222 protein-coding genes, 4 tRNA genes and 1 other RNA gene (1 of these 227 cut by a window edge) are annotated in these 227,307 nt (G+C 68.4%); 103 read left to right on the forward strand and 124 right to left on the reverse strand.

From position 1 onward, the window contains the following. The 4 genes in view from VG502_RS16840 to VG502_RS16855 are tightly spaced (at most 3 nt apart) and all read right to left on the reverse strand, a layout consistent with a single transcriptional unit that may run on beyond the window. A protein-coding gene (locus tag VG502_RS16840; protein WP_325551238.1) for a beta-glucosidase crosses the window boundary here: on the reverse strand, positions 1-838 show its 5' portion. 1,517 nt of this gene lie to the left of the window's left edge; only the first 838 of its 2,355 coding nucleotides appear in the window; it begins with the start codon at positions 836-838; the stop codon falls past the left edge of the window. Positions 839-841: 3 nt separating this feature from the next. Beyond that, complete coding sequence (locus VG502_RS16845; protein ID WP_325551239.1) at positions 842-1,678, reverse strand: carbohydrate ABC transporter permease; 837 nt, start codon at positions 1,676-1,678, stop codon at positions 842-844. After that, the gene (locus tag VG502_RS16850) at positions 1,678-2,706 is read right to left on the reverse strand and encodes a carbohydrate ABC transporter permease (RefSeq protein ID WP_414655755.1); all 1,029 of its coding nucleotides are present in this window, start codon (positions 2,704-2,706) and stop codon (positions 1,678-1,680) included. Before VG502_RS16850 ends, VG502_RS16845 begins: the two co-directional genes overlap by 1 nt. Continuing rightward, positions 2,703-4,010, reverse strand: coding sequence for an extracellular solute-binding protein (locus VG502_RS16855; protein WP_325551240.1), 1,308 nt, complete (start codon positions 4,008-4,010; stop codon positions 2,703-2,705). Before VG502_RS16855 ends, VG502_RS16850 begins: the two co-directional genes overlap by 4 nt. A 108-nt stretch (positions 4,011-4,118) precedes the next feature. Between VG502_RS16855 and VG502_RS16860 the strand changes: the two genes are divergently transcribed. Beyond that, complete coding sequence (locus VG502_RS16860) at positions 4,119-5,135, forward strand: LacI family DNA-binding transcriptional regulator (protein ID WP_325551241.1); 1,017 nt, start codon at positions 4,119-4,121, stop codon at positions 5,133-5,135. On the opposite strand, the gene VG502_RS16865 is transcribed toward VG502_RS16860, so the two are convergent. Beyond that, positions 5,120-6,355, reverse strand: coding sequence for an MFS transporter (locus VG502_RS16865; protein WP_414655757.1), 1,236 nt, complete (start codon positions 6,353-6,355; stop codon positions 5,120-5,122). The two genes, VG502_RS16860 and VG502_RS16865, sit on opposite strands and share 16 nt — an antisense overlap. 4 nt (positions 6,356-6,359) lie before the next feature. Then, entirely contained in the window at positions 6,360-6,536 is a 177-nt protein-coding gene (locus VG502_RS16870; RefSeq protein WP_325551465.1) for a methionine aminopeptidase, read from the reverse strand. 62 nt (positions 6,537-6,598) lie between these two features. Here VG502_RS16870 and map point away from each other — a divergent pair, with 62 nt between their 5' ends. Both map and ppgK read left to right on the forward strand, forming a co-directional pair. Beyond that, positions 6,599-7,462 (forward strand): type I methionyl aminopeptidase, encoded by an 864-nt coding sequence (gene map / locus VG502_RS16875; RefSeq protein ID WP_325551242.1) that lies wholly within the window; start codon positions 6,599-6,601, stop codon positions 7,460-7,462. A 43-nt stretch (positions 7,463-7,505) separates the two neighbouring features. Beyond that, complete coding sequence (ppgK, locus tag VG502_RS16880) at positions 7,506-8,273, forward strand: polyphosphate--glucose phosphotransferase (RefSeq protein WP_325551243.1); 768 nt, start codon at positions 7,506-7,508, stop codon at positions 8,271-8,273. Here ppgK and VG502_RS16885 read toward each other — a convergent pair whose 3' ends face one another. From VG502_RS16885 to VG502_RS16895, 3 genes are all read right to left on the reverse strand, one after another. Continuing rightward, positions 8,274-9,404: a lipid II:glycine glycyltransferase FemX gene (locus tag VG502_RS16885; protein WP_325551244.1), complete on the reverse strand. Its 1,131-nt coding sequence runs from the start codon at positions 9,402-9,404 to the stop codon at positions 8,274-8,276. A gap of 25 nt (positions 9,405-9,429) precedes the next feature. After that, entirely contained in the window at positions 9,430-9,606 is a 177-nt protein-coding gene (locus tag VG502_RS16890; protein WP_325551245.1) for a hypothetical protein, read from the reverse strand. Between the two features lie 70 nt (positions 9,607-9,676). Next, on the reverse strand, positions 9,677-10,330 hold the full coding sequence (locus VG502_RS16895) for an MBL fold metallo-hydrolase (protein ID WP_325551246.1): 654 nt from the start codon (positions 10,328-10,330) through the stop codon (positions 9,677-9,679). 74 nt (positions 10,331-10,404) lie between these two features. Here VG502_RS16895 and VG502_RS16900 point away from each other — a divergent pair, with 74 nt between their 5' ends. Next, complete coding sequence (locus VG502_RS16900; RefSeq protein ID WP_325551247.1) at positions 10,405-11,865, forward strand: GuaB1 family IMP dehydrogenase-related protein; 1,461 nt, start codon at positions 10,405-10,407, stop codon at positions 11,863-11,865. On the opposite strand, the gene VG502_RS16905 is transcribed toward VG502_RS16900, so the two are convergent. The 6 genes from VG502_RS16905 to rnpB form a co-directional block, all read right to left on the reverse strand. After that, the gene (locus tag VG502_RS16905; RefSeq protein WP_325551248.1) at positions 11,866-12,645 is read right to left on the reverse strand and encodes a PI-PLC domain-containing protein; all 780 of its coding nucleotides are present in this window, start codon (positions 12,643-12,645) and stop codon (positions 11,866-11,868) included. A 26-nt stretch (positions 12,646-12,671) separates the two neighbouring features. Beyond that, positions 12,672-13,316, reverse strand: coding sequence for an Ltp family lipoprotein (locus VG502_RS16910; RefSeq protein WP_325551249.1), 645 nt, complete (start codon positions 13,314-13,316; stop codon positions 12,672-12,674). Between the two features lie 540 nt (positions 13,317-13,856). After that, positions 13,857-14,069, reverse strand: coding sequence for a hypothetical protein (locus tag VG502_RS16915; RefSeq protein WP_325551250.1), 213 nt, complete (start codon positions 14,067-14,069; stop codon positions 13,857-13,859). 554 nt (positions 14,070-14,623) lie between these two features. Beyond that, the gene (locus VG502_RS16920; protein ID WP_325551251.1) at positions 14,624-15,196 is read right to left on the reverse strand and encodes a hypothetical protein; all 573 of its coding nucleotides are present in this window, start codon (positions 15,194-15,196) and stop codon (positions 14,624-14,626) included. A 158-nt stretch (positions 15,197-15,354) separates the two neighbouring features. After that, complete coding sequence (locus VG502_RS16925; protein ID WP_325551252.1) at positions 15,355-15,606, reverse strand: hypothetical protein; 252 nt, start codon at positions 15,604-15,606, stop codon at positions 15,355-15,357. A 349-nt stretch (positions 15,607-15,955) separates the two neighbouring features. After that, positions 15,956-16,327, reverse strand: an RNA gene (rnpB, locus tag VG502_RS16930) — RNase P RNA component class A. A 111-nt stretch (positions 16,328-16,438) separates the two neighbouring features. Here rnpB and mmuM point away from each other — a divergent pair. Continuing rightward, positions 16,439-17,347 (forward strand): homocysteine S-methyltransferase, encoded by a 909-nt coding sequence (gene mmuM / locus VG502_RS16935; RefSeq protein WP_325551253.1) that lies wholly within the window; start codon positions 16,439-16,441, stop codon positions 17,345-17,347. Positions 17,348-17,387: 40 nt separating this feature from the next. Here mmuM and VG502_RS16940 read toward each other — a convergent pair whose 3' ends face one another. Both VG502_RS16940 and VG502_RS16945 read right to left on the reverse strand, forming a co-directional pair. After that, entirely contained in the window at positions 17,388-18,077 is a 690-nt protein-coding gene (locus VG502_RS16940; protein ID WP_325551254.1) for a YwaF family protein, read from the reverse strand. A 27-nt stretch (positions 18,078-18,104) separates the two neighbouring features. Then, complete coding sequence (locus VG502_RS16945; RefSeq protein WP_325551255.1) at positions 18,105-19,544, reverse strand: RNB domain-containing ribonuclease; 1,440 nt, start codon at positions 19,542-19,544, stop codon at positions 18,105-18,107. Between the two features lie 77 nt (positions 19,545-19,621). Here VG502_RS16945 and VG502_RS16950 point away from each other — a divergent pair, with 77 nt between their 5' ends. Both VG502_RS16950 and VG502_RS16955 read left to right on the forward strand, forming a co-directional pair. Further along, positions 19,622-20,368 (forward strand): YaaA family protein, encoded by a 747-nt coding sequence (locus VG502_RS16950; protein ID WP_325551256.1) that lies wholly within the window; start codon positions 19,622-19,624, stop codon positions 20,366-20,368. Next, positions 20,365-21,441, forward strand: coding sequence for an SLC13 family permease (locus tag VG502_RS16955; protein WP_325551257.1), 1,077 nt, complete (start codon positions 20,365-20,367; stop codon positions 21,439-21,441). The genes VG502_RS16950 and VG502_RS16955 overlap by 4 nt, the downstream gene beginning before the upstream one ends. On the opposite strand, the gene thiD is transcribed toward VG502_RS16955, so the two are convergent. From thiD to VG502_RS17030, 15 genes are all read right to left on the reverse strand, one after another. Then, the gene (gene thiD, locus VG502_RS16960) at positions 21,432-22,271 is read right to left on the reverse strand and encodes a bifunctional hydroxymethylpyrimidine kinase/phosphomethylpyrimidine kinase (protein ID WP_325551258.1); all 840 of its coding nucleotides are present in this window, start codon (positions 22,269-22,271) and stop codon (positions 21,432-21,434) included. The genes VG502_RS16955 and thiD overlap by 10 nt on opposite strands. Further along, entirely contained in the window at positions 22,268-22,915 is a 648-nt protein-coding gene (gene thiE / locus VG502_RS16965; protein ID WP_325551259.1) for a thiamine phosphate synthase, read from the reverse strand. The genes thiD and thiE overlap by 4 nt, the downstream gene beginning before the upstream one ends. Beyond that, positions 22,912-23,706 carry a hydroxyethylthiazole kinase gene (gene thiM, locus VG502_RS16970; protein WP_325551260.1) on the reverse strand — a complete coding sequence of 265 codons (795 nt, stop codon included), beginning with the start codon at positions 23,704-23,706 and terminating at the stop codon, positions 22,912-22,914. Before thiM ends, thiE begins: the two co-directional genes overlap by 4 nt. Then, positions 23,703-24,377, reverse strand: coding sequence for a thiaminase II (gene tenA, locus VG502_RS16975; protein ID WP_325551261.1), 675 nt, complete (start codon positions 24,375-24,377; stop codon positions 23,703-23,705). The genes thiM and tenA overlap by 4 nt, the downstream gene beginning before the upstream one ends. A 148-nt stretch (positions 24,378-24,525) precedes the next feature. Next, a complete protein-coding gene (locus VG502_RS16980; protein ID WP_325551262.1) occupies positions 24,526-25,707 on the reverse strand; it encodes an O-succinylhomoserine sulfhydrylase in 1,182 nt (393 codons plus the stop codon). A 313-nt stretch (positions 25,708-26,020) separates the two neighbouring features. Further along, positions 26,021-27,148 (reverse strand): bifunctional RNase H/acid phosphatase, encoded by a 1,128-nt coding sequence (locus VG502_RS16985; RefSeq protein WP_325551263.1) that lies wholly within the window; start codon positions 27,146-27,148, stop codon positions 26,021-26,023. Positions 27,149-27,152: 4 nt separating this feature from the next. Then, positions 27,153-27,902, reverse strand: coding sequence for a zinc ribbon domain-containing protein (locus VG502_RS16990; RefSeq protein WP_325551264.1), 750 nt, complete (start codon positions 27,900-27,902; stop codon positions 27,153-27,155). Further along, on the reverse strand, positions 27,899-28,759 hold the full coding sequence (locus VG502_RS16995; protein ID WP_325551265.1) for a Nif3-like dinuclear metal center hexameric protein: 861 nt from the start codon (positions 28,757-28,759) through the stop codon (positions 27,899-27,901). The genes VG502_RS16990 and VG502_RS16995 overlap by 4 nt, the downstream gene beginning before the upstream one ends. Positions 28,760-28,938: 179 nt before the next feature. Next, positions 28,939-29,011: transfer RNA gene (locus tag VG502_RS17000), tRNA-Val, on the reverse strand. Between the two features lie 113 nt (positions 29,012-29,124). After that, a complete protein-coding gene (locus VG502_RS17005; RefSeq protein WP_325551266.1) occupies positions 29,125-29,595 on the reverse strand; it encodes a peroxiredoxin in 471 nt (156 codons plus the stop codon). Next, the gene (locus tag VG502_RS17010; protein ID WP_325551267.1) at positions 29,592-30,014 is read right to left on the reverse strand and encodes a DUF3052 domain-containing protein; all 423 of its coding nucleotides are present in this window, start codon (positions 30,012-30,014) and stop codon (positions 29,592-29,594) included. The genes VG502_RS17005 and VG502_RS17010 overlap by 4 nt, the downstream gene beginning before the upstream one ends. 80 nt (positions 30,015-30,094) lie before the next feature. Then, complete coding sequence (gene pucL, locus VG502_RS17015) at positions 30,095-30,982, reverse strand: factor-independent urate hydroxylase (protein WP_325551268.1); 888 nt, start codon at positions 30,980-30,982, stop codon at positions 30,095-30,097. A gap of 6 nt (positions 30,983-30,988) precedes the next feature. After that, the gene (gene uraH / locus VG502_RS17020) at positions 30,989-31,342 is read right to left on the reverse strand and encodes a hydroxyisourate hydrolase (RefSeq protein ID WP_325551269.1); all 354 of its coding nucleotides are present in this window, start codon (positions 31,340-31,342) and stop codon (positions 30,989-30,991) included. Further along, positions 31,339-31,866, reverse strand: coding sequence for a 2-oxo-4-hydroxy-4-carboxy-5-ureidoimidazoline decarboxylase (gene uraD, locus VG502_RS17025; RefSeq protein WP_325551270.1), 528 nt, complete (start codon positions 31,864-31,866; stop codon positions 31,339-31,341). The genes uraH and uraD overlap by 4 nt, the downstream gene beginning before the upstream one ends. Positions 31,867-31,931: 65 nt before the next feature. Beyond that, the gene (locus VG502_RS17030; protein WP_325551271.1) at positions 31,932-32,687 is read right to left on the reverse strand and encodes an IclR family transcriptional regulator; all 756 of its coding nucleotides are present in this window, start codon (positions 32,685-32,687) and stop codon (positions 31,932-31,934) included. A gap of 89 nt (positions 32,688-32,776) precedes the next feature. Here VG502_RS17030 and VG502_RS17035 point away from each other — a divergent pair, with 89 nt between their 5' ends. The 4 genes from VG502_RS17035 to VG502_RS17050 all read left to right on the forward strand — a co-directional run bounded on the left by VG502_RS17035 (position 32,777) and on the right by VG502_RS17050 (position 38,745). Continuing rightward, positions 32,777-34,021: a DUF6986 family protein gene (locus VG502_RS17035; RefSeq protein WP_325551272.1), complete on the forward strand. Its 1,245-nt coding sequence runs from the start codon at positions 32,777-32,779 to the stop codon at positions 34,019-34,021. 24 nt (positions 34,022-34,045) lie between these two features. Beyond that, a complete protein-coding gene (locus VG502_RS17040) occupies positions 34,046-34,867 on the forward strand; it encodes a bifunctional allantoicase/(S)-ureidoglycine aminohydrolase (RefSeq protein WP_325551273.1) in 822 nt (273 codons plus the stop codon). A 157-nt stretch (positions 34,868-35,024) separates the two neighbouring features. After that, the gene (gene aceE, locus VG502_RS17045; RefSeq protein WP_325551274.1) at positions 35,025-37,787 is read left to right on the forward strand and encodes a pyruvate dehydrogenase (acetyl-transferring), homodimeric type; all 2,763 of its coding nucleotides are present in this window, start codon (positions 35,025-35,027) and stop codon (positions 37,785-37,787) included. Between the two features lie 262 nt (positions 37,788-38,049). Further along, positions 38,050-38,745, forward strand: coding sequence for an AfsR/SARP family transcriptional regulator (locus VG502_RS17050; RefSeq protein ID WP_325551275.1), 696 nt, complete (start codon positions 38,050-38,052; stop codon positions 38,743-38,745). Between the two features lie 12 nt (positions 38,746-38,757). Here VG502_RS17050 and VG502_RS17055 read toward each other — a convergent pair whose 3' ends face one another. The 8 genes from VG502_RS17055 to VG502_RS17090 form a co-directional block, all read right to left on the reverse strand. Then, a complete protein-coding gene (locus VG502_RS17055) occupies positions 38,758-38,982 on the reverse strand; it encodes a hypothetical protein (protein WP_325551276.1) in 225 nt (74 codons plus the stop codon). A 195-nt stretch (positions 38,983-39,177) separates the two neighbouring features. Further along, positions 39,178-39,423 (reverse strand): hypothetical protein, encoded by a 246-nt coding sequence (locus tag VG502_RS17060; RefSeq protein ID WP_325551277.1) that lies wholly within the window; start codon positions 39,421-39,423, stop codon positions 39,178-39,180. A gap of 55 nt (positions 39,424-39,478) precedes the next feature. After that, positions 39,479-40,600 carry a glycoside hydrolase family 71/99 protein gene (locus tag VG502_RS17065; RefSeq protein WP_325551278.1) on the reverse strand — a complete coding sequence of 374 codons (1,122 nt, stop codon included), beginning with the start codon at positions 40,598-40,600 and terminating at the stop codon, positions 39,479-39,481. Continuing rightward, complete coding sequence (locus VG502_RS17070) at positions 40,597-42,162, reverse strand: hypothetical protein (RefSeq protein ID WP_325551279.1); 1,566 nt, start codon at positions 42,160-42,162, stop codon at positions 40,597-40,599. Before VG502_RS17070 ends, VG502_RS17065 begins: the two co-directional genes overlap by 4 nt. Further along, positions 42,159-43,550 (reverse strand): alkaline phosphatase family protein, encoded by a 1,392-nt coding sequence (locus VG502_RS17075; protein WP_325551280.1) that lies wholly within the window; start codon positions 43,548-43,550, stop codon positions 42,159-42,161. The genes VG502_RS17070 and VG502_RS17075 overlap by 4 nt, the downstream gene beginning before the upstream one ends. Beyond that, a complete protein-coding gene (locus VG502_RS17080; RefSeq protein WP_325551281.1) occupies positions 43,547-45,127 on the reverse strand; it encodes an ArnT family glycosyltransferase in 1,581 nt (526 codons plus the stop codon). Before VG502_RS17080 ends, VG502_RS17075 begins: the two co-directional genes overlap by 4 nt. After that, entirely contained in the window at positions 45,124-47,202 is a 2,079-nt protein-coding gene (locus VG502_RS17085; protein ID WP_325551282.1) for a metallophosphoesterase family protein, read from the reverse strand. Before VG502_RS17085 ends, VG502_RS17080 begins: the two co-directional genes overlap by 4 nt. A 22-nt stretch (positions 47,203-47,224) precedes the next feature. After that, positions 47,225-49,687, reverse strand: coding sequence for a glycosyltransferase (locus tag VG502_RS17090; protein ID WP_325551283.1), 2,463 nt, complete (start codon positions 49,685-49,687; stop codon positions 47,225-47,227). A gap of 394 nt (positions 49,688-50,081) precedes the next feature. Here VG502_RS17090 and manA point away from each other — a divergent pair, with 394 nt between their 5' ends. The 7 genes from manA to fabF all read left to right on the forward strand — a co-directional run bounded on the left by manA (position 50,082) and on the right by fabF (position 57,950). Then, a complete protein-coding gene (manA, locus tag VG502_RS17095) occupies positions 50,082-51,296 on the forward strand; it encodes a mannose-6-phosphate isomerase, class I (protein WP_325551284.1) in 1,215 nt (404 codons plus the stop codon). After that, the gene (locus VG502_RS17100) at positions 51,293-52,732 is read left to right on the forward strand and encodes a phosphomannomutase/phosphoglucomutase (protein WP_325551285.1); all 1,440 of its coding nucleotides are present in this window, start codon (positions 51,293-51,295) and stop codon (positions 52,730-52,732) included. Before manA ends, VG502_RS17100 begins: the two co-directional genes overlap by 4 nt. Before the next feature lie 86 nt (positions 52,733-52,818). After that, complete coding sequence (locus VG502_RS17105) at positions 52,819-53,946, forward strand: PucR family transcriptional regulator (protein WP_325551286.1); 1,128 nt, start codon at positions 52,819-52,821, stop codon at positions 53,944-53,946. Between the two features lie 112 nt (positions 53,947-54,058). Beyond that, positions 54,059-55,036: an ACP S-malonyltransferase gene (locus VG502_RS17110; protein WP_325551287.1), complete on the forward strand. Its 978-nt coding sequence runs from the start codon at positions 54,059-54,061 to the stop codon at positions 55,034-55,036. 3 nt (positions 55,037-55,039) lie between these two features. After that, positions 55,040-56,119, forward strand: a complete 1,080-nt coding sequence (locus VG502_RS17115; protein ID WP_325551288.1) for a beta-ketoacyl-ACP synthase III — start codon at positions 55,040-55,042, stop codon at positions 56,117-56,119. Between the two features lie 113 nt (positions 56,120-56,232). Beyond that, a complete protein-coding gene (locus tag VG502_RS17120) occupies positions 56,233-56,481 on the forward strand; it encodes an acyl carrier protein (protein ID WP_325551289.1) in 249 nt (82 codons plus the stop codon). Between the two features lie 224 nt (positions 56,482-56,705). Continuing rightward, positions 56,706-57,950 carry a beta-ketoacyl-ACP synthase II gene (gene fabF / locus VG502_RS17125; RefSeq protein WP_325551290.1) on the forward strand — a complete coding sequence of 415 codons (1,245 nt, stop codon included), beginning with the start codon at positions 56,706-56,708 and terminating at the stop codon, positions 57,948-57,950. Positions 57,951-58,055: 105 nt separating this feature from the next. Here the strand turns inward: fabF and VG502_RS17130 are convergent, their stop codons facing one another. Continuing rightward, on the reverse strand, positions 58,056-58,745 hold the full coding sequence (locus VG502_RS17130) for a GntR family transcriptional regulator (RefSeq protein ID WP_325551291.1): 690 nt from the start codon (positions 58,743-58,745) through the stop codon (positions 58,056-58,058). Between the two features lie 57 nt (positions 58,746-58,802). Then, positions 58,803-59,318, reverse strand: a complete 516-nt coding sequence (locus VG502_RS17135; protein ID WP_325551292.1) for a DUF3145 domain-containing protein — start codon at positions 59,316-59,318, stop codon at positions 58,803-58,805. Between the two features lie 333 nt (positions 59,319-59,651). Here VG502_RS17135 and VG502_RS17140 point away from each other — a divergent pair, with 333 nt between their 5' ends. From VG502_RS17140 to VG502_RS17160, 5 genes are all read left to right on the forward strand, one after another. Next, complete coding sequence (locus VG502_RS17140) at positions 59,652-60,824, forward strand: sugar ABC transporter substrate-binding protein (protein WP_325551293.1); 1,173 nt, start codon at positions 59,652-59,654, stop codon at positions 60,822-60,824. Positions 60,825-60,898: 74 nt separating this feature from the next. Next, on the forward strand, positions 60,899-61,684 hold the full coding sequence (locus VG502_RS17145) for an ATP-binding cassette domain-containing protein (RefSeq protein ID WP_325551294.1): 786 nt from the start codon (positions 60,899-60,901) through the stop codon (positions 61,682-61,684). Then, positions 61,681-63,048 (forward strand): sugar ABC transporter permease, encoded by a 1,368-nt coding sequence (locus VG502_RS17150; protein ID WP_325551295.1) that lies wholly within the window; start codon positions 61,681-61,683, stop codon positions 63,046-63,048. The genes VG502_RS17145 and VG502_RS17150 overlap by 4 nt, the downstream gene beginning before the upstream one ends. Positions 63,049-63,052: 4 nt before the next feature. Then, positions 63,053-64,276, forward strand: coding sequence for an ROK family transcriptional regulator (locus VG502_RS17155; protein ID WP_325551296.1), 1,224 nt, complete (start codon positions 63,053-63,055; stop codon positions 64,274-64,276). A 32-nt stretch (positions 64,277-64,308) separates the two neighbouring features. Next, positions 64,309-65,142, forward strand: coding sequence for a hypothetical protein (locus VG502_RS17160; protein WP_325551297.1), 834 nt, complete (start codon positions 64,309-64,311; stop codon positions 65,140-65,142). A gap of 6 nt (positions 65,143-65,148) precedes the next feature. Here VG502_RS17160 and VG502_RS17165 read toward each other — a convergent pair whose 3' ends face one another. After that, positions 65,149-65,670, reverse strand: a complete 522-nt coding sequence (locus tag VG502_RS17165; RefSeq protein WP_325551298.1) for a YflT domain-containing protein — start codon at positions 65,668-65,670, stop codon at positions 65,149-65,151. Between the two features lie 59 nt (positions 65,671-65,729). After that, positions 65,730-66,923 (reverse strand): PucR family transcriptional regulator, encoded by a 1,194-nt coding sequence (locus VG502_RS17170; RefSeq protein WP_325551299.1) that lies wholly within the window; start codon positions 66,921-66,923, stop codon positions 65,730-65,732. Positions 66,924-66,992: 69 nt separating this feature from the next. Between VG502_RS17170 and VG502_RS17175 the strand changes: the two genes are divergently transcribed. The 3 genes from VG502_RS17175 to VG502_RS17185 are packed head-to-tail and all read left to right on the forward strand — an operon-like array spanning position 66,993 to position 70,373. Beyond that, on the forward strand, positions 66,993-68,102 hold the full coding sequence (locus VG502_RS17175; protein ID WP_325551300.1) for a ferredoxin reductase: 1,110 nt from the start codon (positions 66,993-66,995) through the stop codon (positions 68,100-68,102). Positions 68,103-68,161: 59 nt separating this feature from the next. Continuing rightward, positions 68,162-69,361 (forward strand): fatty acid desaturase family protein, encoded by a 1,200-nt coding sequence (locus VG502_RS17180; protein ID WP_325551301.1) that lies wholly within the window; start codon positions 68,162-68,164, stop codon positions 69,359-69,361. Between the two features lie 16 nt (positions 69,362-69,377). Further along, a complete protein-coding gene (locus VG502_RS17185; protein WP_325551302.1) occupies positions 69,378-70,373 on the forward strand; it encodes a 2-dehydropantoate 2-reductase in 996 nt (331 codons plus the stop codon). A 7-nt stretch (positions 70,374-70,380) separates the two neighbouring features. Here the strand turns inward: VG502_RS17185 and VG502_RS17190 are convergent, their stop codons facing one another. Together VG502_RS17190 and VG502_RS17195 are read right to left on the reverse strand one after the other, a co-directional pair. Beyond that, positions 70,381-71,142, reverse strand: coding sequence for an alpha/beta fold hydrolase (locus tag VG502_RS17190; protein WP_325551303.1), 762 nt, complete (start codon positions 71,140-71,142; stop codon positions 70,381-70,383). Between the two features lie 34 nt (positions 71,143-71,176). After that, positions 71,177-71,250, reverse strand: a tRNA-Ile gene (locus VG502_RS17195). 165 nt (positions 71,251-71,415) lie between these two features. Here VG502_RS17195 and VG502_RS17200 point away from each other — a divergent pair. The 4 genes from VG502_RS17200 to VG502_RS17215 all read left to right on the forward strand — a co-directional run bounded on the left by VG502_RS17200 (position 71,416) and on the right by VG502_RS17215 (position 74,837). Then, positions 71,416-72,198: an amino acid ABC transporter ATP-binding protein gene (locus tag VG502_RS17200; RefSeq protein WP_325551304.1), complete on the forward strand. Its 783-nt coding sequence runs from the start codon at positions 71,416-71,418 to the stop codon at positions 72,196-72,198. An 81-nt stretch (positions 72,199-72,279) separates the two neighbouring features. Then, entirely contained in the window at positions 72,280-73,125 is an 846-nt protein-coding gene (locus VG502_RS17205; RefSeq protein ID WP_325551305.1) for a glutamate ABC transporter substrate-binding protein, read from the forward strand. 111 nt (positions 73,126-73,236) lie between these two features. Then, a complete protein-coding gene (locus VG502_RS17210) occupies positions 73,237-73,917 on the forward strand; it encodes an amino acid ABC transporter permease (protein WP_325551306.1) in 681 nt (226 codons plus the stop codon). Further along, positions 73,914-74,837: an amino acid ABC transporter permease gene (locus tag VG502_RS17215; protein WP_325551307.1), complete on the forward strand. Its 924-nt coding sequence runs from the start codon at positions 73,914-73,916 to the stop codon at positions 74,835-74,837. The genes VG502_RS17210 and VG502_RS17215 overlap by 4 nt, the downstream gene beginning before the upstream one ends. Before the next feature lie 14 nt (positions 74,838-74,851). Here the strand turns inward: VG502_RS17215 and VG502_RS17220 are convergent, their stop codons facing one another. Continuing rightward, positions 74,852-75,559, reverse strand: a complete 708-nt coding sequence (locus tag VG502_RS17220; RefSeq protein ID WP_325551308.1) for a FadR/GntR family transcriptional regulator — start codon at positions 75,557-75,559, stop codon at positions 74,852-74,854. Positions 75,560-75,682: 123 nt separating this feature from the next. On the opposite strand from VG502_RS17220, the gene VG502_RS17225 reads away from it, so the two are divergent. The 3 genes from VG502_RS17225 to VG502_RS17235 are packed head-to-tail and all read left to right on the forward strand — an operon-like array spanning position 75,683 to position 79,070. Continuing rightward, positions 75,683-77,038, forward strand: a complete 1,356-nt coding sequence (locus VG502_RS17225) for an MFS transporter (protein WP_325551309.1) — start codon at positions 75,683-75,685, stop codon at positions 77,036-77,038. Beyond that, entirely contained in the window at positions 77,035-78,276 is a 1,242-nt protein-coding gene (locus VG502_RS17230) for a CaiB/BaiF CoA transferase family protein (RefSeq protein ID WP_325551310.1), read from the forward strand. The genes VG502_RS17225 and VG502_RS17230 overlap by 4 nt, the downstream gene beginning before the upstream one ends. After that, the gene (locus VG502_RS17235; RefSeq protein WP_325551311.1) at positions 78,273-79,070 is read left to right on the forward strand and encodes an enoyl-CoA hydratase/isomerase family protein; all 798 of its coding nucleotides are present in this window, start codon (positions 78,273-78,275) and stop codon (positions 79,068-79,070) included. The genes VG502_RS17230 and VG502_RS17235 overlap by 4 nt, the downstream gene beginning before the upstream one ends. Positions 79,071-79,221: 151 nt before the next feature. On the opposite strand, the gene VG502_RS17240 is transcribed toward VG502_RS17235, so the two are convergent. After that, a complete protein-coding gene (locus VG502_RS17240; protein WP_325551312.1) occupies positions 79,222-79,908 on the reverse strand; it encodes a DUF2848 family protein in 687 nt (228 codons plus the stop codon). A 119-nt stretch (positions 79,909-80,027) separates the two neighbouring features. Between VG502_RS17240 and VG502_RS17245 the strand changes: the two genes are divergently transcribed. Then, on the forward strand, positions 80,028-81,368 hold the full coding sequence (locus tag VG502_RS17245) for an MFS transporter (protein ID WP_325551313.1): 1,341 nt from the start codon (positions 80,028-80,030) through the stop codon (positions 81,366-81,368). Here VG502_RS17245 and VG502_RS17250 read toward each other — a convergent pair. After that, on the reverse strand, positions 81,359-82,030 hold the full coding sequence (locus VG502_RS17250; protein ID WP_325551314.1) for a GntR family transcriptional regulator: 672 nt from the start codon (positions 82,028-82,030) through the stop codon (positions 81,359-81,361). The two genes, VG502_RS17245 and VG502_RS17250, sit on opposite strands and share 10 nt — an antisense overlap. On the opposite strand from VG502_RS17250, the gene VG502_RS17255 reads away from it, so the two are divergent. The 6 genes from VG502_RS17255 to VG502_RS17280 all read left to right on the forward strand — a co-directional run bounded on the left by VG502_RS17255 (position 82,029) and on the right by VG502_RS17280 (position 92,071). Then, the gene (locus VG502_RS17255; RefSeq protein WP_325551315.1) at positions 82,029-82,808 is read left to right on the forward strand and encodes a carbon-nitrogen hydrolase family protein; all 780 of its coding nucleotides are present in this window, start codon (positions 82,029-82,031) and stop codon (positions 82,806-82,808) included. The two genes, VG502_RS17250 and VG502_RS17255, sit on opposite strands and share 2 nt — an antisense overlap. Positions 82,809-82,952: 144 nt before the next feature. Then, positions 82,953-84,404: an amidohydrolase family protein gene (locus tag VG502_RS17260; protein WP_325551316.1), complete on the forward strand. Its 1,452-nt coding sequence runs from the start codon at positions 82,953-82,955 to the stop codon at positions 84,402-84,404. Between the two features lie 202 nt (positions 84,405-84,606). Next, positions 84,607-87,420 (forward strand): helix-turn-helix transcriptional regulator, encoded by a 2,814-nt coding sequence (locus VG502_RS17265; RefSeq protein ID WP_325551317.1) that lies wholly within the window; start codon positions 84,607-84,609, stop codon positions 87,418-87,420. An 89-nt stretch (positions 87,421-87,509) separates the two neighbouring features. Then, positions 87,510-87,710, forward strand: coding sequence for a hypothetical protein (locus VG502_RS17270; RefSeq protein WP_325551318.1), 201 nt, complete (start codon positions 87,510-87,512; stop codon positions 87,708-87,710). Then, on the forward strand, positions 87,707-91,207 hold the full coding sequence (locus VG502_RS21860; RefSeq protein WP_325551319.1) for a pentapeptide repeat-containing protein: 3,501 nt from the start codon (positions 87,707-87,709) through the stop codon (positions 91,205-91,207). The genes VG502_RS17270 and VG502_RS21860 overlap by 4 nt, the downstream gene beginning before the upstream one ends. 30 nt (positions 91,208-91,237) lie before the next feature. Next, positions 91,238-92,071 carry an SDR family oxidoreductase gene (locus VG502_RS17280; RefSeq protein ID WP_325551320.1) on the forward strand — a complete coding sequence of 278 codons (834 nt, stop codon included), beginning with the start codon at positions 91,238-91,240 and terminating at the stop codon, positions 92,069-92,071. On the opposite strand, the gene VG502_RS17285 is transcribed toward VG502_RS17280, so the two are convergent. After that, positions 92,062-92,625 (reverse strand): DUF1203 domain-containing protein, encoded by a 564-nt coding sequence (locus VG502_RS17285; protein WP_325551321.1) that lies wholly within the window; start codon positions 92,623-92,625, stop codon positions 92,062-92,064. The two genes, VG502_RS17280 and VG502_RS17285, sit on opposite strands and share 10 nt — an antisense overlap. Before the next feature lie 269 nt (positions 92,626-92,894). On the opposite strand from VG502_RS17285, the gene VG502_RS17290 reads away from it, so the two are divergent. Then, on the forward strand, positions 92,895-93,227 hold the full coding sequence (locus VG502_RS17290) for a cupin domain-containing protein (protein ID WP_325551322.1): 333 nt from the start codon (positions 92,895-92,897) through the stop codon (positions 93,225-93,227). Between the two features lie 70 nt (positions 93,228-93,297). On the opposite strand, the gene VG502_RS17295 is transcribed toward VG502_RS17290, so the two are convergent. After that, a complete protein-coding gene (locus tag VG502_RS17295; RefSeq protein WP_325551323.1) occupies positions 93,298-94,713 on the reverse strand; it encodes a hypothetical protein in 1,416 nt (471 codons plus the stop codon). An 841-nt stretch (positions 94,714-95,554) separates the two neighbouring features. Between VG502_RS17295 and VG502_RS17300 the strand changes: the two genes are divergently transcribed. Further along, entirely contained in the window at positions 95,555-95,755 is a 201-nt protein-coding gene (locus VG502_RS17300) for a hypothetical protein (protein WP_325551324.1), read from the forward strand. A 69-nt stretch (positions 95,756-95,824) separates the two neighbouring features. Here the strand turns inward: VG502_RS17300 and VG502_RS17305 are convergent. The 10 genes from VG502_RS17305 to VG502_RS17350 all read right to left on the reverse strand — a co-directional run bounded on the left by VG502_RS17305 (position 95,825) and on the right by VG502_RS17350 (position 103,584). Then, positions 95,825-95,897 (reverse strand) — tRNA-Asn (locus tag VG502_RS17305). A gap of 65 nt (positions 95,898-95,962) precedes the next feature. Next, positions 95,963-96,478, reverse strand: a complete 516-nt coding sequence (locus VG502_RS17310) for a hypothetical protein (protein ID WP_325551325.1) — start codon at positions 96,476-96,478, stop codon at positions 95,963-95,965. Between the two features lie 89 nt (positions 96,479-96,567). Beyond that, entirely contained in the window at positions 96,568-98,451 is a 1,884-nt protein-coding gene (dnaG, locus tag VG502_RS17315; protein ID WP_325551326.1) for a DNA primase, read from the reverse strand. A 60-nt stretch (positions 98,452-98,511) separates the two neighbouring features. Then, a complete protein-coding gene (locus VG502_RS17320) occupies positions 98,512-99,216 on the reverse strand; it encodes a DinB family protein (protein WP_325551327.1) in 705 nt (234 codons plus the stop codon). Positions 99,217-99,280: 64 nt separating this feature from the next. Beyond that, complete coding sequence (locus VG502_RS17325) at positions 99,281-100,330, reverse strand: NAD(P)H-dependent flavin oxidoreductase (RefSeq protein WP_325551328.1); 1,050 nt, start codon at positions 100,328-100,330, stop codon at positions 99,281-99,283. Further along, a complete protein-coding gene (locus VG502_RS17330) occupies positions 100,327-101,559 on the reverse strand; it encodes a deoxyguanosinetriphosphate triphosphohydrolase (RefSeq protein WP_325551329.1) in 1,233 nt (410 codons plus the stop codon). The genes VG502_RS17325 and VG502_RS17330 overlap by 4 nt, the downstream gene beginning before the upstream one ends. Continuing rightward, on the reverse strand, positions 101,556-102,026 hold the full coding sequence (locus tag VG502_RS17335; protein WP_325551330.1) for a hypothetical protein: 471 nt from the start codon (positions 102,024-102,026) through the stop codon (positions 101,556-101,558). Before VG502_RS17335 ends, VG502_RS17330 begins: the two co-directional genes overlap by 4 nt. A 14-nt stretch (positions 102,027-102,040) precedes the next feature. Next, on the reverse strand, positions 102,041-102,460 hold the full coding sequence (locus VG502_RS17340; RefSeq protein WP_325551331.1) for a DUF3806 domain-containing protein: 420 nt from the start codon (positions 102,458-102,460) through the stop codon (positions 102,041-102,043). Continuing rightward, entirely contained in the window at positions 102,457-102,726 is a 270-nt protein-coding gene (locus VG502_RS17345) for a DUF2277 domain-containing protein (protein ID WP_325551332.1), read from the reverse strand. Before VG502_RS17345 ends, VG502_RS17340 begins: the two co-directional genes overlap by 4 nt. 93 nt (positions 102,727-102,819) lie before the next feature. Next, on the reverse strand, positions 102,820-103,584 hold the full coding sequence (locus VG502_RS17350; RefSeq protein ID WP_325551333.1) for a DoxX family protein: 765 nt from the start codon (positions 103,582-103,584) through the stop codon (positions 102,820-102,822). Between the two features lie 140 nt (positions 103,585-103,724). On the opposite strand from VG502_RS17350, the gene VG502_RS17355 reads away from it, so the two are divergent. After that, on the forward strand, positions 103,725-104,555 hold the full coding sequence (locus VG502_RS17355) for a sulfurtransferase (protein ID WP_325551334.1): 831 nt from the start codon (positions 103,725-103,727) through the stop codon (positions 104,553-104,555). A gap of 15 nt (positions 104,556-104,570) precedes the next feature. Here VG502_RS17355 and VG502_RS17360 read toward each other — a convergent pair whose 3' ends face one another. Both VG502_RS17360 and pdxR read right to left on the reverse strand, forming a co-directional pair. Further along, positions 104,571-105,422 (reverse strand): carbohydrate kinase family protein, encoded by an 852-nt coding sequence (locus VG502_RS17360; RefSeq protein WP_325551335.1) that lies wholly within the window; start codon positions 105,420-105,422, stop codon positions 104,571-104,573. A 47-nt stretch (positions 105,423-105,469) separates the two neighbouring features. Continuing rightward, entirely contained in the window at positions 105,470-106,879 is a 1,410-nt protein-coding gene (gene pdxR / locus VG502_RS17365) for a MocR-like pyridoxine biosynthesis transcription factor PdxR (RefSeq protein WP_325551336.1), read from the reverse strand. An 81-nt stretch (positions 106,880-106,960) separates the two neighbouring features. Here pdxR and VG502_RS17370 point away from each other — a divergent pair, with 81 nt between their 5' ends. Further along, entirely contained in the window at positions 106,961-108,262 is a 1,302-nt protein-coding gene (locus VG502_RS17370) for an amino acid permease (protein WP_325551337.1), read from the forward strand. Positions 108,263-108,266: 4 nt separating this feature from the next. Further along, entirely contained in the window at positions 108,267-109,382 is a 1,116-nt protein-coding gene (locus tag VG502_RS17375; RefSeq protein ID WP_325551338.1) for a threonine aldolase family protein, read from the forward strand. An 18-nt stretch (positions 109,383-109,400) separates the two neighbouring features. Here the strand turns inward: VG502_RS17375 and dusB are convergent, their stop codons facing one another. Continuing rightward, positions 109,401-110,606 (reverse strand): tRNA dihydrouridine synthase DusB, encoded by a 1,206-nt coding sequence (dusB, locus tag VG502_RS17380; protein WP_325551339.1) that lies wholly within the window; start codon positions 110,604-110,606, stop codon positions 109,401-109,403. Between the two features lie 69 nt (positions 110,607-110,675). On the opposite strand from dusB, the gene VG502_RS17385 reads away from it, so the two are divergent. From VG502_RS17385 to VG502_RS17405, 5 genes are all read left to right on the forward strand, one after another. Further along, a complete protein-coding gene (locus VG502_RS17385) occupies positions 110,676-111,380 on the forward strand; it encodes a GntR family transcriptional regulator (protein ID WP_325551340.1) in 705 nt (234 codons plus the stop codon). Between the two features lie 72 nt (positions 111,381-111,452). Next, positions 111,453-113,009, forward strand: a complete 1,557-nt coding sequence (locus tag VG502_RS17390) for an NCS1 family nucleobase:cation symporter-1 (RefSeq protein WP_325551341.1) — start codon at positions 111,453-111,455, stop codon at positions 113,007-113,009. Between the two features lie 48 nt (positions 113,010-113,057). Continuing rightward, entirely contained in the window at positions 113,058-113,987 is a 930-nt protein-coding gene (locus tag VG502_RS17395; protein WP_325551342.1) for a universal stress protein, read from the forward strand. After that, positions 113,984-114,718: an aspartate/glutamate racemase family protein gene (locus tag VG502_RS17400; RefSeq protein WP_325551343.1), complete on the forward strand. Its 735-nt coding sequence runs from the start codon at positions 113,984-113,986 to the stop codon at positions 114,716-114,718. The genes VG502_RS17395 and VG502_RS17400 overlap by 4 nt, the downstream gene beginning before the upstream one ends. 172 nt (positions 114,719-114,890) lie before the next feature. Further along, positions 114,891-115,196: an EthD family reductase gene (locus tag VG502_RS17405; protein ID WP_325551344.1), complete on the forward strand. Its 306-nt coding sequence runs from the start codon at positions 114,891-114,893 to the stop codon at positions 115,194-115,196. 4 nt (positions 115,197-115,200) lie between these two features. Here the strand turns inward: VG502_RS17405 and VG502_RS17410 are convergent, their stop codons facing one another. The 4 genes from VG502_RS17410 to VG502_RS17425 are packed head-to-tail and all read right to left on the reverse strand — an operon-like array spanning position 115,201 to position 118,873. Continuing rightward, positions 115,201-115,809, reverse strand: a complete 609-nt coding sequence (locus VG502_RS17410; RefSeq protein WP_325551345.1) for a response regulator transcription factor — start codon at positions 115,807-115,809, stop codon at positions 115,201-115,203. Beyond that, on the reverse strand, positions 115,806-117,068 hold the full coding sequence (locus VG502_RS17415; protein WP_325551346.1) for a sensor histidine kinase: 1,263 nt from the start codon (positions 117,066-117,068) through the stop codon (positions 115,806-115,808). Before VG502_RS17415 ends, VG502_RS17410 begins: the two co-directional genes overlap by 4 nt. Positions 117,069-117,094: 26 nt before the next feature. After that, complete coding sequence (locus tag VG502_RS17420) at positions 117,095-117,931, reverse strand: ABC transporter permease (protein ID WP_325551347.1); 837 nt, start codon at positions 117,929-117,931, stop codon at positions 117,095-117,097. Positions 117,932-117,934: 3 nt separating this feature from the next. After that, positions 117,935-118,873 (reverse strand): ABC transporter ATP-binding protein, encoded by a 939-nt coding sequence (locus VG502_RS17425; protein ID WP_325551348.1) that lies wholly within the window; start codon positions 118,871-118,873, stop codon positions 117,935-117,937. Positions 118,874-118,979: 106 nt separating this feature from the next. Between VG502_RS17425 and VG502_RS17430 the strand changes: the two genes are divergently transcribed. Together VG502_RS17430 and VG502_RS17435 are read left to right on the forward strand one after the other, a co-directional pair. Beyond that, positions 118,980-119,291 (forward strand): DUF6703 family protein, encoded by a 312-nt coding sequence (locus tag VG502_RS17430; RefSeq protein WP_325551349.1) that lies wholly within the window; start codon positions 118,980-118,982, stop codon positions 119,289-119,291. Between the two features lie 5 nt (positions 119,292-119,296). Further along, entirely contained in the window at positions 119,297-119,701 is a 405-nt protein-coding gene (locus VG502_RS17435) for a Fur family transcriptional regulator (RefSeq protein ID WP_325551350.1), read from the forward strand. Between the two features lie 69 nt (positions 119,702-119,770). Here the strand turns inward: VG502_RS17435 and VG502_RS17440 are convergent, their stop codons facing one another. Further along, positions 119,771-120,208 (reverse strand): PDDEXK family nuclease, encoded by a 438-nt coding sequence (locus VG502_RS17440; RefSeq protein WP_325551351.1) that lies wholly within the window; start codon positions 120,206-120,208, stop codon positions 119,771-119,773. Between the two features lie 110 nt (positions 120,209-120,318). On the opposite strand from VG502_RS17440, the gene VG502_RS17445 reads away from it, so the two are divergent. Beyond that, positions 120,319-120,540: a hypothetical protein gene (locus VG502_RS17445; protein WP_325551352.1), complete on the forward strand. Its 222-nt coding sequence runs from the start codon at positions 120,319-120,321 to the stop codon at positions 120,538-120,540. Positions 120,541-120,669: 129 nt separating this feature from the next. Further along, entirely contained in the window at positions 120,670-122,067 is a 1,398-nt protein-coding gene (locus VG502_RS17450) for an MDR family MFS transporter (protein ID WP_325551353.1), read from the forward strand. Between the two features lie 9 nt (positions 122,068-122,076). Here VG502_RS17450 and VG502_RS17455 read toward each other — a convergent pair whose 3' ends face one another. After that, entirely contained in the window at positions 122,077-122,850 is a 774-nt protein-coding gene (locus tag VG502_RS17455; protein ID WP_325551354.1) for an isoprenyl transferase, read from the reverse strand. Then, positions 122,847-123,596: a DNA repair protein RecO gene (gene recO, locus VG502_RS17460; protein ID WP_325551355.1), complete on the reverse strand. Its 750-nt coding sequence runs from the start codon at positions 123,594-123,596 to the stop codon at positions 122,847-122,849. The genes VG502_RS17455 and recO overlap by 4 nt, the downstream gene beginning before the upstream one ends. Before the next feature lie 123 nt (positions 123,597-123,719). On the opposite strand from recO, the gene VG502_RS17465 reads away from it, so the two are divergent. The 3 genes from VG502_RS17465 (at position 123,720) to VG502_RS17475 (ending at position 126,938) form a co-directional block, all read left to right on the forward strand. Then, positions 123,720-125,270 (forward strand): phytoene desaturase family protein, encoded by a 1,551-nt coding sequence (locus tag VG502_RS17465; protein ID WP_325551356.1) that lies wholly within the window; start codon positions 123,720-123,722, stop codon positions 125,268-125,270. A gap of 39 nt (positions 125,271-125,309) precedes the next feature. Beyond that, a complete protein-coding gene (locus VG502_RS17470; protein ID WP_325551466.1) occupies positions 125,310-125,945 on the forward strand; it encodes an alpha-ketoglutarate-dependent dioxygenase AlkB in 636 nt (211 codons plus the stop codon). Positions 125,946-126,098: 153 nt separating this feature from the next. Then, positions 126,099-126,938, forward strand: coding sequence for a serine hydrolase (locus VG502_RS17475; protein WP_325551357.1), 840 nt, complete (start codon positions 126,099-126,101; stop codon positions 126,936-126,938). Positions 126,939-126,945: 7 nt separating this feature from the next. Here VG502_RS17475 and VG502_RS17480 read toward each other — a convergent pair whose 3' ends face one another. Beyond that, positions 126,946-127,476: a hypothetical protein gene (locus tag VG502_RS17480; RefSeq protein WP_325551358.1), complete on the reverse strand. Its 531-nt coding sequence runs from the start codon at positions 127,474-127,476 to the stop codon at positions 126,946-126,948. 69 nt (positions 127,477-127,545) lie between these two features. Between VG502_RS17480 and VG502_RS17485 the strand changes: the two genes are divergently transcribed. Further along, positions 127,546-128,331: a maleylpyruvate isomerase N-terminal domain-containing protein gene (locus tag VG502_RS17485; RefSeq protein ID WP_325551359.1), complete on the forward strand. Its 786-nt coding sequence runs from the start codon at positions 127,546-127,548 to the stop codon at positions 128,329-128,331. 3 nt (positions 128,332-128,334) lie between these two features. On the opposite strand, the gene VG502_RS17490 is transcribed toward VG502_RS17485, so the two are convergent. The 3 genes from VG502_RS17490 to VG502_RS17500 form a co-directional block, all read right to left on the reverse strand. Continuing rightward, positions 128,335-128,541 (reverse strand): AAA family ATPase, encoded by a 207-nt coding sequence (locus VG502_RS17490; RefSeq protein WP_325551360.1) that lies wholly within the window; start codon positions 128,539-128,541, stop codon positions 128,335-128,337. Next, positions 128,538-130,286 (reverse strand): 2-isopropylmalate synthase, encoded by a 1,749-nt coding sequence (gene leuA, locus VG502_RS17495; RefSeq protein WP_325551361.1) that lies wholly within the window; start codon positions 130,284-130,286, stop codon positions 128,538-128,540. The genes VG502_RS17490 and leuA overlap by 4 nt, the downstream gene beginning before the upstream one ends. Before the next feature lie 222 nt (positions 130,287-130,508). Then, complete coding sequence (locus VG502_RS17500) at positions 130,509-130,841, reverse strand: hypothetical protein (protein WP_325551362.1); 333 nt, start codon at positions 130,839-130,841, stop codon at positions 130,509-130,511. A gap of 545 nt (positions 130,842-131,386) precedes the next feature. On the opposite strand from VG502_RS17500, the gene VG502_RS17505 reads away from it, so the two are divergent. From VG502_RS17505 to VG502_RS17525, 5 genes are all read left to right on the forward strand, one after another. Further along, positions 131,387-132,580, forward strand: coding sequence for a sensor histidine kinase (locus VG502_RS17505; RefSeq protein WP_325551363.1), 1,194 nt, complete (start codon positions 131,387-131,389; stop codon positions 132,578-132,580). A gap of 23 nt (positions 132,581-132,603) precedes the next feature. Beyond that, on the forward strand, positions 132,604-133,233 hold the full coding sequence (locus VG502_RS17510; RefSeq protein ID WP_325551467.1) for a response regulator transcription factor: 630 nt from the start codon (positions 132,604-132,606) through the stop codon (positions 133,231-133,233). 105 nt (positions 133,234-133,338) lie between these two features. After that, on the forward strand, positions 133,339-134,136 hold the full coding sequence (locus VG502_RS17515) for an ABC transporter ATP-binding protein (protein WP_325551364.1): 798 nt from the start codon (positions 133,339-133,341) through the stop codon (positions 134,134-134,136). Continuing rightward, positions 134,133-135,530 (forward strand): ABC transporter permease, encoded by a 1,398-nt coding sequence (locus VG502_RS17520; protein WP_325551365.1) that lies wholly within the window; start codon positions 134,133-134,135, stop codon positions 135,528-135,530. Before VG502_RS17515 ends, VG502_RS17520 begins: the two co-directional genes overlap by 4 nt. A gap of 62 nt (positions 135,531-135,592) precedes the next feature. Next, complete coding sequence (locus VG502_RS17525; protein WP_325551366.1) at positions 135,593-136,744, forward strand: M4 family metallopeptidase; 1,152 nt, start codon at positions 135,593-135,595, stop codon at positions 136,742-136,744. A gap of 6 nt (positions 136,745-136,750) precedes the next feature. Here the strand turns inward: VG502_RS17525 and VG502_RS17530 are convergent, their stop codons facing one another. The 6 genes from VG502_RS17530 to VG502_RS17555 form a co-directional block, all read right to left on the reverse strand. Next, positions 136,751-137,497 carry a class I SAM-dependent methyltransferase gene (locus VG502_RS17530; protein ID WP_325551367.1) on the reverse strand — a complete coding sequence of 249 codons (747 nt, stop codon included), beginning with the start codon at positions 137,495-137,497 and terminating at the stop codon, positions 136,751-136,753. Between the two features lie 77 nt (positions 137,498-137,574). Further along, the gene (gene era, locus VG502_RS17535; protein WP_325551368.1) at positions 137,575-138,486 is read right to left on the reverse strand and encodes a GTPase Era; all 912 of its coding nucleotides are present in this window, start codon (positions 138,484-138,486) and stop codon (positions 137,575-137,577) included. Further along, positions 138,483-139,841: a hemolysin family protein gene (locus VG502_RS17540; RefSeq protein ID WP_325551369.1), complete on the reverse strand. Its 1,359-nt coding sequence runs from the start codon at positions 139,839-139,841 to the stop codon at positions 138,483-138,485. Before VG502_RS17540 ends, era begins: the two co-directional genes overlap by 4 nt. Before the next feature lie 4 nt (positions 139,842-139,845). After that, positions 139,846-140,343, reverse strand: coding sequence for an rRNA maturation RNase YbeY (gene ybeY, locus VG502_RS17545; protein ID WP_325551370.1), 498 nt, complete (start codon positions 140,341-140,343; stop codon positions 139,846-139,848). After that, a complete protein-coding gene (locus VG502_RS17550) occupies positions 140,344-141,438 on the reverse strand; it encodes a PhoH family protein (RefSeq protein WP_325551371.1) in 1,095 nt (364 codons plus the stop codon). 134 nt (positions 141,439-141,572) lie between these two features. Further along, a complete protein-coding gene (locus VG502_RS17555) occupies positions 141,573-142,511 on the reverse strand; it encodes an AraC family transcriptional regulator (RefSeq protein ID WP_325551372.1) in 939 nt (312 codons plus the stop codon). Positions 142,512-142,625: 114 nt separating this feature from the next. Here VG502_RS17555 and VG502_RS17560 point away from each other — a divergent pair, with 114 nt between their 5' ends. The 4 genes from VG502_RS17560 to VG502_RS17575 all read left to right on the forward strand — a co-directional run bounded on the left by VG502_RS17560 (position 142,626) and on the right by VG502_RS17575 (position 146,085). Next, on the forward strand, positions 142,626-143,375 hold the full coding sequence (locus VG502_RS17560; protein ID WP_325551373.1) for an SDR family oxidoreductase: 750 nt from the start codon (positions 142,626-142,628) through the stop codon (positions 143,373-143,375). Positions 143,376-143,441: 66 nt separating this feature from the next. Then, positions 143,442-143,726: a hypothetical protein gene (locus tag VG502_RS17565; RefSeq protein WP_325551374.1), complete on the forward strand. Its 285-nt coding sequence runs from the start codon at positions 143,442-143,444 to the stop codon at positions 143,724-143,726. Positions 143,727-143,929: 203 nt separating this feature from the next. After that, positions 143,930-145,462, forward strand: coding sequence for an HNH endonuclease (locus VG502_RS17570; RefSeq protein WP_325551375.1), 1,533 nt, complete (start codon positions 143,930-143,932; stop codon positions 145,460-145,462). Between the two features lie 203 nt (positions 145,463-145,665). After that, entirely contained in the window at positions 145,666-146,085 is a 420-nt protein-coding gene (locus VG502_RS17575; protein WP_325551376.1) for a GNAT family N-acetyltransferase, read from the forward strand. Positions 146,086-146,111: 26 nt separating this feature from the next. On the opposite strand, the gene VG502_RS17580 is transcribed toward VG502_RS17575, so the two are convergent. After that, on the reverse strand, positions 146,112-147,515 hold the full coding sequence (locus tag VG502_RS17580; RefSeq protein ID WP_325551377.1) for an MFS transporter: 1,404 nt from the start codon (positions 147,513-147,515) through the stop codon (positions 146,112-146,114). 99 nt (positions 147,516-147,614) lie between these two features. On the opposite strand from VG502_RS17580, the gene VG502_RS17585 reads away from it, so the two are divergent. After that, complete coding sequence (locus VG502_RS17585) at positions 147,615-148,379, forward strand: ArsR/SmtB family transcription factor (RefSeq protein ID WP_325551378.1); 765 nt, start codon at positions 147,615-147,617, stop codon at positions 148,377-148,379. On the opposite strand, the gene VG502_RS17590 is transcribed toward VG502_RS17585, so the two are convergent. Genes VG502_RS17590 through hrcA form a run of 3 tightly spaced genes read right to left on the reverse strand, consistent with a single transcriptional unit; the run spans position 148,380 to position 151,316 of the window. Next, positions 148,380-149,117, reverse strand: a complete 738-nt coding sequence (locus VG502_RS17590; RefSeq protein ID WP_325551379.1) for a 16S rRNA (uracil(1498)-N(3))-methyltransferase — start codon at positions 149,115-149,117, stop codon at positions 148,380-148,382. Between the two features lie 6 nt (positions 149,118-149,123). Next, positions 149,124-150,251: a molecular chaperone DnaJ gene (gene dnaJ, locus VG502_RS17595; protein ID WP_325551380.1), complete on the reverse strand. Its 1,128-nt coding sequence runs from the start codon at positions 150,249-150,251 to the stop codon at positions 149,124-149,126. Between the two features lie 36 nt (positions 150,252-150,287). Further along, complete coding sequence (gene hrcA / locus VG502_RS17600) at positions 150,288-151,316, reverse strand: heat-inducible transcriptional repressor HrcA (protein WP_325551381.1); 1,029 nt, start codon at positions 151,314-151,316, stop codon at positions 150,288-150,290. 136 nt (positions 151,317-151,452) lie between these two features. Here hrcA and VG502_RS17605 point away from each other — a divergent pair, with 136 nt between their 5' ends. The 5 genes from VG502_RS17605 to nadC all read left to right on the forward strand — a co-directional run bounded on the left by VG502_RS17605 (position 151,453) and on the right by nadC (position 156,687). After that, positions 151,453-152,331, forward strand: coding sequence for a DUF3097 domain-containing protein (locus VG502_RS17605; RefSeq protein WP_325551382.1), 879 nt, complete (start codon positions 151,453-151,455; stop codon positions 152,329-152,331). Further along, positions 152,328-153,221, forward strand: a complete 894-nt coding sequence (locus VG502_RS17610) for an NUDIX hydrolase (protein ID WP_325551383.1) — start codon at positions 152,328-152,330, stop codon at positions 153,219-153,221. The genes VG502_RS17605 and VG502_RS17610 overlap by 4 nt, the downstream gene beginning before the upstream one ends. 150 nt (positions 153,222-153,371) lie before the next feature. After that, entirely contained in the window at positions 153,372-154,358 is a 987-nt protein-coding gene (nadA, locus tag VG502_RS17615) for a quinolinate synthase NadA (RefSeq protein WP_325551384.1), read from the forward strand. Further along, positions 154,358-155,812 carry an L-aspartate oxidase gene (locus tag VG502_RS17620; protein WP_325551385.1) on the forward strand — a complete coding sequence of 485 codons (1,455 nt, stop codon included), beginning with the start codon at positions 154,358-154,360 and terminating at the stop codon, positions 155,810-155,812. The genes nadA and VG502_RS17620 overlap by 1 nt, the downstream gene beginning before the upstream one ends. Beyond that, positions 155,806-156,687 carry a carboxylating nicotinate-nucleotide diphosphorylase gene (nadC, locus tag VG502_RS17625; RefSeq protein WP_325551386.1) on the forward strand — a complete coding sequence of 294 codons (882 nt, stop codon included), beginning with the start codon at positions 155,806-155,808 and terminating at the stop codon, positions 156,685-156,687. Before VG502_RS17620 ends, nadC begins: the two co-directional genes overlap by 7 nt. Before the next feature lie 96 nt (positions 156,688-156,783). Here nadC and VG502_RS17630 read toward each other — a convergent pair whose 3' ends face one another. Continuing rightward, complete coding sequence (locus VG502_RS17630; protein WP_325551387.1) at positions 156,784-157,308, reverse strand: DinB family protein; 525 nt, start codon at positions 157,306-157,308, stop codon at positions 156,784-156,786. An 86-nt stretch (positions 157,309-157,394) separates the two neighbouring features. Between VG502_RS17630 and VG502_RS17635 the strand changes: the two genes are divergently transcribed. Continuing rightward, a complete protein-coding gene (locus VG502_RS17635) occupies positions 157,395-158,444 on the forward strand; it encodes an RNA polymerase subunit sigma-70 (protein ID WP_325551388.1) in 1,050 nt (349 codons plus the stop codon). Here VG502_RS17635 and hemW read toward each other — a convergent pair. Next, complete coding sequence (gene hemW, locus VG502_RS17640; protein ID WP_325551389.1) at positions 158,438-159,670, reverse strand: radical SAM family heme chaperone HemW; 1,233 nt, start codon at positions 159,668-159,670, stop codon at positions 158,438-158,440. The two genes, VG502_RS17635 and hemW, sit on opposite strands and share 7 nt — an antisense overlap. Positions 159,671-159,732: 62 nt before the next feature. Here hemW and VG502_RS17645 point away from each other — a divergent pair, with 62 nt between their 5' ends. Next, positions 159,733-160,716: an N-acetylglucosamine kinase gene (locus tag VG502_RS17645; protein WP_325551390.1), complete on the forward strand. Its 984-nt coding sequence runs from the start codon at positions 159,733-159,735 to the stop codon at positions 160,714-160,716. 13 nt (positions 160,717-160,729) lie between these two features. On the opposite strand, the gene VG502_RS17650 is transcribed toward VG502_RS17645, so the two are convergent. Continuing rightward, complete coding sequence (locus tag VG502_RS17650; protein ID WP_325551391.1) at positions 160,730-161,836, reverse strand: YeiH family protein; 1,107 nt, start codon at positions 161,834-161,836, stop codon at positions 160,730-160,732. A gap of 71 nt (positions 161,837-161,907) precedes the next feature. On the opposite strand from VG502_RS17650, the gene VG502_RS17655 reads away from it, so the two are divergent. Continuing rightward, complete coding sequence (locus tag VG502_RS17655) at positions 161,908-162,789, forward strand: LysR family transcriptional regulator (RefSeq protein ID WP_325551392.1); 882 nt, start codon at positions 161,908-161,910, stop codon at positions 162,787-162,789. Positions 162,790-162,791: 2 nt separating this feature from the next. Here VG502_RS17655 and VG502_RS17660 read toward each other — a convergent pair whose 3' ends face one another. The 4 genes from VG502_RS17660 to VG502_RS17675 form a co-directional block, all read right to left on the reverse strand. Continuing rightward, positions 162,792-163,262: a hotdog fold domain-containing protein gene (locus tag VG502_RS17660; protein WP_325551393.1), complete on the reverse strand. Its 471-nt coding sequence runs from the start codon at positions 163,260-163,262 to the stop codon at positions 162,792-162,794. Between the two features lie 58 nt (positions 163,263-163,320). Next, a complete protein-coding gene (trmB, locus tag VG502_RS17665) occupies positions 163,321-164,034 on the reverse strand; it encodes a tRNA (guanosine(46)-N7)-methyltransferase TrmB (protein WP_325551394.1) in 714 nt (237 codons plus the stop codon). An 81-nt stretch (positions 164,035-164,115) separates the two neighbouring features. Beyond that, positions 164,116-165,963, reverse strand: a complete 1,848-nt coding sequence (gene lepA, locus VG502_RS17670; protein WP_325551395.1) for a translation elongation factor 4 — start codon at positions 165,961-165,963, stop codon at positions 164,116-164,118. A 106-nt stretch (positions 165,964-166,069) separates the two neighbouring features. After that, entirely contained in the window at positions 166,070-167,284 is a 1,215-nt protein-coding gene (locus tag VG502_RS17675; RefSeq protein WP_325551396.1) for an MFS transporter, read from the reverse strand. A 222-nt stretch (positions 167,285-167,506) separates the two neighbouring features. Between VG502_RS17675 and aceB the strand changes: the two genes are divergently transcribed. The 7 genes from aceB (at position 167,507) to VG502_RS17710 (ending at position 176,496) form a co-directional block, all read left to right on the forward strand. Next, on the forward strand, positions 167,507-169,108 hold the full coding sequence (aceB, locus tag VG502_RS17680; RefSeq protein WP_325551397.1) for a malate synthase A: 1,602 nt from the start codon (positions 167,507-167,509) through the stop codon (positions 169,106-169,108). 6 nt (positions 169,109-169,114) lie between these two features. Next, a complete protein-coding gene (locus tag VG502_RS17685) occupies positions 169,115-170,587 on the forward strand; it encodes an FAD-linked oxidase C-terminal domain-containing protein (protein WP_325551398.1) in 1,473 nt (490 codons plus the stop codon). Between the two features lie 2 nt (positions 170,588-170,589). Continuing rightward, complete coding sequence (locus VG502_RS17690; RefSeq protein ID WP_325551399.1) at positions 170,590-171,810, forward strand: FAD-binding oxidoreductase; 1,221 nt, start codon at positions 170,590-170,592, stop codon at positions 171,808-171,810. Further along, a complete protein-coding gene (locus VG502_RS17695) occupies positions 171,810-173,120 on the forward strand; it encodes a (Fe-S)-binding protein (protein WP_325551400.1) in 1,311 nt (436 codons plus the stop codon). Before VG502_RS17690 ends, VG502_RS17695 begins: the two co-directional genes overlap by 1 nt. Further along, positions 173,117-173,680, forward strand: a complete 564-nt coding sequence (locus VG502_RS17700) for a type II toxin-antitoxin system PemK/MazF family toxin (protein WP_325551401.1) — start codon at positions 173,117-173,119, stop codon at positions 173,678-173,680. Before VG502_RS17695 ends, VG502_RS17700 begins: the two co-directional genes overlap by 4 nt. A gap of 186 nt (positions 173,681-173,866) precedes the next feature. Then, positions 173,867-175,201, forward strand: a complete 1,335-nt coding sequence (locus VG502_RS17705) for an acyl-CoA dehydrogenase family protein (protein WP_325551402.1) — start codon at positions 173,867-173,869, stop codon at positions 175,199-175,201. A gap of 50 nt (positions 175,202-175,251) precedes the next feature. Beyond that, positions 175,252-176,496 carry an acyl-CoA dehydrogenase family protein gene (locus VG502_RS17710; RefSeq protein WP_325551403.1) on the forward strand — a complete coding sequence of 415 codons (1,245 nt, stop codon included), beginning with the start codon at positions 175,252-175,254 and terminating at the stop codon, positions 176,494-176,496. A 93-nt stretch (positions 176,497-176,589) separates the two neighbouring features. On the opposite strand, the gene VG502_RS17715 is transcribed toward VG502_RS17710, so the two are convergent. Together VG502_RS17715 and VG502_RS17720 are read right to left on the reverse strand one after the other, a co-directional pair. Further along, entirely contained in the window at positions 176,590-176,736 is a 147-nt protein-coding gene (locus VG502_RS17715; protein WP_325551404.1) for a hypothetical protein, read from the reverse strand. A gap of 131 nt (positions 176,737-176,867) precedes the next feature. Further along, positions 176,868-177,221: a GntR family transcriptional regulator gene (locus VG502_RS17720; RefSeq protein ID WP_325551405.1), complete on the reverse strand. Its 354-nt coding sequence runs from the start codon at positions 177,219-177,221 to the stop codon at positions 176,868-176,870. A gap of 197 nt (positions 177,222-177,418) precedes the next feature. Between VG502_RS17720 and VG502_RS17725 the strand changes: the two genes are divergently transcribed. The 4 genes from VG502_RS17725 to VG502_RS17740 are packed head-to-tail and all read left to right on the forward strand — an operon-like array spanning position 177,419 to position 182,031. Then, positions 177,419-178,735 (forward strand): sugar ABC transporter substrate-binding protein, encoded by a 1,317-nt coding sequence (locus tag VG502_RS17725; protein WP_325551406.1) that lies wholly within the window; start codon positions 177,419-177,421, stop codon positions 178,733-178,735. A gap of 40 nt (positions 178,736-178,775) precedes the next feature. Continuing rightward, a complete protein-coding gene (locus VG502_RS17730) occupies positions 178,776-179,690 on the forward strand; it encodes a carbohydrate ABC transporter permease (protein WP_325551407.1) in 915 nt (304 codons plus the stop codon). Beyond that, positions 179,687-180,511, forward strand: a complete 825-nt coding sequence (locus tag VG502_RS17735) for a carbohydrate ABC transporter permease (RefSeq protein WP_325551408.1) — start codon at positions 179,687-179,689, stop codon at positions 180,509-180,511. The genes VG502_RS17730 and VG502_RS17735 overlap by 4 nt, the downstream gene beginning before the upstream one ends. Before the next feature lie 11 nt (positions 180,512-180,522). After that, the gene (locus tag VG502_RS17740) at positions 180,523-182,031 is read left to right on the forward strand and encodes a glycoside hydrolase family 3 N-terminal domain-containing protein (RefSeq protein WP_325551409.1); all 1,509 of its coding nucleotides are present in this window, start codon (positions 180,523-180,525) and stop codon (positions 182,029-182,031) included. A gap of 114 nt (positions 182,032-182,145) precedes the next feature. On the opposite strand, the gene VG502_RS17745 is transcribed toward VG502_RS17740, so the two are convergent. After that, positions 182,146-183,537, reverse strand: a complete 1,392-nt coding sequence (locus VG502_RS17745) for an NAD(P)-dependent malic enzyme (RefSeq protein ID WP_325551410.1) — start codon at positions 183,535-183,537, stop codon at positions 182,146-182,148. 258 nt (positions 183,538-183,795) lie between these two features. Here VG502_RS17745 and VG502_RS17750 point away from each other — a divergent pair, with 258 nt between their 5' ends. From VG502_RS17750 to VG502_RS17775, 6 genes are read left to right on the forward strand one after another with little or no spacing between them, the layout of a single operon-like run. Next, on the forward strand, positions 183,796-184,575 hold the full coding sequence (locus VG502_RS17750; RefSeq protein WP_325551411.1) for a hydroxypyruvate isomerase family protein: 780 nt from the start codon (positions 183,796-183,798) through the stop codon (positions 184,573-184,575). A 38-nt stretch (positions 184,576-184,613) separates the two neighbouring features. Continuing rightward, entirely contained in the window at positions 184,614-185,534 is a 921-nt protein-coding gene (locus VG502_RS17755; RefSeq protein WP_325551412.1) for a 2-hydroxy-3-oxopropionate reductase, read from the forward strand. Further along, on the forward strand, positions 185,531-187,309 hold the full coding sequence (gene gcl, locus VG502_RS17760; RefSeq protein ID WP_325551413.1) for a glyoxylate carboligase: 1,779 nt from the start codon (positions 185,531-185,533) through the stop codon (positions 187,307-187,309). Before VG502_RS17755 ends, gcl begins: the two co-directional genes overlap by 4 nt. A 38-nt stretch (positions 187,310-187,347) precedes the next feature. Then, complete coding sequence (locus VG502_RS17765; RefSeq protein WP_325551414.1) at positions 187,348-188,484, forward strand: glycerate kinase; 1,137 nt, start codon at positions 187,348-187,350, stop codon at positions 188,482-188,484. Beyond that, entirely contained in the window at positions 188,484-189,941 is a 1,458-nt protein-coding gene (gene allB / locus VG502_RS17770) for an allantoinase AllB (RefSeq protein WP_325551415.1), read from the forward strand. The genes VG502_RS17765 and allB overlap by 1 nt, the downstream gene beginning before the upstream one ends. A gap of 17 nt (positions 189,942-189,958) precedes the next feature. Then, entirely contained in the window at positions 189,959-190,813 is an 855-nt protein-coding gene (locus VG502_RS17775; protein WP_325551416.1) for a fumarylacetoacetate hydrolase family protein, read from the forward strand. A 34-nt stretch (positions 190,814-190,847) separates the two neighbouring features. Here VG502_RS17775 and VG502_RS17780 read toward each other — a convergent pair whose 3' ends face one another. From VG502_RS17780 to VG502_RS17790, 3 genes are all read right to left on the reverse strand, one after another. Next, positions 190,848-191,336: a DUF4395 domain-containing protein gene (locus VG502_RS17780; protein WP_325551417.1), complete on the reverse strand. Its 489-nt coding sequence runs from the start codon at positions 191,334-191,336 to the stop codon at positions 190,848-190,850. Between the two features lie 67 nt (positions 191,337-191,403). After that, positions 191,404-192,438 carry a hydroxyacid dehydrogenase gene (locus tag VG502_RS17785; RefSeq protein ID WP_325551418.1) on the reverse strand — a complete coding sequence of 345 codons (1,035 nt, stop codon included), beginning with the start codon at positions 192,436-192,438 and terminating at the stop codon, positions 191,404-191,406. Positions 192,439-192,516: 78 nt separating this feature from the next. Next, positions 192,517-192,810, reverse strand: coding sequence for a hypothetical protein (locus VG502_RS17790; RefSeq protein WP_325551419.1), 294 nt, complete (start codon positions 192,808-192,810; stop codon positions 192,517-192,519). Between the two features lie 94 nt (positions 192,811-192,904). On the opposite strand from VG502_RS17790, the gene VG502_RS17795 reads away from it, so the two are divergent. Then, positions 192,905-194,368: a DHA2 family efflux MFS transporter permease subunit gene (locus VG502_RS17795; protein ID WP_325551420.1), complete on the forward strand. Its 1,464-nt coding sequence runs from the start codon at positions 192,905-192,907 to the stop codon at positions 194,366-194,368. Continuing rightward, complete coding sequence (locus VG502_RS17800) at positions 194,358-195,377, forward strand: RNA polymerase subunit sigma-70 (RefSeq protein ID WP_325551421.1); 1,020 nt, start codon at positions 194,358-194,360, stop codon at positions 195,375-195,377. Before VG502_RS17795 ends, VG502_RS17800 begins: the two co-directional genes overlap by 11 nt. A 15-nt stretch (positions 195,378-195,392) precedes the next feature. On the opposite strand, the gene VG502_RS17805 is transcribed toward VG502_RS17800, so the two are convergent. From VG502_RS17805 to VG502_RS17830, 6 genes are all read right to left on the reverse strand, one after another. Further along, entirely contained in the window at positions 195,393-196,715 is a 1,323-nt protein-coding gene (locus tag VG502_RS17805) for an MFS transporter (protein WP_325551422.1), read from the reverse strand. Continuing rightward, complete coding sequence (locus tag VG502_RS17810) at positions 196,708-197,796, reverse strand: flavin monoamine oxidase family protein (RefSeq protein ID WP_325551423.1); 1,089 nt, start codon at positions 197,794-197,796, stop codon at positions 196,708-196,710. The genes VG502_RS17805 and VG502_RS17810 overlap by 8 nt, the downstream gene beginning before the upstream one ends. Continuing rightward, complete coding sequence (locus VG502_RS17815; RefSeq protein ID WP_325551468.1) at positions 197,793-198,815, reverse strand: alcohol dehydrogenase catalytic domain-containing protein; 1,023 nt, start codon at positions 198,813-198,815, stop codon at positions 197,793-197,795. Before VG502_RS17815 ends, VG502_RS17810 begins: the two co-directional genes overlap by 4 nt. A 92-nt stretch (positions 198,816-198,907) precedes the next feature. After that, entirely contained in the window at positions 198,908-200,242 is a 1,335-nt protein-coding gene (locus tag VG502_RS17820) for a M20/M25/M40 family metallo-hydrolase (protein ID WP_325551424.1), read from the reverse strand. Between the two features lie 27 nt (positions 200,243-200,269). After that, positions 200,270-201,712 carry an amino acid permease gene (locus VG502_RS17825; RefSeq protein ID WP_325551425.1) on the reverse strand — a complete coding sequence of 481 codons (1,443 nt, stop codon included), beginning with the start codon at positions 201,710-201,712 and terminating at the stop codon, positions 200,270-200,272. A gap of 101 nt (positions 201,713-201,813) precedes the next feature. Then, positions 201,814-203,043 carry a MalY/PatB family protein gene (locus VG502_RS17830; RefSeq protein WP_325551426.1) on the reverse strand — a complete coding sequence of 410 codons (1,230 nt, stop codon included), beginning with the start codon at positions 203,041-203,043 and terminating at the stop codon, positions 201,814-201,816. A gap of 155 nt (positions 203,044-203,198) precedes the next feature. Here VG502_RS17830 and VG502_RS17835 point away from each other — a divergent pair, with 155 nt between their 5' ends. Then, complete coding sequence (locus VG502_RS17835; protein ID WP_325551427.1) at positions 203,199-203,666, forward strand: Lrp/AsnC family transcriptional regulator; 468 nt, start codon at positions 203,199-203,201, stop codon at positions 203,664-203,666. Positions 203,667-203,693: 27 nt separating this feature from the next. Here VG502_RS17835 and VG502_RS17840 read toward each other — a convergent pair whose 3' ends face one another. Together VG502_RS17840 and VG502_RS17845 are read right to left on the reverse strand one after the other, a co-directional pair. Then, positions 203,694-204,383: a GNAT family N-acetyltransferase gene (locus VG502_RS17840; RefSeq protein ID WP_325551428.1), complete on the reverse strand. Its 690-nt coding sequence runs from the start codon at positions 204,381-204,383 to the stop codon at positions 203,694-203,696. A gap of 48 nt (positions 204,384-204,431) precedes the next feature. Further along, entirely contained in the window at positions 204,432-205,043 is a 612-nt protein-coding gene (locus VG502_RS17845) for a GntR family transcriptional regulator (protein ID WP_325551429.1), read from the reverse strand. 142 nt (positions 205,044-205,185) lie between these two features. On the opposite strand from VG502_RS17845, the gene VG502_RS17850 reads away from it, so the two are divergent. The 6 genes from VG502_RS17850 to VG502_RS17875 all read left to right on the forward strand — a co-directional run bounded on the left by VG502_RS17850 (position 205,186) and on the right by VG502_RS17875 (position 212,001). Continuing rightward, positions 205,186-206,967: a hypothetical protein gene (locus VG502_RS17850; protein WP_325551430.1), complete on the forward strand. Its 1,782-nt coding sequence runs from the start codon at positions 205,186-205,188 to the stop codon at positions 206,965-206,967. Further along, the gene (gene larC2 / locus VG502_RS17855) at positions 206,964-207,491 is read left to right on the forward strand and encodes a nickel pincer cofactor biosynthesis protein LarC2 (protein WP_325551431.1); all 528 of its coding nucleotides are present in this window, start codon (positions 206,964-206,966) and stop codon (positions 207,489-207,491) included. Before VG502_RS17850 ends, larC2 begins: the two co-directional genes overlap by 4 nt. A gap of 9 nt (positions 207,492-207,500) precedes the next feature. Then, positions 207,501-208,700 carry a nickel pincer cofactor biosynthesis protein LarC gene (gene larC / locus VG502_RS17860; RefSeq protein WP_325551432.1) on the forward strand — a complete coding sequence of 400 codons (1,200 nt, stop codon included), beginning with the start codon at positions 207,501-207,503 and terminating at the stop codon, positions 208,698-208,700. Beyond that, a complete protein-coding gene (gene larE / locus VG502_RS17865) occupies positions 208,693-209,505 on the forward strand; it encodes an ATP-dependent sacrificial sulfur transferase LarE (RefSeq protein ID WP_325551433.1) in 813 nt (270 codons plus the stop codon). Before larC ends, larE begins: the two co-directional genes overlap by 8 nt. Next, on the forward strand, positions 209,502-210,182 hold the full coding sequence (gene larB, locus VG502_RS17870) for a nickel pincer cofactor biosynthesis protein LarB (RefSeq protein ID WP_325551434.1): 681 nt from the start codon (positions 209,502-209,504) through the stop codon (positions 210,180-210,182). The genes larE and larB overlap by 4 nt, the downstream gene beginning before the upstream one ends. 97 nt (positions 210,183-210,279) lie before the next feature. Then, on the forward strand, positions 210,280-212,001 hold the full coding sequence (locus VG502_RS17875; protein WP_325551435.1) for a PxKF domain-containing protein: 1,722 nt from the start codon (positions 210,280-210,282) through the stop codon (positions 211,999-212,001). A 101-nt stretch (positions 212,002-212,102) separates the two neighbouring features. Here the strand turns inward: VG502_RS17875 and VG502_RS17880 are convergent. The 18 genes from VG502_RS17880 to VG502_RS17965 all read right to left on the reverse strand — a co-directional run bounded on the left by VG502_RS17880 (position 212,103) and on the right by VG502_RS17965 (position 226,218). After that, positions 212,103-212,175: transfer RNA gene (locus VG502_RS17880), tRNA-Ala, on the reverse strand. Between the two features lie 87 nt (positions 212,176-212,262). Continuing rightward, the gene (locus tag VG502_RS17885; RefSeq protein WP_325551436.1) at positions 212,263-212,529 is read right to left on the reverse strand and encodes a siderophore-interacting protein; all 267 of its coding nucleotides are present in this window, start codon (positions 212,527-212,529) and stop codon (positions 212,263-212,265) included. Positions 212,530-212,761: 232 nt separating this feature from the next. Then, the gene (locus VG502_RS17890) at positions 212,762-213,295 is read right to left on the reverse strand and encodes a DUF4442 domain-containing protein (protein WP_325551437.1); all 534 of its coding nucleotides are present in this window, start codon (positions 213,293-213,295) and stop codon (positions 212,762-212,764) included. Next, positions 213,292-213,942 carry a histidine phosphatase family protein gene (locus VG502_RS17895; RefSeq protein ID WP_325551438.1) on the reverse strand — a complete coding sequence of 217 codons (651 nt, stop codon included), beginning with the start codon at positions 213,940-213,942 and terminating at the stop codon, positions 213,292-213,294. Before VG502_RS17895 ends, VG502_RS17890 begins: the two co-directional genes overlap by 4 nt. Continuing rightward, a complete protein-coding gene (gene rsfS / locus VG502_RS17900; protein ID WP_325551439.1) occupies positions 213,939-214,301 on the reverse strand; it encodes a ribosome silencing factor in 363 nt (120 codons plus the stop codon). Before rsfS ends, VG502_RS17895 begins: the two co-directional genes overlap by 4 nt. Continuing rightward, positions 214,298-214,912: a nicotinate-nucleotide adenylyltransferase gene (gene nadD / locus VG502_RS17905; RefSeq protein ID WP_325551469.1), complete on the reverse strand. Its 615-nt coding sequence runs from the start codon at positions 214,910-214,912 to the stop codon at positions 214,298-214,300. The genes rsfS and nadD overlap by 4 nt, the downstream gene beginning before the upstream one ends. Next, positions 214,909-215,103 carry a hypothetical protein gene (locus VG502_RS17910; protein WP_325551440.1) on the reverse strand — a complete coding sequence of 65 codons (195 nt, stop codon included), beginning with the start codon at positions 215,101-215,103 and terminating at the stop codon, positions 214,909-214,911. Before VG502_RS17910 ends, nadD begins: the two co-directional genes overlap by 4 nt. A gap of 63 nt (positions 215,104-215,166) precedes the next feature. Then, positions 215,167-216,459: a glutamate-5-semialdehyde dehydrogenase gene (locus VG502_RS17915; protein WP_325551441.1), complete on the reverse strand. Its 1,293-nt coding sequence runs from the start codon at positions 216,457-216,459 to the stop codon at positions 215,167-215,169. A 74-nt stretch (positions 216,460-216,533) separates the two neighbouring features. Continuing rightward, positions 216,534-216,980 (reverse strand): PPC domain-containing DNA-binding protein, encoded by a 447-nt coding sequence (locus tag VG502_RS17920; RefSeq protein ID WP_325551442.1) that lies wholly within the window; start codon positions 216,978-216,980, stop codon positions 216,534-216,536. A gap of 164 nt (positions 216,981-217,144) precedes the next feature. Continuing rightward, on the reverse strand, positions 217,145-217,939 hold the full coding sequence (locus VG502_RS17925; protein ID WP_325551443.1) for a DedA family protein: 795 nt from the start codon (positions 217,937-217,939) through the stop codon (positions 217,145-217,147). Between the two features lie 50 nt (positions 217,940-217,989). Next, positions 217,990-219,135: a glutamate 5-kinase gene (gene proB, locus VG502_RS17930; protein ID WP_325551470.1), complete on the reverse strand. Its 1,146-nt coding sequence runs from the start codon at positions 219,133-219,135 to the stop codon at positions 217,990-217,992. A 31-nt stretch (positions 219,136-219,166) separates the two neighbouring features. Further along, the gene (obgE, locus tag VG502_RS17935) at positions 219,167-220,705 is read right to left on the reverse strand and encodes a GTPase ObgE (protein ID WP_325551444.1); all 1,539 of its coding nucleotides are present in this window, start codon (positions 220,703-220,705) and stop codon (positions 219,167-219,169) included. A gap of 100 nt (positions 220,706-220,805) precedes the next feature. Beyond that, positions 220,806-221,072: a 50S ribosomal protein L27 gene (rpmA, locus tag VG502_RS17940; protein WP_325551445.1), complete on the reverse strand. Its 267-nt coding sequence runs from the start codon at positions 221,070-221,072 to the stop codon at positions 220,806-220,808. A 42-nt stretch (positions 221,073-221,114) separates the two neighbouring features. Then, complete coding sequence (gene rplU / locus VG502_RS17945) at positions 221,115-221,423, reverse strand: 50S ribosomal protein L21 (RefSeq protein ID WP_325551446.1); 309 nt, start codon at positions 221,421-221,423, stop codon at positions 221,115-221,117. Between the two features lie 164 nt (positions 221,424-221,587). Then, entirely contained in the window at positions 221,588-222,583 is a 996-nt protein-coding gene (locus VG502_RS17950) for an ABC transporter permease (protein ID WP_325551447.1), read from the reverse strand. After that, a complete protein-coding gene (locus VG502_RS17955) occupies positions 222,580-223,548 on the reverse strand; it encodes an ABC transporter permease (protein ID WP_325551448.1) in 969 nt (322 codons plus the stop codon). Before VG502_RS17955 ends, VG502_RS17950 begins: the two co-directional genes overlap by 4 nt. Continuing rightward, complete coding sequence (locus VG502_RS17960; protein ID WP_325551449.1) at positions 223,541-225,073, reverse strand: sugar ABC transporter ATP-binding protein; 1,533 nt, start codon at positions 225,071-225,073, stop codon at positions 223,541-223,543. Before VG502_RS17960 ends, VG502_RS17955 begins: the two co-directional genes overlap by 8 nt. 38 nt (positions 225,074-225,111) lie before the next feature. Next, complete coding sequence (locus VG502_RS17965) at positions 225,112-226,218, reverse strand: ABC transporter substrate-binding protein (protein WP_325551450.1); 1,107 nt, start codon at positions 226,216-226,218, stop codon at positions 225,112-225,114. Positions 226,219-226,474: 256 nt separating this feature from the next. Here VG502_RS17965 and VG502_RS17970 point away from each other — a divergent pair, with 256 nt between their 5' ends. Then, the gene (locus tag VG502_RS17970; RefSeq protein WP_325551451.1) at positions 226,475-227,245 is read left to right on the forward strand and encodes a DeoR/GlpR family DNA-binding transcription regulator; all 771 of its coding nucleotides are present in this window, start codon (positions 226,475-226,477) and stop codon (positions 227,243-227,245) included. Positions 227,246-227,307: the final 62 nt, after the last annotated feature.

A 227,307-nucleotide genomic window follows, 5' to 3' on the forward strand; every position in this document is an offset into this window, starting at 1 on the left:
CGGTCAACATCCGGTATGACGCAGCCGGTGGCTCACCGTCCAGGTCGGCATACGAATTCATCACGGACTCGACACCGCCGAGCCGAACCGCCATCTCGAAGGGGACGAGGATGACGTCCTCCATCTCCCGCGGCCCGATGGACACGGGCGCGTGATTGCGCCCGGCCCGCGAGGCGGCATACCCGGCGAAGTGCTTGAGTGTCGCGATGACGCCGGCCTTCTGCAGTCCGCGCACGTAGCCGACCCCGAGCGAGCCGACGAGGAAGGGGTCCTCCCCCATCGTCTCCTCGACCCGACCCCAGCGATAGTCACGCACGACATCGAGCACCGGCGACAAGCCCTGGTGCACGCCAACGGCCTTCATGTCGTTGCCGATCCGCCGTGCCATCGACTCGACCAGGCCGGGTTCGAACGACGCGCCCCATGCGATCGCGGCCGGGTAGCAGGTCGCGCCGAGCGTGGTGAATCCGGTCAGGCACTCCTCGTGCGCGATCGCCGGTATGCCGAGCCGCTGATGATCGACCACGAAGCGTTGCAACGTGCGCAGCTGGTCCGCACCCGTCGCAGGGTCCACCGGCGCCGAGCCGAACACCCGGGTCAGGTGGCCCAGACCCTCGCCCGCGGTGCCGGCCAGGTCACGCCGACCGTTCTCGAAGGCGGACTGCATCGGGGCGACGTCGCCGTCGGGTGCCTGCTCCTCCGGCCGCGGCCAGTAGGAGCCGAGCTGCGCCGCCTTCTCGGCAACGGTCAGCTCGCCCAGGAGCGCCTCCACTCGTTCATCGATACTTCGTGTCGGGTCGGTCCACAGCATTGCCGGGACGCGCTCTTCAGTTGTCATTGCTCACTTTCCGAAGCCTGCGGTCAGGCCGGCGACCAGTTGGCGCCGTCCGACGATGTATGCCGCCAGGATCGGCAGGCAGGAGAGCACCACAGCCGCGAGCACGGCCGGGATGTCCGAGTTGAATGCACCCTGATAGCTCCACAACGAGAGGGGCAGGGTCCGCTTGTCCTCGCTCTGGGTGAGGATGAGCGGGAAGAGGAAGCCGTTCCAGCAGTTGAGCGCGTCATACACGGCGACCGTGGTGATCGCCGGCTTCGACAGCGGCAGCACCAGGCTCATGAACGTCCGCCAGTCGCCGGCACCGTCCGCGTGCATCGAGTCGTACAACTCACCCGGTATGTCGCGCAGGTAGTTGACCAGGATCAGCACCGTGATCGGGATCGCGAAGGCGATGCCCGGCAGGATCAGCGCGGGCAACGTGTCGTAGAGATGCAGCTGCACGATCAGGTAATAGACCGGCACGATCGTGGCCTGGATCGGGATGGCGATACCCAGCAGGAACACCCGCTGCGACAGGCGGGCGATCGCCGACGACCGCCGCACGATGACGTAACTCGCCATCAGCGAGATCGCCACCACCACGGCCACCGTCACCACCGCGACGATCACGCTGTTGACGAAGTAGTGCAGGAAGTCGTTCTGCAGGACCTTCCGATAGGCATCGAGCGTCGGATCGGTCGGTATACCAAGGGGATTCGAGTCGTAGTAGTCCGACTGCTTCTTCAGGCTGGTGACCACCACGTAATAAATCGGTCCGATGGTGAGAATCAACCAGACGAAGCCGAGGACACCCCCGAAGAGATTCGGACGCCGGCGCGACAGGGCTGCTTGCGTCATCACATTCCCTCCATCTGGCTCTCCATACGATTCGATCCACTGAGCCGGTAGAGCGCCAGCGAGAACGACAGCCCGAGCACGATGAGGATCACCGCGATCACGGCGGCCACACCCATCTGGTTGCTCTGGAAGCCGTCGAGATACATGTCCACCGGGAGGATGCGGGTGGCGTCACCCGGACCGCCCTTCGTCATCACGAAGATCAGATCGAACGACGTCAGTGCGCCCACGATCATCAAGGTCGTGCTGGTCACCATCGTGTACTTCAGCTGCGGCAGCGTGATGCTGAAGAAGCAGCGCACGCGCCCGGCGCCGTCCAGTTGCGCCGCCTCGTACAGCGATTTCGGGATCTGGCGTGCCCCGCCCTGGTAGAGCAGGGAGTGGAACGGGATGAAGCACCACGACACCACGGCGATGATGACCCAGAAGGCCAGCGTCGGCGAACCGAGCCAATCCTGTTGCAGCACACCCAGATGCAGAGCGCTGGACAGACCGAAGTTGGGGTCCAGCAGGTTCATGAAGGCGATGCCGATCGCTGTCGCGGAGAACAGGAGCGGCAGGAAGTAGAGCACCGAGAACACCGCTCGGTAGCGCTGCTGGCCCGCCATGAAGACACCGAGCAGCAGGCTGATCGGGAACTGCACGACGAAGGTCGCCACACACATGAGGACCGTCAGCCAGAGCGCGTGGTAGGTGCTGCCGTCCTGCAACACCGACGTCCAGTTGTCGAGGCCGGAGAACGTCGGACTACCCAGACCGTTCCAGGTGCAGAAGGACAGCACCACCGTGCCGACGAGCGGCACCAGCCCGAACACCGCGAAGAACGCCAAGGCCGGGGCAAGCATCCACAGGCTCGGACCCTTGCGGCTCGCCGCGGCCGGCGACCTCCGCTCCGGACGGCGCGGCGGCGTCGCCGTCGCCACAGCTCGATCGCCCTGCGACGGCGGGTCGGCCTTACCGAGCAGCACATCGGCGCCGGAGGAGGTCGGACGGTCCGCCGCGGCTGCAGCAGTCCCGTCCGAAGTCATTTGATCGTGCCGTTCATCGCCGAGATGAAGTCATCCGCGGACGCCTTGCCGAGGAAGAACGCGGACAACTTCGTCAGCACGGTCTGCGCCTGCTTGTCGGAAAGCGCCTGGTCCCAGGACAATTGGAAACTCTTGGCGTTCTTGGTCTGGTCGTAGGTGTACTGCAGGAAATCCTTGTCCTTGCTGGCCGCCAGCTTGCTCTCGATGTTCTGGACGGCGGGGACCAGGCCCATGTCGATGAGCTCCTGGCAGGCGGTGTCACTGAGGTTGTACTTGTCCAGGAACTTCGCGGCCTGGTCCTGGTCCTCCTTGGACGCCTTCGCCGAGATCGAGAAGTAGTTGGACGGGTTGCCGTAGACGTTGCTCTTGTCCCCGGTGCCACCTTCGACCGACGGGAAGTCGAACCAGCCGAGGTTGCCCTCCTTGGTCCACTTGGCAGCGTCATCGGTGAAGGTGGTGTAGACCCAGCTGCCCTGCAGCAGCATGGCGGCCTTGTCCGTGTAGACCAGCGCCGCATCGGCGTTGTTGTCGGCCACCACCGAGCCGAACTTGTCACCGAAGGCCCCGGCGTCGATGAGTTCCTTGAGCTTGCCGAACGCCTTCTTGTATGCCGGGTCGGACCAGGCGCCCTTCTTCTGCTCGAACGCCTTGTTGAACGGCTCCGGTCCACCGATCCGGTCCACGAGGTACTCGATCCACATCAGCTCGGGCCACTGGCTCTGGCCGGCGAGCGCGATCGGGAGGATCCCCTTGGACTTGAAGGTCTTGACCGCTGCGAGCAGGTCGCCGAAGGTGTTCGGCACCTCGACACCGGCCTGCTTGAACAGCTTCTTGTTGTAGTAGAAGAGCACCGGCTGCGAGTTGTTGATCGGGACGGCATACACCTTGCCGTCGACCTTGCCGACGTCGAGGACCGCGGGGAGCGCCCGCTTGGTGAGCGTCGGGATCTTGTCCGTGATGTCGACGACGTCCTTGCTGGCGACGTAGTCCTTCAGCGTGCCGCCGGCCCACGAGTAGATGAGGGTGGGACCGTTGCCCGAACCGACCGAGGTGCGGATCTTCTGCTTGTAGGAGTCGTTCGCGAAGTACTGCACCGCGAACTTGTGCTCCGGGTTGTCCTTGTTCCAAGCGGCAAAGGTGTCCCGGAAGACCTTCTCCGGGCCACCGGTGAGCGCCCACGCGGACAGGCCGCCCCCGCCACCGCCGCCGGCGGTCCGTCCCCCACCGCTACCGCAGGCGGTCAGTGCGAACAGGGGTGCGGAGGCGATCGCACCCACCAGAAGCTGACGACGTGACACGGACATGAGATGCTCCTTCGGCCGGTCCGAAACTTTCGGAAAGTTTTCGGTTCGGGTTAATCTAAGTCCGGCCCGGCGGCGGGTCAAGCATTTTCAACAAGATCGGTGGGCGAGATGAGTTCCACGCTACGAGCGGTGGCGGCCGACGCAGGCGTGTCGTTGTCGACAGCCTCCAAGGTCCTCAACGGACGCCCGGATGTGAGCCGGCAGACCCAGGAGAGGGTGCTGCGCTCCGCGGCGAACCTCGGCTACAACGCCCGGCGCCGGGCCCGGCAGCGCGCCAACTCGGTGCTGATCCTCTTCGACGACCTGATCAGCCCCTACTCCCTCTCGGTGCTCAGCGGCGCGACCGAGGCGGCAGCACGGCTGGGCCAGTCACTGATCGTCGAGCGGATGCTGAGCGACGAGCCGCGGGGACTGACCGAGCGCTGGTTCGACTCGGTGGCCGCCCGGGGCATCGGCGCTTTGGTCACGGTCACCACACCGCTCACCGATCGAGAGCTGCAGTGGTGCGCCGACGCCGGCATCGCGCTCGTGGTGGTGGACCCGATCGGTACGACGACCAAGTCGATCGTCTCGATCTCGGCGACCAACTGGGCCGGCGGCCGGGAGGCCACCCAGCACCTGCTGGACCTCGGCCACCGCCGCATCGGCTTCCTCAACGGCCCGCCGACCTCCCAGCCGGCACGGGACCGGCTGCACGGCTACACCAGCGCGCTCACCGACGCCGGGATCGACTTCGACCCCGCCCTGGTGCTGGGCGACGTGTATGCCGTCGAGCCGAGCCTGGGCGCCGCCCACGAGCTGCTGGCACTCCCCGATCCGCCGACGGCGATCTTCGCCTCCAGCGACGCGAGCGCGCTGGGCGCGCTGCGCGCCGCCATGGAGCGAGGTATGGCGGTCCCCCGCGACCTGTCGGTGGTGGGCTTCGACGACACCCTGATGGCACGCTGGGCACCGATCCCGTTGACGACCGTCTATCAGCCGCTGGTCGAGATGGGCAAGGTCGCAGTGGAGCGCGTGCTGACGCTGGCCGACGACCCGGACGCGTTCTCGCACCCGTTCCAGCTGGAGACGCATCTGATCGTGCGCCAGACGACCGGTCCGCTGATCACTCAGACGGAGAGCTGAACGGCAGCCCCCGGCGTGCGCCGCAACAGACGAAAGGCCAACGCAGCCAACACGATTGCACCCACCCCGGATCCGACCGGGACGAAATAGCCGGCGTGCGCTCCCCAGCGTTCGACGACCGCGCCGCTGAGCGCGGACCCTGCCGCGACACCGATGAGCAGACCGGTGAAGACCACGCCCATGGATTCGTTCACCTGGCCCGGTCGCACCAGCGTCTGCGCCAGCTTCATCGAGGTGATCAGGGTGGGAGCGGTGGCGCCCCCGGCGATCAGCAGCACCACCGTGAGCGCAATCAGGTTGTCCACCAACAGGATCGGCGCCTCCAGGACGCACATCGCAATCGTGCCGAACAACAATGCGCGCGACAGCGAACCCTTCATCGCCTTGGCGCCATACACGATCGCAGCGGTGCCGGACCCGAGTGCGAAGACGGCGAGGATCAGCCCGGCCAGGTTCTTGTGCCCGTGCTCGGCCGAGAAGGCCAGCGTGACAACGTCATTCGCGCCGAGTATGCCGCCGGTGAGGATCATGATGACGGCCACGACGACCACCGGAGCGTTACGCAGGACGCTCCGGGCTCCACCACCCTCGGCCGCCTGAACCGGTGGTTCGGTCGACCGTGCGCTGACGAAGAGCAGCGACCCGACGGCATACAGCACGGACGCGGCGATGAAGCCCGCCTCGGGGGTGACGGTCGTCGCCAGTAACACCGCGACCGCGGGTCCGACGACGAACGCGAACTCGTCGAGCACCTGCTCGAGCGACATGGCGGTGTGCAACCGATCCGGTTGCTCTGCCAGCAGATAGGCCCACCGGGCGCGGCTCATCGCGTCGGGAGCGGCCACGATCGCGGCCAGCGGGTATGCGACGAAGAGCGTCCACGCCGGTGCCCCCGTGAAGGATGCGATCACCAGGACGGCATCCCAGACGACTCCCCAGAGCGCGAGCGGCAGGGTCACCCGACGCTGCCCGAAGCGGTCCACCAGCCGGCCGACGGCAGCCGCCGTGGCCGCCAGCATGATCAGACCGGCTGCGGACACGCCTCCGGCCATCGAATAGGAGTCGCGCCGGCCGGCCACCATCGCCACGACGGCGACGCCGAACATCGCGCCGCCGAGCCGCGCGACCAGCGACCCGACGAGAAAGCGTCCCGCCTCCGGGGTGGCGAGCAGAGCACGGTAGGGAGCGAGTGCCGACGGACGCCGGCGACCCGCAGCCAGGTCCTCAGTCGTCGTTCCACTCCTTGTCGGCCTTGTCCCAGGCAGCGGTCTGCTCGGCTGCGTGCTGCAGGGCGTTGCGCGCTTCGTCCTCGGTGTCGAAGGGCCCCAGCAGGTTGGCCTTCGGGTCGGTCTCGCCGTCCTTCTCGACCTTGCTCCGGTCGACGTTGTACCAGTACGCCACGATGCTGCTCCTTGGTCGTTGTCGGCGCGGCCGACGGATTGGTGCTCCTTACACTGCACCCTATGTCCGTCAGCAGCACGCCGGTTCGAGCCGGTCGCATCAGTCCGCGCCGCGCGGTCCCGTCCACCATCGATCGCCCGGAGTATGTCGGCCGGCCGGCGCCGGCGAAGTTCACCGGGTCCGAGGTGCACGACCCGGATCTGATCGAGCGGATCCGGGTGTCGGCCCGCATCGCCGCGCAGGCGCTGCAGGCGGCCGGAGCAGCGGTCCGGCCCGGTGTGACGACCGACGAGATCGACCGGGTGGGACACGAATTCATGCTCGACCACGGTGCCTACCCGTCCACTCTCGGTTACCGGGGCTTCCCCAAGTCGCTGTGCACGAGCGTCAACGAGATCGTCTGCCACGGCATACCGGACGACCGGCCGCTGGAGGACGGCGACATCGTGAAGATCGACATCACGGCATACAAGGACGGTGCGCACGGCGACAACTGCGCAACGTTCCTCGTCGGTGACGTCGACGAGGAGTCCCGCCTGCTCGTGGAGCGCACCGAGGAGGCGATGCTGCGCGGCATCAAGGCCGCGATGCCCGGTCGCGCGGTCAACGTCATCGGGCGCGTCATCGAGAAGTACGCCAAGCGCTTCGGGTATGGCGTGGTGCGTGACTACACCGGCCACGGGGTCGGTCCGGTCTTCCACTCCGGACTCGTCATCCCGCACTACGACGCCGCACCGGCATACAGCGACCTGATCGAACCGGGTATGACGTTCACGGTCGAGCCGATGCTCAACCTCGGCACACCGGAGTGGACGATGTGGGACGACGAGTGGACCGTCGTCACCAAGGACCTGCGACGATCCGCGCAGTTCGAGCACACCATCCTCATCACGGACGCGGGACCCGAGATCCTCACCCTGCCCTAAAGTCTGGGAAGCACAACGCACTCGCGAAGGAGTCTGCAACGCCATGAGCAAGACCTACCCACTGGGCATCGACGTCGGGGGCACCGGCATCAAGGGCGCGCCGGTCGACCTCGACAAGGGGGCCTTCGCCAAGGATCGGGTGCGCATCGACACGCCCAAGGAGTCGACGCCCGACGCCGTCGCGGCCGTCATCGAGCAGATCGCCGACGAGTTCGCGGACGCCACCGACGGACAGCCGATCGGCATCACTCTCCCCTGCGTCGTGACCCACGGTGTCGTGAGAACCGCTGCGAACATTGACAGTTCGTGGATCGGGACCAACGTCGAGGAGTTGCTGAGCAAGCGCCTCGGCCGTCCGGTCACCGTCGTCAACGACGCGGACGCCGCCGGGGTCGGCGAGCTGCACTTCGGCGCCGCACGCAACACGAACGGCACCGTCCTGGTGTCGACCCTCGGCACCGGCATCGGCTCGGCACTGCTCATCGACGGTGAGCTGCTGCCCAACTCCGAACTCGGGCACCTGGAGATCGACGGTCACGACGCCGAGACGAAGGCCGCCGAGAGCGCGCACGTCCTGGAGGACCTGTCCTGGGAGCAGTGGGCGAAGCGGTTGCAGCGCTATTACAGCCACATCGAGGACCTGCTCTGGCCGGACCTCATCGTGGTCGGTGGGGGCATCTCCAAGAAGGCCGACAAGTTCCTGCCGCTGCTGCACCTGCGGGCGCCGATCGTCGCCGCACAGTTGCGCAATGCCGCCGGCATCGTGGGTGTGGCGTGGCTCGCCGACCGCGCCGCTTCGGCGCAGAAGTAATCAGCTGTTGCTCGACCGGCGCAGGCCCGCGACCGCGGCCTTCGGGTCGCGCAGCTTCGCCTTCGCGGCCGGCAGGCCGCGCTTGAGGGCGTGGCGCACCTTCGGCAGCGCGGTGGCGAACGCCGGGTAGAGCGGGGACAACGGCTTGTCCCAGGTGCCGATCAGCAGGTCCTCGTGCTTACTGAACTGCCGCTTGAAGTCGGAGATCCCGTCGTTGAGCAGACCGTTGAAGTCATAACGCGAAACACCTTGTGCCTTCACGTGTTTCATCGCATGGAACTTCAGGCCGTAGTTGAGCCGCAGCTTCATGCCACGCGGCGACACCCCGCCATACAGCTCGAATGCGGTGGTGTCGGAGACGACCAGCCAGACGAAGGCGGCGACCTCGTCGCCCTCCCACGCGGCGATGAGTTGCGAGCGCTCCCCCATCAGGTCGCGGATGGCGTGGTGGTAGCCGTCGTCGTGGACCGCGAAACCGGCGCGCTTGCCGGTCTCCTTGTTGATCGCGAGCACCTGCTCGAGGTCCGCCTCGCTGGTGACCTCGCCGAAGCGAATTCCTTCGGCGCGGAACGACTTCCGGACGTTCTGCCGGGTGCTGGAGTTGAACGCCTTGAGGATGTCGTCCTCGTCGGGCGTCACGTCGACGACGAGTGTGCGCGGGATCAGACCGGTGTTGGCGCTGCGCCGGAACCCCGTCCCGGCCACTGTGGCGAGCCAGCCGGTCGGCGCGGACTGCTCGATGCGCGCGATCTCCTCGTCGGACACCCCCTTGGGCAGCGGCGAGGCCGGATCGGCCCAGTCCGGCTCGATCGACAGTGCGATCGAGCCGCGTGCCTGCTTCACATGTGCCGCGAGCGCCGTGAGCACCTCGGCCCGATCGGCCTCCGCGGCGACCGGGCCGCGCGGGATGTAGGCCAGCGACTTGAACGGCGGCGGCAACCGGCGGTAGAGCACCTGGGCGGCGCCGACCTGCTCACCCTGGGGGTTCTGCACGAGTAGACGGTCGGCGCTCCAGGCATAGCGGGACTTCACCTCGCCCCAGCCCCACAACTGCAACGGGTGTCCCCCTGCAGTCAGAACTGCGCGGTCCCAGGTGTCACGGTCATGGCAGGTGGTCACTCGCAGGTTCACGAGCACCAAGTTACCGGCGGGCTGCTCAGCGACGGCGGGCGGCTTTGCGGATCTTGCCCGGAACGTGCCCGCTCACGTCGTACTCGCGCTTGGACAACCGCTGTGCGTGGCCCGCCTTGCGCAGCCGCTCGAGCGTCACCGGGCATTTCTTGCAGCGCGGTGAGTCCTTGCAGCACTTCTTCTTGGCGGTGACGACGGGCACAGCGCCGATCATAGGTGAGGCTTACCTATTTGAACGAATCCGTCCGCGGGCCGGCCCGTGCCCGGACGGCTCAGAGCGTCAGCGTTCCCGCGCCGTGCAGGTCGCGCACCGGCACTCCGCCGTCACGACCGAAGCCGGCGATGTGCCGCAGGTAGATGTCACGTCCCTGCTCGGCCAGCAGCGCATCGTGGATGGGCATTACGGCCGATGGTGCGAGCCGGCGTACGAACTCGACCGTCTCCTTCACCGCGCACCACGGTGCGTTGACCGGCACCCCGAGCAGATCGACATCGCCGGGAACCTCGGCGTCCAGCGCGTCACCGGGATGGAAGAACGACGCCTCACCCGGCGCAGTCAGGTAGAGCCCGACGTTGCTGATGCGCGGGATGTACTCGGTGATCACGGCGTGCTGGGCACCGACAGGGGTGATCGTCAGGTCGCCGAAGGTGAAGACCTCCCCCGGCTGGTTGCGCGTCACCGGAATCTCTTCGCCCGCAAGGATTTCCGCGGTGTCGGGGTCGGTGTGCAGGCTCGCGCCGGGGTTGCGTTGCAACAAGGCGGGCAGTCGCTCCATGTCGAGGTGATCGGCGTGCTGATGGGTCACGAGGACCGCGTCGAGATCGCTGACGTCGTCGAAGGCGGAGAAGGTGCCCGGGTCGATCAGGACGCGCTGCCCGGCGGCTTCGATGAGCACGCAGGAATGGCCGAGAAGAGTGAGCTCCATGTGGACACCGTAGGACGTGTCCGGCCCGAGCCGCTGTATGACGGAACAGCCGAACCCACGTAGCATGGCCGAACGTGAAGTTCCTAGGCGACCGCCCGGCATACGACCTGACCTACAACGACGTCTTCATGGCGCCCTCACGCTCGTCCGTGAGCAGCCGCCTCGACGTCGACCTGACCACACCGGACGGGGTCGGCACCACCATCCCGCTCGTCGTGGCCAACATGACGGCCATCTCGGGCCGGCGGATGGCCGAGACGGTCGCCCGGCGCGGCGCGATCGCCGTCCTGCCGCAGGACATCCCCGAGCACGCCATGCGCGAGACGGTCGGCTACGTCAAGGACCGGCACACCGTCTTCGAGACCCCGGTGACCGTGCAGGCCGACGAACCGGTCGGCAACGTCCTGGCCCTCATCGGCAAGCGTGCGCACCGCACCGCGGTCGTCGTCGACGACGCGCATGCGCCCATCGGGCTGGTCACCGAGCGGCACTCGCGCCAGGTCGACCGCTTCGCGACGGTCGGTGAGGTGATGACCCGCGAACTCTTCACGGTCAAGGACAGCGACGACCTCAGCTCGGTCTTCGACGCGCTCACCGACCACCACTTCGAGCTCGCCCCGGTGGTGCGTGACGGCGGCGAACTGGCCGGCGTGCTGACCCGTCAGGGCATCCTGCGATCGACGATCTACCAGCCGGCGGTGGACGAGTCCGGACGGCTGCGCATCGGCGTTGCGATCGGCATCAACGGCGATGTGCGTGCCAAGGCGGCGGCCGCGCTCTCGGCGGGCGCCGACGTGCTGGTCGTCGACACCGCGCACGGTCACCAGGACAAGATGATCGACGCGCTGGGCGTCGTCCGCGCGGTTCGGGACGAGCACGCGGCCCAGATCGGCACCCGCGTCCCGATCGCCGCCGGCAACGTGGTGACCGCCGACGGCGCGAAGGACCTCGCGACCGCGGGCGCCGACATCATCAAGGTCGGTGTCGGCCCGGGCGCGATGTGCACGACACGCATGATGACCGGTGTCGGGCGGCCGCAGTTCTCGGCCGTGCTCGAATGTGCCGCCGCTGCAACGGAACTCGGTGCGTCCGTGTGGGCGGATGGCGGTGTGAAGTACCCCCGCGACGTGGCACTCGCGCTGGCCGCCGGGGCCGGCTCGGTGATGATCGGGTCGTGGTTCGCCGGCACGTGGGAGAGCCCCGGCGACCTCAACACCGCCGCCGACGGCCGACTCTTCAAGGAGTCCTTCGGTATGGCGAGCGCGCGTGCGGTCAGCGGTCGCACGCAGGCCCGCAGCGCGTTCGACCGGGCGCGCTCGGCGCTCTTCGAGGAGGGCATCTCCTCGTCCCGGATGTTCCTGGATCCCGCCCACCCCGGCGTGGAGGACCTGATCGACTCGATCATCGCGGGTGTCCGCTCCAGCTTCACCTACGCCGGCGCGCGTTCCATCCAGGAGTTCCGTGAGCGTGCGCTGGTCGGTGTCCAGAGCGCCAGTGGGTATGACGAAGGGCGCCCGCGCGAGACATCGTGGTGATCACCGGCGCGCCAGGAGGAACTCGCGAGCACCGGCCAGATCGTCGGTGTTGAGGTAGTCGACGCCGGCGTCCAGCAGGGTCGCCCAGAGCCGGTCGCGGGCCGGTCCCCGCCGGTCCGGGGTGTCCCAGAGGCGGGTCCGCTGGCCGGCCGCATGCGCGACCCCGACCAGTCGCACCAACCGGTCGCGCTGGTCCCCCGGCATCGGCCCCTCACCACTCCAGGAGAACAATTCCGGCCAGCAGTCGCTGCGCAGCGGCATCACGTCGGACGGCACCTTCGTCGATGACAGGCGCAGGCGTCCGTCGACTCCGCTCCAGCGAAGGGGTGCGTCATACATCGTGCCGGAGAGGGTTCCGCTGAGCACGACCGTCACTGCGCCCGGGATGAAGTGGCCGTCACGCCAGGCACTCAGCACGCCCGGGTACTGCCCGAGGAGCTTCTCGAGTTGCTGCCGCGATCGTGTCGGGTTGCTCTTGACGTCGAGCAGCAACTGGATCGGCTCGTCGAAATCCTCGTAGACACAACCTGTTTCGCGAACCAGGGCCGCCAGCGGATCGAGATAGACCTTTCGTAGCGTCTGCAGCGGCCGCGGCACGCTGTGCCCGACGAGGACCTGCCCGCGAACCACCCATACGTCCACCTCGAGGCTGGTGAAACCCGCGGCCAACGCATCCCACAGCGGCCTGCGGTGCCGCGAGTCGGCGTGCGCGTGCGCGTTGGCCAATGACGTGGTGTCCGCGACCTGCCGCCACAGCGGGGCGCGGGCGCGGTGCGTCATACGACCATCATGGCGGAGCGATCGGGTCAGCAGGCTCCTGCGCCCTTGGCGCCATACGTGGCTTGGGCGACGGTGTATTTGTCGCCGTAGCTGGAGGACAACTGGTCGATCAGGCCGTTGCAGGAGAAGCCGCTGAGCTGCAGATACTGCTTCGCCGACCGGACCGCCTGGGCGTTCCAGTCGGTGTGCAGGCTGTCCACCGCGACGGTCGCGTCGTGGACGGAGTACTTGTCGCCATACGCAGAGGACAACTGGTCGATGAGGCCCTGCCGTGAGAATCCCGAGAAGCTCAGATAGCTCTGCGCCGACGAGACCGCGTTCTGCTGCTGAGACGTCAGGCCCGAGCCCGGCGCCGGAGCCTTGTCCACGGGCGCCTTGGCCACGGGCGCCTTCGACGTGGTGGCCCTCGGAGGTGCCGCCTGCACCGTGGGTCGGGGCGCCGCCGCGGTGACGACCCTCGTCACGGTCGCGGTGCTGGGCTTGGCGCGGGCGGTGACGGTCCGGGTGACCGCCCGGGTCGCCGTGACGGTTGCGGTCGTGGTCGCTGTGGTCGTGGCGGTGGTTGTCGACGTGACGGTCGCCTTCGCGGCCGATGGCTGCCCCGACGAGGAGCAGCCGGTCAGAACAACTGCTGCAACGGCAGCGACGACGGCTGCGCCGGACTTGATCATGATGTGCTCCCCTGGATTCCTCCGACAGACACTCGCCTGACGTCGCGAGTCCTCAAGTCATACGCTGCGGGCGCCGAAAGCGCCTCGGGATCCAGCGAATTCGACGCTTTTCTGCAGTAAGCGCGAGGTCGTGCAAGATGAGCCGGCGACGTCAGGGGCGCCGACGACCGCGCGCCGCGTGGCGCCCCTCACCAGGGAGGTCGGGATCGATGTGGCGCAGCACCTGCCCCGGACTGCGCGGACAGTCGCATTCACGACAGCCGAGCGTGGTGTTGACGTGCATGCCCGCGATGTGACCGCACCGGTCGCACACGTCTGGCGCTTGCGCGCGGCTTCGGAACAACCCCATGCGTAGACCCTACGGCCTCGTCCTGACAGGTGTCTTGGAGATCGCCGCATGCCGGCCATGACGGCGGAGTGTCGGTCGCGCAGCGCTTCCTCCGGCGACTTACCGGAACGCCGCCCTGGTTTCGTCACAACGGTTCCCAGCAGAGGCCGCCATTGTCTCGGCAATTCATCCGCCGGCCCGATCACCACCACTCACGTGTTGTCGCAGGTGACGATCGACGGGAATCCCGATGCGGTGTTCGTTGCCACCACATCCCCTGTCGAGTCGACGATCTCGCACGAAACGTCGCCCCCGGACTCGTCGGTGATCTGCGCCGATATGTAGAGGAAGTCAAGTGCGCCGACTTCCTGCTCGAAGGGCAACGCGGCACCCGTCTCCTGGGTGCTGCCGCCGTCGGTATTCATCGTGACGTCGACCGAATCGGCTGACCCGGTGAGCTTGTACGTGTATCCGCTGACAACGTCGGACTGCTCAATCGGCTGAAAGGACGAGTCGTCTCCCCCGAACCCATCATCGCTCGATGAGCACCCACTCAGCACCGCTGCAGCAACTATCAGGCTTGCCGCACCCCAGCACTTCTTCCTCATGCTCGGTGTTCCTCCCGTGCCGGATCTGACGGACCAGCGTCCCAAGTCCTACAGCCCCCACCACTAGCGCGACGCCTAATTGCACAAACCGGTCGACACCGCAGCCCGGGACCCGCCGGGCAGCATGAGAACACCCCTTCCCCAACGCCCGGGAGGACAAGATGGGCACGTCCTTCGACGGCCACCGTTTCACCGCAATGGCGAGCTAACCCTGGCAATGTTTAGTTTCGTTGTGTTGCAACGGCTTTCGGCGCTTCGGTCTCCGGTCGTAACGTCGGCAAGCGTTAGCTGGATTCTGTGACTTCTCAGACCTGATGCGGACTCGTCCTACGCCTCCAGCTGGGCCGCCGGCGCAGGCTCCTGGCAAGCGGTCACGCGGGCGTGTTGTCGGCTGTGTCTGTGCTCGAAGCCTCCGCCGCCTGCTCGCGCCGTGCTTGGCCCTCGGCCAGGTAGGTGATGAGCCCGACCAGGAACAGCGCGCCGCCGGGCAGGCTGAGCCCCAGAGCCACCGGCTTGCGGTTAGTGGTGGCGTCGGTGCAGTCGTCGGACATCATGAACGTCTCGGACGGCTGGAACGCTGAGCCGCAACTTTCGCCGCCCTTGGAAATGCCGCCGAACCCGAGGAACAGTCCAACCCCCAACACCACCGCACCGGCCGCTATGAGAACACCCGCTATCGCCTGTCGCACCTCTGAATTCATCGCGCCCGCTTCCCTCTGGCGCACCCCCTGCGAGCGCGTTTCGGCACACCGTAATGAACGCGGTTCGGCAGCTGCGGTGATCTTGCAGACACCGCCTCGGCGCAACGAATAGTGGCGGAGCACAGTGGCCGATGCCCGGCGGGAATCGTCCTCTGCCGCGGAGACGATGAATTCGTAGCGACCGGGATCGCGCAAGAACGCATACCGACTGTCCGGGCCGCGGCTGCTGCTGTACGCGTCCACGTGCCGAACCCGCGCCAGGTGCCCACGTACGCCGCGTCAGCTCAACGCCGGAGAGTGACCGCGAACTGTTGGCCGAGGATTTCGCGGTGGAACCGCCACACCCGATTGCGCCACCTGCTAGCTCGCTGATGCCTTCCGCTCGGCGGTTTTCTCCACCGTCACCTGCCGCTCGGACGCGGGCCGAATCGTTGCGCCGCGGCCTGTTTCGACACACCCAACGCGGCACCGATCACCGTCCAGGAGTCACCCGCTGCCCGGGCGGCAGCAACAGCCGCATGCAATTCGTCCTGCGCGGCGTCGAGTTGCTCGCTCGCGGCGATGATCCGCCGGAAGTGCGTCGCATCACGCGCGGGCGTAGTGGCTGGGTCGAGGGCGTCGAGCCCGGTGTTGTCCTTGTGTTTCGTCACCATGTCGTCGTCACCTCACAGGTAGTCATAGAACTTCGGCCGCAGCCCGTCCGCGTGGATGATCCGCGTCGGCGTTCCCGCTGACACGGCCACCAATTCGAGCAGCCGGCCGGTGTCGTCGGGGCCGATGACGAGGAGCCGAACCTCGCCGTCGTATTCATATTCGATGATCCGCAGCGCATTGGTCCATGCGTGCCGAATGTCGCGGTCGTCGACCCCGTGTTTGCGGGCCGAGTCCCGAATCTCCCCGCGTCAAGGCTACGTTGACGGCCGCGAACCGTCAATGAGTCGTTGACGAAGGGCAATACGGACCGCCGGGCGGCGGCAGCCTCGTTGCAGTTGCGATGCTGAAGGGATGAGCCGGCCTGTAAGCCGGATTTTGTATGGCGCCACCGCAAGCGGTGACACGTGGCGATCATCCATCTAGGACGACCGTTGCCGGCCGCCTCCAGCGATCTACCCGCGTGCTCGGGCGGGCCGCCCTCGGACACACGCTGTCTGATCTTGCTCCAGGTGGGGTTTACCTAGCCACGCCAGTCACCTGGCGTGCTGGTGGTCTCTTACACCACCGTTTCACCCTTACCACCGGCGAACCGGTGGCGGTTTGTTTTCTGTGGCACTGTCCCGCGGGTCACCCCGGGTGGCCGTTAGCCACCACCTTGCCCTTCGGAGTCCGGACTTTCCTCGCCCCGATCGCTCGGGCCGCGACCGCCCGGCCGACTCATCCGTGGGAGATCGTACCTGCGACAGCGTTCGCCCATGCCAGACGGGAGCCATAGCTCACTTCTGGCATGGTCGAAGTCATCCAGCCAGCTCAGTTGCGAAAGGATCCGCAATGCCATCTCCAGATGTTCCCGCACCCGGGGCCGGTCCCGTCGTCCTCGACGGCGGCCTGTCGACAGCGCTGGAGTTGCGTGGCGCCGATCTGACCGGCGGCCTCTGGACGGCTCGACTGCTTGCCGAGCACCCGGAGTTCATCCGGCAGGCGCACCGCGACTTCTTCCGCGCCGGAGCGCAGGTTGCGACGAGCGCGACCTACCAGGCGAGTGTCCCCGGATTCGTCGACGCGGGCATCGAGCGCGACCGGGCCGAGCGACTGATCGCGAGCGGAGTGACGCTGGCCGCCGAGGTGCGCGACGAGTTCGCCGGGGACCGACCCGGCCTGCTGGTTGCCGCCTCGATCGGCCCTTATGGTGCCGTGCTGGCCGACGGCTCGGAGTACCGCGGCCGGTATGGCGTCTCCGCAGCCCGGCTGCGCGATTTTCACGGTCCACGACTGGAGTTGCTGGCCGCAGCGGGTCCGGACCTGCTCGCAGTCGAGACCATCCCGGATCTGGACGAGGCCGTCGTGCTGGTCGAACTGCTCGACGAACTCGCCATACCGGCGTGGTTCAGCTACTCGGTCCGGGGCGACGCCACCTGCGCCGGCCAGCCGCTCACCGAGGCGTATGACGCGCTCGCCGGCTGCCGGCAACTGGTCGCGGCCGGCGCGAACTGCTGTGCCCCGAAGGATGTGCTGCCGGCGGTGCGCGCCGCGGTCGCCGCGACCGGCCTGCCGGCGGTCGCGTATCCGAACCGGGGTGGCGACTGGGACAGCGACACCCACACCTGGTCCGCCGGCGACCGCTTCGATCCGGAGCCGGCCGACTCGTGGGTCGATGCCGGTGCGACATACATCGGTGGTTGCTGTGGCGTCGGGCCGGCGCAGCTCGCCGTGCTCGCCGAGCGTGTCTCGCGCTCCTGACGTCGCCAGCAGGCGACGTGGTCGACGCCGTCGCCCGCGGTCAGCGCCGCCGGTTCCACGGCCACGTCATCAGAGCCCAGGCCGCCGCCACCAACACGACCTCGAACACGACGTACCACGGCCAGGGCCCGAGCAGGTCGAGCGCGGAGCGTACGTCCGGCTTGCCGTTGAGATAGCCGTAGTTGCTGCCCAGGACACCGTTGAGGGTCATGACCCCGATGACCCAGGCCCCGGTCACCGCCACCGAGAAGCGATAGCCCCGCCAGTCCGGCCCGATCCGCAGGCCGATCAGGAGGACCGCCGCCCAGACGGGTGCGACATGGCGGACCCAGAAGCCGAAGAACTGCACCTGCGGGAAGGCGTGATCCAGCTCGGGGGTGACGACTCCCTGGATCGACAGGGTGAGTCCCCAGTAGTAGAGCAGCGCCGACATCAGGCGGCCGCGGGTCAGCAGAGCGACCCCGGCGACCAGCCAGCCGATGTCGCAGACCTGCAACGGGAGACCGGTGCGGGGATGCTGAACTCCGACCACGATGTCGAACACCTCGAATGGCGCACAGCACACCAGGATCGTGACCCCGGCCCAGCGGAGTAGGGCCGATCGGGCGCCGGGCCGGGAGCGCAGCCGCCCACCGAGCAGCAGCAGCGCCGCGCACCCGACCAGGACCACGACCAGTACGAGCCGGTGCTGCGGGCCCAGCACGGCGAACTGCTGCGCTGCCGTCGGCATCTCGCACCGTCCTCGTCGTGCGGCCTCTCAGCCGAGCTCGAACCGCACCCTGCGCTCCTCGATGTTCGCCTCGGTGAGCTTGGCCTGCACCTCGGCTCCGGCCTCGGCCCTCCCGTCGGCCTTCGCGGTCACCGCGAGATCGACGAGCTGCACGGTGACGCCCTTCTCGTCGGTGTCCACGACGTATGCCGCGAACGTCTCGCCCACCCGGTGCGCCAGGATCGCCGCCTCCACCGCATCGGTGCAGCCGTGCTCGGCCTGACTGGCCTTCTGGTCGGTGGTCCGCATGATGTCCGGCAGCGTCGGCAACGCCTCCCGGACCCAGTCGGGGACCTGCCCGCCCTGGCTGACCGCTTCACAGATCACCAGCCCTAAGCGGTCGACGAGGCGCCGCAGCGGCGCCGTCACATGGGCGTATGGCGCCGCGACCGCCGCCTGGATCCTGTCCTGCGGCTCCTGGCCGTCGAAGGGTGTGTAACCGGCGCCACGGAAGAGGCTGGTCGCGTCATGGATCAGCGCCAGGTGCGCGGGGTCCGACCGGTCGAGGCCGCGGATGAAGTCGCCGTACTGCTTGTCGACCGGCCACTGCACACCGAGTGCCCTGGCCTCCCGCCGAAGGCGGTCGATCGCCTTCTGCTCCGGCTCGGGCATGGTGCGCAGGATGCCGACCTTCGCCTGCAGCATCAGCTCAGCGGCGACCATGCCGGTCAGCAGTGAGATCTGCGCGTTCCATTCCTCCGAGGGCAGTTGCGGCCGGAACGTCAGCTGATATCTGCCGTCGTCGGTCTTGCTCACCTCCTGCTCGGGCATCGGCAGGTTGGCGCCACCGCGCTTGGCCTCCAACGCGATCCGCAACTCGCCGATGGTCTTCAGCAGCGCCACACCCTCGGGCGCCGAACCGTCGTCGATCTGCTGCTGCACCGTGTCGTAGTCGAGCCTGGCCGTGCTCTTGACCCGCGCCCGGTAGACCTCGCTCGCCGTCGCCTCGCCGAGTGACGAGAGCCGGATGTCCCAGACGTAGGCCGACCGCTCCTTGTCCGCGAGCAGGCTCACCGCGTCCTCGCTGAGCACCTTGGGGTGCAACGGCACCCGTGCGTCGGGCAGGTAGATCGTCTGCCCGCGCAGCCGGGTCTCCGTGTCGAGCGCGCCACCGGGTCGCACGTATGCCGGAACGTCGGCGATGGCGTAGCGCACTCGGTAGCCGTCGCCGTCCCGCTCCAGGCACATCGCCTGGTCCAGGTCCATCGAGCCGGCCGGGTCGATGGTGAAGAACGGCACCGCGGTCTCGTCCCTGTCGGGCAGCGTGACCGACGTGGCCGCCTGCTCCGCCTCGGCCTGCGCCTCCTGCGGATAGTCCAGTGTCAGGTCCAGTTGCTCGCGCAGCGTCGCGAACGCCCGCTCCAGCGGACCGGCGTCCGCTCCTGCCCTCGGGTCGGCTTTCGGGGCGATCAGGTGCCGTGGCTTCATGCAGCCACCATAGGGAATGCCGGTGACGGGCATGGTCCGATCGACGCGGCCGGTCCGGCAGGTCGTAGCCTTTCCGCGTGCTGATCCTGCTGCCGCCGTCCGAGACCAAGACCCCGCGCAAGCGCGGCAAGGCGCTCGATCTCACCAGGCTCGACCTGCCCGAGCTGTCCGCCGCCCGCGACAAGCTGCTCGACGTGCTCGCCGATGTCAGCTCTCGCCCGGATGCGCTGGACGTGCTGGGCGTCGGGCCCGGCCTGGCCGACGACGTCGCCCGCAACCTGACCTTGCGCACTGCACCCGCGCAACAGGTCTCCGCGCTCTACACCGGCGTCCTGTATGACGCACTCGACCTGCCGAGCCTGGAGTCCGCCGCGCTGCGCCGGGCGCGCCGCTGGATCGTCATACAGTCCGCACTGTTCGGAGCACTGCGGCTGGCCGACAAGGTTCCGGCGTACCGGCTCTCGATGGGCACCAACCTGCCCGGCATCGGACCGCTCGCGGCCTACTGGCGCAGCGAGCTCGCAACACCGATGACCGAACTCGCGGGTAACGGCGTCGTCGTCGACTGCCGCTCGAGCAACTACGCCGCCGCCTGGACCCCGACCGGCAACGCGGCCAAGCGCTGGGTGCGCATCCACGTGCCCGGTGCGACCCACAATGCGAAGCACACGCGCGGACTCGTGACGCGCTGGCTGGCCGAGGCCGGAGCGACTCCGCGCACCCCGGCCGCACTGCGCGAGGTCGTCGCCGGCGCGTTCACCGCCGAGTTGCACGAGCCGCGCCGTGCCGGCACACCGTGGGAGCTGTCCGTGACGGCCCCATGATCGACCTGGTCGATCGCGTCGGGCCGGTCCTGGCGTTTCTGGTGTGCATCACGATCGTGGCCGAAATCGCTGACCACGCAGGCGTTTTCGACGTTGCCGGGCACTGGGCCGCGCGTATGGCGAAGGGGCGGACCCTCGTCCTGTGGCTCGTCGTCGTCATCCTCTCGTGCGCTGCGACGACGGTCCTGAGCCTGGACACCACGGCGGTCCTGCTCACGCCCGTCGTCATCACCACCGCCCGGCAAGCCGGACTCCCCCCGCTGCCGTTCGCGTTCACGACCGTGTGGCTGGCCAACACCGCGTCGCTGCTGCTGCCGGTGTCGAACCTGAGCAATCTGTTGGCATTGCACGAGTTTCATCGCTGGGGCGGTCTGTCGGCGTACCTGCGGGTGGCGTGGGCACCGGCCCTCGTCGCGATGGTCGCAACCGTGCTCGTCATCGCCGTGCTGCACCATCAGCAGTTCCGGGGGCGCTACGTCATACCGCCGATGCCACATCCGGACGACGTCGTGCTGCTACGTGTGGCTGCGGCGGTCTGCCTGCTGCTCGGGCCGCTCTTCGTCACCGGCATCACCCCCGCCATACCCGCTGCTGTTGGCGCGCTGATCCTGTTGGTGACACTTGCTGTTCGGGAGCGCGACGCGTTGCGCACCGTCGCGGTGCCCTGGCAGATGGTGCTCGGCATCACCGCACTCTTCGCCATAGTGGACTTCCTGCAGTCCCACGGCCTCGAGGAACGGATCGCCACCGTGATGGGCGCCGGCGAGTCGACCACCGACCTGCTACGCGTCTCGGGCCTCGGCGCGCTCGGCGGCAATCTGATCAACAACCTGCCCGCCTACCTCGCGGCCGAGTCCGCTGCGGACGGCTCGGCCCACCGCTTGATGGCACTGCTGATCGGCGTCAACGCCGGTCCGATCATCACCGTCTGGGGCTCGCTCGCGACCATCCTGTGGCTGGGACGGTGCAGGCGTGCCGGGCTGGCAATCCCGTTGCGGCGCTTCACCATCGAGAGTTTCGCGGTGGCACTGGTGACCGTGACCGCCGCGACGCTCGCGCTCGGTCAGCTCTGAGCGCCCCAGCTTTGCCAGAAGTGGTGGACCGGGCCGTGACCACTGCCGATCGACAGGTCGTCGGCGGCCCCGAGCGCACCGGTCAGGTAACTCTTCGCATCCCGGACGCTGTCCGCCCACGACTCGCGTTGGGGACGCAGCGCGGCGATCGCCGAGGAGAGTGTGCAGCCGGTGCCGTGCGTGTTGCGCGTGTCGACGCGCGGCGCATCGAGCTCGGTGAGCCGATCGTCCACGAACAGCAGGTCCGTGCTCTCCGGCCCGTCCAGGTGCCCACCCTTGAGCAGGACCCCGGGGCACAACTCCGCCAGAGCACGGACCTGGCGCGCCATGTCGCACATGCTGGTCGCCTCCGGCACACCGAGCAGGTCGGCTGCTTCGGGGATGTTCGGCGTGATCAGGTCGACCAGCGGGATCAGATCGTCCCGCAGCGCTTCGACCGCTTCGGCGGGAAGCAGCCGGTGCCCGCTGGTCGCGACCATGACCGGGTCCAGCACGATCGGGCCGAGCTCCCGGTCACGAAGGACCTGCGCCACCGCCCGGGTCACTTCTGCCGTGCCGAGCATGCCGATCTTGACCGCGTCCACGTGCACGTCGTCCAGCAGGTTGGTGAGCTGACCGGCGACCGTCGCACCGTCCAGCTGATGTATGGCGGCGACGCCCTGCGTGTTCTGGGTGACGACCGCCGTCACGACGACGGTGCCGAACGCGCCGAGTGCGGAGAACGTCTTCAGGTCGGCGCTGATCCCTGCACCGCCGCTGGGGTCCGTGCCGGCGATCGTCAGCACCGTCGGGGCCTGCATCTGGGCCTGCATCGGCGTCTGCATCGTCATCGGATTGCCTCCGCTGCCAATAGGTTTCGCGCCGCGGCTGCCGGATCGGCGGCGGCGCAGATGGCCGAGACGACGGCGACTCCGGCGGCGCCCGCCTCACGCAGCGGTGCCACGTGGATGTCCTTGATGCCGCCGATGGTGACCGTCGGGAGGTCGCAATTGGCCAGCACCTCGCGCACACCGTCGATCCCGAGTGGAGCGGCGGCGTTCGGCTTGGTGGGGGTCGCGAACACGGGCCCGATGCCGAGGTAGTCGACCGTTCCCTCCGGCCACTCCCCCACGGCCTCGATCTCGTCGATGCACGAGACGGAATGGCCGATGATCAGGCCCTGCCCGCCGATCCGGCGGGCGTCGACGGGGTGCAGGTCGGACTGTCCGAGGTGCACCCCATCGGCACCGGCCGCGAGCGCGACATCGAGGCGGTCATCCACGATCAGCGGAACCCCGGCGCCGGCGGTGAGGGTCTGCAGTTCCTTTGCCGTGTCGAGCAATTCGCGCGTGGTTGCGCCGTGGTCGCGCAGCTGCACGGTCGTGACACCGCCGGCGAGCGCCTGGCGCACCGTCTCCACGACGCCGCGGTCACCACAGGACTGCGGGTCGGTCACCAGATAGAGCCGCAGCGAACCTGCATCGAACGCGTTCATGAGTGCAGTCTCCCCAGCTGCTCGGTGTCCAGAGCGTGCAGCGCGTCGAGCAGTTCCACCGCGAACGACCCCGGCCCGGTGGATCGCTCGACGGCGAGTTCGGCGGCGATGGTCCAGACCGCGGTTGCGGCGAACGCGGCGTCGGCGGCGGGAGCGCACGCGGCGAAGGCCGCGGTGATCGCTCCGAGCGCACATCCGACCCCTGTCACCTTGGTCATCATCGGTGTGCCGTTCGCGATGGTGCGCACGTCGTCGCCGGTCACGATGTGGTCGACCGGGCCACTGACCGCGACCGTCCCGCCGGTCCGTGCGCACAGTGCACGCGCCGACTCAAGCGCCGCTTCGGAACCCGCGGTGCTGTCGACCCCGCGGCCACCGCCGTCGACGCCGGAGAGGCTCATCACCTCCGAGGCATTACCCCGTATGACGGTCGGGCACAGCGGCACCAGTCGGGCGCCGACCCGATCCCGCAGGGGCAGCCCACCGACCGCGACGGGGTCGAGCACCCACGGGGTCGAGGCTCGTCCCGCCGCTTCGGCGGTCGCCACCATCGTCTCGCCGGACGTCGGTGAGATGGTCCCGAGGTTGATCAGCACGGCGTCCGCGATACCCGCGAAAACCGTTGCCTCTTCGAGGTTGTCGACCATCGCCGGAGCGGCGCCCAGCGCGAGCAACGTGTTCGCGGTGAACCCGGTGACCACCGAGTTGGTGAGGCACTGCACGAGCGGTGCCCGCCCGCGCAGCTCACCGAGCAGGTCGCCGACCTGGGTCGCCGTCAGGGGCGCACTCACCAGGGCCACCGTTCTCCGCGCACGGCGGCATCCCAGAACATCCACTCGTAACGCGTCGCGGTCTCCACGTGCTGCGCCATGTCGCTCAGGGCGGCATCGGGCAGCGTGCTCGCGACGCCATCCACCACCTCGAGCATCTGCGCGACGCTCTCGGCGAAGCCGGTAGCGGCATACGCATCGATCCACGTGGTGTAGACCGGATCAGCCGAACCGCCGCGCTCCAGCGCGCGGCCGACCTGCTCGTAGATCCAGTAGCACGGCAGCACCGCCGCCAGCCCCTCGTGGAACGGCCGCTGCGCGCACACCGACAGCAGGTAGCTGGTGTATGCCGTGGTGGCAGGCGACTTCGGAGTCCGGTGCAGCAGGTCGGGATCCAGCCCGGCATCGCGCAGCAGCGCCGGATGCAGCTCGAGCTCGGTGGCGACGGCGGCGCTGGCATGTGCCGCAAGCGTCGGCGCGACCGCTGTCGGCGCCTTCGCGGCGAGCAACGACAGCGCGCGTGCGTATTCCGCGAGGTAGAGGGTGTCCTGGATGATGAAGTAGCCGAACGCCTCTCGCGGAAGCGTCCCATCGGACAGGCCCTGCAGGAAGTCGTGCGCGAGCACCCGCTTCAGGCCGTCCTCCATCGGCGCTCCGAGCACCGGCCACCAGGTGTATGACGTCGTCGACATGCCTTCGATTCCCTTCCTCCGCCGGCATTGTCCGGCTCAGGTTGTGGCGGTCGGCGACGGGTGGTCGCCCTCTCAGCCCGGTCCGTCCGAGCTCCCGCGGGTTGTCGCCACCACCGTAACGGGCGGCGTCCGGGTGCAGCGTGTCAGGTCAGCCCAGCGCACGCGTAAGGTCTCGCACGAGGTCGTCGGCATCCTCGAGTCCGACCGAGAGTCGCAGCACTCCGTCGGTGATGCCGACGGCCGCCCGAGCCTCCGCCCCCATCCGACGATGCGTCGTCGTCGCCGGGTGGGTGATGAGCGACTTGGAGTCGCCGAGGTTGTTCGAAATGTCAACGATCTCAAGGCTGTTCATCGCCTTGAAGGCCTCGTCCTTGCCGCCGTCGAGCTCGAACGTGACCACCGTGCCGCCGCCGCTCATCTGCCGCGTCGCCAGCTCGAACTGCTCGTGCGACTCCAGGAACGGGTACCAGACACGGCGCACCGAGGGGTGGTCCTGCAACGTCCGCGCCAGCCGCAGTGCGGACGCCGCCTGCGCCTCGACGCGCAGTCGCATCGTCTCCAGGCCCTTGACCAGGATCCAGGCGTTGAAGGCCGACATCGACGGGCCGGTATGCCGCAGCAGGTTCTCGACCGGACCGTGGATGTAGTCCTCCGGGCCGAGGATCGCCCCACCGAGGACGCGCCCCTGGCCGTCGATGTGCTTGGTCGCCGAGTAGACGACGATGTCGGCGCCGTGCTGCAGCGGTTGGGAGAAGACCGGCGTGCCGAAGACGTTGTCCACCACGACCTTCGCGCCCGCGGCGTGGGCCTGCTCGGTGACGAACTCCATGTCGACGAGTTCCTGCATCGGGTTGCTGGGCGTCTCGAAGAAGACCGCCGCGGTGGGTTCGGCGAGCGCGGCCTTCCACTGCTCGTTGTCCGGGCCGTCGACGAACACCGTCTCCACACCCCAGCGCGGCAGGATCTCGTCGAGGATCACGAAGCAGGATCCGAAGAGGCCACGTGCCGCCACCACGCGGTCGCCGGCGCCGAGCAGCGCCGCGAGCGCGGTGAAGACCGCACCCATGCCGGACCCGGTGGCGTAGCAGGCCTGCGCGCCCTCCAGTTGCCGCAGTCGCTCCTCGAAGACGGCGACCGTCGGGTTGCCGTAGCGGCTGTAGACGAACCGGTCGACGTCGCCGGTGAACGCGGCCTCGGCATCCTCCGCCGTCTCGTAGACGAAGCCGGACGTCAGATAGAGCGCCTCGGAGGTCTCCTCGAAGCCGCTACGGGCCAGACCGCCCCGAACTGCAACCGTATCCGGGGACCATTTCCTCGATCGTGACCTCATGAAACGCATATTTCCACACCTTCCCGAGCCTGCTCCCGTCGTGTCCACCTGGCAAAAAGGACGCGCGAGACGGTCACCCGTTCGAGTTGCGTGGAGTCGAGCAAAAGGACGCGAGACGACGACCAAGGCGGGCAAGTGACCGAGCGAGCTCGCGAGCCGGTCACCCGTGCGAGTTGGGAAGAGCCGGTCACCCGTGCGAGTTGGGAAGAGCCGAGCAAAAAGACGCGCGAGACGACGACCAAGGCGGGCAAGTGACCGAGCGAGCTCGCGAGCCGGTCACTTGCCCGCCTTGCGAGGAGTCGAGCAAAAAGACTCAGCGCAGGTGATGCGTGTCGTTGGTGTAGGCGACGTTCGCGGTGCCATCGGCATACACGTCGATCTCGGTGAGCGACGCCGGGTCGGCGGACAACAGCCACGCGTGCCCGAGGCTCATGCCGAGCAGGGAGCGCAACACGACCAGGATCGGCATCCGGTGCGTCGCGACGATGACCGTGCCGCCACGCTCGATGGCGCGTTCCCGTGCGGCGTTGATCCGGGTCGTCAGCTCCAGGTGGCTCTCGCCCCCGTCGACGCAGAAGTCCTCCTCCGCGCGCATCCGGGCCGGGTCGCCCGGGTAGCGTTCGCCGATCTCGGCGTAGCTCAGGCCGTCCCAGACGCCGAACGCCTGCTCGTCCCAGTCCTCGTCGACGATCGGGCGGACACCGAGCACGCGAGCCGCGGCAGCACCGGTCTGGCGCGCGCGGGCCAGCGACGAGGTGACCACGGTGACCGGCCCGGTCACCAACTCGCCGAGTGCCTCAGCCGCCCTGTCGGCCTGGGCCAGGCCCTTCGCGTTCAGCTGCGGATCGGATCCGCCGCGGCCGTCCAGGCGCCCGCCGACGGTGAAATCGGTGACGCCGTGTCGCAACAGGATCAGCCGGGTCTGAACGGTCCGGGTGGGCAGCGACGGGCGCGACTCCCGAGTGGACGCGGGCGCCGCGGCCTCGTCGGTCGTCTCGCGCCACAGGTCGCGCTCGACGTTCTTGCCGTCCATGCCGTCGTTGGACAGTTTGTCGGCCGCCTTGTTCTGGGCGCGCGGGATCCAGGTCCATTCGATCGACCCGCCCTCGGCACGCAGCCGGCGCACGATGTCCTGCGCCTCGCCGGCCAGCCGTCGCATGTCCTCGTGCTTGATCTTCCAGCGGCCGGCCATCTGCTCGATGACGAGCCGGGAGTCCATGCGGACCACGATCTCGGCGCCGGGATCGATCTCCTCCGCGGCGCGCAGCCCGGCGATCAGCCCCTGGTATTCGGCGACGTTGTTGCTCGCCTTGCCCAGCGGGGCGGCCCGCTCAGCCAGGAGCGACCGGTCCTGCGCGTCGCGCACGAGTGCGCCATACCCGGCGACACCGGGGTTGCCGCGAGAGCCGCCGTCGGCTTCGACGATCAGTGATCGACCCATACTTCTACAGACCCGACTCGGCGGTGCGGACCAGGATCCGGCGGCACTCCTCACAGCGCACGACCTCGTCCTCAGCGGCAGCGCGGATGCGAGCCAGATCTGCCTGACCGAGCTCCAAACCGCAACCACTGCAACGCTTCTGCTGCAAGGCAGCAGCCGCGACGCCACCCATCTGGTCACGCAACTTCTCGTAGAGGGCAAGCAAGTCCTGCCCCACACCGGGCGCGACATTGGCGCGCTCACGCTCGACGCTCTCGCGCTCGGTGACGATCTCCGCGAGCGCCTTCTGCTGCTCGGCCTGCAAGGTCTCGACGCGTCCGGCGGCCTCCTGCTGGGCGGTCTCCTTGGCGGTCAGGTCGGCCTGCAGGCTCTCGGCGCGCTCCATCACCTCGAGCTCGACATCCTCCAGCTCGGACTGCCGCCGCGCGAGGGTGTCCAGCTCGTGCTGGAGGTTCTGCAGCTCCTTGGCGGTGCCGGTGCCGCTCTCCAGCCGCTTGCGGTCGCGGTCGGCGCGGTCACGCACCAGCTGCACGTCGGCATCCGCCTTGCTGACGGCGCGGGCGTTGTCCTGCAACGCGGTCCGGGCGATCACGACATCCTCGGAGAGGCGTTGTGCGACGGCCTGCGCCTCGGTGAGTTGCGCCTGGATCGGCAGCGTGCGCTCCCGGTGACCGAGCTGGTCCAGGCGGGTGTCGAGCTTCTGCAGGTCGAGCAGTCGCCACTGGCGGGTGAGATCAGCCTTCACGGGCGTCATTGCTCCTTCGGTTCGGTCGGCTCGCCGTGCCCTGTCGGCACCACGAAATCCCAGGGATCAGTGCGCAATTGCGACACCGAGGTCTGCACGTCATACCCCTGGGCGCGTAGCGCCGTGCGCAGACGCTCGGCGCTGTCGGCGAGCCAGAGCGACTCGGTCGCCCAGTGCCCGGCGTCGATCAGGTATGGCGCTCCGCCGCGCGCCTCCTCGCGTGCCTCGAGAGCGGGGTGGTGACGCAGGTCGGCGGTGACGTAGACGTCGGCCCCGCTGCGCCGGACCGCGTCGAAGCGGTCGTCCCCTGCGCCGCCCATCACGGCGACCCGACGCACGGCGGCGTCCGGGTCGCCGCTGACACGCAATCCGGCGGGGGCTGCGGGCAACGCATCGGCCAGCGCTCGCGCGAACGCGCCGAGGGTGGTCGGTTGCGCGAGGTCGCCGACCCGGCCGACCGGCTGGCCGCCCTCCTCGTCGAGCGCGTCGGCGTCGGCCGGCAGACCGCAGGCGCCCGCCAGCGCATCGTTGACGCCCGGTGTGGCGACGTCGGCGTTGGTGTGTGCGCAGTAGAGCGCGAGGTCGGCGACGACGAGAGTGGTGATCGCCGCGCCCTTCGCGGTCGTGGTGGCCACCGAGTGCACCCCGCGCAGCAGCAGCGGGTGATGCGTCACGAGCAGGTCGGCACCGCTGTCACGTGCTTCCTCGATGACGGCGAGCGTCGGGTCGACCGCGAACCGGACACGTTGGATCTCCTGCGCCGCGTCACCGGTGACCAGACCGACGCGATCCCAGTCCGCCGCGGTCTGCGGCGGGTAGAACCCGTCGAGCACCCGGATGGTCTCCGCGAGGGTGGGACTGGTCACGTAGTGCCTCTCTCTTCGGTGCCGGTGTATGGCCGATGTGCAGTTGAACGCGGCGAGGAACGAGCCGTCCCTCATCGCCACCAGTGGACACGCGGCCGAAGGCCGCCAAAAACACAGTTCGGGTTCATTGGTGATGGGTGGGCGGTGATGAGGCACGAATCATCGCAACCCATCACCAGTGGACCCGGCCGGCCTCGAACCGACGACAACCGCGGTGTAAACGCGGTGCTCTACCAACTGAGCTACAGGTCCCGAACGCAACACGTTGACGCATGATGTGTGCAGTGCCTCGTCATTCTGCCAGTCGCACCCGAAGCCACAAACTTCGCGGGCACGCACCGCAGGCGATCCGGGCCGGCAGCCGGTCAGAGCGTCGCCAGCACCTCGCGGTATCCCGCGAAATCACGCGCCTCACCGGGTCCGTTGACCTGCGACCAGCGGATCGTGCCGGACGTGTCGACCAGGAAGGTGCCGCGGATCGCCATACCGGCTTCGGTGTTGAAGACGCCGTAGGTGTCGGCGACCGCGCCGTGCGGCCAGAAGTCGGACAGCAGGTCGAAGTCGTAGTGCTCGGAGTCGGCCCACGCCCGCAGCGTGAACATCGGGTCACACGAGATCGCGACAACCTCGGCCGCACCGTCGCCGGTGAAACCGCCGATGTCGTCGCGAATCCCGCACAACTCGCCGGTGCACACACCGGACCAGGCGAACGGATAGAAGACCAGCAGCACCGGCTTGTCCGCGATGCGCTCACACAGCGACACGGACTCGCCGTGCTGGTTCCGCAGCGCGAAATCGGGCGCGGTGTCGCCGACGGACGGTGGCCGGTCGGTCATCGCTGCTTGGCCACTCCGCCCTGCACGAGCTTGGTGGCGATCCACTCGGCGCCGGCGCGGGTGGAGGTTCCGGCATTGAGCCCGGCGGTCTGCGCGGCTTCGGCGATGTCACTCGCGTCCACGTGGTCCGGGTGGCCGGCACCCGGCACGAGCAGGACGACGAAGCCCTTGTCGGCCAGGTTCGTCAGCGCGTCGACGCAATCGTCGATGAGATCGCCGTCCCCCTCACGCCACCACAGGATCACAGCGTCCACGACGCCGTCGTAGTCTTCGTCCTCCAGACCCGAGCCGGTGATTTCCTCGATCTGCTCGCGGACAGCGACGTCGACGTCGTCGTCCCAGCCGAGTTCTTGCACCACCTGGTCTTTTTCGAAGCCGAGTTTCTCGGCCAGTGCGGTTTTCTGGGCCCCAATTGCCATGGCCGTAGTTCACTAGGAACTGCGCCGGTTTGCAACCGGACGCCGAGAAAAAGCGCCCGGTTGCTCCGGACAGCGCAGTCCTACCAGGCCTGTCCCGGGTCGTATGCCGAGGACTTGTCGACGTCCTCGCTGCGCTTGATGGTCGCCTCGATCAATCCGTACGGCCGGTCGGCGGCGTGATGGACCTCACAATTGTTCTCGACGCCGAACGGGCTCAGGTCGACCACGAAGTGGTGCTTGTTCGGACAGCTGAAGCGGACCTCGGCGACACTCGGCACGGCATCCAGGACCGCCGTGCCCATCTCCCACAGCGTGTGCTGCAGTGCATAGCTGTATGCCGCGGCGAACGCCCCGGTGATGGCGTCCTTCACCTCGTCGAAGGCCTTGCCCCAGTCGACCTCGGTGCCGTCGTGCGCCCACTGCGCGGTCACGGCGGTGGCCATGATGCGGTCGTTCGTGGGCTGCAGCGTCGTGTACTTGTCCTGGTAGAACCCGTGGAACTCCGAGTCGGTCGTCTTCAGGACCGTGAGGTCCTTCAAACCGCTGACGACACTGGAGCTGTCGGCGGTGCGGCTGACCGTGACGGTCCGGACGTAGTCACCGTTCTTGACGAATGCGTGCGCGTTGTCGTGCGAGCGAGCCCACGGGACCGCATCGATGGTGATCCGGGCGGCGCTGACCTGCGGCACCTCGATGAAGTGGTCGGCGAGCGCCAGAGCGAACGACTCCGGCTCGCGGACGGCGTCGCCGGCTTCCTTGGCGAACGAATTGACGGTGTTCTTGCACGCATCGGTGGTGAGCACCTTGCTCTGGTCACCGTTGATGTGTGCGTCGTCGAAGTCGCCCGACAGGGAGACCGAGACGTTGTAGTCGACGAGGTCGTGCGGTGCCTTGGGGTCGTCGCGGAAAACGCGGACGACGTGGACCTCGGCCTTGCCGTACTGGTTGTGCCCGAGCACATAGGACATTGCGGATCAGCTCCCTCTATAGGTGGAGTACGCGAACGGACTCAGTAGCAACGGCACGTGGTAGTGCCGCTCTTCGTCGACGACGAAGGTGATCGCCACCTCGGGATAGAAGGCCCGGACCCCGGCAGCCTCGAAGAAGCTGCCGGTGGCGAAGACGATGCGGTAGGTGCCGTGCTGCAGCCCGTCGGGCACCAGCCCGGCGACCCGGCCGTCATCGTCGGTGGTCCCGGAACCGATGGGCTGACCATCGGAACCGGCACCGGTCTGTGCGAACACCGTGACCCGGACGCCGGCTGCCGGCGTCCCGTGGACGGCGTCCAGAACATGGGTGGACAGGGTGGAACTGGCGGTGGAGTTCATCGATTGAAGGCTCCTTCCAACCGCAGGCGGGTGATCTGCCGCAGCTGCTCACGCACCTCGGCCGACTCGGTGTCGTCGTCGTTGCCGAGACGACGCTGCAACTCGTCCAGGATCTCGCGCGGGGTGCGGCCTGCGGCGCGGATCAGGAAGACCCGATCGAAGCGCTGCTCGTAGGCCAGGTTGCCCTGCACGATCTGCGCGGCGACCTCCGCGTCAGCCGACTGCATGGCGGATTGCTCGGACCGCGAGAGCCGGGCTGCGGTGTCGGCGCCCGACACCCGGTCCCCGATCCGCGGATGCCCGGCGAGCGCTGCATCGAGTTCCGCCGGCGCGAGTGTGCCGAAGACCGCGTCCGAGGCGTCGGCGAGCGCGGCGACATCGGCGTACGGACGCCCGGCGACGACCGCGTGCGCCCACTGCGGGCTGCTGCACAACGCGAGTAGCGTGCGGACCGCTTCGTCGGCCGGAGCCGTGGCGAAGCACGCCAGCTGCTCGTTTCGTTGCGTGGAATCAATATTCCGCATGAAGAAATGGTGCGTCGTTTTCAACAAACTGTCAAGGCCCGTGACGACTCCGGGCCTGCCGCCGATCAGCCGGCGAGTTGCGCGGCGAGCTCGCCGGCCACCTCACGCATCACCGGGATCGCGCGCTCCTGCAGCTCGTCGGTCATCCGTGCCGCCGGCCCGGAGATGGACAACGCGAGCTGCGAGACGCCGCCCACGACCGGTAGCGCCAGGCAGATGACGCCCTCCTCCATCTCGCCGAACTCGTGGGCGACACCCTGCTCGCGCACCTCGGCGAGCTGGGCGATGAACTCCTCCGGGTCGACGATCGTGGCCGGCGTCACCGCGGGCATGCCGACCCGATCGAGGATGCCGCGGACCGCGTCGTCGTCGAATTGTGCGAGCAGCACCTTGCCGGCCGCGCGGCAGTGCGGGTGCACGTGCTGTCCCAGTTGGGTGAACATCCGCATCGCGCGCGGCGACGGGGCCTGTCCGACATACACCAGCATGTCGCCGTCCATCGCGGCGAGATTGGCACTCTCGCCCAGCCGCCGCACGACCTCGGCCAGCTTGGCACTGCTGCGCGATCCGAAGGCGTCGAGCGCGGCGTTGCCCAGCGGGATCAACCGGGAGCCGAGTGCGTACCGACGATCCGGCAGTTGCCGCAGATAGTTGCGATCCACCAGGGTCCGGACCAGCCGGTGAATGGTCGGCATCGGCAGGCCCGAAGCCGCGCTGATCTCGACGAGGGCCATCTCACCGCCGCTCTGATCGATCAGCTCGAGTATGTCGAGCGCACGCCCCACGGACTGCACACCCCCGGGTCGGGTCTGCTGTGTCATGACCACTCCTCTACAGTCCTGCGATTCGCCAACATGGAATTTTTACTCCATGATACGGAATAATGGAACCAGGACCGAGAGGAGCCACCGTGTCCGATCTCCGCGCCGCTCTCACCGAGCGGCTCGACGCCGAGCTGGTCGACGCCGACGCGGCGCTCGTGCGCCATTATCCGGGTCAGCCATCCGGCCGCCACCCGGTTCACACCGTCTACCTGCCCGCCGACCGGTGCACCGCACAGGACGTGCGCACCTTCGCCGCCACGGCACGCGAGTTGCTGGCGTCATACGCGCCATCCGCCGACGAACTCGCCCGTGCCACAGGCGAATCCGTCGATGACGTCGCGGCCGTCTACGACCGGCTGGTCGCCAAGCTCGAGCAGGATCCGATCGAGGACCTGCGCGCCGACTTCGAGGACGGCTACGGCGTGCGCCCCGACGAGGCCGAGGACGGACACCTGGCCGGCGTACTCGCCGGCTTCGGCGAACTCGCCGGCCAGGAACAGCTGCCGACCTGGCACGGCATCCGCTTCAAGTCGTTCGAGGCGCCGACGCGAGCACGCGGCGTGCACACCCTGGTGGACTACCTGGCCGGTATGGCGCAGGCCGGCCTCCTGGACGGCAACGTCCTGACCCTGCCCAAGGTGACCAGCGTCGATCAGGTGGCGGCGATGGACACGGCATGCAGCGCACTCGAGAAGGAACTTCAATTGCCTTCCGGCAGTGTGCGATTCGAGGTGCAGGTCGAAACCCCACAGGCGATCCTCGCCACCGACGGGAGCGCTGCGGTCGCCCGCATGGTCCACGCCGCCCCGGGCCGGGTGAGCTCATTGGTCTACGGCACGTTCGACTACAGCGCGGGTCTCGGCATCGCCGCCGCCTACCAGGCGCTGGACCACCCCGCCGCGGACCATGCCAAGTCCGTCATGCAGGTCGCAGCCGCGCAGACCGGCACCCGGATCTGCGACGGCTCCACCAACGTCGTGGCCTTCGGCGACCGCGACTCGGCACATGCGACCTGGCGGCTGCACACCGGCCTCGTGACGCGCTCGCTGGTACGCGGCATCTACCAGGGCTGGGACATGCATCCGGGTCACCTGATCTCCCGCTACGTGGCCAACTACCTGTTCTTCCGGCGTGCGCTACCCAGTGCCGCGGCGCGCCTGGCGGCATACGTCCAGCAGACCGCCGGCGGCGACGTCATGGACGAGCCCGCCACCGCCAAGATGCTCGCCGACGCGCTGCTGCGCGGTGTGCACTGTGGCGCCGTCGGCGCGGACGAGGTCGAATCCGCCTGCAGTCTCAACGTTTCCGAACTCACCGAACTCACCCACTAGGACACGAGGACCGAGGAGCCATTAATGACCGAGTACTACACACCACGCGGCGGGCTGCCTGCACAGACCGAGCTGACCACGGAACGCTCGATCTTCACCGAGGCGTATGCCGTTCTGCCCCGGCGCACGATGAGCGACATCACCACCAGCCGCCTGCCATTCTGGGACGACACCCGCCTGTGGGTGCTCGCGCGTCCGTTGACCGGATTCGCCGAGACCTTCTCGCAGTACATCGTCGAGGTCGGCCCGGGCGGCGGCAGCGACCGGCCGGAGAACAACCCCGAGGCCGAGAGCGTGCTCTTCGTCGTGGACGGAGAGCTTCGCCTCGACCTCGCGGGCACCGAGCATGCCCTGCGCCCAGGCAGTTACGCCTTCCTCTCCCCCGGCGAGCAGTGGACCCTGCGCAACGACTCGACGGCAACGGCGACCTTCCACTGGATCCGCAAGCGGTATGCCGTCGTCGAGGGCGTCGAGACGCCGGAATCCTTCGTCACGCACGAGTCCGACGTGGAGATGGGTGCGATGCCCGACACCGACGGCGCCTGGTGCACCCAGCGGTTCACCGACCCCGACGACGTCCGGCACGACATGCACGTGAACATCGTCACGTTCCAGCCCGGCGGTGCGATCCCGTTCCCCGAGACGCACGTCATGGAGCACGGGCTGTACGTGCTGGAGGGCAAGGCCGTCTACCTGCTGAACAAGGACTGGGTCGAGGTGCAGGAGGGTGACTTCATGTGGCTGCGCGCGTTCTGCCCGCAGGCCTGCTATGCCGGCGGCCCCGGTCGATTCCGCTACCTGCTCTACAAGGACGTCCACCGCCACGCTCCCCTGAACCTGCCGTGAACCGCCCATGCCGGGCACCCCTGAAAGCTACTGACCAGTAGACGAACCCTCCATCCTCCGGCCACCCGGCCGGGTAGAAGATGGATTCAACCGGACACCCCCGAGAAAACACATCGCAGTCGCGCACACCCGCGACAGCGCATGAGAGGAGCCACTCATGGCGCGCGAGGACGCAGGACCCATCCTCAACGGCATTCCCAGCCAGCTGCCTGACATCGACCCCGAGGAGACCCAGGAGTGGTTGGACTCGCTGGACGGCATCATTGCCGACGGCGGCAAGACCCGTGCCCGCTACGTCATGCTGAAGCTGCTCGAGCGGTCCCGCGAGAAGCAGATCGGTGTGCCGTCGCTGACCGCGACCGACTACATCAACACCATCAGCCCGGAAGCCGAGCCGTGGTTCCCGGGTGACGAAGAGGTCGAGCGCCGCTACCGCGCCTGGATGCGGTGGAACGCCGCGATGATGGTGCACCGTGCGCAGCGCCCCGGCGTCGGCGTCGGCGGGCACATCTCGACATACGCCTCGGCCGCCACGCTGTACGAAGTCGGCTTCAACCACTTCTTCCGTGGCAAGGACCACCCCGGCGGCGGCGACCAGGTCTTCATCCAGGGCCACGCCTCCCCCGGCATCTACTCGCGCGCCTTCCTCGAGGGCCGCCTGTCGGAGGACCAGCTCGACGGGTTCCGCCAGGAGCACTCGCACATCGTGCAGGGCCAGGGCATGGGCCTGCCGTCATACCCGCACCCGCGGAACATGCCCGACTTCTGGGAGTTCCCGACGGTGTCGATGGGTATCGGCCCGATGAACGCGATCCACCAGGCGCAGTTCAACAAGTACCTCCACGGCCGCGGTCTGAAGGACACCAGCCAGCAGCACGTGTGGGCGTTCCTCGGTGACGGCGAGATGGATGAGCCGGAGTCGCGTGGCCTGTTGCAACTGGCCGCGAACGAGGAGCTGGACAACCTCACCTTCGTCATCAACTGCAACCTGCAGCGACTCGACGGTCCGGTGCGCGGCAACGGCAAGATCATCCAGGAGCTGGAGAGCTTCTTCCGCGGCGCCGGCTGGAACGTCATCAAGTGCATCTGGGGCCGCGGCTGGGACCCGCTGCTGGCCGCCGACCGCGACGGCGCGCTCGTCAACGTCATGAACACCACGCCGGACGGTGACTACCAGACCTTCCGCGCCAACGACGGCGCCTACGTCCGCGAGCACTTCTTCGGCCGCGACCCGCGCACGCGGGAGCTGGTCAAGGACTGGTCCGACGAGGACATCTGGTGGAAGCTCAAGCGCGGTGGCCACGACTACCGCAAGGTGTATGCCGCCTACCGCGCCGCGGTCGAGCACAACGGCCAGCCGACCGTGATCCTGGCCAAGACCATCAAGGGATACAGCCTCGGCACCCACTTCGCCGGCCGCAACGCGACCCACCAGATGAAGAAGATGACGCTGGAGGACCTCAAGGGCTTCCGCGACTCGCTGCAGATCCCGATCAGCGACGCGCAGCTGGAGGACAACCCCTACCTGCCGCCGTACTACCACCCGGGCGAGAGCGACCCGGCGATCCAGTACCTGCGCGAGCGTCGTAGCAAGCTCGGTGGTGCGGTGCCGGAACGCCGGCACGCCTCCAGAGCGCTGAAATTGCCTGAGGACAAGGCATATTCGGCCGCGAAGAAGGGCTCGGGCAAGCAGGAGATCGCCACCACGATGGCGTTCGTGCGAATCCTGAAGGACCTGATGCGCGACAAGGAGTTCGGCAAGCACGTCGTGCCGATCATCCCCGACGAGGCGCGGACGTTCGGCATGGACTCGTTCTTCCCGACTTCCAAGATCTACAACCCGCACGGGCAGCAGTACACCTCGGTCGACGCCGAGCTGATGCTGGCCTACAAGGAGGCCATCAACGGGCAGATCCTGCACCTGGGCATCAACGAGTCGGGTTCGGTCGCGGCGTTCACCGCCGCCGGCACGTCATACGCCACACACGACGTCCCGATGGTGCCGATCTACATCTTCTACTCGATGTTCGGCTTCCAGCGGACCGGCGACTTCATCTGGGCGGCTGCCGACCAGATGACGCGTGGCTTCCTGGTGGGCGCGACCGCCGGGCGGACCACCCTGACCGGTGAGGGTTTGCAGCACGCCGATGGTCACTCGCACCTGCTCGCGGCGACGAATCCCGCTGTCGTTGCTTATGATCCGGCCTACGGCTACGAGGTTGCGCACATCGTCCAGGACGGGCTGCGGCGCATGTTCGGCGACAACGCGGAGAACATCTTCTACTACCTCACGGTCTACAACGAGCCGATGCAGCAGCCGAAGGAGCCGGACAACGTCGATGTCGACGGGATCCTGCGCGGCATGCACCTCATCGCGGAGGGCAGCACCGACGGCGCCGCAGCCGACGCACCGCGCGCCCAGCTGCTGGCCTCCGGTGTCGGGGTGCCGTGGGCCCTGGAGGCGCAGCAGTTGTTGCGCGATGACTGGGGCGTGGTGGCCGACGTGTGGTCGGTGACGTCCTGGAACGAACTGCGCCGTGACGGTGAGGAGTCCGACAAGCTGCGGTTCCTGCACCCGGAGGAGGAGCAGCGGACGCCGTTCGTGTCCCAGCAGTTGCAGGGCCGTCCGGGCCCGGTGCTGGCGGTGTCGGACTGGATGCGCTCGGTGCAGGAGCAGATCCGCCCGTGGGTGCCCGGCGACTACGTCGCGCTCGGCGCCGACGGATTCGGCTTCAGCGACACCCGCGCCGCGGCTCGTCGGGTGTTCCACATCGACGGCCCGTCGCTCGTGGTGCGCACGCTGCAGGAGCTTGCTTCCCGTGGTGAGATCGCGCCGCAGGCGGCGCTCGACGCGGCACAGAAGTACGACCTGCTCAACCCGCAGGCCGGGACCAGCGGCAACGCCGGCGGGGAGTCCTGACCGGACAGCATCCCCTGCGCATGAGTTCGGCCCCTCGGTGACTCGTCACCGAGGGGCCGAACTCATGCCGGAGGGTTTCTACCCGGCCGATGCTCGGCTGCGCAACACTATCCGCGTCACGCCCGCAGCCGTGCAATATCGCGGCGCGCCAGATGGCCCTCGTTAAACTGAAGGACTACATCTGGGGAGGTGTGAGACGAACAATGCGCAGAACCCGGCGGACGACGTTCCCCCGGGGAGCACCAGCGAGTGGCACCTTGCGTTGATCGGCGGCTATCGGCTGAGCCGGGGCAACCAAGTGGTCAGCGTCTCCGGTGCCGCCCAACGGCTGGTCGCCTATCTTGCGCTGCACGAGGGCTCGCCACGCCTGGTCGTGGCGGCCGGCTTGTGGCCCGAGTCGTCCGACGAGCATGCGTTGTCCAACCTGCGCACCACGACGAGTCGGCTGCGCAAGACCACGCCCGGTCTGCTCGCCCCCAGATCCCAGACGTTGCGCCTGGACCCCACCGTGCGAGTGGATCTCGAGGACGTCCTCGCGGCTGCCGAGACCGCCGCAGAGGCCGCCCATCCGGCTGCACTGGCCCGTCGGTTGGCCCGCGTCGGGGACCTGCTGCCCGGCTGGTACGACGACTGGGTGCTGTTCGAGCGAGAACAACTGCAGCAGCAGTTGATCAGCGCGTCGGAGACCCTCGCCGAGCGGCTGTTGTCGGCCGGTGAGGTGGCTGCCGCCGTCGCGGCGGCCACCGCGGCGATCCACCGGGAACCGTTGCGGGAGAGTTCGCACCGCCTGCTGGTACGGGTGCACCTGGCCGCCGGAAACCGGGTCGAGGCGTGGCACGCCTATGAGCGGTTCCGCAGGCGAAGCATCGCCGAAGTCGGGCTGGCTCCGGACAGCAGCTTTCAGGCGCTGGTCGCCGAACTGGCCCGTGAACGCCAACGCCGCAGGAGATCATCGTGATGTCCTCGGCCGTCATCCGGTGGTGGACGGCAGCCTGGGCCACGTGTCGTCCTCGGAGCTGGGCGGCCCGGTGCGCGCCATCCACTCCTGCACATACGTCAGCACCACCTCGGGATCTGCGAGCACGACGGACTGACCCGCACCGGACGGGTCCGTCGTGGTCACCCGCGCCCGAAACGTCGGTGCGTACCACACCCGCACCACCAGGGCGTCGTCCTCGTTCGACGAACCAACCATGCCGTGCCTCACCTCGCCGCTCACTCGCGAGCGCCGACGCGGCTCACGACGCCATCGAAGGTGACGGCGTCGCACTCGTCGGCCACAGGACTCGCAACATCCAGTAGGACACAGCGGCCGCCGCTGCGGGGTGACGGTTGGGCAACCGTTGCGTGACACCCGCGGCGTGCTGTCCCCGACGCCGGCACGATCGATCTACCGGGGCCGGGGCAGCCTGTCGGATTCCTGCTCCGGCCCCACGGAGACCTGTACGCCGGCGCGTAGCAGCAGCATCACCACCCGCTCCGGAACCTGCTGGCTCCCGGTGCGATTGCAGTGCGGGCAGGTGAACCGGATCGTCGTGTCATCCCTGGCGCGTACCGGAATGTCGATCAGCGCCGTGCCGGCAGCCAACTCGATATCGCCGCACCACTCGCAGCTGGTGGTGATGATGTTCGCCATACCTCATCGTCGCGCAACTGCCTGTGAATCGCGTGCGTGCGGACTCGTACCGGACCTACCGCCGACTTCGCAGGCGAGCACGGCGAGCGACGAACGCGCCGACGACCAGGGTCCCGGCGGCCAGCGCACCCGCGGCCTGCATCCCGGTCCACGGCGGAGTGCTCAGCGGGGATGTCCGGCTCGCCGGCGGGACGCCGTGCTGGTGCGGTAGGACGCCGGCCAGGGCGTCCAGTTCCTGGCGTCCGTATCGATGCCCCGGCTCGATGTACGTGTTCTCCGACCACTCGTTCCAGCTGATCACACCGACCGCGTCGGGTCGGCTGCCGAGAGCGTCCTGGAAACTCTTCAGCAGCGTCTGCCCCTGGTCCCGAGGCACGATGCGCGTGTGCCCGAGGGTCCGCCCGTCGAAGCCGGCTAGGGCGGGGGCCAGCCAGATCCCGTGGTGGCCGTGCACCGCTGCAGCCAGGTCGTGCAACCGTCGTCGGGTGTAGGCGGTGCCCGGGTTGGCCGACGACCAGTAGTAGGCGTCGCCATCGACATACGCAGCGAGTCGCCGGTACTCCTCGGCGCTCTTGGCGGAGGCCAGGAGGTCGGCCCGTCCGCCGATCGCGGCGCGGACCCGACGCACGTCGGCGACGGAGTAGTGCTGCGTGCCGGTCCAGATGATGACCGGCCGCCCGAACCGCGAGCTGAGCTGCGGACCCCACCGGGTCACCAGCTCGACCATGTCATGACGAACCGTGGCGATGGGTAGCGGACGCCGGCGGAAGTCCAGTGCTTCGTAGACCACTCCGATGTCGAAGTGCCGCGGCCCCGCCTCGTCCAACAGCATCTGCAGCCGCCGGTTGAGCACGGGGGTGCTCTTCCAGGAGGTCAGGAAACCGGTCAGGCCGGCGGACTGCGCCTGGCCGATCTGCTGGCGCAGCACCGCGCGGTCATCGCTGGAGTAGTCGCCGGCCAACGGGTGATCGACCTTCGCGCGGTTCCAGGACGTGGGGTTGAACCATTGGTAGAAGTACGCGTAGACGGGAACCTGCTCGCGGCTCGCCGGCGCGCTCGCGCTCGCCGGTGCTGGGGGAAACGACAGGAACACGGCCATCACCAGGACGACGAGCACGGCCGGCACGCCATACGCGCGGGTCGGCGCCGTCCGCCGCAGGATGCGAGTGAATGTCATGTTCGACCCTCCAGGTGTGTCGGCCGCCGACGGCGGTGCAGGTGCTTGCCGGTGAGCACCATCGCGGCGGCGACGACCAGCAGCGAGACACCGAGCAGGGCGAGGTCCGCTCGGGTGATCACGCGCAGGTCGGCATCGGTGTTGCGTGAGACGAGCACCGGGTAGTGACCGCCGAACGCGGCTCGGGCGACGTGTATCTGGTAGAGCCCGCGTGGGAGCGCCTCGATCCGAGCCGGCGTCGTGGTGCGGACGCTGCGGCGCGCTCCGGACGCGGACGTGAGCACCGTCCGGGAGGAGATCCGCTGGCCCAGCAGTGCGTCATACACCGTCACCGTCAGCGCGTACACCGACAGTGTGATCCGTCCCGGGTCCCGTTGCGCGGGGTCGATCCGCTGCCGCCCCGCGAACACAGTGTTCGCCCCGTCGGTCCACACGGCGGTGACGGTGTAGTGCAGCCGCCGCGCCACCCATCGGCCGTGCACCTGCCGCGGAGCGACGGAGGGCAGCACGACCGGTGCGCTCAACTGCGGCTGCCGGATGGTGATGACTCGCCCGTTCTGGCTCAGCTGCATCCGTTGGACCCGGTCCGCGGGAATGGTCCTGCCGCGCGGGTCGACGAACCGGAAGGTGACGGGCCGGGAGACCGACAGCGCGACGAGCAGGTGCCGTTCTCGGGGAACCCGCGGCCCCGTGGTGGTGGCGGCCGTGACCCGCACGACCCGCCGGGCCGGGCTCGCGGTGTCGGAGACGAGCACCTTCGGAACCGCACGAGCCACGTTGAGGTCCGACACCGGAACGGTCGCGGTGCCGGCCGGTCCGGTGGTGGCGGTCAGTGCGCCGAGCCCGAGCGTGACCCCGGCGAGCTCCGGCACCGTTCGGATGGTGACCGTGCCCGTCACGGGTGCGAGCGACACCACCCATGAAGGGTGTCCCAGGGGATCGAATCGCGGTCCTGCCGTGGTGACCGCCACGGGGCTGGTAGTGGTGACATGGTCGACCCCCCAGGTCACCTGTTGTGTCCGCAGTGAACCGTGCCGGAGCACCGCTCGACGCGCGAGGAGCCGGACCGTCTGCCCGGGCCGGGCCGCCTCCACGGCCCCGGTGATTGCGTGCAGGCGGATCCCGCTCACCTGGGCGGGCACCACGGTGGAGGCACCCGAGGTGATCCGCAGCGACACGGTCGAGGTCAGCGCCAGGCCGATGGACAGCCGGCTGACGTGTGAGGCCAGGTGAGGGTCCGGGTGGACGTGCGTCATACGGACGGTCGTGTCGGCGTTCAGTCGGGAGCCGGCCAGGGTGACGCGCCGGGCGATACCGTTGAGGTCGGCCACCGCGACGTCCGCCGTGCCTGCGGGTCCGGTGGTCACGGTCGCCCCCGCGACGTCGAGCCGGACTCCCGGTGTCGCGGGAACCGTGCGCAGCTGCACCGTGCCCGCCCTGCCGGGACCGGTGGCGGAGGAGACGGGTGCTGCCAGCGTCGGCAGCAGCAACACCGAGGCGAGCGCAATCACCACGGCTCGGTGAGCGCGCGACCAGACCGACCGCCGGGCGGAGCTGATCATGAGCTGTCCCCGACCCGTGGGACGCGCCGGGTGCGCCAGACGATCGCCGAGACGCACGCAGCACCGAGGAACAGCACTCCCAGATAGCCCACGTACAACACGAGCCGGTCGGGCACGTGCGGCGGTGCGCTCGTGGGTGTGACACCCACCAGCGCCGGCCGGTTCGGCGCAGCGCGGAAAGTGAATCGGGCCAACAGATTCGGGGCGTCGCGGTCGCGGCTGGTCAGCGGCGGCAGCGCCCAGTTCTGCTCGATCAGCTTCAGGAGGGCGGCGCTGTCCAACGTGGTGTGGTCGACGGTGCCGGCTCGCAGGTAGGGGCTGATGGCCACGGTCGGCACGCGCAACCCGCGGCCTGCGCCGCCCGGTGCAGCGATCGGCGCGACGTGGTCGTACCACCCACCGGGATCGGCATACGTCAGGAAGAACACCGAGTCGCGCTGCGCGGAACTGCCGAGCAGGGCGTTGGCGACACCTCGCACCACCGCCTGCCCGCTGATCGGGTCCTGCGGGGGCTTCTCCGTGTGCTGTGTCGTGACGACGAGGGCGACTTGCGGTAGCGCGTCGCGTGCCAGGTCCTGGTAGTAACTGCTCAGCGGCACGACGTGTCCACGCAGCGACGCCCCCAGCCACCGGTTCTCCGCGAGCAGGGGCACCCGGGCGACCTGGCCCTGCACGTGCTGGTCCGACCCCTTCGCGGTTCTGATCGTCGAATCCGCCTCGTAGTTCTCGACATACACCTTCCAGGAGACGCCGCCCGCACGGAGCCGATCGAAGATCAACGGCGTGTCTCCCCACCCCTTTGCCGGCACGGCGGAGACCGCACCGGGTGCGGTTGCGGCCACCGCGAACAGGTCATTGGCGACGCTGCCACCGGGCACCGCGGCGAACCAGCGGTCGAAGACGACGCCACGGTCCGCGAGCCCGTTCAGGATCGGCAGCCGCTTCGTCGCGTAGTAGCCCATCGCGACGCGCCCGCTCGAGCCGTGCAGCGCCTGCGCCCGCACAAAACCGTTCATCCGGCCGCCGGCCACGGACGTGCGTTGCCCGGCCGCGGTGGCCGGCAGCGCAGCGTGCGGCGAGCCGCTGATCGGGTGCGGCGCCACGCACGGGGACGACGCGGTGGCGCCGGGCAGGCACACCTCCGGCAGGCCGCCGGTGCCGGGTCGGCTGCCCAGGTAGTTGTCGAACGTGTGCCCCTGCTGGGTCATGATCACGACGTGCCGCAACGGTGTGCGGCTCGGTGCCGGTGCTGAGGCGTGGTCCTGCGCCGGCGCCAGCGCGCGGGCGGGTGCGGCCGGCGCGAGCGGAAGAACCGCGGCCGCTGCGAGCCCGACCAGGGTCCCCAGCGCTGCGCGCACCGCTGTGCCGGTCCGACGACCGCCGGTCATGGCGTCACCTGATAGATGGTCACGAGCCGCCGCCCGTCGGCGGACCGCTCGGTCAGCACCGGTATGCCGTGGAACCGTCGCACCAATTCCATTGCGCGTGCTGCGAAGTGGGCCGATCGACCCGCCGAGAACCGGTCCCAGACGATGTATTGGTACTGCCCGCTGCGCAGCGCGTGGTCGGCGTTGCGGATCGGGATGTATGACGGGTTGCGGTGCAACGGGTTCGGGCTGACCGACAGCCCGTCGGCGCGCCGCCCACCGTAGAACTGCAGGACGTTCGCCATCGATGGTCCGATCGTGATCAGTTGGGTTCCGGGTGCGGTGTGGCCGGCGATCCAGCGACCTGCTTCCCGTCCGCCGGGCAGTCCGCCCGCGCCTGCCAGACCCGACGCCGTCGGCGACACGATCCCGGCGATCGATGGCACCACCAGCGTCACGACACACGCCACGGCCAGCAGCCGCCCGCCGACGGCCCGGACGCGGCCCGCCCGACTGATCCGCGCCACCGCGACCGCCGCGAGCACCGCGAACGGCGGCGCCAGCGGCACGAGGTAGGCGAAACCCTTCGTCGGCCAGATCTCGAAGTACGCCAGGGGCACCAGCACCCAGCACAGCAGCAGGGTCTCCCGCCAGCTCAGCCTCCGGCGGAACAGGACCAGCCCCGCACCTGCGGTGACGAGGAGTAGCGCCCCGATGGAGCCGCCGACGGTGACCGGATAGAAGGACAGGGAGTGGTTCGGGGGTCGGGACAGCTGCCAGACCAGGTAGGACTGGCCGCCGCGAGCGCCGCCCGACACGCTTGTCAGCACGGGGTAGGTCATGGTGCAGGCCAGGGTGAGCGCGGCCGCGGCGATCGGGTAGCGCACCGGGCGCCATACCCGCATGCCCAGCGCGAGGAACGCGAATCCGGCGCCGAGCAGGATCACCGCGGGCTCCTTGCACAGTGCCGCCAGCCCGAGCAGTATGCCGGCCGCCGGTAGGAGCCGCCCGTCGCTGCGGCGGGCCGCGACCGCGAACGTCGTCAGTGCCGCCGTCGCGAAGAACGTCATCGGGCCGTCGAGCATGATCTGGCGACTGATCACCACGTGATAGGGCATCACCGCCAGGAACAGCGCGGCGAGCGCGCCGACCCGGGCGTCGTAGAGCGTCCGACCCAGGACATGGACCAGCGCAATGGTGCCCATCCCGAACGCAGCTGCCACGTAACGACCGGCTTGGTCCGGCACACCGCTGCTGTACAGCGGCGAGATGAGGACCTGCACCAGCAGCGGATGCGCCCGCACGATGGGGAACAGCGGGGTGAAGTGCGGGTTTCCCGACAAGGAGGCGGCCTGTCCGGCATACACCGCCTCGTCGCTGTTGAGCCCGACCGCTCCGAGCCCGATCAGGCGCAGGGCCGCGCCGCTCGCCAGGGCGACGATGAGGACGACCGTGCTCAGCTGCGGGCGTCGGTGCGGCTGGTGCCGCCGACCGGCGATGCGTGCCATCGTCCGGGAGATCGACCCGGCGAGCACAGGTGCCGGAGGACGGCGGTCGCCGGCACGGGGCTGCGCGGCCCGTGCCGCCTGCTCGGTCACCGGACACTCGCGACGGCGTTCGAGGATGCGACGACGTCGGGCGACATCCACGACGGCGCGAACGCCGCGTCGTCGAAGGCCACGTCATACGTGCGACCCGTCTGCGTGTCCCCGATCTGCAGCGCGGCGATCGGAGCCGTGCCGACGTCCGCCGCTGCCGAGGAGAGCGACGCCACCGGCACGCCGTCCAGCCACACCTCCAGCCGTCCGGTCGCCGTGCCCGGCGTCGTGTCGACGGCGCGATGGACCTCCAGCGCATGCCAACCGGGTGTGACCGTCACGCTGCTGGTCACGGACGATCCGGTCCGGTCGTTGTGTATGCCGAGGTGCCCGGCCGCGGTGACGTAGGCGTACGCGAGCGATGCTCCGGACGCGTCCCGCAGGCGCAGCAGGTTGACCTGCGCCTGCTGGGACGCGATCGCGAACCACACCTGCCCGTAACCGTCCGCGTACTGACTCAGGAGGGTCTTCTTGGCGTAGGTGGCACCGTTCGTGGTGTTGCCGCGCGCGGCGTGGGAACCGCCGTGCACCCAGTCGCTCTCGACGCTCAGGCCGGCGGAGCTGCTCCAGGCACCCATGTTCCCGGCCTCGAAGTCGTCGGCGAACACGGGTCCGGCCGTCGGCTGCCCGGCGGCGAGCGGGAACTGGTAGGTCTGCACGTCGAAGGTGCGCCCGAGCGAGTCGGTCGGCGCGACGGTGACCTGTGTCCCGGAGACGGTCACTTTGAGGAAGTGATAGACCTGTGACCCCGCGACGGGGCGGGTCGCCGCCCCGCAGGCGCTCCCGGTGGACTTGGAGGGCGACCAGCCGCGTGCGTAGGCATCGATCGTGCTGCACGGCCCCACCGGCTCCAGGCTGCCTCCGCCGCCACCGGTGACGTAGCTGATCGGCATACCCGGTGCGCTCGGCAGATTGCGCTGGTACAGGTGGGCATGCCCGTTGAAGACGATCTGGACGCCGTGCGAGCCCAGTACGCCTTCGAGGTTGTTCGGGCCGCTGAGGAACGTGTCCGAGGACTCCGTCGGGTTGTCGACATACAAGGGGTAGTGGAAGAACGCGAACTTCAGCTGGCTGGGGTGCGATGCGAGATCGGCCAGCAGCCACTGGTACTCGGGGTCGCCCGGTGCCCAGTGCGCGGCCGCATCGTTCGCGTATGGCGTGGCGGTGCCCTTGTTGGTGTCGCCCCAGGCGGCATCCAGCACGTAGAAGCGAGCACCGCCGGCGGTGAAGGCGTACCACTCGCTGGCGTAGTGGGCGGAGATTGTTCCGTTGACACAGCAGTAGACGTCGTCCTGGTAGCGGCCGTTCGATCCGGCGACTGCGGCGTCCTGGGTCCAGGTGGTGATGTCCGTGTGCGAGGTGCCCGACAGGCCGTGGTTCCCGGCGGCGGTGAAGATCGGCGTTGTCGGGCTCGGGACCGTCCAGAACTGACTGCCGAAGATCGCGCTGGTACTCGCGCCCGTCTGCTGCAGATCCCCGTAGTTGAGCTGGTTGCCACTCGGATAGCCGTTGTCCCCGACGGTGACCATGAAGCGCGCCCCGCTGGCCGCGACCTGACTCATCAGATTCGCCGCGTCCGGGTTGGTGCCAGCCGCGTTGACCATGCCCCAGTCACCCATCACGTCGAAGCTGAACGGTGATGTGTCGCCCGGCTGCTGCTGGGTGACGAAGGTCGGTGAGGGGCTACCCGCCAGCAGGTCCGTCCCGGCGAGAAAGACGCGGTAGCAATAGGTTCCGGCCGTCGGCAGGCTCAGGTGGGCGGTCCATTGGTACTCCCCGACGGTGCCCACCGTGATCGACCTGCGGCTCGGCACGAGCGTGGCCGACAGGGTGCAGCCGGACGTCGTGACCGGGCCGTAGGTCACGGTGGCGTTGGTCGCGGATCGGTCGGTGGCGAAGTTCACCGCCACGCCCAGCCCGACGAGGTCCGTCAGGTATGGCGCCCGGGAGAGATGCGCATCCATCGCCGACGCGACCGAGCCCGCTCGGCCGGTGCCCGCGCCGACGAGCACCAGGACCGCGGCGAGGATCGCGATGATCGCGGCGCGCAGTCCGCGCCGCAGGCTGGTGCTCATGATCGTGTCGCTTTCCCTGCGCTCAGCAGTCCGTCAGGGCGGGGATGCGGTCGGCCCAGTCGAAGTCCGAGCTGACCAGTCGCCGTGCGCGCACCCGTTGCATCGCCTGGGTGAGGATGCGACGCTCCGCGGCACGCAGTTGCTCGTAGTCGGCACCGTCGATGACCAGCGCCGGCGCGAAGTATCGGAAGGGCGGGAACTGATAGGCGTCGTCGGTGTTGTCGATCAGCTCGTCGATGAGGGCATCGGGGCTGATCGCCTCGATTCCGGCGCGGCCGCGCTCGATGATGAAGAGTTCAGCGACCGCGACGGCGGCCTGCTGCCGGCACGGCACCAGTCGCTCCACCCCGTACTTCGGCGGTGGCACGATGAACTGGGTCAGCGCATTCAGGCACATGATCGGGACGTTCCACTCCCCCATGCGGCAGCCGATGCCGCGGCCCTGCTTGGAATGCAACCGGCTCTGCAGCCGTAGGCGTCGCCACTCGGCACGGGTCAGGTCACCGGCGTCGACGGCGCGCAGCGTGTGCTGGCTGATGGTCATCGGCTTGGGGAAACTCCAGGCGATCCCGTCGGCGCTGAGGATGGTCATGTCATCGGACAGGAAGCCACCGCCCCGCTCGCGCAACAAGCGCAGCACGGTGCCGGTCTTGCCGGTGTCGGTGCGTGCCGACAGCATCACCCCTTGCCCGTCGAGGTCCAGGCACGCCGAGTGCAACAGGACACGACCCCGTGCCACCAGCACGAACCGCAGCAGGGCTTCGACCACGTTGGTGTACAGCACGTGCGGGGACGCGACGAGCATCGGTCCCACGGTCACGGTGATGCGCGGTGACATCTCGATCATGAAGTCGGTGCCGAGGCGTGCCGTGTGCTCCTCGTAGGAGACCGCCGGAGCCGCGTACTGGGTGACCCGTGCCCGGGCCCGCGCTCGGGGACGGTCGAGGTAGCCACCGCGGATCTCGATGTCGAACGGGCCGGCCGCATCCGGGGCGGCGAAGCAGTCCAGCTCCGACAGCCGGCTGACCGAACCGATCGTGACCAGTCCGTGTATGTCGTAACGCCACTGCAGCTTCCCACGGGTGACGCGAACCGGCGGCGGGCCGGCGGGTCGCAGATCCACCACCAGGTCGGTCGGGCCGTTGCGGACGATCCGCGACGGTGCCGGATCGCGGCCCGCGACCGGGTCGCTGCCGGGCTCCTGAGGCGTGTCGGAGATCGGATTCTCATACGTGCGGTTGATGGTGGACATCGTTCTCCCTGTGGCGAATAGGAACAGATCGGAAATGAGGTACCGGACGGCGAAGGCGGCCAGAAGGGTCAGTGCGTTCGCGGTCAGGTAGTGGAGACCCGCGTGGTACGAGAGCCACGACAGCAGCGGCAGTCGCAACAGCAGGACGAGATTGTTGATCAGCACGAATCCGCCCAGCCGCAGCCAGAACGGTCGGGACTTGGGTCCACGGAAGACGAGGGTGTCGGTCAGGACGAAGTTCCACCCGGTCGACAGCTGCGTGGCCGTCGTCGCGGCCAGCAACAGCGGCGCACCGACGACCGTGACCATGACCCACAACGCGAGCGTGTTGACCACGATGCCGGTGGCGCCGACAGCGGCGAACCCGCTCAACGCCGCCAACCTGCTGCCGAGGCGGCCGCCGGCACGACCGGCGACACGGAGACCCGCGAGGCGACGCACGAACAACAGACCCTCGCGCCAGGTCGCCTTGGACTGCCCGCTGTTCCGCGGCGCGAAGCTGAACGGCACCTCGGCGATCCGCAGCCGGGGCGACCGGGCCACGATCTCCAGCAGGATCTTGAAGCCGCGCGGCTGCAGCCGGTTCAGCTCCAGCGACGACAGGCGCACGGCGAAGAATCCGCTCATCGGATCGGTGCATCCGGACATCCGCCGTGGGAAGGCGAGCTTGGTGAGCCGAGTTGCGCCCGCCGACACGGCGATTCGAGCCGAGTCGGCCAATCCGTCAGAGCTTGCACCGTCGAGGTACCTACTGGCCACCACCAGGTCGGCCTCCGCGGCAACGCCCTCGCGGACCAGGTCCGCGACGACCTCCGGCGGATGTTGCAGGTCACCGTCCATGACGACTGCCCACGTGGCGCCGGCCTCGACCGCCGCCGACAGCCCCGCCAGCACCGCCGAGCCGAGTCCGCCGGATCGCTCGCCGGGGTCGCGATGGATCAATCGCACCGGCATCGTCGCGGTCGCGGCGACCGCGCGGACCTGCTCGGGTGTGTCGTCGGTGCTGTCGTCCACGAAGATGACCTGCGCGGCCAGGTGCGCCAGTCCGCCGGTCAACCGATCCACCAGCGGTTCGACATTGGCGCTCTCGTTGCGGGTCGGAACGATCACGCACACGTCCGGCACGGTCCGGCGCGGGAGGTGCTGCGGTCCGGTTTCCGTCCGGCCGAGTGAGCCGGCTGTGGCAAGCCGATAGGACCACGCCTCCCGATCGCCTCCGAACCGATAGTTCATGTCGCCCTCCCACGTGCGTTCGACGCTGATGTCGCACCCCAGTGAGGCATCCGGCACCTGATCGCCGCGTGGCCACGCCGTGGGCGCGACCGTGACCGGTCGCTGCCCGTGGCGTTTCGTCAGCACGCCCTCCGCGGCGGCGTCCGGCCCACTGGTCGGAGGGACGCAGCAGCGAAATCACCGGTGCTGCGCTCGACCGCCCCGGAATGCGGCGTGGTCGTCGACTCGGCACTGCCCAGGGTGTGTTCACGCAACCGTCACCGGCTGGTCACGCCACGCACACGGAAACGTCGGTCGCCGGCCATGCGCGCAGCGCGGCGGCACCGGCAAGCTTTCGCGGCACCAGACCAGACGCTCGGGCGTGCTGGACATTGCCGGGAAGGGAGACCGCGTCATGTATCGGATTGCACCGCAGATCCGGAATTACCCCTGGGGGTCCCACAGCGTGCTGGCGCGGCTGACCGGCCGCCCGCACCCCACCGACGTACCGGAGGCGGAGCTGTGGATCGGCGCGCACCCGAACGCGTCGGCGACTGTGCTGCTCCCCGGCGTCGCCGCCGGCAGGACCCTGGACAGTGCGATCCGATCCGACCCGGTGGGTGTGCTCGGACCCGGCTGCGTGTCCCGCTTCGGGCCGCGGTTGCCGTTCCTGCTCAAGGTCCTGGCCGTCGAGGACGTCCTGTCGATCCAGTGCCACCCCAGCACCGCACAGGTCCGGACGGCACCCCCGGCGACCTATCCGGACCGGTGGGGCAAACCGGAAGCGATACTCGCGCTGACCCGCTTCGAGGTGTTCGCGGGGCTGCGTCCCTTCCAGCAGATCCAGGATCGGCTGACCCGGCTACGGGTTCCGCTGCTGACCCGGTTGATCCGGGAGTCGGCCACCGCCCCGGACCCGGTGCGGGCACTGCTGCGGGGACTGTTGCGGTTGCCGAACGCCGTGGGCCGGCAGGTGACCGCCGACGTGCTCGGCTCCTTGCGCCACGACGGCAGCGACCCGGCGACGTGTGCCGTGCGGCGGGCGGCGCTGCGGCATCCGGACAACATCGGCCTGGTCGTGCTGCTGATGATGCGCTACCGCGAGCTGACCCCTGGGACGTTGATGTACCTCTCGCCGGGTGTCATGCACACCTACGTGTCCGGGACGGCCGTCGAGATTCAGGCCAACAGCGACAACGTGGTCCGTGCCGCCCTGACCGCCAAGCCGACCAACGTCGCCGAACTGCTGCGCATCGTCGACACCGCGCGCCAACCGTCGGCACCGCCTCCGACCCGCAGCGGACGCACCCTGACGTGGCCGATCCGGTGGCAGACGCATTTCGCCCTGCACTACGTCGGCGGCGGAAGCACCGGGGTGATGCTTCCGGGGCACGGGAGCCCACGGGTCGCACTGGCTCTCGGGGCACCCGTCCGGCTGTCCGGCGGCGGCCATGACCTGCAACTGGCTCCGGGCCAGTGCTGTTTCCTGACGGCCACCGAACCCCCGGTCACCGCCGTCGGTCCGGGCGAGCTCTACGTCGCCCGACCCGCAGTCGCCAAGGCTCGTACAACGACCCGATCGGCCGATGTGATGACTGCGCTCCTCAGCACGACTGCGACACGGTCATGAGCGGGCAGCTGGCCGACCTGGTCAAGGCCTACGACGTGCGCGGCATCGTGGGTTCGCAACTGAACGCGGAGACCACGTATGCGCTGGGCGCCGCGTTCGCGCAGGTCATCGCGATCCCCGAACGCGCCGGCCGGGTCGTCGTCGGCCACGACATGCGCCCGAGTTCGCCGGTCCTGGCCGACGCATTCGCGGCCGGCGTCACGGCACACGGGGTCGGCGTCGACCTGATCGGCCTCTGCTCGACCGACGGGCTCTACTACGCGAGCGGGGCGCTGAACGCTCCCGGGGCGATGTTCACCGCCAGCCACAACCCCGCCGACTACAACGGCATCAAGGTATGCCGGGCAGGGGCCCGCCCCGTCAGCATCGACACCGGACTCGGCCGGATCCGTACCGTCGCGGAGGACTACCTCGACCACCCGACCGCGCAGCGCACGAGTACCGGCAGCACCGCCGTCCTCGACCTGCTCGACTCGTACGCCGCGTTCCTGCGACGGCTCGTCGACCTGTCGCGGATCCGTCCGCTGACCGTCGTGATCGATGCCGGGAACGGGATGAGCGGCCTGACCGCCCCTGCGGTGTTCGGCGCCATACCCGGCCTGTCCGCCGCGCCGATCCGGATCGTTCCGTTGTATTTCGAACTCGACGGAACCTTCCCCAACCACCCGGCGAACCCCTTGGATCCGGCGAACCTGCTCGATCTGCAGGCTGCCGTCGTCCGGGAGAACGCCGACCTCGGGCTGGCCTTCGACGGCGACGCGGACCGGTGCTTCGTCATCGACGAACGTGGAGTGCCGGTGTCACCCTCAGCGGTCACCGCCCTCATCGCCGCCCGGCACGTCGCCCGGGAGACAGCCTCGGGTACCCGCGCCGACCAGGTGCACGTGGTGCACAACCTGATCTGTTCGCGAGCCGTCCCCGAGTTGATCACCCGGCTCGGCGCCTGCCCCGTCCGAACCCGAGTCGGCCATTCCTTCATCAAGGCGGAAATGGCGCGCCGGGACGCCGTCTTCGGTGGCGAGCACTCCGGGCACTACTACTTCCGGGACTTCTGGTTCGCCGACACCGGGATGCTGGCCGCGCTGCACGTGATGGCCGCCCTCGGCAGTCAACCCGATCCACTGTCCCGTCTGGTGCAGCAGTACTCGCCGTACGCCGGCTCCGGCGAGATGAATTCACGGGTGAGCAATGCGGAGGAGGCCACCGAGCGCATCCGGTCCTGGGCGGATGAGATCCCGGGCGTCACGCAGGACGACCTCGATGGGCTGACCCTGCGCCATGACGCCCCGCCGATGTGGTGGCTGAACGTGCGCTCCAGCAACACCGAGCCGCTGCTGCGACTCAACGTCGAAGCGTGCGACCAAGCCACCATGCGCCGGATGCGAGACGCCGCGCTCGACCTCATCCGGCAAGGAGCTCCCGTCCCCAGCGCGTGAGTCGCCCGCCGCCATACCGATCGGTAGCCGGTGGGACCGCACCGGAACCGAAGCACACTGTGACGTCATACAAATAGAGTGTGGGTATGGCGACAACGACCGCCCGCCGGCTCGAGCGCAGCGCGGACCAGTTGTCCGCCGCGGCGATCGCCCGGCTGGAGAGCAGCTACGAGTGGTACCGGCTACTGCCCGCCGACGAGCGCTCCTGGGTCGGGCTGGTCGCGCAGGCGGGCATCAACGCATTCATCACCTGGTACCGCGACCCGCACGCCAGTCCCCCGATGCCGATCGACGTCTTCGCGACGGCGCCGCGTGAGCTGACCCGCTCGATCGCACTCCAGCAGACCCTGCAGATGGTGCGCACCGCGATCGACGTCGTGGAGGAGCACGTCCCGCAGCTCGCGGCGAAGGGGGACGAGCATCAGTTGCGCGAGGCGGTGCTCACCTACTCCCGCGAGATCGCCTTCGCGGCAGCTCACGTCTACGCGCAGGCCGCCGAGTCACGAGGTGCATGGGATGCGCGGCTGGAGGCGCTCGTGGTCGACGCCGTGCTGCGTGCCGAGGCGGACGAAGTTCTCAGTTCGCGGGTGGCGGCTCTCGGCTGGGACGAGGTTCGTGGCGTGATCGTGATCGCCGGCGCCGCTCCCCCGGGGCCCGGCACGGAAGCCCTGGATGCGTTGCGCCGCAACGCAATCCATGAAGGACTGGTCGCGCTGGGTTCCGTGCAACGCAACCTGCTCATCGCGATCCTCGGCGGTGTCGAGGATGGGCTGACCACGGCAGCCGGTTTCCAGCACCTGTGGGGTGAGGGCGCTGTGGTCGTCGGGCCGCTGGTCCCCCACCTGTATGCCGCGGGGCGCAGCGCCCGGGCCGCGCTGTCGGGCTTCGCCTCGGCGCCCGCCTGGCCCCGGGCACCGCGTCCGTGCCCGGCGAGCGAACTGCTGCCCGAACGCGCGCTGACCGGTGACACGCGTGCGCGCCGGGCGCTCGTCGACAAGGTGACCCGCCCGCTGCGCGACCGTGCGGCGCTGCGCGACACCGTTCCCGTCTACCTCGATCAGGGCAGTCTCGAGGCGACAGCGCGCGAGCTCTTCGTGCATCCCAACACCGTGCGCTACCGCCTGGGCCGGATCGCCGAACTGACCGGCTACGACCTGACGGACACGCGTGACGCGTTCACGGTGCGACTCGCGCTGGCGCTGTCGAGGGTATGACGTCAGACCTGCCGCCATACAGCCGAACTTGTAGGTTTCCTCCAAACGCGATCACGAAGCTTCGTCGGATTCGGTGACGACATTCCACGACGCGATCCGCCAGAGTGGGGGTGTGTTAGCGATCGTGTGCCCCGGACAGGGCTCCCAGTCCCCCGGCTTCCTCGAGTCCTGGATGGAGGCGCCCGGGTTCGCCGACCACGTGCGGGGCCTCTCGGAGGTCGCCGACACCGATCTCGTCGCGCACGGCACCACCTCCGACGCGGAGACGATCAAGGACACCGCCGTCGCGCAGCCGCTGATCGTCGCCGCCGGACTGGCCACTCTGCGGGTCCTGCTCGACGGTGCTCCGCTCACCGACAGCATCGGCGTCCTCGCCGGGCACTCGGTCGGTGAGATCACCGCCACCGCCGCCGCGGGCACCCTGAGCGAGACCGACGCGATGAGCTTCGTCCGCGAGCGCGGACGCGGTATGGCGCGCGCCGCCGCCACCACCCCCACCGGCATGGCCGCGGTGCTGGGTGGTGCCGAGGAGGACGTGCTCGCCGCACTGGAGTCGCACGGCCTCACCCCGGCCAACCGCAACGGCGCCGGCCAGATCGTCGCCGCCGGCACGCTGGAGCAACTGGCCGCGCTGCAGGAGACGCCGCCGGCGAAGGCCCGCGTCATACCGCTGCAGGTGGCCGGTGCCTTCCACACGCAGCACATGGCGCCCGCGGTCGAGGCACTGCGGACGCACGCCGCGTCGCTGACCACGCACGACCCGCAGGTGACGCTGCTGTCGAACAAGGACGGCGGTCCGGTCACCGCCGGCGCCGACGCGCTCGACCGGTTGGTCGCGCAGGTGGCCGGTCCGGTGCGCTGGGACACGACCATGACCACGATGCTCGACCTCGGCGTCACCGGCCTCATCGAGCTCTGCCCCGCCGGCACGCTCGTCGGGCTGGCCAAGCGCGGCATGCGCGGCGTCGCGAGCGTGGCAGTCAAGACGCCCGACGACCTCGACAAGGCACGAGAGCTGATCCGCGAGCACGCGGACGGTCCCCGGAGCACCGACACCACCGGCACGTCGAGCACATCTCAAGGGAGCTGATCCATGACCGTCCAGCCGAAGAACACCGGCACCATCACCGCAACCGACGGCAGCCGCTATTCGCGCATCCTCGGTGTCGGTGGCTACCGCCCCGAGCGCGTCGTCACCAACGAAGAGGTCTGCACCTGGATCGACTCCTCGGACCAGTGGATCCAGGAGCGGTCCGGCATCAAGTCCCGGCGGTTCGCCCGCGACGACGAGTCGGTCGTCGACATGGCCGAACAAGCCGCCCTGCCCGCGCTGGAGATGGCCGGCATCAAGGCCGACCAGGTCGACGCGATCGTCATGGCCACGATCAGCCACCCCTTCCAAACCCCTGCAGCCGCACCGCTGCTCGCGACCCGGCTCGGCACCGGCAACGTCCCGGCGTTCGACCTCTCGGCGGCGTGCGCGGGCTACTGCTACGCGATCTCCGTCGCCAGCGACATGGTGCGCGCGGGCAGCGCGGACAACGTTCTGGTCATCGGCGTCGAGAAGCTCTCGCAGTGGACCTACCGCCACGACCGCGGCACGTCGTTCATCCTCGCCGACGGCGCCGGCGCCGCGGTCGTCGGACCGTCCGATGTCCCGCGCATCGGCCCGACCGTCTGGGGCTCCGAGGGCGACAAGTGGTCGACGATCCAGCAGCGCGTCGGCTGGGACGAGATCCGCCGCATCTGGGAGCACGTCGAGGCGTCCGGCGAGGAGCCGGACTACAGCAAGTTCGAGGTCGCGAACATCGCCGAGGCGTCGACGATGCAGATGGCCGGACAGTCCGTCTTCCGCTGGGCGGTCTGGGGTATGGCGCCCATCGCGCAGCAGGCCCTCGACCGGGCGGGCATCACCGCCGACGACCTCGATGCATTCATCCCGCACCAGGCCAACATGCGGATCATCGATGCGATGATCAAGCAGCTGAAACTGCCCGCCGACATACCCGTCGCACGTGACATCGCCGAGACCGGCAACACCTCCGCCGCGTCGATCCCACTGGCCACCGAGCGCATGCTGCGCGAGGGCGAGGTGCCCCACGGCGGCCTGGCACTGGAGATCGGTTTCGGCGCCGGGCTGGTGTATGCCGCGCAGGTCGTCGAACTGCCCTAGCGGTAACCCCAGCACGCACTAGAGTCGATCGAAAACCTCCCGTGGCCCGGCGGGCAATCCGGGTCAGCCCGAAGGTGAATAACCACCGTCAGCAACGTAATAAGGAGCAGAACATGGCGCAGAGCGAGCAGGAGATCCTGCAGGGTCTTGCCGACATCGTCAACGAAGAGACCGGCGTCGACGCCGCCGACGTGCAGCTGGACAAGTCGTTCACCGAGGACCTCGACATCGACTCGCTGTCCATGATGACGATCGTCGTGAACGCCGAGGAGAAGTTCGGCGTGCGCATCCCCGACGACGACGTCAAGAACCTCGCGACCGTCGGCGACGCCGTCAAGTACATCCAGAACGCACAGGGCTGAGGGTTCGTACCTCACCCTCAGCCCTGTCTGTGCTCTCTCGGCCTCCGGCCGGGTGCTGAGGCTTCGTACCTCACCCTCAGCCCTGCCTGTGCTCTCTCGGCCTCCGGCCGGGTCCTGAGGGCTGAACAAAAGGACCAACGGCAGCGGCTGCATCCCGGTGCGGCCGCTGCCCGTCATACCCACCGATTCCGTCAGTCCACCCCGCCCTAGGAGCCTGAAGTTCCATGACCGCAGACAAGCGCGTCGTCATCACCGGCCTCGGCGCCACCACGCCGGTCGGTGGCACGGCCCCCACGACCTGGGAAGCCCTGCTCGCCGGCGAGTCCGGTGCCAAACCGTTGCCGCAGGAGTGGCTGGACCGGTACGAACTACCGGTCCACTTCGCCGCGAGCCTCAAGCAGGACCCGAGCGAGGTGCTCCCCAAGGTCGAGATCCGGCGGGCCGACCCGTTCGCCCAGTACGCCATGATCGCGGCGCGCGAGGCGTGGCAGGACGCCGGTGCGCCCGACGTCGAGCCCGAGCGACTGCTCGCGGCGATCGGCACCGGGATCGGCGGGGTGCACACCCTGCTCGCGCAGTACGACGTCCTCAACGAGAAGGGCCCCCGCCGGGTCTACCCGTTGACGGTCCCGATGCTGATGCCCAACGCCGCTTCCGGCAACGTCTCCCTGGAGTTCAAGGCGCGTGCCGGCGCGCACACCGCCGTCTCGGCGTGCGCCTCGGGCGCCGAGTCGATGGGTATGGCGGCCAGCATGATCCGCGAGGGCCGGGCCGACGTGGCGATCGCCGGCGGCAGCGAGGCCGCCATACACCCGCTGCCGATCGCCGGCTTCGCCGCGTCCCAGGCATTGTCCAAGCGCAACGACGACCCGCAGGGCGCGTCCCGGCCGTGGGCAACCGACCGGGACGGCTTCCTGCTCGGCGAGGGCGCCGGTGTCGTGGTGCTGGAGTCCTACGAGCACGCGACCGCACGCGGCGCGAAGATCTACGCCGAGTTCGCCGGACTCGGTATGTCGGCCGACGCCTACCACATCACCGCGGGTGACCCCGAGGGCACGGGCCAGGCCCGCGCCATGAACGAAGCCATCGACAACGCCGCCCTCAAACCGTCCGACATCGTCCACGTCAACGCGCACGCGACGTCGACCCCGATCGGTGACGCCGCGGAGATCGTCTCCATGAAGCGGGCGTTCGGCGACGCGATCGACGGCGTGTGCCTGACCGGGACCAAGTCGATGACCGGACACCTGCTGGGTGCCGCCGGCGCGATCGAGGCGGTCATCCTGGCGCAGACCCTGCACCACCGGATCGTTCCCCGGACGATCAACGTCACCGATGTGGACCCGGCGATCGATGTCGACCTGGTCCTCGACGAGAACCGCAAGCTGCCGGACGGCGACCTCGCCGCCCTCAGCAACGCCTTCGGTTTCGGCGGGCACAACATCGCGATCGCGATGAAGTCCGTCTGACCGAGCGGCGTACGACCGCATCGAGCGGCATACCCGATCACGCCGATCGGGTATGCCGCTCGATCGTTTCTTGTGCCGCTCGACCGCCCACCGCCGGACCGGTCTTCAGCGGCCGCGCGACCCGCTCGGCGACTCCGCGGCCGACAGGCTCTCCTGCAGGATCGCCGCCGTGTGCTCATAGTGGCTGCGCAGGGCGGCGGTGGCGTCCTTCGAGCGGCGCGCCAGGGCCGCCTCGAAGATGGCGCGGTGCTCCGCGGCCACATCCCGCTGCGGATCGCGCGGCTGGGACCAGCGGCGATAGAGCTCGGCGGCATCACGCAGCGTGACCGTCATCTCCAACAGTCGCGGCCGGCCGCAACCGGCCAGCAGGGCGGCGTGGAACTGCGCGTGCACGCGCTCCCACTCGTCGGACACGCGTGGCGGGCCGTCGGTGGTCACCACCGGTGTGCGCTCCAGCCGGTGGTGCGCCGCGACCATTGCGGTCTCCCAGTCCATGTCCCCATGCGCGATCGCCGCACGCAGCGCGATCGTCTCCAGGTCGATCCGGGTTGCCGTCAGGTCGGCAAGATCGGTCAGCGACAGCGGCATCACGCGGAAGCCGATCATCGGCTCGGCGACCACCAGGCCCTGCTGGCTCAGCCGCGTCAGGCACTCGCGGACCACGCTGGCGCTCGCGCCATACCGCTGGCCGAGGTCGGCGAACTTCAGCTTCTGGCCGGGTTCGTAGAGCCCGCCGAGGATGTCGGCGCGAATCCGCGCGTGCGTCTGATCGGCATTTGCGCGTTCGCGTGGCATGCGGCTCACTGTAACAAGCGAGCGCACATCTGCCGATGTTCGAATATCAGCGCAGGATCAGGAGACGCGGTGCAGCCAGCGCACCGACGCACCGTCACCGGCATACCGGAACGGTTCCAACTCCTGGTCCCACGCCGTGCCCAGCAACTCGGCCATCTCGGAGCGGAACAACTCCGGATCACCCTTGCTGGCGGCCAGCGCCGCGCGCAGGCGGTCCTCACCGACGACCGCGTCCCCCGACGCAGCGGTCCAGGTGTGGTGTATGCCGAGCGACGGCGTGTGCGACCAGCGCGATCCGTCACAACCGGGGCTCGGCTCCTCGGTGACCTCGTAGCGCACGTCCACCCACCCGCGCAGGGTGCTGGCGAGTTTGGCACCGGTGCCGGGCTCGCCCATCCAGGAGAGTTCGGTGCGTACCGTCCCGGGAGCGACGGGCTGCTTGATCCATTCGATCGGTGCTGCTGCGCCGAGCACGCTCTCGAGCGCCCAGCCGATGTGTGGGCACAGCGCTGCTGGGGTGGAATGAACGAACACCACCCCACGGGTGACAGCACGCGGGTTCGCGGCAGACATCCGGGCCTCCTGACAGTTGCGAGGGACGTCTTCCCCAACGACCTCGCGCGTGGCGGTCCGGCATACATGCCGTGTGTGTGCCATCTGTGGTTGTGGGGCCATTCTGCCTCATCCGTCACAAGAGCACCAGTCACCGTCCACCGGCGTCGCCACCTGCCGCACCGGCCTCAGATAACGGCCGGATCACGATCAGGATCACGCGCCCCGGATTCCGCAAATTGTGGCTCGGATCACGTTCGGATCGGATATGTTGCCGTGCACAACATATTCAAGTACTCCAGCGGCTCGGGTCCGATCAATCGGCTCCAGCGTTGATCGGAAAGGTGGAACACCATGCGCAAAGGTGCGCTCAGCACGGTGTGTGCAGTGGCGGGCATCGTCGCTCTGGCCGGCTGCGGAAGCAGCAGCAGCGGCGGCGGATCCAGCGCCAGCGCGGGCGGTGGCGGCGCGTCGTCGCCGGCCGCGGCGGCCAGCAGCAGCGGAAGTGGCGGATCGACAGCGGCGTCGGGAGCCAAGGTCGACGGCAAGGGCGCCAAGGTCGGCATCATCCTGCCGGACCGCCAGTCCTCGAACCGGTGGATCTCCTCCGACCCCGAGGCGCTGAAGGCCCGCTGCAAGACCGACAACCTCAAGTGCGACATCCAGAACGCCAACAACTCGGCGCAGCAGATGACGACCATCGCGACCAAGATGATGAACGACGGCGTGAAGGTCCTCGCGCTGGTCAACCTCGACTCGGCATCAGCCGCCCAGATCGAGAAGACCGCCAAGTCCAAGGGCATCTACACGATCGACTACGACCGCCTGACGCTCGGCGGGTCGGCCAGCCTCTACGTGTCGTTCGACAACGTGAAGGTCGGCACCCTGCAGGGCAAGACCCTGGTCAACTGCTCGCAGGTCAAGGGCAAGTCGGCCGTGAAGTATGTCGACCTCAACGGCGCCCAGACCGACAACAACGCGACCCTCTTCAAGCAGGGTTACGACGCCGTGCTGTCCAAGCAGAAGGGCTGGACGAAGGTCGGCGACCAGGCCGTGCCGGACTGGGACAACCAGAAGGCCGGGATCATCTTCACCTCCATGCTGCAGAAGAACCCGACGCTCAACGCCGTCATGGTCGCCAACGACGGTATGGCGGGATCGGTCGTCACGGCCCTTAAGAAGCAGGGCCTGTCGGGCAAGGTCGCGGTGTCCGGACAGGACGCCACCGTCGAGGGCCTACAGCGGATCATGGACGGCACGCAGTGCTTCACGATCTACAAGCCGTCCACCGAGGAGGCCTACCCGGTGGTCGACGCCGCCGCGCAGCTGGCGAACGGTCAGGCCCCGAAGACCACGAAGACGATCAAGGACACGAAGTCCGGCCGTAACGTTCCGGCGATCCTGGCCCCGCCGGTCGCCATCACCAAGGCCAACGTCGCCAAGCCGATCAACGACGGCTACACGCCCAAGGCGACGACCTGCAAGGGCGCCTACGCCGCCAAGTGCACGGCCGCGGGCGTCAAGTAAGCGTTCCGCTCGACACCACGAGGTGAGGGGCCGGCCGGATGCCGGCCGGCCCCTCACCGCGTATAGGGAGATACATGTCTGAACAACCGATCCTGCAGCTGCGCGGGGTCAACAAGAGTTTCGGCGCCGTGCACGTCCTGCACGACGTCGACTTCGCGGCATACGCCGGCAAGGTGACCGCGCTCGTCGGAGACAACGGCGCGGGGAAGTCGACGCTCGTCAAGTGCATCGGCGGCACCTACACCATCGACTCCGGCACGTATGAGTACGACGGCAAGCCCGAGCACGTGACCGCGCCACGCGACGCCGCTGCGCTGGGAGTCGAGATCGTCTATCAGGACCTCGCGCTCTGCGAGAACCTCGATGTCGTCCAGAACATGTTCCTCGGCCGTGAGCGGATGCGCGGGATCGTGCTGGACGAGGAGTCGATGGAGATCGCAGCCACCGACACCCTGAAATCGTTGTCGGTGCGCACCCTGAAGTCGGTCCGCCAGCGGGTGTCGAGCCTGTCCGGTGGCCAGCGGCAGACCGTCGCGATCGCCAAGGCCGCGCTGTGGAAGTCCAGGGTCGTCATCCTCGACGAGCCGACCGCCGCACTCGGCGTCGCACAGACCGCGCAGGTCCTGGACCTGGTGCGGCGACTCGCCGACCAGGGCACGGCCGTCATCCTCATCTCGCACAACATGCTCGACGTGCTGCAGGTGGCCGACAAGATCTCGGTCCTCTACCTCGGCCAGCTGGCCGCCACCGTCGACCGTGCCGACGTCAACCAGACCCAGGTGGTCGAACTGATCACCACCGGCCGCAGCGGCGACCTCGGCCTCCAGCCCGCCGCAACGACTTCCGGAGCCACCGCATGAGCCCCCACCTGAGCAAGACCGCCACGGCCGCCGAGGTCGATGCCGCGGTCGACGAAAACGCAGCCGCCGCAACGACTTTGCCCACGGGCAACGACATCCGCGCCTACCTGCACAACTACTGGCAGCGGATCCGCGGCGGCGACATGGGCTCGCTGCCCGCCGTCGCCGCACTGGTGGTCCTCTTCCTCGTCTTCTCGCTCGTGGAGGACGGGTTCCTGTCCAAGAGCAACTTCGCCAGCCTGATCACCCAGGCCGCGCCGGGCATCCTGCTCGCGATGGGCCTGGTCTTCGTCCTGCTCCTCGCGGAGATCGACCTGTCGGCGGGGACCACCTCCGGAGTCAGCGGCGCCGTGGTCGCCGTACTCCTGATCCACAACTGGTCGTGGCCGTTCGCCGTCCTGGTCGCGCTGATCGTCGGCGCGCTGATCGGTCTGCTGATCGGCTGGATGCGCACTTTCCTGCGCGTCCCGTCGTTCGTCTCGACGCTGGCACTGTTCCTCGGTCTGCAGGGAGTGGTGCAGATCGTGGTCAACAGCGCCAACACCCAGGGCAACCTGTCGCTGCAGAGCGACACCCTGGTGGCGCTCGAGAACAGCAACATGCCGCAGTGGGCGGGCTGGCTGATGGCGATCCTGGTCATCGTGGGCTACGCCGCGCAGAAGCTGCTCGCGGTCAACGCGCGCCGTCGCAAGGACCTGCCGACCGAACCCTTCCTGGTCACCGCGGCCAAGGTGGGCGGCATCGCGGTGCTCGCCATCGTCTTCACCATCGTCCTCAACCTCAACCGCTCCCCCAATGCAGCGGGCGGCACCAAGATCGTCGAGAAGAACGGCCAGTTGGTGACCGAGAAGGTCGCCGGTGCCTACCTCGGCGGCGTCCCGTGGGTCGTCCCGGTGATCCTCGTGCTCGTCGTGGTCCTCGGATTCGTCCTCGGCCGCACGCGATACGGGCGGCACATCTACGCCGTCGGTGGCAGCGACGAGGCGGCCCGCCGAGCCGGCATCCGCGTCGACTCGGTCCGCATCTCGGTCTTCGTCATCTGCTCGGTGCTGGCCGGCGTCTCGGGCATCGTGCTCGCGTCGCAGACCGCGGTGAACGCCTCGCAGGGCGGTGGCAACACCTTGCTGCTCGCGGTCGGTGCGGCCGTCGTCGGTGGCACCAGCCTCTTCGGCGGCAAGGGCAAGATCACCGACGCCGTCGTCGGTGGCTGCGTGGTCGCCGTGATCATCAACGGTATGGCGGACCTCCTGCAGGGCGCGAACAACTCGGCCTGGCAGTGGATCGTGACCGGTCTGGTGCTGCTGCTCGCCGCGACCGTGGACGCCGTCTCCCGACGTCGCGCGGGCGCAGCCGGGCTGGGCTGAGCTGATGCCACCGGGCGCTCGGTCCGCCGCGCGCCCCGAGCAGATCCGCCGGCACAACCTGTCGGTCGTGTTGCGCCACGTCCACCTCCACGGAGCCGTGTCCCGACCGGATCTGGCTCGGAGCACCGGACTGAACCGCAGCACGATCGGTGCCCTCGTGCGGGACCTCGTCGAGCTCGGCATGGTCACGCAGGCCACCCCGACACGCAGCCGGGACGGGGCCGGGCGACCGCCATACCTGGTGGTCCCCCGGCCCGAGTCGGTGCACGTCATCGCGGTGGACATCGACGTCGCCCGCGTCCAGGTCGCCGCCGTCGGCCTGTCCGGGGCGGTGGTGGGGAAGATCGAATGGCGCCTCGTCGGGTGTGACCGTACCGCGGTCAGCGTCGCCGACCGGGTCGCAGAGGCGGCCCAGGAACTCACCGCTGCCGCCGGCAGCGTGCGCGTCGGCGTGGGCGTGAGCCTTCCGGCCATGATCGACAACCCGCGCGGCATCGCGGTCTACGCACCGAACCTGCAATGGAGCAACGAGCCCGTCGGCGACCTGCTCCGGCTACGGCTCGACGACCACGTGGTGGTCAGCAACGACGCGGACCTGGCGGCCCTGGCCGAACACCGTCGCGGTGTCGCAGCCGGCTTCGCCGACCTGGTCTACGTGCTCGGCCGGGTCGGTGTCGGCGGCGGCGTCATCATCGGTGGCGAGCTGCTGCGCGGCAGCCGCGGGTATGCCGGGGAGATCGGCCACATGTCGGTGCAGGCGAACGGCCCGGTCTGCCATTGCGGCAACCGCGGCTGCCTCGAGGAGTATGTCGGCGAGGCCGCGATCCTGCGGGCCGCCCGGGCGGCGGGCATCGAGTCGCCGGAGCTCGACGTCCTCTTCGACCGTGCCGGCGCCGGCGACGAGGTGGCCGCCGAGGTCGTCGCATCGATCGGGCAGTGGCTCGGTCGGGGCCTGTCGAACATCTCGCACGTCCTCAACCCGCAGGCGATCGTCGCCGGCGGTCACCTGGCCGAAGTGATGCGGCTGGCCGAACCGTCGCTCCGCATCGGCCTGCAACGTGGCATGGTCACGATCGGCAGAGCACCGATCACGTTGCTACAAGGGCGGATTCGCGAGGCGTCGCTGGTCGGGGCGGCCGAGCTCGCCTACGAGCGGTTACTCGCAGCACCGGATCTGATGCCGTCACTTGTCCACAGCAGCCCTGCCGATTCGGCGCCGGGCGGTTAATCTGGAACCACGGCCGTGGGACGGGGAGAAAGATGGCTTGGATCCTGCACCTGTGCGCAGTGGGTGCGTTCATCACACTGCTGACCAGCGCCTTTCGGCGCGGCAGCGAAGCGAGACTGCGCACCATCGCGTGCTCGGCCATCATGGCCGGACTCGCCTTCACTCCGGCCGGCTGGGTGGTCAACCTCGGCATGCTCGTGCTGATGTTGTCCGGCACCGAGTTCCTCTACCGGCCCTACTACAAGGTGCGCGACGACCTGTGGACCGCGTTCGGTTGCCTCGCCGGAGTGGCGTTCGCCGGCGCGGTGGTCGGCCATTTCCCGTGGGTGTTCTTCCCACTGGCCTGCCTGGTCGGCCTCTGGGCACTCACCGGTGGCCCCGAGCGCAACCGCCGCAAGCACGCGCGGCACGTGCAGCGCAAGGCGTTCCACGAGGCCGCCGTCAGGGAGTCGTCCGTGCGCACCTCGCAATTCGAGCTGAACCGCCTCTTCAACGACCCGCGGCTGCCGCTCGCGACTCGCAAGAACCTGCACGAGCTGCTCCGTCGCGCCGACGCGCTCTACTTCGAGTTGCGCTCACACGGGGCGAGCGACCGGTTGCTCTTCGAGGTCGAGCAGATCCACGAGGACTTCGCACCGACCGCCGTCCGTGGCTACCTCGCATTGCCGCCGTCCGTGGCTGACACTCAACCGTTGCAGGACGGGAAGACCGGCGCGGTCCTCCTCGATGAACAGATCACGATCATGCACGGTGCCATCGACGACATCGCGGCCGAAGCGCGGACGCACGGCGCCGAGGGCCTGTTGTCCAGTTACCGCTTCCTGCAGGACAAGTTCGGCCACACCGACGACGAGCTCAAACTGTGAGGACCGTCAGGTAAGTGTCTGGCCACCGGGCATGTTGTCGAGCAGTTCGTGCGCCTTCATCGCGAACTTGTGCTCCACCAGCACCTCGTACTTCGTGGCGACCACCTGGGTGACCGACTGGAAGTCACGCTTGCCGCCGGTGAGGCTGTAGCCGATCGCGGCCCACACCGCCCCGAACACCGCACCGAAGATGACCGTCGAGATGACGACGCCGAGCACGTTCACGCCAGAGTCGAACATCGACAGGATCAGCCCGATGAACGCGCCGAACCACGCACCCGACAGCGCCCCTCCTGCCAGGACGCGCCCCCAGGTCAACCGGCCGACGACACGTTCGATCTGCTTCAGCTCGGTGCCGACGATCATGCAGTTCTCGACCGGGAACTCGTTGTCGGACAGGTAGTCGACGGCACGTTGCGCATCGGCGTAGTCGGTGAAAACACCCAGTGACATTGGGTATTCGAGGGACAGGCCACCACGCAGGCTGGCTCCCTGGCGACCGAAGCCGCCGCTCATCGGACTCGACATACATTCAGCCTAACGACGTGACCGCAGCGCGCGTAGTCGGTCACCGGCTGCGCGGGCCATCACGCGCTCGGCACCGACAAGCCGATGACGAGGTCGCGCACGACGTCGGGATCGGACAGCCGCTCGCCATACGCCTCCCGGATCTGCGCCATCCGGTAGCGGACGGTCTGCGGATGGACGTGCAGCTCCGCAGCGACGGCGTCCCGCCTGCCCTGGTGCAGCAGCCACGAACGCAACGTGTCGGCGAGCCGGTCGGCGGTGGCGGGCGGGAGGTCGGCGAGTGGCGCCAGCACCGCGGCGCGAAGATCCTTGTGCGCCAACGGATCCGCGCCGGTGACCAGGCGTGCGAGATGGTCGTCGGTGTCGACGGGCTCGCGGCGCGCGATCCGCAGGTCGTGGGCGCGCAGCGCCCGGCTGTATGACGCCGCGACGCCCAACCAGGGGCGAACCGGCCCGACATACGCGGGCCTGCCGGTGAGTACCCGGAGCAGGTGCCGGCGGCCCGGCCCGTCGGCATCCGGGACCAGCAGCACCGCCACCGGGGGCTCGCGGTCCGGCTCGTCCTCCGCGCGCAGGCACCCCGACCCGAGCTGAGCGGTGACGGCGCTGACCCGCTCGCCCGGCAACACAACCGCCGTCAGTGTCGTCGGTGGCGCCCACTCCGCGCGCTCGGCCAGTTTCAGCACGGTCTCCTCGGTCCGACCCTGCAGCAGCGCACCGGCAAGCCGCTCGCGCCGCCTTTCCCGCACCCGTCCCTCCACCGCCAGCTCCTCCGCGTGCCCGGCGACACTCGCTGCGGACAGGCTGTCGATGTAGGCGAAGACCAGCTCGGCGAAACGAGCCAGCGTGATCGCCTCGAGTCCGGCGGCGACAGCGACCTCGGACATGTCCTGCCAGGCGACGCGCGCACCGACCCGGTAGGCCCCGAGCAGCGCATCCATCGAGCGGCCACTGCGTGCCTCGCCCCGCCCGAGCGCATAGGCGCCGTGCACGGACGCCTGCATCGGCGTGCTCGGGTCGCCGCGCGGTCCGGCGGCGGCCAGACGCAGGAATCCGGCGAGCGCCAGCTGCACCGCCTGCTCGATCGTCTCCCGCATCTGGTCGGCGAGCGCTCCCGCGTAGCTGGGCACACTGTCGATGACAGCGCCGACGACGCGCTCACTCACCGCGGGCAGCATCTCGGTGAGCGTCGTGATGACCGGCTTCGGGATCTCGAGGCCGGCGTCGCCCGGCACGGATTGTTCGCTGCGCATAAATCAAGTATGCCGCCTCACCCGCACGGGGCAAGAATTTGATAGCCACCATGCACCAATCTGGTAGTCATGACAGCTTCAACGCACGTTCGGACCCCCTCCGACGCACCCGCACCGGGCCGCGGCGGATGGCGCACGCATGCCTTCCGACTCGTGAAGGCGGCCACCACGCCGCTGCTGCCCGAGGACTACGTCGACCTCTTCGACCCGCTGCGCTCGACCACAGTGCTGCGCGGGCGCGTCGAGTCGATCACGCACGAGACCGCCGATGCCGTGACGGTCGTGATCCGACCGGGTCGCGGCTGGCGCGGCCACCGCCCCGGTCAGTACACCCGGATCGGCGTCGATGTCGACGGTGTGCGGTTGTGGCGGGCCTACTCGATCACCTCCGGCCCGCGACAGGACGGCTGCATCGCGATCACCGTCAAGGCGATCAGCGGCGGTGCCGTCAGCACACACCTGGTCGGCTCACTGCACGTCGGGCAGGTGCTGCAGATGGAGCAGGCCGACGGCGAGTTCGTGCTCCCGGAAGTGCTGCCCGAGAAGATCCTGCTGCTCACCGGCGGCAGCGGCATCACCCCGGTGATGGGCATGCTGCGCCATACCCTCGATCGCCTGGACGACGTCGTGCTGCTGCACTCGGCGCCCCGACCGGAGGACGTCATCTTCGCGGCCGAGTTGCGAGCGCTGGCCACCGACGGCCGAATGTCGTTGCAGGAGAGGCACACCGACGTGCACGGCATGCTCGACACCGCGGCGCTGGACGACCTGGTGCCCGACTGGCGTGACCGCGAAACCTTCGCCTGCGGGCCGGCCGGCATGCTCGAAGCACTCGAAACCCACTGGAAGACAGCCGGTCTCGCGGACAGGCTGCACACCGAGCAGTTCCGCCCGGCACTGGCCGAACCCGGCGAGGGCGGCACCGTCCACCTCACCGGACTCGACAAGGACATCGAGTGTGACGGCGCCACGCCGATCCTCGACGCTGCTGAGGAAGCCGGCGTGCTCATGCCGTCCGGCTGCCGGATGGGCATCTGCTTCGGCTGCGTCCTTCCCCTGCGTGAGGGCTCCATCCGTGACCTGCGCACCGGCGAGACGACCACCGCCTCCCCCGGCGACGGCGTCCTCGTCCAGACCTGCATCTCCGCAGCGGCCGGCCGTTGCGACATCGACCTCTGACCACTCCACTCCGAACTCCCTCGAACTCTCCGCACTCCCTCCGAACCGAAGGAATCCCCATGACTGCCCTGCAGAAGAAGGAACACAACCCCGTCGCGCACCTCACCCGCGAGGACATCGAGTCCCTCGGTCGTGAGCTGGACGCCGTCCGCGCCGGCGTCATCGAGACGCGAGGCGCGAAGGACGCGGCCTACATCCGCAAGGTCATCAAGACCCAGCGGACCCTGGAGATGGGCTCGCGCGCCCTGCTGCTCGCGTCGCGGTGGAAGCCTGCGTTCGTCGCCGGCACCGTCGGGCTGACGGTCTCGAAAGTGTTGGAAAACATGGAGATCGGCCACAACGTCATGCACGGCCAGTGGGACTGGATGCGCGACCCGAAGATCCACTCCACCACCTGGGAGTGGGACAACGCCTCCCCCGCCGACCTGTGGAAGCACAGTCACAACGAGCTGCACCACACGTACACCAACGTGCTCGGCCGCGACAACGACCTCGGCTACGGCATCATGCGCGTCGACGAGGACCAGCCGTGGGTGCCGTTCTATCTCGGCCAGCCGGTCTGGAACTTCGTGAACGCCTGCTTCTTCGAGTACGGCATCGCGGCATACGACCTGGAGCTCGGCAAGTACTTCGCCGGACGCAAGGACAAGGACGTCTTCAAGCGCGACGCGAAGAAGGTCGTCAACAAGATCCGCGCGCAGGTCACCAAGGACTACGTGGTGCACCCGGCGCTCGCCCTGGCGACCGGCTCAGCCCGCCGCACCCTGCTGGCCAACTACATCGCCAACCTCGGCCGCAACCTGTGGACGCACTCGGTCATCATGTGCGGTCACTTCCCCGAGGGCGTCGAGACCTTCACCAAGACCTCCATCGCCGGTGAGGCGCGCGGCGACTGGTACCTGCGGCAGATGATCGGCTCGGCCAACATCCACGGCTCGACCGCGATGCACATCGCGACGGGCAACCTGTCCTACCAGATCGAGCACCACCTGTTCCCCGACCTGCCGAGCAACCGGTATGCCGAGATCGCGCCGCAGGTGCGCGACATCTGCGAGCGTTACGGCCTGCAGTACCTGTCCGGTTCGCTGCCGCGACAGGTGGGCTCGGCGTGGATGAAGGTGATTCGGCTCTCGCTGCCCAACCACCTGGCCGCGCGGCTGAAGCGACCCAGCCGTCGTACCCCGATCGAGCCGACCGCCCTGCCCTCGCGCACCCAGCCCGCGGACGGCGTCAGCGACGACACGTCGGCGGCCGCCTGACCCCTACGGTGTCGGTATGACGATCTGCATTGTCGGAGCCGGCAGCATCGGGTGCTACGTGGGCGGCCGGCTGGCCGCGAGCGGGACTCAGGTCACGCTCGTCGGCCGCGCCGCGATGCAGGACCGGGTCGGTCGCGGGATGCGTCTCGTCGACCTGAATGGTGAATCACTCGAGGTGACACCGGAATTCAGCACTGATCCGAGCGTCGCAAGTGCGGCAGACCTGGTGATCGTGACGGTGAAGTCCGGCGCCAACAAGCACGTCGCCGACCAGCTGCGTCCGGTGCTCACCGAGGGTGCTGTCGTGCTGAACCTGCAGAACGGCATCCATGGCGGGGCGGACCTGCGCGCGGGCCTGCCCGGCCACCGCGTGGTCACCGGCATGGTCGGTTTCAACGTGGTGCGCGATGGTGCGACGTTCCACCGGACGACCGCCGGCGACATCATGGCCGGCACCGACCCGATCTGGGCGACGTATGGCGAAGCGTTCGCTGCGGCCGGCCTACCGGTCGAGCAGCGCCCCGACATGGACGCCGTGCTGCGCGCGAAGCTGCTGCTCAACCTGAACAACGCGATCAACGCCCTGTCCGGGATGCCGCTGCGGGCCGAACTCGGCATCCGCGACTTCCGGCGCTGCCTGTCAATGGCTCAGCTGGAGGCCCTGCACGTGATGGGCCGCTCCGGGCCGGCACCGGCGAAGTTGACCGAGCTCTCCCCCGCGCTGATGGCACGGGCGCTGCGGGTGCCCGATCCGGTCTTCCGGCGCCTCGGGTCCAAGGTGCTCGCCATCGGTCCGACCGCCCGCTCCTCGATGGCGGACGATCTCGCCGCCGGCCGAGCGACCGAGGTCGACTGGATCAACGGTGCCGTGGTCGATCTCGCCGGCGAAGCCGGCATGAAGGCACCGGTGAATGCCCGCCTGGTGTCGCTGGTCCATGACGCGGAGCGCGCCATACATGCGGTGTGGGGTGGGCGCGAATTGCTGGCCGAGCTGCGTGCCGCCGGGGAGTGAGCAGAGCTCAGGTCTCGCGGATCAGTCCCGCGACCGCCCGTGGTCGCTGCTGCGGCAGCCCGTGCCCGGCCCACCGCACCGTTCGCATCGAGCCACCGGCCGCGTCGGCGAGCGCCCGGCACCATCGCGCGCTGACCACCCGATCACCCGCCCCGCGAGCGACGGTGACCGGAGCCCGTATGCCGGCAACGACCTCGTCGGCCGAGCGACCGAGTTCGTCACTGAAGCCGATCATCACCTTCGGTGAAGCCGTCACGTAGTCACGCGTCGCCTGGACCAGCGTGCGTGGCGCCTCCCGGAACACTCCGCGTGCCAGAGCCCACATGTGCTGCCGGAGATCGGGCCACCGCCCGTCGGGCGATGGCGACAGCATCACCAGCGACATGACGATGTCGGGACCGGCTGCCGCCAGCCGGGCGGCGATGATCGAACCCATCGAGTGCCCCACGACGTCGGCACGCTCGATTCCGTTGCTGCGCAACCACTTCAACAGATGTGACGCCTGCGCGTCGGCGTCCATCGAGTCCGCGAGCGCCTCACTGTCACCGCAGCCCGGCGGGTCGACGATCAGCACCCGGCGATCCGCCGGCAGCTGGGGCACCAGCCAGGAGTAGGCCCGGAAGGTCATCCCGAGACCGGGGATCAACACCAGCGGAATCCCTCCTGCCGCACGGCCGGGACGCTCGATCCAGCAGAGTTTCGAACCCGATACTTCCGAGGCCTCCGAGACGAACCCGTTCGGTATGCCGAGGCGCCGCATCCGTCCCATCCCTCCAGCATGCCGGAGCGCGGGAGTGATCAAGTGGGGCGACTGGGGCTTGAACCCAGGACCGACGGATTATGAGTCCGCTGCTCTAACCGGCTGAGCTATCGCCCCTTTGGTGCAGGCACATTCTGGCATCACGGCAGACGCGGCGCGCGGCGAGGTCGGCGCAGCCGCCGAGCGCGAGCGGAGCACGGATGACAACAGGCTGACAACGAAATTGCGCCCTACCCCAAAAATATGAAAATTCGCTGACCGCGGCTTGTAAGGTTCGTACCCATGACGGAGCAGGTGCCCACGGCGGCTGAGACGAACGTCGCGTCGGGCGAGCCGCTCGTGCGGATGGCGGGCGTCAACAAACATTTCGGTGACCTTCACGTGCTGCGCGACATCGACCTCGATGTCGCCAAGGGCGAGGTCGTCGTCGTGCTCGGCCCGTCCGGGTCGGGCAAGTCGACGCTGTGCCGCACGATCAACCGGCTCGAGACCTACGAGACCGGCACGATCACCATCGACGGCGAGCCGCTGCCCGAGGAGGGCGCCGAGCTGGCCAAGCTGCGCGCCGACGTCGGCATGGTCTTCCAGTCGTTCAATCTGTTCGCGCACAAGACGATCCTGCAGAACGTCACGCTGGGACCCATCAAGGTCCGCAAGATGGGCAAGGCCGACGCCGAGGCGCGCGCCATGGAGTTGCTCAAACGTGTGGGAGTCGAGGCGCAGGCGCAGAAGTACCCCGCCCAGCTCTCCGGTGGCCAGCAGCAGCGCGTGGCCATCGCCCGGTCGCTCGCCATGCGGCCCAAGGTGATGCTCTTCGACGAGCCGACCTCCGCGCTCGACCCCGAGATGATCAACGAGGTGCTCGACGTCATGGCCGGTCTTGCCAAGGACGGTATGACGATGATCGTCGTCACCCACGAGATGGGTTTCGCGCGCCGCGCCGCGGACCGCGTGGTCTTCATGGCCGATGGTCAGATCCTGGAGCAGCAGGCTCCCGAGGAGTTCTTCGCCAACCCGACCTCCGCGCGCGCCAAGGACTTCCTCTCCAAGATCCTCACTCACTGAGCCATCCGCCCGCCGACGCCCGATTCGGCCAATCGCCTTGTCACCCTTCACAACTCGTCAGTCCAACGGAGGAGAAATCTCATGAAGTACCGCGCGATCTGTGCCGCGACGGCAGCCGCCGCGCTCGGCCTGGGCCTCACCGCTTGCGGTGGCAGCTCGGGTGGTTCGAGCGCCAGCGACGCCGTCTGCAAACTGCCCGACTCCGGCCCGTCGGTGAAGATCGGCATCAAGTTCGACCAGCCGGGTCTCGGCCTGAAGGACGGCGACAAGTACACCGGGTTCGATGTCGACATCGCCCGTTGTGTCGCCGCCGAAATGGGCTACAGCAAGATCACCTTCGTCGAGTCCCCCTCCCCGCAGCGTGAGAAGATGCTCGCGGCCGGCACCGTGAAGATGATCGCCGCGACCTACTCGATCACCCCTGAGCGCCTGAAGGAGGTCGGCTTCGCCGGCCCGTACTTCGTGGCGGGGCAGTCGCTGCTGGTCGGCAAGGACTCCAAGATCACCAACGTCAAGGGCCTGTCCGGCAAGAAGGTCTGCTCGGTCACCGGCTCCACCTCGGTCGACAACCTGAAGAAGGAGCAGCCGAAGCTGGTGCCGCAGAAGTACGACACCTACTCGGCGTGCGCAGAAGCCCTGGCGTCCGGCTCCATCGACGCGATGACCACGGACGACGCGATCCTGGCCGGCTACTCCAACCAGGCGGCATACAAGGACAAGTTCAAGCTCGTCGGTGGCACGTTCAGCGAGGAGAACTACGGCATCGGCCTGAAGAAGGGTTCGCCCGACTGCAACAAGGTCGCCGCCGCCATCAAGAAGACGCTCGACAACGGCAACTGGAAGAAGGCTCTGGAGAACAACCTGGGGTCCGACTACAAGTACAACAAGAACCTCAACCCGCCGAAGTCGCCCAGCTGCAAGGCCTGAGTTCGTAGTCCGCGCAACGTAGTTCGGCCGGACCCGACGGTGACCATCCGTCACGTGGCCACCGTCGGGTCCGGCGCCCATCATCCGTAGAGACAGATAGGAAGGGCACCGGTGGCTTCGCTCTTCTCCGACTATCAGATCTGGACCGCGCTCTGGACGACCGTGAAGCTCGCGGTCCTCAGCGCGATCGGAAGCCTGATCCTCGGCACGATCATCGCGACGCTGCGGCTGTCGCCGGTCGGCATCCTTCGCTTCGTCGGCACGTCATACGTCAACATCTTCCGGAACACCCCGCTGACGTTGATCATCCTGTCGTGCAGCTTCGTGCTCTACATCCAGCTCGGCGTTGCGCTGGCCGACTCGGGTGATCCGAAGTTCGCGGATGTCAACGCTTTTCGGCTCGCAGTCGTCGGTATGACGGTCTACCACGCGACCTACGTGTGTGAAGCGCTGCGATCGGGCTTCAACACCATCCCGCTCGGCCAGGCCGAGGCGGCCCGCTCGATCGGCCTGACCTTCGCGCAGAGCATGCGCGAGGTGATCCTCCCCCAGGCGTTCCGCGGCGCGGTCGTTCCGCTGGGCAACACACTCATCGCGCTCACCAAGAACACCACCGTCGCAGTCACCATCGGCGTCTACGAACTGTCCGGTGTGCTGAAGACAGTTACCGAGAGGGACCCCGGATTGCTGAACCTGTCGTTCATGGCCGTCGGCGTGTTCTTCATCCTGTTGACGCTGCCGGTCGGCGTCGGACTGGGCTGGCTCGGTAAGCGTGTGGCGGTGAAGCGATGACTGCGTCAGTCCTTTTCGACGCGCCGGGGCCCAAGGCCCGGCGGCGTTACGCGATCCTCGGCGTCGTCGGCGGGATCCTCTTCGCGGCGATCCTCGGCGTCATCATCTGGAAGCTGGCCGACAAGGATCAGTTCGCCGGCTACAAGTGGAAGCCGTTCGCCGAGTGGGGCACCTGGAAGAGCTACATCCTTCCCGGCCTGCGCGGAACGCTGATCGCGGCGGCGCTCTCCATCGTGATCAGTCTGGTGCTCGGTGCGGTGCTGGCGATGCTGCGCCTGATCGAAGTGCCGAAGAGCAAGGGACCTGCGGCGGTCGCCGTGCGCGTCCTGCGCTGGGTGGTGACCGCCTGGGTGGAGCTCACGCGCGCGCTCCCGGTCCTGCTGATGATGCTCTTCATCTTCGGCTGGCTGAGCGCACACGGGCAGGGCAGCGGCAACGGACCGCTCATCGCGACGGTCGCCGGCCTGGCCTTCTACAACTCGTCGGTCATCTGTGAGGTGATCCGGTCCGGCGTCGACCAGTTGCCCGCCGGTCAGCGCGAGGCGGGAAGCTCGATCGGCCTCAGCGCCGGCCAGACGGTGCGCATCATCCTGCTTCCGCAGGCCATCACCGCCATGTTGCCGTCGCTCATCAGCCAGGTCATCGTGGTACTCAAGGACACCGCTCTCGGTTACAACGTGCTGTATGGCGAAATGCTCTACCGCAGCAAGCCGGCTACCTCTTTGAACGGCAACATCTTCGCGATGCTCGTCGTCATCGCGGCGATCTACATCCTGATCAATTACGCGATCAGCAAGCTCGCGACGTGGGTCGAGCGACGCCTACAGGCCCGCGGCCGCAAGGTCGGCCCGACAGCGGCTCCGGGCGACCCGGCCGGGCCTACCAACGCGCCCGGTGTGGTCACCGGCGAAGGAGTCTGACACCGCGAGGCGCCTCAGTCCTCTTCGTCCGGCTCCCAGCTGAGCAACCGCACGGTGCTCACGTGGTCGACGTGCCGGTGCATCGCCTCGGCTGCGGCCTGCCCGTCACCGGCTCGGATCGCGGCGGCGATCCGAGCGTGATCGGCATACGACTGGCGGGGACGATCCGGCTGCCGCAACGACTCCCGACGGCTCTCGGCGATGGCGTCGCGGATCTCCTCGTAGAACGCCTCCAGCAACTGGCTGTGCGCCGCGGCCGTCACGGCCTTGTGGAACCGGCGATCGCCCTCGATCGGCACCTCGTCGCGATCGATCTGCCCCTGCATGAAGACAAGAGCCGCGTCGATCGCCGCCAGGTCGTCCTCCGTATGCCGCGCCGCGGCGAGCGCGGCCAGCTTGGTCTCCAGTGCGTCCCGAGCGTCCAACACATCGGGCAGCCGCTTCTTGCGCGCGACCAGATCGGGTAGCGAGTCGACCTCCAGACGATCACGCACCAGGTAGATGCCGCCACCGTGGCGCGTTTCGACGAGTCCCTGGACCTCGAGAGCAACGATCGCCTGAGCGACCGATGCCCGGCTGACACCCAGCCGGGCCGCGAGTTCCCGCTCGGGCGGCAGCCGTGAGCCGGATGTGAGTCCGGACTGCGCGACATGCTCCTGCAACCGCGCGATCACCTGCTCGTAGAGCCGCGTGCGCCCCACCGGACGCAACGTGTCCGCCATTGCCAATCACCTCCACCACGAATTGCCAGTCTCGCAGGGTCTTGACGTGGCTCAGCCCCTGGGGCACTATTCCGGGCAAGCAAAGTGGCTGATTGGCTCAGCCAATTTAGGGAAGGTGGACAGATGAGCTCTGAGACCCGATCCGACCAGGCGGCCCTGCGACGCCGGGCGGTGATCGCCAGCACCGTCGGAACCACCATCGAGTGGTACGACTTCTTCCTCTACGGGACGGCCGCGGCACTCGTCTTCCCGAAGCTGTTCTTCCCGAGCAGTTCCAACTTTGCCGGCGTGCTGGAGTCGTTCGCGACCCTGTCCGTCGGTTTCGCGGCCCGCCCGGTCGGCGCCGCGATCTTCGGTCACTTCGGCGACCGGGTTGGCCGTAAGGCCACCTTGGTCACCACGCTGCTGCTGATGGGCGGTGCGACCGTGCTGCTCGGACTGCTGCCCGGCACCGACAGCATCGGTGTGGCCGCACCGGTGATCCTCGTGCTGCTGCGGGTGGCCCAAGGTATCGGCGTCGGTGGCGAGTGGGGCGGCTCGGTGCTGATGTCCATGGAATGGGGCTCCGAGCAGCGCCGCGGCCTGATGGCGTCCTGGCCGCAGCTCGGCGTGCCGATCGGGCTGCTGCTGTCCACCGCGATGATGAAGCTCATGGGCGCGACGACGACCAGTGCCCAGTTCGACTCGTGGGGCTGGCGCGTGCCGTTCCTCGCCAGCATCCTGCTCGTGGCCGTCGGCATGTACGTCCGGCTGCGTGTGGAGGAGAGTCCCGAGTTCGCCCGGGTCAAGCGCACCGAGCAGGTCGTCAAGCAACCGCTGGTGCAGGTGATCCGGGAGCATCCGATGGAGATCCTCACCTCGGCCTTCGTCCGGCTTTCGGAGCAGGCACCGTTCTACCTGTTCATCACGTTCGTGCTCACCTACGGCACCAAGCACCTCTCCCTCGACAAGGGCGAGCTGCTCGACGACACGCTCGTCGCCGCCGCACTCGGACTCATCTCGGTGCCGCTCTTCGGTCACCTCTCGGACCGGTTCGGCCGTCGCACGGTGTATGGCGTGGGCGTCGTCGCGACAGCTGCTTTCGCCTTCCCCTACTTCGGTCTGCTCGACACCAAGAACTCCGGGCTGATCCTGCTCGCCATCGTGCTCTCGCTGGTCTTCCACGACATGCAGTACGGGCCGCAGGCGGCACTGATCGCCGAGAGCTTCGGCACCGGACTGCGCTACTCCGGCGCCGGCATCGGTTACCAGCTCGCATCGGTCATCGCCGGTGGGCCGGCGCCGCTCATCGCGGCCGCGATCCTGAACGGCACCGGCTCGAGCATCGGGATCAGCTGGTACATCATCGGCTGCTGCGTCCTGGCGTTCGGCGCACTGGTGCTGATGCCGCGCCGCGCGATCGCCTCGGCCGGCGCCGAGGTCCCCGCACCCGCAGTCCGTACGACGACCGCGACGACCACCAAGGGAGCGGCAGCATGACCGACACCACCCAAAGCGCCACCACCCAGGGCGCCTGGCAGGTTCACGAGGGCGCACTGACCGGGCTACGGGTGCTCGACCTCACCCGAGTCCTCTCCGGGCCCTTCGCCTCGATGATCCTCGCCGATCTCGGCGCGGACGTGATCAAACTGGAGGACGACCGGGCCGGGGACGACACCCGCGGGTGGGGCCCGCCCTTCCAGGGCGACGACGCGGCATACTTCCACTCCGTCAACCGGGGCAAGCGCTCCCTCGCGGTGAACCTGAAGTCGACCGCCGGCCGCGAGGTCGCGCTGCGCCTCGCGGACACGGCCGACGTGGTGCTGGAGAACTTCCGTCCGGGCACCGCGGCACGGCTCGGCCTCGGGTACGAGCAGCTGGCCGAACGCAATCCGGGCATCGTCTACGGCTCGGTGAGCGGGTTCGGGCAGACCGGGCCGCTGCATGAGCGCGCCGGGTATGACGCGATCGCGCAGGCCATGTCCGGGATGATGAGCGTGACGGGCGAAACCGGCGGCGGCGCAGTGCGATTCGGCGTTGCAGGTGCCGATCTGGCCGCCGGCATGTGGGTGACCATCGGGATCCTGTCGGCGCTGCGCGCCCGGGACCAGACGGGAGACGGCCAGCACGTCGACATCGCCCTGCTGGACGCCGAGACGTCCTGGCTGACGTATGTCGCGCAGAACTACTTCGCTTCCGGTGCGACACCGCGTCGCCACGGCTCCGCGCATCCCAACATCGTTCCGTACCAGGCGTTTCGGACAGCGGACGGCGAGATCATGGTCGCCGTCGGCAACGACGCACTGTGGCAGCGATTCGCGCCGGTCGTCGGGCTGGCGGAGCTGGCCGACGACCCGGCATACGCCACGAACGCACAGCGAGTCAGCCACCGGGACAGTCTCCTGCCGCTGGTGGAGACGGCTCTGAAGGAACGCACCGCTACCGAATGGGCCGACCTGCTCACGGACGCGGGTGTGCCGGTCGGTCCCATCCACACCGTCCCCGACGCGCTCGCCCAACCACAGCTCGCGGCACGCGAGATGGTGGTCGACCTGCCGCACAGCACCCTCGGCAGCGTCCGCACGCTGGGCACGCCACTGAAGCTGTCCGGCACCCCGGCCACGCTGCGCCACGCCTCACCGGTGCACGGTGAACACACCGCGTCGATCCTGGAAGCGTTGGCACTCCCGCCCGAGCAGATCGAAGAGATCCTGGGCACCGGATCGGTGGTCGCATGACTGCCGGAACCACGGCCACCACCGCGACGCCCGCACCGGGTGGCCCGGGCCGAATCGCAGTGAGCAGAACGGGATCCGTCGCAACCATCACCCTCGGCGACGGGCGGCGCCGCAATGCGCTGGGCGAGGCCGACTGGGTTCGGCTGGACATCGAGATCGCCCGTCTCGCGAACGACCGATGGGTGCGCGCGATCGTGCTGGTCGGTCGGGGCGCGACGTTCAGCGCCGGCTCGGACCTGACCGAGTGGGAAGCCGCGTCGGCCGCCGATGTGGAGCGCACTCTCGGTGCCATCGAGCAGTGCCTCCGTCGCATCGAGCTGGCGCCGGTCCCGGTCATCGCGGCTGTCGGGGGTGTGGCGGCGGGCGCCGGTTGCCAGCTGGCGCTCGCGTGTGACCTCGCCGTCCTCGAACGATCCGCGCGCATCGGTATGCCGATCGCCCGGCTCGGCATCCTGGCCTCCCCCGCGTTCGTGGCCAGAGTCTCGTCCCGTGTCGGCGCCACGCTCGCGGCCGATCTCTACCTCACCGGCCGGCTGCTGCGGGCGGACGAAGCCGACAACGCCGGCCTGGTCAGCCGGGTCGTACCGGCCGGCGAAAGCCTGCCTGCGGCATACGAACTCGCAACCGCCATCGCCGCGCAACCCTCGGCCGCGATCGCCTCGGCAAAACACGCGCTGCGGTTGGTCACGCGAACCGACCCGACCGCGGCCGGATCCGAGGAGGTGCCGACCGTCGCGTTCGACGAGTTCCACACGGCCGTCGGTGCGTTCGTCGCACACCGGACGAGCGCCTGACCCGATTCGTCGAATCGAACCCGTCCATCACACAGTCTCCGGCGTGCTCGAACCGCTGGTGCCGATCGCCTCCACAAGAGTTCTCGACCTCCTGCGCCCACAGCGGCGAGGAACGTCGGTATACGAGCACGACCGCAAGTGATGCCGTCGGTCAGTCCCACGCCGGCGCGAGTTGTTGCACGCTGTATGCCGTTCGACTGACGTTGCCGTGGGAGTCGGCGAGCTCGACCCGCCAGCCGTCGGCGAACTGGTCGATGCCGTCGATCATCGGGATCGTCCCACTCATGAGCATGGTGCCGGGCCGCGCGAGGTCGGCCCGCCGCAGCGCGTCGAGCCAGTAAGCCGGTGAGAGCAGCTGCGCCGGTGAACCGTCCTGGATCAACTGCTCAACTCCCTCATTGGTCACCCACGCTTTGAGCGTGAAGTCGTCGAACTGGTCCTCGACGTCCGCCCAGCGCCACGCAACGGTGCCCAGGAAATCGGGCGCGGACTGCTTGCTCCAGGCAACCCCATGCGTCTCGAGCGCGCGGTCGGTGTGATCGCACGCCGCAACGACGTACACCTCGGACGGATCGTCCGCGATGATCACGGCCCACTCGGCTTCCCCCGAGGTCCGCTGGTGCGGGGCTTGGACCGAATTACCTTGTGATACCAGGAGATTGGAGAGCGGATAGAGCGAGGGGACCCGTGACGGCGCAGGCACACCCAGCTCGGCGAGCTCATCGACGTGGTGCTGCACCTGGGCTTGGTCCCGCCCGGCGTAGCCGCCGTTGAAGACCCAGTTGATCTCAACCTGACGCACCCCAACCCCGAGGACGTGCAGCTCTACCACCGGCATATCGTGCTCCTTCGTTGACAAACGGGCCACGAAAGTAATTCGGGCCATCCTCTTGCGTACACCGATTGTATACAGTCAGTATGGAGTCCGCCAGATTCGAAGGACGAGAGGCTGGACACATGCCGAGCACGAAACCCGAGCATCCGCTGGAACAGCGCCGGACGCTACGCCGTGCGTTCATCGCGAGCCTGATGGGCACCTCACTGGAGTGGTACGACTTCGCGCTCTACGGCGCGTCGGCCGCCGTGGTGTTCTCCCAGCTCTTCTTTTCGAACGATGATCCGGCAATGGCCACCATCAAGGCCTTCCTGACGTATGCCGCCGGTTATATCTCCCGCCCGATCGGCGGCGTCGTGTTCGGCCGACTCGGCGACCGGGTTGGCCGCAAGAAGGTTCTGATGTGGACCTTGATGCTGATCGGCGGCTCGACGGTGTGCATCGGCCTACTGCCGACGTACGCGACGGTCGGCGTCTGGGCTCCCATCGCGCTGGTGGTGCTGCGGTTCCTGCAGGGTGTCGGCGTCGGTGGCGAGTGGGGCGGCGCCGTACTGCTCAGCAGTGAGTTCGGCGATCCGAACGAGCGTGGCTTCTGGGCCTCCGCCGCGCAGATCGGTGTCCCGCTCGGAAGTGTCCTCGCGAACCTGGTCCTGCTGATCCTCAGCTCGGCACTGTCGAAGTCGGCATTCTTGAGTTGGGGATGGCGGCTGGCGTTCATGCTGGCCGGCGTCATCGTCGCTTTCGGCATCTGGCTGCGACTCCGGCTCGAGGAGACCCCGGTCTTCAAACGTCTGGCTGAACGAAACGAGGTCCCGGAGGCACCGGTGATGGATGTGCTCCGCACTCAGCGGCGAGCCCTGACCGGTGCCGTGCTGAGTCGGGTCGGGCCGGACGTCGCCTACGCCTTCTTCGCGGTCTTCGTGCTGGTGTGGCTCAAGAGTGGGCCGCACGCTCTGAGTTCGAACGAGGCGCTGGCGTGCACCCTGGTGGGCGGTGCGTTCCAAGTCGTCACCATGCCCGTGGCGGGCTGGCTGTCGGACCGTGTCGATCGACGGATGTTGTATGCCGGGGGCGCTATCGGCGGGGCCATCTGGATGTATGTCTTCATCGCCCTGACCCAAACGAGGTCGTTCGCAATGGGATTGGCCGGAGTCGTCATCGGGCTGTTCTTCCACTCGATCATGTATGCCCCACAGGCAGCCCACGTCGCCGAGCAGTTCCACGCCCGGCTCCGCTACACCGGCTCCTCATTGGCCTACACGATCGCGGGAATCATCGGCGGAGGCTTCGCGCCGTCGGCGTTCGCCTGGCTCAACTCCAAGAACTCCGGTGGCTACCTGATCGCGGCATACGTGACGATCGCTGTGGTCATCACCCTGATCGGCCTGGCGATGGGCAAGCGTGTGGTGGACGAGGTCGACCAGAACGTGATCGACCCGCGGCTCACACCGAGTCACGTCTGATCGACCAGGCTGCGATGAGTTGCCTGCAGATGTTCACTGACGGCGGCGATTGCCTTGGCCTCGTCCTTGGCCACCAATGCATCGACGATCGCCTGATGCTCACGGATCACCTCGGTCCGGCGCGTGGGGTAACGCTGGATCGCCGCGACACCGATGTGCAGGTGCCGCATCCTGGCGATCGCGTACATGCGCTCGACCAATTGGTTCTCGGTGGTGGTGATCAGCGCCATGTGAAAGGCGCTGTCGATCGAGATGAACTCACGATCGGTGTCCGCCCGGCCCTGCAGATCGCGCTTCTGGCGATCGATGCACTCCTGCATGGTCGCGACGGGTGCATTGTCGCGGGCCAGGACAAGGCGGGTCGCCCACGTCTCGAGCGCCTCACGCGCTTCCAGCACCTCACGGATCACCGTCGGAGTGGGCGGTGGCGCAACCAAGGCACCGCGCCGCGGCACCAGCTGGACCAGGCCTTCACCTTCAAGCATCAGCATCGCTTCGCGGACTGGGGTGCGGCTCACGCCCGCGTCCTGCGCGACGGATGCCTCACTGAGGAAAGTGCCCGCCAAGCCGGGGTCCTCCAGTAACCGGCCGCGAAGGTAGTTGTATGCGCGCTCCCGCCCTGATTCCTGCATACAATAAGTATACGGACTGAGGAGAAACATGAAAGTATCTGCCGCCCAGATGAGCTCTACCGCGGATCCCGTACTCAACCTTCAAGACATCGAGAAGAACGTCAGGAATGCCGCGGACTCCGGTGCACGACTTGTTGTCTTCCCCGAGGCCTCGATGTGCCCATTCGGGACTGACCTGGCATCAGTCGCCGAACCGCTGGACGGCCCCTTCGCCACTGCCCTGCGCGAGCTTGCGGCGCAACACCGGGTCACCGTCATCGCCGGCATGTTCACTCCGGCCGATGCCGGGCGCGTCCACAACACGCTGCTCATCACCGGCGCCGGCGTCGACGCGTCATACAACAAGATCCACTTATATGACGCGTTCGGCTCACGCGAGTCCGACACGGTCGCGCCCGGACAGGATCTGGTCACCTTCGAGATTGAGCGCATGACGATCGGCGTGGCGACCTGTTACGACCTCCGCTTTGCTGACCAGTTCAGGGCGCTCGGCCGGGCCGACGTCGATCTGGTGGTGGTGCCGGCGTCCTGGGGCGAGGGGCCCGGTAAGGCCGCCCAATGGCAGCTCCTGGTGCAGGCTCGCGCACTCGACTCCCAGGCGTGGATCCTCGCCTGCGACCAGGCGTGGAACCCGCCCTCGGGCAGCGACCCGCTCGGTATCGGCAACAGCATGCTCGTCGATCCGTTCGGCTGTGTCCGGGCGCAACTCGGACACCAGCCGGCATTGCTGAGCGGCGAGGTCGACCCCAGCCTCGCACGGCAGGCACGCGCACGCATTCCACTCGGTGAGCACGCTGCGAGCTTCTGACCGAAGCCCGTAGAAGCTTTTCCGCTCCCGCCTCAATTGGGCGCGCGGCGGCCGGGAAGGGTACCCGGCCGCGCACCTGCGATTCCGCTGCCCGCCGGTGGTCGTCGTGACAGGCTCGGTGATGCCGCTCACCGAGGAGGACACATGACCCGCACCAGGCTCACCGCGCCATACATCGTCGCGCATCAGGATGACGGCCATCGGCTGCTCCGCGATGGTTGCATCGTCGTCGACGACGACCGCGTGGTGTATGTCGGCACGGCGTATGACGGACCGGTGGATGCCGAACGCCACTTGCCGGACCGCATCATCACGCCGGGTTTCATCAACACCCATTCCCACCTGCACTCCTCCCCCATCGACAAGTCGGTCCAGGAGGATCACGGTCCCCGGCAGTTCTGGCTGACCGGTCTGATCGAGATCCTGCCGGCCGAGGACGCCGGACTCACGCCCGCCGGCATGCGCAGTTGCGTCGACTACTCGCTCATCGAGCTCGCGCGGTCCGGCACCACCACCGTCATGCACCTCGGCGACGAGGCCGAATACGTCGCGGACGAACTCGACCGGGTCGGCCTGCGCGGGTATGTCGCACCGTCCTACCGGTCCGGGCGGTGGTTCACCCCGGACGGCAAGCGCGTCGACTACGAGTGGGACCTCGCCGCCGGGCAGAAGGGTCTCGAGCGGGCAGTCGATTTCGTTCGCGCCCAAGCGAATCGGGCGGGTGAGCGCGTGCAGGGCTTCCTCGGTCCGGCCCAGGTCGACACCTGCGCTGCCGAGCTGCTCAGGGACACCAAGCAGGCCGCTCGGGAGCTCGGTGTTCCGGTCTCATTGCACGCCTCGCAGGGCGTCTGGGAGTTCAACGAGATGACCCGGCGACACGGGCGGACGCCGATCGAATGGCTCGCCGACCTCGACTTCCTGGGACCCGACACCCTGCTCGGACACGCGATCTTCATCACCGGGAACAGCTGGGTCAACTTCGCCGGCGACGACCTGGGACTGCTCGCCGAGTCGCGCACCTCGGTGTCGTACAACGCCTGGTGCTTCGCGCGACGCGGCATCCTGATGGAGTCCTTCCCGGCATACGTCGAGGCAGGAGTGAACATGTGCATCGGCACCGACACCGCCCCGCAGTCGATGATCGAGTCGCTGCGCTGGACTGCGATCTCGGGGAAGATCACCTCGCGGCGAGCCGACACCTCCACCGCCAAGCGCGTGTTCGACGCAGCGACCGTCAACGCAGCCCGGCTCCTCGGCCGCGACGATCTGGGGCGAATCTCCAAGGGCGCGAAGGCGGACCTGCTCTTCTGGCGGACCGACTCCTTCGGTATGGCGCCAGTGCGTGATCCGATCCGGAACATCGTCTACTACGCCGGTCCGTCGGACCTGGCCGAAGTCTGGGTCGACGGTCGGCCGGTCGTCGAGGACGGCACTGTCCTCGGCACCGACCCGGAGGAGGCCGCGCGCGGCGTCCAGGCGGCCGGTGAACGCGTCTGGGCGCACTGGCACGAGGGCGACTGGGCGGGCCGGACGCTGGAGGAGCTGGCCCCGACAACCTTCCCCGACTTCGTGGAACCCGAGGTCGAGCGGAAGTGATGCAGACGATGTGGTCTGCGGCAAGATGCCCGACTCACCGCTGGTGACAGCGGTACGCTCCGGCCATGCCTCCTGCTGTCAGCCGGCGGACGCTCGCACAAGGCGCGCTCAGGTCAGTTCGATACTCGCCACGGCCGACAAGTCCACATCCATGCCGCGCGGGGATGATCAGCCGTATGGCGCGCACCGGAGGCCAATGAGCATGAGCGCGCCCGGCCGGCTGTTCGAGCGGGACAGCGAGTCCGCGCTGCTTGACCAGTTGGTCCACCAGTCGTTGGACGGCAACGCCGTTCTTGTGCTGTTGGAGGGACCGCCCGGCATCGGAAAGAGCAGTCTGCTCGCCGTTGCACGAGAGAAGGCCGACGCCGCAGGGTTCGGTGTGCTGGCGGCGCGTGGCAGCGAGGTCGAACGTGAGCTGCCATACGGAGTCGTGCGGCAACTTTTCGAGACTCAGTTGCGCGATCCCGACCGCGGCGAACGCTGGCTGCACGGATCGGCCGAGGTGGCGAAGAGGGTGTTCGCGCCCGAGGATGACCACGAGTCGGCCCCGGGCCCGTTCGGCATACTCCATGGTCTCTTCTGGCTGACGGTGAACGCAGCCGCCGACGGTCCGCTCTGTCTGGTCATCGATGACCTGCAGTGGTGCGACCCTGCGTCCTTACGGTTCCTCGCCTACCTCGAACGCCGACTCGAGGGCCTCAACGTACTGGTGGCCACAGCGGCGCGCATGGACGACGGGGATCTTCCGGAGTCTGGGCTGCTCATCGACATCCTCGACGACGACGCCGCAGTGTCGATCCCCCTCGCCACGCTGAGCGAAGAGGGCACAGCCGACATGGTGCGCGCCGCGGTGGCAGACGACGCTGAGAGCGAATTCTGCAGCGCCTGCCATCGCGCGACCGGCGGCAACCCGCTGCTCCTACGGAAGCTGGTCACGGCGCTGCAGGAGGAGAACGTCCGCCCCGACTCCTCTCACGCCACGGAGATCGGGAAGTTCGGCCCCCGCGCAGTCTCTCGCACGGTCCTGCTGCGTCTCTCGCGACTCCCCTCGGATGCAGTCGCGGTCGCGCGGGCGATCGCAGTCCTGGGCGACGGAGCGAGCCTGCCCGTGACGGCTGCGCTGGCGGGCCTCGACGAGGACAGGGTCGCAGCAGCCACGCGCACGCTGGCCGCCGCGGACATCCTGCGGGTCGAAGACCCCCTGGGCTTCGTTCACGCACTGGTGCGCGATGCGGTCTACCTGGATCTGTCGGCGTCCGAACGCGATCTGTGGCATCAGCGCGCCGCCCAGAAGCTGGCCGGGCTCGGAGCCGCGCCCGAGGTGGTGGCCAGCCAGCTGCTCCTCGTGTCACCGCGCGGGGATGCTTGGGCCGCCGAGGCGTTGCGCAGGGCAGGGTTGCGAGCGCTACGCCGCGGCGACCCGGAGAGCGCCGTCTCCTACCTTCGGCGCGCACTGGACGAAGGCCCGGCAGGAAGCGACCAGGTCGGGCTGTTGTGGGAGCTCGGGTCCGCCGAGGCGCGCATCGACTCCGAAGCTTCGGCCGAGCGCTTGCGCGAGGTGCATGACCGCCTCGACGACTCGCTGCAGCGGGCGCTCGCCGCCGACGTGCTCGCCCGCTCGCTGCTATGGACCGGACCTGCGCGCGACGCCGTGGCGGTGTCGCAACATGCGGTGACGGAGCTCCAGAAAACACACGCCGATCAGCGACGAGCGCTGGAGGCGATCGAGCTGTACGCGGTGTTCTTCGGGGGCATCCAGGTGCCGAACTGGCAGGAGCGGCTCGCCGACGTGCGTGCTGCCGGGGTTCCGGATCGCCTGGGCGCGCAGATGCTGGCTGCCGTGGCCGCGTGGGACTGGGCGCTCGGCGGTGGCTCGGCGCAGGAATGCAGTGACTTCGCGTTGGCTGTCCTCGCCGATGGCTCGCTGCTCGCGCGGGATCCGGGATTCGGCGCCGCCGTCGCCGGGGCGGTTCTCGCCCTGGCGGACCACAACGAGGCGCTCCCTGTATGGGATGAGGCGATGAGCGCTTCGCGACGTCTCGGTTCGCAACCCTCCGTGTGTTCGGTGAACCTCTGGCGCGGGTGGACATGGCTGCGGCGCGGCGAGCTCCACGAGGCGGAGACGTCGCTGCGCGAAGCCAACGAGCAACTGCAGCAGGGGTTCGGCAACAACGGGCCGTCCCTCGCCTACGGCGCCGCGTTCCTGACCCAGACGCTGATCGAGCGAGGTGATTTTGCAGGTGCCCGACGGGCCCTCGCCCGACGTGGCCACCCCAATCCGCAGTCGGACGGCGACGGACTGGTGCGTCGCGCAGGGGTTGCGCTCCTGCTCGCCGAAGGCCGATGGCTGGAGGCGCACACCGCCGTGGCCAGCCGCCCCGGTCAACTGCACGAGTACGCGAACCCCGCGTGGATGCCGTGGCGCTCGCTCGAGGCACGCGCGCTCGCCGGTCTCGGGCAGCTCGACGAGGCGCTGGCGCTGCTCGACCTCGAGCTCGCGGCGGCACGAGGCTGGGGCGCACCAGCGGCGATCGGCCGCGCCCTGCGTCTGCTGGGAACACTGCGGCCGGACGCCGGTCAGACCCTGCTGCGCGAGGCCGTTACAGCCACGGAGATCTCCCCGGCGCGGCTCGAGCATGCGAAGGCGCTGGTCGCGCTCGGCTCCGCGGTGCGGCGCTCCGGCCGACGTTCGGAGTCGCGAGCGCCGCTCGGTCGTGGCCTCGAAATGGCGAGTCGCTGCGGGGCGACCGCTCTTGCCGAGACGGCACGAGCGGAGCTGTATGCCGCCGGTGGCCGCCCTCGCCGGGAAGCGCTCACCGGGCCCACGTCGCTGACACCCAGCGAGCAGCGGATCGCGAATCTCGCCGCCCAGGGCCACACCACTCGGGACATCGCCCAGACGCTCTACGTCACCCCGCGAACGGTCGAGGGGCACCTCACCAACATCTATCGCAAGCTCGGCATCACCGCCCGCACGGCGCTGCCCGACGCGCTCGCCGGGCCGTCCACTACCTGAAATCACCTGAGAACGCCCGAAATTCAGGGGGTACGTCAGGGGTTCAGCACGGTGTCGGAGCGCCGCTCTCGGCCGCAACACTGAAACCAATGAGCGACCAGATGCACATCACGATCGACGTCACCGTCGACGAGGACCACCTCCGCGGCCACATCGGCGACGGCGTCGGGCAATCGACGGCATTCAGCGGCTGGCTCGAGTTGCTGGCCCACCTCGACGACCTGCTCGGCGCCGATCCGCGGCCATCCGTCACGTATGACGGCCGGTTCCTACCTGAGGAGAAGTCATGAAGCGTCGGGTGTCCGGAGCAACCTCCTTCCTGATCGCGGCGACGGTGGTGATGGGCTCGACGACGGCCGTCGCGCCCGCCGAAGCGGCGGCCCCGAGTACGACGACATCGGCCGCGACTGTCGATGTCCCGAGTCGGGGATCACAGTCTCAGGTCGATGAGTTGATCGCTCAGTCGATCCGCAACCGTGGCGGTGGTCCCGGCGGGTCGAAGCAGAAGGGCAGGCTCTTGGATCCCGCGACCATCGCGCTCGCCACCAACTTCGGTGGGTGGCTGCTGGAGAAGGCTGCAGGGGCCGCGGTGGCTCAGGGCATCGGCATGATCTTCAGCATGAGCGGGCTCAACGATCTCATCGCCCCGGATCCGAACACCGCTCTGCTCAAGGAGCTGAAGCAACAACTCACCCAGGTCCAAGGTCAGATCACCGACCTGCAAACCAGTCTGAACGGAACGATCGGCCTGCTGGACAGGGACGCTCTGGACGTCAAGCTGATTCACCTTCGTGACGACGTCACGACGCCGCTCGATGACCTCTACAAGTACGAGTTCACCCGAGTCGTCGACGCCGCAACACAGCTCGCGCAGGCGAAGGATGCGGGAGACAAGGGGAAGATCGACAAGGCGGCCAGTGCGTTGATCGCCCGGAGGAACGAGTTCTACGTGGCGTTCGACTCCTGCTGCAAGACCGCACCGCAAAAGATCCACGACTTCCTGGTTCCGGGGCAGGCGACGTCCGTAATCGCCGCTCTGGGCAGATTGCTGCTCAACCAGAACCGCTATCTCACGGCGACGCAGTCGTCCCAGATCCGGGGCTTGTACGACCAGTTCGCCGACTGGGAAGCGCTCGCAGCCTGGATGAAGATGGAGCGCAACCTGCCGGCGGTTGATGCGGATCGGGTACCGACCGGGACCTTCCCCGGTTCGTTAGCCAGCTTCAACACCGCCCGGCGCGAGTTCCTGGGGTTCCGTGTCTCCGAGGCAAGGAACCTTCCGCCCGCCATTCCGCCGGGCGCCGTCATCGACGTCGGAGCCAGCGTTCCGCGGGCCGGCACGAGCAACGTGACGATGTGGGTCCCGGTGTCGAGAAACCTCCGGTTCCAGCCGGGTGTGGCCGGTCCGGGAACCGTTCCGAGAGCGTTGACCAATCTCAACGCACACCATGAGGAGGGTTTCGACGACTGGCAGGTCCCGTCGCAGGCCGCGTTGACCACCCTGCTCAACGGTATGGCGGCTGCTCCGGCCAAGACCCCAGGCGACTTCCTCAGCGCGCTGAACCCGACGAGTCCGCGGTGGCAGCAGATCGCAAAGGGTGCGTGGCCATTCCTCTGGTCCGACGACCTCGTCACGCAGAAGGCATACTGCATCATTCGGGGAGGCCCTTTCGACTCCTTGGTTCAACCGGTCGTGACCCACACCGGCGTCTCGACCTCGACAGCGACCGCGGTGTGGTCAGGACGTCCGCTGATCCCGTCCAGCGGACCCTCGCCGTACTGTGACTGGCTGCCGAGCCAGTGGCTCACCCCCGGCGCGAGCGGAGCACTGCTTGCTGTTCGCGGCACGGGCGTCATGCCGATCGACTACATGGCTCAGGGCACCGGGCCGAACCTCCGGCCGGATGCGCAGCTGGGAGCGCCGAACCTTGCGGGCCTCGATCTCACCGGCATCGATCTGACCCGTGCGGACCTGACTGGTGCGACCCTGACCGGCGCGGTGTTGTCCGACGACGAAGGCGCCACCCGCGTGAACCTCACCGGAGCCAAGCTCAGTGGCGTGATCTCGGGCGGAATCATCGGCACCGGCACGCTGCCCGCTCCCTGGCGGCTCGTCAACGGTTACCTCGTGGGACCGGGCGCGAATCTGACCGGTGCGGATCTGCGCGGCATGGACCTGAGCAGCGCCACCTTGACCGGGGTGAAGTCCGGTGGCGTCGACTGCACCGACTGCACCTTGCCGACCGGTTGGAGCTGGACAGGGTTGGAGAAGGACGGTGGCGGCGGCTACCTGGTCGGTCCCGGCGCGAACCTCCACGGCGCCGATCTGAGCGGACTCGACCTGAGCGGTGTCAACTTCGGGTCGGCAGACCTCAGCGGGGTGAACCTGATCGGGGCGACACTGACCAACACCATCTTCCGTGCGGGCGACCTGACCGGCGCCGACCTCCGTGGGAGTGATCTGACAAACGCGGAGATCTCAGGGTCCGACGTTTCGGCCGCGGACTTCACCGGCGCCGTGCTCACCGGCCTGCGTACTTACACGCTGTCCCATGATCTCCAGCCCAAGCTGCCTACGGGCTGGACTGCAGCGTACGGGTACCTGCTGGGACCGCGAGCCAACCTGAGCGCTTCCTCGTTCCACAGAGCCGACCTCGCTGGCGTCAACCTCGCGGGCGCGAACCTCGCCAGAACGAATTTCATTGAGAGCAATCTGAAGGGTGCGAACCTCTCGGGAGTCGACCTCGTCAATGCGCGCCTGGACGACGCCGACGCGACCGGGGCGAACCTCACCGGCGCCAACCTCACGGGAGCCTCCCTCTATCTCACCGTGCTGACGAACGCGACGCTGGCGAACGTCACGCTCAGCAACGCGACGATCACCTTCGCGACGTTCTCGACCGACGACGACAACAAGTTCGCCGGGGTGGTTTCCGGAGGGCTGCGGGGAGTGCCGAAGTCACTCCCCGCCAGTGGTCGCTATCGCGTGGTGCAGGGCTATCTGGTCGGACCGAGCGCGAACCTCGCCGGCGCGAGGTTCACCAGTGCGGCCCAGCTCGGTCTCTCGCTCAGCGGGACGAACTTCACCGATGCCACCCTCTCGGGAGTGAACCTCACCGGAGCGACCTTGGTGAACGCCATCTTCTCCGGCGCCCGGCTGACCGGCGCGACGCTGGCCGGCGCCGACATGAGGAACGCAACCCTCGACGGCGTCGTCTCCGGCTCGATCGTGGGAACGCCGAGCCTTCCCACGGGCTGGAGAGTGGTCAAGGGATACCTCGTCGGACCGGGCGCGAACCTCAGCGGCGCCGACCTGGTCGGGGCCGATCTGAGATCGCTCGATCTCAGAGCCGCGAACCTCAGCGGTGCGGACCTGACGGGCGCTCTGCTCGGCGCGGCCAACCTTGACGGGGCGGATCTGACCGGCGCTGTGCTCACCGGTGTTGGGTGGGTGCTGACGACGTGTCCCGACGGGGTGCGCGAGACGAACTCGCTCTGTGGTCCGGTGACTTGGCTCGGGTCATCGACCGTGAGCGCGACCGCGAGCAATGCCGACGGCACCCTGCTGGTCGACGTCGGGCCGGAACTCAGCGGCGACGCCGGGTGGCGGGTCACGGTGCAGAGGCTCACCGAGAGCGGCGGCTGGCGTGCCGTCAGCAGCCAAACGACGAACGGCTCCGGCGAGAGGCTGACACTCAACCTCCCGAAGGGCACCTACCGGGCGGTCGTGCCACCCCAGCACAGCCACCTCGGGAGCACGAGCTCGGCGGTAACACTCGCGAAGTAGGACTTCGCAAGTAGATCGGAGTGGACAGACATGTCTTCAGTAGCAGTAATCACCGGCGCAAGCGGCGGTATCGGCGTGGCGACCACCCGGGAGCTTGCCGCTGCCGGCTGGACCGTGGTCGCAACAGCTCGCGAACCGGAGACGTCGGACGCGTTGCGGGAGCTCGCGGAGCAATATCCGGGGCTGGAATACCGGACTCTGGATGTCACCAGCGACGAGTCGGTCGACTCGTGCATCGGCTCCGTCCGCGCCGACCTGGGGACGATCGACCTGCTCGTCAACAACGCCGGTGCCGGACATCGCGGGACGTTGGAACAACTCACCATCGACGAGTTGTCGCAGTCGATGGAACTCAACTTCTTCGGCGTGGCACGAGTCACCAAGGCCGTGCTGCCCGCAATGCGCGAAGCTCGCGCCGGACGGATCATCACGGTGACGAGTTTGAACGGCGTCGTCGCGCTGCCGTTCAGCGACGCGTACAACGCTGCCAAGTTCGCCGTCGAAGGCCTGATGGAGAGCCTGGCGGCGGTGATGCGCGAATTCGGCGTCTCCATCTCGGTCCTGGAGCCTGGCCCGGTGCGCACCGCGTTCTTCGCCAACCTGGGCGGGCACGCGGACGCCGCCGGCGACGACGATCCGTACGCGCTACTCATCAATCGGTTCAACGCTCGTATGGCGACCCTCGGATCCGGTGGCCAGTCGGCCGAGTCGGTTGCCGCCGTGATCCGGGAGATCGCTGCCGATCCGTCGCCGGCGCTGCGCTATCAGTCCTCGGAGCAGTCGCGCGAGTTCGCCGCGCGCAAGCTCGTCGACACCACCGGACGGAGCATCCTGGACGCGACCACAACGCTGCTTCAGCCCTGAGCCGTATCGGCACGGGGCTGAAGCAGCGGAGCTGAGCTACCCACCCGTGCCGCAGTTGCGGCGAAGCTGAAGCACTGTGAGATCACGTTGTGCGCGTGAACCTCGCGCACCCGAGGGTCCGCCAGGATCGCCTCGATCGCCGCGGCGAGACCGTCTCCCGCCCGGACGAGGCGGTGCTGGTCATAGACCTGGGTGTTCACCCGTCCGGCATCGTCACCGAAGGCGCGCAGCACCTGGTCCCGACCTTCGAACTGGACAGGGAAACGGCCGTCGTGGCCGGGGCATCCGGTGGCGTGCACCACGACCGGTCCGGTCTCCCGATACGGGCTGCGCCAGGAGAATGGTGAGAACGCGATGATCGCGATCAAGTCTCCTGGACACGAGTCGGCCAGGCAGCAACGCAATGGCCAGCCGCCCTCGTAGTCGGTGAAGGGCTCGATGGGGTTGCCGCCATGGTCGACGCCACTGTCCAACACCCGCGCAAGTCCGCGCGGGTCCAGTCCGAGGTAGTCGATGGTGTCGCGGTCGACGATCTGGTCGTAGGTGGTCTCCATGCCCGGTAGTCGCCGCAGCCCGCGACAACGTGAGGTGCTTCGTTCGTATGGCGCTCCCGAGTGCCGGACCGTTCATCGGGACCTGCTGGAGAACGGCGATCTCGGCTGCACCCAGATCGCCAACTTCGCCGCGGGTGGGTCTTCGCTGTCTGCGTCGATGAATTCACCGGCTGAGCCGGGTCCGCCCGGTAGCCTCGAACTGTCTCTTGCCGAACGGACCGTGCTGGAGCGCGGTCCGTCCGGAGGCAGTCGCGCGGAAGGATGCACCGATGCAACGAATCTCACTGGAGGCGTTGGCGACTCAGCAACTCGAGTTGGCTGCTGCTCACAGCGGTCGGCCTGCCGCCGACACGGTCATCGGCGGGCACGAACGTGTCCTGCGCCAAACCGTGGTCGGAATGCTCGCCGGCACTGAGCTCGGCGAGCACAACGACCCTGGCGAAGCGTCCGTGCACGTGTTGCGGGGACGGGTACGCCTGACCTGTGGCGACGCCTCGTGGGAGGGCCGTGCGGGTGACCTGATCAAGGTGCCCCACGCTCGACACAGTGTGCAGGCCCTGGAGGATTCGGCGATCCTGTTGACCGTCGCCAAGCTGCCCTGAGCTGGGCCCAAGCACCAGCTCAGTGAGACATCAGCCCGAGACCTGCAGCGGATGTCCGCACCATCAGTCGCTAGTGAATGGGTCGCACCGCCACGACTCCAGGTCCGGGAAACGACTGCCACAAGGAGTACAGCAAGTAACTCTGATCGTAGAGGTGGAGCGAGCCCCCGAGGAAGCCGATCATGGTGTCCCCGCTGGTCCAGTAGGCCGGTGCCACGATCGCGGGATGCTGGCCGTACGTGTCCTTGGGTGTCACAGATTCCTGCTGCCACTGGAATCCATTGGCCGTGAGGAATGCGAAGGCTTTGTCCCCGAGTCCTGGGGTCAGTGCGGCGAATTGAGCGTAGGACGGAACGACCCATCCGGACAGGCCACCGATGACCGTGGCGGGAGCCGGTAAGACTGAAGCCGACCAATTGCAGTTTGTCCAGCAGAAGTACTTGCTTCCTGCCAGGGTTAGATTCGAACGCGACCACATCAGACCGGTCGCGGTGTCAGCGACCACGTCCTCGGGGAGGCGCCCGACCCCGCCGGTAGCCAGTTGGTTCCAGTGGGTCAACATCGTCGGCACCAGGTCGGCATACGTCTCCACGACTGCGTCATTGGCGGCGAAGGTGGAGCCGCCACTCGTCCAGCTCAGGTGGTTTACCTCGGCCAGCATGACGAATGCCTGGACGGTCAGGCCCGCGTAGTAGTCGAGCATGTCGGACATGGGAGTGGTGAAGTCACTGGTGTAGAAGCGATCTGTCGGATACGGCGTTTGAGCCTGGATGACGCTGCGGTAGATCGCGATCAGCCCTCGAGAGCCCGCCGCACCGACCATGGCGTGGTCGAGGTGCTGGATGATCACTCCCAGGGTGCTGCGCATGGTTTGCAATTCGCTGCTCTGCGAACCATCCACTGCGGACCCCGGCGGTCGCTTCAGCCAGGAGTTGAGCAGGATCTGGTAATCAGCCAGATCGGCCGCGTCGTAGTTGGTTTGGGCTGCCACCCCGTCGTAGGCGTTGCGGTCCGCCTGCGTCATCAGCTTCTTGACGGCGTCGTCCAGCTTGACGTCCAACCCGTGAATCTGCCCCTGCAGACCCGTCATCTGGCTCTGTAGCCCGTCGAGCTGTGCCTTGATCTCATCGTTGTTCTGGGACGAGGATCCGAAGATCGAGTCGAGCGCCCAGCCAGCGATCAGTCCACCGATCTTGCCCCCCGCGGACTTGGCCGCCGACTGAAGGAGTGTTTCGGCCAGGGAGGTGGCGTCGATCCCCGACATGGCGCCGTCGGCCGGGTCCGTCGGGCAGTGGGACCCTGGTCGCTGAGCAGCGTGCACATTTCGGCAGGACCGTTGCGATGATGCGTCCCGGGTAGTGGCGCTGACACCGGCAGGAAACGAGAAGGTCAGCAACATTGAGCCGACGAGCGTGGCGACACAGGCGAGCGTTCTGGGTCTCACCGATGTCTTTCCTCGACGTCCAGGCAATTTGTGCTGCATCACTGCTCCTCCTCAATTGAGGTGCGGTCGCGATGGACGACCGCTGGGGTGACGCGGAGCTGAGCATCTTGTCGAGCTTCCCGATCAGCACGAGCCATTCGCAGGACGTCGTCTGCTGCCGCGGTGTCATTCCAGCGTCCAGCCGACGCGGGCAACCGACAACGGTGAAGACCCCCTGACCTACCCCCTGAAATTGGGCGGGCCGGTGGTCCGCGAGGCCCGCGCTGTGCTGGAACTTCCGCACCGCAGCGTCGGTCAGCGGGCCGATGTCGCCGTCCGCGGTGAGCGACCCCCGCGCCCCGGATGGCCGACGACGCCCGCGACGTCGAGTTGTGCGGGCAGGAGCAACACGAAAAGAACGCCGGCTGGATCCCCCGCGAGACTTGACTCAACGCCTCGGTTCTCTTGTGAGGTATGCCGGTGGCATGGACTCCAGGGCTCGCCGAGCGCAACGCGGACGAGACTGTTGCCAGTCCTCGCACACGGCTCCGGCACTGGACCCGTCAGCAGCTATGCGATCGAGCGCAGCCTGCAGCCACTGCGTGTAATCGTCAACCCCGTGGTGTTCGAACGGATGGACTTTGGAGTCGCGGGCGAGCGCCAACTCCTTTCGCAGGCATATCGAGAGCTGCGACGCGAGGCCTTCGGGGTAGTTGTTCCGCACAAGAGTCTCCTGACGTCCAGGGGTTGTCCACGCAGGTAGACCCCTGGCGTCCAGAAATGTGACGCGGTGCATGCCGTGGATCGTGACGTCGCTGACGCGAGGCCGGCGCCGCGTCACCTTTTCGCTCCCCGGTGGTCTCTTCAGGTAAGGGATCAGCGAGGCAACGAACAGGAGCAGCTGATGGAGCAGAAACCCACTTCCGTGCCAAGTTGCGGATCCGACGAGTTCCAGGCGCTGGCATCGGCCGTTCGTGCCTATGACCGTCTGGTCCAGCAGGCACACACCGCACCCGTTGCCGCCGACCCGGTCGAACTGCTCGCAGCGCTGTCGGTCGTCGGCGAGGCGTCCGTGGTGATGGTGCGGCGAGCAGGAGCGCTGTAGTCGGCCGGCGGCGAGTCAGGAGCATCCCAGTAAAACGAAACGGCCCGGAATTCCGGGCCGTTCTGCTTGCTCCCCCACTTGGACTCGAACCAAGAACCCTCCGGTTAACAGCCGAATGCTCTGCCAATTGAGCTACAGGGGATCGTGCGCTGTGCGCGTGCAGAACGATAGCAAATTCCGTCCCGCAACACCCAATCGGGAGAGGCGTCAGAGGCCCACCGCATCGCGCACGTATGCCGTGGTGCGCTCGACCGCATCGCGCACCTGCGGGTCGTCGGCGCGCGCTCCGCGGCCGAGCACCGTCTGGGTCAGCAGGGTGTCGGCCTGCAGGTCACGTCGTACGACGACGCGACCCTTGGCGCGGCCCTCGAGCGGCAGTTCCTCGGCCAGCACGATGCTGGCCCGCACGCGCTCGTGGAACGTCTCCGGCAGCCGCGTGTCCTGCGGGCCGAATGTCCACTGCCCCGGGCGTTTTCCGTCGATCCAGGTGACCGTGAGGCTCCACGTCTGAGGCTCCCACTGGCCGGCATCCACCTGGTGCCACGGGCGCGCGGTGACGGTGCTGTCCGCGGCGACCACCGTCAGATGCCAGTTGGTGGCGACGACGTGCGCGGCGGTGAGCTTGTCAACGGCCGACGCCAGGACGCGCTCGCCCTTGGGGAGGTCGAGTTGCTCAAGCACCTCGGGCGGGAGCTGTGGCTTGGAGCGCTTCAGGAAGGACATGATGACCCCATTGTCGCTGACTGGGCGCCGGGTTTCGATACGGTCTCCTCCGCTTCGCTCCCCCGACCTACTCAACCCGCAGGGAACTCTCACTCGAGGTTGGCCAGCAGGTCGTTCAGCGAACGCTGCAGGGTCGTCAGCTGCGCCGAGATGGTGCGGGTCTGCTCGGGGTCATCGCTGCGGCGCAGCGAACTCATCACCTGCGAGATCTTCCGCCGCAGCGCGACCTCGCGCACCCGCACCACCAACGACCGCACGTAGTGCCAGTCCGGCCTGCCCTGGCTGTCCAGCTTGGTGGGCAGAGCCTCCACGGCCAGCTGCGCGACCAGGGGACGCACCACCTCGGGGACGGACTCGTTGATCGCCGAGACCCACGCACCCTGACTGCGGGTCGGGTCGATACCGATGGCGCGCACGGCCTCGAACACCGCGCGGTGCGCCGGCGCCGTCAGGTCGGCCGGATCCACCGGGTCCAACTGCTGGGTCGGCACCGCCGACGGGAACTGCACGACGCACTGCAGCAGCATGTGCTCGGCGCGCACGATCGGGTCACGCAGGTCGGGCGGCTCGTATGCCGGGGCGGGCGCCGCCGCCTCCGAGGCCGCATCGACCTGCTTGTCGCGCGTCCTCTTCGCGGCCTCGGCGATGCCGCCGCGCGGCGCTCGCCGGACGGCCTGCTGGAAGTCGCCCACGTCGACGCCCAGGTGGCGGGAGACCTCGCGGATCAGCTCCTCCCGGGCGAGCGGGTCACGTATGTCGGCGACGATCGGCGCCAGCGCGCGGGTTGCAGCGACGCGGCCGGCGACGGAATCCAGGTCGAAGCGCTCCAGCGTGGTGCGTACGACGAACTCGAACATCGGCGTCGCGCCGTCGACGAGATCCTTGACCGCCTCCGGACCGGCGGAGATCCGCAGCTCGCACGGGTCCTGGCCGTCGGGCGCGATGGCGACGAAGGACTGCGACGCCCAGCGCTGGTCCTCGTCATACGCCTTGAGCGCGGCCTTCTGGCCGGCCGAGTCGCCGTCGAACGTGAAGATGACCTTGGCCGGGCTGCCGCTCGCCTCGTCGCGCAACAACCGTCGCAGCAGCTTGATGTGCTCGACCCCGAATGCCGTCCCACACGTCGCAACGGCCTGCGTGACACCGGACAGGTGGGCGGCCATGACATCGGTGTAGCCCTCGACGACCACCGCACGACGATCGTCGGCGATCGACTTCTTCGCCAGGTCGAGCCCGTAGAGGACCCGCTGCTTCTTGTAGATCGCGGTCTCGCCGGTGTTGAGGTACTTGGCTGGGCGCGGGTCGCCGTCGAAGATCCGTCGTGCCCCGAAGCCGACCGTGTCCCCGGTGATGTCCCGGATCGGCCAGAGCAGCCGCCCCTGGAACACGTCGTAGCCGCCGCGGTTGATCAGGCCCGCAGCGAGCATCTCGTCCCGGTTGAAACCCTTGTCGCGCAACACTTTTGACAGCGCATGGCCGTCGGTGGGCGCGTAGCCCAGGCCGAACTGCTCGGCGATCGCTCCGTCGAACTCCCGACCGCGCAGATAGTCGCGGGCGGCACGGGCTTCGGGCATCTCCGGCAGCAGCGAGGAATAGAACTCCTCCGCCACGCGGTGCGCCTCGAGCAACCGGGTGCGCCGCCCGATGCTCTCCTCGCGGGGACGGACGCCGTCCTCGTAGTGCAGCTCGACGCCCACCTTGCCGGCGAGACGTTCGACGGATTCGGCGAAGCTGAGGTGGTCGACCTCCTGGACGAACGAGATGACATCGCCGCCCTTGCCGCAGCCGAAGCAGTGGTAGAAACCCTGCGTCGGATTGACCGAGAAGCTCGGGGTCTTCTCATCGTGGAACGGGCACAGCCCGACCAGGTTGCTGCCGGACCGGCGCAGCGTGACGTGCTCGCTGACGACGTCCTCGATGGAGCTGCGCTCCTTGACGAGCTCCACGTCTTCGGACTTGATGCGACCCGCCATAACAACGGCAGTCTAGGTGCGGGCCGAGGTCACCGGACGTGGGCATCCACAGGGCGGGTGCTATTCGAGCGTCGCGAGGTCACGGACGGCGAAGCCGTGATGCTCGAACTCCTCGTTCAGCACGGTCCGCAGGCACTCCAGGACCGTCCTCCCCTTGGCGTATGGCGGCCACACGTCGTCATCCGGCACGGGAGCCGGCCGGGCGAGGTCGTCGGCCGTGCACTCGGCGAGCCACGACGCCAGCGACTCCGCCTGCTTCGCCCGAACCGCCAGCACCTCGTCCAGCGTGGGGTCGGCCGCACGATCCAGACCGGGTGTGGCCTCGGCCGGCATACCGTCGGTCGTCAGCCCGAAGGATGTGAATGACTCGCTCCGGCCGAGGCAGCACCGGATGAACCATGAGTCGTGCACGAAGACCAGATGCCGCAGTGTCTGGATCGCCGACCACTCGCCACCCACCGACGTGCGCTCGATGCCCGGCGATCGCCGCAACCGCTCGACCGTGCTCGCCCAGGCGCCCCGCAGCTGCCGCCACGCCTCGCGCAGGTCGGCCACGTCGTCGGACCGGATCAGCACGCGCACCGGATGACGGCGATCCAGCTCCGTCTCGACGTAGGGCATCACCGGGACGCCGTTGACGGTCAGGTCGTCCAGCAGACCGTCGATCTCCGCGCCGCGCATGACCACACCCACGAATCGGGCGCGATCCAGCACGCATTCACGGAATTCGGTGGCGGTGAAGTCACGGTCGACGAATCGCTCCATGCGCTGAAGATAGCTCTGGGCTACGACATCCTCGGTCAGTCGCCGGACGGGGACTTCGAGACGCTCACTCGTTCCTCGCTCGCTCCTCGGCCACCTTGGCGGCCAGTGCGGCGACCACGTCGGCGGCGGCCCCGGGCTGCGCCTGCCGCCAACCGGTGCCCGCCCAGAGGCTCACCAGTTCGCGGTCGTCGGTGGCGGCGCCGGCAGCACGCAGTGGCTTGGTCAGCTGGTTCACGATCGGGTAGACCGGCACGGCGACCGGGTCGAAGCGGGCCACGAAGTCATTGCGTATGGCGCGCGCCGGGCGACCGCTGAACGCACGTGTCACCACGGACTCGGTGAGATCGGCTGCGGTGAACCCGGCGCGATAGGCGGCGTTCATACCCGACTCGTCGGTGAGCAGGAACGCCGAACCGCATTGCACCGCAACGGCTCCCGCGGCCAGCGCGTCGTCGACGTCCTGCGCGGTCATCACACCGCCGGCGACGACGACCGGCAGGTCGGTGGCGGCCAGCACGTCGGGCAGCAGCTCACGCCAGCCCGAGCTGTTCGGCTCGGCATCGACCTGATGCGTGCCGCGGTGCCCGCCGGCATCAGTGCCCTGGAGACACAGCAGGTCGGCTCCTGCAGCGACTGCTGCCCGTGCCTCCCCCGCATCCGTGACCGTCGCGAGCACCTGCGTCCCGACCGCGTGCAACCGTCGCACCACGTCGGCCGGAGGCGGCCCGAAGATGAACGACACCACCGCGACACGTGCCTGCTCGAGGACGTCGACCTTGGCGGCGAAGTTGTCACTGCCGTCCCAGCGCGGCTCGGGCAGTTGCACGTCGGCCGCCGCAGCGACGGGCGCCAATGCCTCGGCATACGAACGCAATCGGGCGCTGTCGCGCTCTTCGTCGACAGGTGTCGGCATGAAGAGATTGACCCCGAAGGGTTGGTCGGTCAGCTCCCGGACCCGGGCGATGCCCTCGGCCAGCTTGTCGCCGGTCAGGTAACCACCGGGGAACAGGCCCAGACCGCCGGCGCCGCTGATCGCGGCCGCCAGCTGCGGTGTGCCGGTACCGGCCATCGGTGCGCCGACGATCGGCAACTCGGAGAGATTCCACATACTCATGTCCATTCCTCGGCGAGGGCACGCGCCCGATGGTCGGTGAGGGAAGCGATCTGGTCGACCACGACGCGCAAGGCGGCAGCGTCATTCTCCGCCGCCGCGTGATCCTCGGCGAAGAGCGGGTCGAGCCGGTCGGGGTGTTCCTGGTAGCGAGTGAAGAGCGTCTCGATGATCCGGCGTTGCTCGGCCTGCAGGGTGCGGCGTTCGTCGGTCATCATCACCCAGCGCGCGGCGACTGCCTTGAGCATCACGCATTCGGCCAGCACGTCATTCGGTATGACGACGTGCGCGGCGTAGCGCGTCAGCGGACCGTCGCCGAACTTGTCCCGGGTCGCCTGCTCCGCGCTGCCGACGAACCGGCCGATCAGTCGACTGGTCATGTCCTTCAGCGCCGCAACTCCCTGGCGGCCCGGCCGTTGCTGCTCCGGTATGACGCCCGACGCGAGCAGACGCTCGAAAGACCCTGCCAGCTCAGCGGTTTCGAGTTGCGGTGCGTAGATGCGCCGGGCAATGCCGGCGAGGACGTCGATCTCGTCACGGGATCGCATCGCGCGCACGTCGATCAGTCCGGCGGTGATGCCGTCCTCGACGTCATGCACGGAGTAGGCCACATCGTCGGCCCAGTCCATCACCTGCGCCTCGACGCAACGCTGCTGGCGGTGGCCCGTCGGCACCGTTGCTCGCGCCCAGTCGAAGACCTGCTCGTCGGCTTGATAGCAGCCGAACTTGCTGGGATGAGAACGACTTTCACCGCGGAACCACGGGTATTTGCTCGCCGCGTCGAGGGAGGCGCGCGTGAGGTTGAGCCCCACGGACTCGCCGTCAGCCCGTGATCGCTTGGCCTCCAGTCGGGTCAGGATGCGGAAGGTCTGTGCATTGCCCTCGAAACCGCCGATGTGACCGCACAGTTCGTTGAGGGCGCCCTCGCCGTTGTGCCCGAAGGGCGGATGCCCCAGGTCGTGTGCCAGACACGCGGTGTCGACGACATCGGCGTTGCAGCCGATGGCCTCGCCGAACTCCCGGCCGATCTGCGCGACCTCGAGTGAGTGCGTCAATCGGTTACGGATGAAGTCGTTGTGTGGTTGCAGCACCTGGGTTTTGGCGGCCAGCCGCCGCCACGCGGCCGAGTGCAGCACCCGCGCACGGTCACGCGCGAAGTCGTCGCGGTCGGCACGCTTCTGTGCCGGGTCCTCCCGGACGAAGCGCTGCCGGTCGTATGCCGAATAGCTCATCCGGCGGCGCTCATCCGACCGCTCGGCCGGAGGCTGCGCAGCGCGTCGCCCAGCGATCGGACGGACCGCTCGTGGTAGCCGCCCATCGCCAGCCCCGCGTTGCGCTCGAACACGTTGCGCGACGCGAAGTCGCCGGTCCGCACCCAGGACCAGGCGAGCGCGCCGACATACAGCGGGATGAAGGGCAGCCCGCCGCACACCACGTATTGCCAGCTGTGCTGCTCCTCGTGGGTCACCAGGAGTGGGTGCTCGAGTTGCAGGTCCTTCCAATCGTCTTTGGAGACAACGACATTGCCGACGGTGAACGCGCCCGCGACCGGGAAACCGAACCGGTAGCCGCCGGCCAGATAGAGGCCGCGAGGGCCCTTCGTCATACGGGCCCGGCCGAGGCGCGCGATCGCGAAACCGAGGGCCGTCGAACCGTTGGCCCAGTTCGCGCACCACCTCACCCGGCTTGCCGCGGTCATCGCTGCGGACGGCATCACTCGCCGGTGCCCTCGATGTTGCGCATCAGCTCCCGCGCGAAGACGGGCAGCCAGCCGCGCTGGCGCTGCTCCCATGCCTGCGCGACCGGGTCGATCGGGTAGAGCACACCGAGATCGTCGGCGGATGCGAGCGCGAGGTCGGAACCCTGGCTGTCTCCGGCGACGCGCCATTGCAGACCCGAATTGCGTTGGAGGTACTCCCCCATCGCCATCGCGATCATCGTCAGCGTCGGTGTCGGATCGACGCGGTCGGCTGCCGGGGTCAACAGCACCTCGTGCACGTAGTCGTCATAGGCGGCGCCGATGGAATCGATGTCGTCGACGTCGATCCCGGCGGCCTGTGCGTCACCCAGCCACCCGGCCAGCGCCCGCTGTGCCCTGCGGTCCAGTGGCTGGACGGTGATCTCGGCGGTCACGATGCGTAGCGTGCGGCCGAGCGAGCGCGTGCCTTGGCAGCCTCTTCCTCACGGTCCTTCGGCGGGGCCGTGGTGACCAGCGAATCGATCAGCTCCCGGCTGGCGCGGGTGATCGCGGCCACGGCCTTGTCATAGGCGGCCTCGTTGGCCTTCGACGGTTTCGTGCTGCCGGCGATCTTGCGGACGAACTGCAGCGCAGCAGCGCTGACCTCGTCATCGGTGGCCGGAGGCTCGAAGTTGTTCAGCGGACGGATGTTGCGACACATGCCTTCATTGAACCCGATATCGCGGTGCGGGACGAGCAACGCCCGCCGGTGCACCACCTCGGGTGATGCGCCGGCGGGCGTCGGAACGACCTGTCAGGCGAGCTGGGCGCGGGCCTGGTGGGCCGCCTTGGACGCGCGCTCGGCGGCGCGGCGGCCGACCTCGCCGCCACGCTCGCGGACGGCCTCGGCGAACACCGGGGCCTGCTCCCGAGCGGCTTCGGCGACGGCCTCGCCGCGCTCCCTGACGGCCTCGGCGATGCCGGGCGCCTGCTCCTTGGCGACGCTCGCCCAGTGGGCGCCGTGTTCCTTGGCCGCCTCGGCGACGTGGCCGACCGTGTCCTTCAGCGAGCTCACGGTCTCCGAGCTCTCGCTGCCGGACGGCAGTGCCGACGCCACCGCGTCCCCGGCGTGGTGCGCGGCCGCGCGGGTGCGCCAGGCGGCGCTCGGCTTGCCCTCGGTGTCGACCGCGGCGATGAGCAGTCCGCCGAGCAAGCTGAGGTTCTTGAAGAAATGGATCCGTTGCTGCGCGCGGGCCGTCGGGTCGCTCTCCTGCCAGAACGGGTGTCCGGCCGCGGTCGTGGGCACAACGCTGGCGGCGAGCGCGAGCGCCCCGACCCGAGGGAATTTGCCGGTCGCGAGCATGACGCCGCCGACCACCTGCACGCCGGCATTGAGTCGCACTGCGGTGGTCGGGTCGGTGGGAACGAGGGACGCGACCTGCTGCGGCAACACCGAGCGCAGCTTGTCGACCACCGGCGCCGCGGCCGGCGCGGCGTGGTCGGGGTTCCGCAGCGTGTTGAAACCGCCGACCACGAAGATCGACGACAACATCGGGCGGGCAAGGCGGCGAACAATCACGGGCTGGCCTCCATGGGTGGGTCTGGTTGCTCGAGTGCCCCACGAGGGACACCTGGACCACTTGAGCCTACCCACGCCGGGACGAGTCATGCGGCCCCGCCGCCGTTGCGGCCGCTGCACGCGACCATCACACTTCAGGTATGACGCGCCCCACGCATCCGCTGATCATCCCGAGCGCACTGGCGACCGTCCTGGACTCCGTGACCCTGCTCGACACCCGCTGGGAGCTCGGCGTGCCGACGCGCCGGCCGGCATACGACGCCGGTCATCTGCCGGGTGCGGCGTGGGTCGAGTTCGAGGGTGTGCTGGCCGATGCCCCGGGTGCCGGCGGGCGCCACCCGATGCCGCAGCGCGACGTTTTCGCCGCCGCGATGCGGGCCGCGGGCGTGGACAACGACCGGCCCGTGGTGGTCTACGACGACGGCAATTCGCTCGCGGCCAGCCGGTGCTGGTGGTTGCTGAAGTATTTCGGGAAGGAGGACGTGCAGGTCCTCGACGGTGGTTTCGCCGCGTGGGCGGCAGCGGGCCTGCCGGTGTCCACCGACGAGGTGCCGCCCGCCGACGGTGACTTCTACCCGACCGATCCCGGCGCGGCACTGCTCGACGCGGACGGCGCGGCGGATTTCGCGGTGACCAAGTTGCTCCTCGACGCACGGCCGGCCGACCGGTTCGCGGGCCGCAACGAGACCGTCGACCCGATCCCGGGGCACATCCCGGAGGCGGTCTCCTCCCCGTCCCTGGCCAACGTCACGGAGTCGGGTGCGTTCCTGCCACCGGACGACCTGGCGATGCGCTTCACCGCACTCGGCATCCGGACCGACAGCGAGGTGGGTGTCTACTGCGGTTCGGGAGTGCAGGCGACGCATCTGGCGCTCGCGCTCGAGGCCAGTGGCATCCGCCCTCGCACCAGCATCTACATCGGGTCCTGGTCGCACTGGATCACCGACCCGGAGCGACCCGTCGAGGTGTGATCCGCCCGATCGCGGTCAGCCGAGCAGCGCCGGATGCAGGGCGTCGGTGGACAGCGCCACGGCCGCCTGACGGGCACCCGCGGTCAGTGCCTCGCCCGGTGCGGCTCCGCCGAGCGTCGCCATCATGAACCCCGCGGCGAAGGCATCGCCGGCCCCGTTGGTGTCCACCACCGTCACCGGAACAGCCGGGGCGCGGAACAGCTCGCCGTCACCGGTCAGGCAGATCGCTCCGTCCGCGCCCAGGGTGCAGACCGCCAGGCGGGGCCCGCGCCGCAGACAGGAGGCCATCAGCTGCTGTGGGTCGTCGGTCCGGTCTGCATTCATGAAGACGACGTCGGCCACGCGCACGAACGGCTCGTGGAACGCCGAATCCCCGTCGTAGTCATGCAGATCCACCCACAACGACCGCGCCCGCACCGCCGGCTCGGCCACGAGCCGCAACCCGAGCGCGGACAGGTCGACGAATGCCGCGTCGGCCTCGAGTATGGCGGACGCCGCCGCGGCCACGTCCTCCTCCGACGGCTCGCACGGCACGGCCGTCACCAGGCTGATCCGCTCACCCGCGGGCGTCATGAGATTGACGTGCGACTCCGTCGCTCCCCCTGCCAGCGGGACCACCGTGGCGCCGGTCCGGGCGAGCGCGGCCGACGCCTGCGCACCGAAGGCGTCGGCCCCCAGCGGCGTCACCAGCGTCGTGCGCGCATTCAGCCCCGCCAGATGAGCGGCCTTGCCGGCCGAGGTCCCACCGACGGCCCACCACGAGCGCCGGGCGAACTCAAGGTGCGGGATCGCCTCGGGCAGCGAGTCCAGCTCGATGAGATGGTTCCAGGTCGTTGGGCCGGCAACGACCACAGACGGAGAAGGCACGACTCGATTCGACCACGAGCGGCCTCTCAATCGGAGCGACCCGCCGCTCAGCGCCGCAGCACGGCACCGATCCGGCGCACCGCCTCCGGCACGCGAGGCTCGTCGATGTGCCGAAGACCGAGGGCCAGGCCGTGCACGGGTGGCTGGTCGATGAAGCGCGGCGAGAGCGGCTCGACACCGACGCCCTCCGCCTCCAGCGCTGCGGCGACCTTCCGGTCCGAGCGGCGCTGATCGCGGAACCTGGTGCACACGTGTAACCCGGCCGTCGAAGGGTATGGCGTGAGCACGTCGTCCAGCTCGGACAACTCGCGCAACAGCACCGACCTCCGGCCGGCGTAGACGCGCGTCGCACGGCGGACGTGTGCGGCCAGCAGACCCTCGGCGAGGAAGCGTGCCATCGCGCCCTGCGTGACGGTGTCGCCCTGCCAGTCGCTGAGCGACTTCGCGGTCCGCAGCGCGGGCTGCAGCGACCGCGGTGCCACCACGTAGCCGACCCGCAGCATCGGCATCAGGACCTTCGAGAAGGACCCGACGTAGGCGACGCGGCCACACCGGTCCAGGCTCTGCAGGGGCGCGAGCGCCCTTGACCCATAACGAAATTCGCTGTCGTAGTCATCCTCCACGATCAGCGCGCGATGGGACTCCGCCCAGTCCAGCAGCGCTGTCCGCCGACGCAACGACATCACCGCACCGGTCGGGAACTGGTGCGACGGGGTGACGTAGACCAGCCGCGCCCGGTCCGGCAACGCGTCGACGACCAGTCCCTCGTCGTCGACCGGCACACCGCGCACGTCGGCGCCCTGTGAGGCGTAGAGCCGGAGCACCGCGGTGTAGCCGGGGTCCTCGACCGCGACCGTGTCGCCCGGTGCGAGCAGCACCCGTCCGATCAGGTCGAGCGCCTGCTGCGCGCCGCCGGTCAGGAGCACGTCCGGGCCGTCGGTCATCACCGAGCGCGACAGCCGCAGGTGTCTCGCGATCTCGGCCTGCAGCTGTGGATGCCCGGAACCGTCGTAGACCGGCTGATCCTGCAGCGCGGGTCGCAAGGTGGCCGAGACCAACCGGCGCCATACGGCGAACGGGAAGAGCCGGGTGTCCGGGCCGGCGACCGACAGGTCGTAGTCCAGTGACGGTGCATCCGGCACCGCGGCGGGCAGCCGGTCCCACACCTCGAGCGGGCGCACCTCACCGACCGGCGCCGACGCCGGACGAGCGGTCCCGACCTCACGACTGACGAAAGTCCCTGCACCGACACGTGATTCGAGATATCCCTCAGCCAGGAGACGGTTGTATGCCGCCGTGACGGTGCCGCGTGCGACGCCGAGCTCCTGAGCCATCGATCTCGTCGCGGGCAGCCGCTCTCCCGGCGGCAACCGGCCGGAGGCGATGCCGTCGAGCAGGTGTTGATAGATCCGCGCAGTGCGGTCACCCGATCCGGACAGATCGACGAGGAGATCCATCCCGGACACTCTAGATTGGACCAATCAGATTGGCGAGAAGTGGATCTTCACCGGACCATTGACCAGCGCCAGAATCGAGCCATGAAGGGTTCGCTGTCGGTGCCGCAGGGCGCCGCACTCTCGATCGGGGCGGTTCTCGGTACGGGGGTGATCACCCTGCCGTCTCTCGGCGTTCAGGTCGCCGGACCGGCATCGCTCATCGCGTGGATCGCGTTGGTGATCCTCAGCATTCCGCTCGCGGCCACCTTCGCCACGATGGGTGCGCGCCGCCCCGACGGCCGGGGTGTCTCGGCATACGTCGACGACGCCTTCGGCTCGCGCGCCGCCGGCGCGGTCGGCTGGTGCTTCTACTTCGCGGTGCCGGTCGGCGCTCCCCCGGCCAGCCTGATGGCCGGGGCGTATGTCGCCGAAGCCGTCGGCGGCGGCCGCACCACCGCCGTCGCGACCGGTGTGTGCCTGATCGGTGGTGTCGGGCTGCTGAACGCCGCGGGCCTGCGCTTGTCCGGGCGGGTGCAGCTCGCGCTCACCGCGGTCCTCGCCGGCGTGATGTCGGTGGCCGTGCTGGTCGCGGCACCGCACGCGAGCACCGCGCTTCTGACACCGTTCGCGCCGCACGGGATCGGCGCCATCGGTGCCGCCGCCGCGTTGCTGGTGTGGGGCTTCGCCGGGTGGGAGGCGATCGCCCCGCTCGCGGGCGACTACCGCAACCCGTCGCGGGACCTGCCCCGGGCCACCGCCATCGCCATCGTCGTGGTCGGCGTCCTCTACCTCGCGCTCGCCGCAGCGACCGTTCTGGTGCTCGGCCCGGGCGCGGCCCATACCGACGCACCCCTCTCCGCGCTGCTGGTGGCCGGTCTCGGCGGACCGGCGCGCATCGTGACGGCCGTCATCGCGGTGATGCTGACCTTCGGCGCGATGAACGCCTACTTCGCCGGCGGATCGCGACTCGGCGCGGCCCTGGCCGCCGACGGAGCACTGCCCGCCGCGTTCGCGAAGGGATCCCAGGCGGGCGGCATCCCGCGGCGCAGCCTCGCGCTGCTGACCGGACTCGCGCTCGCCTCGCTGATCGCCAACGAGGTCCTCTCCTTCGATCTGACCCAGCTGATGCTCCTCGCGACCGGCTGCTTCACCGCGGTCTACGTGCTGGGCACCGCCGCCGCCGTACGTCTTCTGCCCCGCGGCGGTGCTGCGTGGTGGACCGCGCTCATCGCGTTCGTCAGTGTCTGCGCACTGCTGGTCATGAACGGGCCGCACGTCCTGTGGGCGCTCGGCGCCGCCGGGGCATCGCTGGTCTATCGCGCCATACGCCGGGAAACACCTGTCACCACAACACTTCAGGCCACCGACCAGTCCTGCGCCGAGGAGGCCTCTCCGGCAGGATGAGGCCATGCCGACAGCCAGCAACGACACGTCACCGGGAACTTCGTCACGTGCGGAACGGTTCGCGGCCGCCGCGGCCGGCGCTCGAAGGATGCTCGGCCACCAGGTCGGCACACCCGGTGAGGCGCTCGCCACGGTCGCGGAAAGCGTTGACCCGACTGCCGATTGGGACATGTATGGCGAGGGCTGCCTCATCGCCGAGCTCGAATCGCGCGTGGCGGAGCTCCTCGGTAAGCCGGCCGTGGTGTTCTTCCCGAGTGGAGTGATGGCCCAGCAGGCGGCGCTGCGGTGCTGGACCGATCGGTCCGGATCCCGGCGCGTGGCGATCCCCGACCTGTCCCATCTGCTGCGCCACGAGCTGGACGGCCCCGCACTGCTGCACGACCTGCGCTACGAACGGCTCGGCGCCGGGCGGCAACTGCCAACCGTCGACCAGCTCGACGCCATACCGGGCCGGCTGGGCGCCGCGCTGCTGGAGCTGCCGTTGCGCGAGGCGGGGTTCGTGCTGCCGACGTTCGCCGAACTCGTCGAGTTCAGCAAACATTGCCGGGACCGCGCCGTGCCGCTCCATCTCGACGGTGCGCGCCTCTGGGAGTCCACGCCGCACCTCGGCAGGTCACTGGCGGACGTTGCCGCACTGGCCGACAGCGTCTACGTCTCCTTCTACAAGGGACTCGGAGCTTTCGCCGGTGCGGCACTGGCCGGGCCGGAGGATCTGGTGGCCGAGGCGCGCCAGTGGCGCCGCCGGCTCGGCGGGACGCTCTACGGCATGACGGCGTATGCCGCCTCCGCCCTCGCCGGTCTGGACGAGCACCTGCCCCGGATGGCCGAGTATCACGATCGGGCGGTCGAGCTCGCGGCACTCCTGAGCGAGCGAGGCTTCCGCGTCATACCCGACCCGCCGCACACCAGGGAGTTCGTCGTCTACGCGCCGGGGGCGCCGGAAGCGTTGAACGAGAAGGTGATCCAGCGGTTGGAGCGCGACCGGGTCGTCTCCGTCCGGAGCTGGACCGGCGCGGACGTGCCGGGCTGGTCGTGGACCGAGGTCTCGGTCGGGTCGGCGACGATGCAATGGAGCGCCGGCGAGGTCGTCGACGCGCTGGCCTCCGTCCTCGAGGGCTGAGCGCCGCGCACGATAGGATCAGCCGCCGCTGCTCCAGGCCTCGGCGGCGGCCACGTCGCGACGGGTGTCGTCGTCGACGGTGCGCGAGTCCAGCCAGCCCTCCGGCAGTACGACGTGCCGTTCGGAACCGGCGCGTCCGCGCGGCCCCTCCGCGGCCTCTCCCGGCCACGGCTGGTCGAGATCGAGGCTGCCGATCAGGTCATCCAGCGACGCGAGCGACTTCACCAGGCCGAGACCGGCGCGCAACTCCGAGCCGACGCGGAATCCCTTGAAGTACCAGGCGATGTGCTTGCGTATGTCGCGGCAGGCCTTGTCCTCGGACTCGAAGAACTCGGCCAGATAGACGGTGTGCAGCCGCAGCGTGTCGGCGACCTCGCGCATCGTCGGCTGCACTCGCGTGGAGCCCCCGGCGAACGCCGCGGCCAGGTCGGTGAACAGCCAGGGACGCCCGAGACAGCCACGGCCGACGACGACGCCGTCGCAGCCGGTCTCCCGGACCATCCGCAGCGCGTCCTCGGCGGACCAGATGTCGCCGTTGCCGAGCACCGGGATGCTCGTGACGGCCTGCTTGAGTTGTGCGATGGCGTTCCACTGCGCATGCCCGGAGTAGGCCTGCGCGGCGGTGCGCGCGTGCAGTGCGACGGCCGCCGCACCCTCACCCTCGGCGATCCGGCCGGCCTCCAGGAACGTCAGGTGGTCCTCGTCGATGCCCCTGCGCATCTTGACCGTCACCGGGATGTCGTACGGCGCAGCGGCCCGGACCGCTGCCGACACCACGCCGCGGAAGAGATCGGTCTTCCACGGCAGGGCGGACCCCCCACCCTTGCGGGTGACCTTGGGCACGGGGCAGCCGAAGTTGAGATCGATGTGATCGCAACGGTTTTCACTGGCCAACAGATGTGCGGCACGACCGGTGGTCTCCGGGTCGACGCTGTAGAGCTGGATGGACCGCGGCGACTCGTCGGGATCGTGCTCGATGAGCCGCATGGTCATCGCGTTGCGTTCGACCAGGGCGCGCGAGGTGATCATCTCGCTCACGTAGAGGCTGGTCGCTCCCGACGCCCCGCCGGCGGCCGAGCCCTCATCGCCATACCTGCGACACAGGCGGCGGAACGCGCGATTGGTGATGCCCGCCATCGGCGCCAGCACCACGGGTGAGGCGATCGTGTGCCTGCCGATCTGCAGCGGCGGAAGCACGGGTGTCGGAGTCAGGGTGTCGGTCATCGCGTCATACATGGTCCCAGGAGTGCGGCATACAGCCCAAATCCGGTGCGAGGCGGGATACTGGGAGGAATGGTCAACGAAGCGAGCGAGTGGATCGGTCAACTCCGCCCGGCGGAGGGATACGCGACGGGTCCCTACGTCCTCAGCGAGCTGCGACGCGTCATCGTCACCGGACAGGTGCGGCCGGGAGCCACGCTTCCCGTCGACGAGATCGGCGCCTTCTTCGAGGTCAGTCGGATCCCGGTCCGCGAAGCCCTCAAGACGCTCATCGGTGAGGGCCTCGTGCGCCATCAGCCGCGCGGTGGCTACACCGTGACGGTGCTGAGCGGCCCGGAACTGCACGAGCTCTATCTCGTGCGCGGAGCGCTGGAAGCCGCCGCCATCGAAGCGGCGACCGCGGCCGCGACCGCTGACGACGACGCTCGTGCCCGGGCCATCCACCAGGAGCTCACCGAGGCGATCGACGCCGACGACGTGCAGCGCTACCAGAACCTCAGCCGTGCCTTCCACGAGGCGCTGCTGGCTCCGTGCGGTATGCCGCGGCTGCGGCACATGCTCGGCCTGGTCGCCGATCTGACGGAGCCGTCACAGGCGATGAGCCTGCTGGAGTCCACGCAGCGTGCGGAGCTGCAGACCGACCATGCGGTCATGCTCGAGGCCTTCCTGCAGCGTGACGGCACGCGTCTGAGCGCGGTGGCTCGCGGCCACCACGGACGATTGACGGCATACATCGACGAGGCGCGCAATGGTTCCGGAGATATATCTGTCTCCTGACGGATATATCTGTCGGCCCGTCCTATGGGCGGCTCCGCGCTCCTAGATTGCTCATCAACCTTAGGAGGCGCGATGTCGAACACCGAACGCTTGGACCAGCCGCTGGAGCACAGCCTGCAGGACGTGGCCCTGACCGACGTTGTCGCGCCCGAGTGCGACCAACGCCTGTACAACTTCGACATCGCACCGTCGCGGAAACAGGGCCGCACCTGGAGCTCGTACAACATCTTCACACTGTGGGCGAACGACGTGCACAGCCTCGGCAACTACACGTTCGCCATCGGACTGTTCGCGCTGGGCCTGGGCGCCTGGCAGATCCTGCTCGCGATGGGTTTCGGATCGCTGTTCCTTCTGGTCCTGCTCACCATCTCCGGCTTCGTCGGCTACAAGGTGGGCGTTCCCTTCCCGGTGATGAGCCGGATCAGCTTCGGCGTCCGCGGCGCCCACATCCCGGCGTTGTTCCGCGGCGGCGTCGCGATCGCCTGGTTCGGGATCCAGACCTATCTGGCGTCGCTGGTCTGCAACATCCTGGTGCTGGCGCTGTTCCCCGGCGCGAAGGTGCTGACCGAGCACAAGATCCTCGGCCTGAACCACCTGGGCTGGATCTGCTTCGCCGCACTCTGGCTGATCCAGGTCATCATCGCCTGTTACGGCATCGAGATGGTCCGTAAGTTCGAGGCGTACTCCGGGCCGATCATCCTGGTCACGTTCCTGATCATGGCCGTCGCGGTCATCATCCAGGCCAAGGGACACATCACCTGGGAACCGCAGGCCACCCGCGCCGGCAAGCCCTGGGCGCTGCACGGCTGGGACATGTGGCACGAGATCCTCGCCGGGGCCTCCGGATGGGTCGCCATCTACGGCACGTTCGTGCTCAACTTCTGCGACTTCACCCGCGGGGCCAAGTCGAAGCGGTCCGTCGTGGTGGGCAACGTCGCCGGCATACCCGTCAACATGCTCTTCTTCGGGTGCATCGTGCTCCTGCTGGCCGGCGGCCGGTTCAGCGTCGACGGGCACGTCATCGCGGGCCCGGAGGACGTGGTCCAGACCTTCGCGACACCGTTCCTCGTGCTCGCCTGTCTCGCCCTGGTCGTCCTGACCATCGGCGTCAACCTGATGGCGAACTTCGTCGCACCGGCCTACGCCCTGACGAACCTCTCCCCCAAGAAGCTGAACTTCCGCAGGGCGGCCATCATCTCCGGGGTCATCGGCTTCGTCATCCTGCCGTGGAACCTCTACAACTCCCCCGCCGTGATCAATTACTTCCTCGGCGGACTGGGCGCCGTCCTCGGCCCGCTGTTCGGCATCGTGATGGCCGACTACTGGGTGCTGCGCAAGCAGAAGGTGAACGTCCCCGATCTCTACACGTTCGACCCCAACGGCGATTACTACTACACCAAGGGCGTCAACAAGCGGGCCGTGATCGCGCTCGTGCCGTCTGCCCTGATCTCGATCGCCTTCGCGTTCTCCGGCCAGATCCACGAACTCCACGCACTCAGCACGTTCGGCCCGTTCTCGTGGTTCATCGCCGCCGGCATCGCGTTCGTCCTCTACCTGATCGTGGCCGACCGCTCGCGCACCTTCCGCGAGGTGGACGGCGAAGCGATCGCCGTACAAGCCCACCACTGACGGTCCACCACCTCCGGACCACCACCCATCCGTCGAAGGAGAACCCTCATGACGACGATCGTCGCCTATCAACCGGGAGTCGCCGGACTCGAAGCACTGCGGCTGGGGGCCTTCATCGCCCGGTCGACCGGCTCCCGCCTGCTGGTGACCATGGTGATGGAGACGCCGTCGGCGCCGTCCGTCGCGCGGGTCGACTTCCAGTACACCAGCCTGCTCCGCCAGCAGCTGGTCGCCGAGCTGGAAGAAGCCAAGCGCGACACCCCGAGCGATGTCGACGCCGAGTTCCGCATCCACGACGCCCGCTCGATACCCAGCGGACTCGTCGAGCTGGCCGAGACCGAGGCCGCCGATGTGATCGTCGTCGGCAACTCATCGCACGGTGTGCTCGGGCGGGTGAGCCTGGGCAGCGTCACCAACCACCTCGTGCACTCCAGCCCCGTCCCAATTGCCTTGGCACCACGCGGATTTCGCGCGGACGCCGACGACCGGGTACGCCGTGTCAACGCGGCATACGGGGGCCTCGCCGGCACGTCGGGACTGATCCTCGCCGCGGCGGGCATCTGCTCCGAGACCAGTGCCGAGCTGCGGCTGACGTCCTTCTCCGTGCAGCCGCGCAGCATCACCACCGACATCATCGCCGAGGACGAGTTGCGGACCAGGGTGACGGCGGATGTGCGCGACAACGCTGCGCAGGCACTCGCCGGCGTCAGGGAACTCCCGCACGCCCCGAGGATCGCCGAGACCGCCGTCGGATTCGGTGAGGACTGGGCCGACGCCATCGAGCACGTCGGCTGGGACGACGGTGACGTGCTCGTCGTCGGCTCCAGCGACATGGGCGCCGGCCGCCGGGTGTTCCTCGGCTCGACCGGCATGCGGATCGTGCACGAGTCGCCGGTCCCGGTGGTCGTCGTGCCCGGCAACGCCGTACAACACCTGGTCGAACGCGCCGAGGAGTCACGAGCGGGGGCCGGCCGATGAAGATCCTCGTCGTCAACGTCAACACCACCGAGACCATGACCAAGACCATCGGTGAAGCCGCGCGCGTCGCCGCCGCACCGGGCACCGAGATCATCCCGCTGACGCCATACTTCGGCGCCGAGTCGTGCGAGGGCAACCTGGAGAGCTACCTGGCGGCCGTCGCGGTGATGGATCGGGTCCTCGCCTACGACGGCGAGTACGACGCCGTCATCCAGGCGGGGTATGGCGAGCACGGCCGTGAGGGACTGCAGGAGCTCCTCGACGTGCCGGTCGTCGACATCACCGAGGCCGCCGCGTCGACCGCGCAGTTCCTCGGGCACCGGTACAGCGTCGTCACCACCCTCGACCGGACCGTGCCGCTCATCGAGGACCGGCTGATGCTGGCCGGACTCGACCGCCGGCTGGCATCGGTCCGTTCATCCGGTATGGCGGTGCTGGAGCTGGAGTCCGAGCCCGAGCGGGCTGTCGAGGCCATCGTGCGCGAGTGCGAGCTGGCGGTGACGCAGGACCGGGCCGAGGTCATCTGCCTGGGCTGCGGTGGCATGGCCGACCTCGAGGCCACCGTGAAGGAACGCACCGGTGTTCCCGTCGTCGATGGTGTCGCCGCGGCCGTCACCATCGCCGAGGGCCTGCACCGGCTCGGGCTGCGCACCTCCAAGGTCCGCACCTACGCCCCGCCACGCCCGAAGCAGATCACCGGCTGGCCGGTGACCACCCAGCAGGCCGAGTAGCGTCCCGCCGTCGTCGCCGCGGTCCTGAACGGTCGCCGGCGGCGGGTGAGCGGTCGATCAGCGCTCGTCCTGTCGCACCTGATGCAATCGTGCCAGTCTGGCGGTCTGGAGTTCGAGCAGTCCGTGAACGGACGAGTCCTCGAACAGAACCGCATCAGCGTTAGGAAGACCCGTGCCCCAGTTGATCGTCACCTACGGCCAGCCCGACGACCCCGCCGCGTTCGACAGTCATTACACGTCGATCCACCGGCCGCTCGTCGACAAGATCCCGGGTCTGCAGGGCTGGCACGCCGGCCACTGCGCCACGACCGACGGTTCCGACGCGCCCTACTACCTGGTGGCTGTCCTGAACTTCGAGTCGCAGGAATCCCTCGCTGCCGGAACGGGATCCGCCGAGGGTCAGGCCGCCGTCGCGGATGTCGCCAACTTCGCCACCGGCGGTGCGACGATGCTGGTCACCGACGATCTCGTCGGCTGACGAGCTACAGCCAGCCGTTGGACTCGGCGATCTGCGCGGCCTCGGCGCGGGTGCGCGCGCCGGTCTTGCCGATGACCGCCGACAGGTGATTGCGCACCGTCCCCTCGGACAGGAAGAGTGCCCCGGCGATGTCGGCGACGGTGCCACCGGCGCGCGCGGTCCGCAGCACATCCGTCTCGCGTGCGGTCAGCGGCGACTCCCCCGCGATCAGGCTGTCGGTCGCGAGCGCCGGGTCGACGACGCGCAGGCCCTGATGCACGCGGCGTACGGCGTCGGCGAGTTCACGTGCCGGAGTGTCCTTGACCACGAAACCCGCTGCGCCTGCTTGTAATCCGCGGCGCAGATAACCCGGCCGGCCGAAGGTGGTCACGATCAGCACCCGAGTGGCCGGCAACGCCTTGCGCAGTTCGGCGGTCGCGGAGATGCCGTCCATGCCGGGCATCTCGACATCCATCAGGACGACGTCCGGTTGACTCTCCCTGGCCGCTGGCACGACCTCGGTGCCGTCGCCGACCTCACTGACGACCGTCAGATCGCTCTCCAGCTCCAGCAGCGCCGCGAGCGCCCCGCGCACCAGCGCCTGGTCGTCCGCGAGCATCACCTTGATCGTCATGCCAGTGCCTCCCCCGACCGTCGCCCGACTGTATGACGCTCAGCGTCACCCCCGGCATCCGCCCCGGCAGCCACGTGCGAGATGTCCGAACTCGCCGCAACAGTGACCGAGAACCCGTGTGGTTCAACAGATCTGGTGATGAGTACCGCACCGGCTGCGAGTGCACGCTCGCGCAGGCCGGCCAGGCCGTTGCCGTCGTCCGTGTCCGAGGTGATCCCCACACCGTCGTCCGCCACGGTGATCGACGACGGGGTGACGGTGATGGTGCAGGTGGACGCTCTGCTGTGCCGCAGCACATTGGTGACGCATTCGCGCACGGTCCAGGCGAACGGTTCGACCAGGTCGGCCGGCACCTGGTCGAGTGCCGTCGGTGTGTGACCGGTGATGCCGGCCGCTGCGAGCGCCTCCTTCGCACGGGCGAGCTCGCCCGACAGGGAGATCTCCCGATAGCCCTCGACAGCTCGGCGGACGTCGGCGAGCGCCGTACGCGACAGCCGCTCGAGGTCTGCGACCTCGGTCCGCGCCCGCTCGTCGGCCCCTGCATCCAGCAAGCGCCCGGCCAGCTCGGCCTTCACCGTGATCACCGTCAGCGAGTGCCCGAGGATGTCGTGCAGGTCGCGCGCCATCCGGTTGCGTTCCTGCTGCACCATGAGTTCGGCGTTGACCTGCCGCGATTCCCGCAGCAGGTGTTGCCGACGCCCGGCGACCATCCCGACGGTGATGGCGACCCCACCGAAACCGAGGCCGACGAAGGTGCTCGGGTCCGCGTGCCACCCCGGTAGATCCCACAGCATGATGTAGGCGACCGCCGTGGCGATGACGGTGATCCAGCCCCAGACCAGGGGCAGGGTCCACAGTCCCGAGAGCGCGAAGAAGATGAGAGCCGCGATGCCGTCCTGACCGACCGCCACGATGCACACGGCCGCCAGTGCCCCGAGCAGGACATAGCGGACGCCGTCGCGCGGCCGCGCCCGATAGCCCCACGGGTACGACAACCGGAAGAAGGCCGCACGGCAGCTGTAGAAGTGCCAGAGATAGACGGCGCAGAAGACCGGGACCGCGACGACCCCGACCATGCCACCAACGGTGTTGAGGTGGCGCACCGCGTCGATGAACGGCTGGAGCATCCAGAACAGCCAGATACCGGCCCAGAAGACCATGATCAGGCGGTTGCCGACCGACTCCTCGGTGTCGCTGTCGAACGCGGCAACCAACCCCGAAGTGCGCTTCGGGGTCGGCCGCCGCAGGTTCTCCTCCATCGCTGCTCAGTCTGCCAGCATCCGGGTCAGACGCGGCTCGTGTCGCGGCGGAAGCGCCATACGGCACCGGCGAAGAAGAGCCCGATCCACAGGACCGCGCTGACCAGCCACATCGGGTCGAACGATCCGCCGAGCATCGGGTAGCGCGCGATCTGCGACAGGCCCCACATGGGAGTGAACGAAGCCACCGTCCGCATGGTGTGGCTCATCACCGCGAGCGGGTAGAAGATGCCGCCCGCGAACGCGAGCAACGAGATGCCCGGGCCGAGGACCTGCATGGCGTTCTCGGAGGGCACGAGGTACCCGACGAAGAGACCGAGCGAGGCGAAGAGGCTGCCGCAGATCCAGGTCAGCACCAGGCTGATCGGCCAGGCGCCGGTGGACATCGAGGCGCCGGTCGACGCACCGATGACGAACACGATGATCACCGGCAGCGCGGCCGTGATCATCGCGGTGATCACCTTGATGCCGATGTATGCCGGGCCGCTGAGCGGTGTCAGGCGCAGCTGCCGGCTCCAGCCCTGTGCCCGCTCGACGGCCACGCCGGCACCGATGGCGCACGATGCGGCGAGGGCGCCGTACAGCGCGAAGCTGATCATCTCGTAGGCCTTGGGATCGAAGTCCGTGCCGGGCCACTGCCCGGACTGCGGGACGCCGAACGCCACGTAGAACGCGATCGGAAGCAGCATCGTGAAGACCAGGGTGCGCTTGTTGCGCAGGACCCGGGCCAGTTCGATGCGCAACAGCCGGGCGTTGAATCCGCCATGCGGGGGGACCTTCCGCTCCAGGTCGATGTGGTCGTCCATGTGGTGGTCGATGTGGTCGGTCGCCGGGACCGCTTGCAGTGCCGTGTGGTCGGTCATCGCTCAGGCTCCTTGCTCGTCGCCGGTGAGGGCGATGAAGGCGTCTTCCAGGCCGCGAGCGGTGATCTCCACGTCGCGGGCGTTGGTGTGGGTGAAGAGATAGCGAGCCACAGCATCGCTGTCCTTCGAATGCAGGGACACCGAATCACCCTGCAACTCAACGGAATCCACGCCGGGTATGCCGGCCAGCTCCCGATCGCTCAGGCCGGTCATCGTGGCCCGGACGGTGCGACCGGTGGCCATCGCCTTGATCTGTGCACCGGTGCCGTCGGCGACGATCTGCCCCTTGCGGACCAGGACGATCCGGTCGGCATACTGATCGGCCTCCTCCAGGTAATGCGTCGCGAAGAGCACCGTGCGGCCGCGTTGCGCGTCCTGGCGGATCGCCGACCAGAAGTCGCGGCGTCCGGTGACGTCCATGCCGGTCGTCGGCTCGTCGAGCACGATGAGTGCGGGGTCGGAGACCAGCGCCATCGCGAAACGCAGTCGCTGCTGCTGACCGCCCGAGCACTTCTGGACGCGGCGGTCGCCGATGTCGGCGATGCCGGCGCGCTCGAGGCATTCCTCGACCGTGCGGGTCTGCACGAAGAGGCTGGCGGTGAGTTCGACCGTCTCACGCACGGTGAGGTCCTTCAGCAGCCCGCCGGACTGCATGACGGCGGCCACGAGGCCGCGGCCGATCGCGTCCCGCGGCTCCATCCCGAACACGCGCGCGCTGCCCGCGCTCGGTGTGGAGAGCCCGAGGATCATGTCGATCGTGGTCGTCTTGCCGGCGCCGTTCGGGCCGAGGAACGCCACGATCTCGCCCTGTTCGACGGTGAGGTCCAGACCGCGCACCGCCTGCACGGCACCGAAACTCTTCTCCAGGCCGGCGAGTTCGATCGCCGGCGCCCCCTGCGGATCCGGGAATTTCGTTGCTCCCGGCTGTTGTGTCGTCATCATGCCGTGAACTCTGCCGCCTCCGGCGTGCTGCGGCCCGTGCCGCGGATCATGACGTGCCCATGACATCGGTCATGGGCACCTTGTTCCGACCGATATCCTGGGATGGATGTCAGCTACTTCCCGCCCGAGCGTCCGAACGTCGCCCCTCCGTGTCCGCATCGAGCACGCCAGCGACCCGCTGCTGCAGCGGATCGCCCGGGGTCCGCGCGCGCTGCCTGCCGTCGTCGTCCTGCTCCTGCTGGTGATCGGCGCAGTCTTCCGCGGCCTCGTCGGCACCGTCTGCTTCGGCCTCTGTGCGCTCGTCGTGGCGTGGCTGCTCTATCTCGCCTGGCCGCGCATCCAGCCGATCGAGCGGATGATGCGCGCCTCGGTGCTGCTCCTTGCCGTTGCGCTCGCCATCGTCAGCACCGGGATGTGATCGCGATGGCAGCCAAGCAACCGGCCCGCCGTACGACCCGCCAGCAGGTGGCGGTCGCCGAGCAGTTGCGCGACCAGGAGGACTTCGTCTCCGCCCAGGAGCTGCACTCCTCACTGAAGGACGGTGGCGAATCCGTCGGCCTGGCAACGGTTTACCGGATCCTGCAGAACATGGCCGCCGATGGCGAGCTGGACGTGCTGCGCGCTCCCGACGGCGAGTCGATCTACCGTCGCTGCAGCACCGGTCACCACCATCACCTCGTATGCCGCCGGTGTGGCCGCGCCGTCGAGGTCGAGGGCCCTCAGGTGGAGCGCTGGGCCGCGGCCGTCAGCGCCGAGCACGGATTCACCCAGGTCGAGCACACCGTGGAGATCTTCGGCGTCTGCGCCGAGTGTGCCGCGAAGGCCTGAGCCGCGGCATCGGCATTTCCCGATGCCAAACGTGAGCTATGGCTCACCTGTGGCATAGGACAACTCCGGCTAGCGGCGGCACAGGGCGTCATACGTATGGCGAACCTGCTGCATGAACCGATCCTGAGCAATCCGGAAACCGATGACCGGGATGCGCAGCACCCGCTCACCCGCGACAACTCGATCGTTGTCTCGTAAGGCGTCATCGATCGGGTTCAGCGCGAGTGCGTGATGTCCGCCGTCGATCTCAACGACCAGCCCGACTTCGTCCCACGAGATATCGAGGTAGACGCGGCCACCGGCGCCGGTTCGCACCGACTGATGCGACGGTGCAGGCAACCCCGCCCGGCGCGCCATCCGGGTGAAGTCCAGCTCTCCGAGCGACTGAGCTCCGTTGGTGACGTCGGTGACGATCGCATCCAGGAACCGCCGCTTGTGCGAGCGTCGGACACCGCGCCACGCCAACTCGAGGCGCGCCGCACTGATCAGCCGCTGCTGGGTCGGCAAGCGGACAACAACGCGCTCGCACCGTCGAGGCGTGCTCCTGCCCCACTTTCCCAGACTGCCCGCCAATGCAATGCCTCGGTGCTCAACACCGGGGTGTCGATCGCAACCGTATGGCGGCCCGCTCGGAACCACCGACCCGCAGCGATCTCGTCGCGGACGGCAAACCGACCGATCCCGTGGTACGCGAGCTCCCGGCGATGCACGACGCCACCGTGACCCGCAGCGAGCTCAGCGGCAATCGCCCGGCGCACCGCACCGGCGGGCGGCGGGCGACCGCCGACGCCTTCACGAGCAGTGCGGTTGTCGACCATTCGAAGATCTTGCCCGACTGAGCGGAGATGCCGCGGATGCCCTGTGGACGGCCACCTTCCACCGACTTTTCCCGATGCCAGACGTGAGCTATGGCTCACTCCTGGCATGGGGCAACGGATTCATTGTGGTTACCTGGACGGGTGCCATCGATGAGGCGGGACCACCGCACGCCCGTGCTGGTCGCCCTGGTCCTCAGTATGGCGCTGGTCGCGATGGACACCACGATCGTGGCGACCGCGATCCCGCAGGTCGTCGGCGATCTCGGCGGGATCGACGAGGTGGGCTGGATCTTCTCGGTCTACCTGCTCGCGCAGACCGTGACGATCCCGATCTACGGAAAGCTGGCCGACCTCTACGGCCGCAAGCCGATCCTGGTGTTCGGCGTCGTGGTCTTCCTCACCGGCTCCGCACTCTCGGCCGCGTCGTGGAACATGGTGGCGCTGATCGGGTTTCGGGCCCTGCAGGGACTGGGCGCGGGATCGATCGGCGCCACGGTCAACACCGTCGCCGGCGACATGTACACCGTGGAGGAACGTGGCCGGATCCAGGGCTACCTGTCCAGTGTCTGGGGCATTTCCGCAGTGGTCGCCCCGGCCGTCGGCGGCCTCTTCGCGCAGTACGCCTCCTGGCGGTGGATCTTCCTGATCAACCTGCCCATCGGCGCGCTCGCCCTGGTGCTGATCGTCCGCGGGTTGCACGAGGACGTCGTTCGCCGGCGGCATCGCATCGACTACGCCGGCGCAAGCCTGGTGCTGCTGTCCATCGGCCTGCTCATCCTGGGGCTGCTCGAAGGTGGGTCCACCTGGGCCTGGGACTCCGCCGGCAGCATCATCACCTTCGCCGTCGCGCTCGTCGCCGGCATCGCCGCGGTGCTGGTCGAGCGCCGTGCCGACGAACCGATGCTGCCGACCTGGCTGTGGACCCGGCGACTCACCGTGGCGACCTACGCAGCCACGGCGACGGCGGGCATGATCGTCATCGGGCTCTCGGTCTACCTGCCCAACTGGGGGCAACAGGTGCTGGGGCTCTCCCCCGTCGCCGCGGGCTTCATGGCCGCGTCGATGAGTATGACGTGGCCGGTCACCTCCGCCTACTCCGCGCGGCTCTACCTGCGTATCGGGTTCCGTGACACGGCGCTGATCGGGGCGCTGATCGCGGTGGCAGCAGGAACAGGGCTGTCGTTACTGCACGCGGATGCTCCGGTGTGGCAGCCGGTCCTTTGCACCGCGGGGATGGGTGCGGGCATGGGGTTGTTGTTCACCCCGCTGATCGTCGGCCTGCAGAACACCGTCGGCTGGTCCCAGCGCGGCACGATCACCGGCGGCACGATGTTCTCCCGGTTCCTCGGGCAGAGCCTCGGCGCTGCGGCATACGGCGCCGCGTTCAATGCGGGTCTACGCGCGAATCACCATGCGTCGCAAGCGATTCGGGTGCATGAGTCGACCCACATCGTGTTCCTCGGGTTGCTCATCGCCGCGGTGATCACAGCCGCGCTGCTGGTCGCCTTCGTGCCCCGGCGCTTCCCGCCGGCACCGGCCGACCGGTGATGCGCTGAGTCAGCCCTTCGCGGCGTCAATCGCGCCACCGAAGCGCCGGTCCCGCTCCGCGTAGATCTGTATGGCGCGCCACAGGTCGCGCCGGTCGAAGTCCGGCCAGAGCGTGTCGAGGAAGACCATCTCGGCATACGCCGACTGCCAGAGCATGAAGTTGCTGGTGCGCTGCTCCCCCGACGACCGCACGAACAGGTCGACGTCGGGCATGTCCGGCCAGGTGAGGTTGCGCGCGATCGTCTTCTCACTGATCGAGGACGCCTTGAGCTTGCCGGCCTGCACCTGCTCGGCGATCCGGCGGGTGGCGTCGGCGATCTCGGCGCGCCCGCCGTAGTTGACGCACATCTGCAGCGTCATCACGGTGTTGCCGGCGGTGATCTCCTCGGCGCGCTGCAACTCCCTGAGCACCGAACGCCACAACCGCGGGCGTTGCCCCGACCAGCGGCAGCGCACCCCCCAGGAGTGCAGCAGGTCCACGCGGCGCCGGATGACGTCCCGGTTGAAGCCCATCAGGAAGCGCACCTCGTCGGGCGAGCGGCGCCAGTTCTCGGTCGAGAACATGTATGCCGACAGGTTCTTCACACCCGCGTCGATGCACCCGGCGATGACGTCGATCAGCTGCGCCTCGCCGGCCTCGTGGCCCCTGGTGCGGGGCAGGCCGCGCTGGTTGGCCCACCGGCCGTTGCCGTCCATGACCATCGCGATGTGCTGCGGCACGAGCTCGGCGGGTATGACGGGAGGCGTCGCCCCGCTGGGGTGCGCGAAAGGTCGCTCGGTCATCGGGTTGCTTCCACACTCGAGGTCCGGTCCACGAGACGCAACGATCTCACGCCGCGCTCCAGGTGCCACTGCACGTATGCCGCAGTCAGCCCACTGGCCTCCCGGCGGGCTCCCGAACTGCTCGCGTCGGCGACCGTCCAGTCACCGGTCAGCAATGCCGCGAGCAGCGCGAACGTCTCCGGGTGCGGCGCCGAACTGCCCGGTGTGCGGCACGAATAACACACGGCACCACCGGAGGCCAGGTTGAACGCACGCTGCGGGCCGGCCGCTCCGCAGCCCGCGCAATCGACGAAGCTGGGCGCCCACCCGGCGATCGCGACGGCGCGCAGCAGGTAGGAGTCGAGCACCAGGGTCGGCTCGTGCTCACGGTGTGCCAGCGACGCCAGCGCACCCGCGAGCAGGTTGAACTGCTGTGGCACCGCCTCGCGCTCCTCGACCAGCCGCTCGGCCGTCTCCAGCATCGCGGTCGCCGCGGTGAAGGCGCCGTAGTCGTGGACCAGGCGCTCGCCATACGGGGCGATGATCTCCGCCTGGGTGACGGTGTCGAGCGAACGGCCTTCGTAGCACTGCAGATCGACGATCATCCCGGGCTCGAGGCGCGCGCCGAACTTGGACTTGGTGCGACGCACCCCCTTGGCGACGGCCCGGATCTCGCCACGACCGCGCGTGAGCATGGTGACGATGCGATCGGTCTCCCCCAGCTTGTGGGTGCGCAGCACGATGCCGACGTCGCGATAGGTAGCCATGACCGCTCCATTGTCCCCGATGCCCGCGGGAACCACGCACAGGCGCGCGGCTTTGAGGTGGCCGAGGAGCGAGGGACGAGCGTCTCGAGGTCCCGCACCCACTTCCGGCCATACTCTTGCGTCATGTCACGCACTCGGTATGACGTCATCGTCGTCGGCGGCGGTCACAACGGCCTCACCGCGGCGGCCTACCTGGCGCGCGCCGGCAAGTCAGTGCTGTTGCTGGAGCGCCAGCCACACCTCGGCGGGGCGTCGGTGTCGGCGGACGCCTTCCCGGGGATGGGCGCGCACCTGTCCCGCTACTCCTATCTGGTCAGCCTCCTCCCCCGGCAGGTCATCGACGATCTCGGCTTGCAAATCTCGTTGAAGCGCAGGCGCTTTGCGTCATACACCCCGGTGCCGGGTGGCGACCACGGACTGCTCGTGGACCACGGTGACGCGGCAGCCACCGCGGCATCCTTCGAGGCGATCGGCGCCGGTGGCGACGTCGCCGGCTGGGACGAGTTCTACGGACGCGCCGGACGGTTGGCACAGGCCCTGTGGCCGACGGTCACCGAGCCGCTGCAGCGCGCGACGGATGTCGCCCGGGCGATCGGCGACGAGTCGATCGTGCGCGACTTCCTGCAGCGTCCGCTGGGGGAAGCGATCGAGGCCGGCGTCCAGCACGACCTGGTCCGTGGCGTGATCCTGACCGACGGGCTGATCTCCACCTTCGCGAGCGCGCACAACACCGACCTGCAGCAGAACGTCTGCTTCCTCTACCACGTGATCGGCGGCGGCACCGGCGACTGGGACGTGCCGGTCGGCGGGATGGGCGCGGTGTCCGGGGCACTCGAGAAGGCCGCTCGTGACGCCGGCGCGCAGCTGCGCACCGACTGCGAGGTGACCGGCGTCGAGGACGGCGTGGTCCGCTGGCGGCACCGCGACGACGAGGATGTCGCCGGCGCCGGCCAGGTCCTCTGGGCCGCGGCGCCCGGTGTGCTCGACGCGTTGCGCGGCCGGACGGCCGGTCCCGCCGAGGGCGCCCAGGTCAAGGTCAACCTGCTGCTGAGCCGGCTGCCGAAACTGCGCGAGACGAGCGTCGACCCGGCCGCCGCGTTCGGCGGGACATTCCACATCAACGAGACGTACTCCGGCCTCGAAACTGCTTACCAACAGGCACTTTCCGGCCAGGTCCCGTCACCGATGCCGGCCGAGATCTACTGCCATTCGCTGACCGACCCGAGCATCCTGTCGCCGCAACTGCAGCAGTCCGGTGCGCACACGCTCACTGTCTTCTCACTGCAGACGCCCGACCGGTTGCTGAGCGGCGGCGACGCCGAAAGGGACCGCCTCCAGCGCGCGGTGCTCGACTCCCTGTCCAGCGTGCTCGCCGAGCCCATCGAGGACGTCGTGCTCGCCGACGCCGACGGCAAGCCCTGCGTCGAGACCAAGACCACCCGCGATCTGCAGGACGTCCTGCGTATGCCGGGAGGCAACATCTTCCACGGGCCCCTCTCCTGGCCCTGGGCGACCGCCGACGAGCCGCTCGAAACGCCCGCCCAGCGCTGGGGCGTCGCCACTGCCGACGACGGGATCCTGCTGGCCGGAGCGGGATCCCGGCGCGGCGGCGGGGTCAGTGCGCTCGGCGGCTACCACGCCGCGCGCGCAACACTGGAGATGACAAAGGACTAGACATTTGTTCGAAGCGCTGCCTACTCTGGCGTGGTGAACATGGCATTGCAGGGATCGCTGCTCGACCAGGTCGACGAGATCGGCCTGCGACCGCTGGCCGGGGCGATCCGCCGGGTGGAGCTCACCCGCGGTGCATGGATCGACCTGCGGCCCGGCTGGCTCACCGGGGCCGACGAGCTCTTCACCCGATTGTCGCTCGGCGGCAGTGCCGGGGTCGAGTGGCAGGGCGAGCGACGGCAGATGTACGACCGCGAAGTGGCCACGCCGCGGTTGCTGCGCTTCTACCACCAGCATGAGACCCTTCCGGATCCCGTACTGACCCAAGCGCGTTCGGCGCTGTCGGCGCATTATGCGGACGAGCTCGGCGAGCCGTTCACCACCGCCGGCATGTGCCTCTACCGCGATGGCCGCGACTCGGTCGCCTGGCACGGCGATCGGATCGGCCGGTCCAGCACTCAGGACACGATGGTCGCGATCGTCTCGATCGGCCAGCCACGTACCTTCGCGATGCGCCCGGTCGGCGGCGGCGCATCGATCCGGCACACCATCGGGCACGGCGACCTGATCGTCATGGGCGGTTCGGCACAGCGGACCTGGGAGCACGCCATACCGAAGACCAGCAAGCCGGTCGGCCCGCGGATCAGCATCCAGTTCCGGCCGTATGACGTCCGCTGAGCTCCACGGAGCATTCGGCGCCGAGTCGCACACGTAATGCCGAGTCGCACACCTGCAGATGTGCGACTCGGCATTAAGTGTGCGACTCGGCCGGTCGGACGCAATATCCGCGAGCGACCGGCCCCGGAGGTCCTGACCGACTACAGTCCGCGCATGAGCGACTCCCCCATGACCCGCCGCCTGCTCGTCGGTGGCGGGCTCGCGACCGCCGGCGCCGCATTCCTCGGCACCTCGACCGCCAACGCTGCCGCCCTGACATCGGCCCAGCTGACGACGAAACTGAAGTCGTACCAAGCCAGTCGGGGCGGCACGTTCAGCGTCGCGCTCTACGACCGGCGCAATCACACGACATTCAGCTATCAGAGCACGTGGCGCAATGAGACCCTCAGCATCGTCAAGGTGCTGATCATGGCGACCGTCCTGCGTCGTTGCCAGGAGCGCAGGGTCAACCTGACCTCGACGCAGGTCTCGCAGGCCTACGCGATGATGACGCGCAGCGACAACACCGCCGCCAATGCGCTCCTGACCTGGGCCGGCGTGTCCAACGTGCGCCGAGTCGCGGCGCTCTATGGCATGACGAGCACCGTCATACAGGGCGGGACCACTGCGGGTGCGAGCAACTGGTGGGGCTACTCGACCACCACGGCGCGCGACCAGATCGTCCTGATGACCGGCATCATCTGGGGCACTACGGTGATCTCCGTGGCCAATCGGGACTACCTGAAACGTCTGATGGCACAAGTGATTTCGTCGCAGCGATGGGGTGTGTGCGCGCCGCCGCTGCCAACGAGCAACGCATGGAACACCAAGAACGGCTGGGGTCCACGCACCGGTGGCTACCGGCTGAACTCTGTCGGCCACATCTACGGCAATGCCCGCAATTACAACGCGGTGATCCTGAGCAGGGCGCCGCAGGGCTTCTACTACGGCCGGGACACCGTCAATGGGGTCTCGAAGATCCTCTACTCCGCCATGGCGGAGCCGCTGCGCTGAGCTGGTGTCAGGAGCCCGCGACCGACGCGATGACGATGATGGCGACCACGATCAGCAGCAGGATGGCGAAGAAGCCGAGGAAGATGCCTTTGCCGCCACGCTTCTGCTTGGTCGGGCCCATCGCGCCCTTCAGGAACTGGATCATCGGTGCCGCGTAGAAAACCGGCACCGACTGGCCGGGCTGGACGTCGACGTCGTACGACGCCTGCCCGTATTTCACGATCCACGTCGCGTACGCGCTGACCGTGTGTCGCCCGGCAGGAACCGGCAGCCTGTTGAGGCCGTATGACGCCGGCACCGGATAACCGTCGATCTGCACCTGCGGGGTCAGCATGTTGGACGTCAGAGCACTGCCCTGCAGGGTCAACTCGATGGTCCCCTCCGGTCCGAACCGGCCCTGCTGTTGATAACCCGGTTGTGGATAGCCCGGTTGCTGATAACCAGGTTGTTGGTACCCCTGCGGTTGCTGTTGGTAGCCCTGCGGCGGAGCGCCGGGTGTCTGCCACGGATTGTTCGACGGGTCCCCTGGTTGTGTCATGCCCGAGAGCTTAGAGGCCTGCGATATCCGGTCGCGAGTTGTCCGCAGGCAGCTCTACTGTCCTTCGGTATGACGACTCCCGATTTCCTGACCACCATTCGCGACGAATCGGCCCGGTTCCGGGCAGCGCTCGCCGAGTGCCCCGACCGCCCGGTGCCGACGTGTCCCGACTGGTCGACCGATGATCTGCTGTGGCACCTGGCCGAGGTGCAGTGGTTCTGGGGCACGATCGTGTCCGAGAACGTCTCCGAACCCGACGGACTCCAGCACCCGCAGCGGCCCGAGGGGCGCGAAGCCACACTGGCCGCCTTCGACGACGCCAGTCGAGCACTGCAGGAAACGCTGCGGGACACGCCGGCCGACGAAGAGCGATGGATGTGGACGGTCGACGCGTCGCTGCACAGCGCCGGCTACATCCTCCGCCGCCAGGCGCATGAAGCATTGATCCACCGTGTGGATGCGGAACTCACTGCGGACATTGATGTTTCGGCCGTCGACGCCGATCTTGCCGCCGACGGTATCGACGAGGTCGTGGACGTGATGTACGGCCGCGACCACCCGCTGGTCACGTTCGCGCCGACCCAGGATCGGGTCGTCGAGCTGGTCGCCACTGACGCCGACCGTCGCTGGGTGCTGCAGCTCGGCCGGGAGACCGCCTCGATCGACGGTGAGGAGATCGACGACGCCAACTTCCGCCCTGCGCCGAATGCCACTGTGACCGCAACGATTTCGGGCACCGCCGCAGACCTCGACCTGTGGCTCTGGAACCGTCCCACCCATGGCGACCTCGCCCGCGCCGGCGACCAGGCGACCCTCGCTGCGATGGACGAGGTGCTCGCCGAGGGCATGCAGTAGGAACTACTCGCTTTCGAGGTGCGTCTCAATGATCCGCAACGCGAGCGAGCGCCCGAGCTCGGCGGTCTCTTCCCATGGACCGCCGAGCATCGAGCGCAACACATCGATGTCGAGATTGAGCGTGCCGGGACGAGCAGCGACATACTCACGGGCGAGCGTCGACTTGCCGACGCCCGGAAGCCCGTTCAGCAGGATGAGCCGCGGACTCAACCCGCCAGCGCCGCGTCGCGTTCGGCGCGGTTGACCGCGGACAGGATCGCCGTCAGCGACGCCTTCACGATCGAACTGTGCACCCCGACGCCCCAGATCACCCGGTCGCCGATCGCGCACTCGAGGTATGCCGCAGCGCTCGCGTCACCACCGGTCGACAGGGTGTGCTCGGCGTAGTCCAGCACCCGCACGTCGACGTCGATCGTCGACAGCGCGGCGGTGAAGGCGTCGATCGGGCCGTTGCCCTCACCCTCGACGGTGATCTGCTCGCCGTGATCGGTCATCACCGCGACGATGCGATCGCGACCGTCCTCGCTGCTCTCGAGGGTGTGCGTGATCGGCCGGAACCGACCCCACGCCGACTCGCCCTCGCCGGTGCTCGGCAGGTATTCGTCCTGGAACGCCTGCCACAAGCGCTCGGCCGTGACCTCGCCACCGATCGTGTCGGTGTGCTTCTGCACCACGGCGCTGAATTCGATCTGCAGCCGGCGCGGCAGGTCCAGCTGGTGCTCGGTCTTCAACAGGTAGGCGACGCCGCCCTTGCCGGATTGGCTGTTGACGCGTACGACCGCCTCGTAGGAGCGCCCCACGTCGTGCGGATCGATCGGCAGGTAGGGCACGCCCCAGACGAGGTCGTTGATCTTCTTGCCGGTCTCCGCCTCCTGGCGGTGCATGTCGGCGAAGCCCTTGTTGATGGCGTCCTGGTGCGAGCCGGAGAACGCGGTGAAGACCAGGTCGCCGCCATACGGGTGACGCTCGTGCACCGGCAACTGGTTGCAGTGCTCGACGGTCCGCCGCACCTCGTCGATGTTGGAGAAGTCGATCTGTGGGTCGATGCCCTGGCTGAACATGTTCAGGCCCAGGGTGACCAGGTCGACGTTGCCGGTGCGCTCGCCGTTGCCGAAGAGGCAGCCCTCGATGCGGTCGGCGCCGGCCTGGTAACCGAGTTCGGCTGCGGCGACACCGGTTCCGCGGTCGTTGTGCGGGTGCAGGCTGAGCATGACCGACTCGCGGCGGTTCAGGTGGGCCGACATCCACTCGATGGAGTCGGCGTAGACGTTCGGGGTCGCCATCTCGACCGTCGCCGGCAGGTTGATGATCATCTGGTGATCCGGGGTCGGATCGATGATCTCGATGACCTCGTTGCAGATGCGCGCCGCGAACTCCAGCTCGGTGCCGGTGTAGGACTCGGGCGAGTACTGGAAGTAGACGTCGGTCTCCGGGACCGTCTCCTCCAGCTTCTTCACCAACCGCGCGGCCTGGGTCGCGATGTCGACGATGCCGTCCTCGCCCATGCCGAACACGACGCGCCGCTGCAGGATGCTGGTGGAGTTGTAGAAGTGGACGATCGCCTGCTTGGCGCCGCGGATCGCGTCGAAGGTGCGCTCGATCAGCTGGTCACGGCACTGGGTCAGCACCTGGATCGTCACGTCGTCGGGGATGTGGCCGCCGTCGATCAGCAGGCGCACGAAGTCGTAGTCGGTCTGGCTGGCACTGGGGAAACCGACCTCGATCTCCTTGTAACCCATGCGCACGAGCAGCTCGAACATCCGCATCTTGCGCTCGGCGTTCATCGGGTCGATGAGGGCCTGGTTGCCGTCCCGCAGGTCGACCGCGCACCAGCGCGGGGCCTTGGTGATGATCTTGTCCGGCCAGTGGCGGTCGGGGAGCTCGACCTTGATCTGCTCGTGGAACGGCACATATTTGCCGGTCGGCATGGAGGTCGGCTGCTGAGGGTGCTTCATGTCTCGCCTTCTTGGTGGGTGCTGGGCTTCGGCCCGGGCAGCAAGCACTCCGCGGCGAGGACGGCCGAATCAGGCCTCGCCGCGGCAGCCAAGAAGGAGGTTGTATGCCGCACGCACGTCCCGGATTTTACGGCACGAAGCGCGGCCGTGTCCATGAGACGGACGCTACGTCCAGTAGATGGACTGCCGGGTCATCACCCGGCAAGGCGGCGCAGCCGCTGGTCATGCAGCGAACTGGTGACCGACGTTCACTCGACCATCGGACGACAGGGTCATGCAATCGAAGCCGGCAGCCACTCGTTCACCGTCGGCGTTCGTCACGTCCCAATTGACGCGCACGGCACCACGATGGTTGGTGACGGTACGTACCGACCGGAGCTTCTGCTGACCGGCGTCGGCCTCCTGCGCGTATGCATCGGTGATGCGCGCGTAGATCTCGTCGTGTCCCACGGACTTCTCGGCGCGGGCGAAATGCTGCGCCTGGTCCGCGAAGACCTTCTCGACCTTCACACGACGTGCGACATCGTCCGACTCGTTCCAGATGTCAATGTACATATCGGCGAGAGTTTTCAAATCAGCCACTTAATGTCCTTTCACTGACTAGTTGTTGGAGTCTGAATGTAAATCGTGTACGCATTGCCGAGTTTATCGATCGCCTCGTGATATCGCGAGTCGCCGGCGCCGCGAAGCCGAGCGCTCGATACGCGGTTTCCCGCCCGGTCGTGCCACCGGAAATGTGCGGCAGCAGCCTTCTGACCTGGGATTTTGCCACGGTGGACGCAGCAGGGCGTTCGCTCGCGCCACACGGAGAGTGTCGCAGAGTGTCAATGAGCGTGCTCAAACTCACAGCGATAGTTACGCCTGAAGGAGCGTTGACGACGACTCGCAAATTGTACGTGCCGAAAGGGCACTTCTCCACAGGGAACACAATGTGACCTGCGTCATGCAATCCCTGGATTCCAGCCGTTGTGGGCCAGGTCACGAATCGTCCGTTCGAGGCACCTTCCGGCTGCGATTCATCACTTCGCGACGCACCTGTGTCGCCATACGTACAACCTGCGAACGATGTCGTGCCCGCAAGCTTCGGCCACACTGGACCCATGCCACAGATCTGGGAGCAGGGCCGACCCACGCGTCGACAGCTGATCTTCGATCTCACCTCCGCAGCGGCGTTCGCGTTGTTGATCGGCGTTGTCTATGCGCAGGTCGACCTCGCCCAACTGGGTGTGGTCCTCGTGCTGGCAGCGGCGTTGGCGGTACGCCGCCTCAGTCTGCCCGCGATGGTGCTACTCGGGACCGTCGCCGCCGTGATCCAGTTCGCCAACCCGTCGTGGTCGGTGCAATTGTTCGTCGCCGACGTGGCGTATGCCGCGCTGTTCTTCGTCCTCGGGGCTCACCCGCGGCTGCCGGTGCGACGGTTCGGGGCGATCGCGGCCGGGACCGGCTGCGCCATACTGCTCGTCTGGATGGCGACGCTCGTCGACACCGGCAGCTCGATGAAGTCGCGGGTCTTCGCCGCCGTGGCCGTCACCGCCGTGGCGGCCCTGGTCTGCGGCGGCGGTTGGATGGGCGGCTACCTGCGGTTGCAACGACGCCGGTCCATCCAGGCCGAGCTCGATCGCATCGAGCGACGCCGACTCGCCGAGAGTTACGAGCACGAGTTGCAACGCAGCCGGATCGCCGCCGACATGCACGACATCGTCGCGCACTCGTGGGCGGTCGTGGCGGCGCAGGCCGACGGTGCGCGCTACACGCTCCGTGCGAGCCCCGACGCGGCGGAACAAGCACTCGAGGTCATCGCCGAGACCGCTCGGTCGACCATCGCCGATCTGCGCACGATCCTCGCCGAGCTTCGGGACAACGATGCCGAAAGATCAACACCCGGCTACGAGCAGCACGAACGACTCATGCAGCGAATGCGCCTGACCGGCATGCAGATTCAGGATGAACGCATCGGCCAGGCGCCCAACTCCTCGCTCATCGCGCTGACGGCCTACCGCCTCCTCAGCGAGTCGCTCACCAACGCGCTCAAGCACGGCGACCTGCGCGAGCCGGTCCGCGTCCAGCAGGACTGGACGAGCGGTTACCGGCTGCGCGTCGTCAATGTCATCGGCACACCCGGTGATGGCACCGGGCACGGCATCGTCGGCATGATGGAGCGGGCGGCCATCTCCGGCGGCCACCTCGAGTCACGACAGCGCGGCCGCGACTGGGTGGTCGACTGCGCCATACCCGATCCACAACGCAGTGACATTCATGCAGAACACGACGCCAAGGAGTCCGCGGACACGTGACGAACTCACCCATCCGGGTCGCAATGATCGACGACCAGGCGCTCTTCCGCAGCGGACTCGGCCTCGTCATCGGCAGCCAGCCCGATCTGACCCTCGTGGGCGAAGCGGCCGACGGCGCCGACGCACTCGATCTCGTGGAACGCACCTCACCCGACGTCGTGCTGATGGACGTCCGTATGCCGCAGGTCGACGGCGTGACCGCGACCCGCACCGTGTGCGAGAAGTTGGGCGAGGCAGCACCGAAAGTGTTGGTGCTGACCACCTTCGACCTCGACGCAGCAGTGGCGGACGCCATCGACGCCGGTGCCAGTGGCTTCCTGCTCAAGGACGCGCAGCCCGAGTTCCTCCTCGGCGCGATCCGCGCGGTCGCGGCCGGCAGCCAGGTCGTCGCGGCCAGCGCGACCAAGTCGCTCTTCGAGCGGTTCCGCAGCAACCAGAGCAGGACTCCCGGGCGCGAGTACGAGCAGCTCACCGCGCGCGAGCGGGAGATCATGCTGCGTGCGGCACAGGGTATGTCGAACGCCGAAATCGCCTCCGCCGAATACCTTTCCGAGGCAACCGTCAAGACGCACATGTCCCGGATCCTGGCCAAGCTGCAACTGCGCGACCGGGTGCAACTCGTCGTCTACTGCTACGAGCACGGCCTTCTCTGACGCCACGAGATGTATGGCGCAGGGGTGCGCCATACATCCGACGGCGTAGCCGATTTCGGCCCCACGCCCGATGTGCCGAACCAACCGGTCCGGCAACCTGGAGGCATGTTCACCACACCCGCGAGACCCACGCGACCCACGACACCCACGAGGCCCAACGACCCGGCGGTCGTCTCCTTCCGACAGGTCAGCAAGAGCTACGGCACCGGCGCAGGTGCCGTGCACGCCCTGGCCGAGGTCGACGTCGATGTCCGTCGCGGCGAATTCACCGCGATCATGGGACCGTCCGGCTCCGGCAAGTCCACCTTCATGAATGTCGCGGCGGGTCTGGACGACGTGACAACCGGCGGCGTCTTCCTCGACGGGCAGCCGTTGCACGCCATGGACGACACGGCGCGGACCATGCTCCGCCGCCGACAGGTCGGCTTCGTCTTCCAGTCGTTCAATCTGGTCCCCACGCTGACCGTCGCCGAGAACATCGTGCTGCCCTTCCAGCTCGCCGGCCAACGGGTCTCCCCCGACGAACGACGCTGGATCGACCACCTGGTCCAGGTCCTCGGCCTCACCGAGCGCACCGCTCACAAGCCGGCCGAACTCTCCGGCGGGCAGCAGCAACGCGTCGCGATCGCACGCGCCCTGGCGTCGCGGCCGGCGATCATCTTCGCCGACGAGCCCACGGGCAACCTCGACACCCGGTCGTCCAGCGAGGTGCTGCAGCTGATGCGTTCTGCCGCAACGGAATACGGCCAGACGATCGCAATGGTCAGTCACGACCCGATCGCAGCGTCATACGCCGACCGGGTGCTGGTGCTGGCCGACGGCCGCGTCGTCGCCGACCACGGCCGACTCACCCCGCAGCAGATCTCCCAGTTGCTCCTCACCGCTGAAGGAGCAATCGCATGAGGCGCGATCTGGTGCTCGGTTCGGCCCGCGAGCTCGGGACCGTCGGTCTCGTCGCCGGGCTGTCCGGTGCGTATGCCGGCGCGCTGCTCACCTGCAGCAGCATGCTGTCGGCGATGAACCGCGACGAGGGCAGCTCCGTGGGAGTGTTCCTCGCCATCGTGTCCACCGTCTTCATCGGTATGGCGCTGTACGTCGCCGCCGTCGTCATCTCCGCCGGCGTCACGACGGTCATCGCCGGACGGCTGCAACACATCGCGACGCTGCGGTTGCTGGGTGCCAGAAGCACCGACCTCCGTCGTTCGGTCACCGGCAGCACGGCTCGAATCTGCTTGCTGGGCAGCCTGATCGGTGTCGTCGTCGCGACGTTGCTCACCGACGTGACACGGGTCGTGCTCGTCCACCAGGATCACCTCCCGAGCGACGTCGACTACCCGTGGTTCTCGCCGGGATCGGTGATTGCGGTGCTGGCGATCACCGGTGTCGCCGCGGTCGCGGGTTGGGTCGGGTCGCGGCGGGTGCTTCAGGTGTCCCCCGCCCAGGCGCTCGCCGGGACCACCGGTGCCCGATCCGCGACAGGCCGAGCGGGCGCGTTGCGGGTCGGGCTCGCGACGGTGCTGCTGGTCGGCGGCGTGGGGCTCTTCGCACTGGCGATGATCCTCGGAGAGCGCGGCGTCGGCTTCGCCTTCTTCATCGCCTTCCTCGCGGCCTGCGTGACCTCGACCGGGCTGCTCGTCGGAGCGCGTTTCGTGTTGCCATGGCTGGTCGCCCGACTGGGTCGGCTGGTCGGCTTCGATGCCGCGAGTCTCATCGCCCAGCGCAACGCGGTCGCCGACCCGGCGCGAACCACCCGCTCCACGCTGGGCTTGTTCATCGGCGTGGCCCTGGTGACGACCATCGCGTCGGGAACCGCTGCACTGCAGGACTCGGTGAATTCCTGGGAGGGCCTGAGCGCCCACCAGCGCGAGGTGGCGCACACGATGCTCTCGGTCGCCTCGACCGTGACGATCATGGTCGGCGTCGTGTCGTCGCTCATCGCCGCCGTCGGCTTCGTCAGCACCATGTCGCTGACGGTGATCCAGCGACGCCGCGAGCTCGGCCTGCTGCGAGCGCTCGGCTTCACCGGCGCCCAGGTGCGTTCGATGATCACCAAGGAGTCGATCGCCATGTCGGCCGCCGCGACCGTGGCGGGCATCGGCATCGGCCTCTGCTACGGATCGGCGAGCGCCCAGGCACTGGTCGGCGCCGAAACACCGGGTTTCGTATGGGGATTGCCGTGGCTGGTGCTTGTCGCGATCGTGCTGGGCGCCGTCGCCGTCATACTCCTGGCGTCCCAGCCGCCGGCTCGACGAGCCATCGCAACGCCCCCGGTCACCGCGCTGCGCGTCGACGCATGACCGACCCGCCTCGAACGGCCCGATTGTCAGTGGACGGGTCCACCATGGAAAACATGAGTCGTATGAGTCAGTGTCAGATCGTTCCGCCCCACCTGCTCCAGGCGCTCGCCGAGGCAGCTGATCCGGACGCCGCCCGCGCCGCGCGGCACACCCTCGAGACCAGCCGGTTGCACACGGGCCAGCGCGCCGTGCGCAGCGCCCAGGTCACCTCCGAAGGTGGCGCGGGTGCGGCGGGCCTGATCCCGCCCGATCTGCGCGAGCGCGCGGAGCGGTCCGGCGACTACGAGCTGCCCGCCAATGTTGTGCATCCCCAAGCGGATTCGTCGGCGCCGTTCCATCCGGATCGCACGATCTATGACGCCGGACATGGCACCGACCTGCCCGGCACGAAGCAGCGGGGCGAAGGCGATCCGGCAAGCGGGGACGAGTCCGTGAACGAAGCCTACGACGGCCTCGGTGACACGTTCGCGCTCTACGCCGACGTCTACGATCGCAACTCGCTCGACGGCAAGGGGCTGCCGCTGGTCGCATCGGTCCACTACGACCGCAATTACGACAACGCCTACTGGGACGGCGAGCAGATGGTCTTCGGCGACGGCGACGGCGTCTACTTCCGCTCGTTCACCGACTCGGTCGACGTGATCGGGCACGAGCTGACGCACGGCGTCACGCAATACACGGCCGGGCTTACCTATGTCGGGCAGTCGGGCGCGCTCAACGAGTCGATCTCGGACTGCTTCGGGTCGATGGTCAAGCAACGCGTGCTCGGTCAGACGGCGGCCGACGCCGACTGGCTGATCGGCGCGGGTCTGTTCACCTCGAAGGTCCACGGCGTGGCGCTGCGCTCGATGAAGGCGCCCGGGACCGCGTATGACGATCCGCACCTCGGCAAGGACCCGCAACCGGCCGACATGAGCGGCTACCAGGACCTGCCGCACGACCAGCAGCACGACAACGGCGGCGTGCACATCAACTCCGGCATCCCCAACCACGCCTTCTATCTCGCAGCCACCGCCATCGGCGGCAACACGTGGGAGGGCGCAGGACGCATCTGGTATGACGTGCTGACAAACGCCGGCCTGCCGAAAGACGTTGACTTCAAAGGCTTCGCAACGGCGACGATCAAATCGGCCGGCACGATCTTCGGTGCCGGCGGCACTCAGGAACAAGCCGTCCAGCAGGCCTGGATCGACGTGCAGGTGCTGCAGAGCTGAGCCGACCTACCGCTTGATGTCGGGCAGGCGCCGGATCGCGAAATAGCGCTCGTCGATCTCCTCGATGCCGAAGTGCCCGATCGGCACCTCACCGAGCACGATCTCCTCGTCGAGACCGACCGCATGGATCGTCGAGACGACCTCACGCACCTGCTCGCCATCGCGCAACACCCGGAAGGTGTTGGTGATCTCGACCCGACCACCCGGCACCGGCTGGGATTCGAACCAGCGCTGGTATTCGTGCCGGCCCATCCGAGCGGAGTTCACCAGCTTGCGTTCGACCGGCTCGGAGGGCACTCCGCCATACGAACGACTCATCAGGATCGGTGCACCCGGCACGAGGACCTGCGCCATACGCTGCCAGAACGCCTCGCGGTCCCGGCCGCCGAGGAAGTAGATGACGTTGAAGAGCAACGCTCCCCCGCACCGGTCGGGCAACCAGGCGTCCAGGATCGACTCCGGCAGCACCGTCGTGCGCGCCCGGATGTCATCGCGCTCGGCGATGCGCAGCATCTGCAGGGACCGCGTCAACGGCTCGGGCTCGACCGAGATGATCTCGGCCTGCGCGAATCGTTCGGCGAGGGTGACCGTGGTCAGCCCGCTGCCGGAACCGATGTCGATCAGTGGCAGCTCCGGCAGGAAACTCGCTGCATCCCAAGGGATTCCGTGAACGTAGTCGCGGTCCGGGTCGACCGGCAGGCGCAGCACCTCGCCGAACTCGGCCCAGGACAGGCTCTCCCGATCGCGTGCCATGCCTCAGAAAGCCTTCCGGCCGAAGGACGGAGAAAAAGCATCGGGCTCGATGCGGCGCTGAGGAACGAAGCGGCGCATCAGAAGCCCAATTTCGAGAGCTGGTTGGGGTCGCGCTGCCAGTCCTTGGCGATCTTGACGTGCAGGTCGAGGAAGACCTTCTGCCCGAGCAGTTCCTCGATCGCGGTCCGCGCGCGGGTGCCGACGTCGCGCAGGCGCGAACCGCCGCGTCCGATGATGATGGCCTTCTGGCTGGACCGCTCGACGAAGATGTTGACCCGCACGTCCATCAGCGGGCGGTCGGCGGGGCGGCCCTCACGCGGGAGCATCTCGTCGACGACCACGGCGATGCTGTGCGGCAACTCGTCGCGAACGCCTTCCAGGGCGGCCTCCCGCACCAGCTCGGCGACCATGACGTCGTCGGGCTCGTCGGTCAGCACACCGTCCGGGTAGAGCTTCGGTGACTCGGGCAGGTACTTCATCAGCACCGAGAGCACGGTCTCGACCTGGTCGCCACCGGTGGCCGAACACGGCACGATCTCCTGCCAGTCGCCCAGCTGGTCGATGGCCACCAGGTGCTGAGCGAGCCGGTCCCTGTCAACGGTGTCGGACTTGGTCGCCAGCGCGACCACCGGACGCTTGCGGCCGCGTCGCAGCTCGGCGAGCTCGGCGGCGATGAACTGGTCACCCGGGCCGATCCGCTGATCGCACGGCAGGCAGAAGCCGATCACGTCGACGTCCATGAGCGTCTCGCGGACGACGTCGTTGAGCCGCTGACCGAGCAGCGTGCGCGGCTTGTGCAGCCCGGGTGTGTCCACCAGGATCAGCTGCGCCTCGGGAGTGGTGGCGATGCCACGGATCGTGTGCCGGGTCGTCTGCGGTTTGCTCGACGTGATCGCGACCTTCTGGCCCACGAGGGCATTGGTCAGCGTCGACTTGCCTGCGTTCGGTCGCCCGACGAGGCACGCGAACCCCGCGCGATAGCTATTCATTGCAGTACATCCTTTGCCGACTTGCGCCCATCCTCCTGTATGGCGGCCGGTTCGCCCGCATCCGCCCCCGTTTCGGTGCGTCCGTCATCGTCCTGCTGCTCATCGCTCGCGACACGTTCGACGACGACGGTCGCGATCTGATGCCGGCGACCGGCCAGTCGCTCCGCAACGAGGCGCAGGCCCTCGACCTCGGCGGTGGCGCCGGGGATCGGCACGCGCCCCACCAGTTTGGCCAGCAGCCCACCGACCGTTTCGACGTCGTCGTCCTCGATCGTGACGTCGAAGTATTCGGCCAGGTCGTCGACCGCCATACGAGCCGGGACACGGACCGTGCCGTCCGGCAGCGGCTCGGGTCCCGGTGTCACCCGGTCGAACTCGTCGTCGATCTCGCCGACGACCTCCTCGATGATGTCCTCCAGCGTGACCAGCCCGGCGGTGCCGCCATACTCGTCGATCACGATGGCGAAATGCCTTCTGGCCAGCTGCATCTCGCGCAGCAGGTCGTCGGCGGGCTTGCTGTCCGGCACGAACGTCACGTCACGCATGACCGAGGCGACCGGCTGGTCGAGCATCTCGTCGTGCCGGAAGACGCGCGCCGCGACGTCCTTGAAGTAGAGGACGCCGTCGATGGCGTCGGGACTGCCGACGGTCACCGGCACCCGGGAGAAGCCGGAGCGCAGGAACAACCGCATCGCCTGGCCGAGCGTCTTGCCCGCGTCGATGGTCAGCATGTCCGGCCGCGGCACCATCAGCTCGCGTACGACGGTCTCGTCGAGCTCGAACACCGACTGGATCATCTTGCGCTCGTCGTCTTCGATGAGCTCGGAATCCGTTGCCAGATCGACGTATTCGCGCAGTTCTTCCTCGGTGTCGAACGGGCCGTCGCGATAGCCGCGGCCCGGCGTGACCGCGTTGCCGACGGCGACCAGCGCACGTGCGATCGGGCCGAGGATGCGGTGCAGCCACAGCACGACCGGTGCGGCCCCGAGTGCCACCGCGATGGCGTGCTGGCGCCCCAGCGTACGCGGCGACACACCGACCAGCACGAACGAGACGATGGCCATGACGACGACCGCGATCAGCAGCGCGACCCAGAAGCTGTCGATGGCCTCGCGGACGGCGAGCGTCACCAGCACCGCAGCCGTCGCCTCGGCCGCCACCCGCAGGAACGCGAGCACCATGGCAACCGCTGAACTGTCCTCGACGAGCCGGCCGAGCGCGTCCGCGCCGCGGCGCTTCTGCTCGACCAGGTCCTCGGAGGTATGGCGGCCGATCCGGCTGAGTGACGAGTCGACAGCGGCGAAGCCGAAGCCGAGCACCACTGACGCCAGTGCCGCCAGAAGGAGGGGAATCATCGGTTCACTCGCCGGTCGGCGGAATGATGCGCACGTCCTCACCCTGCCGCTCGCGGCCGGCCAGGAAGGTGAGCAGCAGCGTGCGCTGCAGCGAGAACATCTCGCGACGCTCCTCCGGCTCGGCGTGATCGAATCCGAGCAGGTGCAGCAAACCGTGCACGGTCAGCAGCAGCAACTCCTCGGCGGTCGTGTGCCCCGCCTCGGCGGCCTGTTTCGCCGCGACCGTCGGGCACAACACGATGTCACCGAGCACTCCCTCGACCGGCTCGTCACCGGCCTTGCCCGGACGCAACTCGTCCATCGGGAAGCTCATCACGTCGGTCGGACCGGACAGGTCCATCCACTGCTTGTGCAGGATCTCCATCGCCGGCTCGTCGATGATGCCGATGTAGAGCTCCACCTCGGGGTGGACGTTGAGTTCGCGCAACACGTGGACCGCGCACTCGTGCAACTCGGGCAGGTCGACCTCGAAGTCCGTTTCGTTGAGCAGGTCGATGCTCATTCAGCGATCCCGCCGCTCGGCGCGCACGACGTTGGCCGGACGCGCGGACGCCCCGCGGGCGTCGAACTCCTCGTAGGCCTCGACGATGGCGCTGACCAACCGGTGCCGCACGACGTCCTGGGCCGTCAGGCGGGAGAAGTGGATGTCCTCGACGTCCTCGAGAATGTCCTGCACCACTCGCAGCCCCGACGCCGTGCCGCCGGGCAGGTCGATCTGCGTGACGTCACCTGTCACGACCATCTTGGAGCCGAAGCCGAGTCGGGTCAGGAACATCTTCATCTGCTCGGCCGAGGTGTTCTGGGCCTCGTCCAGGATGATGAACGCGTCATTCAGGGTGCGACCACGCATGTACGCCAACGGAGCGACCTCGATCGTGCCGCTGGCCATCAGCCGTGGGATCGAGTCGGGGTCGATCATGTCGTGCAGCGCGTCATACAGCGGGCGCAGGTAAGGGTCGATCTTGTCGTTGAGCGTGCCGGGCAGGAAGCCGAGCCGCTCGCCGGCCTCGACGGCCGGGCGGGTCAGGATGATCCGGTTGACCTGCTTGGCCTGCAGCGCGGCGACCGCCTTCGCCATCGCCAGGTAGGTCTTGCCGGTGCCGGCCGGCCCGATGCCGAAGACGACGGTGTGATCGTCGATCGCGTCGACATACTCCTTCTGACCGAGCGTCTTGGGCCGGATGGTGCGACCCCGGCTGCTGACGATGTTCATCGTCAGCACATCGGCCGGGCGCTCGCGGGTGCGGCCGCGCAACATGCCGATCGAGCGCTCCACCGCATCGCGGTTGAGCTGCTGGCCCGCGTCGATCACCGTCAGCAACTCGTCGAGCAACTCCTCGACCAATGCCATGTCGGCGGGCGGCCCGGCGAGGTGGAAGACGTTGCCACGCACGTGGATCGTCAGCTTCGGGAAGGCCCGCTCCATCGTGCGCAACAACTCGTCGCGCGGCCCGAGGAGCGTCACCATGGACACGTCGGGCGCGATCTCGACGGTGTGCTCGGCTTCGACGTCGCCCGGCACGCCGTGGCCGGTGGCGGTGTCGCCGGTCGGCCGGTTCAGCATTCCGGGCTGGGGATCATGGTGGTCGCTTGTCATCGTGCGTCCCATTCTACGGGCGCAGCACCGCGCACTCGAATTCATTAGTGCCGATCCCGCGGACGAGTGCCGTGCGCGTTCGTCAATCATTTCGGCTGGCGTGGAGATGCGCGTCTTCGTCCGAGCTCCAATTGTCAACCCTCTTGGAGTTGTGCTTCGCGGCGCACGCGTGAGCGGTAGTGCTGCGGAGACTCCCCGACATTGCGCTTGAACGCTGTGCTGAACGCACTCTCCGACGAATATCCCAGCTGGAGCGCAAGCGGCCGGATGCGAGTGTCAGCCGAGCGCAACTCCCGCTGCGCCAGCAGCATTCGCCAGTTGATCAGGTAGGACAACGGAGGCGCACCCGCCACTTCGCGGAATCGCTCGGCGAACGCAGTCCGTGACATCGCGGCAGCGCGTGCCAGATCCTCCAGGCTCCAGGCCTTCGCCGGCTGCTCATGGATGAGCGTCAATGCGGGACGCAGTCGTTCGTCCGCGAGCACCTTCAACCAGCCGATCGGGACGTCCGCTTCCCGCATGAAACCGCGGAGCACCTCGAGCAGGAGCAGCTGTCCGTATTGACGAATCGCGAAGTCCGAACCAACTTGATTCTCGACGGTCTCCTTGAACAGCCGGTCCAGGTGACCCCGTAGGTGCGGCGCCGCCGCAGCGGAGGAACGGACATGGGCGACCGGCGGAAGTGCCTGCAGAAGGAGTTCCTTGCCGGTCGGGTTGAGCTCCACCTGACCTCCGACGAAGACGTCTGCGGTCCTCAGATCGGCATCGTCGATGCGGGTGATGGAGCCGCTGGATGGCGGATCCACCGCGACCGGTGCGCCCTGGTCGATCCCTCCCCGCAGCGCCAGCCAGGCGCGAGCGTTGAGCAGGGCGACATCGCCGGCTCTGAGCTGGATCGGTGCCTCGATGCCGTTGGTGGTCAGCCGGGCTTCGCCCTGCACCATCGCGCAGAACTTCAACTCCTCACCGACGTCGGCGCGTGCCTCCCACGGGCCGTTCACCGCGACGCCGCCCGAGATGACGCTGCGGACCTCGATGAACTCGAGGACTTCGGACAGTCGATCGTTCGGCATTGGTGGATTCTAGAGCACGAAAATCGGACCCGACGTTATTCCTCATCCGATTCAGGCCCGGAAGACTGTGTGCTGTAGCGAGCAGGCCGACGACACCACGAACAGGAGTTCAGCATGACCGACAAACCAGTCGCCCTCGTCAGCGGCGCCAACGCAGGAATCGGCTTCGAGGTGGCGAGGGGCCTCACGACGCACGGATTCACCGTGCTCGTCGGCTCGCGCGACGCCGCCCGTGGGGCAGAGTCCGCGGCACGCATCGGGAACGATGCCCACCCGGTCCAGCTGGACGTCACGGACGAGGCTTCGATCACCGCGGCCGCCGACCGCATGCGCACCGATTTCGGCCGCCTCGACGTGCTCGTCAACAACGCGGGTGTTTCATTCGTGGGCGACCCGAGCACGCCGCTTCAGGAGCGCGGCGCTATGGGGCTCCTCACCGTCGTTCCCCTCGAGACCGTCCGCGAGATCTTCGAGACGAACGTTTTCGGGGTCATTGCGCTCACGCAGGCCATGCTGCCGCTTCTTCGCAAATCACCCGAAGCGCGAATCGTGAATGTCGGCAGCAGTGGCGGCTCACTGACACTGAATTCCGACCCGGCGAACCCGCACCGTGCGATGTTCGGCGTCTACCCGACGTCGAAAGCCGCACTGCACGCCGTCACGGTCGGATTCGCTGCCACCCTCGAGTCCGAGGGCATCAGGGTGAATGCAGCGGACCCGGGATTCACCTCCACCGCGCTGAACAACTTCCAGGGCACGAAGAGCGTCGAGGACGGCGCACGCCGCATCGTCGAGTTGGCCCTGCTCGGACCCGACGGTCCGTCCGGGACCTTCTCGAGCGATGAAGGCCCCGTTCCGTGGTGACACCGCGCCGCGCAGTGTCGAAACGCCCGGGGCGCACGCATAGGACTCAATGGTCCCCAGCTCCGCATGCAGCGTGCCCGACAGTCCTGCTTCGCCGATCGCGGTCGTCGCGCGTTCGATGTGCCATGGGACCGGATCGATGCCAAGCCCGGCGAACCCGAACCGCTGCGCGAGATGGTTGAGGTAGCGGGCGTCACGGCAACCGACGTCCAATTGGTCGTGGTCTGGACGCAGCTGGGTAACGCAGCCTCGATACGAGTCGCCGACAACCTCGGTTTCATCGAGGCAAGGCGATTCGAAGACTACGGAGCCATCCAATGGCTCGGCGTACGTAGCCCACCCACCTTTTAGCGTCCCGATCGGCGATCCGAACCGGACGTGGAGATGACGACGTCCTGCCACTCGCGTGACCGCTGCAGGGCAGAGCTACCAAACCTGGTGGTCCAGTACACCTGACGGCCTTGTGGACAACCGTAGGCGCACGAGGGGATGTGGATAACACTCGAGCACGAAAAGCGTTGTATCGCAGGCAAATTCATGACATAATCGAACACATGAACGATACATCGCACGACGCGGGAACGGGCACTATTGGCGCCCTCGACGCGTCTGCGGTGCGTGCCTTCCACCACCGGCTCGACGGTCCGGTCACCAGCGATGACCTGCTGGCCGAGTTGCAGGCGTGCGAGGAGTTGAAGAACGCTCTGGCCGCGCGGCAGGCACGTCTTGCGGTGGCCGTGCACGAGAACCAGTCGGCGCGAGATGTGCCGCGCGGCATCTCCAAGGCCGACACCGCCCGAGAGGCCGGCTCACAGGTCGCACTCGCCCGGCGCTGCGCGCCGCATCTGGGCTCCCGGTTGCTCGGTCTCGCGCACGCCGTGGTCGAGGAGATGCCACACACCCGCAGCGCACTGGCCGCCGGGGTGATCACCGAGTGGGACGCCACCGTGCTGTGCCGGGAGACCGCATGTTTGGCGCGAGACGATCGCGCCGCGGTGGACGCGGCCATCGCCGACCAACTCGGCGAGGTCAGTCACCAGCGGCTCGAGGCCGAGGCCAAGAAGCACGCCTACCAGGCCGACCCCGCGGCGGTCACCGCGCGGCGAGCCCGGGCCGAGACCGAACGCCGGGTCACCCTGCGGCCGGCGCCGGACTGCATGACCCGGCTGAGCGCGCTGCTACCGGTCAAGGACGGCGTCGCCTGCTTCGCAGCGCTATCAAGCGCCGCCGACGCCACCGCAACCCCGGACCACCCACGCGGGCAAGTGATGGCCGACACCCTGATCGGGCGTGTCACCGGACGCTTCCCCATGGACGCGAACCAGCCCATGGACAATGCGGATTCGTCCGCAGCCTCCGAACCAACTGTGAACAACGACGATCCGTCCGCTACTGCCGAACCGGCCGACGGACCTGGATCATCTGAGTGGTCCGGATCGCCGGACGCGGCCGCCGCACCGAACACAACCGGGCAGCCCGACGGAAGCGGACCTGAGTCGGCCGCTGCTGACAACCCACAACCCGCGCGGACCCCCAACAGCTCGCCGAAGCCGCAGCTCCGGATCAACCTGCTGATGCCACTGGACACCCTGACGGGTGACGTGCCGGCCTACCTTCCCGGCTACGGCCCAATCCCGGCCGACCTGGCCCGCGAGTGGCTGACCGACCCCGACCTGGCCCTCCAAGTCCGGCGCATCTTCGCCTTCCCCGACACCGGCGACCTGGTCGGCATGGACTCCCGAGCCCGCACCTACACCGGCCTCCTCGCGGAATTCATCAAGCTGCGCGACCAGACCTGCCGCACCCCCTACTGCACGGCACCGATCCGACATACCGACCACATCCGACCCCACGCCGACGGCGGGCCAACCAGCGAACGCAACGGCGACGGCCTCTGCGAATGGTGCAACTACGCCAAAGAACACCCCGACCACCACGTCACCGGTCACGCCGGCGAAACCACCACCCACCTCGGCAGCCTCACCGCGACCAGTAGGCCACCGGCACCACCAGGATTGCCACCACCCACCAGGTCATACGTCGAACGAACCCTCATCGACGTCACCTGGAAACACTGGACCAGCTAACCCGTGGTCGCACAACCCGTTGCTCACAAGCCTCCCCGCGAGCCGGCCCAGCCCACCCGTGACGCCGCGCCAGTGGACGTTCCCCGCCCGATCCGGGTACTGAACCCGCCGACTTGGGTTCTGCCGAATGCGGCGGACCCACCGTGCAGCAGTATGGAGACGTGATCAAGATCCGACCCGCGCGAACTTCTGATGCTGAGGACATGGCTGAGGTACAGAACGCCATTTACCACGCAGGCCTGCGCGCGACCATGGTCGACGTCGCCGACATTCGCGAGCGGTACCTCGATATGGAGCACACGGTCGCTTGCTCGGTTGCCGAACAGGACGGCCATGTTGTTGGCTTCCAGTCTCTCAAGCGGGCGTGGCCGGGGAACCCGTATGACGTGCCAGAGGGTTGGGGGATCATCGGGACGCACATCCACCCTGACGTCGGACGAACCGGCCTGGGACGCCGCCTTTTCGCAACATCGTTCGCGGCAGCGAAGGCCGCCGGCCTGCGGCACATCGACGCCACCATCGGTGCCGACAGCCCGCCCGCACTCGCCTACTACGCCGCGATGGGATTCGTTCCGTACCGAGACTCCGGCGACGCCATACCGCACCGCTTCGACGTCACGTAGTCCGCCCGACGCCCAGGATGGCTCTGTCACAGGTGCTCGTCCGAACGTCCTCCGGCGACGAGCCCCGCGAGCAACCAGATCCCAGCACCGACGACGAAGCAGCACGCCATACGAGTGGTGGCGCCGGGTGCAGCAGCCGATCCGGCAATCACGCCGAAGAGTGCAACGCCGAATGACGTGCCCGTCTGCCGCGAGGCGTTGTTCAGACCACCCACCAGCCCGCTGTATGACGGCGCTGCCGCCACCGCCGTGGCGACCAGCGGCATCACCAGCATCCCGAGTGCCGTGCCCGCGAGCAGCATTCCGGGGACCAGGGGCAGCAGCGCGTACGGGGAGCGCCATACAGCGACGGCGAGCGCGACCTGTCCGACCACACCGACCGTGAACCCGCCGCGGATCAGCCGATGCGGGGACACCCGCACCATCCAGCGCCGCCCGATCAACGGCACGAGCGCCAGCGGCGCGAAGATCGGCAGCGTCGCGAGCCCCGCGGCAAGGGCGCCACGGCCCTGCACCACTTGGAAGAGGAACGCGAGCACCAGCAGCGAGCCGTTGCCCACAAGATTCATCCCGAGCGACCCCGCACACGACCGCACCAGGGCAGCGTTCCGCCACAACTCGCGCGGCACCATCGGCGCCCGAGCCCGGCGCTGTCCGATCACGAAGGAGAGCAGCGCCACAACACCAGCACCGATGAGCGCCAGGCCGATCGGCGTGAGTCCGGCACGGCCGATCTCGATCAGACCGGCGATGGCCGACCCGAGGCAGATGGTCGAGGTCACGGCACCGATCCAGTCGAGCGGACGCGCCTTCCGATCGCCGGGCGGCAGGGACCGCGCGCCGACGATCGCAGCGAACACCACGGGCAGATTGATCAGGAAGATCAGCCGCCAGCCACCCAACCCGATCAGCGCTCCGCCGACCAGCGGACCGATGGCGACCGCCGATCCCGACACCCCGGACCAGATCGCGATCGCGCGCGCCCGCTCCTTCTCGTCGTCCCAGATCGCGGCGATCAGGGAGAGGCTGGCCGGCAACATCGCCGCCGCCCCGAATCCTTGCACCACTCGGCCGATCACCAGCATTGGCAACGTGATTGCCGCCGCACAGCCGACTGATCCGACACCGAACGCCACGAGCCCGGCCACGAACGAGCGACGGGCACCCCACCTGTCGGAGATCGTCCCCGCGGTCAACAACAGCGCAGCGAGCGGCACCGTGTAGCTGTCGACGACGGCTTGCGCGCCGGCGGTGCCACCGCTCAGTCCGCGCTCGATGCTCGGCAGCGCAACGTTGACGATGGACACATCCAGCAGTACCAGGAACATCGCCGCGCACAGGACCACCAAGCCGCGACCGCTGCCGCGCTCACGCCGGGCGACCGTCGCGGGTGCGCTGCGAGAGTGGGTTGACGTGCCGTGGTTCGCCATACGACGAGAATGCGTCCGTGAACCTTCGGCGCCTGCCGAACCATGTCGTCGCAAGACACTTCGCTGGCTGCCGAAGCGTCCGTCGCCCACAATGACGGTATGGCCGAGAAACCGACACCGGACGTCGCCGACATCGCCGCGATCTTCGCGGACCGGGCCAGGGCACAGATGTTCGGCGCACTGATCGACGGACGGCGGCTCCCCGCGTCCCGGCTGGCGGCCGAGGCGGGCGTCAGCGCGGCGACCGCGAGCGGACACCTGCGGCGGATGCTCGCCGCGGGCATGGTCGGGGTCGAGGTGAGCGGCCGGCACCGCTTCTACTACCTCGCCGACCAGCAGGTCGCCGCCGCCTACGAGGCACTGAGCGCAATGACTCCCCTGCCGCCGATCACCTCACTGCGGGCAGGCACGCGCATGCAACGGTTACGCACCGCCCGCACGTGTTACGACCACTTCGCCGGACGGCTCGGGGTCGCGATCACGGCCGCGCTGATCGACTCGGCCGTGCTCAAACCGTCGGACGCGCACGCCGACACCCGTCGACGGGCCGGCGACCGGTTGTCCGCGCCGGTGGGCGCCGGGCACTTCGTGCTCGGGCCGCGCGCGGCCGACGAATTACCTTCGTGGGGCGTCGATCTCGCGTCTGTCGAGGCGCTCAGTCGCCCGACGCTGCGCTTCTGCCTGGACTGGACAGAGCAGCAGGAACACCTCGCAGGCGCACTCGGTGCGGCGATCCTGACGGCTGCTCGCGAGCGTGAATGGGTCTGCGACGGCCCGCGCCCGCGAGAGCTCGCACTCACCGAGGCGGGCGCCGACGGCTTCGCCCGGCTCGCGCCCGCGATCTCCGAGCAGTTGGCCGGCTGACTACCAGCGGCTGCGCGCCAGCAGCACCGCGAGCGCGGTCGGGCCGGCGTTCGACGCACGCAACACCGTCGGTCCCAGTCGTATGGCGCAACCGCCGGCGCCCTCGAAGGCCGTCAACTCGTCCGGCGTGATGCCTCCCTCCGGGCCCACCACGACGACGATTTCGCCTGCGGGCACGTCGAATTCGGCGATCGACGCCTCCGCATCCTCATGAAGTATGACGACAGCGTCCGCCTCTTGCAGGCGCGCGGCCGCGCCCCGGCTGGTCACGACCGGTTCCACCTGCGGCACGGTCGGCCGACGGGACTGCTTGCTCGCGGCCAGCGCGAGCGACTCCCACTTGCGATGCGCCTTGGCCGCCTTGTCCCCGCGCCATTGCACGATGCTGCGATCGGCCTGCCATGGGATCACCGCGTCGACACCGAGCTCGACGGCCGCCTCCACCGCCTGCTCGTCGCGGCCACCCTTCGCCAGCGCCTGCATCAGCACGAATCGCGTTGTCGGCTGGTCGGATTCGCTCAGTGAGGCGATCTGCACCGTGAGCTGATCGCGAACCGCGGAGACGATCTCACCCTCGGCCACACGACCGGACCCGTCCGCGACTTGCACGGCCTCGCCGGCCCCGAGCCGACTGACGACCACGGCGTGCCGCGCCTCGTCACCCGCCACCGCAACCGTGTCGCCCACGACCAGTCCGTCGAGCGCACCGGGTGCGGCGAAGAACAAGCGCGACGTCACGCGCTGCTACTTGGCCTGGAAGGCGTCGCGCAGCTTGCCGAAGAGGCCCTTCTCGACCCGGCCGAAGCGGGCCTCGGGGCGCTCCTCGCCGCGCTCCTTGGCCAGCAGCCGGAGCAGTTCCTCCTGCTGCGGGTCCAACTTGGTGGGCACCCGCACATTGGCGTGCACCAGCAGGTCACCGCGGACCTGCGAGCGCAGGTGCGTCACGCCGAGGCCGCGCAGCGTGATCACGTCGCCGGGCTGCGTGCCCTGCGGGATCTCGACGTCGCGCTCGCCGTCGAACGTCTCGAGCGGCAGAGTCGTGCCGAGCGCGGCAGCGGTCATCGGCAGCTCGACCGAGCAGTGCAGGTCGTCGCCGCGCCGCTGGAAGGTCGCGTGCTTGCGGACACGCACCTCGACATACAGGTCCCCGGCCGGGCCGCCGCCGGAGCCGACCTCGCCCTCGCCGCTGAGCTGGATGCGGGTGCCGGTGTCGACGCCGGCCGGCACCTTGACGGTGATGGTGCGGCGGTCGCGCACACGGCCCTCGCCCGAGCAGTTGAAGCACGGGTCGTCGATGATCTCGCCGAAACCGCGGCAGGCCTGGCACGGACGCGTGGTCATGACCTGGCCGAGGAACGACCGCTGCACCTCCTGCACCTGACCACTGCCGTGACAGATGTCGCAGGTGTGCTTGCCGGTGCCCGGTCGCGCACCGTCTCCGTGACAGACCGAGCAGGAGACCGCGGTGTCGAACGTGAGCTCTTCGGCACCACCGAAAACCGCTGTGCCGAGGTCGATCTCCACCGCGATGAGTGCATCCTGGCCACGCTGCATACGCGAGCGGGGGCCGCCCTGCGCGGCGCCGGCGCCGCCGAAGAACGCGTCCATGATGTCCGAGAACGAGAAGCCCTGGCCGTAGCCGGCGCCGCCGGTGGCAGTGGCATAGGGGTCGCTGCCCATGTCGTAGGCGCGCCGCTTCTCGGCATCACCCAGCACGTCATACGCCTGGGCGACCTTCTTGAACTGGTCGGACGCCTCCTCGGACGGATTGACGTCCGGATGCAGCTTGCGGGCCAGCTTGCGGTAGGCCCGCTTGATCTCTTCCGGGCTCGCGGTCTGTGCGACGCCCAGGTCGCCGTAGTAGTCGTTCACGAAGCTCCTTCGAGCTATTCGAGTGCGGTTTCGGGGTCAGTTGTCCAGGATGTCGGCGACATAGCGTGCCACCGCACGCACCGCCGCCATGGTCGAGGGGTAATCCATGCGCGTCGGGCCGAGCACTCCCAGGCTGGCGAGGCTGCCCGCGTCGTATGCCGTGGTCACCAGCGAGGTGCCGGTGAGTCCGCTGATCGTGTTTTCGGTGCCGATGCGGACCGCGACTCCTTCGGTGGCTTCGCCGCCCTCCTGCGTCAACAACCGCAACAGCACGACGTGTTCCTCGAGGGCATCGAGCAGCGGGCCGAGGGACAGCGCGAAGTCGCTGGAGCGCACCAGGTTGGCCGTGCCGCCGAGCACGACGCGGTCCTCACGCTCCTCCGCGAGCGCCGCGGCGACCCCCTCGATGACGGCCGGGCGTGAGTCCTGCGGGTTGTGCTCGAGCAGCTCGGCGGACCAGTCCCGCAACGCTGCGGCCGCGACGGCACGCCGCAGGCCGACGCTCTTGTCGTTGAGGCCCGCCCGCAACTGCTGGATCAGCTCGTCCGCCTCGGCCTCGGTCATCGACCGGCCCAGATCGATGACCCGCTGATCGACCTGCCCGGTGGACAGGATGACCACGAGCGTCAGTCGCTCGGACGAGCGCGGCACCAGCTCCACATGGCGCACCATGGCCGTGTTGAGCGACGGGTATTGCACGACGGCCGCCTGCCCGGTCAGCGAGGACAGCAGCCGGACCGTGCGCGAGATCACGTCGTCCAGGTCGACCGATCGGACCAGGAACGTCTCGATCGCCGTGCGCTCGGCACGCGAGAGGGGCTTGATCTGGCTGAGCTTGTCGACATACAGCCGATAGCCGGCGTCGGTGGGGATCCGGCCCGCGGAGGTGTGCGGCGCGGCGATCAGACCCTCCTCCTCGAGGGCCGCCATGTCATTGCGCACGGTCGCGGCGCTCACCCCGAGCTGGTGCCGATCGAGCAGTGCCTTGGAGCCGACCGGCTCGGAGGTCGACACGTAGTCCTGCACGATGGCGCGCAGCACCTGCAACCGGCGTTCGTCATTCATCGGCGTGCACCTCCTCCGTGGCCGCTCGCTGGCACTCATGTATGTCGAGTGCCAAGTCTACTTGCCCGCCGCAACCCGACCGAATCGCCAATGTCGTTCACGGCTTCCGAGACCTCCACTGGGTAGCCTTCCCGACGTGACCGACAGATATGGCACCGATGTCCTCTCCGGCGACTGGCGCAAGCCGCCCCGGGGCCGCTCGGAGCAGGTTCCCGCGGAGACCGGCCTGGTGGTCGAGGAAGTGGAGACCGGCTGGTGCGGCGCCGTGGTCTCGGTCGAGAAGTCCGGCGGCCTGCGGGTCGTCCATCTGGAGGACCGCCACGGTCGCAGCCGCGCCTTCCCGATGGGACCCGGGTTCCTCATCGACGGCAAGCCCGTGGAACTCACGGCGCCGACCAGCAAGGCCGACGCCGCCGCGCTCCAGGCCGCCCGCGATGCCGCGGCCCAGACGGCCAGCGGATCCCGTGCCGTTGCCGACACACCCGCACGTGTCGCACGCGGGTCACGGATCTTCGTGGAGGGCAAGCACGACGCCGAGTTGGTCGAGAAGGTCTGGGGTGCTGACCTGCGCATCGAAGGCGTGGTCGTCGAGCCGTTGCACGGTGTCGATGACCTGCGCGCGGTGATCCGGGATTTCGCGCCGACGCCGGAGCGCCGGATGGGTGTCCTGGTGGATCACCTCGTCCCGGGCACCAAGGAAGCGCGGATCGTGGCGGACGCCCTCGCCATACCCGAGGCACGGCGGGATGTGCTGGTGCTGGGACACCCGTATGTCGATGTCTGGCAGTCCGTGCGGCCGGAGCGGCTCGGTTGGACGGCGTGGCCGGTCATCCCGCGCGGAACCTCTTGGAAACACGGCATACTCGCGGCGCTGGACTGGCCGCACGAGACGCAGGCCGACGTCGCGATGGGCTGGAAGCGGATCCTCGGGACGGTGCGCAGCTACACCGACCTGCAGCCCGAACTGCTCGGCCGCGTCGAGGAACTCATCGATTTCGTGACGGCGCATCCGTGAACCTCGAGGCAGAGCTCGTCGCCGTCGTGCTGGCGGTCGACGTCGGCCGGCCATGGGTGCTCGCGTCCGGGGAACCGCTCGCTCTCCCCGCCGGACCGCTGCGCGTCGAAGAGGAGTCGCTGCAGTCCGGTGTGCGCGAATTCGCGCGTGAACGCAGCGGATTCGACCTCGGGTATGTCGAGCAGCTCTATACCTTCGCCGACCTCGGCCGCTCCAGTGACGACCGCCGGATGGTCTCGATCTCCTACCTCGGGCTCACTCGTGCACAGATCGCCGGCAGTGTTCGCCCGACCGACTGGTCGCCGCTGTACGACCTGCTGCCGTGGGAGGACCGAAGGCACCTGGACGACTCCGGCCCGGACCGGCTCGGTGAGGAGCTGGAGCGCGCGCTGCGGCGTTGGTCGAACGGCTCGGAGGAACGCCTCGATCGCTGCCGTTTCCTCTTCGCGTATGACGAACGTCCGTGGCGGCCGGACTTGGCGCTGCAACGATACGAGCTGCTCTGGGAGGCAGGGCTTGTCGCCGAATCCCCCTCTGCTCGAAGCATTTCCGCACTAACCGCCGGCCCGATGCTGCACGACCACCGACGCATCCTGGCGACCGGCCTCTCCCGCATCCGGGCCAAGCTGCAATATCGCCCGGTGATCTTCGAGCTGATGCCGGAGACGTTCACCCTGCTGGCGCTGCAGGAGACCGTCGAGGCCATCGCCGGGCAACATGTCCACAAGCAGAATTTTCGTCGCGCGGTCGAGGTGCAGCACGAGTTGGTCGAACCGACCGGTGACGTCTCGCACGACACCGGCGGCCGACCCGCGAAGCTCTACCGCTTCCGCGGATCCGTGCGCGAGGAGCGCGCCCAGGTGGGCACCAAACTTCCGCTCCCGCGCTGAATCGTTCACTCCAATTCCTCGCAAGGTGCTCGCGACGCCTGCCACCCGAAGAGCCCCGCGATCACCCGATCGAGACCCTTCTCGCGGCGGTGTTATGCTCAGGTTCAGCATTTACTCACATTGAGCATTTATCAATCCGAGGAGTCGATGGTGAGCATCAGCGAGTTGCAGTCCTACGACCACGCCGCGGCATACGAGGCGGTCCGGCACGTCATCCCCGAGGTCGAGTGGGCGATGTATGCCGAAGACATCGAGGCGATCCATCGACTGAAGCGCGAGCAGGATGCCGTGATCCTGGCGCACAACTACATGACGCCCGAGGTGTTCCACGGTGTCGCCGACATCAGGGGCGACTCGCTGGCGCTGGCGCGCGAGGCCGAGAAGGTCGACGCCGGCACCATCGTGCTGGCCGGAGTGCACTTCATGGCGGAGACCGCCAAGCTGCTCAACCCGAGCAAGCGGGTGCTGCTGCCCGACCTGCGCTCGGGTTGCTCGCTCGCCGAAAGCATTACGCCGCAAGACATTGCGCAGCTGCGCAAGGAGCACCCGGGCGCACCGGTGGTCACCTACGTCAACACCTCGGCGGCGGTGAAGGCAGCGAGTGACATCTGCTGCACGTCCGGCAACGCCGTCCAGATCATCAGATCGCTCGGCGTCGACAAGGTGATCATGATCCCCGACCAGTACCTCGCCCGGAACATCGCCGCCCTGACCGGCGTCGAGGTCGTGACCCACCCCGGTGCGTGCGAGGTGCACGAGCGCTTCACCCCGCTGGACATCGTGCAGATCCGCCAGGGGCACCCCGGTGTGACCGTCCTGGCACATCCCGAGTGCCCGCCCGAGGTCGTCGCGGAGGCCGACTTCGCCGGCTCGACCGCGGACATGCAGCGGTATGTCGAGACCGAGCACCCGGCAAGCGTCGCACTGATCACCGAGTGCTCGATGAGCGACAACATCGCCGCGGAGCACCCGGACCTCGAGTTCGTGCGGCCCTGCAACCTGTGCCCGCACATGAAGCGAAACACGTTGGGCGCCATACGAACTGCGCTGGAGACCGGCGGCCCGGAGATCGACGTCGACCCCGCTGTCGCCGCCCCTGCCCGCCGCGCCATCGACCGTATGCTGGAGGTGCACTGATGAAGGACAACCGGATCGTCGTCGTCGGATCCGGCCTCGCCGGACTCACCTGCGCGTGGGCGTCACCCGAGCCGTGCGTGCTGGTCACCGCCGCGTCCCTGACCTCCGGAGCGGCCAGCATGTGGGCCCAGGGCGGCGTCGCTGCGGCGCTCGCCCCGAACGACTCGCCGCAGGACCACGCCGACGACACCTGGCGCGCGGGGGCCTTCGCGGGCGACCGCGCCGTCATCGACAGGATCACCTCCGTCGCCCCGGAGATCATCAGGCTGCTGACCGAACTCGAGGTGCCGTTCGACCGCGCATCCGACGGCAGCCTCGACCTCGCGCTCGAGGGCGGTCACAGCCGACCGCGCGTCGCTCACGCCGGCGACCACAGCGGCGCCGCCATCACTGCCTGTATGGCGTCGGCCGTCCTGCACTCCCCCACGATCGAGGTGCGCGAAAACCATTCTGCCGCGCAGCTTCTCGTCGACGATGACGGCGCAGTGTGCGGCCTCGTGGTCCGCCGCGCCGACGGCACCGAGGAGACCCTGGAGACCGATCGGGTCGTGCTGGCCACCGGTGGACTGGGCGGACTCTGGTCCCACACCACCAATCCGACGACGGCTCTCGGCCAGGGCGTGGCCCTTGCAGCCCGGGTCGGCGCCCGCACCGACGACCTGCACCTCGTGCAGTTCCACCCCACCGCTCTCGACGTCGACCGCGACCCACTGCCGCTACTCACCGAGGCGCTGCGTGGCGCCGGCGCGACGCTCCTGGCGGACGGCGCCCGGTTCGTCGAGGAGTTGCAACCGCGTGACGTGGTGGCCGCCGCGGTCTGGGAGCAGCTCAGCGCCGGCCGCACCGTCCGGCTCGATGCTCGCGAAATCCCCGACGTCACAAGCAAATTCCCCGCCGTCGCCGGGCTCACCGCCGACTGCGGACTCGACCTCGCGCGCGACCTGCTGCCGGTCCGCCCGGCCCTGCACTACTCGATGGGCGGCATCACCGTCGACCAGCGCAGCCGCACCTCGGTGCCCGGCCTCTGGGCGATCGGTGAGGTCTCCCGCACCGGTCTGCACGGCGCCAACCGACTCGCGTCCAACTCGTTGCTCGAGGCGGTCGTGACCGGTCGCGCGGCAGCGCAAGACGCGGCACACCCGATCACCGGGCCGTGGGCCGACGCCCTGCCTGCGGTCGATCCCGCAACGGTGCACCCCCGCGACGACGCTGCGGCCATGCCCGTGCAAAAGGTGCGCGCTCTGCTCGGCAGCGCATGCGGCGTCCTGCGTGATGGTGCGACCCTGGAACGTGCGGTCGACGCGCTGGCACCGCACACCGGTGATGACGTGGCGTATGTCGCCTGGCTCATCGCCCGGTCCGCGCTGGCGCACCCGCGCAGCGTCGGCGCCCACCGGCGCACCGACGACGTCCATGCAGCTACCGACACACCGCAAGGAGCCACAGCATGCTGACCACCCCCGAACTCGACCGTGTCGTGCGCACCGCGCTGACCGAGGACCTCGGCCTGGGCGGTGACCTCACCACCCGGTTGACCGTGCCGGCCGAGGCGACCGGCTCGGCATACATCGTCAGCAGGCAGGACGGGGTCCTCTCCGGGGATGACGCCGCCGCGGCCACCTTCACCGCGGTCGACCCCTCCCTGCAGATCGAGTGGGCCAAGCACGCGGGTGACAAGCTCGCGGCCGACGACGTCGTGGCGACGGTCCGTGGCTCGGCACGTTCGGTGCTCACCGCCGAGCGGACGGCACTGAACCTCCTGGGCCATCTGACCGGGATCGCCTCTCGCACCAGCGTTTTCGTCGGACTGGTCGACGGCACCAAGGCACGGATCGTCGACACCCGCAAGACGACACCGGGCCTGCGCGAGCTGGAGAAGCGCGCCGTGCTCGACGGGGGCGGCACCAACCACCGCTTCGGCCTGTATGACGCAATCCTGGTCAAGGACAACCACATCGGCCTCGGCGGTGGCCTGCTTCCCGTCCTCGAGCGACTTGCCGCCGGCGTCGGTCACCTGGTGCGCGTCGAGATCGAGGTCGACACGATCGAGCAGCTCGACACGGTGCTGGCGTTCGACGCCGAACGCATCACGCAGGGCAGGGCGCCGGTCGTCCACGCGGTCCTGCTGGACAACATGGAGGCCTGGCAGGTCGCCACGGGCATCACGCACGTCCGCCGACATCCGGCACCGCTGATCGTGGAAGTGTCCGGAGGCGTCAACGAGGAGACCGTGCAGGAGCTCGCCCGTGCGGGCGCCGATGCGATCTCGATCGGCGCACTGACCCACAGCGTCACGTGCCACGACTTCGGCCTCGACCTCCTGGCCTGATCCCCCGCGAGTGACGGCTTCTTCGCCGAGTGACGACCCAATCGGACCGTCATTCGGCGAAGAAGCCGTCACTCGGCAAGGCGGGGGGCCAACCTTCTACCGCGGGCCGAGACCGGTGCGTCCGTCGAGGAGTTCCCGCGCGATGTCCAGGTGGCCGGCGTGCCGGGCGGTCTCCTCGATCATGTGCAGCACGATGGTTCGCACACTGGTCGCGAGCTCGGTGTGCTGCGGGGCGATCGGGCCCCGCGGTCCGTCATCCAGCGAGACCGACGCGAGGACCTCGTCCGACTGGCGGCACTGCGCGCGGTAGGCCTCGAGCACCTCGTCGATCGGGTCGTCGACACGGAAACCCTGATCCTCATCGGCCGACTCGTCACCGTCCCCGCCCTCCTCGTCGTCGGGCACCCGACCGGCCAGCACGATCTGGAACCAGTACATCTCGGCACCACCGAGATGCCAGATCAGCCCGATCGGTGTCCATCCCGACGGAACCACCGGCTTGCGCAGTGCGGCCTCGTCGAGCCCCTCCACGATGGCCAGCACCGCCGCACGCTGCTCGCGCAGGTATGCCGTCAGCGTCTCCTTCTCGATGTCCGCACTCACCGCGACAGTTGTGTTCATGGTTCAGCTCCTTCTGCGGGCTGGTAGCCCCGCCGTTCGTCCTCTGTCCTGGGTGAGACGTTGCGCTCGCGGCATACTCATCGGGTGTGAGCGAAATTTCTTCCCGGGACGCGTCACCGGATGCCGACAGCGACCTGCGGCTGGCCGGCCGGGGCGACCGGGCGGCATACGACCGGCTGGTGCGACCGCTGCTGCCCGAACTGCACGCACACTGCTACCGGATGCTCGCAGCGGCTCATGACGCCGACGACGCCCTGCAGGAAACGCTGGTCAAGGCCTGGCGTGGGCTCGGCGACTTCGAGGGCCGCAGCACGCTGCGGACCTGGCTCTACACGGTGGCGACGCGATCGTGCATCGACCTCGCCCGGGCCCGTGGTCGCCGGGCCATGCCGGTCGATCTCGGACCGTCCAGCGCGCGAGCCGTCGTCGACGACGCACCCAACGGCGACATCGCCTGGCTCAGCCCGTATGCCGGTGAGGCACCACAGGGCACTGCTTCGCCTGCCGCACGGTACGAACAGCGCGAAGCGGTGGAGCTGGCCTTCGTCGCGGCCCTCCAACACCTACCGGGCAACCAGCGCGCAGCCCTGCTGCTCTTCGACGTGCTCGGTTTCCCGGCCGAGGAGATCGCGACGATGATGCGCACCACGACGACCTCGGTCAACAGCGCGCTGCAGCGAGCCCGCACGACGATCGCCCGGCGCGTGCCGGACCCGTCGCAACAGGTCACCGCGCGCCGCATGGGCGACCGGCAACTGCACGCGATCGTCGAGCACTTCACGGCTGCACTCGAGCGGCGCGACACCGACGCGCTCGTCGACCTGGTCACCGCCGACGTCACCTGGGCGATGCCACCGATGCCGCACTGGTATGCCGGACGGGCCGCGGTCGAAGATTTCGCCGCGCAGGTGCCGATGGGCAACTGCGGCAGCTGGCGGACCCTGCCGACGACCGTCAACGCGCAGCCGGCGGTCGCGTGTTATCTGCGCCCGGAGGGTGCACCGAGCCACGGAGCGTGGGCCATCACCGCCCTTACCCTGCGCGACACCCGGATCTCGGGCATCACGTCCTTCCTCGGCCTCGAGCACTTCATCGCGCTCGGGCTACCGGCCGAGTTACCGCCGGTCGGTCAGTAGGCGAGCAGCGCGCGCACCACGGTGTCGGCCAGCAGTCGCCCTCGCAGGGTCAACCGGGCAGCGGGCCGCTCCAGGCGTACCGCGGCGGCACCGTCGAGCAGGCCGTCCGCGATGAGTCCGGCAACCGCAGCCCGACCGGGCGCCTGCAGGGCATCCAGTGGCAGACCCTCGGTCAGCCGTATGCCGAGCAGGACCTGCTCGTCATACCGCTGCTCGGCGGTGAGCAGCTCGCGCCCGGCACCGGGCGACACACCTGACATCACCCGATCCGCATAGGGCGCAGGGTGTTTCACGTTCCACCAGCGCACACCTCCGACGTGACTGTGCGCACCGGGTCCGATGCCCCACCAGTGGTCGCCGCGCCAGTAGAGCTCGTTGTGCCGGCAGCGGGCGTCCGGGCGGCGCGCCCAGTTGCTGATCTCGTACCAGTCGAAACCCGCTGTAGACAGGACCGATTCGGCGATCTCGTACTTCGCCGCCTCGTCGTCGTCCTCGGGCATCCGGACGAGTCCGCGGCGTACCTGCGCGGCGAGTTTGGTGCCGTCCTCCACCACGAGTGCGTACGCGCTGATGTGATCCGGCTCCAGCTCGACCGCCGCCTCGAGACTGCGCCGCCAGTCGTCGATGCTCTCCCCCGGCGTGCCGTAGATGAGGTCGAGGCTGACCTGCATACCGGCCTCACGCACCGCCCGCACCGCGGTCGCCACGCCGGCCGGATCATGGGTGCGTTCCAAGGTCGCGAGCACGTGCGGGACCGCCGACTGCATGCCGAGGCTGACCCGGTTGAAGCCGCCGGCCGCCAGTGCCCGCGCGACCTGCGGGTTCACCGTGTCGGGGTTCGCCTCGGTCGTCACCTCGGCGCCGGGTTGCAGACCGAAGCCCTCACCCACCTCACCGAGCATCAGCACCAGATCGTCGGCACGCAGCATCGTCGGTGTCCCCCCGCCGACGAACACGGTGCTCACCGCGGGTGCGTCATCACCCAGCACCCTGCGGGCGAGACCCAACTCGGCGACGGCCGCATCGGCATACGTCGCCACGCTCGCGCCATGTCCCCCGAGCTCGCTGATCGTGTAGGTGTTGAAGTCGCAGTAGCCACAACGGACCGAGCAGAACGGCACGTGCAGGTAGATGCCGAGTTGCCGCTCGCCGAGCCCCGCCAGCGCCGTCGCAGGCAGCGAACCGTCGGACGGGACGGGGTCTCCGTCGGGCAGGGCTGAAGGCACGTCCCAATGGTAGGTCCGCCCCGATGAGGACCCCGGTGGCGGCCGCCCGATTGAATGGAGCCATGAGCCTCTTCCTCACCGTCGACGCCGGCGGCACCTCCACGCGGGCCCTGGTCCACGACGCCGCGGGGAACTGCTCCGGGTATGGCGTCGCCGGTGGCGGAAATCCCACCGCCTCAGGCGTGGAAAGTGTTGCGAATACGATGCGTTCGGCGGCCAGTGACGCGTTGGCGCAGGCGGGAGCCGTGCCGGATGACATCGAACACGCCCTGGCAGCCATGGCCGGGTCCGCGATCGGCCTCACCGGCGTCGAACGCGGCCTCCAGCAACTCGGTGTGAGTGCGCCGCTTCAGCTGGGCAGCGACCCGGAGGCGATGTTCTTCACGGGCACCGCACAACTGGGTGGCGCCGCCCTTGTCTCCGGCACCGGTGCTGCGGCGATCGTCATTCGCGGCGGCAGCACGGTCGCGCGCAGCGACGGACGCGGGTGGCTGCTCGGCGATGACGGCTCCGGCTACTGGATCGCCCGCCGGGTCGTGCGTGCGGTCACGGCCGACCTGGACGGCCGCGGTCCCCGCACCTCGCTGACCGATGCGTTGCTGCCCGAGGCGGGTGTGAAGGGCGATCGATCCGCCGACAAGGACGTGCTGCTCGATCAACTCGTCACGAACCTCTACGCGATCCCGACGCCCGGCATCGCACGCTTCGCGCCATTGGCGTTCGCTCAGGCGGGCATCGATGAGACGGCCCGGTCGATCGTCGACGAGGCGGGCGCCGCCCTCGCCGAGACGGTCGCCGCAGTCGACTCACCCGATCGTGACGCGCCGCTGGTGGTGGGCGGGAGCGTGCTCTTCCACCAGGAGGGACTGCGCACTCGCGTGACCGACCTCTTGCGGCAGCGCGGTTGGACCGGCCCCGTCATACCCGTGGCGGACGGCACGCTCGGCGCAGTCAGCATGAACCTGCGTTCGGCCGGCGTCACCGTCGACGCCGAATTGCATGATCATGCTCGGATCTCGTTGGCCGGCATACGTTCTCGGCACTGAACCCCGGAGCGATTCAGAGGGTGCCGGTGACGGCTTGCAGGCCGAGGCTCGCGAGCGACACGCACACCCACAGCATCGCTCCGAGGGCGAGCGGACGCGCGCCGGCCTGCCGCAGCTGCGCGGGTCGCATCCCCACCCCGATGGCCGCGAGGGCGACGGTGATCAGGAAGGTCCCGGTGAAGGTCAGGCCTTCGTGCCACGCGGCCGGGATCGCCCCGAGCGAGTTGAGCGCGGCGGCCACCAGGAAACCGATGAGGAACGCCGGCACCACCTTGCGCCACGGAATCCGCGCCCGCTCGCCGTTGCCGGCCGCGTCGCGTCGTGCCGTCACGAACGCGAGCACGACGACGATCGGGATGATCAACAACGACCGGGTCAGCTTGACGACGATCGCGTACGGTCCGGCACCGTCGCCGAAACTGTATGCCGCGGCGACGACCGATGAGGTGTCGTTGACGGCCGTGCCACTCCACAGCCCGAACGAGTGACCCGTCATACCGATCAGGTGACCGATCGGCGGAAACAGCAGCACCGCAAGGATGTTGAAGGTGAAGATCGTCCCGATGGCGTAGGCGACGTTCGACTGCTTCGGGCGTATGACGGCCGTGGTGGCGGCGATGGCGGAGGCGCCACAGATGCCCGTGCCGACCCCGATGAGGGTCGCCAGCTCACCGTTGATGCCGAGCAGGCGCCCGAGGACGAACGCTCCGCCGATCGACACGGCGAAGGTTCCGAGCATCACCGGCAGCGAATCACCGCCGACGTGGACCACCTGTGACAGCGACAGGCCGGTCCCCAGCACGACGATCGACAGCTGCAGCACCGTCTTACCGGCGAATTCCACGCCCGGCGCGAAACGACGATCGCCGTGCAACATCGGGACAGTGCTGCCGGCGACGATGCCGAGGACGATCCCGAAGACCGGGCCACCGATGACCGGCGCGAAGTGGCCGAAGACCGTTGCCACACAAGCGATCACGAAAGCGACGAGAACCCCGGGCACTGCGGATCGAGCAGCGGACGAGGAACCAGGATGCGTATCGAGATCGCGACCATCCGCCTCGAGGTCACCGGCGGTGCGCCCGGACACTTCCGCACTGTGGAGCTTCGTCGTTCCCATGCTTCAAGGCTCGGGGAATGCGGAGTGGCACGGTAGCCGTCATATCCCCATGGCGGGTATATCCTCCGCATATGAGGGACTGGCCGGACCTGAGCGCGCTCGAGCTGCTTGTCGCCGTCGCCGACCACGGCAGCCTGTCGGCCGGCGCACGAGCCACCGGGGTCGCTCAGCCCAACGCCAGCCGTTCGATCGCGCGGCTGGAACGTCATCTCGGAGTTACTCTGCTGCACCGGTCGACGCACGGTTCGACGCTGACCGCCTCGGGCCTGCTGGTCGTCGAATGGTCCCGGAAGGTCATCCAGGCGGCACGCGAATTGTCAGAGGGCGCAACGTCGCTCGCGACCGACAGCGCCGAATCGATCGTCGTGGCGGCCAGCCAGACGGTTGCCGAGCACCTGTTGCCCTCCTGGCTGGCAGCCCTGCGCGACACGCATCCGGAGCTACGGATCGAGGTCCACGTGCACAACACCCACGACGTCCTCGACGACCTGCGCGAGGCACGGTGCGATCTCGGCTTCATCGAGGGCCCGCGTCCGCCCCGTGGCGTGAACCATCTGGTAGTCGCTCACGACGAGTTGGTCCTCGTTGTTCCGCCGCAGCACGAGTGGGCCCACCGGCGGACGCCGGTGACGGAGGCGGAGCTGGGCGCGACGCGACTCGTGATGCGCGAGGCCGGCTCGGGCACGCGCGTCGCCCTCGACGAGGCGCTCGGTGCGCCGGCCCGGCCGATGCTCGAACTCGCCAGCAATGCGGCGGTGCGCGTCAGTGTGCTGTCGGGTACGGCTCCCGCTGTGCTGAGCCGGCTCGCGGTGTCCGACGCACTCGCCGGCGGCACCCTGTGCGAGGTCCGGACCACGCTCGGCCTGCGCCGGCAACTGCGCGCCGTCTGGACCGGACCACGCCGATTGCGTGGCGCGCCGGCCGAACTCGTGGCGATCGCGAAACGCAGCTGACGTCAGGACCGGCGGTTCTCGGTCACCCACAGCGGTATGACGCCGCGCACGACCTCGGTGCCGTCGGCCAGCTTCCCCACCACGCGCACGTTCACCTCATGCGGTGTCGGCTGGTCCCAGTCGGCCGGATCGGTCTCGGCGATGCAGTCGACCGCACTCGGCACCTTGGTGATGTATTCGAGCTGAATCCCCTTGGGAATCCAGCGAGTTCCCGGCTTGACCGTCGCCTCCGCGAGCAGTCCCATGGCCGCTTCCATACCGTTCGCCACCGCGATCGCGTGGATCGTGCCGATGTGGTTCTGCACGCCGCGCCACTTGCGGATCCGCACCACGCCGCGGTTGGGCGCCATCTCCCGGACCTGGGGTTGCACGGTCGCGAAGTAGGGAGCCCGGGCCATGAACCCCAGCGCGAAGAGCTGCCGTCCGAACGGCTTGGCGGTCAGGCGCTGATACAGCTGGTATGTCGACGTCATGCGCCGATGTTACTGGTCAGTAGCCGGTTTCGATACACTCCCCCGCTGCGCAGCTCCGCTACTCAACCAGCTTGGTCCCGACGACGTCCCGGACGATCCGGTCGACCCGGAGTCCCTTGCGCTCGAAGCGGGTCTCCACCCGGCCCTCGAAGCGTGGCGCGAAGCCACCGTGGTCACCGCGCGGATCGACCTCGGCATCGCCCGGGTCGGCGAGCCTTCCGGCATACGGGTTGACCAACCGCGGGCAGCCCTCGACGACGTCCCGGATCTGCCAGGCGTAGTCAGCCCAGTCCGTGGCGAGCCGCCAATTGCCTTCCGGCTCCAGCAGATCGGCGACCTTGTCGGCGAACTCCGGTTGCACAAGACGTCGCTTGTGATGCTTGGACTTCGGCCACGGGTCCGGGAAGAACGTCCACACCTCCCGCACACTGCCCGGACCGAGCATGCTCGGCAGTGCCTGGGCCGCATCGGCGCAGATCAGCCGAACGTTGTCGACGCCCTCGTGGACGGCCTTGGCGATCGTCTGGGCCACGCCCGGGATCCAGACCTCGATCGCCAGGAAGTTGACCCCGGGCGCCTGCTTGGCGGCGTGGACCACGCAGTCGCCGCCGCCGGAGCCGATCTCGACGACCAGCGGCGCCGTCCGACCGAAGGCCGTCGCCACATCGAGGCGGAAGTCGGGCTCGACCGTCGTACCCTGGCCGACCATCGGCACATCCAGCACGTATGCCGGGCCGTGCTCGGCCAGCGCGCGGTGATGCCGCTCTGCCATCCGCCCGCCCCGCCGCGTGAACGACCGTGTGCGCGCCAAGTGGTTGGCGACAGAGGCGTGCGCCGAATCCGGTTGCGACACTTACTTCTTCGCCTTCTCGGCAGCTCCGGAATCCTGCGACAGCGCGGCGATGAAGGCCTCCTGCGGGACCTCGACGGAGCCGACCATCTTCATCCGCTTCTTGCCTTCCTTCTGCTTCTCCAGCAGCTTGCGCTTCCGGCTGATGTCACCGCCGTAGCACTTGGCCAGCACGTCCTTGCGGATGGCGCGGATGTTCTCGCGGGCGATCACGCGCGTGCCGATCGCCGCCTGGATCGGCACCTCGAACTGCTGCCGCGGGATGAGGTCCTTGAGCTTGGTCGCCATCGACACGCCATACGCATAGGCCTTGTCGCGGTGCACGATGTTGGAGAACGCGTCGACCTTGTCCCCCTGCAGCAGCACATCGACCTTGACCAGGTCGGCCTCCTGCTCACCATCGGGTTCGTAGTCGAGAGAGGCATATCCGCGGGTCTTGGACTTCAACGCGTCGAAGAAGTCGAAGACGATCTCGGCGAGCGGCAGCGTGTAGCGCATCTCCACCCGCTCGGGCGAGAGGTAGTCCATGCCGCGCAGCGTCCCGCGCCGCGACTGGCACAGCTCCATGACCGCGCCGATGAACTCACTGGGTGCCAGGATCGTGCCGCGCACCACCGGCTCGGTGATCGAGGAGACCTTGCCGTCGGGGAACTCGCTCGGATTGGTCACCGTCACGACCTGACCGTCGTCGAGCTTCACGTCATAGACCACGCTCGGCAGGGTCGAGATCAGGTCGAGGTCGAACTCGCGCTCCAGCCGCTCGCGGACGATCTCCAGGTGCAGCATGCCGAGGAAGCCGATCCGGAACCCGAAGCCGAGAGCGGCCGACGTCTCCGGCTCGTAGACGAGCGCGGCGTCGTTGAGCTTCAGCTTGTCGAGGGCGTCCCGCAGGATCGGATAGTCCGAGCCGTCGATCGGGTAGAGCCCGGAGTAGACCATCGGCTTCGGATCGCGGTAGCCGCCCAACGCCGTCGTCGCACCGTGCCGGGCGGACGTCACGGTGTCACCGACACGGGACTGCCGCACGTCCTTCACCCCGGTGATGAGGTAACCGACCTCGCCGACGCCCAGGCCGTCCGACGGCTTCGGCTCCGGTGAGATCACACCGATCTCGAGCAGGTCGTGGATGGCGCCGGTCGACATCATCTCGATGCGTTCGCGCGGGCTCAACGAGCCGTCGATGACACGCACGTAGGTCACCACACCGCGGTAGGTGTCATAGACCGAGTCGAAGATCATCGCTCGCGCAGGAGCCTCGGCGTCACCCTGTGGTGCGGGGATCTGCCGCACGATCTCGTCCAGCAGCGGCTCGACGCCCACACCGGTCTTGCCCGACACCTGCAGCACATCGGCCGGATCGCAGCCGATGAGACCGGCGAGCTCCTCGGCATACCGCTCCGGCTGCGCTGCCGGCAGGTCGATCTTGTTCAGCACCGGGATGATCGTCAGGTCGTTCTCCATGGCGAGGTAGAGGTTCGCCAGCGTCTGCGCCTCGATGCCCTGCGCCGCGTCCACCAGCAGGATCGCGCCCTCGCAGGCCGCCAGCGAGCGCGACACCTCATAGGTGAAGTCGACGTGTCCGGGTGTGTCGATCATGTTGAGGCAGTAGGTCGTGTCGGCCGCCTCCCACGGCATACGGACCGCCTGGCTCTTGATCGTGATGCCACGCTCCCGCTCGATGTCCATGCGGTCGAGGTACTGCGCGCGCATCGCCCGCTGTTCGACGACGCCGGTGATCTGCAGCATCCGATCGGCCAGCGTCGACTTGCCGTGGTCGATGTGGGCGATGATGCAGAAGTTCCGGATCAGGTCCGGGGGCGTTGCGGCGGGCGGCAGCGCCTGACGAGCCATGGGAGACAACGGGGCTTACCTCGAGAACGAGCGGGATCGGGTGACTTGGCACAGTCTCCCACGGGAGACGCCATCGTCCGAACCCGGGAAATTCCGCGGTCGGGTCTCATTTCTCGCGGCGGGCGAGCAGCGCGCTGGCACCGGCGATCACGATGCCGGCCACGGCCAGCACCGCGCCGACCCGGCTGGGCCACTCGTAGCCGAGGCCGTGTGCGAGCACGACACTGCCCAGCCAGGCCCCGAGCGCATTGGCGATGTTCAGCGTCGAGTGGTTCAGGGCGGCCGCCAGCGACTGCCCCTCGTTCGCGACGTCCATCAGCCGCGTCTGCAGCAACGGCACCAGCACCGACGGCAGCAGCCCGAGCAGGAACACGGCCAGCACCGCGGTCGGCCGGGCCTGAGCCAGCACGCCGAAGACCGCCAGCAACACCGCGATCGCCGCCAGCATCGCGATCATCCCGCGCAACATCCCGTATGCCGCGACGCGTCCCGACAGCATCGTGCCGAGCGTCATACCCACGCCGTACGCGACCAGGATGAAGGGCACCGCGGAGTCCTGGAAACCCGCGAGGTGCGTCATCGTCGGCGTGATGTAGGAGAAGGTCGCGAACATGCCGCCGAAGCCGACCGTGCCGACTCCCAGCGTCAGCCACACCTGCGGACGCGCGAGCGCGCTCAGCTCCGAGCGGGCGGAGGCACCGTGGTCCGCGGCCTGCATCGGCACCCAGGCGAGGACCGCCAGCACCGTGACCAGCGCGATCACGCCGACGAGGACGTAGGGCCACTGCCAGCCCAGGTGCTGGCCGAGCAGCGTCCCCAGCGGCACCCCCACGATGTTGGCGACAGTCAGGCCGGCCAGCATCATCGCGACGGCGGAGGTGCGCCGGTGCCGCGGCACGAGCGAGGCGGCCACCACCGAGCCGATACCGAAGAACGCCCCGTGCGGCAGGCCGCTGACGAAGCGCGCGAGGAGCAACAACGAGTAGTTCGGTGCCATCGCCGAGCCGATGTTCCCGACAGCGAACGCCACCATCAGCGCGACCAGGACGACCTTGCGCCGTACGCCGGCCACCAGCATCGCCACCAAGGGGGCACCGACGACCACGCCCAGCGCGTATGCCGAGACGACGTGCCCGGCCGTCGGGATGCTGATGTGCACACCGTCGGCGATCTGTGGGAGCAGGCCCATCGTGACGAATTCCGTTGTCCCGATGGCGAAACCACCGAGCGCGAGCGCGAACAGCGCGGCCCTGACCCGCAGCGCGGACAGGGGTTCGTCGTCGCCGGTCGCGCTCCGGCGAGGAGTCAGGGATGTCGTCACCGACCCAGCGTTCCGTGTCACGATGGTTACTCGCGAGTAGAACGGCCCGACCGTGATCGGATTCACCCACCGTCGGCACCGCGGTGACTGCCACGTGACAGCCACTTGCGGAGCACGGCGAGGGCGGAAAGGATCGTCGGGAGGCTGCACGCTAGGCTGCCCTTGAGAGCCAGAAAATTCCGACATGCGAAAGTTTCACATCACATTGTGGAGGTTGCACCAATGTCCGACGAGACCACGCCGACGCTTCCGAACGGCGTGCAAGTCACTGGCCCGATCCAGCCGAGGTATGACGAGATCCTCAGCACGAACGCCCTGGAGCTCATCGCCGAGCTGCACCGCGAGCTGAACCCGCGTCGTCTCGAGGCCCTCGAAGCGCGCAAGCAGCGCGTCGCAGATGTGGCCGCCGGCAAGGATCTGGACTTCCTGGAGGAGACCCGATCGGTCCGTGAGGACCCGGAGTGGAAGGTCGCGCCGCTGGCGCCCGGCCTGGAGGACCGCCGCGTCGAGATGACCGGCCCCACCGATCGCAAGATGACGATCAACGCACTCAACTCGGGCGCCAAGGCGTGGCTGGCCGACCAGGAGGATGCCAACACCCCGCTGTGGGAGAACGTCGTCGAGGGTCCGCTGAACCTCAAGGACGCGCTCGACGGCACGATCGACTTCACCAGCCCGGAGGGCAAGGAGTACAAGCTCGTCGCCCCGGAGAAGCAGCCCACGATCATCGTGCGGCCCCGCGGCTGGCACATGCCCGAGAAGCACATCCTGGTGGACGGCGAGGAGACCTCCGGGTCGCTCGTCGACTTCGCGCTCTACTTCGTCGCCTGCGCGCAGAAGCAGATCGACCGCGGCAAGGGACCGTACTTCTACCTGCCGAAGATGGAGAGCCACAAGGAAGCCCGGCTGTGGAACGACGCGTTCGTCCTCGCCCAGGATCGCGTCGGCATCCCGCAGGGCACCATCCGCGCGACCTGCCTCATCGAGACGCTGCCCGCGGCGTTCGAGATGGAGGAGATCCTCTACGAGCTGCGCGACCACTCCTCCGGCCTCAACGCCGGCCGGTGGGACTACCTCTTCTCGGTCATCAAGACCTACCGCACCCGCGGCGCGGATTACATTGTCCCGGACCGCAATTCGGTGGGTATGACGGTGCCGTTCATGCGTGCCTACACGCAGCTGCTGGTCAACACCTGCCACCGCCGCGGCGCGTCCGCGATCGGCGGTATGGCGGCGTTCATCCCGAGCAAGGACGAGTCGGTCAACCAGGCGGCATACGAGAAGGTCACCGCCGACAAGTCCCGTGAGGCCGGCGACGGCTTCGACGGGTCCTGGGTGGCGCACCCGGGCATGGTCGGCACGTGCAAGGACGTCTTCGACGGCGTGCTCGGCGACCGGCCGAACCAGATCGACAACATCCCGGCCGCCGACGTCAAGGCCGCCCAGCTGCTCGACGTGAAGTCGACCCCGGGCGACGTGACCTCCGCCGGCCTGCGCAGCAACATCGACGTCGCGCTGCAGTACCTCAAGTCGTGGCTGGCCGGCCGCGGTGCCGTCGGCATCTACAACCTGATGGAGGACGCGGCGACCGCCGAGATCAGCCGTTCGCAGATCTGGCAGCAGATCCAGAACGACGTGAAGCTGGCCGACACCGGCGAGCAGGTCACCGCGGACATGGTGCTCAAGCTGGTCGACGAGGTCATCGCCGACCTGCCGGGTGACGCCGCCGACTACGAGGACGCCAAGGCGACGTTCCTGCAGGTCGCCGTTGCGGACGACTACGCAGACTTCCTCACCCTGCCGGCATACGCACGCATGCCCTGATCCCGTATGACGAACACCCAGACACCGATCGCAGCTGTCACCGCACAGCTGCGGTCGGTGCTTGCGTCCGAAGCCGTCATCGACGACCCGACCCGGCTGGCGACCTATGACTGCGACGGTCTCCTGCTCTACCGGGTGACGCCCGCACTCGTGGTGCTCGCTCGCACCGCCGACGACGTGCAGCTCGCCGTGCGTGCCTGCGCCGAGCACGGTGTGCCGTTCGTGGCACGCGGGTCGGGCACGGGACTGTCCGGCGGAGCGCTCCCCCACGCGGACGGAGTGCTGATCGTGATGAGCGGATTCCGTGAGATCCGAAGCGTTTCCGCGCGTGACCAGCGGGCCGTGGTCGACCCGGGTGTCATCAATCTCAACGTCTCCACGCGGACGCGGCCGGAGGGCTACTACTTCGCGCCGGACCCCTCCAGCCAGCAGGTCTGCAGCATCGGCGGCAACGTCGCCGAGAACTCCGGTGGTGCGCACTGCCTCAAATACGGCTTCACCGCCACTCACGTCGTCGCCGCCGAGGTCGTGCTGCCCGACGGCGAGCGCACCACACTCGGCAGCACCGCGCCGGACGCGCCGGGGTATGACGTGCTCGGCGCCTTCGTCGGCTCGGAGGGCACCCTCGGCATCGCGACCGAGGTCACCGTGCGACTGACGCGCACACCGGCAGCGGTGCAGACCTTCCTGGCCGGTTTCGCCGACACCGACTCCGCAGGTGCGGCGGTCTCGGCGATCATCGGTGCGGGCATCGTGCCGGCCGCCATCGAGATGATGGACGCGCTGGCGATCGAGGCCGCCGAGGCCGCGGTCGCGTGCAACTACCCCGACGGTGCCGGGGCTGTCCTGGTGGTGGAGCTGGACGGGCCGGAGCACGAAGTGGCCGTCGAGCTGGCCGCCGCCGAAGCGCACTGCCGCGATGCCGGTGCCTTCGAGATCCGCATCGCCGCCGATGATGAGGAACGCCAGGCGATTTGGCGCGGCCGCAAGTCCGCCTTCGCCGCCGTCGGCCGGATCAGCCCCGACTACATCGTCCAGGACGGCGTCATCCCACGCACGGCGCTGCCGGAGGTGCTGCGGTCCATGACGGCACTTGCCACGGAGCGTGGGGTGCGCGTCGCCAACGTCTTCCATGCGGGCGACGGCAACCTGCACCCGCTGGTGCTCTTCGACGAGCGCGTGCCCGGTCAGGCGGCGGCCGCCGAGGACACGTCCGGCGCCATACTCGACCTGTGCCTGGCGCACGGCGGCTCGATCACCGGCGAGCACGGTGTCGGCGCCGACAAGGCCAAGCACATGCCCAAGATGTTCACCGATGCAGACCTGGACACCATGCAACTCGTGCGCTGCGCCTTCGACCCGACCGGAATCTCCAACCCCGGCAAGGTCTTTCCCACTCCCCGCCTGTGCGGCGAGGTCCCGGGCAAGCGCCGGGCCGCACATCCGGTGCAGGCTGCCGGGCTGGGCGAGGTCTTCTGACCATGCCGCTGCTCACGACACTGCAGGAGCTCGGCGTCGACGTGCGATCCGGCGGGCGCGACGACGCCCTCGACGGTCACGTGCCCGGATGCGTCGCTCGCCCCACGTCGACCGAGCAGGTCTCAGCCGTCCTGCGCGCCGCCCACGAGGATGGCGCCGTCACGGTGGTGCGTGGCAACGGCACCAAGCAGACGTTCGGCGGAGTCTGCCCCGCCCCCGATCTGCTGCTGGACACCCGTGGCCTGGACCGGCTGCTCGAGCACCAGCCGGGAGACCTCATCGTCCGCGCCGAAGCCGGTATGCCGCTCGCCGGCCTGCAGGAACGACTCCGGGACAGCGGCCAGCTGCTGAGCCTGGACGAACCGGTGCACGGCAGCACGATCGGTGGCGTTCTGGCGACCAACAGCAGCGGGCCGCACCGGCTGCAGCACGGCACCGCACGTGACCTGCTGATCGGCGCGACCGTCGTCCTCGCCGACGGCACGATCGCGCATTCCGGTGGCAAGGTCGTCAAGAACGTCGCGGGCTACGACCTGGGCAAGCTGCTGGTCGGGTCCTACGGCACCCTCGCGGTCATCACCGAAGCCACCTTCCGGCTGCACCCGATCCCGGAGACCCGCGCCTGGGTCACCGCGTCGGCACGCCCGGACGAGCTCGAGCCGCTCCTTGCCCGGTTGTGTCATTCGCAGCTGGCACCGGCTGCGCTCGAGATCGATTGGCAGCCGGGCGAACTCGCGACCGTAGCCCTGCTCGTCGAAGGCACCGCGGACGGTGTCGCCGGCCGGGTCGAGGCTGCGGGCCCGGAGTTCCAGACGGCGACCGAGGTGATCCCCGACCTCGACTGGCCCTGGAGCCTGCCCTGCCCGACCGACGGCACCGGCATCGCCCTCAAGATCACCTGCCGGCTCGGTGCGGTGGCCGAGATCGCCGACGCGGCAACCGAGCTGGGCCTGCACGTGCGCGGCGCTGCCGGCACCGGCGTGTTGTATGCCGCCGCACCGGCCGACACCTCCACAGCGCACCTCGCCGGCATGCTGCAGTTGCTGCGACCCCTGGCGGCTCGGGCCGGTGGAGCCGTGGTGCTGCTGACGGCGCCACTGGCGCTCCGTTACGAGGTCGACGTCTGGGGTCCGGTCAACGGGCTCCCGGTGATGCGGCGACTCAAGCAGCAGTTCGATCCGGGACGGCAACTCGCGCCGGGACGATTCGTGGGAGGCATCTGATGACCAACGCGTTCGACGCGCACAACCCGCCGTCGCAGGAGCTGATCGCCGACTGTGTGCACTGCGGCTTCTGCCTGCCGACCTGTCCGACATACCAGCTGTGGGGCGAGGAGATGGACTCCCCGCGCGGGCGCATCCACCTGATGCAGGCCGGCCTGGAGGGCGCGCCGCTCACCGATCAGATGGTCGAGCACTTCGACGCCTGCCTGGGCTGCATGTCGTGCGTGACTGCCTGCCCGAGCGGTGTGCAGTACGACCGGCTGCTCGAGCAGACCCGCGCCCAGGTCGAGCGGCGGCATGAGCGCTCACGCTCCGAAAAGGCCTTGCGCGAAACGATTTTCAGCCTCTTCCCCTACCCCTCCCGGCTACGCAAGCTGCGCGGACCGCTGCGCGCGACGCAGCGTCTCGGCCTCGACCGGGCACTGCGCCGCACCCGGCTGCTCGACCGGTTCTTCCCCGGACTCGCCGCCATGGAGCGACTCACCCCCAAGCTCGGGGCGCCGGAGAAGTTGCCGGAGGAGTTGCCCGCCGTCGGCGAGGAGCGCGCCGTCGTCGGACTCCTGACGGGTTGTGTCCAGGACGTCTTCTTCTCCGACGTCAACGCCGCCACGGCCCGCGTCCTGGCAGCGGAGGGATGCCGGGTCGTCATACCCAGGGATCAGGGGTGCTGCGGCGCGCTCAGCAGCCACTCCGGGCGCGAGCCGGAGGCACAGGGCTTCGCGCGACAGACGATGGCCACTTTCGCGGCGGCTCCCCAGATCCGGACCGTGGTGACGAACGCCGCCGGTTGCGGCAGTGCGATGAAGGACTACGGCCCACTCTTCGCCGCCGAGAATGACGACGCCACAACGCAATCGGCGCAAACCTTCGGCTCGAACGTTCGGGATCTGAGTGAGATCCTCACCGAGCTCGGGACCGTCGCGACCCGACACCCACTGCCGGTCCGCATCGCCTACCACGACGCCTGTCACCTCGGCCACGCGCAAGGTGTGCGATCGCAACCGCGCGAGCTGCTGCGCGCCATCCCGGGCGTGGAGCTGGTCGAGATCCCGGACGCCGCCATCTGCTGTGGCTCCGCCGGCGTCTACAACATCCTGCATCCGCAGACCGCCGCCGAGTTGGGTGAGGCCAAGGCCAAGAGCATCCTGGCGACGAAGCCGGACCTGATCGTGACCGCCAACCCCGGCTGCCTGATGCAGATCGCCAATGCCCTGGAGAAGCTCGGCACGCCGATCCCGATGGCGCACACCGCAACGGTGCTCGACGCGTCGATCCGCGGGCTCCCGGTGGAGAGCCTGGTGACGGCGTGACCTCGCGCTTCAGCCTGGCGCGCACCGCCACTCGCCTGCTCGGCGACGTCTTGCGCGACTCCCTCCGCCAGGCCGAAGGACGTCGGGCGTCGCGTCGTTCTACCAGCGGAGGACGGCCCACTCCCGGTAGCGCCCCGTCCGCACATCCCGCGTCGGATTACCCGGGCGACTACTCCGGCGCTCCGACCATGACCTACGCACCCAAGCCTGATGGCAAGCCGGACCCGGGCGAAATCGTCTGGGGTTGGGTGCCTTTCGAAGAGGACGCCAGCCAGGGCAAGGACCGGCCGGTGCTGCTCGTCGGCCGCGACGGCGGCTGGTTGCTCGCTCTGATGCTCACCAGCAAGGATCACGACCGCGACGCCGAGCAGGAGCGCCGGGCCGGACGCCTGTGGTGCGACATCGGCCGTGGCGACTGGGATCCGCACCACCGCCCCAGCGAGGTGCGCGTCAATCGGGTGATCCGGCTGTCCGAGTCGGCCATCCGGCGCGAGGGCTCCGTCCTGCCGCGCGCCCAGTTCGACCTGGTCGCCGACGCGGTCCGGGCCGCCTACGCCTAGCCCCTTCGCCGAGAGGACACCCACGGCATCCGGCGGACATGAAACTCCGCGCCGGATGCCGTTTCTCGTGTCCTGCCGGCAGCGTTCGCGCCCTGCCGGCGAAAGAGTGCCGCGGGCGGTACCCGATACTCGATGTTTCCGGTACCGTAAGTTACAAGAACATCCCGCCTGCACCGAAAGGCAACCATGAGCCACCCGCAGCAATCCAAGCCGTCCCTCGCCGACCGCGGCCAGTCGTTCGGCATGCGCCTCATCACCCGCGCCGGCGGCCTGGAGGCGATGAAGAACCCCGCGCTGCGCGCGAAGGTCGAGAAGGTCCTCTACCGCGGCGCTCGCCAGGGTTTCCGCGCCCAGGTCGCGGCCGGGCGCGCGTTCACCGCCAGGAGCGGTTCGGGATCGCCCACCCGCACCAAGCCGGCCAAGCCCCGCGTGCAGTTCGACCTGACGCCGAACGACGATCAGGAGATGATCCGCGAGGCGGCACGCGAGCTCGCCGATGAGGTCCTCCGCCCGGCCGCGTCGGCGGCCGACACCGAGCGGACCGTGCCCGACGCGGTGCGCGAGCAGGCCGCCCAGATGGGTATGGCGCTGCTCGGCGTGCCCACCGAGCTCGGCGGTGTCGCCGAGGAGGCGTCCGCCGTGACCAGCGTTCTCGTGCTCGAGGAGCTCGCCCGCGGCGACATGGGCCTCGCCGTCGCAGTGATGTCTCCGGCTGCCGTCGCGAACTGCCTTGTGAACTATGGCGACTCGGACCAGCAGGCGACCTACCTGCCCGCCTTCACGGACGAGAGTTCGCCCGCCACCGGCGCGCTCGCACTGATGGAGCCGCAGCCGCTGTTCGACCCGGCGAAGCCGCAGACGACCGGCCGCATCGACGGCGACGGCGTCGTCCTCGACGGCACCAAGGCACTCGTCCCGGGTGCCGCCACCGCTGACCTGTTCATCGTCTCGGCACTGATCGACGGCGCAGCGCGACTGGTGATCGTGCCGCCGACCACCGAGGGCGTCACCGTGTCGGACAACCCGGCCATGGGTGTGCGTGCGGCGCACACCGGCACGCTGCACCTGGAGCAGGTCCGCGTGTCCACGTCCAACCTGCTCGGCACCGCGGCAGACCACACCGACGCCGTCGCCCGTGCCCGTCTCGCCTGGTCCGCCGCCGCGGTCGGCACCGCGCAGGCCGTGCTCGACCAGGTGAAGACCTACACCAAGGAGCGCAAGGCCTTCGGCGAGCCGATCGCCCACCGGCAGGCCGTCGCCTTCACCGTCGCCAACATCGCCATCGAGCTCGACGGCCTGCGCCTGGTCGTATGGCGGGCAGCCTCGCGCCTCGACCGCGGTCTCGACGCGAGCGAGCAGATCGCCCACGCGCGAGCACTGACCGAGAAGCACTGCGCACAGATCGGTTCCGACGCCGTGCAGTTGCTCGGCGGTCACGGTTTCGTCAAGGAGTTCGACAACGAGCGGTGGTTCCGCGACCTGCGCGGCGCCGGCCTCATGGAGGGCGCGTTGCTCGTCTAGAGCAACAGCCCTGTCCTCCCAAACTCATTCTGTACCAAAGGATTTGAACCATGATTGACCTTGAGGTTCCGAAGAAGTTCGTTCCGCTGCTCAAGCAGGCATCCGGCCTGGCCGACGAGGTCTTCCGGCCGATCAGCCGCAAGTACGACCTCGCCGAGCACGAGTACCCGCGCGAACTCGACCTGATGTCCGCCGTCATCGACGGCCTGTCCGATTCGGGCGCGTCGCAGGGCGCCGGTGCACGCACGACGAGCGGCGGCTCCAAGGAGCCGGCCGGCGTCGGCGCCGGCTCGCGTGGCGCCAAGACCAAGGAGACCGTCAACGGCTCCAACCTGTCGTCGGTGCTGTCGATCATGCAGACCTGCCGCGGCGACGTCGGTCTCACCCTGTCGCTCCCCCGCCAGGGGCTCGGCAACGCCGCGATCGCGGCTGTGGCCAACGACGAGCAGAAGGAGCGCTACGGCAGCAAGTGGGCTGCGATGGCGATCACCGAACCCGACACCGGCTCCGACTCGGGCGCGATCCGCACGACCGCGACCAAGGACGGCGACGAATACGTCCTCAACGGCGAGAAGATCTTCGTCACGAGCGGCGAGCGCGCCGAGCTGGTCGTCGTCTGGGCGACGCTCGACCGCGCGCTCGGCAAGAAGGCGATCAAGTCGTTCGTGGTGCGCCGCGACAACCCGGGCCTGAAGCTGGTGCGCCTGGAACACAAGCTCGGCATCCGCGCGTCGGACACCGCCGCCTTCTCCCTCGACAACTGCCGTGTGCCGGCGGAGGACCTGCTCGGCGACCCGGAGATCCGGACCGAGGGCGGGTTCGGCGGTGCCATGCAGACGTTCGACAACACGCGGCCGCTGGTGGCCGCGATGGCCGTCGGCCTCACCCGGGCCAGCCTCGACCTCACGACCGAGCTGCTCGCGAAGGCCGGTCTCACCGCCGACGCCGACGCACCGCTGCACACGCAGCCGTATGCCGCGGCACGCCTCCTGCAGATGGAGGCCGACTACGAGGCGGCATACCTGCTGACGATGCGCGCCGCCTGGATGGCCGACAACGGCAAGCCCAACTCCATGCAGGCCTCGATGGCCAAGGCGAAGGCCGGCCGGACCTGCGTCGACGTCGCGCTGACCTGCGTACAGCTTTGTGGCGCAACGGGATACGCCGAGACCGAGCTGCTGGAGAAGTGGGCCCGGGACAGCAAGATCCTGGACATCTTCGAGGGCACGCAGCAGATTCAGCTGCTCGTCGTCGCCCGCCGCCTGCTGGAGTTGAGCTCGAGCGAGCTGAAGTAGCAGCCGCTCCGACGAACGGATGACGAAGGCCCGACCGGTTCACCGGTCGGGCCTTCGTCGTGGAAAGTCCTGGAAAGTCCTGGAAAATCTTTGTCAGCTCTTGGCGTTCGCCCGCTGCAGCGCCATGATCAGGTCATCCCGGGCGCTCTGGGTCGAGGCGCTGCGGATCGCGTCCAACAGTTCACGCCGACCACGGGCAGCTTCACGGTGGGTACGGATGGCGCGGGCGAGCGAGGTCATGCTGGTCTCTCCTTCGAGACGTATTCGATAACGAATTCTTCGTTATCGAAATTTTACCTCCGCCATACCTTCGCCCGCCAACGCGCCGGAGGTGACTTCGCACACACCCCTGCCGGAATCGGATCCTCCGCTCACGCCTGGTCGAGACTCGTGCGCACGATGCGCAGTAGCTCCTCGGTCCCCAGCCCGAGCCGTCGTACACGCGCCGCGAAATCGGCAGCCGCAGCCGCCGCGAGCGCCCGCGTGCCATCTCCTCCGGCGGCCACCCGCGTGCCCTGACGACCCATGCCCTCTATCAACCCGGCCTCCTCGAGCTGGGTGTACGCCTTCGCCACCGTCCCCGGTGCGAGACCGAGCTCGGCGGCCAGCCCGCGCACCGACGTCAGCCGGGCGCCGACCGCCAGCTCCCCGGCCTCGATGCGTGCCGCGATCTGCTCGCAGATCTGCTGGTATGGCGGGACCGCGCTGTCTTGATCGATGGTCATCATCCACCCATCGAACATCCTCCCGGGCACCCACGGGAAGACACGCCACATCCGGCGGGCCCAGGACCCTTGAAGAAAACATTTTTCCTCTACCCTGCCTTTACGAATTGAATTTTCCCTCGGATCGCCCGCCCTGGACCGATCCACCCCTTGTTCCCCGGCTTCACCCGTCACCTGCCACATCACCAAGGAGAACCATGCGCACCACCACAGCTGCGGCACTTGCTTCCCTGACCGCGCTCACCCTCGCCCTCGCCGGCTGCGGCGACAGCGGTGGTTCCGGTGGGTCGGGTGACTCCGCAGGCGCCGCGGCCAACGGCGGCGGCACCGCCAAGTCGTTGACGTTCTGGGTCATGAAGGGCACCAACCCCGACGCGTCGAAGTTCTACGCGGCTGCCAAGAAGGAGTTCAAGAAGAAGACCGGCGCCACGCTGAACATCCAGGAGGTCGAGTGGGCCGACGCGCATGACCGGCTGGTGCGGTCCTTCGCCGGCGGTGGCGGCCCGGACGTGTCGGAGATCGGCACCACCTGGACCCCGGAGTTCGCAGCGGCGGGCGGCCTGGCCGACATCACCAAGCAGGTCACCTCCTCGGGCATGGGCAAGGACGAGCTGAAGGCGCTGAAGGACTCGGCGACGTATGACGGCAAGCAGTACGGCGTGGGCTGGTATGCCGGCGTGCGCGGCATCGTCTACCGCAAGGACATCTTCGCCAAGGACGGCGTGAAGGTCCCGACGAACTGGGCCGAGCTGGAGCAGGCCGTCAAGACGCTGAAGGCCAAGGAGCCGAAGATGGCCGCCATGCCCATCGCGGGCGGCTCGTCATACGGATCGGCACCGTTCATCTGGGGTGCCGGAGGTGGCTTCGCCACCAAAGACGGCGACAAGTGGAAGAGCACGCTGGACTCCAAGGCGTCGCAGGCGGGCCTGAAGTTCTACACCGACCTGGCACTGAAGGACGGCTCCTCGACCACCGCGGCTTCGACCTGGAAGGAGACCGACCTGCTGGATGCGTTCGCGAAGAACAAGGCGGCCATGGTCATCCAGGGCAACTGGACGCCCAAGACCGCGATCGAGCAGAACCCCGACCTGAAGAACAAGATCGGCGCGTTCGCGATCCCCGGCAAGAACGGTGGCGTGGCACCGGCGTTCCTCGGCGGCTCCAACCTGTCGGTGATGGCGACCAGCAAGAAGCAGGACCTCGCCTGGAAGTTCATCCAGCTGATGACGACCGGTGACCTGGCGAAGAAGTGGGCCGACCAGACCGGCTTCCTGCCGACGACCAAGACCGCGCTGCAGCCGTTCGCCGACAGCCCCGACAAGCTCGTCGCGCCGTTCGCGACCGCGATGCTCAAGGGCGGCCGGAACGTCCCGAGTGCACCGCAGTGGGGCACGGTCGAGGGCAACAAGACGATCACCGCGATGCTGCAGTCGATCCTGACGGGCACCTCCGTGCCCGCGGCGAGCAAGAAGGCGGCGGAGGCGATCACCTCCACGCTGAACGCCAAGAGCTGAGCGCCACCCGACACCGACACCGACACCGAAGAACTTCTACGTGCCTACTTCCAAGTCACGGCCCTGGCTCCTGCTGGCCGGCCCGCTGATCGTCATCGCCGGACTGCTGCTCTACCCGATCGTCCGGGTGACGGTGCTGTCCTTCCAGCGCTACAACCTGCGCGAGGTGATCAGCGGGCACCCGGTGGGCATCGGGTTCGACAACTACAAGCAGATCTTCTCCGGCGCGCCGGGCCTGCCCGCGTCATACATGTGGAAGACGATCCTGCCGAACACCGTTGTGCTCGCTGCACTCGCGGTGTTCTGCACGATCGTTCTCGGCACGCTGGTCGCACTGTTGCTGCTCAATGTCGGTCCGAAGGTGCGCGCGCTGATCATCGGGTCGATCCTGATCGCCTGGGCCATTCCGGCGGTCTCGGACACCTATGTCTGGAAGTGGATCTTCGCGCCCGACGACGGGATCGCGAAGCACACGCTGGAATGGCTCGGCCTGATCGGTCCGAACGGGCACAACTGGTTCACCGACCGATGGTCGTTCTACGCGATCGTGCTGCTCAACGTCGTGCACCACAGCTTCCCGTTCGTGGCCGTGACACTCTTCGCCGGAATGCTCACTGTGCCAACGGAATTGCACGAGGCTGCCAAGATCGACGGCGCCTCGGCGTGGCGGCGGTTCTGGTCGGTCACCATGCCGCTGCTCCGCCCGGTCTTCGCGGTGGTCACCATCCTGTCGACGATCTGGGACTTCAAGGTGTTCACCCAGATCTATCTGATGCCCGGCGGCGACGGCAGCAACCCGGACGTGTTCAACCTCGGCGTCTGGTCCTACGTCTCGTCGATCAACCAGACGAAGTACGGCCTCGGTTCGTCGATCGCCGTCCTGCTCACACTGGTGCTGCTGATGATCAGCCTCGTCTACCTACGGGTCATGTTCCGGGAGGAGGAGACCGTATGAGGACCAACTCCCCGTGGCGCACGACCGGCAAGACGGTCGCTGTCGTGACCCTGCTGTTCTTCACGCTCTTCCCCGTCTACTTCATGCTGAGTACGGCGTTCAACGCCCGCAACGGTTCGGGCACGGACAACCTGCTGCCGGACCACGCGACGTTCGACAACTTCACCCGAGTGTTCTCGGAGCACGAGTTCGGTCGCTATCTGCTGAACTCGGCGATCGTCACGGCCGCGGTCGTCGTGATCTCCGGTGCTCTCGCCCTGCTCGGCGCCGTCGCGATCGCGCGGTTCCGTTTCCGGTTCCGCTCCACCATGCTGGTGCTGATCCTGGTGGTGCAGATGCTGCCCGCCGAGGCGCTGGTCATCCCGCTCTTCCTGCAGATGAAGGACTGGCGGATGCTCAACTCGCTGCTCGGGCTGATCCTGGTCTACATCGCCTTCTCACTGCCCTTCGCCATCTGGAACCTACGGGGTTTCGTAGCGGCCGTGCCGCGCGAGTTGGAGGAGGCGGCATACCTGGACGGTTGTGGGTGGTGGCGGATGTTCCGCTCGATCCTCTTGCCGCTCGTCGTGCCGGGACTCGTTGCCACGTCGGCGTTCTCGTTCGTCATGGCGTGGGAGGAGTTCACCTTCGCACTCACCTTCCTGTCCAAGGACAGCGTGCTCACGGTCGGGGTGGGCCTGCAGCACTTCTCGACCGCCAACACGAATGACTGGGGTGGCCTGATGGCAGCCTCGACCGTGGTTACTCTTCCTGTCGTGATCGTCTTCGTGCTTGCCCAGCGACGCCTCGGTGCCGGCCTCGTCTCCGGCGCCGTCAAGTGACAACCCCGCGAATGGGCACGGACCCCGCCGTCGACCGGCTGATCCATACCGTCCTGCAGCCCGGGTTCGCCGGCCGCAACGAACCACCGCGCTGGCTGGCCGACGCCATCGGTCGTGGCCTCGGCGGTGTCGTCTACTTCAGCCACAACATCGGCGACGTCGACACGACGGCAACACTGTCAGGGCAACTGCACGAACTGGGTGACGTACTCATCGCCACCGACGAGGAGGGCGGCATCGTCAGCCGCCTCGGTGCCCGGGACGGGTCACCACACGTCGGCGCCGCCATGCTCGGCCGGGTCGACGACGTCGCGGCGACCCGCGCGGTCGGCGCCGCGATCGGGGCGGACCTGCGCGCATCGGGCATCGACATCGACCTGGCGCCGGTCGTCGACGTCAACAGCAACCCCGGCAACCCGGTGATCGGGGTGCGCTCGTTCGGTGCCACACCACAACTGGTCACCCGCCATGCCATCGCGTATGCCGAGGGCCTGCAGGCGACGGGAGTCGCCGCGACTGCCAAGCACTTCCCGGGACACGGTGACACTGCAGTTGATTCGCACGTCGGGCTGCCTCAGGTCGATGCCCCGCTCGAGGTGCTGCGCGAACGCGAGCTCGCCCCCTTCGCCGCGGTGGTCCGCGCCGGTGTGCGCGCGGTGATGACCGCGCACGTCATCCTGCCCGCGCTGGATCCGTCGCGCCCGGCCACGATCAGCGCACCGGTCCTGTCGATGCTGCGCAACGAACTGGGCTTCGACGGCGTCATCATGACCGACGCACTCGACATGGGCGCGATCCGCGACACGATCGGCCTGGGCGAGGGGTGCGTGCAGGCATTGCTCGCCGGCGCCGATCTGCTCGGCCTCGGCAACCCGGTGCTGGGCGCGACGACCTCCGACAAGGACCTGCAGGTCTTCACCGAGGCGCGCACCGTGTTGGCACGCGCCGTCGACGAGGGCCGACTGCCGGTCGAGCGGCTCGAGCAGGCAGCCGGCCGGATCGACGCGCTGCGCCGGTGGCGACGCACACGAGCGGCGGCACCACCCGTGGTCGACCGCTCCGCCGACCTGTCCGTCGCCGGCCGCTCCCTGGCCACTCGAGGTCAGCTCGAGCTCCCATCAAATCCCTTGCGAGTGCTCGACATTCGCCGGCAGCGAAACGTCGCCGCGGGAGCGCTTCCGGCACTGACGGTCCAGGCCGTCCTCGATGCCAGGCCCGGGTCGTCGATCACGTCGGCGTTCGTGCTCCCCGAGGCCGTCGAGGGGCACGCGGACGACGCCGAGCTCGCGCCGCGGTCCGATCTGCCCGTCGCCGATGTCGTCGTGACGGGTTCCCCCCGTCACGACGCGGCCGAGGACGAGCAGCTTCGAGTCGCACTCGCGGCCAATCCGGACGCGCTGGTGCTGGTCCTCGGCTACGCGACCGGCACCGAGGAATTGGCCGGCGCACGACGAGTGATCTGGACGTTCGGCGACAGTGTGCCGACGGCCGCTGCCGTCACCACCCTGCTGCATCGCTGACCACTCGCGCTCCGCGGCCGGGTGACGTGCCCGCGGCATACCCGATCAGCACCTCACAACGCCGAAACAGGGCGAATCTCAAGGAGATTCGCCCTGTTTCGCGTGCGGACCGGCTCAGCGGCGCTGGGACTCGACCGTCCGTCGCACTGCCTCCGCGACTGCAGGTGCGACATCGGCGTCGAAGACGCTCGGGACGATGTAGCTGGCGTTGAGCTCGCTCGCGCTCACCGAGTCGGCGATCGCCCGCGCCGCGGCCACCAGCAACTCGGTGCTGATCTTGTGCGCGGACGCATCGAGCAGGCCACGGAAGAGACCCGGGAATGCCAGCACGTTGTTGATCTGGTTGGGGAAGTCACTGCGGCCGGTCGCGACGACAGCTGCGTGCTTGGCTGCTTCGGCGGCCGGGATCTCCGGGTCCGGGTTGGCCAGCGCGAAGACGATCGAGTCGTCCGCCATCCGAGCGACATCCTGCTCGCCCAGGATGTTCGGGCCGGAGACGCCGATGAAGACGTCGGCGTCGACCAGCGCGTCGGCGAGCGACCCGGTCACCTCACGCGGGTTGGTGTTCTCGGCGATCCAGATGCGGTGCTCGTCCTGGTAGCTCCCACCGCGGTGGATCGCACCCGAGCGACTGCAGGCCACGATGTCGGAGGCGCCCTGCGCACCCAGCAACTGGATGATCGCGTGGCCGGCCGCGCCGACACCGGAGACGACGATGCGGACATCCTCGATCTTCTTGTCCACGACCCGCAGCGCGTTGATGAGCGCGGCAAGGACCACGATGGCCGTGCCGTGCTGGTCGTCGTGGAAGACCGGGATGTCCAGCTCCTCCCGCAACCGGCGCTCGATCTCGAAACAACGCGGTGCCGCGATGTCCTCGAGGTTGACCCCGCCATACACCGGCGCGAGCGCCTTGACGATCGAGATGATCTCCTCGGTGTCCGTGGTGTCCAGGCAGACCGGCCAGGCGTCGACGTTCGCGAACTGCTTGAAGAGCGCCGCCTTGCCCTCCATCACCGGCAGCGCGGCCTCCGGACCGATGTCGCCCAGCCCGAGCACGGCGGTGCCGTCGGTGACGACGGCGACGGTGTTGCGCTTCACGGTCAGTCGCCGCGCGTCCTCCTTGTTGGCCGCGATGGCGAGGCACACGCGGGCGACGCCCGGCGTGTAGGCGCGGGACAGGTCGTCGCGGGTCCGCAGCTCCACCTTGGGCTCGACGGAGAGCTTGCCGCCCAAGTGCATCAGGAAGGTGCGGTCGCTGACCTTGCGAACGTCGTATCCGCCTGCGGTTGTGAGGGATTCACGGATGCGCTCGGCGTGGTTCTCGTCGGCCGTGTCGCACGTGACATCGACGACCAGACCCTCGGGAGTGGACTCGGTGACGTCCAGTGCGGTCACCGACGCCCCAGCGCTGGCAACCGCCGACGCGAGGTCACTGGCCGTGCGCTGTCCGGGCGTGAGTCCGACGCGCAACGTGACCGAGTATCCGGGGCTCGTGTGGGTCATCAAACCTCTCCGATCTGGTGGGGAACCAACAGGGAATCAAACAGGGAATCGAACAATGGCACCGCTACGGCGCGGGCCGTCACGGTACGACGGCGGCTGCCGCCGGGATTTCGTCGCAGTATGCCGCATGCGCGATGCCGGGCGGGGATGCGACGGCAATGCGGGACAGCACCCTTGACGGAACGGGTTCATCTTGGCACACTTCCATCATTCAATATTTAGTTTCCGTATTGTGGAATTTAACGAAGGACATCCGGCATGACCCGACACACCGTGAACGCCTCGATCCTGCTGACCGACCGACCGCTGCTCGAGCGGCCCGCCGCTGCCAGGGCGGCAGGCTTCGACGCGGTGGAGTTCTGGTGGCCCTGGCCGCAGACCGCGACGCCCTCCGCCGACCAGGTCGACGCGTTCGTCGCCGCCATCGAGGACGCCGGTGTGCAGCTGACCGGCCTGAACTTCTTCGCAGGCGACATGCCCGCCGGTGAACGCGGGATCGTGAACAACCCGGCCCGCCAGGACGAGTTCCGCGCCAACGTCGACCTCGTGGTCGAGATCGGCGAACGCCTCGGGTGCAAGCACTTCAACGCCCTCTACGGGCTGCACGCCGACGGGATCGACGAGGAGGCGGAGGCCGAGGCAGCGCGCGCCAATCTGAGCTACGCGGCCAAGGCAGTGGACGCGATCGGCGGCACCGTCCTGCTGGAGCCCGTCTCGGGTGCCGAGGCCTATCCCCTCAAGAAGGCCGCCGACGCACTCGCCGTCATCGACTCCGTCGGCGCCGGCAACATCCGGTTGCTGGCCGACTTCTACCACCTAGCGGTGAACGGCGACGACGTCGCCGCCGTCATCGCCGAGCATGCCCAGGACTTCGGGCACATCCAGATCGCCGACGCGCCCGGTCGTGGCGCGCCCGGCACCGGCGACCTCCCCCTCGACACGTGGATCAAGGCGGCCCAGGACGGCGGGTATGACGGGCCGATCGGCCTGGAGTACATCGCCGGCGAAGGTGATCCGTTCGCCTGGGTCCAGGCCTGAATCCCCCTGACCGTCATACGTTTTCCAAGGAGCCAGTCATGAGTAACACCACTTCAGTCGCCGTCATCGGCCTCGGCATCATGGGCGCGCCCATGGCCGCCAACCTCGTCAAGGCCGGCTACCAGGTCACCGGCTACAACCGCAGCCAGGAGCCGATCGACACGCTGGTCGCCGCCGGCGGCAAGGGCGCCTCGTCAATCGCCGAGGCGGTCCACGAGGCCGACGTCATCATCACGATGGTGCCCGACTCCCCCGACGTCGTCGCGGTCGCCCGTGGCACCGAGGACGAGCCCGGCCTGATCGGCTCCGCCAAGGCGGGCGCGATCTGGGTCGACTGCTCGACGATCCGCCCGGACGTCGCCCGTGACGTCGCCGAGGAGGCGAAGGCCGCCGGCCTGAAGCCGCTCGACGGGCCGGTGTCCGGCGGTGAGGCAGGCGCCATCGAGGGCACCCTGTCGATCATGGTCGGCGGTGAGGCCGCCGACCTGGAGACCGTGCGTCCGGTCCTGGAGACCGTCGGCAAGACCGTGGTCCACGTCGGCCCGAGCGGCTCGGGTCAGACGGTCAAGGCCGCCAACCAGCTGATCGTCGCCGGCACCATCGAGCTCGTCGCCGAGGCCCTGGTCTTCCTGGAGGCGTATGACGTCGACACGACCGCCGCCGTCGAGGTCCTGGCCGGCGGGCTCGCCGGCAACCGGATCCTGGACCGCAAGGCCGCGTCGATGATCAAGCGCGAGTTCCAGCCCGGCTTCCGCATCGACCTGCACCACAAGGACATGGGCATCGTGCTGGACTCGGCCCGCGCCGCCGGTGTCGCCATCCCGCTCGGCAGCCAGACCGCGCAGCTCGTGCAGGACCTGCGCAACCTCGGCCACGGCGGCCTCGACCACTCGGCTTTGCTGCTCCTCGTGGAGCAGCTGTCCGGACGCAGCAGCAAGAACGAAGGCGATGCACGATGACCCGCATGCAGGCTGTTGACGCAGCTGTCCTGATCCTCGAAAAGGAAGGCGCCACACAAACTTTCGGCTTGCCCGGCGCCGCCATCAACCCGTTGTATGCCGCGATGCGCCGCCACGGCGGCATGCAGCATGTGCTCGCCCGGCACGTCGAGGCCGCGTCGCACATGGCCGAGGGCTACACCCGCGCGGCACCCGGGAACATCGGCGTCTGCCTGGGCACCTCGGGTCCGGCCGGCACCGACATGATCACCGGCCTCTACTCCGCCGGCGCCGACTCGACGCCGATCCTGGCGATCACCGGTCAGGCACCGCTCGCCAAGCTGGACAAGGAGGACTTCCAGGCCGTCGACATCGCGTCGATCGCGGCACCGGTCACCAAGTGGGCGGTCACCGTCAAGGAAGCCGCCCAAGTGCCCGGCACGTTCGCCAAGGCCTTCTGGCTGATGCGCGAGGGTCGGCCCGGACCGGTGCTGATCGACCTGCCGCTGGACGTGCAGCAGGCGGAGATCGACTTCGACATCGACACCTACGAGCCCCTCGCCGTCACCCGGCCGGCGGCGACCCAGGCACAGGTCGCGAAGGTCTTCGACCTGCTGCTGGCGTCCGAGCGTCCGGTGCTGATCGCCGGCGGCGGCATCATCAACGCCGACGCGTCGGACAAGCTGGTCGAAGTCGCCGAATTGCTCGGCATACCAGTCATTCCCACCCTGATGGGCTGGGGCGCAATCCCGGACGACCACCCGCTGCACGCGGGCATGGTCGGTCTGCAGACGGCGCACCGTTACGGCAACGAGACGCTGCTGGCCTCCGACTTCGTGCTCGGCGTCGGCAACCGGTGGGCCAACCGTCATACGGGAGCGCTCGACGTCTACCGCCAGGGGCGCACGTTCGTCCACGTCGACATCGAGCCGACCCAGATCGGCCGTGTCTTCGCACCCGACTACGGCGTCGTGTCCGATGCCGGTGCCTTCCTGGACGCATTCCTGGCCGAGGCGCACCGGCGCAAGGGCGACGGGCCCCTGCCGGACAACGCGGTGTGGGCGAAGGACTGTCAGCAGCGCAAGGCGACGTTGCAGCGCAAGACGCACTTCGACGACGTCCCGATCAAGCCCCAGCGGGTCTACGAGGCGATGAACGCCGCGTTCGGCCGCGAGACCACCTACGTCTCCACGATCGGCCTGTCGCAGATCGCCGGAGCGCAGTTGCTGCACGTCTTCGGTCCGCGTCGCTGGATCAACTGCGGCCAAGCCGGTCCGCTCGGCTGGACCCTGCCCGCCGCGCTCGGAGTGGCCACCGCGAAGCCGGACCAACAGGTCGTTGCGCTCTCCGGTGACTACGACTTCCAGTTCCTCATCGAGGAGCTGGCCGTCGGCGCACAGCACAACATCCCCTATGTGCACGTGCTGGTGAACAACTCCTACCTGGGGTTGATCCGCCAGTCGCAGCGCGCCTTCGACATGGACTACTACGTGTCGCTCGCCTTCGAGAACATCAATTCCCCGGAGGTCGAGGGGTATGGCGTGGACCATCTCAAGGTCGTGGAAGGCCTGGGGTGCAAGGAGATTCGCGTGCACAACCCGGACGACCTCGAGCCGGCGCTGCGCAAGGCCAGCGCGATGGCCGAGGAACTGCGGGTGCCCGTCGTCGTCGAGGTCATCATGGAGCGGGTCACTAACATCTCCATGGGTGCCGCCGGCATCGACTCGGTCACCGAGTTCGAGGAGGTCGCCTCGTCGGCCAGCGACGCACCCACCGCCATCCTGCCGATCGGTTGACACCGACGGCCGGTCCCCGCAGACGATCGGAGCACAGCGTGCGAGTGGTCATCGCGCCGGACAAGTTCAAGGGATCCCTGCCCGCAGACGCCGTGGGCGAAGCCCTCGCCGCCGGCATCGCCCGGGTCGTCGCTGCCGACGTCGACCTGGTGCCGATGGCCGACGGCGGGGACGGCACCGTCGAGGCGGCGTTGCGGGCCGGCTACACCGCTTCGCGGCACTCGGTGACCGGTCCGGTCGGTGAGCAGGTCGAGGCGGTCCTCGCCGTGCGGGGCGACACCGCCGTCGTCGAGTTGGCGACCGCGTCCGGGCTGGCCCTGCTCCCACCGGATTCCCTCGCACCGCTCACCGCGACGAGCCGAGGAACCGGCGAGCTCGTGGCCGCGGCGCTCGACGCGGGGTGCACCCGGATCGTCCTCGGAGTCGGCGGCAGCGCCTGCACCGACGGCGGGGCCGGGCTGCTCGCCGCGCTCGGCATACGGCTGCTCGACGCCGGTGGTCGCCCGCTGGCGGACGGCGGCGCTGCTCTCGCCGACCTCGCCGAGGTCGATCTGACGGGCCTGGACCCGCGCGTCCGCCACACCGAATTCGTCGTGGCACTCGACGTCGACAACCCACTGCTGGGCGAGAACGGCGCTGCCGCGATCTTCGGCCCGCAGAAGGGCGCGAGCCCGGACGAGGTGGGGCAGCTCAATGACGCGCTGGCCCACTTCGCTCGGGTGCTGGCCACGACCGTCGGACCGACGATCGATGCGGCGGCAGCCGCGCCCGGCGCCGGTGCGGCGGGTGGCGTCGGCTTCGCCGCGCTCGCCGTGCTCGGCGCGACGCCGCAGACCGGGCTGGAGCTGGTCGCCGACCTGGTCGGCCTCGCCGACCGCGTACGCGGAGCCGACCTGGTCATCACCGGTGAGGGCAGCCTCGATCAGCAGAGCCTGGCAGGCAAGACGCCGGTCGGCGTCGCCCGCATCGCACGCGCGGCCGGGGTACCCCGGGTGACGGCCGTCTGTGGTGTGAGCACACTGGATGAGAAGCAAGCAACAGCGGGCGGTTTCGATGCCGTGTGGACACTGGCCGACCTGGAGTCGGACGTGGCACGCAGCATCACGAATGCGGCCGAACTGTTGACACAGACCGGTGAACAGATCGGTCGCTGGATCGCAACCAAGGAGAGCTGATGACCGAGTCCGACCTGCTGGCACCCGTCAACCGACCGGATGTCGTTCGGCAACAGATCGCCGATTTCGTTGCTGCGCACGGTGATCCACGTTCGACCGAGGCTGAGTCCGCCCACAGCGCGGGCGGCATAGACCTCGTCATCCGTGGCGCCCGGGTGCTGGTCGACGGCCAGGAGTCTCCCCGTGAGGTCGCCATCGCCGGCGGCCGCATCGCCGCGATCGAGCCACTCGGCACGGGCCTGCAGGCGCCCACCGTCGTCGACCTGGGCGCCGATGAGGTGCTCATGGCCGGCGTCGTCGACGCCCACGTGCACGTCAACGAACCCGGGCGCACCGAGTGGGAAGGTTTCGCGACCGCGACCCGGGCCGCCGCGGCGGGCGGTGTCACGACGATCATCGACATGCCGCTCAACTCGATCCCGTCAACGGTGACGGTGCCGGCGCTGGACTACAAGCGCATGGTCGCCTCGGGCCAGGTCTCCGTCGACGTCGGCTTCTGGGGTGGTGCCGTGCCGGGCAACCGCGACGAGCTGCGCGGGCTGCACGACGAGGGTGTGTTCGGCTTCAAGTGCTTCCTGCTCGACTCGGGAGTCGACGAGTTCCCGCCCCTGACGCCGGATGCGCTGCAGGACTACCTGACGACGATCGCCGAGTTCGACGGGTTGATGATCGTCCACGCAGAGGACGCCGCGACCATCGGTGGCGCGACACCGCCCCACGGCACCCGGTACGCCGACTTCCTGAACTCCCGCCCGCGCGATGCCGAGAGCCTGGCCATCGCCCAGGTCATCGAGGCCGCCCGGCAGACCGGTGCCCGCGCGCACATCCTGCACCTGTCGTCGTCGGACGCGCTGCCCGCCCTGCGCGCGGCCAAGCAGAGCGGTGTCGACATCACCGCCGAAACCTGCCCGCACTACCTGACGCTCTCCGCCGAGGACGTGCCCGGCGGTGGCACGGCATACAAGTGCTGCCCGCCGATCCGCGAGGGCGCCAACCGCGAGCTGCTGTGGGACGCACTGGCGGACGGCACGATCGACTACATCGCCTCCGACCACTCCCCGTCGACCGTCGAGCTGAAGGACCTCGAGCACGGCGACTTCGGCACGGCATGGGGCGGCATCGCGTCGGTGCAACTGGCCCTGCCTGCGGTGTGGACCGAGGCACGCCGCCGAGGCATCTCGCTGGCGTCGGTCTCCGAGTGGATGACCTCGCGACCGGCCGAGCGAATCGGCTTGCGCCACAAGGGAAAGCTCGCTGTCGGGTATGACGCCGACCTTGCGATCCTCGCGCCCGACGAGGAGTTCGTCGTCGACGCCGGGAAACTGCAGCACAAGAACCCCGTCTCCGCGTATGACGGCAAGACGCTCACCGGGGTCGTGCGGCATACGTTCGTGCGCGGCGCGGCCGTCGACGGCGACAAGCCCGCCGGCCGGCTGCTCGTGCGCGGCACCGACTGACGAGAGACAGGACACCCATGCGACTACTCCGTGTCGGTGATGCCGGCGCCGAGCGCCCGGCCGCCTTCGCGGCGGATGGTTCCGTCGTCGACGTCTCCTCCGTGGTGCCGGACTACGACCACCGCACGTTGAACGACGACACCCTCACGACGGTCGTCGATGCCGTCACGAGCGGCGACCTGCCGGTGCTGGACCCGACCGGGGTGCGGATCGGGTCACCGGTCGCCCGACCGGGGAAGGTCGTCTGCATCGGCCTGAACTACCGGGACCATGCCGCGGAGACGGGCGCGTCGATCCCCACCGAGCCCATCGTCTTCATGAAGGACCCCTCGTGTGTCGTGGGTCCGCACGACGACGTGCCGATCCCACGGGGTAGCACCAGGACCGACTACGAGGTCGAGCTCGCGGTGGTCGTCGGACGCACCGCGCGCTATCTCGATTCACCGGAGCAGTCGGCCGCCCACATCGCCGGCTACGCCCTCTCGCACGACGTGTCGGAACGCGAGTTCCAGCTCGAGCGCGGCGGCGGCCAGTGGGACAAGGGCAAGAGCTGCGAGGGCTTCAATCCGCTCGGGCCCTGGCTCGTCACGCCCGACGAGTTCGACCCGTCGAACGCTCCGATCCGGTTGCAGGTCAACGGATCCGACCGTCAGGTCAGCAGCACCGACCAGTTGATCTTCGACGTGCACCAGGTGGTGTGGCATCTCAGTCAGTTCATGGTGTTGCACCCGGGCGACGTCATCAACACCGGTACGCCGGGCGGGGTGGCCATGGGCCACGCGGACCCGAAGCCCTATCTGCGGGACGGTGACCTGGTCGAAGCCGAGATCACCGGGCTGGGCCGGATGCGGCAGGTCTTCCGGCAGGCTTGAACGCAGCGGCGCCGTCAGGCGCCGGCCTGCTCCGTCAGGCGCTCACCTTCCCGCGCAGACTGATGTCGGCGCAGGCCGCGCAGGTGTCCTCGGGGATGATGCCCAGCCGCATGAGCTGGGCGAAGACGAAACAGCCCGCACAGAAGCCCAGCACGCTCTCCAATGTCGCGAAGACGGCCAGAACGATCAGCAGCACGGTTGAAATCGCCTGCAGGCCGATCAGATTGAAGACAAGTGCGCCGCCGGAGAAGGCGAGGCCGATGGCCTGCGCGAACCGTTTGGGTGGTCCGGGCACGAGCTTGGCGGTGCCCAGCCGTGGGGCGATGACCCTCGTCGCGAGCTGGCCGAGCGGGCTGAGCCTGGGACCGCTGGCAACGCGTGCCGCGAAACCGTAGGCGAGCACCAGCAGCACGACCCACCACCCGGTGATCGCGCCGACAACGCTCAGAACGACGACGCCCGCTGCGACCGACCGGGCGGCCTTCTCGTTCACCGGGTTCGGAAAGCCGAAAATCTCTGCCACGCGCCAACCATAACGAAATATTCTGTTTTGGTTAACTTCGTGTCACTTGGTGAGCAGGTGCACCATGTCACGCGATGTGGGTCAACTCGCTCGCGCGCACCGGGAATCGCAGCGGCTGTCCCTGCGCGAGACGCTCGACCTCGTCGACCGCGACCTGCCCCAGGCGCAGCACCTCGTTGCCCATCGACCCCGCGATGTGTGGCGTCAGCACGACGTTCGGCAACGCGAACAACGGGCTGTCCGCCGGCAGCGGCTCCGGCTCGGTCACGTCCAGGTAGGCGTCGAGGCGTCCGGACACGACATGGCGTTCGAGCGCGGGCGTGTCCACCAGACTCCCCCGCGCCGTGTTGATGAGCACCGCACCGTCCCGCATCAGTGCCAGCGCGCGGTCGTCGATCAGGTGCCGCGTCGCCGGGATCGCCGGGGCGTGCAGGGTCACGATGTCGCTGCGCCGCAGCAGGTCGGGCAACTCGACCAACTGTGCGCCCCGCGACTGCGCCTCACCGGCATCGAGGAACGGGTCGCTCACCAGCACCGACACGTCGAGCACGTGCAGCAGGTCGATCACGCGGCGACCGATCCGTGACGCGCCGACAACGCCCACCGTGATGCCGTTGCTGCCGTGCTGCAACCGGCTCTCGTCGAACCCGCGCTTGTCCCCCGTCGCCCGGTATGCCGCGACGTGCCGGGAGAACCTCTTGGCTGCGAGAACGACTGTCGCCAGGGTGAATTCGGCCACCGGCACCGCGTTGCTCTCTGCCGCGGTGGACACGACGACACCGGCATCCCAGACGCACGGGTCGACAATGCCCTTGACGGATCCGGCCGCGTGGACGACGGCGCGCAACTGGTCGAAACGCCCCAAGGTCGCCGCGTCGAGGTATGGCGAACCCCAGCCGGTGAGCAACGTGTCCACGCCGCGCAGCACGTCGGGGTCTGTATCGCCGAAATCCCGGACCAGCAGCGGCGCACCGGTGTCGTCGCGGAGCACGGTGGCGAACCCGTCGAGCCGGTCCAGCGTCGCCCCGTCGAACGCAGTCCGGAAAGCCTCGTCCGACATCGCGAAACAGACCACCGGTCGCGTCGCGCTCTCCGCGTGCATCAGTCCCCTTCCACTGCGACGGCGCTTCTCAGGGCCGATGCGCGCGTCGCGGCTTCCAGTATCCCGTACGCCCGATCGTCACAGCAGTCGGTAGTTGCCGACAACCGCCGCCTCGTCGCGTTCGGGCGGGCCCTCGATCCGGCTCGCGAGATCGGCCTGGAATGCCCGGAACGCGCTCAACTGCGGCAGCGGCGACTCGCCATCGGCGACCGCCAGGTGCACGAAGGTGTTGTCGCCCAGTCGCAGAGTGGCGTAGCGGAATCCCTCCGGTGCACGCTCGGCGAGCTCGTCATACACGGCGCGCACGAGGTCCTCGTTCTTCGCCGTCTCGGCCGGACGGGTGGTGTATCGGACAACGCGAAAAGTAGTCATACGAGGGCAGACCCGAGGTCGGCCACGGTTTCACCGGTGAATCCCGACCGGACGATAAGTCAACACCAGTAACCGAACTCGTGGAGGACTTCTCATGGAGAACACCGGATCGACGAAGCAACGCGCGTCCCTCGGCTGGGTGCTGCTGCTCACCGCGGCCGCTGCGCTGATCGTCGCCCTGGACCAACTCGTCGTGGCAACGGCGTTGCAGCGGATCCGCGCTGACCTGGACGCGTCGATGAGTGCGCTGGAATGGACCGTCAACGCGTTCAGCCTCAGTTTCGCGGCGCTGCTCCTGCCGGCCGCGGACATCGGCGACCGCATCGGCCACAAGCGCACGTACCTCCTGGGACTCATCGTCTTCGCAGTTGCCTCCGCGTCATGCGCGCTGGCCCCCGGCGTGGGCCTGCTGATCACGGCACGCGTCATACAGGGCGTGGGTGCGGCGCTGATCTCGCCGGCGGCGCTGACCCTGCTGACCAGCGCGGCACCGGCCGCGAAGAGAGGCACGGTGATGGGTCTGTATGCCGCGGTGATGGGCCTCGCGGTCGTCGGGGGGCCGGTGGTCGGCGGGGCTGTCGCGCAAGGCATCGCGTGGCAGTGGATCTTCTGGATCAACCTGCCCGTCGTCGCGCTCGTCCTGCCGCTCGCGGCGGCTAAGCTCACCGAGACGAAGGGCACTCCCGCGCGTCCCGACCCGATCGGCCTGCTGCTGTCCGCGTCGTCGATGTGTGCCATCGTCTGGGCGCTGGTGCGGTCCGGGCCCGCCGGGTGGTCCAGCGCGGAGGTGCTCGGCACTCTGATCGGTGGAGGTGGGCTGCTGGTGGCGTTCGTCGGGTGGGAGCTGCGCAGGGCCGAGCCGATGCTCCCGGTGCGAGTCTTCGCGATCCCCGAGTTCGCCGCCGCCAACGTGTCGGCCCTGTTGCTGACCGCGTCACTCTTCGGCACTGTCTTCTTCCTCGCCCAGTATCTGCAGGTGGCGATGGGATATTCGCCGCTCGGGGCGGGTGTGCGGTTCCTGCCATGGACCGTGCTGCTCTTCGTCATCGCGCCGTTGGCCGGCCGGCTGCAGGATCGGTTCGGCGCGCGCTGGCTGATCTTCACCGGTCTCCTGTTGCAAGGGGCCGGCCTGGGCTGGATCGCGATCACCGCTCATCAACACGACTCGTACGGCGCCACCGCGGCGGGTCTCGTGGTGTCCGGCTTCGGAACCTCCCTGGCGATGCCGGCTCAACAAACGGCGGTGATGAGCTCGACCCCGCGCACCGTCATCGGCAAGGCGTCCGGCACCTTCAACGTGCTGCGGCAGGTGGGCGGTGCGCTGGGTATCGCCCTCCTCGCGTCGGTCTTCGCGGCATACGGAAATGACCACACGCCAATGGGTTTCGCGAATGGCTTCGCAGCGGCGATGGTCGGCGCTATGGTCCTCGCGTGGCTCGGTGCGATGAGCGGACTCTTCGTGCCGGCGCGGCCGCGGCGGGCCGATGCGGACCCCGTCCCCGAGGTCGCGGCGACGCCCGTGCCGACCGGCCCGAAGGAGGATCTCGGTGTCCGTTGACAACGCGCCGGACGGTGCCTTCGCCGAGCTGGCCGACCCCTACCGCCGCGAGCTCCTGGCCCATTGCTACCGCATGGTCGGATCGGTGCACGACGCCGAGGATCTCGTGCAGGAGACCTTGCTGCGGGCCTGGCGCGGCTACCCGCGTTTCGACGGGCGGTCGTCGTTGCGGACCTGGCTCTATCGTATCGCCACCAATGCCTGCCTCACCGCGCTCGGGGGCAACAGCCGCCGGATGCTGCCGTCGGGCCTCGGCTCGGGGACTCCCGATTCCGAGCACGCCGAGCTGCGCCGACTCGACTCCGTGGCCTGGCTGGAACCCGCGCCCACGACAGCGCTGACGACAGCGATGACCGACCCGGCCGCCGTGGCCGTCACCCGGGACAGCACGCGTCTGGCCCTCATCGCGGCGTTCCAACTGCTGCCCGCACGACAGCGAGCGGTGCTGATCCTGGTGGACGTCGCGGGGTACGCGCCGGCCGAGGCGGCGGATCTGCTCGGAGTCACGGTGACCGCTGCGCGCAGCCTGCTGCAACGTGCTCGGGAGACGATCCACGTCAATCGGCCGGCGATGGATCGGACGACGACAGATCGCACGACGGATCGCACCACGACGGATCACACGACGGCGACCGCCGTCGAGGAGTCCGTGCTGGGTCGTTATCTGCAGGCTTTCGAGTCGGCCGACATCGCGTTGCTGGCCGAGCTGCTCCGGGCGGACGTCGAGTACGAGATGCCGCCGCACCCCGTGTGGTTCGTCGGGCGCGACGCGGTGCTGGATCACCACCGCCGCCGCGTGCTCGGCCACCGGACGCGGGCACTGCGCACCTCCGCGAACGGTTTCCCCGCGCTGGCGACCTACAGCGAGCGCGCGGACGGCTCGTTCGCCCCGCACGCGATCCATGTGCTGGAGATCGAGAACGGTCTGATCGCCCGGGTCACGGTGTTCCTGGACGAGCGCCTCTTCGGCAGCTTCTCGCTGCCGGCCACCCTGCCGGCTGTCGTATGACGGGCGATATCCCACCTATCCCGTCGTCGTCCGCACCGGCGTGCCGCCCTGGTCTCGCGCGAACAGCAGCAGGCAGATCGGCCCGAGCGCGACGGCTGCGATCATCGCCAGCCCGTTGTAGCCGACCACCGCCATGATCGGACCACCGAGGAACGCGCCGCCTGCAGCCGTCATGTTGGATGCCATGTCCGCGAATCCCTGGATCTGCGTTCGCTGATCGTCGGCCACCACCCTCGACAGGCTTGCGGCACCTCCGACACTCATCACCGACCAGCCGAGCCCCAGGAGGATGAGCGAAATGGTCACGAACGTCATGCTGTCGACGCCCAGGATCGCCGCGAGAAAGCTGCCGGCGAAGAGGGCGACGCCCAAGCACATACCCACCCGGACCCCGAACCGGTCCGAGATCATCCCCGAGATCGACGCCGGGCCGTACATCGCAAGGACGTGCAGACTGATCGAGACACCGACGACGGTCAGCGATCCACCTTCGGCGGCCATGTGAACCGGCGCCATCGTCATCACCGTCACCATCAGGACCTGAGCCGTCACGATGGCTGTCAGGGCGAGCGCAGCAGATCGGTTCGTGCTGCAGAGCTCCATGACCGCGCCCCACGAGGCATGACCGCGCCGTGAGTTGTTGCGTGCCACGGTCTCCCCGACGCCACCCTGGCCGGCGGCGTCCTCCGCGATCTCCAGTGCCGTCAGGAGCGGGTCCGGCCGGAGGCGGACGATGGTCACGATGCCCGCGATGAGCAACGCGACAACAGCGAAAACGAACGCCCCACCGAGTTCGGCCAGATGGACACGCCGAGCAAACGCGGCTCCGGGCGCGCCGAGGTTGGGACCGAGCACTGCGCCGATCGCACCCACCGAGACCACCAGGCTCAGCGCACGCGCCTTGTGCGCCGGTGCCGCCAGATCGGCGGCCGCGAACCTGGCTTGCAACTGAGTCCCCGAGCCCGCACCGGCGACGAGGAGCCCCAGGACGAGCGCGGGTAGGTTCTGCAGTTGTGCGGCGAGCACGAGCAGCGCGGAGCCCACCGCGGCGACGATCCATCCACAGCCCAACGCCCATCGGCGTCCATACCGGATCGCCATGTTCGCCAACGGAATTCCGACTGCCGCGGCACCCACCGTGCTCCCGGTGCGAGCCAGTCCCGCCCAGACCTCACTCGCCGTCATCTGCTCGGCCAGGAGTACCCCGACCGATGGCACGACGCCGACTCCGATCGCTCCGACGACCTGCGCAACGGCGAGAGTGCGAAGGGTCCGGCGCTGCAATCGCTGCACCTCAGGGGTTTCCAGCCCCGCGGTGCAGGCGCTGAGCTCAGTCATCCGCTCGCCCTTCCGCGACGCTGCGCGCCGCTCTGATCCCCGCGCGGATCGCCCCCTCCAGGTGACCGGGAAACGCCGTATCAGTTTCGGTCGACGCCCACCGGATGGTGCCGGACCCGCCGTGCGCGGCAGGCTGGAAGACCCGATGGCCGTATGTCGCGGTGGTTGCCTCGCCGGCATCGAGACGACGACCGGGCGCAGTCCATGGGTCGGCGCGCCAGTTCTTGACGTGCACGCTGAGCGGCAGACCGCCCTCGGGCCCGAACAACCGCGCCACCTGATCGATGAAACGACTGCGCAGTTCCTCGTCCAACAAGCCCTCGCACGGGACCGCTGGTGCGAACGCGAAGATCGCGCCGCCGCGCCCCGGCACACTCATGTCGTGGAACTCCCGAAAGGGGCCACGCTGACTCATCGCCGATCCCGCCATACCTCCCGACCGCCAGAAGGGAGTCGCGTAGGTCGCGACCGCCTTGACCATGTCGCCCATCCACACTGCCGTCGTCCGCGCGACGTCGACCAGAGATGCGTCCAGTGGCGGACTGACGTCGATCGTGGAAACCGCGAGCGCGGGTGGCACAGCGAGAATGACTGCAGCAGTTTCGATCTCGGTTCCGGCGGCGACCCGCACAAGAGCGCCGCCGTCGTTCACCGTCACCGCCGAGACCGGTGAGTCCAGTCGTAGCACTCCTTCAGGGAGGGTGTCCGCCATACGCTGTGCCAGGTCCTGGGCTCCGTCCCGAAACCGGAATGCCGGTGGTTCCCAAGGGTTTCCGTCGATACGCCGCACGTCGCCGTCAACGAGTTCGACGACTGCGTCGCCCTCGCGGTATTGATCGAAGACCGGCACCTGAAGCTCCTCGACCAACTCCCGCACGGCGGGTTCGTTCGCCCACCACCAGGTCGCCCCGAGGTCGGCGGGTCCGCTGCCGGTGTCGACCGACAGGGCACGACCACCCACACGATCGCGAGCCTCCACACAGAGGACGCGCCGGCGTGCGTCACGGACCAGGTGGTGGGTGGCGGCCAGCCCGGAGATCCCCGCACCGATGACGACGACATCGCATTCGGCGTGACTCACCGCGGATCCGCCTCGGACCCCTCGCGCATCTCCAGCACCGTCCGGAATCGGGTGCGCCCGAGCCGCAGGTCGTCAAGTGCCTCCGCAGCTTCCGTGAGGGGACGGGTCTCCAGCACCGGGCGTACGTCGTTCATGACGGCGAAGTTCATCGCCCGTTCGACGTCGGCCGGACCACCCGTGAGGTGACCGCGGATGGTGAGACCCGACATGACGAGTCGCCCGACCGGCAACTGCACCGTCCCCCCGTCCACTCCGACGAGCACGAGATGACCACCGTCGGCGAGGCCGTCGATGAGTGTGCCGGCCGGCGCCGTCGATGACGCGGTGTAGACGATGAGGTCAGCGCCACCGAGTGCGGCGAGCGCTTCGCCCGGCGACTGCACCTCGCTGTCGAGGTAGTGGTGAGCGCCCAGCGATCGCGCCAGCGCCTCGCGCTGCGAACCACGAGCAATGGCAACGGTTTCGAAGCCCATGCGGGCTGCGAACTGGACCGCCAGATGACCCAGTCCACCGATGCCGAAGACGGCAACGCGCGAACCTGGTCGAAGCCCCGCTGAGCGCACCGCATTGAACGCGGTGACCCCGGCGCAACCGAACGGCGCGGCCTCGGAGAAGCTCATCGCGTCCGGGATCGGGACCAGCGCCCGGGCGGGCGCGGTGACCGACTCGGCCCAGCCGCCCGGGTAGGAGACGCCGGGGATCCGTCGCTCCGGGCAGTGCACGACATCACCGCGACGGCATACACCGCAGTGGCCGCAGCTGCCACCGAACCATCCGAGCGCGACGCGGTCCCCGACGGACCAGCCCACGACATCGGCCCCGAGTTCGGCGATCGTGCCGGCGATCTCGTGCCCCGGCGTCATCGGGAAGCCGTATGACGACGTACGCGCCCCGGCTGCGCCGAGATCCGCATAGCAGACGCCGCACGCGGCCACGTCGATGCGCACCTCACCGACCGCAGGTCTGCTCGGCTCGATCTCGATCCGCTCCGGACGCCGACCGGACGCGGTCACTGCCATGGCGAGCACTGGTTGTCCTCCTTCACGGTCCCTGCTACTTGTATCCTAGTTGACACGGCACGTGACCGCCGCGCCCACGCGTTCCCACACCTTCAGTAGTTCGCGAGGAGGTCGGTCAGCACGTCCTGGCCGAACACCAGCGAGTCCACTGTGATGCGCTCGTCCACGCCGTGGAACAACGCCGGGAAGTCGAGATCGGCGGGCAACTTCAGCGGCGCAAAGCCGTAGCCACGGATGCCGAGCATTCCCAGCTGCTTGTTGTCGGTACCCGCCGGGAGCAGATACGGCAGGACGGCCGCTCCCGGATCGTGCCGCTCGATGGAGGAGGTGATCTGGTCGATCAGCTCGCCCTCGAACGGGTTCTCGACCGCCTCTGACACAAGCCTGGTCTCGATGGTGACCTGCGGCCCCACTCGCTGCTGGATCTGTCGCAACACGGCCTCGCGTTGTCCCGGCAGGAATCGGATGTCGAGCATCGCCGACGCTTCCTCGGGCACCACGTTCTCCTTGTAGCCGCCGCTGAACATCGTGACGTTGATGACGTTCTGCAGCGACGGGGTGACGAACCGGGCCGCCTGCCCGGTCGCGTCAGCGACGGCCGAGGGGTCGGCGTCGCGGGGCAATCCGGCAATGCCGCGGACCCGTGCCAGCAGGTCGGTGGTCGTGGCACCGAGGCTGACCGGGCAGGGGATGCGAGCGATGCGCCCGATGGCGTCCGCCAGGGTGATCACCGCGTTGTCGTGGTGCACCTGCGATCCGTGCCCGGCGGTGCCTCGCGCCGTCAGCTTCAGCCAGAGGACACCCTTCTCCCCCGTCTGCAGCAGATAGGCGCGGCGCCCGTTGATCTGCGTGGAGTAGCCACCGACCTCACTGATCGCATGGCTGACTCCGGCGAAGACCTCCGGGTGCTCCTTGACCATCCAGTCCGAGCCGTATGTCGAGCCGGATTCCTCGTCGGCGAAGAAGGTGAGCACGACATCACGCGCCGGCTGCCGGCCGGACCGGATCATCGACCGGACCGTCGCGAGGATCATCGCATCGGTGCCCTTCATGTCCACGGCTCCGCGCCCCCAGATGACGCCGTCGACCAACTCGCCGCCGAAGGGGTCCCGGGTCCAGTCGGCCGCCTGCGCGGGTACGACGTCGAGGTGGCCGTGCAGCATCAGCGCCGGCAGTTCGGGCTGCCGGCCCTGCCACCGGGACACGAGTGTCGTGCGCCGAGGCTCCGGTGCGAACACCTGGCACGAGAGTCCGACGTCCTCCAGCAGGCTCCGAACATAGTCCGCCGCCTCCTCCTCGCCCTCGGCCTTCCCGACGCCGTGGTTCGAGGTGTCCATCCGGATCAGCTCCCGGGTGAAGCGCACCACCTCGGACCGGTCGTGCTTTGCGCGACCCGGAGTTGCGGCTCGGGCGTCCGTCTCAGTCATCGCGGCCTCCTTCGTGATCGTGTCGGGTCAACTGCTTGCGGCATCCTGGGCCATGACGCGCTCATCCGTCGGATCGTCCGCACCGGATGGTGCCGGACGCCGGATGTAGATGCGGTAGGCGACATACACGACGGCGCCCCAGATCGCGGACACCAGCAACGAGATCCGCATGTTCGGCAGGAAGGCGATGCAGACGATCACCAGCACCAGCAGGGCGAGCGCCAGATAGTTGGAGTATGGCGAGAACGGCATCCGGTACCGGATCCGCTCCAGGCTGCCGTCCGCCGCACGCGCCTTACGGAAGTTGAGGTGGCTCACCAGGATCGACGTCCAGATGCAGACCAGACCGAACACGGTCACGGACGCGAACACCTCGAACGCGCGGTCCGGCATCACGACATTCAGGCCCACGCTGCCGATCATGATGACGAACACCAGCAGCGTCGCCGTGGACGGAACACTGTTCCTGTTGACCTTCGACAGGATGCTCGGCGCGTTCCCCTGCAACGAGAGGTTGTAGATGATGCGGGTGTCACTGAAGACGGTCGAGTTGATGGCCGAGAGTACGGCGGTGATGACGACGACATTCATGATGGTCGCGGCCGCCGGAATGCCGATGGAGGCGAAGACTTCGACGAACGGGCTCGAGTCGCCGGTGAGCGAGGTCCACGGGAAGATGCTGACCAGGACGGTGATCGCGAGCACGTAGAAGATCAGCAAGCGCCAGAACGTCGTATTGATCGCCTTGGGCACATCCTTCTCGACGTCCTTGGCCTCGCCGGCGGCCAGCGCCAGGTTCTCCACTCCGCCGAAGGCGAACGCGACCATGACGACCGACAGGATCGTCCCGCTGATGCCATGTGGGAAGAACCCGCCGTGGTCGACCAGGTTCCCGAGACCGACGGGCTCGCCGCGATGTCCCACGCCGAAGAACACCATCAGCGCACCGAAGGCGATCATCGCGATGATCGCGACGACCTTCACCATGGAGAGCCAGAACTCCGTCTCACCGTAGAACCGGACCCCGATGACGTTGACCGAGAAGATCAGGGCCACCGTGCACGCGGCTGTGACCCAGATCGGTACGCCGGGCAGCCAGAAGTGGACATAGCGTCCCAGTGCGTTCAGGTCGGCCCCGATCGTCGCGAGCAGGAAGATGAAGACGTTCCAGCCGTTGAGGAAACCGACGAACCGATGGATGTAGCGGTTGGAGTAGGAGACCCAGGCGCCGGACACGGGCTCCTCCACGGCCATCTCGCCGAGCGCTCGCATCACCAGATAGATGACACCGGCCGTCACGAGGTAGACCAGGATGATCGCGGGTCCGGCCTCCTGGATGGCGGATGCCGATCCGTAGAACAGGCCGGTCCCGATCGCTCCCCCGATGGCGATCATCCGCAGATGCCGGCTCCGGAGGTCGCGCTTGAGGTTCTCTCGTTCGTAGCTTCTGATTTTCGATGACGTGGCCATCGCACACCTGCTTCAGGGCAGCAGCCGATGGGCCCACGACACCGTGGGCCGTTCGACTTCGATTGAGTGGTTCGGGTTGTGTTCCAGTTGTGGTTGAACGGTCAGTTCGTGAGAGCGGCGGTCAGCCGCTGGATCGCCTCATCGACGGTGGCGCGGGGACAGCCGAGGTTGACGCGCATGTAGCCGTGCCCCTCCTGGCCGAACTTCTGTCCCTTGTCCAGCCACAGGCGCGCGCGCAGCAGCATGAAGCGGTCGAGTTCTGCGGCGTCGAGGCCGAGGCCGCGGCAGTCCATCCAGGTCAGGTAGAGCGAGTCGGCCGGGAGCACACGAACAGCGGACCCCAGTGCGTTCACCTCACGCGCGAAGTGCTCGTGGTTGCCCCGCAGGTAGCTGAGCATGTCCTCCAGCCACGGCTCGCCATGCGTGTATGCCGCCTCGGCGGCGACCATGCCGAGACTGTTCACCAGGGGGAACATGTTCCGGTCGTACTGCCGCAGGAACGCCTCCCGCAGTGCCGTGTTCGGGATGATGAGGTTCGCGCTCTGCAGGCCCGGCAGATTGAACGTCTTGCTCGGTGCGGTGCAGGTGATGCTGTTGTCCGCGAATTGTGGGCTCAACGACGCGAACGGCGTATGCCGCTTGTCCGGGTTGATGATGAGGTCCTGGTGGATCTCGTCCGCGATGACCAGGATGCGATGCCTGGCACAGATCTCGCCCATGGCTCGCAGTTCGTCCTGCGACCACACGTTGCCGGTCGGATTGTGCGGGTTGCTCAGGATGAAGATCCTGGTGTCGGGCCGGATCGCCGCCTCGAAAGCGGCTTCGTCGAAGCGGTAGCCGTCGCCGGTGCGCTCCAGCGGCGCGAACGCGAGTCGACGACCGTTGAGCAGGATGTCGTCGTGGAAGTGCGCGTAGACCGGCGGCTGGATCAGCACCGACTCCCCCGGCGCGGAGAACGCCTGGACCGCAGTCTTGATGCTGGTGATGATGCCCGCGGCCTGCACCACCCACGCCGGGTCGACCGTCCAGCCGAACCGGCGCCCCTGCCATCCGACCACTGCGTCGACGTAACTGGTCGTGGCGCCGCCCGGGTACCCGAAGATTCCGTGGTCGACAGCCTCATGAAGCGCGTCCAGCACTGCCGGCGGCGCCTTGAAGTCGGTGTCGGCAACCCACATGGGCAGCGGGTCGGCGGCCACTTCGTCGGGTTGGAGGAACGCTTGTGGAACGCCCCACTTCATCGAGTTCGAGTGTCGCCGGTCGATGACTTCGTCGAAGGCGGACGGCGCGTTTCCGACTCCGGCCGACGGTGTTTCCTCGAATTTCTTCACGTTCTGCAGTCCTCTCTCCTGGGCGGTCTGCGCATATCTCCGCAGCCATGGATCGCTGCTGCCGCAGTTGAATGTGAGGGATGCTAGTGCGGTTTCAGCGCAAAATGTCCGCCTCTTTCGCCCTTCACGCCGCTCCGATAGCTAGTCTTTTGCGCATGGACAGCATTGACCGCAAAATACTTGCGTTGCTGCAGGATGACGGTCGCCTGAGCCTCACCGATCTCGCGGGCCGGATCGACCTGAGCGTCTCGCGCTGCCAGCGGCGAGTGCGGGAGCTCGAGAGGTCCGGCGCCATACGCGGCTATCGCGCGGTGGTCGACCCGGATCAACTGGGCTACGGATTCGAGGTCCTCGCGTTCGCGACCCTGGACCGGCCGCACGCCGTGGCCGAATTCGACGCGGCGATCCATGACGTGCCACAGGTGGTCGAGGCTCAGCGCCTCTTCGGCGAACCCGATTACCTGCTCCGCGTCGTGAGCGCGGACCTGCCGTCGTACCAGCACCTGTACGACCGCGTCCTCAGCAAGTTGCCGGGACTGCGCAGCCTCAACTCCACCCTGGTGATGAAGGAAACCGTGCCCCGACGTCCGCTGCCCACCAAGGAGTCACGCACGACGGGATGAATCCGTCCCGCTCAGCTCCGGCTCGGGTCACGGGGTCCGATAGCCGTGGAAGCGCACCGTCCGCCGGATGACGAATCCCAACCGCCGATACAACCGCAGGGCACCCGGATTGCTCGCCGCGACGTGCAGGAAGGCACGGTCCCCGCGGGCGATGATCCGCTGCGCAGTCGCGTTCACCAGCTGCGCCGCCAGCCCACGGCCCCGAGCCTCCGGCGCGGTGCAGACCGTGCTGATCTCGCGCCAGCCGGGTGGACACAGACGCTCGCCGGCCATCGCGACCAGGTGCCCATCACACCGGATGCCGAGAAACTCGCCCAACTCGATACTTCGCGGCCAGAACGGTCCTGGCGCGGTGCGTTCCGCGAGAGCGGTCATCTCGACCACGTCCTTCGGGCCGAGCTGCACGATGGGCGCGGTCGGCGCCTCATCGCCGGCAGCTGCCAGGACCAGCTGGAACCCGTCGAGGCCGAACAGCGGTTCCCAGTCCGGCGGCGCGGTGACGTCCGCACCGAACAGGTCGGCCAACCCGCCAGGACCGAGCAGCCGTGCCAGGTCGTCCCAGTCGCTGTCGAGCGGCGCCGGCGGGACGGCCGCGAAGGTCGCAACATCCGCGGGATACGTCAGCGCCGTGCCGACGCTGCGTGCCAGGTGCGCATGCCGTGTCATGAGCGACTGACGCACGGGGTCGTCCAGAACATGGTCGGAGGGCGAAGGCACGGACCGGTTATAGCGGCGCTCCGCTCAGCCGTCCGCGGCGGGGTCGCGTCAGTGCAGGTCGAGCAACCGTGCGAATTCCACCCAGTCACCGTCCGCCGCCGCGCGCGCCAGCCCCGCGTGCTCGTCCAGGGCACTGTCGGGTGACTCGGTGATGTCGGCTGCACTGCGCGCCGTCGCGAGCATCATCCGATCCTGCAGCCGGTCGTACAGCTCGAGCATCGTCGCGTTGCCGGCCAGCGCCACGAAGGCTCGATGGAACTCCCCCGACAACTCGTTGAAGGTCGCGAAATCCCCTGCCGTCAAAGCGGATCGCTGACGCGCGATCTCGTCCGGTAGGCCGTCGGTCAGCTCACCCAGTCGCTCCTGCGACGCGCGCATCACCCCCGCCGTCTCCAGGGCATGCCGCGCCTGCGCCGCTTCCCGGATCTCCACCTCGGTCAGCTCCCGCACCAGCGCGCCACGCTGCGGATAGATCCGGATCCAGCCCTCGTCCTGCAACCGGCTCAACGCGGTACGCACCGGAGTGCGACTGATGCCCAGGTCCGCGGCGAGCTCGTTCTCACTGAGCAAGGAACCCGGTGCATGCGTGCCGGCCAGGATGTCGCGCCGGATGCGCGCGTAGGCACGCCGGCTCACCGCACCGCGGGTGTTCTTCGCCATACCGCGCATTGTCCCAACCCTGGCCGCGTCGGCGGCGCATCGGCTTCGCCCGGCGCGGTGTGCAAACTAGGATACAAGTTCTACACTGCACCTGCACCGGGCGCGAGTCGCGCGCCGGGCAGCGACGGAGAGGAACGGATCGGTGCCGCAGACAAGCAGCCGCGAAGAGGTCATCGTTGCGTCGGTCATGGCCGTGAACAGCAACCCGGGCTGGCTCACCAGCGACCGCGTCGAAGCGTTGACCGGCGGCCACGGGATGCTCAACGTCCCGGTGGTCGCGGCCTGCAACGCGATCGCGACCGAACTGCGCCGGGGCGTGAGCCCGCAGGTGAAGTTCGCCGACGCCGTACATCAGCCCATCGACGACCTGCTGGCCACGGCGATCGATGCGGCCAAGGACGGCGGCGCGGACGGCGCCAATGCTGCGCTGATCGCCGCGACCCTGCTCTACCTCTGCGGTGCCAACGCCCAGGTCGGGATCCCCGCCGGCAACCGCAAGCTCGGGTCGTCGGCGCGGATGATCGCCGGAGTCAGCCGGTGCGGACTGGCTGCCGTGCCCACCGCCAAGATGAACAACAAGGTCTCCGGGTTCGCCGCGGTGTCAGCGGTCTACGCCGCCATGGTGCGCGGCGAGTTGTCACCGGTCAACGGTCGCGACATCCCGGCGGGCATTGCCGGCGGCGTCATGGTCGGCCACGGCGCGCTGGGCGAGGACGTGATCTTCCCGGGTATGGCGGAGCGTGGCGCGGCCATCGGCACGCAGGCCATGCTCGATGCGATGTCGGGCGCCGGGATGCCCGAACAGCCTTTCCTGGCAGCGCTTTTCGGTGCCTCCGCGATCCTGGAGATCATCCACCCGGACGCCGACGTCGCCGACGAATACGGCCCCTATGGCAAGGTCACCAGCGCCTTCGTCGCAGGCCAGGCCGCGGCACGCACCGCGGGCCTGCCCGAGACGCTGCACGTGCGGGTCACCGGTCAGGAGATCGCCACCGCCAAGGTCATCGGCGACCTGGGGCTGATCCTGAAGGACGTGGGCGGCCCGACCGTCATCGGCATCATGGCCCTCGACGAGATCATCGCGGTGTTCGAGGAGGGCATCAGCGGGTCCGGCGCCGGACCCAACAATCCCCCGCTCGGTCACGTCTGCGCCGACGCGGTGATCGCACTGCTGTGCCTGCTGCAGCCGGAATCCACCCAGGACAGCGTGGCGATCGCCCTGCGCGAACGACGTCGCGCCACCAGTTTCGACTTCGAGATCGCGATGACCGCCATGAACATCGTCGCCCGCAAGGCGACCCAGGTGCGGACCGGGATCGTGACCGACACGTTGATCTCGTCGTCGGCTCCGGTGGTGACGCGAGCGCTGCATTCCCGTGCCGCGCGCACGTATGACGAGCTGTCCGCGGGCCGGTCCGTCGAGATGGTCGTGCGTGACCTGGACAGCGAGCGGCAGCTGCGCGTCGAGGCCCGCGGGTCGCAACACCTGAGCGAACTCGAGGGCGCGAACGTCTCGGTGCGCTTCACCAGGATCGGCAAGGGCGCCCGGCGCTCCAGCAAGATGGCAGCCCGCTGGCTCGCCTTCGACCCGGCCCTCGACGCGGAGGTCACCATCGGGGCGGAGACGATGACCCTGGAAGGTGTCGTCGACACCGTCATACCCGAAGTGGCGCAGGGTGTGGGGACCGAACGGGCTCCGTTCCTGTCCGCCCTCGCCCCCATCGCGAGCGAGCTGCTGCTCGCCGGGAACGTCATCATGAATGTCACCGTCCCGGCAGCAGTCGCGGCGGCGATGGGCAAGGCGAGCCCGGCCGATGCCGCCGCCGAAGCGCAGGCGGCGGGCATCATCTCCGCCGGCATACCCGGCACCAAGGCGAAGGCCGAGGCCGCGGCGCGGATCGCGGTGGAGACCTTGCAGTCGTGAGCGCCCAGGCACCGATCCTGCTGCTGGCACAGGTCGACGACGCGTCCGGGGAGGTCCTCGGCTTCGTGCTGGACGAACTGACCCGGGTCGGCGCCAAGAACGTCCAGCTGCTGTCCACGATCGGTAAGAAGGGACGACCCGGACACGTCCTGCTGGTCGACGTCGATCCGGCGGACGAGGAGGACGTCGCAGCGCTGCTCGTCGGGGAGCTCGGCATCTGGGGTTACCGGGTCCTGGAGTCCACGCACAAGCACTTCGAGATCCGTCGCTACCAGGTGCGCCTGGAGCTGCAGCTCGGCGACGGAGCCATCCACCAGCACCCGCTACGTCTGAAGCGGATTCTCGCGGGCGGCGTCTTCGTGCGCGCGAAGGCGGAGTATGACGACCTCGTCGCCATCACCGCCGTCCACGAGCACGTCCCGGTCGCCGTCCTGAAGTCGGCCGTCGAGACCGCGATCGGTGCGTCCGAGCCCGGCGACGTGCTGCGTGTCGCGCTCGCCGTGCCGGCAAAGACCACGTTCTGAGGAGGCTCCATGCATGTCCATCTCGATGCGGTCGGAGGTATGGCGGGCGACATGTTCGCCGCCGCGATGCTCGACGCCTGGCCGGAGTTCGCGCCGCGGGTGCAGACCAATGTCCGGCTCGCGGCATTGCTGCCCGGAGTCTCTGTCACGACACCCGAGCACACCGACGGTGTGCTGACCGGGCACCGCTTCGTCGTCGAGCGCACAGCGCAGGACGCGGCAGCGACCGACCACCAGCACACGCACTGGGCCGGATTGCGCGCCCACCTGCAGGCCGGCGAGCTGCCCGAGCCGGTGCTGGCGATCACGCTGGGCATCTTCACCGAGCTGGCACGGGCCGAGGCGGCCGTCCACGGCACCACGGTCGACGATGTCGCCTTCCACGAGGTCGGGCACTGGGACTCCATCGCCGACATCGTCGCCGCGGCCACCATGATCGACGCCCTCGGCGCCGACAGCTGGTCGGTCGGTCCGGTCCCGTTGGGCAGCGGCTGGGTGGAGACCGCACACGGTCGTCTCCCGGTGCCCACACCGGCGACCACGCTACTGCTGCAAGGATTTTCGGTGTATGACGACGGCCGCCCGGGCGAACGCGTGACGCCCACGGGCGCCGCGATGCTGCGCTTCCTGTCCCCCAGCACGAGCATCGGCGGTTCGGCCAGGGCTCTCGACCGGACCGGCGTCGGCTTCGGCGCGCGCACACTGCGCGGCATGAGCAACGTCGTCCGGGCGATCTCCTTCCTGGACGCCGGGACTGCGGCGCCGCCGCTTCGCGACGCCGTGGGGGTGCTGCGGTTCGAGATCGACGACCAGACCGGCGAGGACCTGGCGATCGCACTGGATCAGCTCCGCGCGACGGACGGGGTGCTCGACGTGACGCAGACCCCGGCCCTCGGCAAGAAGGGGCGGATGGTGTCCGCCATCCAGGTGCTGACACGACCCGACGCCCTCGATGCGGTCAGTGCGGGCTGCCTGCAGCAGACCACCACGCTCGGTGTGCGACGCAGCGTCGAGGACCGAGTGGTGCTCGAACGTCGTTCTGTCGTCACCGATTCCGGCATACGGGTCAAAGTCGTACGCCGGCCCGACGGGCGATCGACCGCCAAGGCGGAGGCCGACGATGTCGCGGCCTGCCGCGACGGGCATCGGGCCCGTGCCGACATACGCAGAACAGCCGAAGCCGAAGCATCCGGAGTGCACCATGACTGACAACGCAATCACCCGACGCGAGCTGGACCTACGCCGAATCCTGCGGGCGATCGGGCCGGCCGCGGTCGCCCTGTCCGGTGGCGTCGACAGTATGACGCTGGCACACCTGTCGCATCAGGAGCTCGGCGCCGACGTGACGATGTTCCACGCAGCGTCGGCAGCGGTGCCCGTGGCGGCGACACAGCGCGTGCAGGAGCACGCCGAGCGGCACGGATGGCGGCTGGAACTGATCGACGCGGGCGAGTTCGCCGACGACCGCTATCTCGCCAACCCGGTGAACCGGTGCTTCTTCTGCAAGACGGATCTCTACGGCACGCTGGCGGCGGCGACCGACGCACAATTGTTGTCCGGCACCAACCTCGACGATCTGGGTGACTGGCGTCCAGGGCTCAAGGCGGCGGAGACACACCACGTTCGCCATCCGTTCGTGGAGGCCGAGATCGCCAAGAGCGATGTCCGGGCGATCGCCGCGAGACATGGCCTGGATGACCTCGCGGAGCTGCCCGCGGCGCCCTGCCTGTCCAGTCGGGTCGAGACCGGCCTGACCATCGTCCCCCGCACCCTCCGCGGCATCGACGAGGTCGAGTCGCTCGTGCAACGGGAACTCTCACCCGAGGCGGTGCGCTGCCGCGTCCGGGACAGCGGCATTGTGATCGAGTTGGATCCCGTGACGTTGCAACGGATTTCCCAGGACTCGCGGGATTCGCTAACGGCCAGGATCCGCCAGGTGTTCGACGGTTCGGGCGCGGTCGAGTTCGCCGAATACGTGCGCGGCAGTGCGTTCCTGCGAGGTAGCCAGGCATGAGTGACCAGATCAAGCTCGACTTCGACCGAACGGCGCGCGTGGGGTTCGACGAGGCGATCCTCGCTGCCGGGAAGTCCACTGCCCAGCTGACCGAGATCCTGGATCAGTTTCTCGACCGCGACCAACGGTGTCTCATCACCCGGCTCGAAACCGCTGCGCTGGAACGACTTTCGGTCACCCACCGCGAACGGCTGGACTACGACCCGGTGTCGCGGACGGCATACCTGAACTGGTCCGCACCCACGGTGACCGAGCCCCGGCCGCACCAGGTCGCCGTCGTGTCGGCAGGCAGCTCCGACATGCCCCAGGCGGCCGAAGCGATCCGCACCCTCACCTACTTCGGAACGTCGCCGCACCAGTTCATCGACGTCGGCGTCGCCGGCCTGTGGCGGCTACTCGAGCGCCTCGATGAACTGCGGACCTTCCCGGTCGTCATCGCGGTCGCCGGCATGGACGGCGCGCTGCCGAGCGTGCTGGGCGGGCTACTGCCCGGCGCCATCATCTGCCTGCCCACCTCGACGGGGTACGGCGTCTCACACCACGGGGAGACGGCGCTGCATGCGGCTCTCGCTTCGTGCGCTCCCGGACTCAGCGTCGTCAACATCGACAACGGGTATGGCGCGGCGTGCGCGGCCTTCCGGATCGTCCAGCTGCTCGGCCGCGATAGTAGCCGGTGATCGACCACGCAGACGGGGCATTGCCGCGTTGTTGCTGCACCCACGGACCGTTGGAATGTGTCCTGGGGTCCGGACACGGCACTGTTAGAAACTCGTCATGCATCCGTCATACGCGCGTCGCGCACTCCCGAAGAGTCTCCTCGTCACCGGCGCGGCCACCGCGCTCGTCTTCGCCTCGGCGTCCGCGGCATACGCCGCCACCCTGGACACCGGCGCCACCCTGAGCGCGAGCATCAGCGCACCGTCGGTCGTCAACGTCGGCGACAACTCGTTCACACTGTCCGTCTTCGCCAATGGCAATCTCCCTGCCGGCTCCTCGACCGTCACGGGCGTCGCGACGGTCACGACGAAGTACTTCATGTCGAGCGACGGCACGATCACCCCGTCGACCGACGCCGCGGATCAGCAGACACTGCAGTTCTCGCCCGGTTACAACTACAGCAAGTGCCCCACGATCAATGCGCCCCAGGGCTGCGCTGGCAACCCCTTCTCGGTGACCGCGGACCTGGTCGTCGCTGCGGGCACGGCCGGTGGGGCGAGCGGCACGCTCAAGGTCGCAACCGCAGGCAGCCAGTCGCTGGACTCGGACACGTCGCCCGCCACCGGTTACGTCCAGGTCGCGGTCAGCAACCACGCGCCGACCCTGCCGGGCGCTCCGACCCTGGACACGGCGTCGACCTCCCCGAACAACACCGGATCCTTCACCGTCACCTGGGCGGCAGCCACCGACCAGGACGCCGGGGACGCCACGACCTACACGTTGCAGAAGCGGGACGCCGACGACGCCGACTGGACGACGGTCAGCAGCGGAATCACCACCAACTCCTACACATTCAGCGGTGAGTCCGAAGGGAGCTGGCGCTACCGCGTGCAGGCGGTGGACAGCCAGGGCGCGAGCAGCGCGTTCGCCGTCGACGATGCCCCGATCGTCGTCGTGGACACATCGGCCCCGAACGCGCCCACCGCGTCCATGAGCGCGACCCCGGCATACACCGACAGTGCCGGGAACAACTGGTTCAAGGACAGCGTCACCGTCTCGTTCGCCTCGGCCGGAGATCCTGCGCTCGCCGACGGCAGCAACGGCAGCGGTGTCGCGTCCGTGTCGCCGCCGGCGACGTTCGACAGCACGGGGTCGTTCGGCGCCGCCGGACATGCCACCGACAAGGCGACCAACGTCTCGGCAGAGACCGACCTCAACGGTTTCGTCGATGGCACCGTCCCGACGGTGGACGCCGGTTGCCCGACGGCCACTGTCCTGCTGCACGCCGACGCTCAGGTGTCGTGGACCGCTTCGGACACGGGCTCGGGTCTTGCCACGGCCGCGTCGGGGTCGGTCCCGCTGGACACGTCCACGGTGGGCGACCACACCGTGTCCCTCCCCGCGTCGGTCGACAACGTCGGACATGTCACCCAGCCCGCGGACTGTTCGTATCACGTGGGCTATGCGTTCGGCGGGTTCCTGCAGCCGATCAACGACACCGCGCACTTCGTCGGCCAGACCACCAGCGTGTTCAAGGCGGGATCCACCGTGCCGGTGAAGTTCCAGTTGCTCGACGCCAACGGCGTTCCCGTGCAGGCGTCCTCGGCGCCGGCCTGGCTGAACCCGGCCCAGGGGTCTGCGGTGCCGTCCTCGACGGCCGTCGACGAGTCCACGTATGACGTCCCCGGATCGTCGGGGTCGGTGTTCAAGTGGGATACCACGAGCCAGCAGTACGTCTACAACTACAAGACGGACAAGAACCAGAGCGGGCGATTCTGGCGCATCGGCGTCGCGCTCGACGACGGCAGCACCGCTGTCGTGAGCATCGCGCTCCGCTAGCTCGACGGGCCGTCGAGGTCCATCGGCGGATATCGAATCCACCGTGTTCCAGAAGCGACGAAGGACCGGGCCACATGCGTGCCCGGTCCTTCGTCGTTTTGTGGAGCATAGGGGATTCGAACCCCTGACCTCTTCCATGCCATGGAAGCGCGCTACCAACTGCGCCAATGCCCCGTGAAGGGTGTCGATCCGGAGAACCGGCGACCGCCATACTGTAGCCAGCCGGGGTGGACTGCACCAAATCGGGGCGCAGATCGACGGTCACGCAGGCCGGGACACGCCGGATGCACGATCCGTGGTCGCCGCCTCCTCGGCGGCCAGGTCGCGCTTCCAGGACCGGAACGCCTCCTCGGTTCGACCGTGCCGCCAGTAGCCGGAGATCGCCCGCGCAGCCCATGGCCCGGCCACCCCTTCGTCGCCGTGTATGACGAAATCGATTGCGAATCGGCGGTTTTCGTCGTCGACCTGCTGGATCGTGTAGGTGCGACGGATCGACTCCGCGTTGGGCTGGACGAAGACCAGCTTCACGTAGGCGTCGGTGCGGTCGCGGGCGGCGATGGCGTCGAACCCGTCGGCGCGAACCAGACGCGCGTCAGATGCGGGGTCACCGTCTCGGTCGAGACGACGTGCAGGTCGTGAGGCACGCGGGTGCCCGGCATTCGATCAACTCCTTGAAACTTAGGTTGACCTAAGCGAACAGGAGCTCGATAGGAGCTCGCTCCTCGCCCTACCCTTCGATACGCCCTGCGCAAGCTCCGGGCTACTCAGGGCGCCGCTCGACCGGCAGAGGGCGCTCGGCCAGTGCGGGGCGGCGCTTGCGGACGTAGACCTGGCGACGGACGTGCGCGACGACGGTGCCGTCGTCCAGGGTGAGGTCGGTCTCGAACCAGTGCAGGACCTTCTGGCCGGACTCGGCCTCGACCCGGATCTTCTCGGCGACCTCGCGCGGCACCTCGAAGCGGCCGTGCACCGTCGAGATGCCGGGGCTGAGGTAGTCGATCTCCGCCTTGGTGTCCCAGACGTAGTAGCCCTTGCCGAGCTGGTTCCACAGCAGCAGCGCGAAGAACGCGTCGGACATCGACCCGATCGAGCCGCCGAACGCGGTGCCCTGCTGGTTGCGGTTGAAACGGTTGAGCCGCAGCTCGGTCCGGCACACGGTCCAGTCGTCGGAGAACTCCCGCACCCGGATCCCCGCGCCGAGCAGCGGCGGGTAGAGACACATCACCCGCGCCAGCCAGCGCGGGGCGATGGTGGGACGGCCACCGAACTTGGACGACTTCGTCTTGTCGCTCACCGGGAAATCGCTCCTGCCATCACGTGTGCCGGTTGCTGGACGTTCCAGCCGGCGATCTGCCAGCCACTCGCGCGCTCGATCAGCAGCGCCCAGTGGCAGTTGCTCATGCCATGGAAGGCATGGAACGCAACCTGCTGCGGTATGTCGGAAAGCGCCGCACACAGCGTGCGAGCGGCGAAACCGTGCGTGGCGATGGTGGCGGTCTCCCCCGGCTCCAGGTCCTCGACCAGGTCACGGGCGCCCGCCAGCACGCGCTCGGCGACTTCGCCGACCGTCTCCCCCGTCTCACCGCGGCGCAGGTCCTCGCCGGCGTTGATCCGGTCCAGCAGCTCGCGTTGAGTTTCGCGAATCTCCGGTGTTGTCAGGCCTGCCCAGTTGCCGACGTTGATCTCCCGGAATCGCGGATCGAACCCGACGGTCAGCCCGGTCTCGTCGGCGAGCGCTCGCGCCGTGTCCGCGGCGCGGCTCAGGTCCGAGGCAACAATCCGTGAAACGTCGTATGCCGCAAGGGCTTTCGCGGCAGCGACCGCCTGTGTCCGGCCGCGGTCGGACAACGGAGCGTCGAACTGCCCCTGCCACTTCCCGGCGGCGTTGTAGGAGGTCTCACCGTGGCGCCATACGATCAGGCGCCGGGGCGCAGCGCTCACTGCCCCGTCAGGTCGATGGTCGGGCAGTCGCGCCAGAGTCGCTCGAGGGCGTAGAACTCGCGCTCGTCCTCGTGCAACACGTGCACCACGATGTCGCCGAAATCGATGAGCACCCAACGGCCTTCGCGGCCGCCACCCTCACGCCGGATCGGCTTGCTGCCGAGCTCGCGCAGGCGGTCCTCGACCGCATCCACGACGGCGCTGACCTGTCGTTCGGTCTCACCGGAGGCAACGACGAAGACATCGGTCAGCGCCAACTGCTCACTGACGTCGATCGCGACGACCGAGGTCGCCAGCTTGTCCTCCGCCGCGGCGGCTGCGGCCCTGGCCAGATCGATGGCCCGTGCGGTCGCGGTCACCCTTGTGCCTCCTTCATGACGCCGGCTTCCGGCTTGTAGAGCTGATACTTACCGATGTACTGGACGACGCCATCGGGCACGAGGTACCAGACCGGCTCGTCGTCGACGACCCGCTGCCGGCAGTCGGTGGAACTGATCGCCATCGCGGGGACCTCCATGAGCCGGACGTGCTCGGGTGGCAGACCACGGTCGGACAGCTCGTGGCCGGGCCTGGTGACGCCGATGAACTGGGCGAGCGGCCACATCTGCTCGACTCCATGCCAGGAAAGGATCTGCGCCAGTGCGTCGGCGCCGGTGATGAAGAACAACTCCGCGTCCGGACGCTGCCTGCGCAGGTCGGTCAGCGTGTCGAGGGTGTAAGTGGGTCCGGGTCGGTCGATGTCGACCCGGCTGACGGTGAACCTCGGGTTGGACGCGGTGGCGATCACCGTCATGAGGTAGCGATGCTCGGGCGAGGTGACCTCGCGGCCCTCCTTCTGCCAGGGCTGGCCGGTCGGCACGAACACGACCTCGTCGAGGTCGAGGCGGGCCTGAACCTCACTGGCCGCAACCAGGTGGCCGTGGTGGATGGGGTCGAACGTGCCGCCCATCACCCCCAGCCGGACGGTCAGTGCTCCTTCTCCCCTTCGGCACCGTCGCGCTGGGCCGCGGCGGTGTTGCGGAAGGTCCACAGGATGCCGAGCAGCAGCAGGAACACGCCGAACGCGATCAAGCCGTAGAGGATGTGCGGCATCGGCAGGTGGTTCTCCTCCAGCTTGGGCACGGTGGAGTCTGTTGCAATCTGGACCAGGGACGACCTCATGGCCGACAGCTTATCGGGTATGGCGCGAGCTCCTCGCACCGCCGGGCGACTCGTCCAAGCAGGTCAGCGCGTCTGCCCGTCACCCTCGACGACCCACTTGGTGCTGGTCAGCTCCTGCAGGCCCATCGGCCCGCGCGCATGCAGCTTCTGGGTGGAGATGCCGATCTCGGCGCCGAAGCCGAACTCGCCGCCGTCGGTGAAGCGCGACGACGCATTGACGGTGACGACAGCGGCGTCGACCTGCGCCACGAACGCCCGGGCGGCGGCACGGTCACCGGTGACGATCACCTCGGTGTGGCCCGAGCCGTACCGGTCGATGTGCGCGATGGCGGCGTCCAGGTCGTCGACGACCGCGACGCTCAGTTGCAGGTCGAGGTACTCGGTGGCGAAGTCGACCTCCGTCGCCGGTGTGTATGGCGTGCCGCCGCGCTCCGCGATCGCCGACGCGCGCTGGTCGGTGTGCAGCCCCACACCGGCGTCGCGCAGTGCGTCATACAGCCGGGGCAGGAGGGTGTCGGCGACGTCACGGTGCACCAGCAGCGACTCGGCGGCGTTGCAGACGCTGGGCCGGTGCGTCTTGGAGTTGATCGCGATCGCGATCGCCTGGTCGAGGTCCGCGGCCGCGTCGACATAGACATGGCAGTTGCCGATCCCGGTCTCGATGACCGGCACCGTCGCGCCCTGCACGACCGCCTGGATCAGCCGGTCGCTACCACGCGGGATCACCAGATCGACCAGGCCGCGCGCGGTGATCAGCGCGTCGACGTCCTCGTGTCCGCCGTCCAGCAGCTGCACTGCGTCGGCGGGAATCCCCTGTTCCTGCAAAGCCTTTCGCAGCACATCGACGATCACCCGGTTGGTGTCGGCGGCAGCCGAGCCACCGCGCAGGATCATCGCGTTGCCGCTCTTGAGCCCCAGTCCGGCGGCGTCGACGGTCACGTTGGGGCGCGCTTCGTAGACCATGCCCACGACGCCCATCGGCACGCGGACCTGCCGCAACTGCAGACCGTTCGCCAGCGTGGAGCCACGCACGACATCCCCGATCGGGTCGGGCAGGCCGGCAAGCTGGCGCAGGGCTTCGGCGATCGCGCCGACCCGCTCCGGGGTGAGACGCAGCCGGTCCTGCAGGCCCTCGGGCATGCCGTTCTCGCGACCGCGCAGGATGTCCGCCTCGTTCGCCGCGACGATGCGGTCGGTGGCCGCGAGCAGCGCATCCGCGAGCGCGTGCAACGCGGCGTCCTTGTCGGCCCGGGTCAGCACCGCGAGGTGCTTGGCCGCGACCTTGGCTGCTCCGCCTGCATGATGGACACGGCCCGTGGCGTCGGCGCGGGTGGGCTGGTCGAGCGTGCTGGTCATGCCTTCAGGATACGAGCGGTGTGATCCCCTGCGTCACCTCATCCTGGGTCATGGACATCGCGTGCCCTACGACGTCAGCTGGTGCGGTCGAGCGCGAGCAGCGCCAGTCCGGTCTTCGGATCGACTCGCTTGCGCAGGTGCGCCGGAGTCTCGTTGACCACGACCTCGAGAGTCGGGAAGACGTCCGCGGACCGAAGATGTCCGCCGATGGTGGCGTACGTCTTACGGCCGAGCACGACGTGGGCGTGCAGGGCCGGCTCGCCATCCTTCGTGGCGATGTCGCCGATCATCGACAGCACCTCGAGCTGCTCGTCGAACCGGTTGTCGCGGTAGTCGCCGAGGTCGGGATCGAAGTAGCCGATCGTCACGCTGCGGAACCCGCCGATGGCCGTGAGCGCTGCTCCGGTGAGGTCCTCACGCCGGGCGAAGTCGACGATCTCGGCGAACGGGTCGTCGCCCTTGTCCATCACGAGCGCGAACGTGCGCAGCCCCGCCTCGTCATACAGCTTGGTGGTCTTCACGATGCCGGCCCTCCTGCGTGGCGTTGCGACCCTTCGAGGTGCTGGGCATTGACCTCACCTCTCCTCGGCACCTCTCACCTGCGTCCGCTCGCGGCATACCCGGCGGTGGTCCGCGCAAACCGGTTCGCGGCCACCGGCGCTCAGCCTCGCGGCGCGACCGCGTCTCACTGGTGCTGGGCGGCCGCGAAGCGTCGCTGCTGCCGGTAGACCCCGATGAAGACGATGATGATGCCACCGATGGTCAGGTAGAGGCTGTACTTCGCCAGCTGGTTGACCAGGTCCTTCGCCGGCTCGCCCATCTGGTAGCCGGCATACATCCACAGCCCGCGGTAGACGAGACCGGCGAGGAAATCGATGAGAAGGAAGCGTCGCAACGACATTCGAGCGTCGCCGACGAACGCGTAGACGATCGAGCTGGGCAGCAACGGGATGAACCACACCAGGAAAACGGCCGGGCCGCCGAAGCGCCGGGCGACGCTCTCGGCCCAGTAGGCGGTCCGGGCCGCCCACTTCGAGCGGGCCGCGATCATGTCGATCACGCCGCGCCCCCACAGGCGTCCGGCCCACCACCACAGCCAGTCGAACTTGATCGATGTCAGCGACGCCGCGATGACCGCGAGCCACCACAGCGGCTGGTGCTGCCCGACGCGCGCCAGCGCACCGATGTCGACCATCGCGATGTTGGACCCGCTGAAGCAGGCCAGGATGTAGTCACGCGCGGGCGCCGAGAAGTTGCCCAGGATCCACGGGCGGACCGGGATGGTGAGCAGGCCGTAGGCACCGGTGGCGATGATCAGCCCGATGCACCACATGTCGGCCCTGCCGGGCTTGCCCTTCCACGGCATTCGCGGGTCGTCCCACCATTCCTTGGTGGGCGCCTCCTGCTCCTGTGCCGCGGCGGCCAGCTGCTCGGCCTCGGCCTCCGACGCCGGAATCGGTCGGGTCGGTTGCTCGCTCACGTCACCATCCTCGTTCATCGTCTCGTCCCCGTCGCGCTCGGTCGTCATACTCAGCGAGCCCGCCGGGTCAGCACTGCCAGGTGGTCACGGTGCACGACCTCACGCTCGTATGCCGGGCCCAGCGTGCGCGCCAGTTCACGGGTGTTGTGACCCAGCAGCCCGGGAAGTTCCTTGGAGTCGTAATTGACGAGCCCACGGGCCACGACCAGCCCGGAATCATCCACCAGGTCAACGGCGTCACCGGTCGAGAAGTGCCCGGTCACTCGACGAATCCCCGCTGGCAGCAACGACTTACCGCGCTGGGTGACAGCCGCGACCGCGCCGTCGTCGATGATCAGCTTGCCCTGCGGCGACGTGGCGTAGCGCAGCCACAGCTGCCGCGCGCTGGGCCGGCGTCCCTGCGGCGCGAACATCGTGCCGACGTCCTCTCCGGCGAGCGCGGCACCGGCCTGGACCGCGGAGGTCAGCACGGTGGGCACGCCCGCAGCGGTGGCGATCTGGGCCGCTTCGATCTTGGTCACCATGCCGCCGGTGCCCACCGCCGTGCCGGTGCCGCCGATGTCGACGCCGTCCAGGGTCGACTGGTCGTGCACCTCACTGATGCGGTGTGCGCCCGGGCGCGACGGCGGTGCGTCATACAGCGCGTCGACGTCCGACAGCAGCACCAGCGCCGACGCGTCGATGAGATGGGCCACCAGCGCGGCGAGCCGGTCGTTGTCGCCGAACCGGATCTCGTGCGTCGCAACGGTGTCGTTCTCGTTGATCACCGGCACCACCCCGAGGGCCAGCAGCCGCTCGATGGTCCGGCGTGCGTTGACGTAGTGCCCGCGCCGGGTCACGTCGTCGGCGGTCAGCAGCACCTGCCCGGTGGTCAGCCCGTGCCGCCCGAACGCCACGTTGTATGCCGCGAGGAGCGCCCCCTGACCCACGCTGGCGGCGGCCTGCTGGGTGGCCAGGTCGCGCGGGCGACGTCGCAGGCCCAGCGGCACCATGCCGGCAGCGATCGCTCCGGAGGACACCAACACGACGTTGGTCCCGGCCAGCCGTCGCGCGGCGAGCGCATCCGCCAGTGCGGTGACCCGCGCGGGGTCCAGGCCGCCCTGCGCGCCGGTCAGTGAACTGGAGCCGACCTTGACCACGACCGTTCCGGCGGTGGCGATGCCGGATCGCGGAGGACGCGAAGATTCGTTCCCCATCGTCACGTCATCCGCCTGGACCTCTTGGTGCTCACTCATCGCTGTCGACCACGGTGGGGTCGCGGTCGGTCCACAGACCTGCCTTGCGCTCGACGTCCAACTCCTCACGGGCTTCGCGCTGGGCGTCCTTGCGGCGGTGGAACTCGTCGCGCTTCTCCGAGCGCGTCGCGCGAGCGGTGCCGTCCTCCAGGCGCAGATCGGTGCCACGCGGGCCGAGCAGTTCGGCCCCGGTCGACATCGTCGGCTCCCAGTCGAAGACGACGGCGTTCTCCTCCGGCCCGATGAGCACCGTGGATCCCGGCACCGCACCCGCCTTGAAGAGCTGCTCCTCGACGCCGAGGCGGTTGAGCCGATCCGCGAGGTAGCCGACCGCTTCGTCGTTGGCGAAATCGGTCTGTCGCACCCAGCGGGTAGGACGCTCACCGATGATCCGGAAGACGTCGTCGTTGCCGTGCTTCTCCTTGCGGATCCGGAAGCCGGAGTCGTCAACTGCCTTGGGGCGCACCACGATTCGCTGCGGGATGATGTTGGCCTCGATCTCCTCGCGGGCCCGGTCGACGTGCTTGGCGAGCGAGAAGCTCAGCTCCTTCAGGCCGATGTGCGCGACGGCGGAGACGATGTGGACCTCGAGACCGCGTGCCTCCAGGTCGGGCTTGACCATCTCGGCCAGATCGCGTGCATCGGGCACGTCGGCCTTGTTGAGCACGACGATGCGCGTGCGCTCGGACAGTGGCTTGCCACCGAGCGAGTCGTCGGCGACATACTCCGCGAGCTCCTGCTCGATCACGTCAAGATCGGACAGGGGGTCGCGGCCCGGCTCGAGCGTCGCGCAGTCCACGACGTGCACCAGCACCGAGCAGCGCTCCACGTGCCGCAGGAACTCCAGGCCGAGACCCTTGCCCTGGCTCGCGCCCGGGATCAGGCCGGGAACGTCGGCGATGGTGTAGCGCTGCGCGCCGGCGGTCACGACGCCGAGGTTGGGCACCAGCGTGGTGAACGGGTAGTCGGCGATCTTCGGCTTCGCCGCGGACATCACCGAGACCAGGCTGGACTTGCCGGCCGACGGGTAGCCGATCAGCGCCACGTCGGCGAGCGTCTTCAGCTCCAGGGTGATGTCGGACTCGTCACCGGGCTCACCGAGCAACGCGAAGCCGGGCGCCTTGCGCCGCGGCGACGCGAGCGCCTTGTTGCCCAGCCCGCCACGGCCGCCGTTCGCGGCCACGAAGGTGGCGCCGGCACCGACCAGGTCGGCCAGCACGTCGCCACGGGCGTTCTTGACGACGGTCCCCTCGGGCACCGGCAGGATCAGGTCGTCACCGTCGGCGCCGTTGCGCTCGTCACCGGCACCCGGCCGGCCATTGGGCGCGACGCGTTGGGGGCTGCGGTGGTATTCCAGCAGCGTGGTCGCCTGCGGGTCGACCTGCAGGATGACGCTGCCGCCCTTGCCGCCGTTGCCGCCGTCCGGCCCACCGAGCGGCTTGAACTTCTCCCGGTGCACCGACGCGACGCCGTGCCCGCCGTGTCCGGCGCGCACGTGCAGGACCACTTGGTCCACGAAATTGGTGCCCACGGAGGGTCTCCTTAAAGCTGATGTATGACGGCGAAAGGGGCGGGTCCGTTCAACTCGGACCCACCCCTTTCGACGGAGGTATTGCTGGCTGAAGCCTGGCTCAGGCCTCGGCCTTCTCGGTCAGCACGATGTTGACGGTCTTGCGGCCGCGCTTGGCGCCGAACTCGACCGCGCCCGCGCGCAGCGCGAACAGCGTGTCGTCCTTGCCGCGACCGACACCCTCACCCGGGTGGAAGTGCGTGCCGCGCTGGCGAACGATGATCTCGCCCGCGTTGACGACCTCGCCGCCGAAGCGCTTCACGCCGAGCCGCTGTGCATTGGAATCGCGACCGTTGCGAGTCGACGATGCACCCTTCTTGTGTGCCATTTCTTAAGCCTTACGTGTTCGAAGTGGACGGATCGTGCCTGGTCAGGCGTTGATCTCGGTGACCTTGACCTGGGTCAGCGGCTGACGGTGACCCTGGCGCTTGCGGTAGCCGGTCTTGTTCTTGTACTTGATGATGGTGATCTTCGGGCCCTTGGCGGACTTCATCACCTCGGCCTTGACCGTGACCTTGGCCAGCTTGGCGGCGTCGGTGGTCACGGTGGTGCCGTCGACCAGCAGCAGCGGCTTGAGCTCGATGCTCTCGCCGGCGGCAACGGCCACCTTGTCAATGGTCAGGACGTCGCCCACGGAGACCTTCTCCTGGCGACCGCCTGCGCGAACAATCGCGTACACGTCGGAACTCTCTTTCGTCATGGATGCGCACTTGTCAGGGAACCGGCAGGCAGCTACCCCGGATGGACCGGGACGCCCGCGCGGTGGGCACACCGAGGCACGAGTTTACGGGCCGGGCCGGTGATGCTCCAAATCGGTGTCAGCTCATGACCGGCCACGACCGATCAGGTATGCCGGGCTCGTCCGACCAGGGTCTGGACCAGTACGACGACAAGCAGGAAGGCGCCGTTGGCGAAGTCGGAGGCGGCGGATCCGTATGACGACAGGTGCACACCGATGAGGTTCTGGATGATCGCCAGCAGCAGCACACCACAGACCGTGCCGATCACCGAACCGGCGCCGCCGGTCAGCAGGGTCCCTCCGATGATCACGGCCGCGATCGCCGTGAGCTCATAGCCCACCCCGATGTTCGTCACGCCAGACTCGAGGCGCGAGGCGTTCAGCATTCCGGCGGCGCCGGCGAGCGCGCCCGACAACACGTAGAGCAGCACCTTGGTGCGCTTCACGGGCAGCCCCATCAGCGTCGCGGCGTTCTCACTGCCGCCGATCGCGAACACCGTCTGACCGAACCTGCTGCGAACCAGGACCACTCCGCCGACGGCGAAGAAGGCGACGGCGGTCAGCACCGGAACCCAGGTGCCGTTGCCGAGCGCCGCGAACACGCTGCCCGACTTCACCGTGTAGGTCTTGGTGCCCTGATCCGAGATCCCTTGCAGCAGCCCGCGTGCGAACAACATGCCCGCGAGCGTGACGATGAACGGCGCCAGCCTTCCCTGGGCGATCAACAGGCCGTGCGCCAGCCCGATGAGTCCGCACACGAGCAGGGGTAGCAGGACCGCGACCAGCACTCCCCCGTGACCGGCACCCCATGCGGCGATCACACCGCCCAGTGCGAACACCGAACCCACCGAGAGGTCGATCCCGCCGGAGATGATCACGAACGTCATTCCGAGCGCGAGCAGTGAGACGTAGGCATTGCCGACCAGGACACTCTCGAAGTTGCCGGTCGTGGCGAAGCCGCCGGAGAAGATGCATGCGCCGGCGAAGACGAGCACCAGCGCGACCGGGCCCGCCTGCTCGCGGAACCGGTCCAGCGCCCGATCGCGCCCGGTTCTCGACTCCAGGGAGGGTGCCTGCGCCGATCCGTCCGCGGTGCTCATCGCCCGCTCCGTCCGCGCGCCGCGAAGACCGCCAACACGATGATCACTGCCTGCACCATCTGCTCCCACGAGGTCTGGATGTTGTGCTGGATCAGGGTCGCCTGCACCAGTTGCATGAAGATCGTGCCTGCGACGGTGCCGAGCACCGCGACCCGTCCACCGGACAACGGGGTGCCGCCGACCACCACCGCCGTGATCGCGTAGAGCTCGTACTGCAGGCCGTAGTTGGCCGGGTCGGCATACGCACCGTTGCCGGCGATGAACAGACCGGCGAGAGCGGCGAAGACGCCCGACAGGACGTAGACGGTGACCAGCACACGGCGCACCGGCAGCCCGGCGAGCGTGCTGGCCGCCGGGTTGTCGCCGATCGCCGACAGCTGACGCCCGAAGGTGGTCCGGCGCATCAGGAAGGCGACCACCAGCACGACCGCGAGCGCGATCCAGGTCATCAGCGGCAGCGTGAGCACCGTCTTGGTGCCGAGGTCGAGGACCGTCGGATCAGTGAGTGACTTCGCGGTCGCACCATTCATCATCACCGCCAGTCCTCGTAACCCGATCATCAGCGCGAGCGTCGCGACGATCGGTTGGACCCGCGCGAAGCCCACCATGGTGCCGCCGATCGCGCCCGACACCGCACCACCCAGTAGCGCGATCAGGATCGCCATCCACACGCCGTAACCGAGATAGAGCGGCAGCAGGGCCGACGTCAGCGCGATCACCGCACCGACGGACAGGTCGACACCCTCGGTACCGATCACCAGTGCCATGCCCAGCGCGGTCAGCAGGATCGGCGTCGCCTGGAACAGCTGCACCTTCAGGTTCGACGTGGTGATGAAATTCGGTGTCGCGACGGCGTTGAAGACCAGCAGCGCCGCGATCGCGGCATACACGCCGTATTTCTGCAGCCACGCCAGGGTGATCGCACCGTCGAGCCGAGGCTGCCGTTCCACGGAGATCTCAGTCATCGACGAGTCCTTCTGTTGAGGGCGCCTGCGCGAGCGCTTGCATCAAGCCGTCGGGGCTGATCTGGTCGCCATGCAATTCGTCGACCACTCGACCGTCCTTCAGGACGACCAGTCGTCCGACCCCACCCACGAGTTCATCGACGTCGGAGGAGATGAGGATGACGCTGAGGCCGTCCTTCGCGAGTTCCTCGATCACACCGGTGACCTCGGCCTTTGCGCCGACGTCTATCCCACGTGTCGGTTCGTCGAGCAACAGCACCTGCGGATGCAGGCAGAGCCAGCGGGCGAGCATCACCTTCTGCTGGTTGCCACCGGACAACTCACCGACGCGCTGCTCGGGGCTGGAGGCCTTGATCTTCAATCGGTCCATGTAATAGGAGACGATGTCGTGCTCACGGGAGCCGCGGATCACGCCACCGCTCGACACCGCCCGCAGCCCGGCCAGCGTGATGTTCTCGCGGACCGAGAGGCCGGGGATGATGCCCTCGGCCTTCCGGTCCTCCGGCAGCATCACGACCCCGGCGTCGATCGACGCGCGGATGGAGTTGCGGCGGATGGGTTTTCCGTGCACCCGCACCGATCCGGCCTCCGTGTGCAGCGCACCGGTGATCGCCTTCGCGGTTTCGCTGCGCCCGGCCCCGAGGAGACCGCCGAGGCCCAGGACCTCCCCCGGCCATACCTCCACCGACACGTCGTCCAGCCGGTGCCGAGCGGTCAGATGCTGTGCGTGCAAAGCCGATTCGCCTTCTCGCGTCTCGGGTTTCGCGGCCGATGCGGAAATCTGCAGGTCGGAAGCGTCGCGTCCGAGCATGAGTGACACCAACTCGAGACGCGGCAGTTTCGCGATCGGTCCGACGTGAACGACGGCGCCGTCGCGCATCACGGTGACGTTCTGCGCCACTTGGTACAGCTCATCCAGGCGATGGCTGACGTAGACGATGGCGATGCCGGAGCTCTTCAGTCGTTCGATGACCGAGAAGAGCGTCTCGACCTCTCGGCGCTCCAGCGACGACGTCGGCTCGTCCATGATGACGACCTTGGCGTCGATCTGGACCGCCCGCGCGATCGCCACCATCTGCTGCGCACCGAGGCCGAGCGTGTGCAACGGCCGGGTGGGGTTGACGTCGACGCCGAACTCCTTGAGCACCTGACGGGTCTCGGAGTTCATCCGCCGCGAGTCGATCACTCCCCACTTGCGCGGCTCCCGTCCGAGGAAGAGGTTGCGAGCCACGCTCATCAACGGAATGAGGTTGATCTCCTGATAGATCGTCGAGATCCCGGCCTGCTGCGCCTCCAAGGGACTGGCGAAATCGACCCGCCGGCCGTCATACCGGACCTCACCGCTGTCCGCGCTGTAGACGCCCGTCATGACCTTGATCAGGGTCGACTTGCCGGCACCGTTCTCACCGATGAGCGCATGCACCTCGCCCGGAGCCACCGCGAAATCCACGTTCTTGAGTGCCCGGACACCCGGCCATGACTTGGATACCCGCTCGACCTCGAGGACGTTGCTCGCGGATGTCACGTCGTCATCCTGCGCACTGCGTCGCGATGCCTCATCAATCAGTAGACGTCGCCGTTGGCGATCGCCTGTTTCGCGTTGGCCTGGGTGAAGTGGTGGTCCTTGATGATCGTCGGGTTGGCAACGCCCTTGCCGTTGTAGAAGTTGTCCAACGCGGTGAAGGCCAACGGCCCGAAGCGCGGATTGGTCTCCACATCGGCGACCATCTGACCGTTCGCGACCAGGTTCACACAGTCCTTGGTGCCGTCGATCGCCACCACCTTGATGTCCTTGCCCGGGACCTTGCCCGCCTGCCGGATCGCCTGAATGGCACCGAGCGCCATGGTGTCGTTCTCGGCATACACGCCGGTGATGCCCGGCTTGCTCTGCAGGATCTGCGCCATCACCTTCTGGCCGGTCGCCTGATCGAAGTTGGCGGTCTGGCTCGCAACGACCTTGATGCCGGGGTACTTCGCCTTGATCTGCGCGTCGAATCCCTTCGTCCGGTCGGTGGCGACGTTGTTGCCGGGCGTGCCCTGCAGAACGGCGACCTTGCCCTTCCCGCCCATCGCGGTGCCCAGGTCGTCCGCGGCGATCTTCGCCTGCCCGGCGAAGTCCGAGCCGATGAAGCCGATGAAGTCGGTGCACGCCTTGCCGGTCACCGTGCGGTCGATCGTCAGGATCGGGATGTGCTTGGCCTTCGCTGCCTTGAAGGCCGGCGCCAGGCCGCTGGAGTTCTCCGGCGCCACGATCAGCACCTTCGCACCCTGGGCGATCATGTCCTGTATGTCGGTGTTCTGCTTCGCGACGTTCGCGTTGGCGTTGCGCTGAATCAGTTTGATGCCAAGCTTTTTCGCTTGTTTCGTGATCGAGGCGGTCTCAGTCGCACGGAACGGGTTGCTGGTCGCCTCCGACTGCGAGAAGCCGACCGTGACCTTCTTCAGGTCCACCTTCGCAGCGCCATACTTCTGGACCGTGCACAGTGGGCCACTTGTCCCGGACGACGCGACCTGCTGCGCCGCGGCGGTGTCGTTCCCGCCGCTGCTGCCGGCCGCACTGGCGGCTCCGCCGCCTGACGACGCACTACTCGTGCAGCCCGCGATGCCCAGAGCGGCAACCGAGCACACTGCGGCCGACATCGCGCGTCGACCTGAGAGCTTCTGGACCATCGTTGACTCCTTGCTGAGCGCAAATGCGACATAATCGATCACTACAGATCAAAATCGATCTACTTCGTACATCGAAGTGAAGCGCATCACACTGATGCCGTCAATGGATTCCGGACAATTGGCCGACCTCCGAGGCGCGAAGGCTCCGGAGCGAACCTCCGTGCAGGAGAGCAGGATCCATTGGAAGACGGCTCGGTCTGTGTCATGCTCAGCGCGTGACCAGACCACCCACGTCGCCGCGGACGGCGAAACGTCCATGATCGCTGCTGAGCGAAGAGCGACCATTCTTGAGCTGATTCGTGCCCAGCACGTCGTCTCCTTGCAGGAACTGGTGTCCGCCACCGGAACGTCCGCAGCAACGGTGCGGCGCGATCTGCACGCACTCGAGGAGAGCGGCCTGCTCGACCGCCGCCACGGCGGCGCAGTGCTCCCGGGCGCGCTCGACGCCGAGCAGTCCTACCGGCAGAAGACCAAGATCGCGACGGACGAAAAGCACGCAATCGCTGCTGCCGCACTGGAATTCATCGATGACGGAGACGCGATCCTGCTCGGCGCGGGCAGCACGACGCACGAGCTCGCGCGGCGCCTGCGGGGACGCCACGACCTCACGGTGCTGACCAACTCACTCCTCGTCGCGCAGGCGCTGGCAAACACCGACGCCGAGGTCGTCATGACCGGTGGCACGCTCCGTGGCTCGACGTTCTCCCTCGTGGGTGAGGGAGCCGAGAGGAGCCTCGTGGGCATTCGGGTGCGCACGGCGTTCATCTCCGGCAACGGGCTGACCGCCACGCGGGGGCTGTCGACACCCAACATGCTGGTCGCCTCGATCGATCGCGCACTGGTCGCCACAGCGGGCGACGTCGTCGTCCTCGCGGATCACACCAAGGTCGGCATCGACACGATGTACCAGACCGTTCCACCGGATTCCATCTGTCGACTGATCACGGACGCTCACGCCGATGGTGCGGTAGTGCGCGAGCTACGGGCCGCCGGGGTCCAGGTGGACATCGCCGAGCCGACCGACTGATCCCCCGAGCTGATCCCCCACAGCGGCGGGACGACGAGAGGGGCGCACGCTCAGCGTGCGCC

Source organism: Flexivirga sp. (genome assembly GCF_035551235.1).
Taxonomy (GTDB): Bacteria; Actinomycetota; Actinomycetes; order Actinomycetales; family Dermatophilaceae; genus Flexivirga.

Bases quoted from the DNA above. Each gene is read 5' to 3' on its own strand.
- VG502_RS16845 (WP_325551239.1), bottom strand. From the start codon at position 1,678: ATGACGCAAGCAGCCCTGTCGCGCCGGCGTCCGAATCTCTTCGGGGGT.
- VG502_RS16850 (WP_414655755.1), bottom strand. From the start codon at position 2,706: ATGACTTCGGACGGGACTGCTGCAGCCGCGGCGGACCGTCCGACCTCC.
- VG502_RS16855 (WP_325551240.1), bottom strand. From the start codon at position 4,010: ATGTCCGTGTCACGTCGTCAGCTTCTGGTGGGTGCGATCGCCTCCGCA.
- VG502_RS16860 (WP_325551241.1), top strand. From the start codon at position 4,119: ATGAGTTCCACGCTACGAGCGGTGGCGGCCGACGCAGGCGTGTCGTTG.
- map (WP_325551242.1), top strand. From the start codon at position 6,599: ATGTCCGTCAGCAGCACGCCGGTTCGAGCCGGTCGCATCAGTCCGCGC.
- ppgK (WP_325551243.1), top strand. From the start codon at position 7,506: ATGAGCAAGACCTACCCACTGGGCATCGACGTCGGGGGCACCGGCATC.
- VG502_RS16895 (WP_325551246.1), bottom strand. From the start codon at position 10,330: ATGGAGCTCACTCTTCTCGGCCATTCCTGCGTGCTCATCGAAGCCGCC.
- VG502_RS16905 (WP_325551248.1), bottom strand. From the start codon at position 12,645: ATGACGCACCGCGCCCGCGCCCCGCTGTGGCGGCAGGTCGCGGACACC.
- VG502_RS16910 (WP_325551249.1), bottom strand. From the start codon at position 13,316: ATGATCAAGTCCGGCGCAGCCGTCGTCGCTGCCGTTGCAGCAGTTGTT.
- VG502_RS16915 (WP_325551250.1), bottom strand. From the start codon at position 14,069: ATGAATACCGACGGCGGCAGCACCCAGGAGACGGGTGCCGCGTTGCCC.
- VG502_RS16925 (WP_325551252.1), bottom strand. From the start codon at position 15,606: ATGGTGACGAAACACAAGGACAACACCGGGCTCGACGCCCTCGACCCA.
- mmuM (WP_325551253.1), top strand. From the start codon at position 16,439: ATGCCATCTCCAGATGTTCCCGCACCCGGGGCCGGTCCCGTCGTCCTC.
- VG502_RS16940 (WP_325551254.1), bottom strand. From the start codon at position 18,077: ATGCCGACGGCAGCGCAGCAGTTCGCCGTGCTGGGCCCGCAGCACCGG.
- VG502_RS16945 (WP_325551255.1), bottom strand. From the start codon at position 19,544: ATGAAGCCACGGCACCTGATCGCCCCGAAAGCCGACCCGAGGGCAGGA.
- VG502_RS16955 (WP_325551257.1), top strand. From the start codon at position 20,365: ATGATCGACCTGGTCGATCGCGTCGGGCCGGTCCTGGCGTTTCTGGTG.
- thiD (WP_325551258.1), bottom strand. From the start codon at position 22,271: ATGACGATGCAGACGCCGATGCAGGCCCAGATGCAGGCCCCGACGGTG.
- thiE (WP_325551259.1), bottom strand. From the start codon at position 22,915: ATGAACGCGTTCGATGCAGGTTCGCTGCGGCTCTATCTGGTGACCGAC.
- tenA (WP_325551261.1), bottom strand. From the start codon at position 24,377: ATGTCGACGACGTCATACACCTGGTGGCCGGTGCTCGGAGCGCCGATG.
- VG502_RS16980 (WP_325551262.1), bottom strand. From the start codon at position 25,707: ATGAGGTCACGATCGAGGAAATGGTCCCCGGATACGGTTGCAGTTCGG.
- VG502_RS16985 (WP_325551263.1), bottom strand. From the start codon at position 27,148: ATGGGTCGATCACTGATCGTCGAAGCCGACGGCGGCTCTCGCGGCAAC.
- VG502_RS16990 (WP_325551264.1), bottom strand. From the start codon at position 27,902: ATGACGCCCGTGAAGGCTGATCTCACCCGCCAGTGGCGACTGCTCGAC.
- VG502_RS17005 (WP_325551266.1), bottom strand. From the start codon at position 29,595: ATGACCGACCGGCCACCGTCCGTCGGCGACACCGCGCCCGATTTCGCG.
- VG502_RS17010 (WP_325551267.1), bottom strand. From the start codon at position 30,014: ATGGCAATTGGGGCCCAGAAAACCGCACTGGCCGAGAAACTCGGCTTC.
- pucL (WP_325551268.1), bottom strand. From the start codon at position 30,982: ATGTCCTATGTGCTCGGGCACAACCAGTACGGCAAGGCCGAGGTCCAC.
- uraH (WP_325551269.1), bottom strand. From the start codon at position 31,342: ATGAACTCCACCGCCAGTTCCACCCTGTCCACCCATGTTCTGGACGCC.
- uraD (WP_325551270.1), bottom strand. From the start codon at position 31,866: ATGCGGAATATTGATTCCACGCAACGAAACGAGCAGCTGGCGTGCTTC.
- VG502_RS17030 (WP_325551271.1), bottom strand. From the start codon at position 32,687: ATGACACAGCAGACCCGACCCGGGGGTGTGCAGTCCGTGGGGCGTGCG.
- VG502_RS17040 (WP_325551273.1), top strand. From the start codon at position 34,046: ATGACCGAGTACTACACACCACGCGGCGGGCTGCCTGCACAGACCGAG.
- aceE (WP_325551274.1), top strand. From the start codon at position 35,025: ATGGCGCGCGAGGACGCAGGACCCATCCTCAACGGCATTCCCAGCCAG.
- VG502_RS17055 (WP_325551276.1), bottom strand. From the start codon at position 38,982: ATGGTTGGTTCGTCGAACGAGGACGACGCCCTGGTGGTGCGGGTGTGG.
- VG502_RS17060 (WP_325551277.1), bottom strand. From the start codon at position 39,423: ATGGCGAACATCATCACCACCAGCTGCGAGTGGTGCGGCGATATCGAG.
- VG502_RS17065 (WP_325551278.1), bottom strand. From the start codon at position 40,600: ATGACATTCACTCGCATCCTGCGGCGGACGGCGCCGACCCGCGCGTAT.
- VG502_RS17070 (WP_325551279.1), bottom strand. From the start codon at position 42,162: ATGATCAGCTCCGCCCGGCGGTCGGTCTGGTCGCGCGCTCACCGAGCC.
- VG502_RS17075 (WP_325551280.1), bottom strand. From the start codon at position 43,550: ATGACCGGCGGTCGTCGGACCGGCACAGCGGTGCGCGCAGCGCTGGGG.
- VG502_RS17085 (WP_325551282.1), bottom strand. From the start codon at position 47,202: ATGAGCACCAGCCTGCGGCGCGGACTGCGCGCCGCGATCATCGCGATC.
- VG502_RS17090 (WP_325551283.1), bottom strand. From the start codon at position 49,687: ATGAACTATCGGTTCGGAGGCGATCGGGAGGCGTGGTCCTATCGGCTT.
- manA (WP_325551284.1), top strand. From the start codon at position 50,082: ATGTATCGGATTGCACCGCAGATCCGGAATTACCCCTGGGGGTCCCAC.
- VG502_RS17100 (WP_325551285.1), top strand. From the start codon at position 51,293: ATGAGCGGGCAGCTGGCCGACCTGGTCAAGGCCTACGACGTGCGCGGC.
- VG502_RS17105 (WP_325551286.1), top strand. From the start codon at position 52,819: ATGGCGACAACGACCGCCCGCCGGCTCGAGCGCAGCGCGGACCAGTTG.
- VG502_RS17115 (WP_325551288.1), top strand. From the start codon at position 55,040: ATGACCGTCCAGCCGAAGAACACCGGCACCATCACCGCAACCGACGGC.
- VG502_RS17120 (WP_325551289.1), top strand. From the start codon at position 56,233: ATGGCGCAGAGCGAGCAGGAGATCCTGCAGGGTCTTGCCGACATCGTC.
- fabF (WP_325551290.1), top strand. From the start codon at position 56,706: ATGACCGCAGACAAGCGCGTCGTCATCACCGGCCTCGGCGCCACCACG.
- VG502_RS17130 (WP_325551291.1), bottom strand. From the start codon at position 58,745: ATGCCACGCGAACGCGCAAATGCCGATCAGACGCACGCGCGGATTCGC.
- VG502_RS17135 (WP_325551292.1), bottom strand. From the start codon at position 59,318: ATGTCTGCCGCGAACCCGCGTGCTGTCACCCGTGGGGTGGTGTTCGTT.
- VG502_RS17140 (WP_325551293.1), top strand. From the start codon at position 59,652: ATGCGCAAAGGTGCGCTCAGCACGGTGTGTGCAGTGGCGGGCATCGTC.
- VG502_RS17145 (WP_325551294.1), top strand. From the start codon at position 60,899: ATGTCTGAACAACCGATCCTGCAGCTGCGCGGGGTCAACAAGAGTTTC.
- VG502_RS17150 (WP_325551295.1), top strand. From the start codon at position 61,681: ATGAGCCCCCACCTGAGCAAGACCGCCACGGCCGCCGAGGTCGATGCC.
- VG502_RS17155 (WP_325551296.1), top strand. From the start codon at position 63,053: ATGCCACCGGGCGCTCGGTCCGCCGCGCGCCCCGAGCAGATCCGCCGG.
- VG502_RS17160 (WP_325551297.1), top strand. From the start codon at position 64,309: ATGGCTTGGATCCTGCACCTGTGCGCAGTGGGTGCGTTCATCACACTG.
- VG502_RS17165 (WP_325551298.1), bottom strand. From the start codon at position 65,670: ATGTCGAGTCCGATGAGCGGCGGCTTCGGTCGCCAGGGAGCCAGCCTG.
- VG502_RS17170 (WP_325551299.1), bottom strand. From the start codon at position 66,923: ATGCGCAGCGAACAATCCGTGCCGGGCGACGCCGGCCTCGAGATCCCG.
- VG502_RS17175 (WP_325551300.1), top strand. From the start codon at position 66,993: ATGACAGCTTCAACGCACGTTCGGACCCCCTCCGACGCACCCGCACCG.
- VG502_RS17180 (WP_325551301.1), top strand. From the start codon at position 68,162: ATGACTGCCCTGCAGAAGAAGGAACACAACCCCGTCGCGCACCTCACC.
- VG502_RS17185 (WP_325551302.1), top strand. From the start codon at position 69,378: ATGACGATCTGCATTGTCGGAGCCGGCAGCATCGGGTGCTACGTGGGC.
- VG502_RS17190 (WP_325551303.1), bottom strand. From the start codon at position 71,142: ATGGGACGGATGCGGCGCCTCGGCATACCGAACGGGTTCGTCTCGGAG.
- VG502_RS17200 (WP_325551304.1), top strand. From the start codon at position 71,416: ATGACGGAGCAGGTGCCCACGGCGGCTGAGACGAACGTCGCGTCGGGC.
- VG502_RS17205 (WP_325551305.1), top strand. From the start codon at position 72,280: ATGAAGTACCGCGCGATCTGTGCCGCGACGGCAGCCGCCGCGCTCGGC.
- VG502_RS17215 (WP_325551307.1), top strand. From the start codon at position 73,914: ATGACTGCGTCAGTCCTTTTCGACGCGCCGGGGCCCAAGGCCCGGCGG.
- VG502_RS17220 (WP_325551308.1), bottom strand. From the start codon at position 75,559: ATGGCGGACACGTTGCGTCCGGTGGGGCGCACGCGGCTCTACGAGCAG.
- VG502_RS17225 (WP_325551309.1), top strand. From the start codon at position 75,683: ATGAGCTCTGAGACCCGATCCGACCAGGCGGCCCTGCGACGCCGGGCG.
- VG502_RS17230 (WP_325551310.1), top strand. From the start codon at position 77,035: ATGACCGACACCACCCAAAGCGCCACCACCCAGGGCGCCTGGCAGGTT.
- VG502_RS17235 (WP_325551311.1), top strand. From the start codon at position 78,273: ATGACTGCCGGAACCACGGCCACCACCGCGACGCCCGCACCGGGTGGC.
- VG502_RS17240 (WP_325551312.1), bottom strand. From the start codon at position 79,908: ATGCCGGTGGTAGAGCTGCACGTCCTCGGGGTTGGGGTGCGTCAGGTT.
- VG502_RS17245 (WP_325551313.1), top strand. From the start codon at position 80,028: ATGCCGAGCACGAAACCCGAGCATCCGCTGGAACAGCGCCGGACGCTA.
- VG502_RS17255 (WP_325551315.1), top strand. From the start codon at position 82,029: ATGAAAGTATCTGCCGCCCAGATGAGCTCTACCGCGGATCCCGTACTC.
- VG502_RS17250 (WP_325551314.1), bottom strand. From the start codon at position 82,030: ATGTTTCTCCTCAGTCCGTATACTTATTGTATGCAGGAATCAGGGCGG.
- VG502_RS17260 (WP_325551316.1), top strand. From the start codon at position 82,953: ATGACCCGCACCAGGCTCACCGCGCCATACATCGTCGCGCATCAGGAT.
- VG502_RS17265 (WP_325551317.1), top strand. From the start codon at position 84,607: ATGAGCGCGCCCGGCCGGCTGTTCGAGCGGGACAGCGAGTCCGCGCTG.
- VG502_RS17270 (WP_325551318.1), top strand. From the start codon at position 87,510: ATGAGCGACCAGATGCACATCACGATCGACGTCACCGTCGACGAGGAC.
- VG502_RS21860 (WP_325551319.1), top strand. From the start codon at position 87,707: ATGAAGCGTCGGGTGTCCGGAGCAACCTCCTTCCTGATCGCGGCGACG.
- VG502_RS17280 (WP_325551320.1), top strand. From the start codon at position 91,238: ATGTCTTCAGTAGCAGTAATCACCGGCGCAAGCGGCGGTATCGGCGTG.
- VG502_RS17285 (WP_325551321.1), bottom strand. From the start codon at position 92,625: ATGGAGACCACCTACGACCAGATCGTCGACCGCGACACCATCGACTAC.
- VG502_RS17290 (WP_325551322.1), top strand. From the start codon at position 92,895: ATGCAACGAATCTCACTGGAGGCGTTGGCGACTCAGCAACTCGAGTTG.
- VG502_RS17300 (WP_325551324.1), top strand. From the start codon at position 95,555: ATGGAGCAGAAACCCACTTCCGTGCCAAGTTGCGGATCCGACGAGTTC.
- VG502_RS17310 (WP_325551325.1), bottom strand. From the start codon at position 96,478: ATGTCCTTCCTGAAGCGCTCCAAGCCACAGCTCCCGCCCGAGGTGCTT.
- dnaG (WP_325551326.1), bottom strand. From the start codon at position 98,451: ATGGCGGGTCGCATCAAGTCCGAAGACGTGGAGCTCGTCAAGGAGCGC.
- VG502_RS17320 (WP_325551327.1), bottom strand. From the start codon at position 99,216: ATGGAGCGATTCGTCGACCGTGACTTCACCGCCACCGAATTCCGTGAA.
- VG502_RS17325 (WP_325551328.1), bottom strand. From the start codon at position 100,330: ATGAGTATGTGGAATCTCTCCGAGTTGCCGATCGTCGGCGCACCGATG.
- VG502_RS17330 (WP_325551329.1), bottom strand. From the start codon at position 101,559: ATGAGCTATTCGGCATACGACCGGCAGCGCTTCGTCCGGGAGGACCCG.
- VG502_RS17335 (WP_325551330.1), bottom strand. From the start codon at position 102,026: ATGACCGCGGCAAGCCGGGTGAGGTGGTGCGCGAACTGGGCCAACGGT.
- VG502_RS17345 (WP_325551332.1), bottom strand. From the start codon at position 102,726: ATGTGTCGCAACATCCGTCCGCTGAACAACTTCGAGCCTCCGGCCACC.
- VG502_RS17355 (WP_325551334.1), top strand. From the start codon at position 103,725: ATGACGCGCCCCACGCATCCGCTGATCATCCCGAGCGCACTGGCGACC.
- pdxR (WP_325551336.1), bottom strand. From the start codon at position 106,879: ATGGATCTCCTCGTCGATCTGTCCGGATCGGGTGACCGCACTGCGCGG.
- VG502_RS17370 (WP_325551337.1), top strand. From the start codon at position 106,961: ATGAAGGGTTCGCTGTCGGTGCCGCAGGGCGCCGCACTCTCGATCGGG.
- VG502_RS17375 (WP_325551338.1), top strand. From the start codon at position 108,267: ATGCCGACAGCCAGCAACGACACGTCACCGGGAACTTCGTCACGTGCG.
- dusB (WP_325551339.1), bottom strand. From the start codon at position 110,606: ATGACCGACACCCTGACTCCGACACCCGTGCTTCCGCCGCTGCAGATC.
- VG502_RS17385 (WP_325551340.1), top strand. From the start codon at position 110,676: ATGGTCAACGAAGCGAGCGAGTGGATCGGTCAACTCCGCCCGGCGGAG.
- VG502_RS17390 (WP_325551341.1), top strand. From the start codon at position 111,453: ATGTCGAACACCGAACGCTTGGACCAGCCGCTGGAGCACAGCCTGCAG.
- VG502_RS17395 (WP_325551342.1), top strand. From the start codon at position 113,058: ATGACGACGATCGTCGCCTATCAACCGGGAGTCGCCGGACTCGAAGCA.
- VG502_RS17400 (WP_325551343.1), top strand. From the start codon at position 113,984: ATGAAGATCCTCGTCGTCAACGTCAACACCACCGAGACCATGACCAAG.
- VG502_RS17410 (WP_325551345.1), bottom strand. From the start codon at position 115,809: ATGACGATCAAGGTGATGCTCGCGGACGACCAGGCGCTGGTGCGCGGG.
- VG502_RS17415 (WP_325551346.1), bottom strand. From the start codon at position 117,068: ATGGAGGAGAACCTGCGGCGGCCGACCCCGAAGCGCACTTCGGGGTTG.
- VG502_RS17420 (WP_325551347.1), bottom strand. From the start codon at position 117,931: ATGACCGACCACACGGCACTGCAAGCGGTCCCGGCGACCGACCACATC.
- VG502_RS17425 (WP_325551348.1), bottom strand. From the start codon at position 118,873: ATGATGACGACACAACAGCCGGGAGCAACGAAATTCCCGGATCCGCAG.
- VG502_RS17430 (WP_325551349.1), top strand. From the start codon at position 118,980: ATGTCAGCTACTTCCCGCCCGAGCGTCCGAACGTCGCCCCTCCGTGTC.
- VG502_RS17435 (WP_325551350.1), top strand. From the start codon at position 119,297: ATGGCAGCCAAGCAACCGGCCCGCCGTACGACCCGCCAGCAGGTGGCG.
- VG502_RS17445 (WP_325551352.1), top strand. From the start codon at position 120,319: ATGGCGGCCCGCTCGGAACCACCGACCCGCAGCGATCTCGTCGCGGAC.
- VG502_RS17450 (WP_325551353.1), top strand. From the start codon at position 120,670: ATGAGGCGGGACCACCGCACGCCCGTGCTGGTCGCCCTGGTCCTCAGT.
- VG502_RS17455 (WP_325551354.1), bottom strand. From the start codon at position 122,850: ATGACCGAGCGACCTTTCGCGCACCCCAGCGGGGCGACGCCTCCCGTC.
- recO (WP_325551355.1), bottom strand. From the start codon at position 123,596: ATGGCTACCTATCGCGACGTCGGCATCGTGCTGCGCACCCACAAGCTG.
- VG502_RS17465 (WP_325551356.1), top strand. From the start codon at position 123,720: ATGTCACGCACTCGGTATGACGTCATCGTCGTCGGCGGCGGTCACAAC.
- VG502_RS17470 (WP_325551466.1), top strand. From the start codon at position 125,310: ATGGCATTGCAGGGATCGCTGCTCGACCAGGTCGACGAGATCGGCCTG.
- VG502_RS17475 (WP_325551357.1), top strand. From the start codon at position 126,099: ATGAGCGACTCCCCCATGACCCGCCGCCTGCTCGTCGGTGGCGGGCTC.
- VG502_RS17480 (WP_325551358.1), bottom strand. From the start codon at position 127,476: ATGACACAACCAGGGGACCCGTCGAACAATCCGTGGCAGACACCCGGC.
- VG502_RS17485 (WP_325551359.1), top strand. From the start codon at position 127,546: ATGACGACTCCCGATTTCCTGACCACCATTCGCGACGAATCGGCCCGG.
- leuA (WP_325551361.1), bottom strand. From the start codon at position 130,286: ATGAAGCACCCTCAGCAGCCGACCTCCATGCCGACCGGCAAATATGTG.
- VG502_RS17500 (WP_325551362.1), bottom strand. From the start codon at position 130,841: ATGTACATTGACATCTGGAACGAGTCGGACGATGTCGCACGTCGTGTG.
- VG502_RS17505 (WP_325551363.1), top strand. From the start codon at position 131,387: ATGCCACAGATCTGGGAGCAGGGCCGACCCACGCGTCGACAGCTGATC.
- VG502_RS17510 (WP_325551467.1), top strand. From the start codon at position 132,604: ATGATCGACGACCAGGCGCTCTTCCGCAGCGGACTCGGCCTCGTCATC.
- VG502_RS17515 (WP_325551364.1), top strand. From the start codon at position 133,339: ATGTTCACCACACCCGCGAGACCCACGCGACCCACGACACCCACGAGG.
- VG502_RS17520 (WP_325551365.1), top strand. From the start codon at position 134,133: ATGAGGCGCGATCTGGTGCTCGGTTCGGCCCGCGAGCTCGGGACCGTC.
- VG502_RS17525 (WP_325551366.1), top strand. From the start codon at position 135,593: ATGAGTCAGTGTCAGATCGTTCCGCCCCACCTGCTCCAGGCGCTCGCC.
- VG502_RS17530 (WP_325551367.1), bottom strand. From the start codon at position 137,497: ATGGCACGCGATCGGGAGAGCCTGTCCTGGGCCGAGTTCGGCGAGGTG.
- era (WP_325551368.1), bottom strand. From the start codon at position 138,486: ATGAATAGCTATCGCGCGGGGTTCGCGTGCCTCGTCGGGCGACCGAAC.
- VG502_RS17540 (WP_325551369.1), bottom strand. From the start codon at position 139,841: ATGATTCCCCTCCTTCTGGCGGCACTGGCGTCAGTGGTGCTCGGCTTC.
- ybeY (WP_325551370.1), bottom strand. From the start codon at position 140,343: ATGAGCATCGACCTGCTCAACGAAACGGACTTCGAGGTCGACCTGCCC.
- VG502_RS17550 (WP_325551371.1), bottom strand. From the start codon at position 141,438: ATGACAAGCGACCACCATGATCCCCAGCCCGGAATGCTGAACCGGCCG.
- VG502_RS17555 (WP_325551372.1), bottom strand. From the start codon at position 142,511: ATGCCGAACGATCGACTGTCCGAAGTCCTCGAGTTCATCGAGGTCCGC.
- VG502_RS17560 (WP_325551373.1), top strand. From the start codon at position 142,626: ATGACCGACAAACCAGTCGCCCTCGTCAGCGGCGCCAACGCAGGAATC.
- VG502_RS17565 (WP_325551374.1), top strand. From the start codon at position 143,442: ATGCAGCGTGCCCGACAGTCCTGCTTCGCCGATCGCGGTCGTCGCGCG.
- VG502_RS17570 (WP_325551375.1), top strand. From the start codon at position 143,930: ATGAACGATACATCGCACGACGCGGGAACGGGCACTATTGGCGCCCTC.
- VG502_RS17575 (WP_325551376.1), top strand. From the start codon at position 145,666: ATGGCTGAGGTACAGAACGCCATTTACCACGCAGGCCTGCGCGCGACC.
- VG502_RS17580 (WP_325551377.1), bottom strand. From the start codon at position 147,515: ATGGCGAACCACGGCACGTCAACCCACTCTCGCAGCGCACCCGCGACG.
- VG502_RS17585 (WP_325551378.1), top strand. From the start codon at position 147,615: ATGGCCGAGAAACCGACACCGGACGTCGCCGACATCGCCGCGATCTTC.
- hrcA (WP_325551381.1), bottom strand. From the start codon at position 151,316: ATGAATGACGAACGCCGGTTGCAGGTGCTGCGCGCCATCGTGCAGGAC.
- VG502_RS17620 (WP_325551385.1), top strand. From the start codon at position 154,358: ATGAAGGACAACCGGATCGTCGTCGTCGGATCCGGCCTCGCCGGACTC.
- nadC (WP_325551386.1), top strand. From the start codon at position 155,806: ATGCTGACCACCCCCGAACTCGACCGTGTCGTGCGCACCGCGCTGACC.
- VG502_RS17630 (WP_325551387.1), bottom strand. From the start codon at position 157,308: ATGAACACAACTGTCGCGGTGAGTGCGGACATCGAGAAGGAGACGCTG.
- VG502_RS17645 (WP_325551390.1), top strand. From the start codon at position 159,733: ATGAGCCTCTTCCTCACCGTCGACGCCGGCGGCACCTCCACGCGGGCC.
- VG502_RS17650 (WP_325551391.1), bottom strand. From the start codon at position 161,836: ATGGGAACGACGAAGCTCCACAGTGCGGAAGTGTCCGGGCGCACCGCC.
- VG502_RS17655 (WP_325551392.1), top strand. From the start codon at position 161,908: ATGAGGGACTGGCCGGACCTGAGCGCGCTCGAGCTGCTTGTCGCCGTC.
- VG502_RS17660 (WP_325551393.1), bottom strand. From the start codon at position 163,262: ATGACGTCGACATACCAGCTGTATCAGCGCCTGACCGCCAAGCCGTTC.
- trmB (WP_325551394.1), bottom strand. From the start codon at position 164,034: ATGGCAGAGCGGCATCACCGCGCGCTGGCCGAGCACGGCCCGGCATAC.
- lepA (WP_325551395.1), bottom strand. From the start codon at position 165,963: ATGGCTCGTCAGGCGCTGCCGCCCGCCGCAACGCCCCCGGACCTGATC.
- aceB (WP_325551397.1), top strand. From the start codon at position 167,507: ATGTCCGACGAGACCACGCCGACGCTTCCGAACGGCGTGCAAGTCACT.
- VG502_RS17685 (WP_325551398.1), top strand. From the start codon at position 169,115: ATGACGAACACCCAGACACCGATCGCAGCTGTCACCGCACAGCTGCGG.
- VG502_RS17690 (WP_325551399.1), top strand. From the start codon at position 170,590: ATGCCGCTGCTCACGACACTGCAGGAGCTCGGCGTCGACGTGCGATCC.
- VG502_RS17695 (WP_325551400.1), top strand. From the start codon at position 171,810: ATGACCAACGCGTTCGACGCGCACAACCCGCCGTCGCAGGAGCTGATC.
- VG502_RS17705 (WP_325551402.1), top strand. From the start codon at position 173,867: ATGAGCCACCCGCAGCAATCCAAGCCGTCCCTCGCCGACCGCGGCCAG.
- VG502_RS17710 (WP_325551403.1), top strand. From the start codon at position 175,252: ATGATTGACCTTGAGGTTCCGAAGAAGTTCGTTCCGCTGCTCAAGCAG.
- VG502_RS17715 (WP_325551404.1), bottom strand. From the start codon at position 176,736: ATGACCTCGCTCGCCCGCGCCATCCGTACCCACCGTGAAGCTGCCCGT.
- VG502_RS17720 (WP_325551405.1), bottom strand. From the start codon at position 177,221: ATGACCATCGATCAAGACAGCGCGGTCCCGCCATACCAGCAGATCTGC.
- VG502_RS17725 (WP_325551406.1), top strand. From the start codon at position 177,419: ATGCGCACCACCACAGCTGCGGCACTTGCTTCCCTGACCGCGCTCACC.
- VG502_RS17735 (WP_325551408.1), top strand. From the start codon at position 179,687: ATGAGGACCAACTCCCCGTGGCGCACGACCGGCAAGACGGTCGCTGTC.
- VG502_RS17740 (WP_325551409.1), top strand. From the start codon at position 180,523: ATGGGCACGGACCCCGCCGTCGACCGGCTGATCCATACCGTCCTGCAG.
- VG502_RS17745 (WP_325551410.1), bottom strand. From the start codon at position 183,537: ATGACCCACACGAGCCCCGGATACTCGGTCACGTTGCGCGTCGGACTC.
- VG502_RS17750 (WP_325551411.1), top strand. From the start codon at position 183,796: ATGACCCGACACACCGTGAACGCCTCGATCCTGCTGACCGACCGACCG.
- VG502_RS17755 (WP_325551412.1), top strand. From the start codon at position 184,614: ATGAGTAACACCACTTCAGTCGCCGTCATCGGCCTCGGCATCATGGGC.
- gcl (WP_325551413.1), top strand. From the start codon at position 185,531: ATGACCCGCATGCAGGCTGTTGACGCAGCTGTCCTGATCCTCGAAAAG.
- allB (WP_325551415.1), top strand. From the start codon at position 188,484: ATGACCGAGTCCGACCTGCTGGCACCCGTCAACCGACCGGATGTCGTT.
- VG502_RS17775 (WP_325551416.1), top strand. From the start codon at position 189,959: ATGCGACTACTCCGTGTCGGTGATGCCGGCGCCGAGCGCCCGGCCGCC.
- VG502_RS17785 (WP_325551418.1), bottom strand. From the start codon at position 192,438: ATGCACGCGGAGAGCGCGACGCGACCGGTGGTCTGTTTCGCGATGTCG.
- VG502_RS17790 (WP_325551419.1), bottom strand. From the start codon at position 192,810: ATGACTACTTTTCGCGTTGTCCGATACACCACCCGTCCGGCCGAGACG.
- VG502_RS17795 (WP_325551420.1), top strand. From the start codon at position 192,905: ATGGAGAACACCGGATCGACGAAGCAACGCGCGTCCCTCGGCTGGGTG.
- VG502_RS17805 (WP_325551422.1), bottom strand. From the start codon at position 196,715: ATGACTGAGCTCAGCGCCTGCACCGCGGGGCTGGAAACCCCTGAGGTG.
- VG502_RS17815 (WP_325551468.1), bottom strand. From the start codon at position 198,815: ATGGCAGTGACCGCGTCCGGTCGGCGTCCGGAGCGGATCGAGATCGAG.
- VG502_RS17820 (WP_325551424.1), bottom strand. From the start codon at position 200,242: ATGACTGAGACGGACGCCCGAGCCGCAACTCCGGGTCGCGCAAAGCAC.
- VG502_RS17825 (WP_325551425.1), bottom strand. From the start codon at position 201,712: ATGGCCACGTCATCGAAAATCAGAAGCTACGAACGAGAGAACCTCAAG.
- VG502_RS17835 (WP_325551427.1), top strand. From the start codon at position 203,199: ATGGACAGCATTGACCGCAAAATACTTGCGTTGCTGCAGGATGACGGT.
- VG502_RS17845 (WP_325551429.1), bottom strand. From the start codon at position 205,043: ATGGCGAAGAACACCCGCGGTGCGGTGAGCCGGCGTGCCTACGCGCGC.
- larC (WP_325551432.1), top strand. From the start codon at position 207,501: ATGCATGTCCATCTCGATGCGGTCGGAGGTATGGCGGGCGACATGTTC.
- larE (WP_325551433.1), top strand. From the start codon at position 208,693: ATGACTGACAACGCAATCACCCGACGCGAGCTGGACCTACGCCGAATC.
- larB (WP_325551434.1), top strand. From the start codon at position 209,502: ATGAGTGACCAGATCAAGCTCGACTTCGACCGAACGGCGCGCGTGGGG.
- VG502_RS17875 (WP_325551435.1), top strand. From the start codon at position 210,280: ATGCATCCGTCATACGCGCGTCGCGCACTCCCGAAGAGTCTCCTCGTC.
- VG502_RS17910 (WP_325551440.1), bottom strand. From the start codon at position 215,103: ATGAGGTCGTCCCTGGTCCAGATTGCAACAGACTCCACCGTGCCCAAG.
- VG502_RS17915 (WP_325551441.1), bottom strand. From the start codon at position 216,459: ATGACCAGCACGCTCGACCAGCCCACCCGCGCCGACGCCACGGGCCGT.
- proB (WP_325551470.1), bottom strand. From the start codon at position 219,135: ATGGGGAACGAATCTTCGCGTCCTCCGCGATCCGGCATCGCCACCGCC.
- rpmA (WP_325551445.1), bottom strand. From the start codon at position 221,072: ATGGCACACAAGAAGGGTGCATCGTCGACTCGCAACGGTCGCGATTCC.
- VG502_RS17950 (WP_325551447.1), bottom strand. From the start codon at position 222,583: ATGAGCACCGCGGACGGATCGGCGCAGGCACCCTCCCTGGAGTCGAGA.
- VG502_RS17955 (WP_325551448.1), bottom strand. From the start codon at position 223,548: ATGACTGAGATCTCCGTGGAACGGCAGCCTCGGCTCGACGGTGCGATC.
- VG502_RS17965 (WP_325551450.1), bottom strand. From the start codon at position 226,218: ATGGTCCAGAAGCTCTCAGGTCGACGCGCGATGTCGGCCGCAGTGTGC.
- VG502_RS17970 (WP_325551451.1), top strand. From the start codon at position 226,475: ATGATCGCTGCTGAGCGAAGAGCGACCATTCTTGAGCTGATTCGTGCC.